Source organism: Burkholderia sp. MS389 (assembly GCF_016899425.1).
In the GTDB taxonomy this organism is placed as follows: domain Bacteria; phylum Pseudomonadota; class Gammaproteobacteria; order Burkholderiales; family Burkholderiaceae; genus Burkholderia; species Burkholderia sola.
Genome location: NZ_CP045995.1, coordinates 2173788 through 2400560, shown reverse-complemented (window position 1 = coordinate 2400560; position 226773 = coordinate 2173788). Strand labels below are relative to the sequence as shown.

Below are 226773 nucleotides of genomic sequence, written 5' to 3'. Positions count from 1 at the left end.
CTGTTGCCGTCGCGGACCGGCCGCTCCGCGCGGCAGCGGGTGTTTCTCGACGCCGCGCGGCAGTTTCTCGATCCGCCGCCGTGGCGCGGCAAAGCGTGAGCCGGGGCCGCGCTCCGCGAGAGTCGACAGATTAAATTCTGCTTAATGGCGGATTAGTCTCGCATTAAACATGATGCGGGCTAGCCGCCGTACAGTGTCCACATCGGCAACCTCGTCATCGGACGCATCGTGGACCTTCACACCCTCAACACCCCCGCCGCCTTGATCGACGTCGGCCGCATGCAGCGCAACATCGCGCGCATGCAGACGCATCTGGACGCACTCGGCGTGCGGTTCCGGCCGCACGTCAAGACCACCAAATGCCGGCACGTCGTCGACGCGCAGATCGCGGCGGGCGCGCAGGGCATCACGGTATCGACGCTCAAGGAAGCCGAGCAGTTCTTCGCGGACGGCATCCGCGACATCGTCTACGCGGTCGGCATGGTGCCCGCGAAGCTCGGCCAGGCGCTTGCGCTGCGTCGGCAAGGCTGCGACCTGAAGATCGTCGCCGACAGCCTGCCGGCCGCCCATGCGATCGCCGCGTTCGGGCGCGAGCACGGCGAACGTTTCGACGTATGGATCGAGGTCGACGTCGACGGCCACCGCTCGGGCATCCCGCCCGACGCCGATTTGCTGATCGATGTCGGCCGCGCGCTGACCGACGGCGGCATGCTGCTCGGCGGCGTGATGGCTCACGCGGGCTCCAGCTACGAATACGACACGCACGCAGCACTCGTCGCGATCGCCGAGCAGGAACGCAGCCGCACCGTGCGGGCCGCGGAGCGCCTGCGGGCCGCCGGGTTGCCGTGCCCGGTCGTGAGCATCGGGTCGACGCCCACCGCGCTGGCGGCGGAACGGCTCGACGGCGTGACCGAAGTGCGCGCCGGCGTGTACGTGATGTTCGACCTCGTGATGCACAACATCGGCGTGTGCGAGCCGTCCGACATCGCGCTGTCAGTGTTGACCACCGTCATCGGCCATCAGGAAGAGAAAGGCTGGGCGATCGTCGACGCGGGCTGGATGGCGATGAGCCGCGACCGCGGCACGCAGCGCCAGGCGCACGATTTCGGCTACGGGCAGGTCTGCACCGAAGCGGGCGACGTGCTCGGCGGCTACCTGCTGAGCGGCGCCAACCAGGAACACGGGATCGTGTCGCGAACCGGTACGCCGGATACGGGCATCGCGCAGCGGTTTCCAATCGGCACGCGGCTGCGCATCCTGCCGAATCATGCGTGCGCGACCGGCGCGCAGCATCCCGAATACCAGGCCGTCGGCGACGACGGCGCCGCGCAGACGTGGCCGCGCTTCTACGGGTGGTGAGCATCAGTCCCCGCCGCGTCATCCGCGCATTGACTATTTGTCCAAATCTGGACAAACTTTAAATACCCTGAATTCGTCTCGTGCCGACCAGGCACCCCCGACCATGCCGACCGACGCCCGCCTCCTTCTCCTCGACCGCGATGCCGTCGAGCCCGCCCTGCAAGCCGGGCAAGTGATGGCGGCCGTCCGCGAAGCCTTCGTGCTGCACAGTCAAAGGGCCGGACGCGTATTTCCGGTCGTGCGCGAGAAACTGCACACAGGCGGCGTGTTCGGCATCAAGTCGGGCGACGTCGCCGATCGGGACTTGCTCGGCTTCAAGGCGGCCGGGTTCTGGCCCGGCAATCGGGCGCGCGGCGGCGAGCCGCATCAGGCCACCGTCGCGTTGTTCGATCCGGCGACCGGCCGGCCGCTGTGCATCATGGACGGCAACGCGATCACCACCGCGCGAACCGGCGCCGCGGGCGGCCTCGGGCTGCAACAGCTCGCGCGTCGCGACAGCACGCGGCTCTGCGTGTTCGGCACCGGCGTGCAGGCGCGCGTGCAGCTCGACTACGCGCTCGCGCTGCTGCCGCAGCGATGCACGGTGCAGTACGTGACCGTCAACGGCGAGCCGGATCCGGCGTTCGAAACGCACTTCGTCGAACGGTGCACGATCGGCGTGGCGCGCGACCGGAACGATGCGGTCGCCCATAGCGACGTGGTGATCACAGCCACGCCCGGCGGCGGCGCGTTGTTCGACGCGGATGCGGTTCAGCCGGGCACCCACCTGACCTGCGTGGGCGCCGATACCGCGGGCAAGCGCGAACTACCGGCCGGCGTGCTGGAACGCGCGCGCATCGTCGTCGACGATCACGATCAGGCGCGCACCATCGGCGAGTGCCAGTGGGCGCCGGATTTGCCGCGCACGGAAATCGGTGACATCCTCGCGGGTGCGGCATCGGTCGATCGTGCCGCGCACGAGATCACCGTCTTCGACATGACGGGGCTCGCGCTGCAGGACCTGACCGTCGCGCGCTTCCTCTATCGACACGCGCTCGACAACGGCACCGGAACCGCCGTTCCGTGGCCCTGGTAAACGACTTCCCGCTTTCAACCGCCATGCGTCTCGCCAAAGTTTCCGCCGTCTCGTTCGACCTCGACGACACCCTGTGGCCGTTCGGGCCGTCCGTCGTACGGGCCGAGGCGACGCTTCGCGCATGGTTGATCGAGCACGCGCCGAATACCGAGCGCGTGCTGCCGACGCAACAAACACTCGCAGCGCTACGTGAGGAATACGAACGGTTGCGCCCCGATCTCGCGAGCGACTATCGCGCGATGCGAATCGGGTCGATCCGGCTTGCGCTGGAGCGCGCGAACGAAGATGTCTCGCTGACCGAGCGCGCTTACGACGTCTTCTATGCGGCGCGCAATCGCGTCGAGTTCTACGAAGACGCGCTGCCGGCGCTCGCGTGGTTGAGCGCGCGCTTTCCGTTGATCGCGGTCACCAACGGTAACGCCGACCTTCGGCTCACGGGCGGCGGCGAATTCTTCCGCACGACGCTCAGCGCGCGTGCATTCGGCTTCGCCAAGCCGGAACCCGAGATCTTCCATGCGGCGGCGGACGCACTCGGCGTGCGGCCGGCCGAATTGCTGCATGTCGGCGACGACTTCCACCTCGATATCGTCGGCGCGGTGAATGCGGGGCTTCAGGCCGCGTGGATCGTGCGCGAGCCTTCGGCTGAAGAAGAACCGACGCCCCCGCATGCGGTAACGCCGCATCTCAGGTTGAGCGATCTGGCGATGCTGTGCCGTGCGCTGGGTGCGCCCGATACGGTTTCGTGATCGCGGGCGGGCGCGGCGCGTCATGCCCACGCCGCGCATGGCCCGCCCGCGTTTCACCTTCACGCCGCCTTCCTCGCCTCCGCGATCCGCTGCGGCGCCTTCGGCCGCGCATACAGCCGTTCCAGATACGCGCGCAGTTGCGGGAACGGTTCGATCAAATGGCATTCGCTTGCCCAGTCGATCAGGTACGCCGTCACGCAATCGGCCACCGTCAGCGTATCGCCGACGATGAACTCGCGCCCCTCGAGATGCGTGTCGAGAATCGCGGCCATCGTCGCGAAATCCTCGCGCGCCAGTTCGATATCGGCCGGCGAGCGCTTCTCCGGCGGATAGAGGAACGTGTGCCGCGTGATGCGCCACAGCGGCTGCTCAAGCTCCGTCACCGCGAACATGACCCACCGATAGGCTTGCGCCCGCAACGCCGGATCGACGGGCAGCAGCGCCTTCTCCGGGTACTTGTCCGCGAGATACAGCACGATCGCGGCCGATTCGGGAATCACGAGGTCGCCGTCCACCAGCACGGGCACCTTGCCGGCCGGATTGAGGCGCAGGAATTCGGGCCGCTTGTGCTCGCCCTCGAGCAGGTTGACCGACACGAATTCGAAATCCGCATCCAGTTCCTTCAGCCCCCACAGCGCGCGCTGCGAGCGCGTGCCGGCAAATCCGTGAAGCTTCATCGCCAGTCTCCATCCATGAATGTCGGGAAAATGTCTGCATGCCGGGCACGACGGATCGAACGAAGCGACGCGCGTCGCGCGGCATCACGCGTCGCTCACGCGCCGGGAATCGCCAGCACCGGCATCACGTCGACCGACACGCCCGGGAACAGCGTGAAATGCGGATGACCTTCGAACAGCGCGGCGGCCGCGTCGTGCGACGCCGCCCGCACGACGGTGAAGCCGGTCAACGCATTGGTCGTGTCGCGGATGCCGGCCGCGTCGATGTTCTTGGTCTTGCCGAGCGGCCCGCCCAGCTCGACGATCGCGTCGCGATGCCGGTCGACCCACGCATGCCATGCGGCGATGCCGTCGCGCTCGCGCGTGCGCCGCTCGTCCTCCGGCAGCGCGAGCCATGCCTTCATCGCCGGGCTATCCTGGCTCCCGAGAAATACGGCGAGATACAACTGTGGTTGCGCACTCATGCCTGCTCCTCCGATGACGGACGCGGCGGGTTGCCGCGCCTCGACCTTGACAAGATAGGTTGATATCAACACAATTGCAACATGGCACGAAAAGAAAAGCTTCCCTTCGAAACGACGCTGATGGTGCGCGATTGCTGCCTGTGTTTGCACATGCAGCGCGCGGCGCGCAATCTCGCGCGTATCTTCGACGACGTGCTGCGCCCGCTCGACCTCACCAACGGCCAGTTTTCGCTGCTGATGTCGTTGAACCGGCCGCAACCGGCGCCGATGAAATCGGTCGCGTCGCTGCTCGCGATGGACCGCACCACGCTCACCGCCGCGCTCAAGCCGCTCGAGCGGCGCGGCCTCGTCACGATCGTCCAGGATCCCGACGATGGACGCAGCCGCCTGCTCTCGCTGACGCCGGCCGGGCACGACCTGCTGGCCGAAGCGTTCCCGCTGTGGCAACAGGCGCACGCCGAGATCGAGCGGCCGTTCGCGCCGGGCGAAGTCGACCAGTTGCGCGGCCAGCTGCGCGCGCTATCGGTCGATCCGGGCTCGCGCGACTGAACGGCGCTCGGATCGCGCCGCGGCGGTCGCGCGCACTTCCTGTCACGCGCTGTCAGCAGACATTGCGCACGCCGGTCGCACCGCCCGATTCGGTGGCAATATCGCTCGGCACGACAATCAGTCCGGTATCCATCCATCAGGAGACGAGTATGGGCAACAACGAGAAAGGCGCGATTTTCCGGTCGCTTCACCGCGCGGGCCAGCCGCTCGCGCTGTTCAACGTGTGGGATGCCGGCAGTGCGCGCACGGCGGCCGACGCGGGCGCCGTCGCATTGGCCACCGGCAGTTGGTCGGTCGCGGCGGCCAACGGTTTCGCCGATGGCGAGCAGATGCCGCGCGCACTGATGATGGACGTGCTGGAGCGGATCGTGCGCGCGACGGACCTGCCCGTCACCGTCGATCTCGAAAGCGGGTACGGCGAACGGCCGGAGGATGTCGGCGACACGATCATGCTGAGCATCCAGGCCGGCGCGATCGGCTGCAACCTCGAAGACAGTTTTCCGGCCACGGGCGAACTGCGCGACGTCGACGAAGCGGCGGCCCGCGTCGCGGCAGCCCGGCAGGCGGCCGATCGCGCGGGCGCCGACTACTTCATCAACGCGCGCACCGACGTGTTCTTCACGGCGGCGGCCGATACGCACGACGAACGCTTGCTCGACGCGACGCTGGCGCGCGCCCGCGCGTATGCGGCCGCCGGCGCCGACGGCCTGTTCGTGCCGGGCCTGCGCTCGCCGGCGCTGATTCGCGCACTGACGGCCGCGTCGCCGCTGCCGGTGAACGTGATGCGCGTGTCGGAAACGCCGACGATCGCGGAACTCGCCGAGTACGGCGTGGCGCGCATCAGCCACGGGCCGTATCCGTATCTGCAGGCGATGAAAGCGCTGGCGGCGCTGGTCAAGCAAGGCGGGTAACGGCTTCACGGGGCGGCGGGTGCCTGCTGCCCATCAAACGACGACCTTCCGTGTCATCGGCGCCCGCTTCCGCGCTTCGGTTGTCGCGCGTTTGCCGCAGCGCGTGGGTCGGCCGCATGAGCGACGACGACGCGCGGCGCCTGCTCGACGCACACGCCCCGGCGCGCTGATCGGCGCTCAGGATGCCTTGATGAAATCGATGAACGCGCGTAGCGCCGGCGGCACGAGCCGCCGCCCCGGGTAATACAGAAAAGGCCCCGAGAACGGCCGCCACCACGGTTCGAGCACAGGTTCGAGCGCGCCGCTGTCGACATGCGGGCGCAGCCAGTCTTCGAACAGATGCACGATGCCGGTACCGGCGATCGCCGCATCGACCATCAACTCCGTCGCCCCGCCGATCTGGACCAGCAACGGCCCCGCGGCCGGCTCGACCCGCACGACCTCGCCGTCGCGCTCGAACTCCCACGGCGGCATCGCGCCGCTGGCGAAACGCCCGCGCAGGCACCGATGGTCGAGCAGGTCGCGCGGATGTTGCGGCCGGCCGTGCCGGTCGAGATAGCCGGGCGCCGCCGCGGTCGCGAACCGCTGGATGCGCGGGCCGATCGGCACCGCGATCATGTCCTGTTCGAGCCGTTCGTCGTAGCGGATGCCCGCGTCGCATCCGGCCGCCAGCACGTCGACGAAACTTTCGTCGGCCGTCACTTCCAGCCGGATGTCCGGATACGCATCGAGAAAGCGCGGCACGATCGCCGGCAACACGAGCCGCGATGCGCTGACCGGCACGTTGAGCTTCAGCGTGCCGGCTGGTCGGCCGCGGAACTCGTCGATACCGTCGAGCGCCGCCGCCACTTCGGTCAGCGCCGGCCCGAGGCGCGCGAGCAGGCGCTCGCCGGCTTCGGTGGGCACGACGCTGCGCGTCGTGCGATGCAGCAGCCGCACACCGAGCCGCGCTTCCAGCCGGCGCACGGCCTCGCTCAGCCCCGACGCGCTGAGGCCCGTCACGCGTGCGGCGTCGCGGAAGCCGCTCGCGCGTGCGACGGCCATGAATGCGTTCAGATCGCCGAGATCGGTTTGCATTGTTCGCCTTTTCGTACAACCCGTGCGAATTATGCCCGCTTATCGCGCAGCCGACTCGTCCTTATGCTGAACGCATTCATCTCTTCGACAGGAGCAAGGTCATGCCCGATATTCGCCACACCGCCACCTTCAGGCTCGGCGATCGCCACGTCAAACGGATCGGCTACGGCGCGATGCAGCTGGCGGGCCCCGGTGTATTCGGCCCGCCGAAAGATCGCGAGGCCGCATTGAACGTGTTGCGCGAAGCCGTGGAATCCGGCGTCGACCATCTCGACACCAGCGACTTCTACGGCCCGCATGTCACGAACCAGTTGATTCGCGACGCATTGCATCCGTACCGCGACGATCTCGTGATCGTCACCAAGATCGGTGCGCGGCGCGGCGACGACGCATCGTGGCTGCCCGCCTTCGCGCCCGACGAACTCGAACGGGCCGTGCACGACAACCTGCGCAACCTGGGGCTCGACGTGCTCGACGTCGTCAACCTGCGCATCATGTTCGACACGCACGGGCCGGCCGAAGGATCGATCGAAGCGCCGCTGACCACGCTCGCCGAGCTGCAGCGGCGCGGGCTCGTCCGGCACATCGGCCTGAGCAACGTCACGCCCGCACAGGTCGCGCAAGGCCGGCGGATCTGCGACATCGTCTGCGTGCAGAACCACTACAACATCGCGCATCGCGGCGACGATGCGCTGATCGACGCGCTGGCCCGTGACGGCATCGCGTACGTGCCGTACTTTCCGCTCGGCGGCTTCTCGCCGCTGCAGTCGTCGACGCTGTCCGGCGTCGCGGCCCGGATCGGCGCGACGCCGATGCAGGTCGCGCTCGCGTGGCTGCTGCGCCGCGCGCCGAATCTTCTGCTGATTCCCGGCACGTCGTCGGTCGCGCATCTGCGCGAGAATCTCGCGGCGGCCGATCTCGATCTGCCGGCCGACGCGCTCGCGGCACTCGACCGCATCGCGGACGCCGGCGCGGCCTGACGTGCGGCCGATCGCCCGGTAGCCCGTGCGACACGAGCCGCCGGGCCGCTAGGGCGTGTTCACGCTAATAACGGGTTTGCGCTGGCCCCCAGAAGGGCCGAGCGCGAGGATTGCGACGAAGCGAATACTCGACGTATTCGCGAGGAGCATGACGCGGCGATCGGCCCTTCTGGGGGCCAGCCCCGCGAATGAATTTTTCCAAACAGGGGAACGTGCCTTTCCGCCCACATTGCGGCGTCGTGCGTCGCTTGTTTGGCACGGCCAAACGGCGCTCCTTACTCCTTGCACTGCGGGCGGAAAGGCACGTTCGCAAACCCGTTATTAGCGTGAACACGCCCTAGGCCGCCAGACGGTCAGGACGCGACCACGCCGACCCGCTTCGGCACGCCGGTCACGATCGTCGCGACCGCCACCGCGAGCACGATCGCCGCGCCGACGAACACGCCTGCCGCGCCGTTCGCGTCGAACACGACGCCGCCGACGGCCGCGCCCGTCGCGATCGCAAGCTGGATCGCCGCGACGATCAACCCGCCCGCGCTCTCGGCTTCGTCGGGCACGGTGCGCGTCACCCACGTCGACCATGCGACCGGCACGCCGCCGAACGCCATCCCCCACAACGCGACCAATACCGCGTCGATCATCGGCGCGCGGCCGAGCACGACGAGCGCGATGCCGAGCACGACCATCAACGCGGGCATGCCGATCAGCATCGGCCGCAGCCGGTGTTCGAGCACGCGGCCCGCGAGCGACGTGCCGACGAAGTTCGCGATGCCGTAGCCGAGCAGGATCGCCGACAGTCCGTTCACGCCGACGCCCGCCACCTGTTCGAGGAACGGCCGCAGATACGTGAAGAACGCGAAATGCCCGGTGAACACGAGGATCGTCGCGAACATCCCGAGGCCGACGGTCGGCCGGCGCAGCACGTCGATCAGCGTGCGCAGTCGCGTCGTGCCGCTCGGCGGCATCGACGGCAGCGTGAGGATCTGCGACACGAACGCGATGCCGCCGATCACGGCCGCGATCAGGAACACGTTGCGCCAGCCGATCAGGTGGCCGAAGTAGCTGCCCATCGGCGCGGACGCGATCGTCGCGACCGCCACGCCGCTGAACATGATCGACAGCGCGCGCGGCACCATCGCCGTCGGCACGAGCCGCATCGCGGTGGCGGTCGCCATCGTCCAGAAGCCGCCGAGCGCGATGCCGAGCACGACGCGGCCGAACAGCAGCACGCCCAGGTTCGGCGCGAACGCGACGGCGAGGTTCGATGCGACGAGCAGCACCGAGAACACGAGCAGCACGCGCCGCCGGTCGATCGTGCGCGTGAGCGCCGAGATCAGCAGGCTCGTGACGAGCGCGACCGTGGCCGTGGCCGTGACGGCTTGCCCGGCCACGCCTTCGGTCACGCCGAGGCTGTCGGCCATCGGCGTCAGCAGGCTCGCCGGCAGGAATTCGGCCGTGACGAGCCCGAACACGCCGAGCGCCATCGCGAATACCGCGCCCCAGGCCGGTTCGCGGGGGGCCGCCGTCGAGGCGGCCGAGGAGATTCCGGGATTCATGCGGGATTCCGTGTCGGTTAGGGAAAATACTGATGAGGGCGTATCGTAAGGAACAGCGGCAGGACGGTCTATGACATACAATCCGTTGTTATTGATCGTTCGTCCGAATCTCGCCATGTCCGAGCCCCTGCTTCCCCCGATCCCCGACGCGCACGACCTCGTCAGCGAGTTGCTGCTGGGGATGCGCCTGAGCGGCGTCCAGTACCGCCGCATCCAGGTCGCGCGGCCGTTCGGGCTGAATTTCGGCCATGCGCCGGGCCGCGCGCAGTTTCATTTCGTGGTGCGCGGGCCGGTGCTGCTGCGCGACGCGTCGGGTGAGACGATGCGGCTCGAGGCCGGCGACGCGATCCTGTTGCCGCACGGCGGCATGCACGCGCTGGTATCCGATCCGGATGTGCCATGCCGCGAGATCAACGGCTTCGAGATCGCGAAGATCTGCGATACGGTCGCGTCGGTGGCGTCGGCCGGCGTGTCGCCCGCGACCTGCGCGACGACGGAGCCGGGCGCCGGCGATGCGCTGATCTTCAGCGCGTGCATGGAACTCGACCTCGGCGGCATGCAGCCGCTGGTCGGCACGATGCCCGCGTTCATGCACGTGGGCACGCTGCTCGCGCGCTACCCGGAGATCCGTCCGATGCTCGACGCGATGGAGCGCGAAGCGTGCACGGCGCGCGCGGGCTTCGCGGGCATCCTCGCGCGGCTCGCGGACGTGGTCGCCGCGTTCATCGTGCGCGGCTGGGTCGAGTGCGGATGCGGCGACGCGACCGGCTGGGTGCAGGCGCTGCGCGAGCCGAAGCTCGGCCGCGCGATCGTCGCGCTGCATCGCGACCCGGGCCGCAACTGGAGCGTCGCGGAGCTCGCGACCGAAGCGGGCGTGTCGCGCTCGGTGTTCGCCGAGCGCTTCCTCGCGGCGACCGGGATGACGCCCGTGCGCTACCTGACCGAACTGCGGATGCGGCTCGCCGCGCAGTGGATCGCACGCGACCGCGAGACGATCGAAGCGGTCGCGTACCGGCTCGGCTACGGTTCGCTCGCCGCGTTCAGCCGCGCGTTCAAGCGCGTGGTCGGCAAGCCGCCGGGCGCCGTGCGCGCGGACGGCGACGTGCGCGCCGAAGCGTAACGCCCGGCGCGCGGCGTCGGCGCCGGGCCGCCCTGCATCACTTCAACGCGTCGAGCCGGTCGACCAGCGCCGTCGCGCACTGCACGGCGAGCGCCGCGCACTGCTCCACATCGACTGCCGCGCCGGTCGCGACCGTGCCCTGCACGATCCTGCCCAGCAATTCCTTCGAGAGTTCGGCGATCTCGTGATCCCGTTCCGTCATGATGTCCTCCTGCGCGTCGGCGATTCCGGTGATTCGCCCGTTCGGAGCGAATGCCGTGCCCGCGCCGTTCAACGCGGCTTCGCCCGCACGACGATCTGCGCCTGCGTGTCGCGCTCGATGCGCTCGAGCGACGCGCGCAGCGCCGCGAACTCGTCCGGCGTGCATACCTGACGGCCGAAATCCGCGCTCATCCGCCGCGTGACCTGCACGACGCGCGCGGCCGCATCGAACACGTAATGCGACGTGAAATCGACGAAGCGGTCGTGCACGGCCGCATCGGCCGGCAGGTCGGTCACGACCACGCCCGCCGGCAGCACGATCTGGCCAGTCTCGTCGAACGTGCCGCCGACGCAGCCCCACGGCTGCGTGCGCACGGGCTCGGCCAGCCAGGTTTCGACCTGCGTCGCGATACCGCCCGTCAGGCTCGACAGCGCGGGCAACGCGGTCGTGCCGTCCGGCCACACGAAATGATCGAGCGTGCCGGCGATCGTCACATCGAACGGCCCGTCGGTCGCGCGCCGGTCGCTGGTCGACAGTTGCGCGCGGCCGCGCAGGCTGCTTTGCCGCAAACGCTCGTTCGCCAGTTGCGCGAGGCGGTCGCGCGACGCGCGGCGAAACAGGTTGCGTTCGAGTTCGGCGGTCCAGCCGTCATCCTGCACATAAGCCTGAACACGCGCGGCGCCCGGCTGCGCGGCATCGATCGCGATTCGCGCGGTGCGGCCGCGCGGCTGCGTGGCCGGCGTGCGCGACAGCACGCCGGTATCGACGAGCAGCGCCGGGCGGTCCATCACGATCGGCGGCAGGTAGCCGAACGCGATGCCAGCCGTCGTCGTATCCGCGTAGAGCCGGAGATCGGGCAGCCACGTAATCGCATGGTTGATCGCGCCGCCGCCGTAGCCGGGCACCGACGGCAGCGTGTACACGGCGCCGAGATTGATCAGCACCGGTTCGCTGCGAATGCCGACCGCCGCGAGCAACGCGCCGAACAGCGCGACGTGATCCTTGCAGTCGCCGTAGCGGTTGCGCAGGATGTCGGTCACGCGATGCGGCGCGGCGGCCGTTTCGCCGAGAAACAGCCCGACGTAGCGCACGTTCGCCTGCACCCAGTCGTACAGGATGCGCGCCCTGTCGCGCGGATCGACGGCATTCGCGGTGAGCGCGCGCGCCAGTTGCACGACGGCCGGATCGTTCGCGCTCGGGTCGACGGCCGCGTTGCGGTAGCGTGCGGCGAACGCCGCGTAGTCGGGCAGCGTCGACACGACGAGCCGGTCGCCGTAGGTCGGATAGCCGACCGCGCCGCTCTCGATGCGGTCGTACGCGCCGTGCCGGTAGTCGAATTCGTAGCGCGTGCGGCCGTTCGCCGTGACGGGCGGCAGCGCGACGTAGCCCCGCGCATCCGCATACAGCGGCATGTCGGCCGGCAGGTCGAAGATCAGCCGCTGGCTGTCGACCGGCTCGCGCGACGGCTCGACGGTGTAGCCGAAATAGCCGCGATTGACCGGCTTCGTGCGGGTCTTGCGGAACGCGACGCGCGTGCTCGACCCGGCCTCGACGCCGGGAAACACGACGGTGCGCAGCAGCCCGTCCTGGAACGTCGGCGCGCCGGCCGAGCGCGGCTCCTGCACGTCGCGGATGCCGTCCGCACCGACCGGATGCGCGACGCCGTCGCGGTCGATCGTCTCGGCCGCGACCAGCTCGACCTTCTCGAGATTCCTGTCGAACCACACGTAGCGCTGCGCGACCGCGTCGATGCCGTTCGCGTCGTTCGCGCGCAGCGTCGAATCGTCGTGCTCGTCGAGCGAACCGTCGTGCTGGATCACGAACTCGTGGACGTCGCTGACGAGCGTGACGGGCGCCGCATCGGCTGCCGCGCGCGCGTCGCTCATGTCGCCCATGCCGCCCGTGTCGCGCATATCGGCCACGGCCGTACCCGCGCCGAGCGCCACGGCGCACGCGAACAGGCAGCCGGTCCATCGGGAAGGAAAACGCACCACGTCGAAGTTCTCCGCGCGTTCGTTGCCGGACGCCAGCGCCGCGCGCCGGTGCGGCAGCCGTGCCTGCATGACGCGCACATGACGGCCGCCCGCGCCACCCGCGCGCGTGGCCGTCGTGCGGCCCAGTGTGGGCGCCGTGCCGGCGAGCGTCAAGCCGCGCCGTCGGGAAGGAAACGTGATGCCGAGCGACGGCGCTTTCGAGATCCGTTGACCGCGTGATTGCGTTCGCGTCGCGGGCGGCGTGATCGGCTTCGGCATCTTGCCGACGGCGCGGCATCTCGAGCGGCGGCGTCCGAAACCGATCGACACCGCGCGGCCATGTGCGCCGCGCGATCTCTCACGCTCGCGGCGAGACGAGCCGCCCCAACGCCGGTCGCCCGACCCGCCACGGCCGATCGGCGTCCCGACGCGCTTTCCGGCGCGTAAGCGACCGGCGACGCCGGCCGCGTCATCGCCGCCGCGCCCGCTCCGCGCCAGCCCCCTCCGCCCCGCCGACGTCGGCCCCTCGTTCCGCCGTCCGTCGTCCCCGCCGCTTCGCCCGAACGCGATCCGCACCGGCGTCCCGGTCGTGCGTTTTTCCCCGCAATTCGACATTTGTGCGCGCGCAACAATGGCGATGCCTCGCGCCGGGCGCCATGCAGGCGACCCGATTCCCGCATGGCGCCTGGCGCGGCGCGCTTTAAAAACCACATCTCACGAGGACATACCATGCAACTCCAATCTCATCCGGCATGCCGCCCGTTTTACGAAGCCGGCGAACTCTCGCAACTGACCGCCTTCTACGAAGAAGGCCGCAATGTCATGTGGATGATGCTGCGATCGGAGCCGCGGCCGTGTTTCAACCAGCAACTCGTCACCGACATCATCCATCTCGCGCGCGTCGCACGCGACTCGGGCCTCACGTTCGACTTCTGGGTGACGGGCTCGCTCGTCCCCGAGCTGTTCAACGTCGGCGGCGACCTGAGCTTCTTCGTCGACGCGATCCGCAGCGGCCGGCGCGATCAACTGATGGCCTACGCGCGCTCGTGCATCGACGGCGTGTACGAGATCTACACCGGCTTCGGCACCGGCGCGATCTCGATCGCGATGGTCGAGGGCAGCGCGCTCGGCGGCGGCTTCGAGGCCGCGCTCGCGCATCACTACGTGCTCGCGCAGAAGGGCGTGAAACTCGGGTTCCCCGAGATCGCGTTCAACCTGTTCCCGGGCATGGGCGGCTATTCGCTGGTCGCGCGCAAGGCGAACCGCGGCCTCGCGGAATCGCTGATCGCGACCGGCGAAGCGCATGCGGCCGAGTGGTACGAAGATCAGGGGCTGATCGACGAGACGTTCGAAGCAGGTGATGCGTATCTGGCGACGCGCACCTTCATCGACGTGGCGAAGCCGAAGCTGAACGGCATCCGCGCGATGCTGCGCGCCCGCGATCGCGTGTTCCAGCTGTCGCGCTCGGAGCTGATGGACATCACGGAAGCGTGGGTGCATGCGGCGTTCACGATCGAGCCGAAGGACCTCGCGTACATGGAACGCCTGGTGATGCTGCAGAACCGGCGCGTGTCGAAGTTGCGCACGGTGTAATGCGACGGGCGCCGCCGACGGCCGGCGGCGCCTTTTTCCGGAACGACGCTCAGGCGATCAGCCTGAGCTTTCTCGTCTCCGCGAGCCACGCCTCGAACGCCTGCGCCGGCATCGGCCGCGCGTAGTAGTAGCCCTGCGCGTGATCGACGTCGAGCTGCTTGAGGAATTCGGCTTCCGCATGCGTTTCGACGCCTTCGGCGACCACCGCGAAATTCAGCGCCTTCGCGAGCGACACGACCGAGTGCACCAGCGCCTGCGAGCGCGGGTTGCGGTCGATGGCCGTGATGAAGGTGCGATCGAGCTTGATCGCGTCGAGCGGCAGACGCGACAACTGCGACAGCGACGAATAGCCGGTGCCGAAATCGTCGAGATGGATCTCCGCGCCGAGCTGGCGGAACTGCCGCATCAGCCCGATGGCCGCCTCCTCGTCCTCGATGAAGCAGCTCTCGGTCAGCTCGATGTCGAGCAGGCCGGGCTTCAGCCCCGCGCCATCGAGAATCGACGCGAACTGATGGACGATGTTCATGTCCTGCAACTGCCGAGCGGACACGTTCACCGCGATCCGGATGCCGAGCCCCTTCGCTTTCCACGCGGCGGCCTGCGCGGCCGCGGTGCGCATCACCCAGCGCCCGAGCGGCGCGATCAGCCCCGACTCTTCCGCGAAACGGATGAACTCGATCGGCGCGACGAGCCCGCGATCGGGCGACTGCCAGCGGATCAGCGCCTCGACGCCGTGCACGTCGCCCGTCGCGATATCGACGACCGGCTGGTAGTACAGCACGAACTGCTCTTCCTCGAGCGCCTTGCGCAGGTTCGTGTCGAGCCACATGTACTTCGCGACCTTCTGGTTCATCTCGAGCGAGAACACGCGATACGTATGCTTGCCTTCCTCCTTCGCGACGTACATCGCGGTGTCGGCGCAGCGGATCAGCGTCTCGAGCGAATCGCCGTGCTGCGGGTACATCGCGATGCCGATCGAGCAGCTCGTGTAGACCTCCATCAGCCCGAGATGGATCGGCGTGCGCAGCCGTTCGAGGATGATCTGCGCGGTCGCTTCGAGCAGCGGGCGCGTGCCGTGTTCGAACAGCACGAGGAATTCGTCGCCGCCGAGCCGCGCGAGCGTCGCGCCCGACGGCAGGCAGCCGTTGATGATCGCCGACACGTCCTGCAGCAGGCGGTCGCCGGTGATGTGCCCGTAGTGATCGTTGACGCGCTTGAAGTTGTCGAGATCGAGGAACAGGATGCCGACCTGGCCGCGCGTATTGGCGTCCTCCTGCGCGATCGCCGCGTGGATGCGCTCGCTGATCGCATGGCGGTTCGGCAACCCGGTGAGCACGTCGGTGTTCGCGAGTTCGGTGAGCCGCTGCTGCGCGTTGCGCTCCTCGGTGATGTCGATGCCCGAGCAGATCAGGAACTGCTCTTCGACGCCGCTGCCGCTCTGCACGAACTTGTTGCGGAACTGAAACAGGCGCGGCCCGTTGACCGTATTGATGTAGCGCTCGACCGCGAACGACTGGTTGCTCGCGAAGAAGCCCGTGATGTTGGTGCGCGACTGCGCGCCCTGCTCCGGGCTCATGAACAGCTCGAACGCGCTGCGGCCGATCACGTCGACCTCGCGCTTGCCGGTCACTTCCTCGCACAGGCGGTTGAAGCGCTGCACCATCCCGTTGCGATCGAGGATCACGACGAGCGAATTCACTTCCGACACGACCTGCTCGGCGAACGCGAGCCCGTGCGACAGGTCGCCGGCGACGGACTCGGTATCGGAATAGGCGGACGCCGTGCCGGCCCAGTCGACCGTATTGACCTTCCTGCCGACGAGGTGGAGGCTGACCGTGCTGCCGAACAGCACGATGTCGAGCACGAGGTGCGACGTGACGCCGGTCAGCGCGCGGATGCGCCCGGCCTGTTCGACCGTCAGCGCGACCGCGACGTTGGTCAGCCCGCGGACCGCGGCCAGTTCGAGTGCATTGCTGTCGCTGCCGAGACGCCAGCAGGGGCTGCGCGTACCGACGTGCGCCTCGAGCACCGCGCTATCGTTTTCGTCATCCATGGACACGCCCCGATCCAAAAAAAACGCACAGTGTAGACGGAGGCGAGTGACCCCACCGCCTTCCCGGGCCGCGACGCACGTGCCCCGCAGGGCGGCCGTGATTGCCGTGACAGCGGCCTCGTCCCGTACTTGTTTGCAGCTGATGCGACCGGCGTTCGCGCGTGATGCGCGCAGGTTCTGCCTTACGGAATGATGAGAGCCATCTTATCAAATGACAATGAAGATTTGCACTCACATTTAGAGAAGTGTGTCAAGGAATCGGGACTCGATTGGCAGACCGGAGTTTTCATGATTGGCGGCTGGCGAATGCGCGCACGGGGCGGTGCGCATCGGGAGCGGCGTGCCAGGCCCCAAAGCCCCGCCGGGCGGGCGTTCGGGGCCGGTCCATCGATATGGGGCCTGATCTTTCGGGAGCCTGTGGCGGCAGGGTCGAATCGGATCCCGTGATCCGCAGTTTCCCGTGTTTTTTGATTCCGTTCGTGCGCGAATACGCGGCTTTATTCCACAGTTCGTTGCAATATCCTCCGCCCGCCCCCGTCGCACCCGGCGCGGCGCATCCGCGCCGGGTGCGCGGGCTCAGCCTGCCGCGCCGTAGCCGCCGCCGCCCGGCGTTTCGACGACGAACACGTCGCCGGGCGCCATCTGCGCGCGGCCGATGTGGTCGAGCGCCTCGACCGTGCCGTCCGCCCGCTCGATCGTGTTGCGGCCGAGCGCGCCGGCTTCGCCGCCCGCCGCGCCGAACGGCGCGTGGACCCGGTTGTTCGACAGGATCGACGCGGTCATCGGCTCGAGGAAGCGGATCCGCCGCACCGCGCCGTCGCCGCCGCGCCAGCGCCCGCCGCCGCCCGAGCCCGCGCGGATCCGGTGCGAATCGAGCCGCACCGGGTAGCGCCATTCGAGCACCTCCGGATCGGTGAGCCGCGAGTTCGTCATGTGCGTCTGCACCGCGGCGACGCCCGCGAAGCCGTCGCCCGCGCCGCTGCCGCCCGCGATCGTCTCGTAGTACTGGACTCGATCGTTACCGAATGTGAAGTTGTTCATCGTTCCCTGGCTCGACGCGACGCAGCCGAGCGCGCCGTACAGCGCGTTGGTGATCGCCGACGACGTCTCGACGTTGCCCGACACGACGGCCGCCGGGTAGTCGGGGTTCAGCATCGAGCGGGCCGGCACGATCACGGTCAGCGGCTTCAGGCAGCCGGCGTTCAGCGGAATGTCGTCGCCGACGAGCGTGCGGAACACGTACAGCACCGCCGCCATGCAGACGGCCTTCGGCGCGTTGAAGTTGTTGTCGAGCTGCGCGGACGTGCCGGTGAAATCGATCTCCGCGCACCGCGCCGCGCGATCCACGCGGATCGCGACGCGAATCTCCGCGCCGTTGTCGAGCGGATAGCGGTAAGCGCCGTCCTGCAGCGCGCCGATCACGCGCCGCACCGCTTCTTCGGCGTTGTCCTGCACGTGCGTCATGAACGCGAGCACGACGTCGCGGCCGAACTGCGCGACCATCCGGCGCAGCTCGTCGACGCCCTTCTGGTTCGCGGCGACCTGCGCGCGCAGGTCGGCCATGTTCTGCTCGACGTTGCGCGCCGGATAGCGGCCGGATGCCAGCAGCGCGCGCGTCTCGGCATCGCGCAGCACGCCGGCCGACACGAGCTGCCAGTTGTCGATCAGCACGCCTTCCTCGTCGATATGGGTCGAATCGGGCGGCATCGAGCCCGGCGTCGTGCCGCCGATGTCCGCGTGGTGGCCGCGCGAGCCGACGTAAAACAGCGGCGCGTCGGCGCCGTCCGCGAACACCGGCGTGATGACCGTCACGTCCGGCAGGTGCGTGCCGCCGTGGTACGGGTCGTTCAGCATGAACACGTCGCCGTCGCGCATGCGGCCGCGGTTGCGCTCGATCACCGTGCGGATGCTCTCGCCCATCGAGCCGAGATGCACGGGCATGTGCGGTGCGTTCGCGATCAGGTTGCCGTCGCCGTCGAAGATCGCGCACGAGAAGTCGAGCCGCTCCTTGATGTTCACCGAGTACGCGGTGTTCTGCAGCCGCAGCCCCATCTGCTCGGCGATCGACATGAACAGGTTGTTGAAGATCTCGAGCCGCACCGGATCGGCGTCGGTGCCGAGCGAGCGGCGCGTCGGCAGCGGCGTTGTGCGCGTCAGCACGAGATTGCCCTGTGGGGTCATCTCCGCGCGCCAACCAGGTTCGACGACGGTCGTGCCGTTCTGCTCCGCGACGATCGCGGGGCCGTCGATCGCGTCGCCGGCGCGCAGCGTGTCGCGCACGACCAGCGCCGCGTCGTGCCACTGGCCGCCGGAATAAAAGCGCACGGCCGCGTGCGCTTGCGGCGCCGCGCCCGCCTCGCGCGGTGCGAGCGGCGCGATGTCGACCGGCGCGTCCGAGCGGCCGATCGCCTCGACCGACGCCAGCTCGGCGACGAGCGGCGTGCCGGGCATCAGGAACGCGTAGCGCTGCCGATATGCGGTTTCGAACGCCTGCTGCATCGCCGCGACCGAGCCGGCCGGCACGTCGAGCGCCGAATCGGTGCCCTGGTAGCGCAGGTGCACACGTCGCTCGGTCGTGATCCGCTCCGGCGGCACACCCTGTTCGAGCAGCGCGCCGATGGCCTCGTCGGCCAGCCGGTCGAGCGCCGCGTTCAGCGCCGTCAGCGATTCGTCGGACAACACGGCTTCCACCGCGCGCTCGCGCATCGCGGTCTGGTCGGCGAGGCCCATCCCGTATGCGGACAGCACGCCCGCGAGCGGATGCGCGAACACCTGCGTCATCCCGAGCGCATCGGCCACGCCGCACGCGTGCTGGCCGCCCGCGCCACCGAACGTCGTCAGCACGTAGCGCGACACGTCGTGGCCGCGCTGCACGGAGATCTTCTTGATCGCGTTCGCCATGCTGCCGATCGCGATCTCCAGGAATCCTTCGGCGAGCGCCTCGGGCGTCTCGCGCCGGCCGGTCGCCGCGTGGATCTCGTCGGCGAGCGCCGCGAACTTCGCGACCACGCCGTCGCGATCGAGCGGCTGGTCCGCATGCGGGCCGAACACGCGCGGGAAATGATCGGGCTGGATCTTGCCGAGCATCACGTTGCAGTCGGTCACCGTCAGCGGGCCGCCGCGCCGGTACGCCGCCGGCCCCGGATTCGCGCCGGCCGATTCGGGTCCGACGCGCAGCCGCGCGCCGTCGAAGCCGAGCACCGAGCCGCCGCCGGCCGCGACCGTGTGGATGCTCATCATCGGCGCGCGCATCCGCACGCCGGCCACCTGCGTCTCGAACACGCGCTCGAATTCGCCGCTGTAGTGCGACACGTCGGTCGACGTGCCGCCCATGTCGAAGCCGATCACCTGCTCGAAGCCGGCCGCACGCGCCGCGCGCACCATCCCGACGATGCCGCCGGCCGGGCCCGACAGGATCGCATCCTTGCCCTGGAACGCGTCGGCGCGCGTGAGGCCGCCGCTGCTCTGCATGAACTGCAGGTTCACGCCGGGCATCTCGTGCGCGACCTGCTCGACATAGCGGCGCAGGATCGGCGACAGGTATGCGTCGACCACGGTCGTATCGCCGCGCGACACCATCTTCATCAGCGGCGACACCTCGTGCGACACCGACACCTGCGTGAAGCCGATGCGGCGCGCGAGCGCCGCCAGCATCCGTTCGTGCGCGGTATGGCGATAGCCGTGGATCAGCACGATCGCGAGCGCACGCACGCCGCTGTCGAACACGCGACGCAACGACACTTCGGCACCCTGAACATCGAGCGGCACGACCACGTCGCCGTGCGCGCCGACGCGCTCGTCGATCTCGACGACCGTCTCGTACAGCGCGTCGGGCAGCGCGATGTCGAGATCGAACAGGCGCGGCCGGTTCTGGTACGCGATACGCAGCACGTCGCGAAAACCGCGCGTCGTCGCGAGCGCGGTGCGTTCGCCCTTGCGTTCGAGCAGCGCGTTGGTCGCGACCGTCGTGCCCATCTTCACCATGTCGACCTGCGCGGGCGTGATCGGCTCGCCGGCCGCGAGGCCGAGCAGGTGGCGGATGCCGGCCACGGCCGCGTCTTGGTACTGCTCGGGGTTCTCCGACAGCAGCTTGTGCGTGACGAGCGTGCCGTCGGGCCGCCGCGCGACGATGTCGGTGAACGTGCCGCCGCGGTCGATCCAGAATTGCCAGCGCGCGGCGTCGGAGGGAACGGAGGAAAGGTGTCGGTCAGTCATGATGTCGGTCGATGCGTCGTTGAATCGAGGGACGAGCGCCGCCGCACGGCGCGCGTCGCACGCCGTGTCACGGTGTCGATGAAAAGGGAAAAAAGCGCGGGGCCGACGGCCCCGCCGCTGCCGTCGGTCAGGCGGCGTCGAGTTCGCGGCCGCGGGTCTCGGGCAGTGTCAGCGCGGCGACGATCACCACGCCGTACGCGGCGACCGCGAAGATGCCGATGCTCGTGCCGAGCCCGTACTGCTTGGACAGCGCGCCGATCAGGAACGGGAACAGCGCGCCGATCGCGCGGCCCACGTTGTAGCAAAAGCCCTGGCCGGAGCCGCGCACGCGGGTCGGGAACAACTCGGTGAGGAACGCGCCCATCCCCGAGAAGATGCCCGATGCGAAGAAGCCGAGCGGGAAGCCGAGCCACAGCATCGACGCGTTGGTCAGGTTCAGCGACGTGTACGCGAACGCGATCACCATCGAGCCGACCGCGAACAGGATGAAGTTCGGCTTGCGGCCGAGTCGGTCGGTCAGGTACGCGCTCGTCAGGTAGCCGACCCACGAACCGAAGATGATCATCGCGAGATAGCCGCCGGTGCCCATCACCGTCAGGTGCCGCTCGGTCTTCAGGAAGGTCGGCAGCCACGTCGTGATCGCGTAGTAGCCGCCCTGCGCGCCGGTCGTCAGCAGCGCCGCGCGCAGCGTCGTCGTGATCAGCTTCGGCGCGAAGATCTCGGTGAGGCGCGGCGCATCGGCCACTTGCGCCTGCGCGGCCTTCTCCTTCTCGTAGACATCCGGCTCCTTCACGTAGCGGCGGATCGCGACGACCAGCAGTGCGGGCGCGAGGCCGACGAGGAACAGCGCGCGCCACGCCTGCTCGGCCGGCAGCACCGAGAACAGCAGCGCATACAGCAGCGCGCACAGCCCCCAGCCGATCGCCCAGCCCGACTGCACGAGGCCGACCGCCCTGCCGCGGTCGCGCGCGCGGATCACTTCGCCGATCAGCACCGCGCCGGCCGTCCATTCGCCGCCGAAGCCGAAGCCCATCAGCGCGCGCGCCGCGACCAGTTGGTGATAGTTCTGCGCGAGCCCGCACAGCGCGGTGAACACCGCGAACCACATCACCGTGAGCTGCAGCGTGCGTACGCGGCCGATCCGGTCGGACAGGATGCCGGCGATCCAGCCGCCGAGCGCCGACGCGAGCAGCGTGATCGTGCCGATGAAGCCTGCGTCGGCCAACGAGATGCCCCAGGTCGCGACGAGCGTCGGGATCACGAACGACAGCATCTGCGTGTCCATCCCGTCGAGCATGTAGCCGACCTTGCAGCTCCAGAACGCGCGGCGTTCGCGCGGTTGCGCATCCGCGTACCACGAGAACAGGCCGCTGCGCTCGCGGCTCGCGGGCTCGGCGGCGGGCGCCGCGAAGGTCTTGCTTTCCATGGTGGTACTCCTGTCGTTGTGCGCCGATCAAATGGCGTGTGGTGCTGTGTGTCTGTCGTAGGTGTGTCGCGTGCGGGGCCGGCGGGTCAGAACACGGCCAGCGACGCGTTCGTGATGTCGGTCATCAGCATGTGGCCGGGCGTATGCGCGATCGCGATCGGCAGCTTCGCGTCCATCAGCGCGGTTTGCGGCGTCACGCCGCACGCCCAGAACACCGGCAGCTCGCCGTCGCGGATCGTCACCGCGTCGCCGAATTCGGGCGCGTCCAGATCCTCGATGCCGAGTTCCCGCGGATGGCCGATATGGATCGGCGCGCCGTGCACACCCGGAAACCGGCTCGTGATCTGCACCGCGCGGATCGCGTCGGCGCCGCGCAGCGGCCGCATCGACACGACCAGCTGGCCGCCGAAAATCCCCGCGCGGCGGTTCGCGATCGACGTGCGGTACATCGGCACGTTGCGCCCCTCCTCGACGTGGCGCAACCCGATCCCTTCGCGGGCGAGCATGTCCTCGAACGAGAACGAGCAGCCGATCGCAAATACGACGAAATCGTCGCGCCACAGCGCTTCGAGCGATTCGACCTGCTCGGTCAGGCGGCCGTCCCTATATACGTTGTAGCTCGGCACGTCGGTGCGGATGTCGAGATCCTCGCCGAGCGCGGCGATCCGGAACGCACCCGGTTCGCCGACGCCCAGCAGCGGGCAGGCCTTCGGGTTCGCCTGGCAGAAGCGCAGGAAATCGTGCGCATACGCGTCGGGCAGGATCGCGAGGTTCGCCTGGGCAAACGGACCGCAATGGCCGGCGGTCGGGCCTCGGAACGCGCCGCGGCGCACGGACTGGCGGAATTCGGAAGGCGTCATGATGGTCGGTCGCAGATCGGGATGGCGGGGCGATGACGGTGGTGTGTCATCGGATATGGCGAAGAATAGAAAGGAAAAAATTTTGTCGCCAACGAGTTTTTTTGCGCCCGTTGTATAGAATTTCTTAACGGGTCTGCGGGTTTTCCCCGGTCCCGTTCACTTTTCGTCGCCGGCAAGCTGCGCATCCATTGCTCGCCCGACTGCCATGAACACGCGTTTTCTCGAAACCTTCGTCATGCTCGCGAAGCTGCGCAACTTCCGCACGACCGCGGCCGCGCTGCACGCGACGCCGGCCGCGATCTCGCAGCGCCTGAAGGCGCTCGAGGACGAACTGCATACCGTACTCGTCGATCGCGACAGCCGCGCGTTCCGGCTCACGCCCAACGGCGAATACCTGCTCGGCTATGCGAAGGCCGTCGTCGAGGCGACGCAGGAACTGCAGGCCGCCGCGTCCGGCGAGCGCGCGCTGCGCGGCAAGCTGCGGCTCGGCGTGATCGAGACGGTCGTGCACAGCTGGCTGCCGCATTACATGCGGCGGCTCGCGGCCGACTACCCGCAACTGGAAATCGACCTGACCGTCGACGTCAGCGTCGTGCTGCAGCGCCGGCTGATGGCCGGAGAACTCGACCTGATCATTCGCGTGGAAGGCAGCGACGAGGCGTCGGTCGTGTGCGACGCGCTCGCGAACTACCCGGTGCGCTGGATCGCGCGCGCCGGGCTGCTGCCGAACACGCGCACCGGCCTCGCGCGGCAGGTGCTGCGCCAGCCGATCCTCACCTACGGGCGCGGCACAGCGCCCCATCGCGCGCTGGAAGACATCGTCCGCACGCTCGCGCATGCGCACGGCGTGCCGCTGTCGGAGACGCGCATCACCGGGTCGCCATCGATCTCGGTGATCGTGCAACTGGTGCGCGACGGTTTCGGCGTCGCCGCGATTCCGGTGCTGTTCGTCGATGCGCTGATCGAAAGCGGCGAAGTCGTCGAGCTGCCGCTGCAGCCGTCGCCGCCGTCGATCGTCGTGTCGATGTCGCGGCGAACGGACGCGCCGCGGTTCGTGCACGGTGCGTCGATCGCCGCGCGGGCGGCGTGTCACGAGTATTGCGAAAAGAGCACGCGCTTGCTGGTCGAAGCGCTTTGACCCCGACGCGCTGGATGACGCACGTTCGACATCGCCGCGCGAATCGCCCACAATCGCGATCGGCGCGTCGCCACATCGGCGCCGCGCATCGTGAATGACCGCCCGGCCGTCCGGCATTCGTCGCTTCGCATGATCGTGCACCACGAGAAGGCAACATGCAGATCCGCTCCACTTCGTCCCGCCTGAACCTCGCGCGCGTCGTGATCGTCGCGCTGTATGTCGCGTCGCTGCTGCTGCCCGTCGCGGCCGAACCGCCGAATGCGGTCGGCGCGGTAAGCTGGTTGCACGGCTACACCGTGCTCGCGCTCGGGCCGCTCGCGATCCTCGACCTGCAATTCGCGTGGCTCGGCAACCCGCTGCTCGTCGTCGCGCTGCTCAGGCCGAGCCGTACCGTGTCGGCGCTACTGGCCGTGGTCGTCGTCTTTGCGCTCGGCTGGCATACGATCCCGACCGATGCGAACTACGAAACGATCCGCACGTTCGGGGCCGGGTACTACTTGTGGATCGCGGCGATGGTGGGCGCCGCCGCGCTGCCGTGGATCGACGGGCGCGAGCGGCAGGATGGCGTGACGCGAAGCGGTGCCGTCGGCGCCGTGGATGGGGTCGTACCGAACGATGCTGTCACCGGCACCGGCGGCCTGGCCCGGCCGAATGCCGCGCCGGCATCGACGCGTCCGCCTGCCCGGCAGCGCGGCTGGACCGTGACGGCAACCGATACGCGCATCGCGTCGACCGATCAGACCGGGACGACACGCGGCATCGCGCTGTCCGACCTCGGCGCGATCCTGATCGAAACCAACGACCAGGGGCCGTTCGTGTCGGATGTCTGGTGGATCCTGTTCGATACGAACAAGCAGTTCGCGTGTGCCTTTCCGCAGGATGCCGAAGGCGCGAAGGCGGCGGTCGACCGATTGCTCGACCTGCCCGGCATCGACCACCGCAAGGTCATCGACGCGCAGACGTCGATCCAGAACGCGACGTTCCCGATCTGGGAGCGCGCGGCGCGCGAACCGGCCACGCCGGGAGAGACCGGCGCGACCGCGTGACCGGCGACCGTTACGCGGAGGGCTCCGCACGCGACGGCGTCAGCTTGCCGTCGCCGTACTCGCGAAGCACCTGCGAAATCACGACACGATACCCGTCCAGCCAGCGCGCCTGCTTCGCCTTGGCTTCGAGATGCGCGGGATGCTGGATCAACTGCCGCAGCGCCGCCTCGGATTCCCAGTAGTAGATATTCTGGATCAAGCCGGCTTCCGCGTTCTCCCACGTTTCCTCGCCGAGATAACCGGGCGTCGCGCGCGCCATGTCGGCGATCTGCCGGTCGAGCCGGTGGAATTCGTCGTCGTACTGCCCGGCACGAAAAATGAAGGTCGACGCGTACATGCCCGCTCACTCTGCCACGATGAAAGAGCGCCAAGTGTAAGGCACGCACGGCGTGCCGCGATCGTCGTCAAGCGGCGAGCGGAGCGGCGGCGGCGCGATCGTCGAGCCACGCGTCGATCCATGACGCATCGTCGCGCGTGGCGGCAGTGGGTGACGGCATGGCTGCGAGCGCTTGTCGCGCCCGTTCCAGCGCCTGCGCGAAGCCACGCAATTCGTGCGTCGCCGGCCGGTCGTCGGACCGTCGACGCGCGAGCGCCGCTTCGACGTTCGCGCCGATCAACGCCAACTGCGCGTCGATGAAGTCGACGCACAGCGCGCGGCAATGCGCGGATACCTGAGCGACGACGAGCAGGACCGGCACGATCGACACGGTCAGGTAGCCGCCGGGCGCCAGCCGCGACAGCGCATCGCGCAGGTCCTGCCCGCCGTCGGTCAGCGACGCGAATACGGCGTCACGCCACACCGCGCGCTCGAATACGAGCGCATCGCGATACGCGTCGAGCGCCGCACGATCCGCGACCTGCCCGGCCGTCACCAGCGGAATCGGGAACGACGATTCGTTTGTGGATTGCACGCTCCCGGCCTCGACGATGCAGTTCGCGCCGAGCCACGCCGCATCGTCGTGTCGTGCCGCAAGCACGCGGGCCTGCAACCGGTCGGGCAGCATCGGATCGAGCGGCACCGCGCGGCAGATCGACGGCTTGTTCGCGTGCACGCCGCAGCGGCCGTCGTCGGCGAGCGCCGCGCAACGGCCGAGCGACGGATAGTCGTAGCCTTGCAGCGTCAGCGCGAGCCATTCGCCGTGCACGCCGCCGCCGCGATGAAACAGCCGGTCCGCCAGCGCATCGGCGGCCGCGACGTCGTCCGCATCGAGCGTGTGCTCGCGCCCGCCCGCCTGCCAGCGTTCGCCGATCCGCCGCTTCGGCACGCGACGAATCGTCAACGCGCCGACGAAGCGGTGCCGATGCCGGAACAGTTCGCGCAACGACAGCGTCGGCGCGCTGTTGCAGCAGCGTCCGCACGCGTTGCACGCGAGCAGGTAGGTGTCTACCACGGCCGCCGCACCGAATCCTGGTAGCGCGTGAGGATGAAGCGCGCGACGTCGTCCGAGTGATACGCGGCGACGAGCTGCGCGACCCACGGCTTCGCACGATCAGTGTCGCGCACCGTGAGCACGTTCGCATACGGCGAGCGGGCGTCCTCGAGGCTGATGCTGTCGCGCGCGGGCTGCAGCCCAGCGCGTGCCGCGTCGTCGCTGTCGATCGCGACGAATGCGGCCGTGTCGAGCGCCGCGTAAAGCCGGTCGCGGCGCAGCGTGGCGAATTTCAGCGCGAGCCGGTTGCCCGTCACGTCGCGCAGCGTCGCATGCAGGCCGGCTTTTTCGCGCAGCGTCACCAGCGTGTCGTTCTGCAGCAGCACGAGCGAGCGCGCCATCCCGCGCGGATCGGCGGGCAGCGCGACCGTCGCGCCCGGTTGCAGTTCGTTCAGGTTCTTCAGCTTGCGCGAATAGAATGCCATCGGCAGCGTGACCGTCGGCGCGACGGCGGTCAGCGCATAGCCTTTCGCCGCGCGCGTGGCGCTCAGGCGCTGCGCATCCTCGAAGCTGGCCGCGTCGATCCGCCCGTCGGCCAGCGCCGTGTCGATGCGCGACGCATCGTCGAATTCGACGACGTCGACGCCCAGCCCGCGCGCGGCGGCCACCTTCTTCACTTCGTCGAGGATCTGCGCATGCACGCCGCGCGTGACGCCGACGCGCACTGCCGGTGCGGCACGTGCGGCGGCTTCGACAGCCATCGCCGAACCCTGCTGCATCACCGCGCAGGCAGCCAGCAGCCACGCCGAAACGAATCGCCCGATGCCCGCGGTCACGACGCGTCCCTCAGGATCGTGCGAAACCCGATATGCGATGCGCCGAGATCCGCTTCCTGCTGTTCGCGCGACGACGCGCGATAGCGCACGCAGTAATCGCGCGAACACAGGAACGAGCCGCCCTTGATGACCATCGGCGTATCGTGCCGGCGCGTCGACGGTGCGACGGCTGCGGTGTCGCCGTTCGTATGCGACTGATGCGGGCCCGTGTACGCATCCTTCGTCCATTCCCATGCGTTGCCGATCATGTCGTAAAGACGAAAGCCGTTCGCCGCATAGCAGCCGACGGGCGCCAGCCCCGCGTGACCGTCCTCGGCCGAGTCGAGCACCGGAAACGCGCCCTGCCAGTAGTTCGCGGCCGGCTTGCCGTTGGCGTCGCGCGGCGCCGCATCGAGCGACGCGTCGTCGCGGCCGGCCTTGCCCGCGTATTCCCATTCGGCCTCGTTCGGCAGGTCGCGGCCGAGCCAGTGCGCATACGCGAGCGCATCGCGCTGCGTGACGAGCGTCACCGGCAGGTTGCCAAGCCCGTCCACGTCGCTGCCGGGCCCGCGCGGATGCCGCCACGACGCGCCCTTCACCCACGACCACCACGCGAGGTCGCGTGCATTCATCTCGTCGCGCGTCGGCACATGGAACACCGCCGCCCCGCCCTGCTGCTCGGCCTCGGTCACGTAACCGGTCGCCTGCACGAAGGCTGCGAACTGCGCGATCGTCACGTCGGTCTGGTCGATCCAGAAGCCGCCGACGCGCGTCGCGCCGTCGCCGGCCGGACGCTCGTCCGCATAGCCGCGCGTGCTGCCGAACACGAACGCGCCGCCGCGCAAGTGCACCATGCCCGCCTTCGGATCGTCGCGCCACTTCGCCGGCAGCCCCGAATAGCGCTTGCACTCGCGCTCCGAACCGAGCGGCGCGAGCGCGCGGCCGCGATTCAGATCGTCGAACGCGCCGCCTGCCGGCACCGCCGGATTCGCATAACCCACCGCGAACGCGGCGGCGAACAGCGTGGCGGCCAGCGCCGCGCCGATCGTCCAGAAACGCAACCGCATCGTGTCGCCTCGCGATCAGTAGTAGCCGCGCGGACGCAGCGGCTCGACGCCACCGACGTTGCTCATGTAGGTCTTCCACTGATCGACCAGCGTGCCGATCACCGACGGGTTCTGCGCCGACACGTCGGTCGTCTCGCCACGGTCCGCCGCGAGATCGTAAAGCTGCCAGTGACCGTCGAGCGGGCCGAGCGGCGGCTCGGTCCACAATGCCTTCCAGCGACCGTCGGCGCTGCGCAGATACGCGCGGCCGTATGCTTCGTCGCCGAACGGCGTCGTATGCACTTCGCCCGTCGTCGAACCGGTGAGCACCGGCAGCAGCGACTGGCCCGTCACCGGATACACGTAGCGGTTGTTGTAAATGACCTTGCCCTTGTTCTGGTCGACGCCCGTCAGCGTGTTGACCAGCGGCGGCGCCGGTTGCGACGGCGGCGTGACGCCCGCAACCGCGAGGAACGTCGCCGTGTTGTCGGTCACGTGCGTGAACGCGCGCAGCGTCGGCAACGGTTGCGACTGGCCCGGCAGGTGCACGATCGTCGGCGTCGACACGCCGCCTTCGCCCGAATAGCCCTTCGTGAGCCGGAACGGCGCCGCGCTCACTTCGGCCCAGCGCAGCCCGTACTGCAGGCGCTGTGCGTTCTGCTTGCCGTTGTCGGTGCCGAGCGTCGAGTAGATCGGGTCCTGTCCGTTCGCGGTATCGGTCGCCGTCGGGTCCGCGCCGGAATCGATCGGCCAGCCTTCCGCGCCGTTGTCCGACTGGAACATGATGAACGTGTTGTCGTATTCGCCGATGTCCTTCAGATGCTGGATCAGGAGTCCGATGTTGTAGTCGAGGTTCTCGACCATCCCCGCGTAGATTTCCATGTAGCGCGCCTGAGCCTTGCGCTCGGCCGGCGACAGGCTCGACCACAGCCTGTCGACCTTGCCGGAGCCGTAGTCGCTGTAGCCGTCCGCGGCCGAATGCACCGCGCTGATGTACTTCGCGCTGGCCGTGCCGTTGTTCGCGGTCGCGGGCGATGCCGCCGTCGTCTCCGGCAGCCCGTCGAACGGCTTGAAATCGGCGGGAATCAGGCCGAGCGCCTTCTGTCGCGCGATCCGCGCGTTGCGGATCGCGTCGTAGCCGGCGTCGTACACGCCCGCGTACTTGTGCAGCCACGGATCGGGCACCTGCAGCGGCCAGTGCGGCGACGTGTAGGCCGCGTACGCGAAGAACGGCTTGCCGTCCTGCTTGTTCGCATCGATGTACGAGATCAGCTTCCGCGTATAGAAATCGGTCGAATAGAACACGGCAGGGCTGCCGCCCGTGCCCCCCGGTTGCCCGGGCTGGCCCGGCTGCACGTAACGACCGTCTTCCGTGTAGTTCGACGAGCCGGCCGGCTCGTGCGCGAAGTGGTTCGTCGCCGCGCCGCCGAGCAGCACGTAGCTGCGCTCGAAGCCCCACTGGTCGGGTGTCTGCCCGCTGCCCGTCGCACTGCCGACGATGCCCGAGCCGATGTGCCACTTGCCCGCGATATACGTGTGATAACCGGCGTCCTTCAGCAATTGCGCGAACGACAGCGCGCGATCGTTCAGGTAGCCCTCGTAGCCGGGCAGCCCGCGCCGCTCGTCGGTCGGCACGCCCATCGTGCCCTCGCCGACGAGATGGTGATCGGTGCCCGACACCAGCATCGCGCGCGTGATCGCGCAAACAGTGCCCGTGTGGTGGTTCGACAGGATGCGGCCCGACGCGACGAGCGCGTCGAGGTTCGGCGTGTTGATTTCGCCGCCGAACGCATGGATGTCGGAATAGCCGAGATCGTCGGCCATGATGTACAGGATGTTCGGGCGCTTGGCCGCGGGCGTCGCGCTGGCCTGCGGCGGCGGACTGCTGTCGACGCCGCCGCACGACGCGAGCGACACCGCGCCGGCAATCGCGGCGCAGACGACACGGAAACGAAAAGCATGCAACGGCGACGCGGACTTTTTCATTCTTGTTGACGCTCGATCTACGGGAGCGGCGATCTTAGCGTCGCGCGCGCAACGCCCAAAGTCGGATTCGTCACATGCTAACGGGGTGGGGGAATATGTAAGGAGGCCAGTATTCCGCAACTCGCACGACGATTGATTCGCCGCGTCAGGTTGAATCACGTCGCATCAGCTTCGGGCGAATCGCGATTGCGGCGCACGTTTGTCCGGCACCGCGCCTTTTACGGGGACGTCCGCCCTTCTTCTCGTCGTAGACCATCACGACGGCATGATGCAGGCGCCCCACCCCAATTCTCAGTCGGTGTCCGGGCGCTGAACGGGGGACCAGTCGATGGAACCCGACTCTGCGAACTTGAGCCGTTCGCGCAATTCCGGATGTACACCCGCCTGCATCAGCAGCGCCATGCCGCCCAATCGCCGCGCGTCCTCATCGGTAATCGGGCACCCGTCATTCGGTTCTGCATGCGGCGGAATCGTGATGGCGACACCTGCATTCATTTCGCGGTCAAGGACGGCCTGCACGTCGCGGCGAAACACCGTGCACAGCGTAACCTGTTCGGTCTCCTCGTCGTAAAACACGATGGTGGCGCGTCTCGGTTTGCTCATGTCACCGTCCTCTACAGGTCTGAAATTTTTCGAAAGCACGTTGCCTGCACAATGCGTAGGTTCTGGGGTCTTTATACATCGCGCCAGCGGCCGCACACATTTCCATGTCGATTTCGTATCGTGCGAAACACTGTTCCTCTTGAAACGCGTCGACAGCCGCCGTGGTCATAGCGTCGCCCCACGGTGAGTCGTCGAGCGAGAACGGTGTCGCGTCGCTGAGCAGCGCACTATCAACCCGTACGGGCGCGATGCCGGCAATACCACTGCCTGTGCCAGCTATGATGCTCTCCAGGTATCGTATCAACTCATCAGCCGATACATCGCTTGGCCGTGCCCAACTCGGGATTGGCGTGTCCGCAGACCGCAACGCCATGGGTGCCACTCTACCGAACCGGTTCCCACGAGGGAAAGGGGGCAGGGACCGCCGACCATCCGAAGCGCCGCCATTCACCGCCACGCGCTCAATCTCGACGACGACCCGCCCATCCTCGATGGCGGACCTGAGCACATCGAGCGGTGCACCACGAACGGTACCAAGGCCCAATTGCCGCACGTACATCACCGCATTCGTCGTCAGGCCTGCATACTTCGGCCAGTGCAGCATCAGTTCGGAGATTGCGGCGCGCTGACTGGCCAACAACGTTCCACGTCCCGCGCGCGTCAGTGTCGCGCGCTTTCCCGAACCCAATTCGATTGCGATTGAAGCCATTCGAAACCCCGGCGTTACCGTCGGGCGAATCTACTTTTCGCAACACGATGTCACAAGCTCGCGGTTTTCATGGAACACGCAAAAACCTGCGCGCGTCGGGACTGACGGCTCGCATTGTTTCCCCGAGACATGCCGCCGAGGCGCAGCGGCTCGCTGTTTGGCGCCGCGCAGACGCTCGCATTCCGGATGTGTGCACGTATGTGCTCCCAGCGTCGGAAATCTTTAAATTCTGTTACCTGCCCCAGGTAGTCCCTGTCGTGCGCTCAATACCGCATCACCCGATACAGACCGGCGGCCGCGAGCGCCATGCCTCACCACGCGAGCCCGCCGCTCGTCTCGCTGACCACGACGAGCGCGATCAACGCGGTGGCGGGTGGTATCAGGAAAACAGCGCCGACACACGCGACGCGTCGCCGTAGCGCACCAATGCGCTCCATACCCTCGCCATCCTTGGCGTGGAAACGTTAGAAAAAGTCTCGAGACGGCCAACAAGAGCTGCAAAACTACACCGATCGCGGCAATCGCGAAGGTTACCGCGACCGATCGGCATGCCAGCGTCAGCGCTACCCAGCACCATGGGCGGGATATCGCCGGCGCAATCACCCGATCTAAACTCGATCGATCTGCTCGACAACCTGCTAGAGTTGCCGGTCAATTTTTGGAAAGGGACATGTAAGAATTGCGCGACTTATCCCGAGAAAGTGCTCGCGCCGCGCCCGCACAGCTATCTCGGCCTGAAGGCGAACACTGCGATTCGGGGTGCGCAATGAATTGGCTTGCAGACCGATTGCTTCTCATCGTCACGGCACTGATCGTCACGGCCGCAGGTTGGGCGATCATCAGCGCGACAGGCGAATGGTTTCCGCTTCTGATGACGGTGACCGCGTTCGCTTCACTGTGGATCGAAAACTCGCGGCTGCGCAAGCTGCTCGAACAAAACAGTATCGATCCGCGACGACGCAAGCGCTAGTCGCCCGAAAAAAGCGGCTTACCGGTTTTTCCTCACTGGGTTCAGGCTGACTATGCGAGACGCACGAGAGTGCGACACGCATCCAACCAGATTGTCACGTCGTCATCGGAGAACCGCTCGCCGTCATCCGCGCTCGCCGTTCGCGTCGTCCGACGCCAGCATGTTCGGAATCTCGTCGACCAGCGCATCGACGACCACGCGCACCTTCGACGGCACGTGACGCGCCGCCGGTCGCACCGCGAACACTTCGGCGCCCGACACGCTGTCGCTGTCCATCACGAGCGCGAGGCGGCCGTCGCGCACGTACGGCGCCATCAGCCAGCACGGCAGCCACGCAAGGCCCGCGCCGGCGGCAGCCGCATCGGCGATCGCCTGCAGGTCGTCGAACCGCAGCCGGCCGGCCGCGCGATGGTCGTGCACCGCGCCGTCCGCGCCGATGACCCGCCATGGCGTCGGTTGTCCACCGCGCGAATACGCGATGCCGACGTGCGACGCGAGTTCGTCGAGCCCCGACGGCCGGCCGTGACGCGCGAGATACGCGGGCGATGCGCAGATGCCCATGCGCTGCACGCCCAGCTTGCGGCCGACCAGCGCGTTCGTATCGGCCAACTCCCCGATGCGCACCGCCAGGTCGAAGCCGTCGTTGACGAGGTCGGCCACGCGGTCGCTGAACGACATGTCGATTTCGAGCCGCGGGTGGCGCTCGACGAGACGCCGCACCACGGGCGCCACGCACTGCCGCCCGAACAGCACCGGCACGCTGACGCGCACGCGCCCGGCCGGCTCGCGGCGCCCCGCGTCGAGCGCGGCCTCCGTTTCGCCGAGTTCGGCCAGCAGCCGCCGGCATTGCTCGTAATAGACGAGCCCTTCGTCGGTCAGGCCGAGCTGGCGCGTCGTGCGCTGCAGCAGCCGCGCGCCGAGACGCAGTTCGAGCCGCGCGATGATCTTCGCGACGGCCGAGCGCGTCATGCCGAGGCGCAGCGCCGCCGCCGCGAAGCTGCCCGATTCCACCACGTCGACAAATTCGGCGACGCCTCTCAGCCGTTCATCCATGCCGCTCCGCTCCGGTGCGATGACAAGGTTGTGTCCGTGCTGGCGACAATCGTCGGCCGAATTCTCGCCAATGCGTCCACCTGCGCAACACTATGATAGTCCTGACTATCTCGAAAAGGAGTCGACATGCATGCATGGCAAATCAAACCGGGCGACGGTATTGCCGGGCTCCGGCGCATCGACGCGACACCGCGCGCGGTCGGGCCGACCGGCGTCGTCGTCAGGATCCATTCGGCCGCGCTGAACTATCGCGACCTGATGTTCGCGCGCGGCGACTATCTCGGTATCGGCACCGACGCGCTGATCCCGGTCGCCGACGGCGCCGGAGAAGTGGTCGAGACGGGCCGCGACGTCACGCGCTTCAAGCCGGGCGACCGCGTGATCAATACGTACTTCCCGCGGTGGATCGACGGGCCGCCGACACCGCACAAAGTGTCGGGTTCGCCCGGCGCGCAATTCGACGGCGTGCTCGCCGAACGCTTCGTGTCCGACGAGGCCGCGCTGGTCGCGATCCCCGCGCATCTCGACTACGACGAAGCCGCGACGCTGTCGTGCGCGGGCGTCACCGCGTGGAACGCGCTGTTCGTCGACGGCGGACTGTCGCCGGGCGCGACCGTCGTGCTGCTCGGCACGGGTGGCGTATCGATCATCGCGCTACAGCTCGCGCAGGCCGCCGGGTTGCGCACGATCGTCACGTCGTCGAGCGACGCGAAGCTCGAACGCGCTCGTGCACTCGGTGCGAACGCAACGATCAACTATCGGACGACGCCCGAATGGCAACACGAAGTATTGCGCCTCACCGGCGGTGCGGGCGCGGATCTCGTCGTCGAAGTCGGCGGACGCGATACGCTGCCGCGCTCGCTCGCCGCGACGAAAACAGGCGGCATCGTGTCGGTGATCGGCGGGCTCAGCAGCTTCGACGGGCCCGAACTCGGGCTGCTGCCGCTGATCGGCGGCTTCCGGCGTCTGCACGGCTTCATGGTCGGCAGCCGCGCGATGCTCGACGACGTCGTGCGGCTCGTCGACGCGAAACGGATCAAGCCGGTGGTCGATCGCGTGTTCGGCTTCGACGAGGCGCCGCAAGCGTATGCATACCTGCAATCGGGGCAGCACTTCGGCAAGGTCGTGGTTCGCGTCGCATCGTGACGCCTGAAGGCGGCAGACGCCGCCTTCTTCCGCCTCCTCCCTCTCCGTTCCCCGTCTTCCCGTCCAAAGCGCATTCGCGCAAATGCTTTTCCGAATCCGTTATTGGATCGCACCGCCGCGCGTTTTTATACTCGTCAGCACTCTCTGTTAAAGAGTGCCAGCCAATTTCGACAGAACAGCACAGGACGAAAAGATGAGCCTACGCCCCTTGCACGACCGCGTGATCGTGAAGCGACTCGACCAGGAAACCACCACCGCATCGGGCATCGTGATTCCCGATAGCGCCGCCGAGAAACCCGACCAGGGCGAAGTGATCGCCGTCGGCCCCGGCCGCAAGGATACCGACGGCCAGCGCATCGTGCCCGACCTGCAGGTCGGTGAGCGCGTGCTGTTCGGCAAGTACGCGGGGCAAGCCGTCAAGGTGGACGGCAACGAGTTTCTCGTACTGCGCGAAGAAGACATCGTCGCGGTCGTCAATCAATAACGGAGCGCAATCATGGCAGCCAAGGAAATCATTTTCAGCGACATCGCACGATCGAAGTTGACCGAAGGCGTGAACATTCTCGCGAACGCGGTCAAGGTCACGCTCGGGCCGAAGGGCCGCAACGTCGTGCTCGAACGCAGCTTCGGCGCGCCCGTCGTCACGAAGGACGGCGTGTCGGTCGCGAAGGAAATCGAACTCGCGGACAAGCTGCAAAACATCGGCGCGCAGCTCGTGAAGGAAGTCGCGTCGCGCACCAGCGACGCGGCCGGCGACGGCACGACGACGGCTACCGTGCTCGCGCAGGCGATCGTCCGTGAAGGCCAGAAGTACGTCGCGGCCGGGCTCAATCCGCTCGATCTGAAGCGCGGCATCGACAAGGCCGTCGCGTCGGCCGTCGACGAATTGAAGAAGATCAGCAAGCCGACCACCACGAGCAAGGAAATCGCGCAGGTCGCGACGATCTCCGCGAACGGCGAGGAATCGATCGGCCAGCGTATCGCCGAAGCGATCGACCGCGTCGGCAAGGAAGGCGTGATCACCGTCGAGGACGGCAAGTCGCTCGCCGACGAGCTCGACGTCGTCGAGGGGCTGCAGTTCGATCGCGGCTACCTGTCGCCGTACTTCATCAACAATCCCGACAAGCAGATCGCCGAGATCGAAAACCCGTACATCCTGCTGCACGACAAGAAGATTTCGAACATCCGCGATCTGCTGCCGGTGCTCGAACAGGTCGCGAAGTCGGGCCGGCCGCTGCTGATCATCGCGGAAGACGTCGAAGGCGAAGCGCTCGCGACGCTCGTCGTGAACAACATCCGCGGGATCCTGAAGACGGTGGCGGTCAAGGCGCCGGGCTTCGGCGATCGCCGCAAGGCGCTGCTCGAGGACATCGCGATCCTCACCGGCGGCCAGGTGATCGCCGAGGAAACGGGCCTGACGCTCGAAAAAGCCACGCTCGCCGAGCTCGGCCAGGCGAAGCGCATCGAAGTCGGCAAGGAAAACACCACGGTGATCGACGGCGCGGGCGATGCGAAGAACATCGAGGCGCGCGTGAAGCAGATCCGCGTGCAGATCGAAGAGGCGACGTCCGACTACGATCGCGAGAAGCTGCAGGAACGCGTCGCGAAGCTCGCGGGCGGCGTGGCGGTGATCAAGGTCGGCGGCGCGACCGAAATCGAGGTGAAGGAGAAGAAAGATCGCGTCGACGACGCGCTGCACGCGACGCGCGCGGCCGTCGAGGAAGGCATCGTGCCGGGCGGCGGCGTCGCGCTGATCCGCGTACGGCAGGCGATTCGCGAACTGAAGGGCGCGAACGCCGATCAGGACGCGGGCATCAAGATCGTGCTGCGCGCGCTGGAGGAACCGCTGCGCCAGATCGTCACGAATGCGGGCGAGGAGGCGAGCGTCGTCGTCGCGAAGGTCGCGGAAGGCGCGGGCAACTTCGGCTACAACGCGCAGACGGGCGAGTACGGCGACCTCGTCGAATCGGGCGTGCTCGATCCGACCAAGGTCACGCGCACCGCGCTGCAGAATGCGGCGTCGGTGGCCGGGCTGCTGCTGACGACCGATGCGACCGTGTTCGAAGCGCCGAAGGATGCGGCGCCGGCCGCCGCGCCCGGCGGCCCGGGCGCGGGCGGGCCGGGGTTCGATTTCTGACGACGTGGCGGCGTGCGCGCCGGTTTGTCGGTATGCGCGCGGTCATGTAGTCACGGGAAACGCGTGGCGACGGAAGTCGTCACGCGTTTTTCTTTAGGATCGACCGTCTGCGGAACCGCTGGTAACGCGCGACTCCCACCCCTTTACGACCTTTTTACTTGCGCCCGCGCATCCGTTCACTAGAATGGGTCCGCCATCCACGACCGAGCACGCGCCATGCGCATCCGAAGTCCTCGTCCTCCGAGTTGCTTTTCTGCCTGACAGGCCGGACGCCTGCGTCACCTTCCCGAGTCACCGTCCTGCCGACAGGCGGACGATGCGCGCCGTAGTCCTTTCCGTGCACGCTTGAACGCGATGTCGATGTGGTCGTCACGCATCGCAATGTATGCGTTCGAGCACGTGCATCGACACAGGCCGCGTAACGACGCGCCATCGATCCGCCGATTCTAGCCGGTTGTTTTGCATCACTGATTTCATTCACGGGGCCTTCCGCTTCCGCAGCATCGCATGCCCCGTCGCGATCGTCTTTCATACAGGAGCCGTGAAATGATGCTGGGTTTGACGTTCTGGAAACACGTGATCGGGCGGCGGACCGAAACCCTCCACGAAGCACGAACGACGGCGCACGACCGGCATCGCCGGGTGTCGAGAACGCTCGTACTGGCGAGCGCCGCGGTCGCGTTCGCGGCAATCGCGTTCGGTGCGCCGGTCGTCGGCATTTCGGTGTTTGTGCTGACGACGCTGCCGTTCGTACTGTCGGGCACCTGAGGTTGCCCATATCGGGCGCGGCTCCGTCGGCGCTCGATACGAAATTTTAATGCTTGCCCACCGCGTATCTGACACCGTCTTTACGCGAGGTTATCTAGGATTTCCCTGTCATCCCGACACGGAGCAATCCGCATGCAAACGCAGCAGGCCGCCGTCGGCGGCCAATCCCCCCTCGCTCACCGACGCGGCAGCACGCCGTTCGCGACCCGGCTCGCCGACGCTTGTCCGCCGGACAACATCCTGCTCGATGTACCCGTGGAAAGCGCGAGCCAGTTGTTCGACCTGATCGCGCGCCATGTCGCGCGCGGCAGCGGCGTATCCGCCGACCGGATCCGCGCCGAACTGATCAAGCGCGAGCAACTCGGCTCGACCGGCCTCGGGCAAGGCGTCGCGATTCCGCATGCGCGCGTCGACGGGCTCGGCTCGGCCGTCGCGCTGTTCGTTCGCGCGCGGTACCCGTTCGCGTTCAACGCGCCGGACCGCAAGCCCGTGCATGAATTCATCGTGCTGGTGCTGCCGCACGCGGACGACCGCGTGCACCTCGAACTGCTCGCCGATGCCGCGCGATGGTTCAGCGAACGCGCGATCCGGCAGGCGTCGCGCGATGCGCAAACGCCCGAAGAGATTCACCGGCTCATGCAACGCACTGTTTGACCCGACATCGTGCAACGGCAGGCATTCCCTCCATCATTTCCGATTCCCATGTTCCCAGACCCTGATACTCCCACCCGACGCGTGGCCGGCCTGACCCGCGCGCTGCCTTTCATGCAGGCGCTGCACGGACAGACCGTCGTCATCGTCGACGGCGGTGCCGCGAGCGACGCCCACGCGCGCTCCGCCTTCGCACAGGATGTCGCGCTGCTCGCGCTCACCGGCATCCGTCCGATCGTGATCCAAAGCATCCCGACCGCGTCCGGCACGCAATCGGTCCACACCGTGCATGCGGCCATGACCGGCATCAATCATGAACTGGTGCGCCTGATCGGCAGCCACGGCGCCCGGGCGATCGGTGTCGACGGTCACGACGGCGGCTTGCTGGTTGCCTGCGCTGAACCCGACCACGCGAGCACAAGCGCGATCGCACGATTCGACAGCGCTGCGTTGAACGCGTTTCTCGACAATGGACTGGTGCCCGTCGTGATGCCGGTCGCACCGGACGACGCGGGCCACGACCGGCTGTTGCGCCCGGAACGGCTCGGCAGCCTGTTCGCGCAACGCACGGGCGCCGTCACGCTGGTGATGATGGTCGACAGTGCATGGCTGCGCGAACTCGGCGAGCTTGCCGGTCTGTACGGCATCGCGGAACTCGAGCAATGGCTCGCCGAACATCCAGCCGCCGACGCGGCGCCGTACGTACGCGACGCGCTCGATGCGCTCGCGCACGGCGTGCAGAACGTCCATCTCGCCGATATCGGGCAACCCGAATCGCTGATCGATGAGCTGTTGACGGAGGAAGGATCGGGCGTGGTGTTCTGCCGGCGCGGCAGCACCGATCTGCTGTCGGAAATCCGCCGCTATTTCGCGGATTCGGCCAGTGTGCTGCGTGACGGCTTCAGCGTCGAGCAGAAGCCGGTCGTGCGTTTCTAACCGGGTAGCATAAAAACGCTTGCGGCGGCCCGCAAAGGCCGCCGCAAGCGGGCAACATCGACGTCAGCGCAACGAAAACATCAACGCCGCGCCGCCAGTCTCCTGACGACGCTCACCAGCGCATCGACTTCATCGCACGTGTTGTAGAACGCGAGCGACGGCCGCACCGTGGCCTCGAGCCCGAAACGCCGCAGGATCGGTTGCGCGCAGTGATGCCCCGAGCGCACCGCGATGCCCTCTTCGTTCAGCGCCTGCCCGACCTCCTCGGTTTCATAGCCCTTCAGCACGAACGACAGCACGCTCGCCTTGTCGCGCGCGGTACCGACGAGCCGCACGCCCGGCACCGGCGCGAGCACGCTCGTTGCATACGCAAGCAGATCGTGCTCGTAGCGCGCGATGTTCTCGATGCCGATGCGGTTCACATAGTCGAGCGCCGCGCCGAGCCCCACCGCATCCGCGATGTTGCCGGTGCCGGCTTCGAAGCGGTTCGGCGGCGGCTGGAACACCGTGCGCTCGAACGTCACGTCCGCGATCATGTTGCCGCCCCCTTGCCACGGCGGCATGTCGTCGAGGATCGCGCGCTTGCCGTACACGACGCCGATCCCGGTCGGCCCGTAGATCTTGTGTCCGGAGAACACGAAGAAATCCGCATCGAGCGCCTGCACGTCCACACGCATGTGCGAGATCGACTGCGCACCGTCGACGAGCGCCTTCGCGCCCGCGCGATGCGCGAGTTCGACGATCTCCTTCACCGGCACGACCGTGCCGAGCGCGTTCGACACCTGCGTGACGGACACGATCTTCGTGCGATCGTTGAGCAGCTTCCGGTATTCGTCGAGCAGCACCTGCCCCGAATCGTCGACCGGAATTACACGCAGCTTCGCGCCCTTGACCGCGGCAAGCTGCTGCCACGGCACGATGTTCGCGTGATGCTCGAGATGCGACACGACGATCTCGTCACCTTCGCCGACGTTCTGCACGCCCCACGTCTTCGCGATCAGGTTGATCGCCTCGGTCGTGCCGCGCACGAACACGATCTCGTCCGGCGACGATGCGCCGATGAAGCGCTGCACCGTTTCCCGCGCATGCTCGTACGCATCCGTCGCGCGGCCGGCCAGTGCATGCGCCGCGCGGTGGATGTTCGAGTTCTCGTGTGCGTAGAAGTATGCGAGGCGGTCGATCACGGCCTGCGGCTTGTGCGTCGTCGCCGCGTTGTCGAACCAGACGAGCTGCTTGCCGTTCACGCGCTCCTGAAGGATCGGGAAATCGCGGCGGATCGCGTTCACGTCGAACGGCGGATGCGCGCCGCGATACAGCTGGCTTTGCGGCTCGGCTGCGTGCGCGTCGTCGATGAAATACCGCGGCACATCCGCGCCCGATGCGCCCGATGCGCCCGATGCACGCGACACCGGCACGTCGCGACGCACGGCGAGCAGTTCGCGCAGCGCGTCGTCGTCCGGCAACCCGAACGCTTCCGGCGACGCCAGCCCGTTCGACGGCACGACGATGTCCTGCGGCGTCGCCTGCCAGCCTTGCAGCGAACCGTCGGTGAAGTAGTACGGCGACGTCTTCGCCGCGCTTTCCGGTGCCGGCGTATTCACCTGCGGCACGCCGAGCGCCGCGCCGCCGACACGCGGTTCGAGCGCGGGCGCGATCGACACCGCGTTGTCGGGCAGCCCGTTCTGCGCGGCCGCATGCGGCGCGAGCGCGGGTGCGCGGTTGCCGAGCGACAGCACGTGCGTCGGCGCGGACGGCGCGAGGTTCGCGCCCGGTACCTTGCCTTGCGGCAACGCAAGACCCGGCACGCCGGTGCCCGCGCCGCCCGGGCCCGCGAGCGGCGAGCCGCCCGGCACCGGGTTGCTCACCGCCGCGAGAATCGGCGCCGCGGCCGGCAAGGCCGACGGCACGCCGCCAACCGCACCGCTGCCGGCCGACAGCCCGGGCGCGGTGGCCTGCCCGGGCGGCGTCGCGAAGAACTCGGACGCGAGCCGCGCGAGCGTCGCCGGGTCGGGCAAGCCGGCCGGCAGCGGCGCATGCGGCAACGCGTGCGCGTCGCCGCCGGCCAGGCCGGGATTAACGGTAGGTGTCGGGATAGTCATGGAACTTGGCGATTTCGACGTCATCGAGGACAGCCAGCGCATCCGGAGAATGGATCGCGAGCGAGCAATACAGCGAGATCAGGTACGACGCGATCGCCTGGTTGTTGATCCCCATGAAGCGCACCGACAGGCCCGGCCCCTGCTCGCCCGCGACGCCCGGCTGATACAGGCCGACGACGCCCTGGCGCTTGTCGCCGACGCGCAGCAGCAGGATCTTGGTCTTGCCGTCCGCGACCGGCACCTTGTCCGACGGAATCAGCGGAATGCCGCGCCACGTGAGGAACTGCGAGCCGAACAGGCTGACCGTCGGCGGCGGCACGCCGCGCCGCGTGCATTCACGGCCGAACGCGGCGATCGCGAGCGGGTGCGTGAGGAAGAATGCCGGCTCCTTCCACACCTTCGTCAGCAGCTCGTCGAGATCGTCCGGCGTCGGCGCGCCCGTCAGCGGGAAGATCCGCTGTTCGTCGGTCACGTTCGCGAGCAGCCCGTAATCGGGATTGTTGATCAGCTGGCTTTCCTGCAGTTCCTTGATCGTCTCGATCGTCAGGCGCAGCTGTTCCTTGATCTGGTCATGAGGACTGCTGTAAAGATCGGAGATCCGCGTATGCACGTCGAGCACCGTGCTCACCGCGTTCAGGAAGTATTCGCGCGGCTGTTCCTCGTACGGCACGAAGGTCTGCGGCAGCACGCTTTCGTCTTCGAGCTGCGTGCACGCGGCGCGCACCGCTTCCGGGTTCTTCACCTGGTTCAGGCGGTAGATGCCGGCCTCGACCGGCACCCATTGCAGCAGATGGGTCAGCCAGCGCGGCGTGATCGTGGAAAGCTGCGGGACGGTCTTGGTAGCGTTCGCTAGTTGGCGGGCGGCGTGATCGCTCAGCGCGGCCGTGCCGCTTGCAACGGTCGACATGTGTGGCTCCGGGTTCTTAAGATGAAAAACGGGATTGCTTATGACGCTGGGTGATTATCGGAAGCACGCCCCTGCCGGCTCAACATGCTATAGCCGTCAGGTCGTGCACCCGAAAGGGGAAAACGATGGGGGGCGGCCTCAGGTGACGTACGCGCTCGGCAGTAGCGTCGAGATCGACACGTCGAATGCGCGCGCGATCTTGTCGGCCGTGACGATCGATGCGATCGCCTCGCCGCGCTCGATCTCGCCGACATACGAGCGGTTCAGCCCCGCGTGCTCGGCCAGTTGCTCCTGCGACCACGTGCGCGCTTCGCGCAGCTTGCGCACGGTGGCGCCGAAGTGATGGATGAGGTCGCTCATCGCGCCTCCTAGGCGACGCGCGCCGCCGTGCGCGGCGCGGCGTTCGCTTCGCTGCGCAGCACGGCCTGCGTGACGTTTTCGCCGGCCGGCACGTCCTGCGTGAGCCACACGTTGCCGCCGATCACCGCGCCGCGCCCGATCGTCACGCGGCCGAGAATCGTTGCGCCCGCATAGATCACCACGTCGTCCTCGACGATTGGATGGCGCGCGAGCCCTTTCTCCAGATGGCCGTCCGCATCGCGCGGGAAGCGCTTCGCGCCGAGCGTGACGGCCTGATACACGCGCACGCGCTCGCCGATGATCGCCGTCTCGCCGATCACGACGCCCGTGCCGTGGTCGATGAAGAACCCCGCGCCGATGCGCGCGCCCGGATGGATGTCGATGCCGGTTTCCGCATGCGCTTGCTCGGCGATGATCCGCGCGAGCAGCGGCAGGCCGAGCCCGTACAGCTCGTGCGCGAGCCGGTGGTGGATCATCGCGAGGATGCCCGGATAGCACAGCAGCACCTCGTCGACGCTGCCCGCCGCCGGATCGCCGTGGAAGGCCGCGAGCACGTCGCTGTCGAGCAGGCGGCGAATCTCCGGCAAGCGTGCGGCGAACGCCTGTACGGCCTTCGACGCGACTTCGCCGAGGTTGTCTACCGGCCCGTCGGCGTTACGCTGGCGCGCCGCGTAACGCAATTCGAGCGTCACCTGCGTGAGCAGCGCGTTCAGCGCCGCGTCGAGCGCGTGAGCCACGTGGAAGTTCTCGCTTTCCTGCCGCAGGTCGGGGGGCCCGAGCCGCATCGGGAACAGCACCCCCTTCAGCGCGCCGACGATCTGCGCGAGCGCCTCGCGCGCCGGCAAATCGCGCCCGCCCGGTTCGAGCGAGCGCCGCTGTTTTTCGCGCCATGCGCGGCGCACCGTCTGCAGCGATTGAACGATGTCGTCGATATCGAATGCGGCCATGCTGCTTTCTCCCCGTAACGGCCGTGAATCAATCCTGCGCCCACGGCAGGCCGCGAAAGCGCCAGCCGTTGTGGCCGCCGCGATGCTGCCGCTCGTCGAGGTCGCCCTCGAAGCCTTCGAGCACATTGAACACCTGCGTGAAACCACCCTTGGTGGCAGCCTCGGCCGCCTGCGCCGAGCGGTTACCGCTGCGGCACAGCAGCAGCACGAGCGCATCCTTGCCGGTCTTCGCTTCCAGTTCGCGCACGAAGCGCGGGTTGCGCGTCAGGCTCGTACCGGTCGCCCACGGCACGTGCAGCGACTCCGGCACGTAACCGACGAATTTCCGTTCCTCGGCCGTGCGCACGTCGACCAGCACTGCGTCGCCCGCCGTGAACAACGCCCACGCGGCTTCCGGCGCAACGCCGCCCGCGTAGGGCGTGCCGGCCGCCACGGCCGTTGTGCGCGCGTCTTCCAGCGCCTGCTGGGCGGCGGTTCGTTCTTCCAGTTCAACCGTCATGACACTTCCTTGTATTCTCAGATTCGTATGAACAAAGACACCGGGAATGCGGCTGTTGCAGCTTGCGTGCTGTCTATAGCCGTCAGCGCCACTATGCGAGTGCGGTCGGGGAAGCAGAACCAATAAAAATTCATTTCCTAATCAGCGCCGCGGGGAATGCAATAGCAGACGCGCGCTATCGATGCGCGGTCGCTGGCGGGATGGCAATGGAGGACGGGGGCCGTTCGATGTCGTGCATCGATGGGATTTGAAAGGAAGCGAGAGAGACGATCGGCGCGGCATGCGGCGCGTCGTCATGGAGTCCGAAATGGAACGGATCACGCGATGCACCGACGAAGCCACCGCGCCTCGCCGATGCATGTGTTCTTCAGTACGTCACACCACCGGGTCGACCACCGTAACCGGCGCGCCACGCGCCTCGATATCGCGCCCCGCGAGCAGACACAGATCCTCGCGATGATGCGTGGCGACCACCTGCACGCCCACCGGCACGCCGTTCACGATCGACGTCGTGACGGCCAGCCCCGGCAGCCCCATCGCGGGCAGCGCGCGCAACGTGAGCTGCGCTTCCCATACGCGCTCGAACCCGTCCGGCCCTTGCCGGTCGAGATCGTCCGGAAACGGCAGTTCCGACGAAACCGGCAGCAGCAACACCGGATATTCATCGAAAAACAGCCGCCACTCGCGCGTCAACGTCGTGCGTCGGACCAGCGCGCGGCTGATCACGTCGGCCGGCAGATCGCACACCTTGCCGCGCACGGCGGCGATCACCGCAGCCGCGCCCGGATCACCATCCTGCTCGACTGAGTTCGCCAGCGCGTCGAAGCCATCGCCGAGCCACAGCTGTTCCTGCAGCAGCGCGGCCTCGCGCATCGGCGGCGTATCGTCGATCTCGTCGACGGTCCAGCCGGCATCGACGAGCCGGCGCGCGGCATCGCGCAACGCGGTCTCGACTTCGGGCACGACCTCCAGGCCGCGCGGACGCACGCACAGCGCCGCGCGCCTCGGCACCTCACGCCCGTCGAACGGCACCGCGACGTGCCACGGATCGCGCGGGTCCGGTGCGGAGAACGCCCGCAGCGCAAGCGAAAGATCGTCGATCGTGCGCGCGATCGGCCCGGCCGCCGACATCAGTTGCGCGCCGATCGCCCGCTCGGGCGACGACGCATTGAATGCCGGCACGCGACCGAGCGACGGCCGGATTCCATGCACGCCGCACGCATAGGCCGGGTAGCGCACCGAGCCGCCGATGTCGGTGCCGACCGCGAGCGGTCCGATCCCGGCTGCGACGGCCGCCGCCGCGCCGCCGCTCGATCCGCCCGGCGTCAGCGACGCATTGCGCGGATTGCGCGTATGACCATGCACGCGATTCGACGTGAACCAGCGCAGTGCGAACGTCGGCGAATTGGTGCGGCCGAGCAGCACTCCGCCGGCCTTGCGGATGTTGGCGACCACCGGGCTGTCGGCCGGCGCGATCAGGTTTTCCTGCAGGCGCGTGCCGTTGGTCGTCGCAAAGCCGGCCTGATCGACGTTGATCTTCACGGTGACGGGTACGCCCGCGAGCGGCCCCGGATCGTCGCCGCGCGCGATCGCGCGATCGACTTCGTCGGCCTGTCGCCGCACGTCGTCGGGGCGGTGTTCGACCACCGCGTTGATCGCCGGATTCACCGCATCGAGACGATCGAGCACGGCGTCCGCCACTTCGCGCGCGGACACGTCACGCTGCCGCACGCGTTTCGCGAGTTCGGTCGCCGGCAGTTGCCAGAGTTCGGTCATGACTTCTCCTGCTGAAAAGACATCACAATCACGCGCGGCGCCGCGCTTCGTCACGAAAGCGCGGCGCCGCATTCGCTCACTGCGTATCCTGCTTCGCGCGCTCGGCGGCGGCGATGATCGCGTCGGCCACGGCCTTCGGCTGGCTCAGCATCGCGACGTGGCTCGCGTTCACGCGCGCGACCGTCGCGCCGATCCGCTTCGCCATCGCTTCCTGCAGCGTCGGATCGATCATCCGGTCGTGCGTCGCGACGACGAACGTCGACGGCTTCGCATGCCATGCGGCTTGCGCGACCTTCTCCGAGATGCACCCGCTATACCACGGCCCCTGGGTCGCGGCAACGATGCGCTGCTGCGCGGGCGGCAGATCCGGCGCGAAATCCTGTGCGATCGCCTTGTCCGACAGCCGCGCGAAACCGCCGGCGTCCTTGCGCAGTTCGCCAGCCCATGCCGGCGCCGGCAGCCCCTGCGTGACGTCGGCGATCGACTGGCCGTTGTCCGGCGCGAACGCCGCGACGTACACGAGCGACTTCACCTTGTCGTCGTTGCCCGCGTCGCTAATCACGACGCCCGCCCACGAGTGGCCGACCAGCACGACCGGCCCCTTCTGTTCGTCGATCGTACGCTTCGTCGCGGCCGCGTCGTCGGCAAGCGAGCTCAGCGGGTTCTGCACCGACACCACGTGCAGCCCGCGCGCCTCGAGCAGCGGAATCACGCGGTTCCAGCTCGACCCGTCGGCAAATGCGCCGTGCACGAGCACGACGTTGGTGCCCTTCAGGTCTTCCTTCGGCGCGGCCTGCGCCGCGACCGCACCGAACAGTCCGCCGATCATCGCGGCGGATACCAGAACGCGTTTCATCAAACCGGCCATCGTCATGCTCCCTTCCTTATCGTGTCGTTGAAATAAAGTGCTGCCCGAGCAGCCGCGCGTGCATGCGGCAAGCGCGGCGCCCGATCACGAATGCGCGTACAGGTCGTCGGCGGCGTAGCGTGCGGCGCGCGACGGCGCGGCACCGCGATGGCCGGCCGGCGTCGACGCATCGGCCACGTTGTCGCCTTGCGACTTCGACGGGCCATTCTGGTCGGAACGCGCGACCTGCTCGGCAGCCGCGACGGCGTTCTCCGCGGCGGCGATGTCGTCCGGGTAGTGCGCTTCGCTGCCGGCCGGGTTGTAGCCGGCCTTCTCGAGACGGACGAGGTCGGCGCGCACTTCAGCACGCGTGAGGCTGTGGCCGGTATCGGCGAACGACAGCGCGGGGGCGACGGCGAGGACGGCAACGGCGAGGATTCGAGCGGCTTTCATGAAGGTTCTCCTTGAACGAAGTTGAGGTGTCGAGCACTGGGCATCCGGTGCGAACGCCTGGCACCGAACGTTTGCTGCATGTCGACAGTAGAACCCGCGCACGTATCCGGCATGTTTCCGGAACCGGGCCTTCTGCATGCCAGTTTTTCAGGAACGGCCGCAGATACAGTGCGATACACACCGGCCACGCAACGCACCACGAAAAAAGGCGTGCCTCGCCGGGCACGCCTTTCCATCCGCTTCACGCTCACGCGTCACGTCACGGTGCGAGCCGCGTGAACACGTAATCGTGGTTCTTGACCCGCGCCTGATGGCACGCAAAGCACGTCTGATGCTGGCCGATATCGGCCGGCACGCCGTTGATGAAGCGCCCGAACCCCCAGCCGCCCGTCGCCGCATAGCGACGCGAGTCCTTCACCATGACCTGCACGGTCGTCGCCTGGCCGGGCACCGTCGCGGGCGCGAACTCGTCGGACTGCTTGCGCTTGTACGCGAGCTTCACGAGGATCGTGCCGTCCGGGAACGGCAGCGTCGCTTTTTCGAGCGCACGCATCGCAACCGGATTGCCGAGCACCACACGCAACTCGTCGAGCGGTGCGGCCTCTTCGGCCGGCGCGACCATTTCCCACTTCCGGTAGCCGGGCGGAATCGTCACGCCGTAAATCGGCGATGCGGCCGCGGCCGGCTTCGACTGTTCCGCGAACGCGGCCGGGCCGCTCGCCGACCACGCGCCGGCCAGCAGCACGCCCGCGACGAACGCGCGGCGCGCGCCGCGCCGCCATCCCCCCACGCGGGCCCGCATCACAGATGCTCCACTTGCAGGATCGCATCGGCGAAGGCCTGCGGCGCTTCCTGCGGCAGGTTATGGCCGATGCCGCCGGTAATGGTCCGGTGCTGGTACTTGCCGGTGAACTTCTTCGCGTACGCGGCCGGGGCCGGATGCGGCGCGCCGTTCGCGTCGCCTTCCATCGTGATCGTCGGCACGGCGATCGAAGGCCCGGCCGCGAGACGCCGCTCGATGTCGTCGTATTTCGCTTCGCCCTGCGCGAGCCCGAGACGCCAGCGATAGTTGTGGATCACGACGGCCACGTGATCGGGATTCCGGAACGATGCGGCCGAGCGCGCGTAGGTCTCGTCGGAGAACTGCCACTTCGGCGACGCGAGTTGCCAGATCAGCTTGTTGAACGCGTCGCGGTTCTGCGCGTAGCCGAGTTCGCCGCGCTCGGTCGAGAAGTAGAACTGATACCACCACTGCAGTTCGGCCTGCGGCGGCAGCGGCTTGGCATTCGCCGCCTGGCTGCCGATCAGGTAGCCGCTCACCGACACCAGCGCCTTCACGCGCTGCGGCCACAGCGCCGCGATGACGTCAGCCGTGCGCGCGCCCCAGTCGTAGCCGCCGAATATCGCGTGGTCGATCTTCAGCGCATCCATCAGCGCGACGATGTCGACGGCCGTCACCGCCTGCTGGCCGTTGCGCACCGTGTCGGCCGAGCGGAACGTCGTCGAGCCGTAGCCGCGCAGGTACGGCACGATCACGCGATAGCCGGCCGCGACGAGCAGCGGCGCGACGTCCGCGTAGCTGTAGATGTCGTACGGCCAGCCGTGCAGCAGGAATACGACCGGGCCTTGCTTCGGGCCGAGATCCGCATAACCGACGTTGAGCACGCCCGCATCGATCTGGTGGATCGTACCCAGCGACGCGACGCCGGCCGGGCGCTTCGCCGCCGATGCATCGGGCGCCGACTGCGCATGCGCGAGCGCGCTGAAGCCGAGGTCGGCCAGGCTCAGGCTTGCCAGCGTGGTGCCCAGGAGCAGGCGGCGGCGGGTGTTCACGGTATCGGTCATGACTCGTTCTCCATTGTCGATCGCTAAGAAAGAGGCCCGCGGCACGTGCGGGCAATCGGGTGTCGTCGGTCGCGGCGGCAGCGGATGGCGCCGCGCCGCCGTGTGAATTGCTTCACCGGTTTTATATCCGAACCATCCGGAGGCTTTGTATCTCAACGTATCCGTGTGCGAACACGACACACAGCGATTCAAAAATCGCGATAAAAACGACGTTTCGGCGCGGCCGCGCGGCAGAAACGAAAACGGGCCGCGCACCAGGCCGGCCCGTATTCACTGCGCTTACTACGCCGCTTACGCGCGCCGCAACGGCCGGAACCCCGCACGCACTTCGCGCGCAAACAGTTCCGGTTCTTCCCATGCCGCGAAGTGCCCGCCCTTGTCGACTTCGTTGAAGTAGATCAGATTGTGATAACTGCGCTCGGCCCAGCTGCGCGGCGCCTGGTAGATCTCGCCGGGAAACACCGTGATCGCGGCCGGCAGCGAGATATCCACCGCGTTGAAGTTGTTCGAGTGATCCTCCCAGTAGATCTGCGCGGACGACGTCGCGGTGTTCGTCAGCCAGTACAGCGAGATGTCGTCGAGGATCTCGTCGCGCGGAATCGAGCGTTCGGGCACGCCGCCGCTATACGTCCACTGCGAGATCTTGTCGTACATCCACGCAGCCTGCCCGGACGGCGAATCGGCAAGCGCATAGCCGACCGTCTGCGGCCGCGTGACCATCATCGCCGAGTAGCCGCAATTGTCGCGATAGAACGTCGCGAGCTTCTCGTACGCGGCCTTCTCCTTCGGCGTCAACGAAGCCGGCGCGGGCGCATCGATCTCGAGCAGCGTCGCGATATCCGGTGGCACCGTCGCCGGCATGTTCACGTGAATCCCGGCCAGACCCTGCACGCGCTGCATCGCCATCCGGTGCGAGATCACCGAGCCGCAGTCGCCGCCCTGCGACACGAAACGCGTATAGCCGAGCCGCGCCATCAACTCGCCCCACGCTCGCGCGATGTGGTCGGAGCCCCAGCCGGTCTTCGTCGGCCGGCCCGAGAAACCGAAGCCCGGCAGCGACGGCACGACGACGTGGAACGCATCGTCCGCGCTCGCGCCATGCGCGGTCGGGTCGGTCAGCGGGCCGATCGCCTTCAGCAGCTCGAAGATCGAGCCGGGCCAGCCGTGCGTCATGATCATCGGCATCGCGTTTGCGTGCCGCGACCGCACGTGAATGAAATGAATGTCGAGCCCGTCGATTTCGGTGATGAACATCGGGAAACCGTTCAGGCGCGCCTCGCCCTTGCGCCAGTCGTAGTCGGTGCCCCAGTAGCGCAGCAGCGCCTGCATGCGCTCGAGCCGCACGCCCTGCGATTCGTCGACGACGGTCTCGCGGCCCGGCCAGCGCGTCGCGACGATACGACGACGCAGATCGACCACGGCTTCATCGGGGATGTGGGCGGTGAACGGGCGTATGCCGCTCGCGCCGGTGGCCGCATGCAGCGCGGTGGGCAGCATCGCCGAGACCCCGGCGGCCACGGAAGTGGCCAGCAGGTGGCGACGCATCGGGGAAAACGGTGTGGAGGACATCGTTCGGCATCTCCTTTCGTGAAATGGAAAGTGAACATGCCGCGGGGGATCGCGCTCAGGCTTTCAATCCGGCGTGCCCATGTCACGCGGCGTCGCCCATTTGAAAGGTCGGATGTATCCCGAATTTGTCTGATTTGTACGCGTTTGTAGCTGCTGCGCGGCGAGCAGCGCTTGCGCGGCCGCTCGCCGGTGTCGCGCTCAGAGCGCGTTGACGATCGCGCCGTCGACGCGAATGTTCTGCCCGGTGATGTAGCCCGCGCCGTCCGACAGCAGGAACGCGACTGTCTTCGCGATCTCGCCGGTCTTGCCGAAGCGGCCGGCCGGAATGCGCGCGACGATCTGCGGCGTTTCCGGCCAGCTGTCGATGAAGCCCGGCAGCACCGCGTTCATCCGGATGTTCTCGGCCGCATAGCGTTCCGCGTACAGCCGCGTCCATGCGCTCAGCGCCGCGCGCAGCGCCGACGACACGGGCATCGGCTGCTCGGGTGCGTCCGCCGCGAAGCTCGAGATATTGACCACCGCGCCGCCGCCCTGCTTCTGGAAGATCGGCGTCACGCGGCGCATCACGCGCACCACGTTCAGCAGGATCAGATCGAGCCCCGTGTGCCAGTTGTCGTCGGTGATCGCCAGCAGCTCGCCCTTCGGCGGATGGCCGGTGTTGTTCACGACCGCATCGATCCGGCCGTAGCGCTCGACCGTTTCCTGCACGAGCCGGTCGATATCGGCCTCTTCGGTCACCGAGCCCTTGATGCCGAAACCGCCGAGTTCGTCGCCAAGCGCCACCGCGCTGCCCGACGGCGACATCAGCGCGACGCGATAGCCCGTCGCCGCCAGTTCGCGCGCGATCGCCGCGCCCATGCCCTTGCCCGCCGCCGTGATCAACGCCACTTTTTCTACAGTCACGATCCGCTCCTCATTCTCATTCTGCCGCCGCGCAGCCGCCATTCGGCGCGCCATGGTGGTAATGTAGGCGCATCGCTTCCCACTGTCGAACCAGTATTTCTGCCGCCAGCCGATAGTTTTTCTACAGCCTGACGATGCCGCCACGTCCTTCCCGCCTGCCACCGCTGAATGCGCTTCGCGCGTTCGAAGTGTCCGCGCGGCACCTCAATTTCCGCGCGGCCGCCGACGAGATCGGCGTCACGCAGGGTGCCGTCGCGCAGCAGGTGCGCCACCTCGAGGACGTGCTCGGCCTGAAGCTGTTCGAGCGCCTGCCGCGCGGCCTCGCGCTCACGCACGACGGCGCCGCGTATTTCTCCGACGTGCAGCGCGCGCTGCACGCGATCGCCGACGCGACCGACAAGCTCGTGAAGCGGCGCGCCGCGCTGACGATCAGCACGACGCCGTCGTTCGCGTCGAAGTGGCTGATTCCGCGGCTCGCGCAGTTCACCGACGCGCATCCCGACTACGACGTGCGCGTGATCGCCGATCCGCAGATCGCGACGTTCCGCCATGACGGCGTCGATCTCGCGATCCGCTACGGCAAGCCGCCGTTCGGCAAGCATCTCGCCACTCATGCGCTGTTCCCGCTCGACGTGTGCGCGGTGTGCAGCCCGTCGGTGCTGACCGCGCCGGCTTCGCCGCGCGCGCTCGCCGGGCAGGTGCTGCTGCACGACGCGCACGACCTGTGGCCCGAGTTCCTCGCCGCGATGCCCGAACCGGTCGACGTCGATCCGCACAAGGGGCTGCGCTTCAACCAGACGTCGCTCGCGATCGATGCGGCCGTCGCCGGCCAGGGCATCGCGCTCGCGACCGAGCCTTTGGTCGAACGCGATATCGCAGCAGGCCGGCTGTGCAAGCCGTTCGATTTCGCGTTTCCGCTGTCGGTGGGGTTCTATCTCGTGTATCCAGCCGAGCGTCGCGACGACGACGCGATCGCGGTGATGCGCGAGTGGATGATCCAGGCCGCGTCGGACGGGCGGCCTTGAGTGGATCGAGCGCGCTTGACCAGCGTCAAGGCGCGATCCAGCGGGCTTCGTAGTCGCTTTCGTTCAGGTCGAATACCGCGCGGCGATGGCCGGCGTGCGCGAGTTCGAGCCAGTCGATGCGCGTGATCGTCATGTGGATCAGGCAGAAGTTGTCGTAGCCGTCGCCGGTTGAGGCGGCGTCGTCGATATGCGCGTCTTCCGGTGAGGAGATCGGCGTGCCGGGCGGCAACGGCGCGCGATACAGCAGCAGCGTATGCGGGCGGCTCGATGCCCAGATCGCGCGCCGTTGCGCTTCGTCGTCGCGGATCGACGCGACGCCTTCCGCGCGAATCTGCACAAGCGCGTCGAGATCGTTCGCGACGATCGAGATGCGCGGATCGCGACGCAACTCCGCGACCTTCTCCGAACGCGCGTCGGTATGAAACGACAGCACGTTCGCGGTGCGGCTCACCTGACGCAATACGATCGTCCGGACCTTCGGCGCGCCATCGAGGCCGAGCGTCGCCGCCTGCAGCAGGCGTGAACGGCGAACGCTGTACGCTCACGCCGGATTCGAGGCAGGACCAGACGCGGTCGTAGGTTTGCGCGAGCGATTCGGAGGTCGAGTCGGACATGAGGCGGCGGCGATCGTCGGTGTTTCGATCGCGCAAGCTTAACCGTTTGTGTCGGCGACGGCTCGCATCGGATGCGCCGCAGCCGCCGTTGTGCCGCTCAGTTGTAGCCGAGCACGACCGGCGCCGCATCGCCGGCATCGGTCGCCGGCTCCGCGCCGAAGCGGCCGAGCACGTCGACCACATACTGCGGCCCGGCGCTGATCTGCGACGACGGATGCTTTGCCGGCCGGTTGTCGCCGGTGTTCGCAGCCGCGCCCACCGCGGCCGTTTCGTTGATGGTGTTATTCATGTCGGTGTCTCCTCACGCGGCCCGCGCCGCACCATACGCGCGCACGAGACGCGCGACGCCTTCCCGGATCGCATCGACGTCCGGCGCGGCGAACGACAGGCGAAGCGACGCCGCATCGACGTTGTCCGCGAAGAACGCCTTGCCGGGTACGAACACGATCTTGTTGGCAATCGCCTGTTGCAGCAACCCGTCCGACGATACCGCGCCGAGCCGCGCCCACACGAACATCCCGCCTTCGGGACGATGGAATTCGATCGCATCGCCGAAGCCGTCGCGCAGCGCATCGCACATCGCGTCGCATTTGCGACGGTACGCGGCCGTGATGCGCGGCAGATGGCGTTCGAGCGCGCCGTCCGCCAGATATTCGGCGGCGGTGGCCTGCGTCCACGGCGCGCTGCACAGGTCGACCGTCTGCTTCGCGATCACGCAGCGCCGCGCGATTTCGGCCGGCGCGATCGTCCAGCCCACGCGCAGCCCCGGCGCGACGATCTTCGACAGGCTCGCGAAATGCACGAGCCAGTCGCGCGCGCCATCCACCTCGCCGGCCAGCGCGAGCATCGACGGCACGGCTTCGCCCGCGAAACGCAGGTCGCCGTACGGATCGTCCTCGATGATCAGGAAGCGGTATTGCACCGCGAGACGCAGCAGCTTCAGCCGGCGTTCGCGCGTCAGTGTCGCGCCCGTCGGGTTCGCGAAAGTCGGGACCGTGTAGAGCAGCTTCGGCTGCGCGATCGCGCCGGACGCGAGTTGTTCGGCCAGACGATCGACGTCGACGCCTTCGCCGTCGACCGGAATCGTCACGATGCGCGCCTGTTGCAAACGCATCGCCTGCAGCGTGGCCGGGTACGCCGGTTGTTCGGTCAGCACGACGTCGCCGGGCGACACCATCACGCGCAGCAGCAGGTCGAGACCTTGCTGCGAGCCGGTCGTGACGAGCAGTTCGGCCGGCGTGCACGCGACGCCGCGACGCGCCATCAGCGCGATCAGCTGCTGCTTCAGTTCGGCGAGGCCGTCGGTCGGGCCGTATTGCAGACAGCGGATGGGCTGCCCATACGCACGTTCGGCCGCCGCGTTCAGGCCGTCGACGTCGAACAGGTCGCTGGCCGGATAGCCGCCCGCGAAGGAAATCATGCCCGGTTCGGACAGGTACTTGAACAACTCGCGGATCGGCGAGCCGGCGGGGTTTTGGAATGAGGGCGTGAACGCGTACATGTCGTCGTGTGCAGGTGGGCGCGGACGGCCGGGATAGCCGTCGAGCGCCGGCCGCCAAGGCGCTTCTGGCGCCGCGGCGGTGAATTCGAGCCACGATTGTCGATAGTCATTAAGGGCTCGGCAAACGATATCTATGCACTAGGTCTTGCGGTTTGGTCATTACATCGCGGTTGGGCGGGTGTTGGCGGCGCGTGGGGGATGCGAGGTTCGGGGGCGGTTCGTCGAACGGGTGTTTGATTCGGGCGATTGTTTCGCCGGAGGTGGTCACGGCGATCACCGCTGCTTTCTTGGCTTGGGTGGTTCGGCGAGAATCGTGGGTGGCGCCGCTTCAACGCAACGACCGCCCGGGCGGCGGGACCATTCTCAGCGAATCCAAATCGGAAATTTTGCCGCGACCCAATCGAACGTGGTGGGTGGCAGCGAGATCGACCTTTCACTGTCGTCCTCATCCGATGCGTCGAAATAAACCAACTTGTTCTTACGGATGATGGTCGAGTCCTCACCCGGCCGGCCGTCCCAAAAAACGAAAAATAGTCGCGTAGCAAGCGTCGAGCCATGTGCCTCGCTGACGACGAGTTTGACCTGCTCATTCTGATCACCCAAAAAACCATTGCTGCGGACACCGCTTCCGCAGATGTTGACGATGTAGGTTATGCCGTCGACCTGTTTGACACCACCATTCATCTTGACGTTGTAGTTGAAGCGCTGACAATCGGTACGGTCAATCATGATTCCGCGATAGCCTACCAAGTAGACGAATGCGAAAAAAACGAGTGTGACGATCGCGGCGCCTGCGCGCTTCGCTCGGCTGAAACGGTTGAAATTTCTGACGAGCCGGTACACGTAGAACCCGAAGATGATCGACGTGATGCCGAAGATCGCCAGCTTCGTATGCACGAGCGCGAAAATCGTGATCGCGTTATGCACATCAACCGGCACAAACGTCCACCCGATATCGACTACCAGGTATATGGCGATCACGGACAAGACTACTTTGAGGATGGTCACGAGTAGATAGCACTTCTTAATTAATCGGCGCCAAAATAATCGATACCCTTGCAAGTCCGCAATAGCAATGAAAACAACTGTTAAATCGGTTCGAGTGCGCGAAAGCCGTGAAGCTTGAGATAATTCTCAAGGGGATAATTGGATACGAAGATCTGTCACGAGTCGCCCCAAGATTCCTGGCTTGGGTACCAGACTAGGACAGACATTGCTGAGCGCCGTCACGACGGCCGCTCATGGCTGAATCTGACAAAACAAGGGGCGGCCGTGGCCGCCCACAAGTTGCAATCAATCAGCCCGCCACACCCCGATTCGCCTCGATCACCGTCAACGCAGCCATATTCACGATCCGCCGCACGGTTGCACTCGAAGTAAGAATATTCACGGGAGCATTAACGCCCAACAGGAAAGGCCCCACCGCCACATTACTCCCCGCCTCGGTCTTGAGCAGGTTGTACGCGATATTCCCCGCATCCACATTCGGACAAACCAGCAAATTCGCCGCCCCCTTCAACGGCGACATCGGCAGCAGCTTTGCCCGCAGCCCTTCATCGAGCGCGCAGTCGCCATGCATCTCGCCATCCGCTTCGATATCCGGCGCCTGTTCCCGCACGATCTCCAGCGCCCGGCGCATCTTCACGCCCGAAGCCGCACTCCCCGACCCAAAGTTCGACCGCGACAACAGCGCGACCTTCGGCGTCAGGTTCAGCCATTCCATCTGCCGCGCCGCCGCGATCGTGAATTCCGCGATCTGCTCCGCATCGGGGTTGTCGTTCACGTGCGTATCCACCAGCGCGACCGTTCGCTGATCGAGCAACAGGATGTTCATTGCCGCGTAGGTCGACGCACCCGGTTTCTTGCCGATCACTTCGTCCACGAACCGCAGGTGATTGTGATACTCGCCCACCGTCCCGCAGATCATCCCGTCCGCGTCGCCGAGCTGCACCATCATCGCGCCGATCAGCGTCAGGCGGCGGCGCATTTCCACGCGCGCCATTTCCTTCGAAATACCGTCGCGGCAGCGCAGCTCCCAATACTTCGTCCAGTACTGCGGGAAACGCTCGTCATATTCGGGATTGGTCACTTCGACATCCTGACCGAGTCGCAAGCGCAGCCCAAATCGCTCGATGCGCGCGAGCAGCACCTCCGGACGCCCGACCAGAATCGGCCGCGCAAGCTTCTCGTCGACGATCACCTGCACCGCACGCAGCACCCGCTCGTCCTCGCCTTCGGTGAACACGATCCGCGCCTTGCCGCCGTCACGCACGAGCTGGCGCGCGGTCGCGAACAGCGGCTTCATGAACGCGCCCGAGTGATAGACGAATTGCTGCAACTGCTCGACGTACGCGTCGAGATTCGCGAGCGGACGCGTCGCCACGCCGCCTTCCATCGCCGCCTTCGCGACGGCCGGCGCGATCCGTACGATCAGGCGCGGGTCGAACGGCTTCGGAATCAGGTATTGCGGGCCGAACGACACGTCGTACGCGCCATAGGCCGCCGCGACGACTTCGTTCTGCTCTTCCTCGGCGAGCCCGGCGATTGCGTGCACCGCGGCAATTTCCATCTCGCGCGTGATCGTCGTCGCGCCCACGTCCAGCGCGCCGCGGAAAATGTACGGGAAGCACAGCACGTTGTTGACCTGGTTCGGATAATCCGAGCGGCCCGTCGCGATCACGACATCGTCGCGGGTCTCATGCGCCAGTTCCGGGAAGATTTCCGGCGTCGGGTTGGCCAGCGCGAGAATCAGCGGACGCGCCGCCATCTGCTTGAGCATCTCCGCCGTGAGGATGCCGCCGACCGACAGCCCCAGGAACACATCCGCGCCGCCGATCACTTCGGCGAGCTTGCGCGCCTCGGTTTCCTGCGCGAAGCGCGACTTGGCCGGGTCCATCAGCGTGGTACGGCCGCGATAGACGACGCCCTCGATGTCGGTCACCCACACGTTTTCCACCGGCAGCCCGAGGTCGACCAGCAGGTCCAGACACGCCAGCGCGGCCGCACCGGCGCCGGACGTCACGACCTTCACTTCCTTGATGGATTTCCCGACGACCTTCAGCCCGTTGATGAACGCGGCGGACACCGTAATGGCCGTGCCATGCTGATCGTCGTGAAAGACGGGAATCTTCATGCGTTCGCGCAGCTTCTGCTCGACGGTGAAGCATTCCGGCGCCTTGATGTCCTCGAGATTGATGCCGCCGAACGTCGGTTCGAGGCCGGCGATGATGTCGACCAGCTTGTCCGGATCGGTCTCGTTGATCTCGATGTCGAACACGTCGATCCCGGCGAACTTCTTGAACAGGACGGCCTTGCCCTCCATCACCGGCTTCGATGCGAGCGGGCCGATGTTGCCGAGACCCAGCACGGCGGTGCCGTTCGTGATCACGCCCACGAGATTGCCGCGGCTCGTGAAGCGGTGGGCCTGCAGCGGATCGGCGGCGATCGACTCGCACACGCTCGCCACGCCGGGCGTATAGGCCAGCGCCAGATCGCGCTGCGTCACCAGCGGCTTGCTCGCCACGACCGAGATTTTCCCGGGGGTCGGAAACTCGTGATAGTCGAACGCGGCCTGCTGCTGTGTCTCTGTCTGTTTCATGTTGTGGTCCCGGCGTGGGCGCCAGGCCAGTCCCGGCGCGATCCATGAAGGTGATTCTAGGGATCCGCCATAACGTGACGATTTTGTTTTAGTATCGGTCCATCATTTTTTCATGATGAATACATGACTAGTCAATGAATTTTGACGCAAACGACGTGGTCAGGCGGCTGGGCGCGCGTCTGAAGATTCGGCATCTGGTGTTGTTGCTGCAGATCCAGCAGCACGGATCGCTGACGCGCGTCGCCGAGCACATGGCGAGCAGCCAGCCGGCCGTGACGAACGCGCTGTCCGAGCTGGAGAGCATGTTCGGCACGCCGCTGTTCGAACGCTCGTCGCGCGGCATGCGGCCCACCGCGCTCGGCGCGGTCGTGCTCGAACGGGCGAAGGCGATGATCAAGGATCTCGACCACCTCGCCCGCGAGATGGAGACCGTCGCCGCCGGGCATGCGGCCCATCTGCACATCGGCGTGATTCCGTTCATCTCCGGCCAGATGCTGTCGGCCGCGCTGAAGCGGCTGCAAGCGCGCATGGAGCGGCGCCTGACCGTAACGATTCACGAAGGCACCAGCGATCAGTTGCTGCTGCAACTCCGCGATCACAGCGTCGACATCGTGATCGGGCGCGCGTCGTCGGCGATCGACCTCGGGCAGGTTTCGTTCGAAGTGCTGTACCAGCAGCAGCCGCGCATGATCGCGAGCCGGCGGCTGGCGGCCAAGCTCGCCCGCACGCCGCTGGACTGGCACAAGCTGCACGCGCTCGACTGGATTCTCGGCGCGCCGCATACGCCGATGCGCGAACAGGTGACCGACCTGTTCCTGTCGGCCGGCATCGCGCCGCCCGTGCCGATCGTCGAAAGCTACTCGTCGAAGCTGATCGGCGAAATGATCGCGTCGAGCGACGAGGCCGTGTCGATCGTGCCGGCCGATATCGCGGAGGAACTGGTGCGGATCGCCGGCGTGGCGATCGTGCCTTATTCGCTGGTGTGGACGTTGCCGCCGATCGCGCTGTTCACGCGCTCCGCCGATTCGCAATCGCCCGCGCGCGATCTGCTCGTCGACGCGCTACGCGCGGTATGCAAGGAGACGTACGGAGAAGTGCAGCGATAGCGGCGTTATTTGCCGGCAGCAAGGCGCCGCAGGATTTCCGGACGCTCGGCGCTCAGCACGTGGTCCGCACCCTCGCCCCTGTCGTAGCGTTTGCTCGTGCGGTAGGAAAAGCGCTTCGCGTATTGATTGGCGGCGGGATCGAACATCCACGCGTCGACGTCGAAGAAGTGCTGACCGAAATGATCCTCGTCCTTGCCCCACACGTAATCGGCCCGGACGAACAGCGGATACGGCGACACCTCCGGCAAGTTCCACATCGCGCGGTCGGCCATTTCCGTTTCGGTAACGATCGGCATCAGGTTCTCGATCTTGCCAGTCGCGCCGACCCGCAGCACGGCCACGCGCTCCAGCATCCCGCTGCCGCCACCCGAGAACATCCCCGAGAAGAATACCCACGAGCCGCCCGACGCAATCGGCAACCGCTCGGACCGTGGATTCAGGCCGAACTGGTACAGCTCCTTCGAGGAATGAGGAAGCGGCGCCGGCGGCATCTCGAAGCACGGCGCACGGTCGGGCAGCACGCAGAGCTTCACGCCGGAAAGCGGAAGCCCGTCGCCGTCGAGCTTGCCTTCCGTCTGAGTGAAGCGCGGGAATGCCGTTTCGCGGGGCGCTGCTTGAACGCAGGCGATGCCGACGAGCGCCATGCTCGAGATCGCCGCGAGCGTTTTACCGATCCAGCGCATCACGCCTCCGCCCGATGACACACCGCCTCGATATTGTGTCCATCCGGCCCGATGATGAACGCCGCGTAGTAGTTCGCGTGATAATGCGGCCGCAGCCCGGGCGCGCCATTGTCTTTCCCGCCGGCCTCCAGCGCCGCGCGATGGAATGCATCGACTTGCTGCCGCGTGTCGGCCGCGAACGCGATGTGGAGAGGCGCCGGCTTCTCGTCGGTCGGGAACAGACACAGCGAAGACTTGCTGGGCAGACCGATCTCGATCCCGTACGACGGGTCGCTTTCCCCGACGATTTCGGCGCCCAGCGGTTCGAGTGCCTTGAGGAAAAACGCCCTGCTGGCGGCGTAGTCGCTGACGCCGAATTTGACGTGGTCAAACATGAGATCCCCTCGATGGATGGTCAGTCAGCATGCTGATGTAAGGTAGCGATGATCGGAATGGTGCCACATGCGACGGGGGTCTGTTACCGGCTCAGGACGGCTCGTTGCGGTCCCTCGATGATTCCCGAAGCGGCCGTTTGACGTGCCATGCGAGTTCCCGGCAGATTTATATGTACCCTTCTTATTCCGGCTTGAAGAACCGGACCTCGAACTCATCTTTGGTCTCCCTCACCAAGATTTTCCGTCCGCAGTTCCAGCATGTAAGTAGAAGTTCGGACCGCCGAATGAGATCAGAGACCAGGTCACCTGCACTTTTTGCGACATGATCCTCGTCGAGGAACTCTTCCGTCGCGAGCAGAGATATCCCCGTTCCGCAAAATAGGTTTTTGTGAACGAGTTGATCACACTTGCATCGGATCCATGAGCCCATCTCTTATTTCCCTTCACACCTAAAAGCCACGTCAAAATAATTCTCAGCAACCATTCCCGACTGCCCTTCGCCTGCCTGTCGTCATTTTAACGAGACATTCAGTTGCGCACGTGTGGATTCAATTCCAGCAGTGCCAGCCGACCGGTGATCATCAGGCCGCATCTGCCGCAAACTCCGTTGTCGGTTTCCTCGCCGCAGAAAGGGCAAAACCAACGTCCCAGACTGAACTGCGCCGACTTCCTAGTCAAGGAAGGGCCTTTCCCGGCAAGTCTCTCGAATTGCTCCCGAACAGCGGTGCTAAAGAGCGCCCCCGACAATGAACATCAGAGTTCCTTACCGGTGGTTTCAACAAGCTTCGCGGAACAGTATGGATAGTGCATAGGCTCTAACGTACGGTCTCGTTGATTGACGATGATCTTGGCCGCGCTGTAGAACGTCTGAAGTTGGCGCCGACGGCGGCCAGAGCCGTTGGGCGCTGCCGACCCGAAACGGTCAGTCGGACCGCTCGAAAGCTGATGATCATCCGATCGATGCCTGGTGACAGTAACCAAGACCTGAGGTATTTTCGCTAGCCACGAATAACCACCGCGCTACTCCATGAGCCATCGTATTGCATTCTTTTGCACGCTCTTCGCTCCTATTGTGCTCGGCGCCTGTGCGTCCCCTCAATCGAACCCCACCGCTTGGCAGCCTGATAGGGAAGCCCGAATTCGCGTGTATTGGGGGGCGACCGTGTATTTTCACTACAACACGACTTGTACGCCGAAACAAGGGCTTTGGGGTGGATATCCTGAGCCCAGCCGCCTGGTATCCAAGCCGGGATTTTCCGCAATGGTGAATAAAACTGTCGGGATGCCGCTACCTTCTGACGCCTATCGTTATTATCAAGAATGGATCGTTCCTGCCGGCAAACCCTTGACAATTAGCGCTCAAATCACTGAGGCGACCATGCGCAACGCCAAAGCTTACTGGGTAACCTATGCGCCAGGCGCCGGCACTTTTGTCCCCGAAGCTGGTCGGGATTATGAGGTCTTGATAAGCGGCCCCGGTTCCGCGCAGATTCATCTGCGAAGCTTGCTCGCCGGCACTGCAGGAGTGGCAACTGAACCCGTGCCCATCTCTGAAGCGCATGCTTGTAACTGAGCTTCTCCGAGTCCCGGGGAATACCCGATACCTTCGCAAATTTTCGACGATTTTCCTCGGAAAGTCGAATGGCAGAAACTGGCCGGACACTGGACCAATTGTCCGTGCTGCAAACTCGATATATCGCGCGGTCTTGCCGATTTCAGTCCCCCCCTTTAGCAGCATTCCGCGCGACCTTTGAAGTTCGATGCCATGCTGCTATCGTCGAGCATTCCTGGCTGACTTCGGAGTGGCCGAACCATGCCCCTGATCTTGCGTCGCGCGACGATGGCCGATGCCGCGGCGGTGGCCGACGTCTATCTTCGGTCGCGCGACACGCTGGCATCCTATGCGCCACTCGCGCACGCCGAAGCGGCCGTCCGCGATTGGGTTGCCAACATGCTTGTTCCGTCGGGCAACGTTACCGTTGCCGTGAACGATGGCCACATCATCGGCATGGCCGCACACGCTGTCACCGACGGCGTGACCTGGCTCGAGCAACTGTACGTGTGCCCTGAATTCAAACGGCAAGGGATCGGCACTGCCCTGCTGGAATCGGTGAAGTCGCAAACGGACGGCACACTCCAGCTCCATACGTTCCAAATGAACCACGATGCTGCTGCGTTTTACGAGCAGCACGGGTTCGTTGCCATTGCGTACAGCGACGGAAGCAGAAACGAGGAGGGTTGTCCCGATGTTTTGTACCGCTTGACGCGGTAGCGCAGCCATCCGTTCGCTCGCCCCATCCGCCCGTTATCGACCGACGCAGGGCCAGCTCAGTTCAGCATCGCAAACACCGGCTGGTTCCTGACGCTCTCACGCGCCAGCATTCTCGCGTACCAGGCTCGAAGCGCTTCGCATTCCTCAGGCACTGGCAGCTTCACGAGCATCGCAAAGATCAAACCACCGATGACGGTGATGTCGGCCATCGAGAACGTTTCGCCCGCAACATGCGGTTGCCGTTGCAGAATGGCATCGAAGTAGCGCATGCCCCTCAACGCCTTGTCGCGTTGACGGAATCCCCACTCCGGATTTTGATACGTCTCCACGTCGGGCCCCAGCCCCGGCGTGCCGTGATGGAAATAGACGCTGATCGCGTCGAGCAGTTCCAACTCGGCGCGCTTGCTCATCATGTGGATGATGCCCTTTTCGCGTGGCGTGCTGCCGGTGAGCACGGGTACGCCATCGAGCGTGTCGAGGTACTCCGTAATGGCCGTGCACTCGGCAATGCAGGTGCCATCATCGAGTTCAAGCACCGGCAACGTACCCGAATAATTCTTGCCGGCGATGAACTCGGGCTTTTTATGCTCGCCCTTGTAAAGATCGACCATCACGAACTGGACGCGCGATTGCAGCCCCTTTTCGGCCAGCGCGATGCGCACGCGTGTCGGATAGGGCCCTGTCGGGAAATCGTGGATCTTCATCATGGGCAGTTGGGCTGTGTCGAAGTCGACGTTACTGGCAGTCATTGCAGGGGCGCTCCGTAGTCGGTTGCAGGGGATCGGACGACGCGAAAACACGTCGCTCCACGAATCTACCTAACGTTTGTTAGGTTAACCATATAAGGTAGAATCCGGAGTGTCAACACCCATTTCCCGTGCGCGGAGACCGAAGCTGTGACGAACGACGCGAGCTCGAACTCGAGAGAAAGAATTCTGGAAGCCGCCACGAGGCTCGCGCAGACGCACGGCTACGGCGGCTTGAATTACCGGGATCTCGCCAGCGAGGTGGGCATCAAGGCCGCGAGCATCTACCACCACTTCGACAGCAAGGCCGATCTCGGCGCTGCGGTAGCGAGGCGTTATTGCGAGGATGCAGCGGCGGCGCTGGACGACATGCTGGCCCGATCGCGCGATCCGCTGGACTGCCTGCGCCGCTATCCGGATACCTTCCGCAAGGCGCTCGAGACCGGCAACCGCCTGTGTCTTTGCAGCTTCATGGCGGCCGAAACCGACGATCTGCCGGAAGTCGTGATGAAAGAAGTCCTGGCCTTCGCCGACGTGAACGTGGCGTGGTTGAGCAAGGTTCTATCCACAGCGGCGGTGGTCAGTGCCCGGGAGAGCAAACAGCGGGCGCGGGCAATCTTCGCCGCCATCGCCGGCGCTCAGCTCATCGCGCGGAGTCGCGCCGATCTCTCGCTCTATGACGCGCTGATCGACAATTATCGTAAAGCGGGGCTTTTGCCGGCGTAGCAGGGTAACGGTGACGCGGCTTCAGATGATGTCGAACGTTCGCGAACGCATGATGTCCGATCGTGTGCCCCCAGCTGACGTGGATTCCGTCGCCGATGTTTGCTGCCGGACCACCGCAATCATCAGTGGGTCGAATTGACAGGCTTTTCGTAAAGAGACCAGACAATACCATCCGTTTTCAATCCGACGCGGACAAAGCCCAGGGACTCGTAGTAAGCGCAGAGCGTCGTGTTTTCAGCGCCGCAGTCGAGCCGAAGCAAACGCCGGTTCAAGCGGCTCACCTCATGAGCGCACCAGTCCAGCATGAAGCTGCCGAGCCCGAGCCCGTTGAAACCTTGCCGCACACAGAGGCCGTGCACGTAGCCTGCAATCGGCGCTTGGGCCCCCCAGTGCCTGTCGTCGTCGAAGTCGAGCGAAAACGTTCCGACCAGCGCGCCATCCTGTTCGACGACGTACACGGCCTTCTCGGCGACGTGGTTTCGTACCCACCGTTCGGAAAAGCCGTCGCCTTCCTTGCCCCACACGTAGTCGCCGTGCGCGACCTTCTTTGCATGTGCATCGTTCCGGATCTGTGTCAGCACCGGGACATCGTCTGCCGTCGCTCTGCGGACGCTTTTCGACACCATCGTTCGTTTCCCCGTTATATCCGAGCTACCATCCCGGCGCACCACGTAACCAACCTGACGCTAGCCGCGCGCACGGCACTCATGCTGTCTTTATCTAGCGCTGCGCTAACCGTGGCTCACTTGCTTGAGCCACGCGTTCAATTGACGCGTACGATCGCGTGTTCTGTCGATTTCGCAAGTCATTAGATCAAGATTACGATCCGCGCCTGCCTCGTTTATCAGATACCAAGCGGAACACTCGTCGTCGAGAAAACGGATCCATTGCCGCTGAGCCGCGACAAATTTCACCTTGAGTGCTGGATAGTCGACGTACTCGTCACGTGGCCGAGACAGCGACTTCAAAACCTTTTGGTAAGTGCGGTTCAATTCGTCGTCTGCTTGCTGAAATTCATCTTGGCTACGCTGCAGCAAGCACTCGGGAGCTACGCTATCCGGTGCGCAGCTCTGCGCTTGCGCAGCGGTGAACCACGACAATGTCAGCGCCATGGCGGCGCCCAGCGCCGCGCGACGAAGGCTGAACGCCGATGCGCGGATATGCATTCTTGCTCCTATTCCCGTTTTCCCATTCATATGGCGATCGGAACAATTCACGCGCCGATCGCGTTCGACAAAATCTCCGTCGGAAACCCACGCTCTACGGATGAAAAGTCTCGCCCCGTTTCAGCATGTCGATGAATTCGGCGATTTTCCGTGCTCGTGTTTCCGGCTTCTTGGCATTCTGTATCCGAAACAGGATCGCATAGCGATTACGGCTGTTCAGCGTTGCGAAAAACTTCCCGGCTTTCGGATGGGCATCCAACGCCGCCTGCAAGTCGTCCGGCACGATCGAGTTGCCGGCCGACGCATAGGCAGCCGCCCAGCGGCCGTCCTTCCTCGCCTTCTCGATTTCGCCCATGCCGGCTGGGCGCATCCTGCCTGCGGCGATCAACGCTTCGGCCTTGTCCTTGTTCAGTTTGGACCAGATGCTTTTCGCCGAGCGCGGGGTGAAGCGTTGCAACCAGTATTGCTCGCTCTCGGCCCTCTTTTGGCCGTCGATCCAACCATGACAAAGGGCACTCTCCAACGCCTCCTGGTAGGTGACGGTTTGCTGCCCCGCGCCTTTTTTCGCGAGCCGCAGCCATGCTCCGGTCGACGTGCCGCCGTTCTGCCCCAACCAGCTTTCCCATTCGGCTTGACTGGCAAACGTCAGAGCGCCTTCGGTCATGTCACGATCCTGAATGGTTGCGTTTTCAACGACTCGAAAGCCGCCGCTCAACGAACGAGCGGCAGCCACCGGAGCCCCCGATTCCGCAAAACCGCCTCAAAGAATCCGGTTCAACGCATCGGCAAAGCGCTTCACCGCGCCATCGACATCATGCAGCTTGTCGAGCCCGAACAACCCGATCCGAAACGTCTTGAAATCCTCCGGCTCGTCGCATTGCAACGGCACACCCGCCGCGATCTGCAAACCGACATCGGCAAACTTCTTCCCAGTGCGAATACCGTCATCGCCGGTGTAGCTCACGACGACCCCCGGCGCCTCGAACCCTTTCGCGGCCACGCTCCTGAACCCCTTCTCCGTCAGCAGCGCGCGAATGCGCTCGCCAAGTTCGAGTTGTTCCGCCTTCACCTTGTCGAAGCCGTATGCATCGGTTTCCTTCATCACGTCGCGCAGCGTCGTGAGGCTGTCGGTGGGCATCGTCGCGTGATACGCGAACCCGCCGTCCTCGTACGCTTCCATGATCTGCAGCCACTTGCGCAGATCGCATGCGAAGCTGGTGCTGGTGGTCGAATCGATGCGCTCGCACGCGAGCGGGCTGAACATCACCATCGCGCAACACGGCGACGCACTCCAGCCCTTTTGCGGCGCACTGATCAGGATATCGACGCCGCTCGCCTGCATGTCGACCCACACGGTACCCGACGCGATGCAATCCAGCACGAACATCCCGCCGACCGCATGCACGGCATCGGCCACCGCGCGCAGGTACGCATCGGGCAGCATGATCCCGGACGCGGTTTCGACGTGCGGCGCGAACACGAGATCGGGTTTGTTGGCGTGGATCGCGGCGACCACTTCGTCGATCGGCGCCGGCGCATAGGCGGCCTGCCTGCCCGCTTCGACCGGGCGCGCCTTCAGCACCGTGGTCTCTGACGGAATGCTGCCCATGTCGAAAATCTGCGACCAGCGGAAGCTGAACCAGCCGTTGCGGATCACGAGGCACTTCTTGTTCGTCGCGAACTGTCGCGCCACGGCTTCCATGCCGAACGTGCCGCTGCCCGGCACGATCGCGACCGACTTCGCGTTGTAGACTTTCTTCAGCGTGGCGGAGATGTCGCGCATGACGCCCTGGAAGCGTTGCGACATATGGTTGACCGAGCGATCGGTGTACACCACCGAATATTCGAGGAGCCCCTCGCGGTCAACATCGGGAAGTAAACCTGGCATGCGCGCCTCCGGTGAAAGATGAACGATGGAATCAGGACAAGCAGCGTCTTCGATTCGATACTGCTCTGCACCATGCAAATACGTCATTTCCTCGACGAAAGCCGATTCTAGCGAACGCCGCCGGCCGATTGGCGCATATTTTTGCCCGCTCCCGGGCTCGGTATGCGCCGACGCCGGTCCGTGCCGCGCACATCGCCCTGTTCCGTGTAAGGGTTAACGACGCGCACGGCAACAGCCGCCTAACATGTCGACCAGCCCCCTCACGACGGAATTCACGATGACCTCCTCTCCCGCATCGTCACTGCAGTCGTCAACCGATCCCGCGCTCGCCGAGCGCATCGACGCGGTCCTGTCCCGCCAGCTCGATACGCAGCGCCTCGTCGGCGCGGTCGTCCTCGTCGCTCGCGACGGCGAACTCGTCTATCGCCGCGCGGCCGGGCTCGCGGACCGCGAATCGCGTACGCCGATGCGCGAGGACACGCAGTTCCGGCTCGCGTCGGTCACGAAGCCGATCGTCTCGGCGGCCGCGATGGCGCTCGTCGCGCAACGCAAGCTGTCGCTCGATGAAGACATCACGCGCTGGCTGCCGGAATTCCGTCCGGCGCTGCCCGATGGCCGCGTGCCGACGATCACGGTGCGCCAGTTGCTCGTGCATACCGCCGGCCTTGACTATCGCTTCAACGAAACCGACGCGAACGGCCCCTATGCGCGTGCGGGCGTGTCCGACGGGCTCGACGGCGCATCGATCACGCTCGCCGAAAACCTGCGCCGGATCGCGAGCGTGCCGCTGCTGTTCGCGCCTGGCACCAATTGGAACTATTCGCTGTCGATCGACGTCATCGGCGCGCTGATCGAGGCTGTGTGCGGCGTGCCGCTCGCCGACGCGATCGATGCGCTCGTGCTGCGCCCGCTCGGCGCACGCGACACGGGCTTCGTCGCACGCGATCCCGCGCGGCTCGCCACGCCGTACGTCAACGACACGCCGCAGCCGCACCGGCTCGCGGAAAACGAGACGGTGCCCATCGAGGAGGGCTTCGTCGGCGTCACGTACTCGCCGTCGCGCGCGCTGAATGCACAGGCGTTCCCGTCGGGCGGCGCCGGAATGGTCGGCACCGCCAGCGACGTGCTGACGGTGCTGGACACGCTGCGCGCGGGCGGCGGCGCGATCCTGCCGGCCGAACTGGTCGACGAGATGGGACGCGTGCAGACCGGCGATTTCGAATTGCCGGACCTGTCGGGCGCGGGCTTCGGGATCGGCTTCTCGGTACTGCGCGACCCGCAGGCGGCCGCGTCGCCGGAATCCGTCGGCACGTGGCGCTGGGGCGGCGTCTACGGTCATTCGTGGTTCGTCGATCGCGCGCGCGGACTCACCGTCGTGTCGCTGACGAACACGCTCTACGAAGGGATGAACGGGCAGTACACGCTCGATCTGCGCGATGCCGTCTACGGCGTCGGCTAACGCGTGCACACGAAAAAAGGCCCGACAGCGTCGGGCCAACGGGTTTGAGACACAAGGAGAATCCCGCCCACCCCATACCGGGCGGTTACGCCGCACTACACTACACGACGTTCTTTTCGACGATCGGCCGGTTTTCCAGCACACGCGCCCAGCCGAGCGACGACAGGTCGAGCGTGTCATAACGCCCGCCCAGAATGAGTTCACTGACGCCACGCCCCGTCGCCGGCCCTTGCTGCAAGCCGTGGCCGCTGTAGCCGTTCGCGAACACGACGTTGTCGAGCTCGGGGTGGTAGCCGATGATCGCGTTGTGATCGAACACGTTGTACTCGTAGTAACCGGACCAGCAATTCTCGACGCGCAGCGCCTCGAATTCCGGCACGCGGTGCGCGAGCGTCGGCCAGATCACGTCGTCGAACAGCGCGTGGTCGACCTCGTCGAGCGGCAGGTCGTCCGGGTCGCGATCGGGGCTCGGCGACGTCCCGCAGATATACGTACGCCCTTCGGGCCGGAAATACACGCCGGTCGGATCGATCAGCAGCGGGCAATCGGCGAGCTTCGCCGGCGACGATACGTTGAAGATGCTGCGCCGTCGCGCATACACCGGAATATCGATGCCCATCATCGACGACAGCGTGCGCGTCCAGGCACCGGCCGCGTTGACGAGCGTGTCGCACGCGTAGCGCTCGCCGTCGCCCGTCACGACATGCGTGATCCTGCGGCCGTCGCGCACCACGTCCTTCACGTCGGCCGGCACGTAGCGCGCGCCGAGCGCCTGCGCCTTCTTGCGCAGCGCCTGCACGAGCCCGTAGCCGTCGAACCAGCCTTCACCGCTCACGCCATACGCGCCCGACACGAGATCGTCGACGTTCAGCCACGGAAACTTCGCACGCAGCGCATCGCGATCCATCAGCCGGATATCGGCGCCGAGGCGCGTCTGCAGCGCATGGTTCTCGCGCAGCGTCGCGTCGCCGGCCGGCGTCGCGAGAAACAGGTAGCCGCCTTCGTGCAGATCGATCGACGGCCGATTGCCGTCCACTTCGAGCCGCTCGCCGATCGTGCGCAGGAAGTCGATGCCGAACAGCGACATCTCGATCGACAGCGGCGTCGAGAACTGCTGGCGAATCGACGCGGCAGACAATGCCGACGACGATTTGGCATAGGTGGGGTCGCGTTCGATGACGGTCACGGCGACCGTGGGATCGGTGGCGCGCAGGAAATAAGCGATCGAGCTGCCGATCACACCACCGCCGACGATGACGACTTGAGAACTCACGACTGACTCCGGTTGCACGTAAAAGGCTCAGGGCCTGTGGGTGATTCATGCCGCGTCGCACGCGGCGTCGCGCGGGCAGGCTTCGTGGACGATCGCTGCGGCTATTTCAGCACGTCCTGCATCGCCGCGAAAGCCCGCCCGCGCGGGTTGCCTTCAGTCCGCCGATTTGGTCGTGACGGGCTGCCACGCGGCGTTCTTCACTTCGTACAGCGTCGAGCTCGGGTTCTTCAGGTCGCCCGTGCTCGTGAACGCGATCGTGCCGGTGATGCCGTCGTAGCGCGTGCCCTTGAGCGCGCCATTGAAATCGGCCGGCTTCGTCGAGTTCGCCTTCTGCATCGCGTTGATCGCGATCCACGTCGCGTCGTACGCGAACGGCGCATACGCGAGCATGTCGACGCCGTACTTCTGCTTGAATTTCGTCTCGAACAGCTTGCCTTTCGCGAGACGCGACAGCGGCTGCCCGTACTCCCACACCGATGCGCCTTCGGCCGCATTGCCGGCGAGCTTGATGAAGTTCGCATTCATCACGCCGCCGCCCGCGAGGAACTGCGCGCGGATGCCGAGCTGGCGCATGCGCTTCACGAGCATCGCGGCCTGCGCGTCGAGGCCGCCGAAGAACACGAGATCGGCGTTGGCGCTCTTGATCTTCGTGAGCTGCGCGCTGAAGTCGACGGCCTTGTCGTTCGTGAATTCGCGCGCGACGATCGTGCCGCCGTTCGCCTTCACGGCCTTCTCGAATTCGTCGGCCTCGCCCTGGCCGAACGCGGTGCGATCGTCGATGATCGCGATGCGTTTCGCCTTCGTCACGCTCGCGGCATACGTCCCGGCATTCCCGGCGTTCTGCGTGTCGGTCGCGATCACGCGGTACACGCTATCGAGCCCGGCGCGCGTGATGTCGGGATTGGTCGCCGACGGCGTGATCATCGGAATGCCGGCCTTCGCGTAGATCTTCGACGCGGGCAGCGTCGTGCCCGAATTGAAGTGGCCGATCACGACGGCCACCTGCGCGTCGGCGAGCTGCTGCGCGGCCTGCACGCCGGTGCGCGGATCGCTCTGGTCGTCCTGCGACGCGATCACGAACTTCACCGGCTTGCCGCCGACGGTCGTGTGCGCGGCATTCGCTTCGTCCACCGCCATCCGCACGCCGTTCTCGATGTCCTTGCCGTACGCGGCGCCGCCGCCCGTCAGCGGGCCGGCCACGCCGACCTTGACGATCGTCTCCTGCGCATGGGCCGCGCCCGTCTGAAACGCGAGAAGCACGGCGGTCAGTGCGACGCCGGAAAGCGAACGAATGCGGAACGTCATGGCAGTCCTTCTTGTGAGAGTCGGGATGCAACGCGCGATCGGCGCGCGTCGGCAACCTCCTGCGCGCCGATGATGTCTTGCGCTGCCGACGCGCAATGCGCGCGACCGGTGCGCCGATCACCGCGATTCCGTCTCCGAAGAACCTTTCATCGCGAAAGAGGTGAATGGATTGTGGGTAGCCAATACCCGTGCAGCAAACGAAATATCGGAACTACGTTGTGAGGATTTGTCATCAAGTTCCGGATTCATGGCCGATCCGCGGCCCGTACGACGGCGGGCCGTGGAGGGAGGTGTTCCGAGGGGAAATGGCGGTCGCTTCGCCGGGTAAAGGCCGGCGCGGTCATGCCGGCAACGCATCATCGTGGCGACGCCGTCCGGCCTTCGCGACGCCGACAGCCGGCGCCGCATCATCGGTCAGTGCCGGTCGGTGCCCGTGTGGTGGCGCACCGCATCGGCCGCCTCGCCGGCCTTCTCCTGAAGTTTTCCGGCCTGCTGTTCGGCGACGCCTTCCGCTTCGGTCTCGCGGTCGCCCGTCACCTTGCCCAGTGCTTCCTTGACCGAACCCTTGACCTGTTTGAGCTTGCCTTCGATGCGATTCCTGTCCATGGTCTTCTCCTGCGATGGTTGAGGAAAGCCGGCAATGCAGCGGCCTGCGCGGCACCGCCGAGCGGACAGGATCGCAAGCGGGCGCCGCGCGCGGCAGATGCGGATGCACCAGTGCGCATGGTGCATTCGCACCGAACGCCGTCAGTCCTTGTCCTTCGCGCCGCCCTTGTCGCCACGCGCGCCGTTCGTTTCGGCCGCGGCCGCGCCGACGATCCCGCGCTCGCGCGCCCAGACGATCGCCTCGGCGCGGCTGTGCACGTCGAGCTTCGCGTAGATCGTCGCGACGTGATTGCGCACGGTGTTCGGCGCCAGCCCGAGACGACCGGCGATCTCCTTGTCGGCGAGACCATGGCACAGCAGGTCGAACACGTCGCGTTCGCGCGCGGTCAGGTCGGACAGCTGCGCGCCCGCATCCGGCGCATTCGCGCGTCGCACGTTCGCGAGTTTCTCGATCAGCGTGCGGCTGAACCACGACGCATCCTGCATCGCGGTCTCGATCGCATAGACGAGCTCCATCTCGGTGCGCTTGCGATCGCTGATGTCGAGCAGCGCGACGAGCAGGCAGTCGCGCCCGTGAATCGCGACGGGGTCGGCCGACACGACGCAATCGCGGACGTCGCCGTCGCGCGTGCGGATCTGCACGTCCGCGTTGCGCACGTTGCCGTCGCGCACGAGCCGGCCTTCGATGCGCGGCCATACGCCGCGTTCGGCCCACAGCCCGATCTCGTCCGCGGATTTGCCGAGCAGGTCGGGCTGCGCGTGGCCCGTCATCGCGGCAAACGCGTCGTTCACGTCGAGCAGCTCGAAACCGTCAGCCGTGACGATCGCCATCGCGACCGGCGCCATCCGGAAGGCGGTCGCGAAGCGTTCCTCGCTTTGCATCAGCGCGCGCTCGGCCTGCTTGCGCGGCTCGAGATCCATGAACGTGAACAGCATGCACGCCTCGCCGTTCATGTCGATCGGCTGCCCGGCGACGACCACCGCCTTGGTGCTGCCGTCGGCCAGTTTCAGCACGGCTTCCATCTGCGGGATCGTCGCGCCTTCGCCGAGCCGCTCGATCGCCAGCTCGCGCCGCTCGGCCTGTTCGAGCACGTCGACCTCGTATACCGAGCGGCCGAGCACGTCGTCGCGTGCGTGGCCCGTCATGTCGAGGAAGCCCTGGTTGACCTTAACGTAGCGCAGGTCGTCGAGCCGGCAGATCACGGCCGGCGCCGGATTCGCGTTGAAAGTGCGCTCGAAGCGCTCCTCGGCACTCGCCCATTCGGTCGCGTCGTGCAGCACGAGCGCGAGGCAGTCGGGTGCGCCGGCCGCGTTCGTCAGCACGAGGCTGCGGATGCGGTGAACCCAGCTCACCGATTCGTCGGCGGCCGATTCGACCTCGACCGTCACGTCGCTGAACTCCTCGCCGGCGATCACGCGATCCATCGGATAGTGGCCGTCGCGCACCGGATGGTTGTTCCGGTAGCGCAGCCGGAACCGCTCGCGGTATTCGGTGACGTTCGCGCCGAGCGCCTTGAGCTCGGTCACGCCATGCATCGCGAGCGCGGCCTCGTTCGCCCAGACGATCCGCTGGTCGGGCTCGATCAGGATCACGCCCTCGGTGAGTCCCGCGATGATCTGGTGCAGCTGGCGCCGGTCGGTATGCGACTTGAGCACCTGTTCGTCTACTGGTTCGTTCATCGATTCGTTGTCCCTGTCGTCAAACATGAGCGTCAACAGTGCGGCCGGGCGCCCGTTGCAGCGTCACGCGCCGGCCGGCGGGTGCGGCGATGATCACGTGCGGCGCAACGGCGCGACAGGCGCGGATGCACTATCTCGAATAGTACATTCGCACGCCGCCCGCGTTTCGTGCGGCGCCCCGCCCAATGGCGCAGCGCAGCCCGCGCGCCCGTCACGCAGCATTGCCCAGGTCATGGTGCACGTCGCGTGCCCGCCCGTCCGTTCCGTCCCCAGTGCAAACGCACTAGCCGATCAGGTGAATTTGCGCGATGTCCGCTCGCGTTCGCGTCGGTACGCTGGTACTGCATCGGCGCTCAGGCGCCGCCCTTTCATACCGCAGAGGAGGACACCGGATGAAATTGCAACAGACACCCGATCCGACGCGGCCCGAGCCGGCCCCGGATCACCCGCCCGAACCGGCGCCCGGCACCGATCCGCCGGTGCCGCTGCCGCCCGACGTGCCGCGCCCCGACATGCCGCCGCGCGAGCCCGGCTACGACACGCCGATCGCCCGCTAACGCGCCGAAGTGCACGGGAACGATCCGTGCTCCCGCAGCAACTGATTCAACCCGCCAATCGAAGGAGAACATCAATGAACAAGACCTCGCACCTTTCGACGCTGCTCGCCGTCAGCGCGGCTTTCCTGCTTTCCGCTGCCCCGCTCACGAACGCGCACGCCCAAGCCTCGTCGACCGACAGCGGCATGGCGACCGAATCGAACCAGCCTGTCACCGACACGTGGATCACGACCAAGGTGAAGGGTGAGCTCGCCACCACCAAGGGCGTGGAAAGCACCGACGTCAGCGTGAAGACGGTCGACGGCGTCGTCACGCTCACGGGCGTGCTGCCGACCAAGACCGCCGTGAAGAAGGCCGTCGCCGTGACGCGCGCGGTCAAGGGCGTGAAGCACGTCGACGCATCCGGCCTGAAGGCGAAGGGCTGAGCTACCACGCGGCGGCCGACCGCCGCACTTTTCTCCCCGTACACAAGGAGCACACCATGAACGAAGACAAGATCAAGGGTCAGTGGAAACAGCTCACCGGCAAGCTGAAGGCCAAGTGGGGCAAGCTGACCGACGACGATCTCCAGGTCGCGGAAGGCAATCGCGATTATCTGGCCGGGAAGATCCAGGAGCGTTACGGGATCGCCCGCGACGAAGCCGAGAGGCAGTTGAAGGAATTCGACCGCGAGCTGTAACGCGCCAGTCGTCTCACCCCGCCGCGACGCACGCCGCGTCGCGGCCACGCGGAGGACAACGACATGGGCAAATATCTGATCGCATGGCTGCTCGGTGTACCGATCGGGCTGCTGGTGCTGTTTTATCTGGTCACGCACCTCTTCTGATGCATGTGACGCCTCGTCGATGAAAATGGGCCGACGGCTGAAACCAGCCGCCGGCCCATCTGCGTGTGCATGCGCGACGCGTCGCGCTTACTTCGCCGCGTTTGCCGTCATCTTGAAGATGCCTTGCGCGTTGCCCGCGTCGAAGCGCAGGTCGGTCACCCAGCGACGCGCCGCCTGGTCGAACGTGCGCTTGCGCGTGATGAACTCGTAGAACGATCCCGGCACGTTGCGCTTGACCGTGCCGCCGTCGCGGGTACGGAACTCGCGCTCGACCGTATCCGCGCGATAGGCCGTCTGGAACACACGGCCCGAGCGCGAGCGTTCGACTTCCGGCTTCATCGGCCGGCCCTTCGCCTTCTCGTCGTCGGACAGCTTGAACACGTCGGCGACGCGGTCGGTCGCGTGATTGAACGCATTGCCCTCGGTCGCGATCCACGCCATTTCCGCCGATTCCATCAGCAGCGTCTCGTAGTCGAGTTCGCTCGGCACGTCGTGCTGACGCGCGAACGCGCCGACGATCTCCGGCAGCAGCGCATGCGCGGCTTCCAGCGACAGCCAGCCTTCGCGCTCGACTTCCCACAGCAGCGCGACGGCCGCCGGCGACAGCGGATCGCGCGACGAGCCGACGACGTTCGTCACGGCCTGCTGGAATTCCTTCGAGAAGCGCTCCGGATGCAGTTCGCTGACGAAGAACTGTGCGATTTCGTCCGGCGCGTCCTCATGCGCATACGCGCGGCCGGTCATGCCGAGCTTGTCGAGCGGGTAACGGCCGTTCAGGCGAAAGCCGAGCGGCCGCAGGATGCGCGTGAACGCGGCCTCGCCCGGCGGCAACGCGCCCGTGTGCGGCCAGCGCACCGTGCGCAACGCGCCGTGGTCGAAATAGACCGAGCCGCCGCTTTCGACCGCGTCGGCCGTGTACGCGCGGCCGTTCGCCGAACGCTCGAGCAGCCCTTCGAACAGCGCCATGTTCATCGCCTGCGCGATTTCCGCGCGCGTCACGACGCCGTCTTCCCATTCCTCGAGGATGGCCGGCATGTTAAGGGTGGAGAACAGGGCGTCGGTCTTCGCCTGTCCCAGCAGCTTCGTCAGCAGGCTGTCGATATTCGGATTGCGCATCGGGATTCTCGTCTCGGGGGACCGCCGGCAAACGTGCCGGCAACTCGTCGGCCGGCCGCCCCACGAGCGCCTGACCTTGCGTGGGGAGCATTATTCAAAGGGTTGCAGCCGGGCGTAAAGCGAGATTAAATTGATATGTGATGAGTTTTTGGAATTATTGGCCGCTCCCGGCTCCGCCCGCCGGCCCGCACCGGGCAGGTGCGTTCGTCAGACGAATCGAACATCATGCGTAAATTCAAGATTCCCAACATGGGCGCGCTCGTGGCGTTCGAAGCCGCCGCCCGCCACGAGAGCTTCACGCACGCGGCCAAGGAGCTGTTCCTGACCGAAAGCGCGGTGTCGCGGCAGATCGCGACGCTGGAGGCGAGCCTCGGCGTGCGGCTGTTCGCGCGCGTGAAGCAGCGCGTCGTGCTGACGCGCGCCGGCAAGCTGTACGGCACGCAGGTGCGGCGCGCGCTGGAAGCGCTCGACCGCGACACGCTGTCGATCATCGCTCATGGCAGCGGCGGCGGTTACCTGGAACTCGCGGTGCTGCCGACCTTCGCGTCGCACTGGCTGATTCCGCGCATCAAGAGCTTCTACGACCGCACGCCGGACGTGCGCGTGAACATGGGCAGCCGCACCGACCTGTTCTCGTTCGAGGACACGCACTTCGAAGCCGCGATCCACTACGGCAAGCCGACCTGGCCCGGCACGTCGTCCGACTACCTGTTCGGCGAGGAAGTCGTGCCGATCTGCGCGCCCGCGCTGCTGAACGGGCCGGTCGAGCGTGTCGAGGATCTGCTCGCGTATCCGCTGCTGCACTCGACGACGCGCCCCGGCGCGTGGGCGCAGTGGTTCGAGACGCACGGCGTCGAGGACATCCGCACGATGCAGGGCGTGCGCTACGAACTGCATACGATGCTGATCAGCGCGGCCGCGGCCGGGCTCGGCGTCGCGCTCGTGCCGAAGTTCTTCGTCGAGGAACAGTTGCAGCAGCTCGGCCTCGTCGTGCCGTGCGATGCGGCAACCGTCGGCGATTCGGCGTACTACCTCGTGTATCCGACCGAGTTCAGCCACAGCAAGCCGCTGGAATCGTTCCGCGGCTGGCTGCTCGAACAGGCGAGCGCGTATGCGGCGCCGGAGCGCGATGCGCACGACGCCGATGCGGAAGATGAGGAAGACGACGAGGACGTCGAGTAACGGCGGCGTCGCACCGGCGTCATCGCGCGGCGGCTGCGCATGCGTGTCGCGACGGCACGTCGGCCGCCACGACCTTCACCAGCCGCGCACGATCGGGCGTTTCCAGCCCGGGACACGCCGTCTCCAGATCGCGGATCACGAGCGTCGCACGCCCGTCGAACCGGCATACGCCGCGGGGTTGCACGGCCGGTAGCCGTAGCCCGCGTCTCGCCTCGTGCTGGTTCGTGAAAACGATCACGCCCGCGCGTTGCGAGCGGGCGGGCAAGCGTCGCGCCGATGCGTCGTCCTCTTCGAACCACACGTCCGACCCGATCGATTCGTCGCCGTAGTCGAGCGCGTAACGCCCCGACAGCGTGATCGTCCGGTCGATCTGCATCGCATGGCAAGCCGGCTCGGCATCCGCCGGGATCGTCTGCGCCCCGGCCGCGAGCGGGCCGCACGCCAGCAACGATAAAAACAGCGCGCGGGCGCGGCCGGTCATGCTCGAGACATCAATCGCGGGGCGGATCATGGGCAGCGAAGTGCGGATCATCGTGACGAAGACCCGCATTGTCGCGCACCGCGTGCGTTACATGTGCCACTTCACCGTGGCGGTCAGCGTGCGCGGATCGCCGGGCATGTTGTACAGGTCCGCGTTGCCGTGCGCGGAGATGAAGTAGCGGCGATTGAACAGGTTGTCGAGCGTGAGCGTCACGTCGACCTTCTTGCTGCGATAGCCTGCGCCCAGGTTGAACACCGTGAACGACGGCAGCGTGACGAGATCGCTCGCCGACGTATAGCGCGCCGACTGGAACTGCATGCCGGCCGCCGCATAGAAGCCGTACGGCAACTCGCGCTTGAGCCACAGGTTCGCGCTGTGGCGCGGCATCAGCCCCGGCGTGTTGCTCGACACCGCGAGGCCGGCCGCCGTCGATTGCGCGGAACCGTCCACCGTGCCGTTCAGGTACGCGTAACCCGCATACACCGACCACTTCGGCGCGATCTCGCCGGTGAAGCCGAGCTCCATCCCACGCACGTGCTGCGTGCCGATCGGCAGCGCGTAGCCGGGATTCGCCGGATCGCCGATCTGCTGGTTGGTCTGGCGCATGTCGAACAGCGCGACGCTGGCCGTCGCCTTGCCGCCGAGGTCGAAGCGCGAGCCGACTTCATACGCGGTGGTCTTCTGTGGCGCGAGCGCGGCGCCGTTCGAGAACGCGCCGGAGCTGATCAGCGTGTCGGCCAGCGGCGAGAACGACTGGCTGAACGACCCGTACAGCGTGAGCCAGTCGAGCGGTTCGTAGATCAGCCCGACGCGCGGGCTCCACGCATGATCGGTACGGTCGAGATTGACGTTCGACGACGTGTAGTCGTGGCGGATCTGGTTCAGGTAGTCGAAGCGCAGGCCCGCGAGCACCTTCCAGTGTTCGGTCAGCGAGATCAGGTCCTGCGCGTAGACGCCCGCGAGCCCGACGACGGTCGACGCGTTCGTCTTCGCACGCGTGCCGGTCGGCACGCCGGGCAGGACGACCGGTTGCGGATTGAAGAGATCGTAGGTCGCGACCTTCGTCACGCTGTAGATCGTGTCGAACTTCTGCTGCTGCGACAGCTCCAGCCCGTACAGCAGCTCGTGGCGCATGCCGAACAGCGACGTCTTCTGCGTGAGTTCGAACAGCCCGTCGATGCCGTGATCGGTACGCTGGCGCGTCGACTGGTCGAGCGTGACGACCGGGTGCGCGGCAGTCTTGATCGGCTCGTAGTTCACGTAGTTCTTCCGCTCGAGCGAGAAGTCGTACGCGCGGATCGCGCCGTGGAACGACAGCGAATCGTTGAAGCGGTGATCGAGCGACACCGTCGCGCTTTTCGCGGAGACGTCGTTGTACGAACTGTTCACCCCGTCAGCCGACCCGTAGTACGTGTTGATCGGCACGTCGACCGGCCGGCCGCGATACGCAGGCACTCCCTGGTCGGACGTGCGACGGTCGTGCAGGTAGTCGAATTCGACGTTCAGCACCGTGTCGCGGTCGAGCTTGAACTGCGCGGACGGCGCGATCGCCTGCCGGTTGAGCTGGAACTGGTCGCGGAAGCTGTTCGAATTCTCGGCCGCGCCGGTCATGCGGAAGCGCGCCGCGTCGTTCGGGTTCCAGCCGAGGTCGAATTCGCCGCGCCGCTCGCCGCGCGTGCCGAGCGTCACACCCACGTCGTTCACCGGGTTCGCCTGCGGCCGCTTCAGCACGCGATTCACGATGCCGCCCGCCGAGCCGCGCCCGTACAGCACGGCCGCCGGCCCCTTCAGCACCTCCACGCGATCGACGTTCGACAGGTCGCGGTAGTACAGCGCGTCGTCGCGAATGCCGTCGACGTACTGGTCCGTGATGCTGTTGAAGCCGCGGATCGTGATCTGGTCGCGTTGGCCGTCGCCGACCGAGAAGCCGACGCCCGGCACGTTGCGCAACGCGTCCTGCAGCGACGTCGCGTTCTGATCCTCGATCACCGCGTGCGGCACGACGTTCACGGTCTGCGGCACGTCCATCAGCGACATGTCGGTCTTGGTCGCCGCGCGCGAATGGCCGCCGTCGTACGACGCATGCTCGGCGGCCGCGTTGACGGAAATCGCGGGCAGGGTCGCCGCGGCGTCGGCCGCCTGCGCAAACGAAGTGCGGGCGCCGGCCAGCGACGTGGCGATCAGAAGCGCATGGCACGCGCTCGTGTTGAGTTTCATCGTGAACGTGGAAGGGGGTGAAGAAAATGGCGAACGGCCGGCGCGTTCGCTGCCGGCCGGCGCAACCGGCACGAAAAAAGCCGTGACGCCCCGTCACGGCCCGTAATGCGGCGAAATAATAAACGAGAATGATTCGTGTTTTTAATTAATTTTTATCGTGTCGCCTGCCCGCAACGTGAACGCTTATCGCGCCCCGCATTTCTGACGAATGCCTTTCTATTCAGGCCATTTGGCGGCCCGAATCGTAATGAAAAAGAAAGCATTGGATCAGTCGCCTCATGCGGCAACGATCGGTAAAAGGCGAGATTCGGGAGGGCGACGGAGAAGATGGGAAGGATCACGAAGGATCGGGACGAGCAGGCGGGACGGATTCAATAGTCCGGTGTGCGCCGGACCGGACAACCCCGGCCCGGCGCTCCGGCCAGCCGACCTCGCATCGGCGGCGCGGCGGATCTTCTTCTGTTCTTCACTACGTCTGCTCTCAGGTTCACTGCATTTTTTTCCTCACCGCGTCGGGCCATTATCCGCTCAATTCTGCCGAAGTAAAACGTTTGCGGTTGCACTCAAGCTGTTATACCGGCGATTCGGCAACAGTCTTTCCAAATGCTTACGGTAATTGCGACACGATTCCCTCTGTGTTGCATTCGTCGCGACGTTCCTTTTAAATGGAACTGGTTCCATTCGTTGAATCGGCCATGTTCGTGCGTGACGCGCAGTCGCGTGCGCGTCATGATGCCGATTCAGGATCGAGGATCATTCCGTTCAGGATTCGCATCGCCCGTCCTTCCCGGACACCCGTCAAACGAGACCGTCATGCCCGATTCCGCCTCCCTGCAGCACCTGTTTCCCGCATTACAGGACATCCCCGCCGAATTCCGGCTGGCTTCGCCGATTCACCAGCGCGTGTCGCTCGTCGACGGCGAATTGCGACCGTGGGACGGCGCGACCAAGACCGTGCTGTCGCCCGTGTGCGTGCGGCAGGCGGATGGCAGCGTCGAGCAGGTCGAGATCGGCAGCTACCCGGTGATGGGCGAAACGGAAAGCGACGCGGCACTCGACGCCGCGGTGCGCGCGTACGACGCCGGCCGCGGCGAGTGGCCGACGATGAAGGTCGAGCAGCGCATCGCGTGCATGCAGGACTTCATCAAGCGGATGGTCGCGCAGCGCGAACTCGTCGTGAACCTGATCATGTGGGAGATCGGCAAGAGCCTCGCCGATTCGCAGAAGGAGTTCGACCGCACCGTCACGTACATGACGCAGACGATCGACGCGCTGAAGGAGCTCGACAACGCGAACTCGCGCTTCGTGATCGCGGAAGGCACGATCGGTCAGATCCGCCGCACGCCGCTCGGCGTCGTGCTGTGCATGGGCCCGTACAACTATCCGCTGAACGAAACCTTCGCGACGCTGATTCCCGCGCTGCTGATGGGCAATACCGTGGTGTTCAAGCCGCCTCAGTACGGCACGCTGCTGTTCGAACCGCTGCTCGAAGCGTTCCGCGACGCGTTCCCGAAGGGCGTGATCAATACGATCTACGCGCCGGGCGCGGTGGTCGTGCCGCACATGCTCGCGTCGGGCAAGATCAACGTGCTCGCGCTGATCGGCTCGAGCAAGGTCGCCGATCACCTGAAGAAGCAGCATCCGAAGTCGCACCGGCTGCGCGCGATCCTCGGCCTCGACGCGAAGAACGCGGCGATCGTGCTGCCCGACGCCGATCTCGACCTCACCGTGAAGGAGTGCCTGCTCGGCGCGCTGTCGTTCAACGGCCAGCGCTGTACCGCGCTGAAGATGCTGCTCGTGCATCGCTCGATCGTCGACGAATTCCTGAAGCGCTTCACCGCCGCGCTCGAACAGCTGAAGATCGGCATGCCGTGGGAAAAGGGCGTCAGCATCACGCCGTTGCCCGGCATGCATCGCACCGCGTACATGACCGACGCGATCGACGACGCGAGGGCGTTGGGCGCGCAGGTCGTCAACCATCAGGGCGGCGAGTTCAGCAAGACGCTGTTCTACCCGGCCGTCGTGTATCCGGTGTCCGAAGGGATGAAGCTGTACCGCGAGGAGCAGTTCGGGCCGATCATTCCGGTCGCGCCGTTCGACGACGTGGACACCGCGCTCGACTACGTGACGACGTCGGAGCACGGCCAGCAGGTCAGCATCTTCGGTTCGGATCCCGCGCAGATCGGCGCGCTCGTCGATCCGCTCGTGAACCAGGTGTGCCGCGTGAACATCAATTGCCAGTGCCAGCGGGGGCCCGACGTGTTCCCGTTCGCGGGCCGCAAGGATTCGGCGGAAGGCACGCTGTCGGTGAGCGATGCGCTGCGCGCGTTCTCGATCCGCTCGATGGTCGCGGCGAAGCAGACCGACAGCAGCAAGCAGCTGCTCGATTCGATCGTGTCGGATCACCACTCGAAGTTCATCAATACGGGCTTCATTTTCTGAAGCGGTATTGATCGATGCCGGCGCCTCCGTCGCACGTCGGTGCGGCGGAGGGATGCCGGCACATGTCGGCTAGACGTTCGTCGCCAACAGCCGAAACCCCGCCACCCCGAACACGACAGCCAGACACGCTTCCATCGCGCGCCGCCCGCGCACGTACAACCGGCGCGCACCGTCCATCGAGAACACCAGCGCATAGCCGCCGAACACCAGGCAGCCGATCGCGAGGCAACCCGGCACGACGGCGCCGTGCGCGCCGCCGGCGCCGTTCGACGACAGCGCGACGATCGACACCCACACGAGAATCGCCTTCGGATTGGTCAGGTGCAGCATCGCGCCGCGCACGTAGAAGCGCGACAGCCGCTGCTCGCGCGCGGCGTTCGCCGCTGCCGCCGGCGGGCCGGACAACGCCGTGCGCGCCGACTTGAACGCGAGCCACAGCAGGTACAGCCCGCCGAACACCTTGATCGCGACCAGCAGCTTCGACCACGCGAGCAGCGCGGCCGAGACGCCGAGCGCCGCCACCGTCGCCCAGAACATCGACCCCGACATTACGCCGAGCGCGAACGCGAACGCCGCCTTGCGGCCCTGGTTCGCGGCGACCGACATGATCGCGAGATTGCTCGGCCCGGGACTGGCCGTGCCGATGAAATACGCGGTGTAGGCAAGCAGCAGGTTGGCGGAGAAGAAGGCGTGGACGTTCATGTCGAAGCTCGCGGAGACGATCGGGAGATTGTTGGCAAACCTGCGCCGTCTGCCCATGGACAATTGCACGGCAATTCGCTGGGCCAGTTGTGTGGCCATGCAACCAGTCGCCACGCCCGGACCGTCTCTGTTTTGAAACAACTGGCGCATTCGCCGCCGGTTCGCGCGATGCGGCGGCGGGCGCTCCATGCAGTCGTTTCCCGTCGGCGAACGCACGACGGGCGTGGCCGAACCGCCCAGCACGCGCCGTTGCGGCCTTTCGCCGGCAGAAACGCGCGACGCGCCCGATGCCCGCGTTACGTTACATCCGTGAAGCATTTCGCATCGTCGCGCCGCTTCCGGCGTCCGATACCGTCTGCCTGCAGCCGATAGACACGCTCCTCGATCGCCTGCGCGATCCAGTCCCGACGGGACTCGCCGCGCGATGCCGGATCGCGGCTCAACATTACTCAACAATCGTGCGGCGGCGCTGGTACGGAATCTGCATTCCGTTCGGGCAGAAGCCGCGCCCGTTACCGCGCGGACATGAATTCACCCTCGGGCGCTCCCCGGATCCGCCCGTACGACATGCACACGCAACGAGGCTCTCCATGGATGCGCAGCCCAACTCGTCCGATTCGTCGTTCCAGCTCTTCCTCGCGAAGGTGCTCGAACAGCCGCTGCCCGACTGGACCGAAAAACAGCAGATGGAACTCGAGATGGCGCACACGCTGTCGACGCAAATGGTCACGCTCGCCGAAGACATGCGCGGCCGCACGCCCGATCTCGCGCGCTGCCTCGTGCTGCTGCGCTACGCGAAGGTGCTCGACTTCATGCTGACGTCGCTCGCCGCGCATCGCGACATTCATCCGCAGACACTGCGCACGCTGTTCCGGCTCGCGAACCTGAAGGTCGACGACGCGTATCCGGTGTAAGCCGGCGCAACGGACCGGAGGCCGCGCACGTCCCTTGCGGCCACGCCGGCCAGGCGCGATTCGCCTCCGCACACGCACGGCCCGCCTGCTCCTGCGCGCAAACGGCGGTACAATCGCGCGCCATGAACGCACTTCGCCGCTTCCTGCTCCGGCCTGGCGTCGCGCGACAGTGGCTGTGGGGGTTGCTCCTCGTGACGCTGCTGTCCCGCGCGCTGATGTCGGGCGCCGTGATGCTCGATCCGGACGGTCCGGAGGCGGGCTCGGTGGTGCTGTGTTCGGGCCGCGGCCCGCTGATCGTCGCCGGCGCCGCACTGGCCGCCCGCTTCGACGCGAGCGCGCCGATCACGCCGGCCAACGATGCGGTCGCGCTCGTCGATGCACTCAAGCATGACGCGCACGCCGACAAGCCCGCGTCCTCCGGCGACGGCGACGGCCTGTGCGCATTCGGCGCCGCGCTGTTCACCGCGCTCGCGTCGTTCGTGCTGCTGGTGCTGCTGTTTCCCGCGGCGGCGCCGCGGCGCTTCCGCGTTCACTTCTACAGCCCTCCTTTCGTGCGATCGATATTCGACGATCGCCCGCCCTCCCGCGCGCCTCCCCGGTTCTGCTGAACGTTCCGTCCTGTGACGCATGCACGTCGACGTGCATGCGCGTTCACGCCGTTCGTTTCGCCCGACCTGATTCACGCGTTCACCCGCATGCCCGCGTCGCGCGGGCGACGCCGCCCTGCGCCCCGTTTGCGCAGCGCGCGGTGCCGCCTGCCGCGCCGACGCATGCACGCGGGTGCGACGCACGTTGACGGCCGCCGGCCCGCGCCGGCCCCGCCGCTCGACGAACCCGAGGAGTTCATACCATGTCGACCATCGTCGATCGGGCCATCTCGCCCGCCCGTTCCGCCAGCGCCGGTTACCGGACGCTCTGGCGCTGGCATTTCTATGCCGGCCTGTTCGTGATGCCGTTCCTCGTGATCCTCGCGATCACGGGCACGCTCTACTGCTTCCAGCCGCAGATCGAGCCGCTGCTGTATCCGCACCGGCTGGTCGTCGAACCGCGCACGACGCCGCGGCTCGATGCCGATACGCTGCTCGCTCGCGCCCGCACCGCGATGCCGGCCGGCGCGACGCCGGTTTCCGTGCAAGTCTCCGCCGCGCCGGACCGCAGCGCCGAGTACGTTTTCCGGCTGCGCGACGGCAGCCGCGAGAGCGTGTACGTGAACCCGTACGACGGCCGCGTGCTCGGCACGCTGAGCGTCGAGAACCGCTTCATGCAGGTCGACCGGATGCTGCATCGCAAGCTGCTGCTCGGCAAGACCGGCGAGTTGCTGATGGAACTCGCCGCCTGCTGGACCTTCGTGATGATCGGCACGGGCATCGCGCTGTGGTGGCCGCGCGGCGCGGCACGCGTCGGGCGCGCGCTGCAGCCCGACCTGTCGCTGCGCGGCCGGCCGCTGTGGAAGAGCCTTCACGCGACGGCCGGCATCTGGCTCGCGGCCGGCACGATCGCGTTCATCCTGTCCGGGCTGCCGTGGTCGGGCTCGTGGGGCAAGAACTTCAAGGCGCTCGCCGCGACCGTGAACCTCGGCGCGCCGGAAGGCGCGTGGGGCGGTGCGTCGGTGCGCTCGACGCGCCCGGGCGCCGCCGCGGTGGCCGACACTGCGCGTGCGCCGGCCGCCATCCCGTCCGGCCATCACCACGAATCGGACGAATCGATGCCCGGGATGGTGATGGACGACCTGCCGTTGCCGCAAACGCCGTGGGCGGTCGGCAACGTGCCCGTCCCGCATTCAACGTCCGCGCCGACGCCCGCGCCGCTGCCGCTAGGCCGCGCGATCGCGATCGTCGCCGGGCTCGGCGTGACGAGCGGCTACACGCTCGCGCTGCCGGCCGGTGCGGACGGCGTGTTCACCGCGTCGTACTTTCCGGCCGACCCGAAGGCGGAACGCACGATCTACGTCGACCAGTACAGCGGCGCCGTGCTGAAGGACATCCGCTATGACGACTACGGCGCGGTATCGCGCGCGGTGTCGTACGGCACGTCGCTGCACATGGGCCGTTATTTCGGGCTCGCGAACCAGATCCTCTGCGCGATGCTGTCGCTCGGGCTGGCCGCGATGGCCGTCACGGGCACCGTGATGTGGTGGAAGCGCCGCCCGGCCCGGACGCTGGGCGCACCGTCGCGCGAACGCGGCGCGCCGCCGATGCGCGGCTGGATCGCCGGGCTCGTGCTGCTCGGCATCGTGTTCCCGTTGATGGGGCTGACGATCGTCGCGGTCTGGTTGCTCGACCGGCTGCTGTTCGGCCGCGCGGCGCGCGCCGCGGCGTGACCGACGCAAGCGCTTCCCCCATTCGAAGGAAACCGAAGCAATGAAGTTCAGATTGATGCTGCCTGCTGCCGTGCTCGCGGCGCTGTCGCCGGCCGGGCACGCACACGCACAGGAAAACGGCGTCGACGGCAGCGGCGCCACGCTCGCACCGATTCGCGTCGACGCGCAGAAGGCGCCCGCGCTGATGCAACCGCTCGACACCGGCAGCCATCTCGGGCTGTCGTCGCTCGAAACGCCCGCGAGCGTCGAGCAGATCAGCCGCGCGACACTCGACACGCGCGGCGACCGTTCGATCATCGACGCCGTGAGCCGCGCCGCCGGCATCAGCGCGTCGCCGCATCCGGGCAACGGCAACTCGGAGCTCGCCGCGCGCGGCTTCGTCGGCGCGTCGTCGGTCACGCAGCTCTACGACGGCGTGCGCCCGTACGGCGCGATCGGCGTCACGTTCCCGTTCGACACGTGGTCGGTCGACCATATCGACGTGCTGCGCGGCCCCGCTTCGGTGATCTACGGCGAAGGCGCGATCGGCGGCGTGGTCAACATCGTCCCGAAGAAGCCGACACGCACGCCGATCCGCAACGAACTGCAGGTCGGCGGCGGCACCGAAGGCACCGCGCGGGCCGCGTTCGGCAGCGGCGGCGCGATCAACGACAGGCTGTCGTACCGCTTCGACATCAGCGGCAACCGATCGTCGAACTGGGTCGATCACGGCAATTCGCGCAACCTGTCGGTCTCCGGCGCGCTGCGCTACGACGTGACGCCCGACCTGTTCGTGACGGCGTCGTACGCGCAGGGCTTCATGCATCCGATGCAGTACTTCGGCGTGCCGCTCGTCAACGGTGCGCGCGATCGCGGGCTCGACAAGAAGAACTACAACGTCGGCGACGCCGACATCGCGTTCCGTGACAGCTGGGCGACCGTCTCGGCGAACTGGCAGCCGAGCGACAGCCTGAACGTGACGAGCACGCTCTACCGGATGAAGAGCAACCGTCACTGGAAGGATGCGGAGTACTACACGTACCTGCCATCGAGCGCGCAAGTCCGGCGCAGCAGCTATACCGAGATCTTTCACGACCAGGAGCAATACGGCAACATGACGACGGCCACCGTCGGCGGCGCGCTGTTCGGCATGCGCAACACGTTTTCGGCGGGCGTCGAGTTCAACCACACGACGTTCCAGCACGACAACAACTCGCCGTATGCGGGCACGTCGACGGTCGATCCGTTCGACTTCGATCCGGGCAGCTTCATCAATACGGCCGGCACGTTTCCGAAGTACCGCAGCCAGTCGAACCAGTACGCGCTGTTCGCGGAGAACCGGCTCGAGATCACGCCGCGCTGGTCGGTGATCGGCGGGCTGCGCTACGACCACGCGAGCGTGAACCGCGACGATCTCGTGAACGGCGGCGCGTTCACGAAGGTGTTCGCGAACACCGGCTGGCGCATCGGCACCGTGTACGACGTGCAGCCCGGCCTCGCCGTGTACGGCCAGTATTCGGTCGCGGCCGATCCGGTCAGCTCGCTGCTGTCGCTGAATGCGTCGAAGGCGAACTTCACGCTCGCGACCGGCCGGCAGATCGAGATCGGCGTGAAGCAGTCGTTCCTCGACGGCAAGGCGGAATGGACGCTCGCCGCGTACCGGATCGTGAAGCGCAACCTGCTGACGGCCGACCCGGTGAACCCGAACCAGTCGATCCAGGTCGGCCAGCAGTCGTCGCGCGGGCTCGAGGCGACGGTCGGCGCGGAGATCGCGAAGGACTGGCGCGTCGATGCGAACGTGTCGATCCTGCGCGCGAAATACGACGATTTCCAGCAGTCGTCCGGCGGCACGGCCGTGTCGCGCGCGGGCAACGTGCCGGTGTCGGTGCCGCAGCGGCTCGCGAACCTGTGGGTGAGCTGGCGCTTTGCGCCAGACTGGACGGGTATCGCAGGCGTGAAATACGTCGGCAAGCGGTTCGCCGATACCGCGAACCAGCTCGTGATGCCGTCGTACACGACCGTCGATCTCGGCCTCGCATGGACGCCGCGCAAGGACACGACGATCACCGCCCGCGCGTACAACGTGTTCAATCGCCGCTACGTGCAGTCCGCGTACTACAACGAAACGCAGTATCTGCTCGGCAACGACCGGCGGTTCGAGGTGCTGGCGAACTACCGGTTCTGATGCGGCGCGCCGGCGCGCAACGGGTGCGCGGCGGCGGGCCGGTCAGTGTCCGGTCGCGCCGCTGCCAGCCCGCCCGCGCCCGTCACGCACGCGGGCCCGCCATCCACTTCCGGTAGCGCCGCGTCTGGCATTGCGCGGCCAGTTGCTGCCGCACCAGCGCACGCAGCGGCGACACCTGCGGGTGCGTGCGGCGCCCTTCGCTCAATCGCGTGAGCTGGAACTTGACGACGGCCATGTTCGCCAGCGCGCCCAGCGCCTTGTTCTTCCAGCGGATCGGCTGCAGCACCGGCGCGCTGTCCTTGCCGGCGCGCCAGTCGCGCGGCAGGTTCGGGTCGATCGACAGCGCGGTCGCGATGCCGACCATCGCGACGCCGCTGTTCACCACCTGCTCGGCCACCGCACGGCGCCGAATACCGCCCGTGACCATCAGCGGCATCCGCGCGACGGCCGTGATGTCGCGCGCGAATTCGAGGAAATACGCTTCGCGCGCGAGCGTGCGCCCGTCGCGCGCCTCGCCCTGCATCGCCGGCACTTCATAGCTGCCGCCCGACAGTTCGACGAGATCGACGCCGAGCGGATTCAGCAGTTCGACCACGCGCTTCGCGTCGTCCGCGCTGAAACCGCCGCGCTGGAAATCGGCCGAGTTCAGCTTCACCGCGACGACGAATGCCGGCGACACCGTCGCGCGCACCGCCTTCACGATATCGAGCAGCAGGCGCGCACGATTCTCGATGCTCCCGCCCCATTGATCCTGTCGGCGGTTCGTCAGCGGCGACAGGAACTGGCTCAGCAGATAGCCGTGCGCCGCGTGCACCTGCACGCCGGTGAAACCGCTTTGCTCCGCGAGCTGCGCGGCGCGCACGAAGCGCTGCTGCACGTCGGCGATATCGGCTGCCGTCATTTCCTTCGGCACCGGAAACTGCTTCGACAGCGCGCCGAGCGCGAGCGGCACGGCCGACGGCGCGAGCGTCGTCTGGCCGAGCGCCGCCTGCATCTGCCGCCCCGGGTGATTGATCTGCATCCATACGTGCGCGCCGCCCGAGCGCGCGATCTGCGCCCAGCGACGGAATCGGTCGAGATGCGCGTCGCTTTCGAGCACGACGCCGTTCGGTCCCGTCATCGCGCGGCCGTCCACCATCACGTTGCCGGTCAGGATCAGCCCGACCTGACCGTCGGCCCAAGCCTGGTACAGGCGCAGCAACGCGTCGGACGGTGCGTGGTCCGCATCGGCCATGTTTTCTTCCATCGCGGCCTTGGCCAGACGGTTCGGAATCACCGCCCCGTTGGGCAGTGTGAGGGGCGCAAACAGATTCATGGTGGCAGATCCTCGATTGACGATGGCCCACGATAACCTTAAAGTCAACTTTAAGGTCAAGCCCTTTTGGAGCCCACCATGAAAATCGGCGAACTGGCGAAGGCGAGCGGCCTCGCGGCGTCGCGCATCCGCTTCTACGAGGCGAGCGGCCTGCTCGAGCCGGCCCGCCGGCAGGCGAACGGCTATCGCGAGTACGGTCCGGAAGCGTTGACGCGGCTCGCGATCATCGACCGCGCGCAGGGCGCGGGCTTCTCGCTCGACGAGATCCGTGCGGTGCTGCCGCCGGATCTCGGCGCATGGCCGCACGATCAACTGCTGGTCGCGCTGCGGCACAAGGTCGACGAAATCGCGCTGCTCGAACGGCGTCTCGCGCAGAACCGGCAGCATCTGGAAACGCTGATCGACGAGATCGAGAACAAGCCGGCCGGCGAGGATTGCGCGGGCGCCGCGCAGCGGATGCTCGACCGGCTGTGCGAGCAGGCTGCCGAGCCGCTGGAGCCCGTGCCCGTCGTGCGGCCGGCGCGCAAGCGGGCGTGATGGTTTGTACTGCGGGATTGCGCGCCGCGGCCTGAAGCACGATGTAACGCGGTTGTCGCGAGTTGCTTACGTCGCAGGTAATCGACGCGCGCCGCGCGCGCCGCGATCATGGCTCCATCGACTCTCGAACCGCATCCCGCCAAGGAGCCTGCCATGACCGCCTACGCCATCGCCCACCTGCATGACGTCGACATGTGCGACGACATCGTCGAGTACCTCGAACGGATCGACGGCACGCTCGCGCCGTACGACGGCCATTTCGTGATTCACGGCGCACGGCCCGAAGTGCGCGAAGGCGTGTGGCGCGGCGACCTGATCGCGATCGCGTTTCCCGATCTCGACACCGCGCGCGAATGGTACGAATCGGATGCGTACCGGCAGATCCAGCCGCTGCGCGCACGGCACGCGAGCGGCCCGTTGATCCTGATCGACGGCGTCGACGAGCGGCACAAGGCGACCGACATTCTGCGTTGAGGCTCGACGCCGACGATGCTTACGACGCCTTCCGCTCCATCGGCTCGCCGACGACGAACCCGCCGCCCTGGAACCGCTGCGCGGGATCGTCGTACTCGGCGGTCGGCGCCGTCACCGGAAACAGCCCGGCGAACTGCTCGGAACTGTCGCGCGGGCGGAAGCCGAGGAAGCCGACCTTCGTGTTGTCCCACCACTTCACCGGGTTGTCCGACGCGCCGTAGACGATCGCGTGCCCGACGCGGTTCGTCAGCAGCGAGCAGCGCACGAGTTCGATGAAGTCGCGATAGCTGAGAAACGTGACGAGCATGCGCGGGTTCTTCGGCACCTCGAACGACGACCCGATCCGCAGGCACACCGTCTCGATCCCGAAGCGGTCGAAATAGTAGCGCGACAGCGATTCGCCGAAGCACTTCGTCACGCCGTACAGGCTGTCGGGCCGCAGCGGCGCATCGGCGTCGAGCACGTCGGTGACCGGATGGAAACCGATCGCATGGTTCGAGCTCGCGAACACGACGCGCTTCACGCCGTGCTTGCGCGCGGCTTCGTACAGGTTGTACGTGCCGGTGATGTTCGCGCCGACCAGATCGTCGAACGGCGCATCGACCGAAATGCCACCGAGGTGGACGATCGCGTCCACGCCGTCGACGAGATCCATCACGGCCGGCCGGTCGGCCAGGTCGACCACGCGGAGCTCTTCATGCGCGGCCGCGTCACCGAGCGCCGCAATGTCGCTGACGCGCACGACGTCGGCCCAGTCGGCGAGCGCGCCGCGCAACTGGCGGCCGAGGTTGCCGGCCGCGCCCGTCAGCAACAGGCGGCCGAACGGTTTGCGCGCGGCGGGGGATGAGGCGTTCATCGAATCTCCTTGGATCTGACTAAGAAGGAAAACGTTTTCCAACTATACGCGGACGCGACGCCGAGCGTCAATGGTCGAAGCTGCTCGCAGCCATCCGCACTTTCCCGATATCGGCTGCGATCTGCGCGCCGGCTTTTTCTGCCACAATCGGGCGTTATCGAACGAAAACGTTACCCTTCGCATGAAAAAAGTTTCCTCGACGATCCGCGACGTGGCCGCGGAAGCCGGCGTGTCGGTCGCGACGGTATCGAAGTACGTGAACGGCACGCAGCGCTTCTCGCCGACCGTCGAGGCACGGCTGAAGGAGGCGATCGAGCGGCTCGGCTACCGGTCGAACCCGCTCGCGCGCTCGATGATCACCGGCCGCACCCGCACCATCGGCCTCGTGATCCTCGATATCAGCAACCCGCACTTCACGAACGTCGTGAAAGGCGCGAACCGCGTCGCGCTGCAGCACGACTACACGCTGCTGCTCGTCGATACCGAAGAGAGCCAGGCGCGCGAACGCTCGCTGATCGAGGCGCTCGCGCAGCGCGTCGACGGGCTGATCGTCAGCACGCGGATGCCCGACGACGAAGCCGGCTGGATGCTCGACCTCAACAAGCCGCTCGTGCTGCTGCGCCGCAGCCCCGGCCTGCCGATTCCGAGCGTCGGCATCGACAACCGGCTGTCGACCTACATGCTCGCGCGCCACCTGCTCAATCTCGGCCATACGCGCATCGCGTATCTCGGCTTCGGCACCGCGCGCGTGAACGACGAACGGATCCAGGGCGCGCGCGACTGCCTCGCCGAAGCGGGGCTCACGCTCGACGTGCACGACGCGCACGCGCCGACCGCCGAGGCCGGCGAGCGCGCGTGCTCCCGCGTGATGCTCGGGCCGCAGCGCCCGCAGGCCGTGATCTGCTACAACGACCTGATCGCGCTCGGCTTCATGAAGGAAGCCGCGTCGCTCGGCTTCCGGCTGCCGCAGGACGTGTCGGTGGCCGGCATCGACAACGTGCCGTACGGCGAATACGCGGCGCCCGCGCTGACGACCGTCGACATCCAGAGCGAGAACATGGGCGAGCTCGCGATGCAGAAGCTGATCGACGCGCTCGCCGGGCGCACCGACGCGAGCTATTCGACGTTCGAGCCGCGGTTGATCATGCGCGCGTCGACGGCCTCGGCCGGCTGACGCGATCGCGACGCGCGTCACGTCCCCGAACCGAAAACGCCGCCCCGAGGGCGGCGTTGTCGCTTGGCCGATACGCCATCACGCATCGAGTTTCGCGGGCTTCATCTTCGGCGTGAGCACGTGCATCACGGCCAGCGCGATCAGGTAGGCCGACGCGCCGATCGCGAACAGCACCCAGTAGTGGCCGGTGCGCTGCAGCACCTGGCCGATCACTTCCGAGAACAGCACGCCGCCGATCGAGCCGGCCATCCCGCCGATGCCGACCACCGACGCGACCGCACGGCGCGGGAACAGGTCGGACGCGGTCGTGAACAGGTTCGCCGACCAGCCCTGGTGCGCGGCCGCGGCGAGACCGACGATCAGCACCGCGATCCACAGGCTCTGCACCTGCGACACGAACGCGATCGGCAGCACGCAGCATGCGCAGATCAGCATCGCCGTCTTGCGCGCCCGGTTCACGCTCCAGCCCGCGCGCAGCAGCATCGACGACAGCCAGCCGCCGCCGATGCTGCCGACCGTCGTCAGCGCATAGATGCAGACGAGCGGCAAACCGATGTGCTGCATGTCCATCCCGCGCGACTCGTTCAGCCACTTCGGCAGCCAGAACAGGTAGAACCACCACACCGGATCGGTCAGGAACTTGCCGACCAGGAAGGCCCACGTCTCGCGCTTGCGGATCAGTTCGCCCCAGCGCGGCGCGCCGGCGTTCGCGTTCGCCGCGTCGAGCGCCTCGGCTTCGTCGCGCGGCTCGTCGTATTCCGCGGCGAGCGCGCGCGTGTCGGCCGTGCGATACATCACCAGCCACACCGCGAGCCACACGATGCCGATCGCGCCGATGATCACGAACGCCGCGCGCCAGCCGTAGGCCACCGCGATCGCCGGGATGATCGCCGGCGCGAACACCGCGCCGATGTTCGCGCCCGAGTTGAAGATGCCGGTCGCGAGCGCGCGTTCGCGGCGCGGAAACCATTCGGCCGTCGTCTTGATCGCGGCCGGGAAGTTGCCGCCCTCGCCGATCCCGAGCAGCGCGCGCACGGCCGCGAAGCCCGTCACCGAGCCGACCGCCGCGTGCAGCATCGCGGCGATGCTCCATACCAGCATCGCCACCGCGTACGACACGCGCGTGCCGAGCCAGTCGACGATGCGCCCGAAGCCGAGCAGACCCAGCGCATAGAACGCCGAAAACGCCATCACGATGCGGCCGTACTGCACCTGGCTCCAGCCGATGTCGTGCTGCAGCATCGGCGCGAGCAGGCCGAGGATCTGCCGATCCATGTAGTTGATGACGGTCGCGAAAAACAGCAGCGCACAAACGGTCCAGCGGTAGCGGCTGGCGGCCGCGCGCACCGCGCCGACGACGGCAGAAGGCATGAATGTCTCCGATGCGCGGTCGCGCCCGTCGCGCCGCACGAAGTTCGTTGACCGGCGACCGGCGCCGGGGCGAACGGCCCACGCGCTGACGCACGGGCCCTTTTCACCAACCAATCTGGAAAACGTTTTTCAAAGGATAGGCCGCGTGCCGGTACCGTGTCAGTCGGGGATTTCGATGAGTCATCTCAAATTGGTCGCGGCAAAAGAGACGACTGTTTCGCAGAGTGGCATTAACCGTTTTTCCGCTGATTTTCCCGCCGCGGCGCGGCAGGCGCGGGGCGGCCGACATACATGTCCGATTCCAGCCAGAATCGACCGCGAGGATGGTTTACAGTCGTCGCATGCGCCTCGATCCCAACACCTGCTACGACGCCCTGCTTTCGCGGAACCGCCGCTTCGACGGCTGGTTCTTCGTCGGCGTGGCGACGACCGGCGTGTATTGCCGCCCCGTCTGCCCGGTGCGGCCGCCGAAGGCGCAAAACTGCAGCTACTACCCGACCGCCGCGGCCGCCGAGAAAGCCGGCTTCCGGCCCTGCATGCGCTGCCGACCCGAGCTCGCGCCCGGCCACGGGCTGCTCGACCTGTCCGGCAATCTCGCCGACGCGGCCGCGACACTGATCGACGACGGTTTCCTGAACGCGCATTCCGTCGATGCGCTTGCGCGGCGCGTCGGCGTGACTGAACGCCATCTGCGGCGGATCTTCGGGGCGCAGTTCGGCGTGTCGCCCGTCGAGTTCGCGCAGACGCAGCGGTTATTGATGGCCAAGCGGCTGCTGACCGATACCGCGCTGCCCGTGGCCGTCGTCGCGTCGACGGCCGGCTTCGGCAGCGTGCGGCGCTTCAACGACCTGTTCCGCCAGCGCTACGGCCTCAATCCGCTGCGGCTGCGCAAGGGGGCCGGTGCAGCGGCCGACGGCGACATGACCTTTCCGCTGCCGTACCGGCCGCCGTTCGCGTGGGCCGACCTGATGCGTTTTCTCGCGCAGCGGCAGATCGACGGCGTCGAGCGGATCGACGCGCAGCGTTATGCCCGCATCGTCGACCTGCCCGACCGGAACGACAGCCGCCGCGTGACCGGCTGGCTGTCCGTCGCGCACCTGCCGCAGCGCTTCGCGCTGGCCGTCACCGTGTCGCCCGCGCTGACGCCGGTCGTGCCGGCCGTGCTCGCACGCGTGCGCCGGCTGTTCGATCTCGACAGTCGCCCCGACGTGATCGATGCGCATCTCGGCGATCTCGCAAGCGGCTCGCCGGGCCTGCGCGTGCCCGGTGCGTTCGATGGTCTCGAGATCGCGATCCGTGCGATCGTCGGCGAGCAGCTTGCGTCGGCGCAGGCGGATACGCCGTCGCTGGCCCGCCTCGCGGAACGCTTCGGCACGGCGGTCGACGGCGCGCCGCCGGGCCTCACGCATGCACTGCCTTGCGCCGCGACGCTGGCCGCGCTGCCGCCTTCGGCCCTCGAAACGATCGGCATCGAACGCGACACGGCGCGCGCGATCGTGTCCGTCGCCCGCGCCGTCGACGACGGCACGCTCGCGCTCGAACCGATGGCGCCGCTCGACGCGACGCTCGCCGCGCTGCGCGCGCTGCCCGGCTTCGACGAACGCGCGGTGCAGTACGTCGCGATGCGCGCGATGGCCTGGCCGAACGCGTTCCCGGCCGACGACGCGTGGCTGCCCGCTCGCACCGAACTCGCGCGCGGGCCGTCCTCCGCACCGCACGCGGCGGCGCGCTGGGCGCCGTGGCGCGCGTATGCCGCCCTGCATGGGTGGCGCCTTCATGGAGATCTGTCGCGATGACTCCCGCTCACCTGATTCCGAGCCCGCTGGGCGACATCGCCGTGCGCATCGAGGACGATGCGCTGACCGGCCTGTACTTCGTCGGCCAGAAATACTTTCCGTCGCTTGCGATCGTGCGCGCAGCGGACGCGCTCGCCAGGTCGCCGGTCGCACGCCGGGTCGCGGAAGAAATCGCCGAGTACTTCACCGGCGCGCGCGACACGTTCTCGGTGCCGATCCACCTGCGCGGCACCGCGTTTCAGCAACGCGTATGGAAGGAACTGCTTGCGATTCCGTTCGGCGAACTCGTGTCGTACGGCGACATCACCGAGCGCGTCGGATTGCCGATGAGCGGCGCGCGCGCGGTGGGCGGCGCGGTCGGCCGCAATCCGGTATCGATCATCGTGCCGTGCCATCGCGTGGTCGGCGCGTCAGGCAGCCTGACCGGTTATGCGGGCGGCATCGACCGCAAGCGTGCGCTGTTGTCGCTCGAAGGCGCGGGGTTTTCGCGCGATGCCCGGCACCCGGTGCAGCAAGCGCTCGCGTTCTGATCGACGGAACGCATCACACGCTCAACACCGGCCGACGCGCTTCACGCTTCGCATACGCGCCGGGCGTCACGCGGAATTTCGCCTGGAACAGCGCGATGAAGGACGACGTCGAGTCGTAACCCAGTTGCGCGGCCACCGTGCCGATCGGTGCCCCCGCATCGAGCAGCGGCAGCGACGCGAGCAGCCGCACGGCCTGCCGCCATTCGGTGAACGACAGCCCCGTGTCCTGCCGGAACAGCCGCGACAGCGTGCGCCGCGTCGCGCCGACCTGATGGCCCCATTCGTCGAGACTGCGCGTATCGCCCGGCGCCGCGTGCAGCGCACGCGCGATTTTCAGCAGGCGCGGATCGCGCGGCAGCGGCACCGTGAGCGGGGCCGGCTGCATGCGCGCGATCCGGTCCGCGATCAGGCACACGAGCGCACCGTCGGGCCCCGTCTCGTCGTAGTTCACCGGCAACTCGCCGGTCGCGAGCACCAGTTCGCGCAGCAGCGGCGTCATGCAGAGGATCGTGCAATCGTCGTTCACGTCGCCGCGCGCGATGGCTGCGTCGAGATACAGGCTGTGGAACGCGACGCAATCGCGTGTCGACACCGCGTGCGGCACGTGTGGCGGAATCCACATCGCATAGTGCGGCGGCAGCAGTTGCCGGCTCGACGGTGTCGTCACCTCGAGCACGCCGCTCGTCGCATACATCAGTTGCGCCCACGGATGACTGTGCGCGTCGACGCTCACGTTGCGAGGAATCCCGAACGCACGCACGTACAGCGGCCTCGGCAGGCGCGCCATCGGCGGCACTGCGTAAGGGTCGCCGGGTTGTCCCGCCAGCAACATAAGACGTCCTCCGAAGGTCATTGCACGAACGAGCGCGATGCTACCGTGGCGGCTCCCCTTTTCACACGGCTTCCGCCCATGAGCGCTCATACCCGCATCACCCGCAAGACCGTCACCGCGATCCGCTCGACCAAAGGCATCGGCAGCCTCGTGTCGCTGACAGCGTATTCCGCGCCGATGGCGAAACTCGTCGACGACGTGGCCGACGTGATCATCGTCGGCGACTCCGTCGGCATGGTGCTGTACGGGATGCCCGATACGCTGCGCGTCACGCTCGACATGATGATTGCACACGGGGCGGCCGTCGTGCGCGGCGCCGCGCACGCGTGCGTCGTCGTCGACCTGCCGTTCTCCACGTTCCAGGAATCGCCCGCGCAAGCCTATCGCTCCGCCGCGCGGCTCCTCGCCGAAACCGGCGCGCAGGCCGTGAAGCTCGAAGGCGGCTGCGAGATGACCGACACGATCCGTTTCCTGACCGATCGCGGCATTCCGGTGATGGCGCATGTCGGCCTCATGCCGCAGCAGGCCAACGCGACGGGCGGCTTCCGCGCGCAGGGCATGGACCCGCGTTCGGCCGCGCAGGTGTTCGACGCCGCGTGCGCGGCCGAGCGGGCCGGCGCATTCAGTGTCGTCATCGAAGGCACCGCCGAAGCGCTCGCGCGCCACCTGACCGAAACGCTGACGATCCCGACGATCGGCATCGGTGCATCGCCCGCGTGCGACGGGCAGGTGCTCGTGACCGAGGACATGATCGGTGCGTTCGATGCGTACACGCCGCGCTTCGTGAAGCGCTACGCGGATGCGAACGCCGTGATGCGCGACGCGATCCGCCAGTACGCGCACGACGTGCGGCAGCGCGTGTTTCCCGAACCTGCGCATTGCTTCGGATACGGCAAGCCGCTGCAACTGCCGGGCGCGGCCCCGACTGCGTGATGCGGGACGAACGACGCGGTTACCTCACGCTACGCGCGCTGGCGCATCGCGTGCGCGACCCGCGCGTTCGCTTCGAATTTCGCGCGATGCGTCGAGAAAAACGTTCGCACGTTGCGGACGTTCGACGCGCCGGTGAACAGCCGCCGCGCGAATTCGTCGTATTCGGCGACGTCGGCGAGATCGGCGATCACGACGAAATCGGGCCCCGGCGACACGCGATAGCACTGCGTGACGGCCGGCTCCGCGCACACGTACGCTTCGAACGCGTCGTAGTCTTCGGCCGTCTGCCGGTCGAGGCTGATCTCGATCAGTGCGGTGACGCCCGTGCCGATCGCGACCGGATCGAGCACCGCGACCTGCCGACGGATCACGCCAGCCTCCGTCAGCCGGCGCACGCGACGCATGCAGGTAGGTGGCGACGACAGCGCCCGCTCGGCGAGTTGCAGGTTGGACACCGACGCGTCGTCCTGCAGGATCGCGAGGATGCGCAGGTCGAGGTCGTCGAGGGTGATGCCGGCCATCGCGCACTCCTTCCGGTCAGAAAGTGAAATTTAATTTCAACATGATAGGCGATCATCCACCAATTTCATGTTTTGCAGTTTTTTGAAATTTAATTCCATTTCACTGGCTCTACCATCGCTCTCACTGATCCAGACAGGACATTTACGGAGCGCGATATGTGTGGAATCGTCGGGGCGGTTGCCCAGCGGGACATCCTGCCGAACCTGGTCGACGGCCTGAAACGGCTCGAATACCGCGGCTACGACTCGTGCGGCGTCGTGGTCTACCGCGACCGCGCGCTGGCGCGCGCCCGCAGCGTCGATCGTGTCGCCAACCTGCAGCGCGAGATCGCCGAGTTGGCGTTGTCCGGTTACACGGGAATCGCGCATACGCGCTGGGCCACCCATGGCGCGCCCGTCACGCTCAACGCGCATCCGCACTTCTCGCCGAGCGACGCGAATGCGCGCATCGCGCTGTCGCACAACGGGATCATCGAGAACTGCGATCAACTGCGCGCGGAACTGCAGGCGCACGGCTATGTATTCGCGAGTCAGACCGACAGCGAGGCAATCACGCACCTGATCGACCACCTGTACGACGGCGATCTGTTCGATGCGGTCCGGCGTGCGGTGGCGCGACTGCGCGGCAGCTATGCGATCGCGGTGATGTGCCGCGACGAGCCGCACCGGATTGTCGGCGCGCGCGACGGGATGCCGCTCGTCGTCGGGGTCGGCGAAGGCGAGAATTTTCTGGCGTCCGATGCGATTGCGCTGTCGGGCATCACCGATCGCATTGCCTATCTGGAGAACGGCGACGTCGCCGATATCCAGCTGCATCGCTACTGGATCGTCGATGCGAACGGCCAGCGCGTCGAGCGCGCGGTGCAACGCGTCGCCGCGCATAGCGGCGCGGCCGATCTCGGGTCGTATCGCTACTACATGCAGAAGGAGATCTTCGAACAGCCGCAGGCCGTGGCCGATACGCTGCTCGACGTTTCGTCGATCATGCCCGAGCTGTTCGGCGACGGCGCGTGGCGCGTGTTCAACGACGTCGATTCGGTGCTGCTGCTCGCGTGCGGCGGCAGCTATCACGCGGCGCTGACCGCGAAGTACTGGATCGAGAGCATCGCGAAGCTGCCGGCCAGCGTGGAGATCGCCAGCGAGTTTCGTTATCGCGACAGTGTGCCGAATCCGCGCACGCTGGTGGTTGCGGTGTCGCAGAGCGGTGAAACCGCTGATGTGCTTGGGGCCGTGCACATCGCGAAACGCAGCGGGATGATGCACACGCTCGCGATCTGCAACGTCGCGACGAGTGCGCTGATGCGCGAATGTGCGCTGCAGTTCGTGACGCGTGCGGGGGTCGAGATCGGCGTGGCTTCGACGAAGGCGTTTACGACGCAGCTCGTTGCGCTGTTCCTGTTGACGCTGTCGCTGGCGCAGGTGCGCGGGCGGTTGAGTGACGATGAAGAAAAGGAACATTTGCGCGCGCTGCGGCATCTGCCCGATGCGATGTCGAAGGTGCTCGCGCTCGAACCGCAGATCATGGCGTGGTCGGAGTTGCTCGCGCGACGCGACAACATGCTGTTTCTCGGGCGCGGGATGCATTATCCGATCGCGCTGGAAGGCGCGCTGAAGATGAAGGAGATTTCCTATATTCATGCGGAGGCTTATCCGGCGGGGGAGCTCAAGCATGGGCCGCTGGCGCTCGTCAGCAATGAAATGCCGGTGATCGCGGTTGCGCCGAATGACATGCTGCTTGAAAAGCTCAGGTCGAACATGCATGAGGTCAGTGCGCGGAATGGGCGGCTTTTTGTGTTCGCGGATGTGGACTGTGGGTTGGTGCCGAGTGACGGGATCGAGGTGATTCGGCTCAACGAGTACTACGGGCCGTTGTCGCCGATCCTGCATACGGTGCCGATGCAGCTGCTCGCGTATCACGCTGCGCTGGCAAGGGGGACGGATATTGATAAGCCGAGGAATCTGGCTAAGTCGGTGACGGTGGAGTGAGGGGTATTTTCTGTCCCTTCGTGGTGGTTTGCAAAAAACGTCTCATCGCGCCTCGCTGCATGCTCGAACTTCAACAACGCCGTAACACCTCGCCGGAATAACACAACATCGAAAGTCGATTCACCGCTTGAATGACCAAGGAATTCCGTCGCCGGCTAAGAAACGGGCGTGTGTAGTTGCGCCATCAATTGCAGAGATTGATCCGTGCTACATAGCGGAAAGAGACTGAATGAACGGTGATTCGGGGGTACCGGACTGGAGTGCACGCCACACCGCCATCAAGTTCTCCCGGTTCGCCGCCGCCCACGCCGAAACCGATTTGTCGTATTTGCGATCGAGGGTGCCCTCGATTCTTTCGCCCGTGTCTATGGCATATGTCGCGACATGATTGTTTTTACCGTAATCGACATGAAAATGCGCTCTAGCATGTTGCTTTTCTTGATACATCTTAATTTTTATATTTTCATGCTTAAGCACTAACCGTTCAAGCATGCCGGATGCCTGACCACGAGATGACCGAGACATCAAGTCAATTAACGCAAGCTGGTTTTGGAGTGATGCAAGGTTCAGTTCCACGGCGTCTCTCGTCGGATGTAGTGATCACAATCATATCGGATGCACTTAGAAACCACGAATTTCAATCGTTCCGTATTGCCCCAAAATTGTCGTCATGATCTTTAGCCGGCTACTGATTGGCAGCAGTACCGGTTACCTTACGAGCTTCGCCCAGACGTTCCCTATCTCCAGGAATGCCCTGAGCCGAACAGGGCCGACGGACAAGCTTATTTGAAGGCACGCGTCGACAGCGCGAATGGCATCGTCTGACGACCGCTCTCCTGCACATGTTAGGCCACCGCTGATCGGCTCCGAACGAAATGATGCTCGACCCTGGTCCGGAGCACGCCATCGAGCGCCGCAAGCCGCTCGCGCAACCGAACCGCTTGCCCTTCCGTCATCTCACCGAGCACGATTTTTTGTTCGAGAACGTCACCACAGCGGGTAATAGCCCACCGATCAACCGTCGCCGTTTCCCCTTCGAGTACGGCCGCAGCAGTCGAAACGATGCCCGGATTCCGTTTCGAAACGAGATGAACCGTGTGCGTCAACGTAAAACCGGGAAGAAAACGCGACCAGTCTTCACAGACGGTCGGGCGGGAAGCGGAGGAAACTTGGCTCATGGTTGCTCCGGATGAATGGTTATCGAACCGGTGCCAGCCATGCTGCTCCCGTTTCGTTGCCGTCAATCGGCCGCATCGCCTCAAGGGCGTCCACCTTGCCCGGGAGGGCAGGTTGGCGTCGGAAGATCCGACTCTGGATGCTAAATCTCTCGCGTTCGACATTCCGAACATTGGTTCATTATACCGAAAACCCACTGTCGAACAAGTGGCCCCGGAAAAGCCGCAATTCGACCGGACGGACCGTTCGATCCAGCCCTTTTACCGCGAGAGCCGGCCACCACACGACCACCGCCCCGACTAAAACCAAACACTAAACCGCGTCCCCGTCATCAGCACATCGACCGTCAACTTCCATTGATGAGCCTCCGCAATCTCCCTGCAGATTGCCAGCCCGAGCCCCGCACCGTCATATCGCGAATCCGGCGCCCGCCAGTATCGGTCGAAAAGCAGCGGCAGATGTTCCCGCCGAATACCCGGCCCCTCATCTTCAATATGAATCGCCGTCTCGAGAACGGTCAGCACGACGACACCGCCCGACGGCGACGCATTGATCGCATTCTCGATAAGGTTCTTGAGCAGGACGAAAAGCGCCCCGCCGTCCGCGCGTATCGGCGCCGCGGAATCGCGCGCTTCGATATGAAGCGTCACCTGCTTCGCATCGGCCTTGCCGGCCAGCAGGCTCACGACGTCCCGCGCGACGTCGACGCCGCTCACATCACCGAAACTGAAGTTCTGCGCTTCGCTGACTTCAGCCAGATGCAGCAGTTGCTTGACCTGCCGGGCCATCAAATCGATCTCGCGAAGCAAAAGCGCCTTATGGCTGATGTCGGGCTGCAGCTCAATCTGCCCTCTGACCAGCGTGAGCGGCGTCTGCAACTCGTGCGCGGCGTCGGCCAGAAACTGCTGCTGCACCGCAAAGCCATTCTCGAGCCGGGTCAGCGCGTCGTTGAACGCATCGATCAGCGGCTTGATCTCGCTGGGAATCCCGGCCGACGACAGCCGCGTCTTCAGGTTGCGCGGCTCGATTTCCCGCGCGGCACGCGATACCTCCCGCAACGGCTTCAGCACGTGACCGATCGTCAACGGCAGCGTCAGTCCGAAAATGATGGTCGCAATGACCAGCACATACGCGACGGTCCTCGGTATCGGATCGATCCGCGTCCTGACGAGCGCATCGACGAGTTGCCTGCTGTGCGCCACCTGCACGTAATAGACGACGCTCCCGTTCAACGCGCGCTGCGTCGCGACCGCGTACGCCTTGCCGTCGATCGTGGCGGGCAGCACCTTGCCTGCCACCGTCGCGAGGTTCTCCGTCAGCCACGGTCGATCGTCGCTCGAAGGCACCGACGCCAGCAACACCTTCCCCGTCGCATCGAGCACGCGATACTTCACGTCGGCCGGCAAGAGCCGGAACATCACCGCCGGATGCTCGCCCAATCGCACGGATGCCGGGCGCCCGGCCGCATCGAAATGCATTCCGTCCACGATATGACGGATGCTCTCCATCTGCTGGCGCCTTCCCAAGAACTCCGGATATCGATCCAGAAAATAGATGGAAAGCACGGACAGCAGCGCCAGGCTGATGGCGAACGCGGCGACGTTGGTCACCCACAGACGCGTCGACAGGCGCAGGATCCAATGACGGAACATGGCGTTTTTTTACCAGGGAGCAGCAACGGGTGACACGCGGCGAAGCATCGTCACGCGTCCCGCAGCGCGAAGCCGGCGCCGCGGATATTGGTGAGCCGCGTCGTTGTGCCGATCGCCGTCAGTTTCTTGCGCAAGCGGTGCACGGTCACCTCGAGCGCGTTCGGCGTGACCGCCTCCGCGAGCCCCCACGCGGCATGCTCGAGTACCGCATGCCGGACGGTCCGGCCCGCGGCTTCGATCAGGCAGAGCATGACCTGCAGCTCGGCCGGCGCCAGCAGCACCGTCCGGTCGCCGCAGCGCATCGCGCGCTGCGGCGGGTCCACGGTCACATCCGCGAACGATGCGACGAGGGTCGTGAGCAGCGCCGGACGCCGCATCAGCGTGCGTACGCGGGCGACGAGTTCGGTCATTTCGAACGGCTTGGTCACATAGTCGTCGGCGCCGCTTTCGAGTCCGTCGATGCGGTCATGCAACGCGTCGCGTGCCGTCAGCATCAGGCAAGGCATCATGCGGCCCGCCGCGCGCAGCGTCCGCAGGAACGTCAGGCCGTCTCCGTCGGGCAATCCGCGGTCGACGATCAGCAGCGCGTAATCGGCCCGGTCGATACCGTAAGCGGCTTCCCGGGTATTGCCGAACCGGTCGGATTCGATGCCCGCCGCGGCCAAGGCCTGAGACAACAGGCCGGCCAGGCGTTCGTGATCCTCGACTATCGCCACTCTTGGCATGCTCGCACTCACTTGAACCGATACATGTAGCCGATCCGGGCCTGGGGAACGAACCGCCTGCCGACGAGCGGACTGTCGGTGATGCCGTCGCCGAGACGCGACACGCCGACGTCCACAAACATCGTCTGCTGCTTCGTCAACCGATAGTCGAAACGGGTGCCGGCCGACACGTTCACGGCCGAACCCGCGCTGTAGGCGGGACGCCACGCACGCGCCTCGGATGGTCGCACGCCGTAATAGTAGTCGACGTATTTGTTGCTCAGCCATTCCGCGCCGACATGCGGCGTGATCGAGAACGCGCCGAGCTCGAACGCCTTCTCGAAGCCGATTTTCGCGCGCTCGCCCTTGTTTCCGCCGAGCAGGAAGCTACCCGACAACGTGCCGAAGCCGGTGCTCCATGACAGTGCGGGCCCATACCACAACGCGCCCTTGCGCTTTTCCATGCCGTTCAGGATCGGGGCATCCGAGCCGCTGTATCCATCGAACAGCGAAAACTGGCCACGCAGCGCGACATTGACGCCGCTCCAGTTGCCGATTTTCAGATCGACCGTGGTGCCGATGGCCTGCACCCATTTGTTGTCGAAGTAGACCAGCGGAAAAGGCAATACGCGGGTGCCGTCGCCCCTGTAGGCCGACGGCTCGATGCCGACGCCCGCGCCCAATCCCCAATGCGTGACGTTGGTCGCGTTGTTGAGGATGGTCAGCCCTGTATTGTCGGGATCGGGCGGGCTCCTGCCGTCGTCCGCCCACGCGGAAGCAGATGAAAGTGCGAATGAAGCGGCAATCAGCCATAACGGGCGGGCGCGGCGAGAGGCAATTTTCACAATCGTTTCCTGGTGTCGAGGGTGGAAACCGGGGCTACTGTAGGACCAGTCGACTTACCGCTCACTTACCAGGAAAAATATCGTCCAAGGCCTCTCCGCGCGCCTGCACGACCCGCCCGCCCCCTACTTCGACAACCGCAGCTTCTTCGACACCACGACGCCGCTCGACGGACTCACCAGCGAGATATCACGAAGATCCATGTGCACCGTGGAGATCCGCGTCGAAATGTCCGTCGGCTCCTCGATACTCGGGTCGGCATGTTCGGTTTGTTCGGTCAGGTAAGGCCGAACCAGGCGTCCGGAAAAAACCAGCGCGAAGTCGCCATGCGTTTGCGCGTACTCGGCGGGCGAAAGGTGCATGCGGCTCCGAACCGTGGTCTTTTTGCCTTGTCCGGCGTCGAGCTCGATGATGTCGACGTGCTGGACGTACCCTTTCGCCTTCGCTTCCGGAGCAATCACGAGCCCGCGCCCGCGCGGCCCCTTCGTCACCTTGCTGAGCAGGATGCCGTCCCGGCCGTCGCGCTCCGCATCGAACAGGTCGACATCCAGCGTCAGCAACTGCCGCCGCGACCGGTATCTCAGCCCGTACCGCACCGGCACCACGAAGGTCACGTCACGGTCCAGACCGACGGCCGCCAGGTCGGGATTCGCGCCGTGCCGGCCGGCGGCACCGGCGACGGCGCCGCGAACCCGGTCACGCAACGAAGGCGCGAGCGTGCTGGCGTGCACCTTCTGCAGCGCCTCCCGGATGGCAACCGGATCGTCGCCGACAATCGGTCGTGCCGGGGACGTGTCGTGATCGACAGCCGACGCGACGTGCGTCGCGCCGCCGACGGCCTCCCCCTCCGCACGCGCCGCGACGGGCGCCAGCATCGTCGTCACGGCGACGATGCACGCGAAGCGCGAACAACCCAATTTGAATTTCCGGTGAAACACGACGAACTCCCGATTGCTTGCGGATCGATAAACGACGAGCACTATAGGGCGGAACGATCGGCAACGCACCCGCCGCTTGAAATTCGCCGATGCCGGCACGCCTCGCCATAGGCTCCTTGTCGGCCCGGCGGCACGTCAACGGCCAACACAACACTACCGTGTTGCCTTGGCGACAACAACCGACGGAAAGCGAGCAGCGGCGCCCATCGGCCATCCGCAAACGCGTCCCGCGCCATCGCCTGACTCGCGGATTCCGTCCGAATCCAGCCCGCCATTCACGTGCGCCACCGAACCATCCGGCGGCGAATTTGTATGTTGAAAGATGCCTTTTCCGGCATCCGATCGGCGGGCTTACACACCGCGCGCCGGTGCACAAGCCCCGCTCGCACCGATTTCAATAGCGTGACGTGTCGTTGCTCATTTTGATTCAGGACAATTCCGAATCTTCAACCTCCAATTCAATCGTGTCCTGACAAAAAAGCCCCCATTTCGACGATATGGGAAAACGAGGCACGACAAATACCAATCCAGAACAATCTACTCGACACATTCTCATCCAAACAAAAACACTACTCAAACCAACCAAATATTAACCATTGTTTCAAAAGAAAATATTTCCCATCTCAAAATAAAAATATTAATTAAAGCTAGAAATAGCTTGCTATTCTTCGCACCGAAATCCCAAGTGCCGTTGCATTGCCACCCTGAGAGGCGGATTCGAACCCATCCGAATCCGGAACAAAAAATAACGAGATTGTCGTTATGTCGATCGCAGCAACTTTTAGAAACTTTGCGTCGGGTCTGGTCGACCTGAACAAGCGTCCAGTCTCCCTGCATTTCGGGCAGGCGCAACGCGCAGTCGGCCATCTGCTGGCGCTCCATCACGCCGATATCCGCGAGGGACTGATGTCGGGCATCGAAGGGCAACTGACCTGCGTGTCGACCTACGATCATCTGCCGCCTGCGCTGTTTCTCGGTTTGCCCGTATCGGTCCGGCTGACGACCGATCGGGGCAACATCCAGGCGATCAACGCGATCGTGCGCGAAGTGCGAGCCGGTCAATCCGACGGCGAACTGACCGTCTATCAGCTGCATGTGTGCGACGCCCTTTCACTGATGGACCGTCGTACGAACGCCCGCCTGTTCCGCTCGCGCAGCGTGCCGGACATTCTGGCGACGCTGATGAACGAGTGGAAACAGCGTAGCCCCGCACTCGCGCGAGCGTTCGATTTCGACCTGTCGGCATTGCGGGCCGATCGGTATCCGGCACGCGAGCTGACGCGGCAAGTCAACGAATCCGACGCACGCTTCATCCGGCGTCTGCTGCGCCGGGAAGGCATCACGGTCTTTGCAAAGGCCGCGCCGGTCGACGGAAGACGCGGCGTGGCCGATGAGCGCCCGATTCACACGCTCGTGTTCTGCGACGATCCGCATCGTCTGCCGGACGCGCCGGCCGGTATCGTACGCCTTCACCCGCGCGACGCCGGCGTCGAGCAACGTGACACCGTCACCCTCTTTGCGTACGACCAGAGCCTGTCGCCCGGCAAGGTCCGCCGCCCGTCGTGGGATTACAAGACCGCTCGCATGGACGACTTCGAGGCCGTCACCGGCCTCGACCAGGGCGAGTCGGGGAACGATCTTGCGCGCCTGCTGACCGACGTCGCGATCGACATCCCGCACGTCGGCGACTCGTGGAACGATCACGCGCGCATCGCGCACGACCGGATGCTGGCCCACCAGTTCGCGGCCGCGCGCTTCGAAGGCATCGGCACCGTACGCGACATGCTGGTGGGGCACGGGTTCACGCTGGCCGGCGACCCCGAGCTGGATATGAAGTCGATCGATCGCCGTCGGTTCGTCGTCACGTCGATTCGACACGCCATCTGGAACAACCTGCCGAAAGACCTGTCGGGCCGCACAAGCGGACTATTCGCGGCAAGCCGCAACCTGACGCCGACCGCCCCGCCGCCCGATGCATCGGGATCAACGGACACGCGCTACGAGAACAGTTTCACGTGCGTGCAGCGCGGTGTGCCGCTGAAGCCCGCCTACGATCCGGCGATCGACGTGCCGCCGGTTCACCTGCTGACCGGCACGATCGTCGGCACGCAGGGCGAAGAGGTGTTTTGCGACAAGGCCGGCCGCGTGCGGGTGCAGATTCACGGGCTGGATCCGGCGGACCATGCTCACGCGCAAGGCGCCGGCACGAACGGCCTGGCCGGCGACAGCGCGCCGATTCGCGTCGCGGCGAGTCTCGCGGGCGAGTATTTCGGCGCGCTGTTCCTGCCGCGCGTCGGCATGGAGGTCCTGCTGGGGAGCCTGTCGGGCGATCCGGACCGTCTGGTGATCATCGGCGTGTTGAGCAACGGCGCGAACCCACCCGCGACTTTCAGCCATACCGGCGGGCTGCCGGGCAATCGCTACGTGTCCGGGATCAAGACGCGGGAAGTCAAGGGCCGCCGGCACAACCAGCTTCGCCTGGACGATACGCCGTCGCAAATCTCCGCGCAGTTGGCAAGCGAACATGCGCATACCCAGTTGAATCTCGGCTACCTGACGCAGCCGCGCGTGGACGGACACGGGGACGATCGAGGCGAAGGCGCGGAGCTGCGCACCGACGCCGCTGCGGCGTTGCGCGCCGCCCAAGGCATGCTGCTGACGACCTATGCGCGTTCGCACGCAACCGGCGGTCAGCTCGATCGCGAAGAACTGATTCACTTGCTCGATCAATGCACGGCGCTGTTCAAGTCACTCGGCGATCACGCCGGCGAGCATGGCGGGCAATCCGCCGACACGGCCGGCCAGGACAACATCGCCAATGCTTTCCGTCACTGGAAACCCGGCCGGTCGGAATCCGGCGTGACAGACGACGCATCCGCGTTCATGGCGTTCGGCGCGCAAGCGGGGTCGCTGAACGTCACGCCGAAAACGCACGTCACGTATGCGGGCGAGAACATCGATCAGATCGCGCAGCAGCACATGCAAATCACGAGCGGCGAGCGAATCAATCTGCATGCCGGGCATGGCGTCGCGATGTTCGCGCACGGCGACGGCGTATCGGCGATTGCGAACCACGGGAAAGTGGCCCTGCAATCGCAGAACGACGACACGCAAATCGAGTCCGGCAAAAACATCCAGTTGACCGCGGCCGACGGCAAGCTTGCCGGCACGGCAAGCGACGAAGTCGTATTCGTCACGTCCGGCGGCGCGTATCTCAAGCTGCATGGCGGCGATATCGAACTGGGATGCCCCGGCAAGTTCACCGTGAAATCCGATGGGCATGCGTGGGACGGCCCCGCCAGCATGAGCGTCGACCTGCCGACATTCGATCAAAGTCCGCTCGGCCGCGTCCCGAAGCTGATTCGGCCAACGGACGGTAACGCGGCGCCGGGATTCGAAGGACAGATTCGAAAGGCATCGGGAACGCTGTCGAGTTTGACGACCGACACGGCCGGGGAACTGCCGGCGGTCGATACCGACCGGTTCGAGAGGCTGGCGGTGCAGTTCGCCAAGAAGAATGTTTAACGCAAGCGCAGGAGTCCGGATGATTGATTCATCTCTCGATCCTCGGCCGGAAGAGGACGCACGCACCGACGAGCACGCCTCGCGGGCCGATGTGCCCGACGCGGCTGCGTCGCGCCCGGAGCCACCTCAGATCGTCGTCGGTCGGAGCGACGGAGTCTCGATGTGGACGAAAGACACCCGGCTGATCTGTATCAAGCAAATGCCGTTGCCTGGTGTCGTCATCTTCGTCCATGGCGTGAACTCCGAAGGCGAATGGTTTGAAGCCGCCGAGCAAGGGCTGTGCGATGGCCTGAATCGCCGGCTTGGGCGGCTGGACGATCAATTGATGTATCACGGCATCGACGCCGGGCAATTGGTGCCGGCGAAGTACACGGAAAGCGTGACGCCGGACGGGTTTCTGAATCCGAAGCTTTGGTCCGGCAATTACATCAAATCTGACCCGTCCTTCTCTCCCGTCATTCATTTCCGATGGGGCTATCGGGCAACCGCCGCAGAGCTGAAAGAGTACGGCGACAAGATTTTCCTGAACGAGAAGGACTATTGGGGCGGCGGCCCGTTCACGAACGGTTGCGCGAGTCTGCCCGATCTCTGGCACGGCGGCCTCGACGACCGCGCGGCCGGGTGGTTGACCGTCCAGGGGATCAACCCGACCAACCGGCCGCTGTATCGCGCGCCGCCCCGCGCATATGGCGTGCTCGCGGCGTTGCGCCTCGCGAGGCTGATCGAGTCGATTCGCCGCATGCAGGCCGACGTGCCGATTACCGTCGTATGCCATAGCCAGGGCAACATCGTGGGCCTGACGGCGGCGTTCTTCGGCGATGCACTGCCCGATGTCGAAGATCCGTGGGGACGTAGCGGGCATTGCGTGGCGGATGCCTACGTACTGGCTAATGCGCCGTACAGTCTTGCGCGCGCAGATGGCCCAAATCCATCCGATACGTTCATGGATACCTGGTCGCAACGCGCGACCAGGGACGGCAGCGGTCGTCGCGGACGGCAGACCTACGCCGCGCGCACGAAAACATTCGGCAAGTTTCTGTCGATCATCGGCACTCGTAAGGCATACGAACTTTCCACCGACAAGATCGATGAAGACATGGCCAACGAACGGGTATCGCCGACCAGCAAGCGGTCTTATTCGGCGCAAGAGGATCGGATTCGCCACGGCCTGAACGGATCGACGTATGGTCGCGTCACCGCGTATTGCTGTCCGCACGATCAGGTGATTTCGGCGGTCACGGTTCAAGGCATCGGCTGGCGCGGCATCGACGAGAACGAGCTGAACGATATCAGTGTCCCCGGCGTGCTGACGCAGCGCGTCTTTGCCTCCGGCTTCAAGGTTGGCGTACAGAAACGCTATCGGTATCGGGAGGATGACTGGCGGCATGGCAAAGAGGGAACGACGTCGGGATTCTGGTATCCGCCTTCGCCGCCGGCCAAGTTCAATCTCATCGGTGCACTCAAGGGAAACGAGTCCGTGTTCGGGGTGGCGGCCACGCTTGCATCCGCGCCGATCATGTTTTTCGTGACCCAGATCAGCTCGGCATTGAATATGTTCCGCGTGAACGCCAATCCGCCGAAGGGCTGGAGCGTGGTGGCGGACGCTCCGGCACTCGACGAACCGTTCCCGCCGAAGGCGTTGCGGTTCGGCAAGCCCATCGAAACGAAGGACGGCAATGCGACAAGCGACTTCAACGAAGGCAACGATCCGCCGGCCGCATGGCGCGACGCAAGCAAGACAGACGCCGACAAGCGCGCTGATGATCCCTACGATCAGTACAAGGCGAAGAACAATGACAGCGTCGCGCAAGGTACGGCAGAGAGCGAAGCCGGACAGCGTTATGAGGATCGCGCGCTGATGCGGATGGAGGCGCGGCGAACGCTGAATACGGAATGGCTCGATGGTGATGGCCACGTGATCGGCGAGGACGGCAAGAGCGAAATGCCGGAAGGCTACAAGGAATGGCGCGATCAGCAGATTGTCGATTGGCTAGATCGTGGCTCGACCAACAGCCCGACAAATCACTCCACGACGATGACCAATCCGGAGCATGCCGAAAAGGCGCTTGCGTACGATGTGGCGATCGGGGTTTGCTATCTGACGCCCAAGCAAATGAAAGCGCTACGGATTGAGGCGGATTGGCGGATGGGCACGGGTATCCCAGAAGACAATCCAAACGGGAAATATGCAATCTATTTCACAAAAGGAGAGCTTGATAGATTGCCGTTGTATGAATGGGTCCACGCTGAAAACAGCGAAGGAAACATGCCCGGTACGATCGTGGATGAACGAGAAGGTCAGTTCTATCTGAAGGTCGGGGGAGCGATTTGACGTCCTCCACTCCCTAAAGGGAGAGGATTCCCACACCTGGCGATGCACGTCCGCATCGGAGAATGTTCAACGCAGCGTTGGTATCTCGATCATGCTCGGCACCACAGTCACTGCAGGTCCACTCTCTTATTCTCAGTCCCGCGATACCTTTCGGCCGCGTCGTGCTGTCTTTCGGCTCGCACGACGAACAGGACTGGGTCGAACCGCTTTCGTCGACTTCCTCGAACGTGGCCCCGTGCGCGATCGCTTTATAGCGGAGCTTGTTCCGGAAGGACGACCAGGACGCGTCGTAGACGCTCTTCGCCATCCTGGTTCTGGCGAGTTTTGCGGCCGACACGTTGCCGACCGCGATGTAATCGAAGCGCCGCACCAGATCGAGCGCGAGCTTGTGCTGGAAATCGGCACGGGCGTTCGCCACCTTGGCGTGCAGCTTCGCGATATGTCGTTTGTGCTTTCGCGCCCGCTGAGCTTTCCCCAGCTTATCCACCGCGCGCCTGCCGAACCGGTCATTTGGCAGCTTCTCGCCGGTCGAAAGTGTGGCGAAGTCTTTCAGGCCGAGATCGATGCCGACACCGGAACGGATCGGACGAGCCTGCACATCGGGCATCTCGATCACGATGTTCAAGAACCAATTACCGCGTGCATCCTGCGCAAAGTTCGTCCCGTCCTTGATCTTGCCTTCGGGAAGCGGCCAGCTGTTGAACACGCGAAACGTGTTGCCGGCAAAGCGAAACGCGTCGCCCTCGCGCTTCAGGTCGCGGCCCTTCAGCGGCACCCAGCCCAGCGACTTCCTGCCGCGATAACGCAGGTACGGGCGACGGTGCTGACTGCGCGACTTCGCGTATTGCTCGCACGTCGCGTTGATCGTGCCGGAGTGGATGCCGAGCGCCTTGCTGCTGCCGGTCGTGAGCACATTCAAGTCGAAACCGGTCGGCCACTTCTTGTTCCACTTGAGCGCGTGCTTCTGCGTGTCGTTGCAGAAGTTCCAGACGTAGTTCACCGCACGGCTCTGCTTGTTAAGCAGTCCGTTGAGCGATTTCACCCGGTAGCGGTAGACAAGAATCATGCCGGTGATCCTAACCCGTGGGAAAAGCTGCCTGTTAACAGCACGCCTTTCCTCCCCGTCCTGAAGGACGGGGTTTCTCGGAGCAACTGATGAAGGCACTGATCGCTACATGGCCTAGACGTGCCGCCGTTGCGGTCGCGGCATGGATGATCGCGGCCGTACTCATGGCGTCGTTGATGGCGCAGGTAGAACAACCGGACCCGATACAACTGGAAATAGGGGATTGGATGAAACGATTCTTCGTCGTGCCCAGCCTGGCGGCACTCATGGTGCTCCTGTTCACCACGGCCACGGTACGGCCGGCGCACGCGGCACCGGCAACGGAACCCGTAACGCATGCGGGATCCTCTGCGGAAGAAGCAGTGAAGCCGTTCGTCGCACAGGTCGTTGGGCTAATCTGGTTAAATCCATTGGAGCGTAAAGACTACCCGACTCAATGGCAATTATTGTGGACCCAAGGACTCGCCGCACCGAACAAGAACGATGACATGGTACGAACCGATCCGAAGTCGTTCACAACGCTGCAATCAGTAGCAGGTGTTGCATATGGCAATGAAGGGGAAGAGACGTTTAAAGGTTTTTATCACAAGTACATCAATGAGGCGCTTGGATTGATGCATACGCGTTACGCGACAAACGCAAAGTACTTCTACACAGTTAATCCTGACAATTCAAAAGACTGGCGCGAACTCGCCGGAGTTCACGTCGAACTCGCCATACCCGTCAGGCTCGAACCGGGTTATGCCAAAGCTATCCTGACCAAGGAGATTGTCGAATACTTCGAAATCGGCCCGCCGTCACCCAAGACTTTGTGGAGCCGCGACACGCCTCCCGACGTACAAATCACGCGAGGCGGCGCGAACGCCGGATTCACATCCCTGAACAACGCGTTGGACTATTTGCAGGCGAACCCCGACAAGAGCGTCTGGGTAGTGAACTGGGACGCACCTAACTTCCCGCCCACGGATGCACAGATCAACGAGAACCTTGTCACGCTCTTCCTCGCCGGTCCGACCTTCAATACCGAGCGCGAACCGCTCGCCTGGATCGGCAAAGCCGCAACCGGCAACACGCATGATTTTCCGCAGAAGGTCGGCACAACACGCGCCGTGCAGGCGTGGAAGGCGACCCTCGAGCAAGCGGCGCGCAATGCCGGCATCGCGGCAACCGGCGTCAACTACATCGTTCACGACGCAGGTAAAGGCAGCGACGCATCGTCGGCGCGCCTTGCCACCCTCGCGCAGACGTTGACCGAAACCCTCCCCGAATACGACCACCGCAAACAGACATTCAACACGGCCGCCCTACTTGGCGACATGGGAACCGGCAGCGCACTGACAGATGTCGCGCTCGCCATCGGCCGGATCAACCATTTCGGCGGCAACGCACTCGTCGCCGGCACGACCGATCCCGAGCATCCCGTCGCGGTCGTTGTCCGGCCACCGTCGAAGCTCACGACGATCGACCCCGACAAGGACTGGTTCCGCGCACGCGGCGGCAACAATGCCTACCTGCCGTGGTGGGGCCGCCGACACGACACAAATTACGGCATGCAGGGCTATTCATGGTGACGCACACCGGCGCGGCAAATCGCTTCGTCCGAACGTGATCCCCGCGTCAGACCTCAAACCATTTGGAGGACGGAATCCCATGCGGGGAATTATCCGGGTAGAAGATACGCACACCCACGGCGGCCGGGTCGAATCCGGCGCCCGAAAAAGCACGGTGATGGGGCGCGCGGTCGCTCGTATCGGCGACGCGTGCTCGTGTCCGATTCATGGCGCCTGCACGATTGCCGAAGGCGACCCGGCCTTCGACATCGAAGGCGGGGCCGCCGCGTTCGACGGCCACAAGACTTCGTGCGGCGCGGAATTGATCTCGTCGCTTCAACATTCGGGGCGGGTCTGAATGCCGACGCCCCGACGCATGACCGACGAACAGTTTCGGCTGTTGCGGATGCAGGATACGCGGATCAAGCCGCTGAACCAGTGGGCCTTGCACGAGATTTTCGTGAAGGGCCGATCACAACGGGCGCTGGCCGCCGAACTCGGCATGACGCACTCCGCGATGTCGCAACTTGTGCGAAAAGCCTGGCGACGCTATCTCGATCTGCCATGCAACGCCGCCCGCCTCACGACGCTCACGGTCACGATTCCGTCGAGGTACGAGCAGGCGCTGCTGGCATGGGTACGGGATGCGCACCGGTTATCGACCCAACCCGGCCTCGATGGGGCGACGTAATCGCGACGATTCCGGCCAGCGAACCGGTGGAGAAACTAATCCCCCCACTTCCCATGCAAAGAAAAATTAATTCCACTTAGAGCTGAATCCTCAGCCAACTTTGGATCCTTTTTCCCTTCTGTCCCCCGTATCATTTCCGTCACTACGCAATCAGCAAGAGACGGACATGAGCGACACCCCCCCGCTGCACTACCTCGACTACGCAGCCACGACCCCCGCCGATCCCCGCGTGATCGAAGCGATGACGGCCTGTCTCGGCTTCGACGGCATCTTCGGCAACCCCGCATCCAGCTCGCACGCCGCCGGCCGGCTCGCGAAAGACAAGGTCGAGCACGCCCGCGCGCAGGTCGCCGCCCTCATCGGCGCGGATGCCGACGAGATCGTCTGGACGTCAGGCGCCACCGAATCGAACAACCTCGCGCTGAAGGGCTATGCGGAAAACGCGACCGGCAAGCGCCATCTGATCACGAGCCGCCTCGAGCACAAGGCCATTCTCGACACGATGGCGAACCTGTCGAAGCACGGCATGCCGGTCACCTTCCTGACGCCCGACGCGAACGGCGAAATCACCGCCGACGCCGTGGCGGCCGCGATCGGCCCCGACACCGGCCTCGTGTCGCTGATGCTCGTGAACAATGAGATCGGCACGCTGACCGACATCGGCGCGATCGCCCGCATCGTCCACGCCGCCGGCGCGCTGCTCCACGTCGACGCCGCGCAGGCGCTCGGCAAGACGCCGATCGACGTACGCGCACTCGGCATCGACATGATGTCGATGTCCGCCCACAAGGTGTACGGCCCGAAGGGGATCGGCGCACTGTTCGTCCGCCGCGAGATCGCGAGCCGGATCGCACCGCAGATTCACGGCGGCGGCCACGAGCGCGGGCTGCGTTCGGGCACGCTCGCCACGCATCAGATCGTCGGTATGGGCGTCGCGTGCGAACTCGCCGCCGACAAACTCGACGGCGAAGCCGCACGGATCGCGGCGCTCGGCGCGCGGCTCACCAGCGCACTGTCCACGCTCGGCGACGTCACGCAGAACGCAGCCGCGGCCCGCCGCATCCCGCACACGCTGAGCCTGACGGTACATGCGCCGGGCTTTTTCCCGTTCATGCTCGGCGAAGCGCTTGCCGTGTCGTCCACCTCCGCCTGCAATTCGACCAGCGGCGCGCCGTCCCACGTGCTGACCGCGATCGGTCTCGATGCGGAAACGGCCGGCCGCACCGTGCGCATCAGTTTCGGGCGTTTCACGACGGAACAGGACGTCGACTTCGCGGTCGCCTGTTTCGCGCGGGCGATCGAGCAATGTCGGGCGGCGGCGGCGACCGGCTTCACCGCGTCGCGGCAGATCACGCCGGCCGACCTGAAGGCGATCCGCAATGCCGGTTTCCGTGCGGTGATCTGCAACCGGCCGGACGGCGAAGGCGACGACCAGCCGGCGTTCGAGGAAATCGCCGCGGCCGCGCGCGAACTCGGGATGGATGCGCGCTATCTGCCGGTCGAGCGCGATCGCATCGGCGACGCGGAAGTCGACGCGTTCGGCGCACTGGTCGACACGCTGCCGAAGCCGGTGCTCGCGTATTGCCGCAGCGGCAGCCGCTCCGGCATGCTGTGGAATCGGCTGTCCGAACGACGCACGGCGTAAACCGCCCGCCACTACACCCGCCCCCCTGCGTTCACGCACGAAGCCGGCCCGCGCGACGGAAAGCCGCGCCGGCCGCCACCCTGCCTGCTACATCACTCGTCCTGCTGTTCCTGCTGCACCTGCACCTGCCGCTGCCGGATGAACTGCCGCACATCGCTCATCGTCACGCGGCCGGTGTGCTTCGCGTCGATCTCGTCGAAGTGCTTCGACACGAAACCGAGCCCGCTGCTCTGCGCCTGCGCCTTCGTCACGGCCGCGCCGTTGCTCAGCACGGTGTTGCCGCCGAGCCGCGCGTCGACGCGCTGCTGCGCCTGCTGCTGCAACGTCGCGCCGGTCGACGGCAACACCGGCGCCGCCCGCGTGGCCGGAAAGAACGGACCGTCGACACCGCGCCCGCCGTGCGGCAGCTTCACCGGCGCCACCGCCTGCGGCGGCAACGCGTAGGCAGTGCTCATCACGGCGCCGAGCACGATCAACGGAGACATACGCCGCATCAATTGGATTAGGGACATGATCGCTCGCATTCAATGGATGAATAGAAGGTTCCTTTGATAAGGACTCCGTCGCTCAAGGGGCGGCCGCCAGCGTGGTCGCCGTCGTCGCACCCGGCGCGCTGCCGGTCGGTACGCTCGGCGGGTTTTCATCCGGCCACGGCGGCGGCAGCATGTGCAGCGTCAGCGCCGTCGGAATCCGCGCGCCCTTGTAGAACGTCTGCAAATCCCGCTTCATCAGCGGACGGGCGACGTCGTCCAGATAGATCATGTGACCGCCCTGGAAGAAATTCACCTGCAGCTTCGGATGCAGGCCCTTCACCGTCTGCAGCCGCGCGAGCTGCTTCTCGGTGTTGAAGAACGGCGTCGCGAGATCGTGGTAGCCGTTCTCCGCGAGCACGCGAAGCTTCGGGTTGAGCTGCAGCGCACCGAGCAGATCGGGGATCGTGTCCGGCATCGGCTGGCCGTCGTGCGAGAAGTCCCAGACGCCGATGATGTCGTCGTTCAGCGGCAGGTACGTCGCGTTCGGGGCCGTATAGCCGAGGTAGTCCGGCATCTGCGTCGCGAGCGCGTTCGTGAACGGCTGCGAGATCAGGATGTCGGACGGATCGCCGTCGTTCTGCAGCCGCGGGTCGGAATTCGGCAGCGACACGCGCCCGTCATACCGGCCGATCGTCGTGCCGGGCACGAGGCTCGTGCCGAACGGATTCGCGTTGAAGTAGTCGCGCAGCGCCTGCTGCGTGAGACTCGACGGGATCGACCACAGCCTCAGCGTCGCATCGCTCGGGAACACCGGCGTGCCGAGCGCATCCGGAATGCCGAGCTGGCTCAATACCCACGACTGCGAGTACTTCTGCAACTGGCTGTAGATCAGCGTCGTGAACAGTTCCGTCTGGAGTGCGTACAGATCCTGGTTCACCGGCGCCGGCGACACCTGGTTGAAGTACGCGGCGACCGCCGCATAGCCGGGCAGATAGCCGGCCACCGTATCGGTATCGAGCAGCAGCCCTTCGGTCGACTGCGTGATCGCCACCGCTTCCACTGCATCCGCGAAGTAGTTCAGGATCGCCGACTGCAGCACGATCCCCGTCAGGTGCACGCCGGCCGATTCGAGCGCGAGCGCGAGCATGTCGGTACGCGGCGTGCCGTACGATTCTCCGTACAGGTAGATCGGCGACGTGCCGCGGCCGTTGACGTTCAGGTAGCGCTGAATGAAGTCGCGCATGATGTTCACGTCCACGTCGGAACCCCAGTACTTCTGGTTGGTGTTCGGCAACACGGCTTCCGACAGCCCGGTGCCGGGCGGGTCGATGAACACGAGGTCGGTGGTGTCGATCAGGCTCTCCGCATTGTCGACGAGCGGATAGTTCGGCCAGTTGTTGCCGAACAGCGGGTCGGGCGTGGCCACGCGGGTCGGCGCGAACGAGCCGAGCCGCAGCCAGATCGACGACGAACCAGGCCCGCCGTTGTAGACGAACGTGACCGGGCGCGGCTTGCCGTTCGTGCTGGGCGCGGTGTACGCGACATACGACATCGACGCTTCCGCATTGCCGTTAGCGTCCTGCGCGGTCAGGTGGCCGGTGGTCGTCGTGTAGTCGATCGTCTTGCCGCCGCCGGTCCACTGGTAATGCATGACGGCCGCCTTCTCGGACACCTGCGACGGCGCGAGGCCGTCGGTCGCGTTCATCGAGTACGCGACCGGGTCGACGTACGGCTGGTTGGCGGCCGGCGCCTGCGTACCGGCCGCCTGCGCGCTGGCCTGCCGGCTCGCGGTGGCCTGCGCGAGGCTCGACGCGCCGACGGACGACGAATCGTCGCCGCCGCACGCCGCGAGCGCCAGTGTCATGAAGGTCAATGCGCCTAGCCCGGCCAGCCGGCCGCGACGAACACGGCGGCTGCCGGTACTGCTCCTGTCTGGTTTCATCTCTTTCCTTTGGCTTCGGATACCGCGTCACAAAGGCCGCCAACGCCTGCGACACGCGCAGGCCGACCCGCCACTCGCGTTGCACGGTCGGCAGTCGGCGATTGGGGATGGGACTTCTCAGAGACTGAACTTGATACAGACACAGCAAACTGCTGGCGAGAATGGTGCTCGGACGCGCCCCCTGCAGTTTGGCCAACTTTTATATGACTAAAATTTACGACACCACAAAAATAGGCGGTGCCGCGCCGCGTTGTCAAAGATCATTCGGATATTAAAATTCCCGCAATGATGCGAAGGGCGGACAGTGTCTGGAATTTGAAAGAAAACGGAATTATTCGTGCAAGGTACGCGTTATCGGCATTGCCGCGTCGAGTATTTTGCCTTTCTCGCGCAAAGCAGCAGCCTTTCCTGTATTGACGCGGCGCATCCAAGGCCTTCGGATCGAGCGGGCATTTCTTTCATTTTTATTATCGCCGATCGATTAATGCGATGCCGCGACATATATGCCATTCAGCGATTCGATTCGCTTCGATCACGCTTCAATTGCAGTTCCGGTGTGCACTGCGTCATCCATAAAATACCGGTTCGATTAATATTTCGAGGAATTATTTACCCGGCATTCGAACGGCTTTGCCGTGCGCACGGCGACGTACGGCATCGCCGCACGTCGCCCGTTGCGATGACTCACGCCACGATCACTTCCCGCCGCCCGGCAGCGCGATATCGATCAGCACCGGATCGTGATCCGACGAACGATACGCATCGGCCGCGTAGAACGTCTTCTGCTGCTCGGCCGACTTGTACGCGAGCGTGTACTGCAGCGCGAGCGGCTCGTCCGCGTTGATGTGCCATTCGTGCACGGCCTTCACGTGCGACGCGAGCGGCAGCGTCGCGAGCGCGTGGTCGAGATAGCCGGCTTCGCCGTTGTACACGTAGCTGTACGCATTCGCGCCGATCCAGCGCGCGACGAGGTTGCGGTAGCCGCGCGATTCGAGCGCGCGGATCGGGTCTTCGTACGTGTAGCTGTTGAAGTCGCCGATCAGCAGCACGCCCTGGCTCTTGACGCCCGTCGGGTTGCCGGCCAGCCAGTCGGCGACCTTCGCCGCCGCGCGCGTGCGCGTCGGATTCCAGCAGCCCTGACCATCGCCCTGGTCGAGATCGTCGTTCGTGGCATCCGGGCAGTTCTTCGACTTCAGGTGGTTCACGGCCACCGTCAGCGCCTGCTTGTTGCCGCCGACCAGCCGGAACGACTGCGCGAGCGGCTGGCGGTTCTTGTCGTCGATCGCGAGCGTCGCCGCGCGGCCGACCGGTTCGACCTTGCGGCTGTCGTAGATCATCGCGACCGAGATCGCGTCGCCGCCGAGCCGCGACGTGCCCGGATCGACCACGCGCCATTGGGCACCGAGCTTCGCCGCGAGCTGGCGCACCGCGCTCAGTTCGCCGTAGCCGTTGTTCTGGATTTCCATCAGGCCGATCACGTCGGCATCGATCGCCTTCAGCGCGCTGACGATCTTCGCTTCCTGGCGCTGGAATTCCTCGAACGTCTTCGCGCCGCGGTTGTCCGGATCGTCGAAGCCGCCGCCGAGACCGTTGCCGTTGAAGTAGTTGAGCACGTTGAACGACGCGACGCGCAGGTTCGATTTCGGATCGCGCGCCGGTGCGTTCGTGCGCGGGTTCTCGCGCTTGTCGAACGCCGGCACGGCCGCGCCGGGCATCGGCTGTACGCGCCATGCGCCGTAACGCACTTCGAGCACGCCTTCGACGTCGCGCACGGTGTAGCCCGCGCGCAGCGTGTTCGCGGCCGCGAGGCCCGGCGCCGGATACGGCACGGTCGCGGGGTTCTGCTTGTTCGAGCCGTCGTCGAGGATCAGGCGGTTGCGTGCGTTCGCATCGATCTGCGTCCGGGCCTGCGCGGGCGCCACGACGCTCGTCGGCGTACGCAGGCGGCCGTTGCTCAGCATCACGCTGCCGTAGCGGCCGAGCTCGTAGTTGTCGGTGACGCTCAGCGTCTGCGGCAGGCGCACGCGCATCCCTTCGTACGCGGCGAACGCGTTCGGGCTGTCGACCGGCAGCGTGAGCGTCGCGGGCGTGACCGTCTGGCCGTTCGCGCACACCGCGATCGCGCCCGCCAGCGTGAGCTGCGTCTGCCCGTATTTCTCCTCGACCTTGCCCGTCACGTGCACGAGATCGCCGGCCTTCGCACGCACCTTCGGCGCATAGACGAACAGGCCTTCGGACACGCCCGGCTGGTTGCGGCGCTGCGCGTCTGCCTGCTGGACGAAGAAGCCGCCGAAGCCGTCCGTGCCGCCGAAATCGGCAGTGACGACGGCTTCGATCGACGTGTTCTGACCGGCGAGCGGCGACGGCGCGCCCGGGCCCTGGATATCGGCGATCGGCGTCGTGCTGCCGCCGCAGTTCGCGCTGACGGGCGCGGCAGTGGCGGCAAATACCGGCGCGGCGAGCGTCGGGAGCAGCAATAGCGGGGCAAACAGGCGGATTGTCGAACGCATGGCGGGAATCCCGGTTGTGAGGGTGGCGAAAGCTTAGCGGCGCTCGGTGACAGTTTTTGGTAATCGGCAGACAGGCCGATGTAATTGTCGTCATCATGCCGTGATCGCCATGCGTCGTACTGCCGCGCGTCGCTCATGCCGCGAATCCTCCGCCGAAAAAACGCCGCGCTAGACCGTCCCCGGCAACGCGCTCGACACGAGCACGGCCGCCACCATCAGCACGCCGCCGAGCACGACCGCCTCGACGCGCAGCACCGTGCCGAACCGCTTCAACGCGCCGGCCGGCATCGCGACGGCCGGGTCCTGCAACGCGGCGAGCAGCTTCGGCATCCCGAAGAACCGGTTGTGTCCGCCGAGCATCGCGGCAATCAGCACGAGCACGAGCTTCAGCAGCAGGATCTGCCCGTACGTCGACGCGAACAGGTTGGCGGGCGTATCGACACCGCGCCAGCCGTTGTACGTGCCGGTCGCGAACAGTACGACCAGCGCGTAAGTGGACGCATCGGACAGCGACTGCACGAACGATGCGCCCGTCGCGCGTTCGCTCGCCGGCATGCGGACGAGCCGCGGCATCACGCCGAACGCCGTCACGAGCACGAGCCCGACCCACGCGCTGATCGCCAGCAGATGCAGCCAGTCGGCCCACACGGGGACGCTGAACGGCCCGGCGTCCACCGGATGCCCGCCGTTGCTGCGAGCGAGCGCGACACCGGCGAGCGCGGCCACCATCGCGAACGGAAACCGCGTGTCGTTCGCATGCGAGACGAACGACAGCAGCACGACGACGAGCATGAATGCGGTGCCGGCCAGCCACGCATGGCCGAACCCGGTGCCCGCGAGCATCGAATAAACCGCCGGCCCCGCGTCGAACAGCGACACTTCGCTCATCAGCGCGCAGTGCGCCCAGAACGCGGTGACGCTCGCGAGCAGCGATACGACGGACGCGCTGCGCAGCGTCGCGACGAGTCGCCGCCCGACATCGTGTTGCCACACCGATGCGCCGCGCGCGAGCCAGTGCCGGCCGAGCAACGCGCCGACGACGACCGCGAACCCGGCGTTCTGGATCGCCACTGACACGAGCCGCAGCAGGCCGACGATGCCGTCGTTCATCCCTTCACCCGGAACGTATACGTGCCCTTCGTGCGATGCGCATCGGCCGTCATCGCCACCCACTGCACCGTGTATGCGCCGGCCGCAAGCTTCGGTATCGCGACGGTCATCACGCGCGGATTCGACGCATCGACCTTCGCCTTGTCCTGCGTGACGGCGTTGCCGCTCGCGTCGGACACCTTCACCGAGCTGAACGCCGGTTCGAGATCTTCGTTGAACGTGAGCCGCACCGTATCGGGCGCCGCGTCGACCGTGCCGCCGGCCGCTGGCACCGCGCCTTCGAGCTTGCCGTGGGCCGAAGCCGCGGCCGGTGCCATCGCGAAGAGGGCGGCCGCCGCGGCGAACGCGGCGAGCCCTCCGGAAATCGTGCTGGTCATGTTCGCGCTCCGCATCACGGCTTCTTCAGTTCGACGACGGTCAGCGCGCCGTTCACGTCCTCGGCGACGAAGTCGATCGTATCGCCCACCTTGACCTGCGACAGCATCGCCGGGTCCTTGACCTTGAACACCATCGTCATCGCATCCATCCCGAGGTTCTCCAGCGGACCGTGCTTGATCGTCAGCTTGCCGGCGGCCATGTCGATCTTGCGAATCTCGCCGTGCGACATGCGCTGCGCCGCCGCGGCGCCCTGCTTCGCGCCGCCGCTCATGTCCATGCCGGCCATGTCGCCGACCGCGTACGACGCGGCCGAGAACGCCAGCGCGCACCCCGTCGACATCAGAACCAGTCCTTTCTTCATCGTGTCGACTCCCGTGTGAGTGAATGGAAATCGACGGCCGCATCGGTGCGGCCGCCGCGTGCTGCTTCAGCCGTCCGGCAATTCGCCGGTGTATTCGTGCGCGACCGTGCCCTTCGGATGCCGGAACCAGCCCGGATCGCGATAGTCGTTGCGGCCGAGCCCCTGCCGCACCTTGAGCACCGTGAACATGCCGCCCATCTCCAGCGGCCCGAACGGGCCCGTGCCGGTCATCATCGGCAGCGTGTTGTCGGGCAGCGGCATCTCCATGCCGCCCATCGCGCCGCCCGTGCTGCCCATCGCCATGTAGTCGGGCACGAGCTTGCCGATCCGCTTCGCGAGATCCTTCTGCGGCACGCCGATCAGGTTCGGCACCTGGTGGCCCATCGCATTCATCGTGTGATGCGACTTGTGGCAATGGAACGCCCAGTCGCCCGGACGATCGGCGGTGAACTCGATCGCGCGCATCTGGCCGACCGCGACATCGGCCGTCACTTCGGGCCAGCGCGCGGCCGGCGGAATCCAGCCGCCGTCGGTGCCCGCGACCTCGAAGCTGTAGCCGTGCAGGTGGATCGGGTGATTCGTCATCGTCAGGTTGCCGAAACGAATCCGGACGCGGTCGCCGGCGCGCACCGGCAGCGGATCGATGCCCGGAAACACGCGCGAGTTGAAGGTCCACATGTTGAAATCGGTCATCTCGTTCACGCGCGGCGTGTAGCTGCCCGGGTCGATGTCGTACGCGGCGAGCAGGAACACGAAATCGCGATCGACCGGCATCGTGCCGCGATCCTTCGGATGCACGATGAACATGCCCATCATCCCCATCGCCATCTGTACCATCTCGTCGGCGTGCGGGTGATACATGAACGTGCCGTGCGCTTCGAGCTGGAACTCGTAGACGAAGGTCTTGCCGGGCGGAATGTGCGGCTGCGTGAGGCCGCCGACGCCGTCCATCCCGTTCGGCAGCCGCAGCCCGTGCCAGTGGATCGTCGTGTGCTCGGGCAGCCGGTTGGTCACGAAGATCCGGACCTTGTCGCCTTCGACGGCCTCGATCGTCGGGCCCGGCGACTGGCCGTTGTAGCCCCACAGGTTCGCGTTCATGCCGGGCGCCATCTCGCGCACGACGGGCTCGGCCGTCAGGTGGAATTCCTTCCAGCCGTTCTTCATCCGCCACGGCAGCGACCAGCCGTTCAGCGTCGCGACGGGCGTGTACGGGCGGCCGTTCGGCGGCACGAGCGGCGGCTGCGTGCCGGTTTTCGCCATCGTGGGCGCTTCGGGCAGCGACGCGGCGCCGGCCTTGCTGACCATCGCCGCACCGAGCAGCGCGGCGCCCGAGCCGCTGAGAAATTGTCGACGGGACACCATGTCAATGACCTTCCGGATGCGGTTGCGTGGCGGGCGCCGGCGGCGCCGCTGGAGGGGAAGCCGGCTGCGGCGCAGCGTCGGCCTTCGAAGCGGATTCGGGTGCTGATTCGGCGGAGTTCGTCGCGCGCGGCGTAGCACCCGACGACGGCAACCGGCCGCCGACCGCCATCTGCAGATCGGTTTCCGCGAGCCAGTAGTCCTTCAGCGCGTCGATGTAGCCGTTGACCGCGCCGACCTGTTCTCGCGCATCGGTCAGCAGCTCGAACACGCTCGCGAGCATCCCGTTGTAGCGCAGCAGCAGTTCGTCGGAGATCGTCTTGCGCAGCGGCACGACTTCGTCGCGGTAGTGCGTGGCGACGTCGTAGCTGGTGACGTAAGCCGCGTACGATTCGCGCACTTCGGAGCGCGCATCGATGGCGGTTTTCGCGAGCCGGTTCGCGGACTGCATGTAGATCGCCTCGGCGCGCGCGACCTTCGCTCCGCCCCAGTCGAACAGCGGAATCTCGACGCTGATCTCGTAGCCGTGCTCGTGGCCCTTGCCGGTTTCGTAGTCATTCACGTAGCCGAGTTCGACCGCGTTGACGAAGCGCGTGGCCTTGCTCAGGCCGAGCGACGACGCGACGCCCTGCGTCTGCAGCTTCGCCGCCTGGATGTCGAGGCGGTTGCTCATCGCGAAGCGTTCGAGATCCGGCAGGTCCGGGCGCGCCTTCGGTAAATCCGGCAAGCGTTCGGGTAGCGCGTATCGCGTGCGTTCGCCCCACAGCCCCATCGCGCGCGTGAGCTTCTCGCGGGCGGCGACGGCCTGCTGGCGCGCCTTCGCGTACTGGGCGACCGCATCGGCATGAAACGCCTGCTCGCGTGCGTAGTCGAGCCGGCTGAAGTTGCCGGCCTGCCGCATGCGCAGCGCGAGTTCGGCGGCCGCGCTCGCGGCGTCGCGCACCTGCTGCGCATAGTTCGCGGCCTGCTCGGCGGCGACCGCTTCCACGTAGGCGCGGCGCGCATCGGCCGCGACCTTCAGCATCGCGTCGGCCGTTTCGAGCTTGGTCTGCTCGAAGCGGCGGCGTTCGATCTTCGTCGCGAGCGGCATCGTCAGCAGCGCGAACACGTTCGCCGAGAACGTGCGGCCGAGCGTCAGCTCGCCGTCGCCGGCACGCGTGCGGCTGAACGCGAAGCGCGGGTTCGGCAGCCGGCCGGCCTGCACGAGGTCGGCCTCCGACAGCCCGAGTTCCGCGTACGACGCCTGCAGCCCGCGGTTGTTCAGCAGCGCGACCTGCACCGCGTCGCCCATCGACAGCGGTTTCGCCAGCAATTCCCGTGTCCGCCGGTCGACCGCTTCGCGGTCGGCGTCGGTCCGCACCACTACCGCGTCCTTCCCGATGCGTTCCGATGCGACCGACGACACGGCGTCGAACCCGCCGTCCTTCGAAAACGTCGTGCAGCCCGCGAGGAGCGTCAGCACGACCGCGGCCGCGCCGATCCGAGGCGATATCGCGAGCGTCGTCATCGCGTGGCCCCTCCGTGCGTCGAATGGGCGGCGCCGTTGCCGGCCGCGCCGCCGCTCGTGCGCCCTTTCGCAGGTCGCTCCACCACCTCCCGGTTCAGTTGCTTCCAGCCCGGGCCTGCGTCGTCCTCATACCGCTGGTAGCCATCGAACGCGGACGTCACGGTGACGTCCGGCACCGACGCGGCGGCGTCCGCCGGGTCGGGAAACGCGGTTTGCGCGGGCGCGAGCGACGGCACGAGGGCCGCCGCGCCCCACAGCGCCGCAATGATCAATCGCATGAACATGTCTCGTCGTAAGTCGTCCGGCGCAGCGTGATGCGGTGGCCGGAGCAAATAGCGGATCGCGGCGGGTCGGCCGCGGACAGGAACTAGACGGGCATCCTGCGAGGCGGCCGGTCGATGCCGCCGGTCAGGAACGACACGTCCCCGGCCGAACGCGGCGGCGCGACGGTCGTGACGCCGACGCTCGCCGCGGCCGGCGCCTCGAGCGCGCCCGGCATTGCGGAGCCGAAGCAGCAGGACACGCACGCGGCACATGACGACGCATGCCGCGCGTGATCGTGATGGCCGTCCTGCGCGGTCGGCATCGTGTGCAGCGCTTGGTCCTCATGCGGCACGGCAGCGCCCGCGCACGGCATCGAAACAGCCGCGAACGACTGGATCGGCAGGCTCAGCGCCAGCAACACGACGACGAGGAAGGTGCGCCAGTACGACATGGATGCGAAATCAGGCAGGCAATGATCGTTAGGGCCGGCGCGTCGCACGACGGCACGCTCCGGGGACAAGACGGCCGCAGCTTATCGCCGCCGCGGTGACGACGACATGGCCGAAACATGACCGGCCTTTCATGACAATTCCGTCATCCGCCGATCATCGTTCGCGCACGCGCGGCGCCGTACGCTCTGGCGTTACACTGACCGGCTGGAATCACGGACGGCCTGCCTCACCATGCGGATACTGATAGTCGAAGACGAACCCAAGATGGCGTCCTACCTCCGGAAGGGCTTGATGGAGGCGAGCTACACGGTCGATGTCGCGGAAAACGGCCAGGACGGGCTGTTCCTCGCGCTGCACGAGGATTTCGATCTCGTCGTGCTCGACGTGATGCTGCCGGAACTGGACGGCTTCGAGGTGCTCAAGCGGCTGCGCGCGCAGAAGCAGACGCCCGTGCTGCTGCTCACGGCCCGCGACGCGATCGAGGACAAGGTCGCCGGGCTCGAGCTCGGCGCCGATGATTACCTGCTCAAGCCGTTCGCGTATGCCGAGTTCCTCGCGCGCATCCGCTCGCTGCTGCGGCGTGCGCCGCGCAACGTGCGCGACATCCTGCACGTCGCCGATCTCGAAATCGATCTGCTCAAGCGCCGCGTGCGGCGCGCCGACACCCGCATCGACCTCACCGCGCAGGAATTCGCGCTGCTGCAACTGCTCGCGGAACGCGAGGGCGAGGTGCTGACGCGCACCTTCATCACGTCGCAGATCTGGGACATGAATTTCGACAGCGACACGAACGTCGTCGACGCGGCGATCAAGCGCCTGCGCGCGAAGATCGACAACGCGTACGAGAAGAAGCTGATCCACACGATCCGCGGGATGGGCTACGTGCTCGAGGATCGTTCGTGACCGCACACGCCGCTTCGTATTCGCTGCTGCGACGCCTGACGCTCGCGTTCGCCGCGGTCGCGGCGCTCGTGTTCGCGCTGACCGGCGCGTATCTGTACCGGTCGCTGTCCGCCGAGCTGACGCGGCGCGACGACATCGAGATCTCCGGCAAGCTCAACCAGTTCCTGCAGCTCGCGCGCGCCAGCGGATCGACGGCCGCGCTACGCGCCGACCCGGCCGTGTTCCACGACGTGCTGCTGTCGCATCCGGGCGTCTACCTCGGCATCTACGATGCGCAAAACCGTCCGCTCGTCGAGCATTCCGACGAAGCCGGCAACACGCTCGCGTCGGTGATCGCCGCATCGCATCGGGCAGGCAGCGCCGACGGCCCGTTCACCTGCGCGCCGCCCGGCATCGGCACGTCGCGCTGCGTGTCCGCACGCGAGACACTGCCGTCCGGCGAAACGATCCAGGTCGCACTCGCACGCACGGCGACCGATCGGCAATCGCTGCTCGAAAGCTATCGCGTCGATATCTGGCTCGCGGCGGCCGTCGGCGCGCTGCTGGTCGGCGCGCTCGGCTACGCGGTCGCGTCGCGCGGCCTGCGCCCGGTCGAAAGCCTCGGCCGGCAGACGTCGCGCATCGAGGCGCACAACCTGAACGCACGCCTCGACGCGCGCGGCGGCCCGGTCGAATTGCGCGAGCTCGCCACGTCGGTGAACCGGATGCTCGACCGCCTCGAACGCGCGTTCGTGCGGCTGTCGCAGTTCTCGTCGGATCTCGCGCATGACATGCGCACGCCGCTTGCGAACGTGATCAGCTCGTCGCAGATCACGCTGTCGCGTGCCCGCACGGCCGACGAATACGAAGCGCTGATCGAATCGAACATCGAGGAATGCGAACGGCTGCAGCGGATGATCGAGAACATGCTGTTTCTCGCCCGCACCGACAACGCGCGGCAGCACCTGAAGGCCGCCGAACTCGACGCGGGCAGCGAATTGCGCCGGCTCGCGTCGTATTTCCAGGCGCTGGCCGACGAAGCCGGCGTGCGCATCGACGTGCATGGCGAAGCGCCGGTCGTCGCGGACGCGACGCTGTTCCGGCGCGCGGTGAGCAATCTCGCGTCGAATGCGCTCGAACACGCGGAAGCCGCATCGACGATCGAGCTGGCCGTGTCGACCCAATGCGGTTACGCGGTCGTCGAAGTCACGAATCGCGGCGTTGCGATTCCGCCCGAACAGGTCGAACGGATCTTCGAGCGCTTCTACCGGATCGATTCGTCGCGGCACGGCGCGGCGCGCAACGCGGGGCTCGGGCTCGCGATCGTGAAGTCGATCATGGAGCTGCATCGCGGCAAGGTGGAAGTCGCGAGCCGCGACGGGCGCACGACGTTCGCGCTCTACTTTCCGCGCGACACCGATAGTTAGACGACGCGCCGCCGCGCTCGGCGCTAGCGTTCCTGCGCGGCGGCGAACGACGTACGAACGCACACGAGCAGCACGATGGTCGCCGCGCTGAAGATAGCCCCCGCGTAGAACGTGGCCGCGGCGCCCGCCCGATCCCACAGCATGCCCGCGACGACGCTCGATACGAGCGTCACGATGCCGCTGATCAGGTTGAACACGCCGAACGCCGTGCCTCGCAATTCGGCCGGCGCGGCCTGCGCGACCATCGTCGCGAGCAGCCCTTGGGTCATCCCCATATGGAGTCCCCACAGCGCGACGCCGACGAGTACGGCCGGCCAATGCGCGCCGTGCGCCAGCACGATGTCGGCGGCAATCAGCAGCACGAGCCCGATCACCATCAGTTTCGTGTGGCTCGTCGTATCGGCGAGCTTGCCGAACGGGTAAGCGGACAATGCATACACGACGTTCATCGCGACCATCACGAGCGGCACGAGCGCGACGGGCACGCCGCTGCCCATCGCGCGCAGCACCAGGAACGCTTCGCTGAAACGCGCGAGCGCGAACACGCCGCCGACGGCGACGACCCACCAGTAGCGGGCGCCGAGTTGCGCGACGACCGCGCGGCGGATCGGGTTCACGCGCTTCTCGCCCGGCGCACGCGCCGGCTCGTCGATGCCGAACGCGAGCAGCGCCACGGCCAGCACGCCGGGAATCACGGCCAGCCAGAACGCGAGGCGGAAATCGTCGCGCCACACCAGCATGATGACGACGGCCAGCAGCGGCCCAAGGAACGCGCCCACCGTGTCGAGCGACTGGCGCAACCCGTACGCGGCGCCGCGCAGGTGAACGGGCGTGACGTCGGCGACGAGCGCGTCGCGCGGCGCGCCGCGAATCCCCTTGCCGATGCGGTCGACGATCCGCGCGGTCACCACGACGCCGATCGTCGGCGCGATCGCGAACAGCGGCTTGCTGAGCGCGCCGAGCGCGTAGCCGGCGACCGCGAGCCATTTGCGATTGCGCAGGTAGTCGCTCAGCGTGCCGGAGAACACCTTGACGACCGGCGACGTCGCCTCGGCGATCCCTTCGATCACGCCAATCGTCGTCGCGCTCGCGCCAAGGCCCGCCATCAGGAACATCGGCAACAGGCTGTGGATGATTTCGGACGACACGTCCATCAGCAGGCTGACGCAGCCGAGCACCCACACGCTGCGCGGAATCTGCCGAAGAATGCCGGTCGGTGCGTCGGTCTGCATGGATCGCTCCCGGTTCAGGCATCGTGATGCCGAATGCCTGTGATGCTACCGCATGCTCGCAACCCTGATCGCAGACCGAGGCACGCGTGCGCGCTTGCTATCGCGCCGCGTCGCGCCGCGTCGCGCCGCAGCTTCGCCTGCCGCCGCGTACGATCGTTCAGTATCTGGTGTCGGCGATGATCGGTCAGCTTCTTCCAGTCGCGCGCCTCGTCGCGCGTGCGCAAGCAGCCGACACAAAAGCCCGTGCGGCCGTCGAACGCGCACAGCCCGATACACGGCGATTTCACGGCCACGATCAGGCAGCCTTCCCACGCGTCATCACTTCGACGGTCACGTGCGACACGCCGTCGAAGCGCGCGAGCAGCGCATGGTAGAAACGCGCGTCGCGCGCGGCGTCGCCCGATTCGACCGACACGATCGCACTCATGTGCCCGGGGCCCACGCGCCATACATGGAGGTCGTTGACCTTGTCGCCGAGCGCCTCGATCGCGCGGCGCACGTTGTCCGTCAGCCTGCGGTCGACGTTGACGTCGAGCAGGATCCCGCCCGTATCGCGCATCAGCCCATACGCCCAGTTGGCGATCACCAGCGCGCCGACGATGCCCGCGAGCGGGTCCATCCAGACCCATCCGAACGCGCGCGCGAGCAGCAGGCCGACGATCGCCAGCACCGACACGGCCGCATCGGCGATCACGTGAACGTAGGCCGACTGGATGTTGTGGTCGCGATGCGCGGCCGAGTGCGAACCGTGAGCATGATGCGCGTGGTGCGCGTCGTCGTGGTCATGATCACGGTCATCGTGGTGGCCGTGCCCATGCGCGTGATGATGATCGCCGCTCAGCAGCCACACGCTCGCGAGATTCACCGCAAGCCCCAGCACCGCAATCGGAATCGCTTCGCCGAACTGGATCGGCACCGGCGCCAGCAGGCGCGCGATCGCCTCATAGCCGATCAGCAACGCGATCATCGCGAGCACGATCGCGCTCGTGAAGCCGGCCAGGTCGCCGAGCTTCCCGGTGCCGAACACGAAGCGCGGATCGTCGGCGTGCCGGCGCGCATAGGTATAGGCCAGCGCCGCGATCAGCATCGCGCCCGCGTGCGTCGACATGTGCAGCCCGTCGGCGACCAGCGCCAGCGAGCCGAACAGCGTGCCGCCGACGATCTCGGCGATCATCATCGCCGTGCACAGGCCGATGACCATCCACGTCTTCCGCTCGTTGCGCGCATGTGCGGCGCCCAGGAACGCGTGGCTGTGCGCGCCGCCCGCCGCCGCGCCGTTGAATTCGTTCATGTTTCGATCCGGTGACTTACTTGAAATAGCTGTGCACGACCTCGATCAACTGCTCGGTCGCGCTGCCTTCGTGTGCGTCGGGCGTATCCGCATCGACGAGATGCGACCGGATGTGGTCTTCCAGCACGACGGCCAGCAAGCCGTTCATCGCGCCGCGGCAGCTCGTGATCCGTTGCAGCACGTCGTTGCAGCCGCGCTCTTCCTCCAGCGCGCGCTCGATCGCTTCGACCTGCCCCTTGATACGGCGCACGCGGTTCAGCAGCTTCTGTTTCTCGCGAACGGTATGACTCATCGATGGCTCCTGTATAGGGTAGGGGAGTATATCTCCGGACGCTTTCCCCTATAGGACGGAGGGGTATATTTTTCGAGACGAAGGCTTGTCGAACGAAAACCGCTCGGCTAGACTGGTTTTCGTCTTTGGGGAGTAGCCTGCTTTCCGTCACCGGAAAGCGAGCGCGTCAACACACTCGGCCCGCGGCCGTGGCGCGTTCGGCCTGATCGGCTTGGCGAGACCATCGGCACATCGCGTCGTTCCTGGTCGGACGCCGGCGGATGTGTCATGGTTCGTCAGCGTCCGACCACGGAGTCCCCATGTTCCTTCCCGCTCGTCTCCCTCACGCCACCGCTGCCCGCGGAGGTGCCGCATGACCTTCATGTTCGTCGAACTGGCGTTCATGCTGATCGTCATCCTCATCGCCGCCGAAGTCTTCACCAATGCGCTCGAACATCTCGGCGAACGCCTGAAGATTTCCGAAGGCGTGACCGGCTCGCTGTTCGCGGCCGTCGGCACCGCGTTGCCCGAAACGATGGTGCCGCTGCTCGCGCTGGCCGGCGGCACGTCGAACCAGGCCGTGAACGAGGAGATCGGCGTCGGCGCGATTCTCGGCGCGCCGCTGATGCTCGCGACGCTCACCACGCTCCTGATGGCGCTCGCCGTGATCCGCTCGCGCGGGCTGCGCGGCACGATCGCGCCCGAACGCACGGGCTTCGTGCGCGACATGAACACCTTCCTCGCCGCATTCTCGCTGGCGACCGTCGCGATGTTCGTCCCGCATCACAACTGGACCGTGCGCGCGCTGCTCGCCGCGATGCTGGTCGGCCTCTACGTGGTGTACGTCGTGCTGACGTTCCGCGCGTCGACCGGGCTCGTCGACGCCGGTCACGGCACCGAGGCGCCGCACGCAATGTTCCTGTCGCGCGTCGGCCTGCCGACCAACCTGTCGACGATCTTGCTGCAACTGCTGATCGGCGTCGCGCTGCTGGTCGGCGGCGCGAAGGGCTTCATTCACGGTGTGGAAGGCGTGTCGCACGCGCTCGGCGTGTCGGCGTTGCTGCTGTCGCTGATCATCGTGCCGATCGCGACGGAACTGCCGGAGAAGGTCAACAGCGTGCTGTGGATTCGCCGCGGGAAGGACACGCTCGCGTTCGGCAACATCACCGGCGCGATGGTGTTCCAGGGCACGCTGCTGCCGGCGATCGGCATCATGCTGACGCCGTGGGAGCCGCGCCCCGAAGTGCTGACCGGCGTGATCGTCACGCTCGCGGCGGCGGCCTGGCTGCGCGTCAATGCACGCACGCGCGGGCTCGCGATCTGGGCGTTGCTCGCGAACGGCGCGGGGTATGCGGGGTATCTGGTGGTGACGCTGACGCGCTGAATGCCGGTCGGGCGCGCCGGCCGACGAACACGTCGGCGCGGCGCGTTTCATGGCACCCGACGCGGGCGACGGCAACGCCCGCATCCGGACGATCAGGAACCCTTGACGAGTTTGACGATCGTCAACGTACCGTCGACCTTCTCGATCCGCACCCTGACCTTGTCGCCCGCATGCGCTTGAGCAAGCATCGCCGCGTCCTTCGCCTTGAACGCCATCGTCATCGGCGGCATCCCGACGTTCTCCAGCGCGCCGTGCTTCAGCGTGATCTTGCCGCTCGCGGCATCGACCTTCTTCACTTCGGCGTCCGTCAGCGCGGCATTCGATTCCGCCGCACCGTCCGACGACATCTTCATGCCGGACATGTCCATGCCCGACATCTCGCCGGCGGCGAACGCCGGTACCGCGAACGCACTCAGCGCGACGACAGCGGTGGCAGTAGCGATCAATTGATTCATCTTCAACGTGATTCTCCGGTTGGGATAGATGGCACGTTCGTGCCGGAAGGAACTGCATCGGAATGCCGCGCGCGGCCCGCGCTTCGCGCACGACGGCGCTGAAGCAGAAGCCACGCGGCGGGAATGACGAACATCGACAAGAGCGGCGCCGTGACCATGCCGCCGACCATCGGCGCGGCGATGCGCTGCATGACTTCGGAGCCGGCGCCGTGGCCGATCATGATCGGCACGAGCCCGGCGAGCACGACGGCGACCGTCATCGCCTTCGGCCGCACGCGCAACACCGCGCCTTCGCGAATCGCGTCGAGCAGCAACGCATCGGTCAGCGGTTCGCCGGCATCGAGCCGGCGCTGCAGCGCGCCCTTCAGGTACAGCAGCATCACGACGCCGAATTCGGCGGCCACGCCGGCCAGTGCGATGAAACCGACCGACGTCGCGACGGACACCGCATGGCCGAGCGCCCACACGAGCCAGAACCCGCCGACCAGCGCGAACGGGACCGTCGACATCAGCAGCAACGCGTCGGCCGCCGAATCGAACGTGACGAACAACAACACGAAGATCACGACGAGCGTGACAGGCACGACGGTGCGGAGCGTCGCCGCCGCGCGTTCGAGGTACTCGAACTGACCCGACCACGCGATCGAATAGCCGGGCGCCAACGCGACCTGTTGCGCGACGGTCTGCTGCATCGCACGGACGGCCGTGCTGAGATCGATACCGCGGAGATCGACGTACACGTAGCCGGACAGCCGCGCGTTTTCGCTGCGGATCATCGGCGGCCCGTCGGCGATCGCGACGTGCGCGACGTCGCCGAGGCGGATCTGCGCGCCGCGCGCGGTGACGATCGGCAGTTGCCGCAGGTTCTCGAGCGAATCGCGGATCTCGCGCGGATAGCGGATGTTGATCGGGAAGCGCTCGCGCCCGGCGATCACTTCGCCGACGTCCTCGCCGCCGATCGCCGACGACACGACCGACTGGATATCGGCCACCGACAGCCCGTAACGCGCGGCGGCGAGCCGGTCGATGTCGACGTCGATGTAGCGGCCGCCGTTCAGCCGTTCCGCGAGCGCGGACGTCACGCCCGGCACGCGCTTCACGGCTGCCTCGACCTGCGTCGCGATCGCGTCGATCCCCGCCAGGTCCGGCCCGGAAATCTTCACGCCGACCGGCGTCTTGATCCCGGTGGACAGCATGTCGAGCCGGTTGCGGATCGGCGGCACCCATACGTTCGACAAGCCCGGCACCTTCACCGTCCGGTCGAGTTCGTCGACGAGCTTCTCCGGCGTCATGCCCGGCCGCCACGCGCTGCGCGGCTTGAAGCGGATCGTCGTCTCGAACATCTCGAGCGGCGCCGGGTCGGTCGCGGTATCGGCGCGGCCCGACTTGCCGAACACGGTGTCGACCTCCGGCACGGTCTTGATCAGCCGGTCGGTCTGCTGCAGCAACTCGCTCGCCTTGTCCGCCGAGATGCCCGGCAGCGCGGTCGGCATGTACAGCAAATCGCCTTCGTCGAGCGGCGGCATGAATTCGCTGCCGAGCCGCGACAACGGCACGGCGGTCAGCACGAGCGCGACGACCGCGACGCCGATCGCGGCCCACGGGCGCCGCAGGGTCGCTTCGAGCAGCGGCCGGTACAGGCGAATCAGCGCGCGGTTGATCGGGTTCGCGTGCTCGGGCGGAATGCGGCCGCGTACCAGATAGCCCATCAGCACCGGCACCAGCGTCACCGACAGCCCGGCGGCGGCCGCGATCGTATAGGTCTTCGTGAACGCGAGCGGCGCGAACAGCTTGCCCTCCTGCCCTTCCAGCGAAAACACCGGAACGAACGACAGCGTGATGATCAGCAACGAGAAGAACAGTGCCGGCCCGACCTCCGCGGCCGACGCCGCGACGATTTCCCAACGGCGCGCAGTGGTGATCGGCTCGCCGGGATGCGCGCGGTCGTATGCTTCCAGATGCTTGTGCGCGTTCTCGATCATCACGATCGCCGCGTCGATCATCGCGCCGATCGCGATCGCGATTCCGCCGAGCGACATCAGGTTCGCGTTCACGCCCTGGTAGCGCATCACGATGAACGCCGCCAGCACGCCGAGCGGCAGCGACAGGATCGCGACGAACGCGCTGCGCAGATGGAACAGGAACACCGCGCACACGATCCCGACGATCACGAATTCCTCGATCAGCTTGTCCCTGAGGTTGTCCACCGCGCGTTCGATCAGCTGCGAGCGGTCGTACGTCGTGACGATCTCGACGCCGGGCGGCAGCGAGCGCTTCAGGTTGGCGAGCTTCGCCTTCACCGCGTCGATCGTCGTCAGCGCGTTCTTGCCCGAACGCATCACGACGACACCGCCCGTCACCTCGCCCTGCCCGTTCAGCTCCGCGATCCCGCGCCGCGTCGCCGGGCCGACCTGGATGCGCGCGACGTCGCCGAGCAGGACCGGCGTGCCGGTGTCGTCGGTGCGCAGCACGACGTGACGGAAATCGTCGAGCGTGCGCAGGTAGCCGGACGAGCGCACCATGTACTCCGACTCGGCCAGCTCGACGACCGAGCCGCCGGAGGCCTGGTTGGCCTTGCCGAGCGCCTCCGCGACCGTCGCCTGCGTGATGCCGTACGCGCGCAGCTTGTCCGGATCGAGCACGACCTGGTACTGGCGCACCATGCCGCCGATGCTCGCCACTTCCGATACGTCCGGCACGGCCTTCAGCTCGAACTTCAGGAACCAGTCGTTGAGCGCGCGCAGTTGCCCGGCATCGTGGTGACCGGTGCGATCGACGAGCGCGTATTCGTATACCCAGCCGACGCCGGTCGCATCCGGCCCGAGCGACACGGTCGCGCCCGCCGGCAGGCGGCTCTGCACCTGGCTCAGGTATTCGAGCACGCGCGAACGCGCCCAGTACGGATCGGTGCGGTCGTCGAACAGCACGTAGACGAACGCGTCGCCGAACGACGAGTACGCGCGCACGGTTTTCGCGCCCGGCACGCCGAGCAGCGTCGTCGTCAGCGGATAGGTCACCTGATCCTCGACGACCTGCGGCGCCTTGCCCGGATACGACGCCTTCACGATCACCTGCGTGTCCGACAGGTCGGGTAACGCGTCGAGCGGCGTCTGTCGCAGCGACTGCACGCCCCATGCCGCGAGCAGCACGGTGGCCAGCAGCACCAGAAACCGGTGATGGACGGACCAGTGAATGATGCGCGTGATCATCGCTCGCCTCCCTGCGGCTCGACCTTCGTCAGTCGGTAACCGTCATCGGTCTGCGTGAACGCGAAACGCACGGTCTGGCCCGGCTTCACGTCCGGAAACGCGTGTGCCGACGGCTTGCCGAACGCCATCGTCATCGCGCCCCAGCCAAGCGCCGGCACCGGTTGATGCGAGAACGTGATGTCGTCGGCCGTGACGTTCTCCACCTTGCCGGTGGTTTCGTAAGCCGGCGCGGTTGCCGTCGCGGATGAGGCGGCCGCGCTTGTGCCTGCCGCCCGCTCCAGCCGCGGCAGCACGCTTTTCAGGCTGGCTTCCGAATCGATCAGGAACTGCCCCGACGCGACGACCGTGTCGCCTTCGTTCAGCCCGCCGAGCACTTCCGTGTCGCCGCCGACGTCGTTGCCGACCGTCACCGACACCGGCTGCAGCCGGCCGTCGCCGTGCTTCGCGATGACGATCGTGCGCCGGCCGGTCGCGATTACCGCCTCGGACGGCACGAGCAGGCGCGACGCCTTCTCCTGCGCGGCGACCTTCACGCGCATCAGCATGCCGGGCGTGAGCTTCAGCGACGCGTTGTCGATCTCCACGCGCGCCTGCAACGTACGGCTGCCCGTGCTGATGCCGGGCAGCACTTCGCGGATGCGGCCGCTGAAATGCCGGGCCGGATCGACGGCGAACGTCGCGTCGACCGACATCCCCGGCTGCACGTTCAAGGCGAGCGCTTCCGGCACCTCGACGATCAGCCACAGCGTCGACAGCCCGGCGATCTTCGCGAGTGTCTGGCCGGGCGCGACCATCGCGCCGTCGCGCACGTTCAGCTCGCTGACGACGCCGCTCTCCGGCGCGCTCAGCACGACGTGCGTCTGCGCGCGGCCGGTGCGATCGAGGGCCGCGATCATCGCGTCCGGGATCGATAGCGCCCGCATCCGTGCGCGCGCCGCATCGAGCAGGCTGCCGTCCATCCCGCCGCGCTTCAGCGCGAGATACTCCTCCTGCGGCGCGAGCCAGTCGGGCACGAACAGCGATGCGACCGGCGCGCCCTTCGCAATGCGCTGCATCGGCGCACGCGCATACAGACGATCGATGTAGCCCGTCACGCGCGACTGCACGACCGCCGCGCGCGCTTCGTCGAACTGCGTGGTGCCCACCGCGTCGAAGCCGGCCGCCGTCTGCTGCCGGCGCACGGTCGCATAGCGAATGCCGAGGTTCTGCTGCAGGCCCGGATCGATCCGGATGCCCGCCGCGGCACCGCCTTCGTCCGCATAGACGGGCTGCAACTGCATGTCCATGAACGGCGATTTGCCCGGTTTGTCGAAGTGCTGGTTCGGCACCATCGGGTCATGCCAGTACAGCACCTTGCGCGAGGCCTGCTGAGCCGGCACGCCCGACGGCGCGGCGGCGGGCATGGCGGCCGTCGCCGCGCCGCGCGTCGCATGGCGAACGCCCGCGAAATAGCCGGCGCCGGCGAGCGCCGCGCCGGCGAACGCGATCAGCGCCGCACGCATCAGTGATTGCCTTGTCATGAGCGTCTCCTTCACTGCGCGGCGGCCGTCGCCGACGGCACGACCTGATATTCGAGTTGCGCCCAGGTCTGCGAGACCTCGCGCCTGAGATCGAGCACCTGCAACTGCGCGTCGAGTTGTGCACGCCGCGCGGCGAACGTGTCGGCGAGCGACCCCGTGCCGGCGCGGTATGCCGCCGCCGCGAGCTGCACGCGCTGATCGGCGGCCGGTAGCAACGCGTCGCCGAGATGCGCGATGCGCGCGCGACCGCTCGCGAGCGTCGCGGACTGCGTGCGGATATCGGCCTGCACCTGGCGCAGCGTGTCCTCGTACGTCAGGCGCGCCTTCGTCGCGAGCGCGGCTTTCTCGGCCACGTCGCGGTTCTGGCGATTCTTGCGATCGAGCGGCAGCGGGATCGTCACGCCGATGGACACCATGTTCGAATACGCGCCGCCGCGCTGCTGGTACGCGACTTCCCACGTCCAGTTCGGGCTGCGCTCGCTGTTCGCGACGGCCGTATCGGCCTCGGCGACGGCGATATCGTCCGCGGCCGTGATGAGCGCCGGCTGCGACAGCCGCAATTCATCGGGCGGCAACGACGACACGAACGACACCGGTGCGGGCGGCGTGCCCGCGACATCGTCGACGGGCACGGCGGTCCAGCGCGACAACGCAATGAGCGCGGTCTGGTAGACCTGCTGCGCCTTCAGCAGTTGATCCTGCGTCTGCGCGAGCATGGCCCGCGCCTGGACGACATCGGCCGCGCTCGCCTTCGCGCCGCGATACGACGCCTGCGTCGCGTCGAGTTCATGGTTCATGTGACCGAGCAGCGCCTGCTGAAGCGCGAGCGCCTGCTTCGCATAGATGGCATCGAGCCACGCCGTCGCGGTCTGCCGGCGTACGGCCGCCAGTTGCACGAGATAGCCGGCGCGCTCGCGGCCGACCTGTTCGTCGGCGAGCGCGGTACGCAGCCGCCGCTTGTCTCCGGACACCCATTCCTGCTCGATGCCGATGCGGCGCATCGTCATGAAATCCTGGCCGACGGTGAAGCGCTGCCCGCCGTTGATTGGCAGGTTGTCGATGCCGGCCTTGAGCATCGGGTCCGGCAACTGGCCGGCCTTGACGGCCGCTTCGGAACGCGCGAGCACGGAAGCCTGCGCGGCCTGCATCGACGCGGAACGATCGGTGGCGGACTGCAGCGCGGCGTCCAGCGTCAGCGGCGACTGCTGCGCGTGAACGGCGCCCGCCATCAGCAGCGCGGCCCACGGTACGGGCGCGCGCCGACATGCACGCGGCATGCGCGGCGTGCGGCAAGCGAATGACATGGTGTAACCCCAAATCGGAACCCAAAGGGATTCCCCGTCCTGCGCACAGGACGAACCTCACCGCGTGCGCGGCGAACCGGTCAAATCGGGATCAGCTGAAGCGTGGGGGGCGCCACAACCCGCTCGGGTCGCGCGCCGGGACGGACTGCGTGTAGTGGAAGACGATCGTGCTGGCGAATGCGGCGGGACGGCTGACGTCGGCGCGGGCTGCCGGGTGGTAGAGACTGCCGAACTGGCATTGGGCCGTCACCTTGCAGGCCGTGCCCTTGGCTTTGGCCTTCGCGTGATCGGCGGATGACGGCTGCATCGAATCGCAGCCGCGCATGTCGGCGGACATGGCCATCTTCATGCCGGTGTCCGCCTCCATCGACATCGTCTGCTGCATCGGACATTCGCCGGTCAGGCCGCTGGCTGCCAGCCCAGTGATGGGCAGCACCGCGCACAGCAGCAGCAGGATGAAGGTCCGAAGCAGTTTCATGGCGGCGATTATAGCGCGGGCTGTTGCGGCATGGCGCTGCGTCGCCACGGCCGTCGCGCGTCATCGCAGCAGGTTGTCCGCCGCCAGCACGGCCTGCACCGCCGGCCGCGCGCGCACCCGCTCGTACCACGCACGCAGATGCGCATGCCGGCTCAGGTCGATTTCCGCGTTGTACACCGAGCGCATCCAGTCGGCCTTGCCCCAGCCGGTCAGCGCGAACAGGTACGCATCGGCGACGGTGAACGTGTCGCCGGTGACGAACGTCCTGCCGTCGAGCTGGCGGTCGATCCACGCGAAGCGGCCATCGAGCTTCTGCCGCACGGGCTCGACGTACTTCCCCGCCTGCACCGCATACAACAGCGGGATGAAGCCCTTGTGGATCTCGGTGCCGAGAAAGTTCAGCCATTCCATCAGCCGGTAGCGCGCGAGTGTGCCGTAAGCGGGCGCAAGCGCGGCTTCCGGGCGCTGGTCCGCGAGATACTGGGCGATCACCGGCCCTTCGCGCAGCATCGTGCCGTCGTCGAGTTCGAGCAGCGGCACGTAGCCGAGTTCGGTCACGTCGTAGTAATCGCGGCCGCCATCGACGACATGCTTGCGCGCGTCGACCTTGACGATCTCCGCGTCGAATCCGCCTTCGCGCAGTACGATGCAGATCGCCTGCGAACAGCTGCCGGGAGCGTGATAGAGCTTCATGCGTGTCCTTCGTGGGTTGTCCAGGTATCGATTCGCCGCGACGCGGGCGCTAATATCTCGCATCGGCGCAGCGCTGAGAAGACGGCAGTCGTTTGTGCCGTAGTCACAAAAAATTTACCGACCAGGAACCAGCTCGATGAAAACGAGTGCGACAGGATGTTCCGTTGAAGAAGCGATGCGCCTGCTCGGCGGCCGCTGGCGGCTGCTGCTGGTGTCGTATCTGCTCGACGGGCCGCGCCGCTTCAGCGACCTGCGGCGCGACATGCCGGGCATCTCGCAGCGCATGCTGACGCTCGACCTGCGCGCGCTGGAAGACGCGGGGCTCGTGCGACGCACCGTCTATCCGGAAGTGCCGGTGCGCGTCGAGTACGATCTCACCGCCGACGGCGACCGGCTGCGGCCGGTGGTCGACGTGATGCGCGAATTCGGGCTGTGGCTGAAGGCGCGCGATGTGCTGGCCGATGCGATACCCGACACCGCGGCTGCACCCGAAACGACGATGCACGCTCACAAATAACCCTTCAGCAGGAACCACGTTCATGGAACTTCACGCTACCGTCGGCGCGGCCACGTCCGACCTCGACGACGACGAAAGCTTCGCCAACATCTACTGTCACGATGCGGAACAGGACTATTGCTTCGCGCTGTCGCGCTTTCCGGACGACACGCTGATCGAAGTGATGGTGCGCGACCAGCTCAACGTACGCGTCAAGGATCTGTCGGTGCGGCTGACCGACGATACGATCGACGTCGAGATCGAGCCCGGCGTCGCCGCGCGTCTCGACGGCCAGACGCGTTACGTGATCCATCTCGCGCCCGGTCTATACGATCCGGTCACGCTGCGCGCCGCGCTGAAGGAGATCTTCGTCGGCAAGAACGGCTATCGTGACGACAGCACGCACGGCTGACCGACCGTCCGCTCGTTGTCCTTCGCCACGACGCTACCCCCGGACCGCCTGCACTCATTCCCACATACTGAACGCCCAACTTCCCATTAATAGGGATGCCTGTCCAGATGTTGACGCACGCCGCGCCACGGCTCTAACGTTCGCCCCAACGCCATTCGATCCGGCTGCCTCGTTCGCGAGCGCCGGCCGGCGCATAGAACACAGGAGACGACCGTGGCCCAATCCACGTCACGCACCCATGCCCACCCGCCGGAGCGGCCATCCGCGCATGTCGGCGCCTCGTCCGAATCCCTATCCGCCGCCCGCGCGACTGCAGCCGCGGCCACAGCCCCGGCCACGCCGCCGAGCCGCAAACGGCTGCTGATCCTCGCGCTGCTGTTCGTCACGGTCGTGATCAACTATCTCGACCGCAGCAATCTGTCGATCGCGGCGCCCGAGCTGTTCAAGGAACTGCACATCGATCCGGTCCGCGCGGGCCTCGTGTTCTCCGCGTTCGGCTGGACCTATGCGCTGATGCAGATTCCGGGCGGCTGGCTCGTCGACAAGGTGTCGCCGCGCGTGCTGTATGCGGGGGCGCTCGCGCTGTGGTCGGCCGCGACGCTGCTGCTCGGTTTCGCCGGTTCGTTCGTCGGGCTGATCGTGCTGCGTCTCGCGGTCGGCGCGCTGGAAGCGCCGGCCTACCCGATCAACAACCGCGTGGTGACGACGTGGTTTCCGACCCGCGAACGCGCGAGCGCGATCGGCGGCTATACGTCGGGCCAGTTCGTCGGCCTCGCGTTCCTCACGCCGGTGCTCGCGTGGCTGCAGGCGCATCTCGGCTGGCAGATGGTGTTCGTCGCGACCGGCCTCGCCGGGATCGCATGGGCCGCGATCTGGTATGCGGTGTATCGCGAGCCGCGCGCGTTGCGCGGCGTCAATGCGGCCGAAATCGCGCTGATCCGCGACGGCGGCGGCCTCGTCGATCTCGAGGACCGCATCGCGGCGCGCACCGAACGCGCACCGTCGACGTGGCGCGACCTCGGCGTCGTGCTCGGCCGGCGCAAGCTGTGGGGCATCTACCTCGGCCAGTTCGCGCTGAACTCGACGCTGTGGTTCTTCCTCACGTGGTTCCCGACCTACCTCGTCAAGTATCGCGGGATGGACTTCATCAAGTCGGGCTTCCTCGCGTCGCTGCCGTTCCTCGCCGCGTTCGTCGGCGTACTCAGCTCGGGCGTGCTGTCGGACCGGCTGATGCGGCGCGGCGCCTCGCAAGGCTTCGCGCGCAAGCTGCCGATCATCTCGGGGCTGCTGATCTCGACCTGCATCGTCGGCGCGAACTACGTGAGCTCCACCGGCTGGGTGATCGCGTTCATGACGATCGCGTTCTTCGGCAACGGCTTCGCGTCGATCACGTGGTCGCTCGTGTCGGGGCTCGCGCCCGCGCGGCTCATCGGCCTCACGGGCGGCGTGTTCAACCTGATCGGCAACCTGTCCGCGATCGCAACGCCGATCGTGATCGGGCTGCTGGTCGACGGCGCGGACTTCTCGCGCGCGATCACGTACATCGCCGCGATGGCGCTCGCGGGCAGTCTGTCGTACGGGCTGCTCGTCGGCAAGGTGGAGCGTATCGACGCGTAGGCGCACGCGGAAACGGCGAAGGCCAGTGACTCGTTTACACTTCCCCGGTATGCCCGCTTCGGGGTGACACGCGACGTTCTACGGAGCGAACGGATGGCCCTTCCCATGGTCGCCCAACACCTTCTTTTTTCGTATCAATGGAACGCGCGTCACGGGCGGAACAGGCCCTTCGGAACCGCATGCTGCTCAACGTGAACTCCATCCATCGCGACGACGATTGCCTCAACGTGTCGTTCAAGGCATTGGGCGACCTGATCGAGACGGTCGGCACGCCGCACTTCGTGCCGCGCCTCACGCAACTGCTGAACGACATCGTGCCGCTCGACGTCGCGCACGTCGAACGCTCGCGCGTCGACGGCACGATGCCCACCGGCTACCGTTGCGAATGGATCGGCAGCAGCGGCATCGGCGCCGCGTCCACCGAAATCTCCGACGTGATGACGCTCTACTACGAGCGCTTTCTCGACAGCGACCCGCTGTTCGCGGGGCTGCGCGGCAAGACCGGCACGATGCTCGTCGTGCGCGACATCGCGGCGATCCCGCCCGGCGAATTCCGCCAGCGGCTGTTCGACGACGTGCATATCGGGCATGAATGCGTGCTCGCACGCGGCACCCGCTATTCGCAGCATTCGATCGCGCTGGAGCGCGGCCGCGACCGGCCGCCTTTCACGCTCGCCGAGATGAACCGCTTCCGCAGCATCAGCGACATGCTGTTTCCGCTGCTCGAACTGCATGCGTCGACCACCGCCGCGCGGCGCATCGCGCACGCGACGCCCGACGTCCATCCGCTCGCGCAATTCGATGCGCGGCTCGCGGCCGACGGCGTGAAGCTGTCGAAACGCGAATACGAAACCTGCAAGCATCTGCTCTCCGGCAAGACCGTGCCGGAAACCGCCGACATTCTCGGCGTGCGCGTCGCGTCGGCCGAGTCGTACGTGAAGCGCGCATTCGCGAAGCTCGGCGTACGCACGAAGCGCGAACTCGCCGCGTGGAGTTCGGCCACCGCCGTGCTCCCCGCCGCCGGATCGCACAACGGTGGCGCACCGCCGGCCATCCCGCGCTGACCCGAGCCGCTGCGTCGGCGTCCCGGCGCAATGAACGAAGCAACGACAAGGACGCGATGCGGCGCGTATTCATCGCACCGACGATTGCATCACGGATACCATCACGCCATCCCGGCGAAGACAGGACACCGACCTATGGATCAAGCCGAACACATCAGCATCGAACCGGCGATCGCGCTTGCCGCCGACGAACTGGACGGCTGTGATTTCTCGTTCGACATCGCATGGGAATTGAACCCGCCGTATCAGGACTTGCTCGATCTTCGCGCACTGCCGGCGCGGCGCAAGGACTACGGCTTCGATCCGGCCGGCTGGGCGAGCGAAGCGTCGGGCCGAACGGCGCTCTTTCGCGCGACGGCCGGCGAACGGCTCGCCGGGTTCGTCGCGATCGAGGAAAGCTGGAACGGCATGGCCGAGATCGCGGAACTGGCCGTCGACCGCCACTGCCGGCGCCAGGGCATCGGGCAGCTCCTGCTCGCGGCCGCGCAAGCGTGGGCGCGCAGCTACGGGTTCGGCTTCATGCGGCTCGAAACGCAGGCGAACAACGTCGCCGCGTGCTCGACGTATGCGCGCGCGGGCTTCGCGCTCGGCGGCCACGATCGCTTCCTGTACGCCGGTGGCGAGCATGCCGGGGAAGTCGCACTGTTCTGGTACAAGGACCTGCGCGACGGGCAGATCGCGCGAAGCCGCACGGTCGACCCGGCATCGGTGCAGCCGGTGCGCTGACGCACCGCGATCCGTCGCGTCAATGCTGGGGCATTGCCGCGTTACTTGCGCGTCGCCACGATGAACAGGCGCGGAAACGGCAGCAGCACCGTGCCGTCGTCCTGTACCGGATAACCGTTCGGCCCGGCGAGCGCGTCGCGATAGCGTGCGACGAACGCGCGCCGTTCCGACGCGTCGAGCGCCGCGAGAAACGGCCGCAGCGCGCTGCCCTTGAACCATTCGACGACCGCCTCCGCGCCGCCGCGCAGCGGGTGGTAATAGATCGTGCGCCACACGTCCACACGCGAACACAGCGGCGCGAGTAGCGCATGGTAATAGCGCGCATCGAACCGCTCGGTGCGCGCCGCGCCTTTCAGCTTGTCGGCCCACGGCCCGGCCGCGGCGACTTCGCGCAGCAGCCGGTGCGCGGGTTCGTCGAGATTGTCGGGCATCTGCACCGCGAGATGGCCGCCCGGCGCGAGCCGGCCGACGAGCATCGGGAACAGCGTGTCGTGCGCAGGTACCCATTGCAGCACCGCATTCGACAGGATCAGGTCATAGCCGCCCGGATCGTCCCAGGCGGCGACATCGGCAAGGTCGAAACGCAGCGCCGGCAGGCGCTTGCGCGCGGCCGCGATCATGTCCGCCGACGCGTCGATCCCATGGATCGTCGCGTCCGGTGCGCGCGCGATCAGCGCTTCCGTCGAATTGCCGGGCCCGCAACCGATATCGATCGCGGTGTGGATCGGCGTGTTCGGCACGGCAGCCAGCAGGTCGCGCACCGGCCGCGTGCGTTCGTCCTCGAACTGCACGTACTGGTTCGCATATTGATCGAGGGGGGGCGTCACGATGAATCTCCTTGTCGACAGGGGAGCGGCGGCGCATCCGCGCACGAGATGCAACGGGCCGTCGATGCAGCGCATTCTGCGACGGCCGGCGACCTTCAGTAAAATGAATTTAATATCGTGATTGATTCAAAATTCTGATGAAGATCGATACGCTCGGTGTCCAGGCTTTCGTCGCGATCGCCGACGGCGGCAGCTTCCGGCAGGCAGCCGATACGCTGCACGTCACGCAAACGGCGATCACGCAGCGGCTGCGCAAGCTCGAAGCGTATCTCGGCGTCGCGCTGGTCGAACGCACGACGCGCCGCACCACGCTGACCGAGATCGGCCGACGTTTCCTGCCGCAGGCGCGCCGGCTGCTGAACGAACTGTCGGACGCGCTGACCGAAATCCGCGAGACGGGCCTGAGCCAGCGCGGCGACGTCACGATCGCGTGCGTGCCAACGGTCGGCGTGCAGTACCTGCCGCGTATCCTGCGCGCGTTCTCCGGGCGCCGGCCGCACGATCGCGTGAAGATTCTCGATCACGCGTCGGCGTCGGTGCTGCAGGCCGTGCTGCGGCGCGAGGCGGAATTCGGCATCAGCATCGCCGGCGACCAGCACCCGGAACTCGTCAGCGTGCCGCTCACGCACGATCCTTACGTACTTGTGTGCCGCGACGATCACCCGCTCGCGAAGCGGCGGCGCATCCGCTGGGCGGCGCTGCAGCCGCATCCGCTGATCTTCGCCGGCGAAGTGAGCGGCAATCGCGGGCTGCTCGAGGGCGCGCTGAAGACGAGCGGCGTGTCGCTGCATTCGTTCTACGAGGTGCAGCGCAGTTCGACGGCGCTCGGGCTCGTCGCGGAAGGGCTCGGCGCGGCCGTCGTGCCGAAGCTTGCGATCCAGAAGAACGCGTATCCGATGATCCGCACGATCGAGCTCGTCGAGCCGTCGGTGTCGCGCACGCTCGTGCTTGTCACGCGCAGGAATGCGCAACTGTCGCCCGCGGCGCGTGCGCTCTACGACATGATCGTCGGGCGGGCCGCACCCTGACGATAGTGTCAGGGGTGCGTCACGAAGCAGCGCCTTCGGGGTAGTATCGCCACACGCGGTCGCGACAAACGGTGCCTACCCGGCGCCGCACGCGTCATGCCACCGCTGCAACGGCCGTTCCTCACCACCCCGCACGGAGCACTGCATGGCCTATCGCAACTACCACAAGCGCAAGATTGCAGACCGGGAACTCCATCCCGAAACCCAGATGATGTCGTACGGCTACGATCCTTTCCTGTCGGAAGGGTCGGTGAAGCCGCCCGTGTTCCTCACGTCGACGTTCGCGTTCCGCACCGCAGAGGACGGCGCCGAATTCTTCGACGTCGTGGCCGGGCGCAAGCCTTTGCCCGAAGGTGAAAGCGCGGGCCTCGTCTACAGCCGGTTCAATCACCCGAACCTCGAGATCGTCGAGGATCGCCTCGCGCTGCTCGACGATTCCGAAGCCGCCGTCGTGACGTCGAGCGGCATGTCCGCGATCGCCGCGATCCTGCTGACCTTCCTGCGGCCGGGCGACTGCGTCGTCCAGTCCGTGCCGCTATACGGCGGCACCGAAACGCTGATCTCGAAGTTCCTGCCCGAGTGGGGCATTCGCTCCGAGGTGATCGCCGACGGGCTGTCCACCCGGGCGATCGGCGCCGCGCTCGAAGCCGCCGTGCAGAAGGGGCACGTGCGGATGTGCTACATCGAGACGCCTGCCAACCCGACCAACGCGCTGTTCGACCTCGAAGGGCTGCGCAGCGAGATCGATGCGTTCGAGGCACGCCACGGCTATCGCCCGCTGTCGGTCTGCGACAACACGCTGCTCGGGCCGCTGTACCAGAAGCCGTCGCGCCAGGGCATCGACCTGAGCGTGTACTCGCTGACGAAATACATCGGCGGGCATAGCGACCTCGTCGCCGGCGGCGTCACCGGCACCCGTGCCCTGATCACGAAGATCCGCGCGTTCCGCAGCACGCTCGGCTCGCAGCTCGACCCGCATTCGTCGTGGATGATCACGCGCTCGATGGAAACGCTCGTGCTGCGCATGCAGCAGGCCGCGCGCAGCGGCAGCGCCGTCGCGCGCTGGCTCGCCGACAATCCGCATCGGCCGGTGCGCGTGCTGCACCCCGAGCTCATCGACGATCCGGCCTACCAGGCCGTCTACCAGCGTCAGTGCAGCGGGCCCGGCTCGACGTTCGCGTTCATCCTCGACGGCGGCCGCGAGCAGGCATTCAGGTTCATCAACCACCTGACGCTCTTCAAGTCCGCGGTCAGTCTCGGCGGCACGGAGTCGCTGATCTGCCATCCGGCGTCGACGACGCATTCGGGCGTGCCGGCCGAGGCGCGCGCAGCGGCGGGCGTGTCGGAAGGGTTGATTCGCGTGTCGGTCGGGCTCGAACATCCGGACGACCTGATCGCCGACCTGTCGTACGCGCTGGAGCATTGCTGATACGCGTGGCATGCGCCCCGTGCGGGTTCGTACGAGGCCGGTCCCCGCCGGCGCGGGGCGGGCATTCAGCGATGCCCGCCCCGCGCCCGATGCCGACGCCCGATGCCGACGCCCGATGCCGACGCCCGATGCCGACGCCCGATGCCGACGCCCGGATGCCGACTTTCGCGCTGCGCGAGCGTGCTTGCCGCGCAACGCGAACCGCTTCAAAGCAATTTGACCATGAACACGCGCGCCGCGCCTTCCGGCTCGCACGGCACTTCGCCGAACGTCTCGTAACCGTGCTTTCGATAGAAATCGGGCGCCTGGAACGAGATCGTGTACAGCACCGCACGCGCGCAACCGCGCCGCTTCGCTTCCACTTCGGCCTCGCGCAGCAATCGGCTGCCGAAGCCGCCGCCGCGCAGCGATTCGGGCAGATAGAACAGATCGATAAAGAACAGGCCGAGCGACGTGCGGCCGGTGAGACCGCCCAATACGTCGCCGGTCGCGGGGTCGGTCACGTAAACGTCGAGCGCCGCCGTATCGGCGCGCCCCGTCATCGCGTGGTTGAATTCGCCGAGCTTGCGGCTGATGAAGTCTCGGGCGGCCGGTTGCTCGGTGTCGGTCAATTGAAGGGTAACGTCGGGATGGGCTGTCATCGAGGCGAACACGTGCATGAAAGGACCACCGGGCGTGGGGCATCTGCGACCGGCGTCGCACGACTATAGCGCGTCGTCATGCTCCGTGGCGACGCGTGATGGTCGCTCGATATCGCGGGGCGTCATGCGTTCGCGCCGCTGCGAACGTCGCCTTCAAGTCGGCCATCCGGCACCGCTCGTGCGCAATCATCATCCGGTTCACGACGATCACGCCGATCGTCACGGCCGTGCTGTTGCAGCGCAAGGGCGCGTATCGGAGTGCGACCGCGCGTGCGTTCGTCGAACTGGCGCTCGCACAGGGGCGGAAAGATCGAAGAGGGAAGGCAGCGCTCGTGCGACGCGCAAAAGGCGTCCGGCTGAATGCAGTCACACGGAACGGAAGACAAGGCCGTTCCGCTCGGACGTCCGGCGTTTCGCTCGAATGACACGCCGGCGTTATGTCGAAACGATGCGAACGAAACGCGCGTCAGTTGTACCCGAGAATCGCCACCGCCGCGACCTCCGGCCGATCGAGCGTATTCCCGACGAGCGACGTCATCGGTTCCTGCAGCACGGCCTGATACGACGTCACGCGCGCCGCTTCCGGCACACCGGCATCGTTCGGCACCGGCTCGTCGAACACGGCATCGAAACCGCTGTAAAACCCCGCTTGATTCCGCGAAAAAGTCATCTCCACTCCTTTGCCTTGATATGTCGTTGATGTTCTAGCCAGCCTGCTTCAACGCCGCCGCAGGCACCGGCGCGCCGTCATGCGCCGCCTCGGACCGCGCAAGCTGCGCACGCGTGCGCCGCGTGATGTGGATCACCGCGAACACGACCGGCGCGATCAGCAGCCCTTCCGCCAGTTCCGGGTCGACCGGCAGGTTCATTACGTGCAATGCCTTGAACGCCGCCGTCGCGAGCGACAGCACGTAGTACGAAATAGCGGCCACCGACAGCCCTTCGACCGCGTGCTGCAAATGAAGCTGGTTGCGCGCGGTGCGCTCCATGCCGGCCAAGAGCCGCGTGACGTCCTTTTCCTGCGCGAGATTCACGCGGGTGCGCAACAGGTCGACCGCGCGTGCGATCCGCGCGGCGATCTGTTCATGGCGCGCCCATACGCTGCGGCACGTTTCCATCGCCGGCGCGAAGCGCCGCTCCATGAATTCGGCGATCGTCGGCATCCCTTCGATACGCTCCTCGCGCAACTCGTGGATGCGCGCCAGCACGAGCTTTTCATACGCGCGCGACGCGCTGAAGCGCGCGCCCGATCCCGACAACGATTCGACCCGCACCGCGAGATGCGTGAGCTTGACGAGCAGCGCCGTGTCGTCGCCATCGGCGCCGCTCGCGTCCATCCGCTGCATCAATGCATGCAGCGCCGCATGGATCTCGTCGAGCTCGCGGCTCATCCTGCGCGCGACGGGCAACGCCAGCAGCGCCATCATCCGGTAGGTTTCGATTTCGTACAGGCGCTGCAACAGCCGGCCGCCCTGCTCCTCGCGGAAATCGTCGTCGACCACCAGAAAACGCATGAAGCCGTCGTCGCGCACGTGCCAGTCGCAGAACACCTTGCCGCCGCCGAGCACGTTGCTGCCGACGAGCGCGGGCCCGTCGATCCAGCGGCGCAGGTCGCCGCACACGCGCCGCGCGGCGTCGCCGGACAGCAGTTCCATCCGCACCGCGACGAACCGGATACCGGCGAGCCGCGCGAACCACGCAGCCGGAATGCCGTCGATCGCGAGATCGTCGAAATAACCGGTGTCGCGACGCGGCGCGACGAACGTGAAGGTCGAGAATTCGGTGTGGCGCTCCCACTTCAGGTGCCAGCCGCACGGCGACTGCACCGCGTAGTGCGTCGCGCCTTCGTGCGGCGCGTCGATGCCGGTCTCGCGGCACAGCGCGTGCAGCAGCGTTTCGTGGATGTCGGGCTGACCGTCCGCGTAGATCGCGTAATGCGTGAGCGACACGGCTTCGGCGAGCCGCAGGAACGGCCGGGCATGCAATTCCGCGGCCAGTGCGGCGCGCAACGGATGGTCCATCATCGATTCACCACGCTTTCCTGTTCAGTCCCGCCCGCCGGATCGTCCGGCCCGATCGCCGCGCCCCCTCGGGCGAAACGCCAGCGTGATCGCACTATGGCAGACACACAGCAACAATAAAAACGCATAATGCTGATCGTTACGTTCAGTTTTCCTGATACCCATGAAGATGCTCGATCACGACGTGCTGGCCACCGTCGTCGCCGTCGCGGAAACCGGCAACATGACCCGCGCGGCCGAGGCCGTGAACCGCTCGCAGTCGGCCGTGAGCATGCAGATCAAGAGCCTGGAAGACGCGATCGGCCGGCCGCTGTTCGTGCGCAAGCCGCGCAGCATCGTGCTGACGCGCGAGGGCGAGGTGTTGCTGGGGTTCGCCAGGCGAATGCTGGCGCTGCGTGACGAGGCATGGGCGGCCGTGGTGCGGCCGGAAGTGACCGGCAAGGTCGTGATCGGCGTGCCGGACGACTATGCGTCGTCGCTGCTGCCGTCGGTGCTGAAGAAATTCTCCGCGACCTACCCGAAGGTCGAGATCCAGGTGATGGGGCTGCCGAGCAGCGCGCTCGCGCCGCTGATCAAGGAGGGCACCGTCGATCTCGTCTGCGGGACGCGCATCAAGGGGCTCACCGGCGACTTCATCCGCCACGAGCCGATGGCGTGGGCCGCGATGACGAACGGGCCGCGCGTCTGGGAGGAGCGGCCGCTGCCGATCGCGGTGTTCATGCCGGGCAGCGTCGCGCGCGAGAACGCGATCCGCAGCCTCGAACGCGCGAAAGTGCCGTACCGGACGTCGTATGAAAGCCCGAGCCTGCTCGGGCTGCTCAGCATGGTCGAGGCCGGCCTCGCGGTCGCGCCGCTCGCCCGCTGCGCGATCCCCGCGCAACTGTCGATGCTCGGCCGCTCGCACGGTCTGCCCGACCTGCCGCCGCTCGAGCTGATTCTCGCGCGCAGCACGAAGTCGAAACGGCCGCCGTGCGACTTCCTCGCCGAACAGTTGATGGAAGACCTGCAGCGGCAGACCGGGCAGACCGGCGACGCGTGAGCCCGTCGGCGGCCGCTCGCCACGAGGTCACCCATGCCCGGCCGCGCGCAACGCCGCATTGACGATGCCGGCGACCGTATCGACGAGCGCTTCCAGCGTGTCGCCGTGCACGTACCGCCCGGCCGGCGGAACGTGCTCGCTGCGCCGGCCGCCCCACTGCGAGCCTGACGTGACCGACAGCGTCGCGCTGAACCGCTGGCCGTGCCGTCGGCCGAAGACGCCGATGCGCCGCTCGGCGACGTAAGCCTGTTCGGGAAGAAACAATCGGATCTCGACCGCCGCTTGATCGGGGTCGGCCGCGCACGCGTCCGCATCGAACGCCGGCGCGAATGCCTTGACGATGCGGAACGTCACGTGGGAATCCCACGCGGCAAGCGGCCCGCCGGCCGCATCGACGCGTTCGGCGTCGACCGACCACTGATGGCGATCGGGCACGCGAATCGCTTGGCGCAGCAGCACGTCCGCCGCGCGAACCGTCACCATCAACTGCCGGGCAAGCTGCCTGCCCGACGGCAACGCCGCGGTATGCGCGCGACGGGCAGCCGGGCGCGCAATACGCACTTCTTCCGTAAGGTACATAGGCCCTCCCTGTTCAGGGGTAGCGCCGCGTTCGACGCAGCGCACAAACGTCCGCCGTCGCCAGCCGGCGGACAGCACGGCGGCGGGCGAGTCGGCGGCGGATTAGCCGAGCAATCGCCGTTCCCGATTCAACGGACGGCGGGCCGGACGCATAGTCGACGCGCGACCGGCCCGATCACCGCGTCGACTTGCTGCGCGATCAGCGTGTGCAGCGCGAAATCCAGGTCTTCCGGCGCGATGTCGAACTGCACGTGGATCACGTTGCGCACGGCGCGGGCGCTGACGACGTACACGCCGAGCGGGGAATGCAGCAACGCGGCAAGCCGGGCGTGCGCGGCGTCGACGGAGTCGGCCGTCAGCGTGACGGGCAGTTGCACGCGCGGGCGCGGCGGCGGGGACGGCACGACGTTGGCGGGCGCGCCGGCGCGCAACCGGCGGCCGGTGACATCGAACGTGGGAAAGGGATGAATGAACGTCATGGCGCGGACGGAGGCCGTCTCGGCTGTTCGACACATGCCCAGCTTAGAAGAGGCCGTATCAACGCCGTGCAAAAAAACGGGTCGGTCGTGCAAAAAACGGCATGCATGTGCAGGGATCGCGCCCCGCACGTCGCGCTTGCGCCGTCGGGCAATCCCTTCGACGCCGATCAGCCGTTTGGTGGACTCGGCCCGCCGGATTCGCGGCGATATGCTGGGTGCTTTCCACTCGTCGCCTGCAGCCATGATCGTCCAGCGTGTCGATCTCAGTCGCGTCCTGCCATACGAGATGCCGTACTTCGACGATCGGCTCACGGTCGATCGCAACGATCTGGATATCGCCGCGCGCCTCGGCCTGGACGGCGACGTGCCGGACGAACTGCCGGTTTCGCTGTGCGGCACACCTGCCGGGTCGGATATTCAGGTGTATCTCGATAGCACGAATCGACTGACATTCTCCGTCACCCATCCGGGACTGATCCGATCGGAGAACCGCGTATCCGTGCTTCAAACCCACGACGCGTCCCTACCCGAACTCGGGGCCGTCGATCTCGCCGATAACGCTGTCGTCGGGCTCGGTGCGGCGATGCCGTGGCGGATCGTCAGGGCGTGCGATAGGTTGAAAATCGCGCGGATCACCGCATTCGCAATAGGCGGCCGTAAAGCGCCACCCGAGCCCGGTGGGCGTCGGCTGTGCGGGTATTACGCGTGGCCACGATTGGGTTTCGATGCGCCCATTCCCGGCCCGCATGGCGACGAGGCCGCATTGTTCCAGTATTTTCAGGGCTATCCGGTCGGGCTGGCCGACGGATCGCTTCGGTCTCCGCGTGCGCTTTACGCGACGCGCTCCGGGCGAGACTTCTGGCGCGCGGCCGGATCGCATCGCGTGATGACGTTCAACGTTGTGCCTGATGGCGCGTCCGTCCTGGCGCTGCAACGATACTTGATCGAAAAAGGGATATACGGATGACTCAGAAACACCGTTCAATCGCCGGATTCCGGATCACGAAGCCCACGGCCGGACGCCGTCGCGCGCCGAACGCCAATCGTCCCATTCGCTTCTCGCAGTTCAAGCCACTCATTGCCGGGCTCGTCACGCACGAACGTCGTGATGGACACACGCATGCTTCAAATACGGCTACCGTCGCGCGCGATACCCTGCCGGTTCTCCACTCGCCTGCGCCACCGCAACGAAAAGTCTTCGACGTGGGGCCGATCGACCGATCGAAGAGCACGCTGAGCGTCATCTCGGTAGCCGACGCGGAAGCACGTTGTCGCCGGGAAACGCTCCTGCACTTCGGGTTGGAGCCGGACCAGTAACGCGTCGCAACCACGGGCAGCCCCTGACCGCAGCCGCGGTAACGGCGAAGGCCGCACGCGTGCCCCGTCAACCATGACAGGTCAGCAGCCGGCGATCCGCCGATACACTGTGGCCCATCCCGACGGCTGCAATAGACCTCATCTCCGATGCCGGCCGTCGCTTCGATTGCGCACGGGCCTTCCTCCCGCTTCCCGCCCATCCCGCACACCTTCCGCATGCTTTCCAAGGAGCTGCACTTGAAACACTGGCGCGACACGCTGTTCGTCTTCGCCGGCCTGCTGGCCGCCGCGTCCTCTCACGCCCATCCCGTCTGCACCGTCGTCGCCGACGCGACCACCGGCAAGATGCTCGTGCAGCACGGCGACTGCACGACTCGCGTGACGCCGGCATCGACGTTCAAGGTCGCCATCAGCCTGATGGGCTTCGACGCCGGCGTGCTGAAGGACGCGCACACGCCCACGCTCGACTTCCACGCCGGCTACCCGGACTGGGGCGGCGCGCCGTGGCGCGAACCGACCGACCCGGCGCGCTGGATGAAGCTGTCGATCTTCTGGTATTCGGAGCAGGTCGCGCAGGCGCTCGGGCAAGGACGCTTCCAGCAGTACACGAGCGCATTCGGCTACGGCAACGCCGACGTCACCAGCCAGCAGGGCGAACTCCCCGGCGTGATGGGCGCATGGGTCAATTCGTCGCTACGGATCTCGCCGCTCGAACAGGTCGCGTTCATGCGCAAGATCGCGCAGCGGACGCTGCCCGTCAGCGCACACGCATACGACATGACCGAGCGCATCACGCTGATCGACGCGCAACCGGGCGGCTGGACCGTGCACGGCAAGACCGGCACCGGCTCGCCGGGCTCCAGGTACGATGCTGCGCACGCGTACGGCTGGTTCGTCGGCTGGGCGACGAAAGGGCCGCGCACGCTGGTGTTCGCGAACCTGATCCAGGACGACGAGCGGCAAACGCCGAATGCGGGCCTGCGCTCGCGCGACACGTTCCTCGCGGCGCTGCCGACGCTCGCCGAACCGGCCCGGCCACAATGAGCGCCGGTCCCCGCAATGCCCGCATCGACCTGCTGCGCGGCGTGTCGATCCTGCTCGTCCTGCTGCATCACTTCAACATCGCGTATCCGTTGCGCGACACCGCGCTCGCGCGCGTGCTCGGCTGGGACGCGGTCCATGCAATCGTGCGCAACGGCAACTACGGCGTGACGATGTTCTTCGCGATCTCGGGCTACTTGATCGCGTCCAATGCGCGCCGCCGCTGGGGCAGCCTCGGTGCGCTCGACGTGCGTGCGTTCTACGTGTCGCGCATTGCGCGGATCGTCCCGTGCCTGCTTCTGCTGCTCGCGCTCGTCGACGGCCTCGCGGCGGCCGGCGTGCCGATCTTCACGAACCATGCGCCGCAGGGCATCGCCGTGTCGTACTGGCTCGTGAACCTGGCGTCGCTCACGTTCTGGATGAACGTGTTGATCGGCGCATACGGATGGGTCAACTACGCGCTCGGCGTGTTGTGGTCGCTGTCGGTCGAAGAGGTGTTCTACCTGTCGTTTCCGCTGCTGTGCATCGCGCTGCGTCGCGACACGCGGCTGTTCGCGTTCTGGCTGCTGATTGCCGCGACCGGTCCCGTGTATCGCTACACGCATCCCGGCGACGAAGGCGGCTTCCTGTACGCGTACTTCGCGTGCTTCGACGGCATCGCGATCGGCTGCTGCACCGCGCTGCTCGCCGAACGCGCGCGCTGGCAGGGACTCGCGGCCGCGCCCGTGCAATGGCTCGCGGCAACGGCGATGACGGCGCTCTATCTCGCGTGGCCGATCGCCGAAAGCCACGTGCTCGGCGTATCCGCGATGGCGCTCGGCACGGCCGTGCTGCTGATCGGCGCGCATGCGAAACACACATCTGCTCACGGCCGCCTGCTCGCGCCGCTGCGCTGGAGCGGCCGGCTCAGCTACGAGCTGTATCTGTTCCATCTGATCGTGCTCGGCGCGCTGCGCACGTTCTGGCCGCCGTCTGCCACGCATGGCGACGACAAGCTCGCGCTGCTGGTCGCCTATCTGGCGCTGTCGGCAGCATTGAGTGCGGTCATCGCACGCGGCTATGCGACGCCGCTCGACCGCTTCATCAAGCGGGTTGCGTCGCGGCCCGCGGTGCACGTGACGGACAGCGCGCGCGTCTAGCGCCTGCGGGTGGCGGCGAGCAAAGCAGAAGCCGGCGCGGTCAGCCTGCGTATGCGGCGGCGCAACGCACGGTCACGATGCGCGCGGGCGGCAGGTTGGCCCAGACGATCCGGCTGTCGCACGCGACGAATGACGAATCGCCCAGCGGGTGACGGCCGGGCGGGCGCAGGTCGTAGGTGAATTGAATCATCACGCCGGCGGCCGACAGCACGCGATGACATTGACCGACGATCGCCGTCACGTCCTCGCGCGGCAGCGTGCGCAGCGGCAGGCACGACACGATCGCGTCGACCGTGGCGTCCGGCGGCAACAACCGTTCGAGCTGTCGCGCGTCGCCCGACACGATCGAGATACCGGGAAAGCGTCGCCGCAGATGCCGCACGAACGCCGGCGAGCGTTCGACCACGACGAGGCGTCGCGGCGCAACGCCGCGTTCGAGCAGCGCCGCGGTGATCGCGCCGGTGCCGCCGCCGAGTTCGACGACGAGCCCGTCGCCGTCCGGCACCGTGTCGGCCATCTCGCGCGCCAGATGCCGCGAACTCGGGCACAACGCGCCCACCGCAGCCGGCCGGCCGACCCACTCGCGCACGAACAGTGCCGAGACACGCCACGCGTTCGGCCACGTCATACGCGGGCCTCGAACGCTTGCGCGGTCAGCGGCGGCGGGCCGACGACTGCGCGGGACAGGGCTACGGCGATACGGGCAAGGTTCATGCGCATCCTCCTGGGGCGAATCGATCCGCCGCAGGACGCGCGACGGTCAATCGATTCTAGGAAACGCAAACTTAAGGTGACGTGAAGATTGACCCTGATTTGCCTGACTAATTCGTGCCGGATCGGCTGCAGCGCCGTCCGGGTCTCCGCGAAATCGTCGACTGTCAGCGCCCGGCGACACAAATGGGGTCGGGACTTCGGCCCGCGATGTCCCTCTCCCGCAAACCACTATCCGCCCGCCGCATGGAGGTTGGCAGCCCAAGCCGTGCGAGAGCCGGCGGCACGGCCCGGGCTGTGAACCGCGCGCCATGCTCGCCACACGGCGCGCGACCGACCTTCACCGCAAGTTGGTTCTCGCCAGTTCGACGATTTCGTCGCCGCGCCCGCTGAGGATCGCGCGCAGCATGAACAGACTGAAGCCCTTCGCATGCGCGAGCTCGATCTTCGGCGGCATCGCGAGTTCGTACTTCGACGTGACGACATCGACCACCGCCGGCCCGTCATGCTCGAACGCCGTGCGCAACGCTTGCTCGACGTTCTCCGAATGCTCGACGCGCACGCTGAAGATACCGGCGCCCTTCGCGATCGCCGCGAAATCGGTCGGGCTCAGGTCGACGTTCGTGTCGAGATAGCCGGCCGCCTTCAGCTCCATCGACACGAAGCCGAGCAGGCTGTTGTTGTACACGACGACCTTGATCGGCAGCTTGAGCTGGCGTGCGGTCAGCAGATCGCCGAGCAGCATCGACAGCCCGCCGTCGCCCGACAGCGACACCACCTGCCGCCCCGGATGCGCGCCCTGCGCGCCGAGCGCCTGCGGCATCGCATTCGCCATCGACCCGTGATTGAACGAGCCGTGCAGTTGCCGCTTGCCGTTCATCGTCAGGTAGCGCGCGGCCCACAGCGTCGGCGTGCCGACGTCGGCCGTGAAGATCGCGTCTTCCGCCGCGACTTCGTCGACGATCTTCGTCAGGTATTGCGGATGGATCGCGCGGCCCGGCGGCTCGGCCACCGCGAGATCGTCGAGCCCCTTGCGCGCGGCCGCGTAGTGCTTCAGCGCGTTCTCGAGGAAGCGCCGCTGGGTCTTGCGCGTCAAGCGCGGCAGCAGCGCCGCGATCGTTTCCTTCACGGTGCCGACGAGCCCGAGCGCGAGCGGCGCGCGATGGCCGAGCTGCGAGCCCTTCCAGTCGATCTGCACGACCTTCGCGTTCGACGGATAGAACGGCCGGTACGGGAAGTCCGTGCCGAGCATCAACAGCGTGTCGCACGATTCCATCGCGTGGTAGCCCGAGCTGAAGCCGATCAGCCCCGTCATCCCGACGTCGAACGGGTTGTCCCATTCGACGAACTGCTTGCCGCGCAGCGCGTGCACGACCGGCGCGCCGAGCGTGTCGGCCAGCGCGACCACCTCGTCGTGCGCGCCCTGCGTGCCGCTGCCGCACAGCAGCGTGACTGCGTCGGACGCGTTGAGCAGTGCCGCGAGCCGGTCGAGATCGGCATCGGCCGGCAGGATCGACGGCGGGGCCGATTCGCTCCACGCCGGCGGCTCTTCCGGGCCGTCGCCGAGCCCGATGTCGCCCGGCAGCACGATCACCGCGACGCCGCGCTCGTCGATCGCCGTGCGCATCGCCCGCGCGAGCACGCGCGGGAACTGCGACGCGTTGGTCACGAGCTCCGCGAAGTGGCTGCATTCGCGGAACAGCGCCTGCGGATGGGTTTCCTGGAAGTAGCCGAGACCGATCTCGGTCGACGGAATGTGCGCGGCGATCGCGAGCACCGGCTGGTGATTGCGGTGGCAGTCGTACAAGCCGTTGATCAGGTGCAGGTTGCCGGGGCCGCAGCTGCCCGCGCACACCGCGAGCCGCCCGGTCGACGCGGCGTCCGCGCCGGCCGCGAACGCGGCGCTTTCCTCGTGCCGCGTATGCATCCAGCGGATCGAGCCGATCTGGCTCAGGCTGAACGACAGGCCGTTCAGGCTGTCGCCCGTCACGCCCCAGATGCGCTCGACGCCCGCTGCCGCCAGCGTCTTCGCCAGGTATTCCGCCATCGTCTGTCTTGCCATGGTGCCCTCGCTCGTTGATGGGTCGTCACACGAATGAACCGACTCCGATGGCCTCCTGTGCCACGGAACGGACGAGCATACGCGATCGTTTCGCGAGGCGTCGTGAACGTGCAACGCACTTGCGCACGTTTCGTTCGATCCCTTTCGGCGGTGTCGGGCGACTGTCGCCGTTTCGTCGGCAAGCCGGCGGTTTCGCCCGCCGACGCACATTCAGCTCCAGTCGGACGCCGACTCGTCCGGATCGACCAGCGTCAGCCCCGCCGCCGGCAGCGGCAGCGCGGTCTTGTAGCGCACCTGCTTCAGCGCGAAGCTCGACCGGATGTTCGACACGCCGGGAATCGTCGTCAGCCGCTCGATGATGAAGCGCTCGAGCGTGCGCATGTCGGGCATCACGACACGCAGCAGGTAATCGGCGTCGCCCGACATCAGGTAGCACTCCATCACCTCGGGCCGCTGCGAGATCGCTTCCTCGAAGCGCTGCAGCGCATCCTCGACCTGCTTCTCGAGGCTGACCTGGATGAACACGTTGATCCGCAGCCCGAGCGGCTCCGGGTCGAGCAGCGTGACCTGCTGCCGGAACAGCCCGAGCTTCTCCAGCGCGCGCACGCGGTTGAAGCAGGGCGTGGCCGACAGGTTCACCGCGCGCGCGAGTTCCGCGTTCGTGATCCGCGCGTTCTGCTGAAGCTGGTTCAGGATGCCGATGTCGATGCGGTCGAGCCGCCGCGGGTTTGCGCTCATGGTCGAAATATTCCGGAAGAGTGGCCATAACCGGAATATTTACACTATCCGCACGAGAAATCCCAATGAAATCAGACGCATATTTTGCAGATCGGCGGGTAGCATGATCCGACCGATTGCCACTGATTGCGCACCGCTTCGAACCGGTGCGCGGGAGACCTGCGATGACGGACCTGTCGAACGGACTCGACGCCACGCGGCGCGCGAACCTCGCGCACGCCGACGCCGACCCGGAAGAAACCGCCGAATGGCTCGAAGCGCTCGACGCGGTTCTCGCGCACGTCGGCAAGGACCGCGCGCAGTTCCTGCTCGACCGGCTCGCCGCCCATGCGCACGCGAGCGGCCTGGCGGCGGCGCGCGGGCCCGTCACGCCGTACCTGAACACGATCGCCGCACACGACCAGCCGCCCTACCCGGGCGATGCCGAGCTCGAAGAGCGGCTGTCCGCCGCGCTGCGCTGGAACGCGCTCGCGATGGTCGTGCGTGCGAACCGCGCGTACGGCGAGCTCGGCGGCCACATCGCGAGCTACGCGTCGGCATCCGACCTGTTCGAAGTCGGCTTCAACCATTTCTTCCGCGCGGCAGCGGCCGACGGCAGCAGCGAACAGGGTGAACACGGTGAACGCGGCACGGGCGGCGACCTCGTCTACTTCCAGCCGCATTCGTCGCCGGGCGTCTATGCGCGCGCGTATCTCGAAGGCTTCCTCGACGACGCGCACCTGAAGCACTACCGCCGCGAGATCGCCGGGCCCGGCCTGTGCTCGTATCCGCACCCGTGGCTGATGCCCGACTTCTGGCAGTTCCCGACCGGCTCGATGGGCATCGGCCCGATCAACGCGATCTACCAGGCGCGCTTCATGCGCTACCTGCAGCATCGCGGCCTCGCGAACACGGCCGCGCGCACGGTGTGGGGCTTCTTCGGCGACGGCGAGATGGACGAGCCCGAATCGCTCGGCGCGCTGTCGCTCGCCGCGCGCGAGGGGCTCGACAACCTCGTGTTCGTGATCAACTGCAACCTGCAGCGGCTCGACGGCCCGGTGCGTGGCAACGGCCGCGTGATCGACGAGCTCGAGGCGCTGTTCGCCGGTGCCGGCTGGAACGTGATCAAGGTGTTGTGGGGATCCGACTGGGATCCGCTGTTCGCGCGCGACCATGCGGGCGCGCTCGCCCGCGCGTTCGCCGACACCGTCGACGGCCAGTTCCAGACCTTCTCCGCGAACGACGGCGCGTACAACCGCGCGCGCTTCTTCAGCCGCGACCCGGCGCTCGACGCCCTCGCCGCGCAGCTCACCGACGCGGAAATCGATCGCCTGCGCCGCGGCGGCCACGATGCACGCAAGCTGCACGCCGCGTATGCGCGCGCACTCGCGCATCGCGGCCAGCCGACCGTGATCCTCGCGAAAACGATGAAGGGCTACGGAATGGGCACGGCCGGCCAGGGCCGGATGACGACCCACCAGCAGAAGAAGCTCGACGTCGACGACCTGAAGGCGTTCCGCGACCGCTTCCGGCTGCCGCTGTCGGATCTCGACGTCGAGCAGCTCACGTTCTACAAACCCGCCGAAGACAGCCCCGAGATGCGCTACCTGCACGCTCGCCGGGCTGCCCTGGGCGGCTATCTGCCCAGAAGGCGGATGGTGGCGTCGGAGGGGCTCACCGTCCCGCCGACACCGGCCTGGGGTGCGTTCGCGCTGGATGCGGCGGGCCGCGAGATGTCGACGACGATGGCGCTCGTGCGCATGCTGGCCGCGCTGCTGAAGGATCCGGCGCTTGGCCCGCGCGTCGTGCCGATCGTCGCGGACGAAGCGCGCACGTTCGGCATGGCGAACCTGTTCCGGCAGGTCGGCATCTACTCGCCGCTCGGGCAGCGCTACGAACCGGAGGATCTCGGCTCGATGCTCTACTACCGCGAGGACACGCGCGGGCAGATCCTCGAGGAAGGCATCTCGGAGGCCGGCGCGGTGTCGTCGTGGATCGCCGCGGCGACCGCGTACAGCGTGCACGACCTGCCGATGCTGCCGTTCTACATCTACTACTCGATGTTCGGGTTCCAGCGCATCGGCGACCTGATCTGGGCCGCCGCCGACCAGCGCTCGCGCGGCTTCCTCGTCGGCGCGACATCGGGCCGCACGACGCTCGGCGGCGAGGGGCTGCAGCACCAGGACGGCAGCAGCCATCTTGCGGCGTCCACGATCCCGAACTGCCGCGCGTACGATCCGGCGTTCGCGTACGAAGTCGCGACGATCGTCGATGCCGGCATGCGCGAGATGGTCGAGCAACAGCGCGACGTGTTCTATTACGTGACGGTGATGAACGAGAACTACGCGCAGCCGTCGATGCCCGACGACGATCCGGCCACGCGACGCGCAGGCATCCTGAAGGGCATGCACCGGCTGCCGTCCGGTTCGAACGCAACGGCGCACGTGCAGTTGCTCGGCGCGGGCGCGATCCTCGGCGAAGTGCTCGCCGCGCAGCGGATGCTGAAGGACGACTGGGGTATCGATGCCGCCGTGTGGAGCGTCACGAGTTTCAGCGAACTGCAACGCGACGGAATGGAAGCCGAACGGCTGTCGCGACTCGGCGACACGGCGGCCGAGCCTTATGTCACGCAGCAGCTTGCCGCGACGCAAGGCCCCGTGATCGCGGCGACCGACTACGTGCGCGCGGTGCCCGAGCTGATCCGTGCATACGTGCCGCGCCGCTACGTGACGCTCGGCACCGACGGGTTCGGCCGCAGCGATACGCGCGAGGCGCTGCGCGCGTTCTTCGAAGTCGATCGAGCGAGCATCGTGCTCGCCGCGTTGAAGGCGCTGGCGGATGACGGTGAACTCGATGAGGCAATGCTGCACACGGCGCGCGAACGGCTCGGAAAAACGGTGCGGCAGCCCGGCGGAGCGCCGTGGCAACGCTGAGCGCACACGCAATGTTGTCGAGCGCTTTTTCAACCGTCTCAAGAATTTTCGTCGAGTCTCCACTCGACACATTTCCCGCAAGATAGTCGCGGAACACGAGCACACAATTTGAGATGATGGGCGCGCTAAAGACGCTAGGTCCGGATGCGACGGTCTCGGAATTGCTTGGTGCGACCACAAAACTCGTGATGTTGATAGCCTTCGCTACGCTGTGGGGCAATAACACAAGACTGCGAAAGCTACTCGAACAAAACGGCATCGACCCGACACGGCGCAAGCGGTAGCGCGTCGACTTGTCACGGCGACGAGCGAGGCTATGCCTTTACCGCCGTGTTCGAACGCGTGGAGGTTGGCCGTGGTCGTGCGGCGCAACAGGTGTGACTCCGTGTGCCGATCGCGCTCACTTCGTTTTGCCCGCACGCCGCCAACACAGCATGCGCGGTCAGCCGCATCACGATGCGCTACACCGGCAGCGCATGCGTCGAAAGAATCTCCTTGAGTACCATGAACGAGCGCACCTGTCGCGACAAGGTCCGGCTCGGCGAATTCGAGCCGGGGTCGAAGGTGCTGTATGCGCATCTCGGCGGCGTGCCGGCGTTGAGCGCGTATAGCGAGATTTTCCGGAACGGGTGACCGGATTGACATGAAACGCCGGCGTGCCACGAGTCGCGCGCCGGCGCGTTGATCACGGCAATCGCCCCGCTCACCGTTGCTGCGGCTCCCTCTACGCGCCCGCCGTCCCGCACGCCATTTCTTCGGCTGCCACAATCCCGCCCTTCTTCGCCCGCCGCGCTCCGCTTGTTGCGATCCGTCCACCTCGACGACCCGGCATCGCACGTCTTTCTAAAGTCAAGTCCGACTCCGTCATTCGTTCATTCGGACAGAAATTCCACTGATTCGTACTCGTACTAATCCATTCCCCTGGAATTTAGTAGGCGTTCTATATAAATCAGGCCCCTGCTTCCTGAAAATTGACCCCATCGAGTCGGCCGCAACGTTTCGCAAGCATTCGCCCTTCATGGCGCCAAGCTCGAAAAGATCCGTCGCAACTCATCAGGCCGACCGGCACCACCGCAGCAGCGCCTCCTTCCCCGATGCATTTCCCATGCAGTGGAAACAGCGGTCACGCTCCGCTCCGGCCGAGCGTGCGATATCGCGTCGCAATCGGGACAACGGGCGTCCATCTCAATCAGAACGGCAGCAGGAGGGTATATGGATACTTCATTCGAACCACGGCACGCACATGCAGCGCGTGCCGCAGGCGGCCTGATCGCGCGCATTGCCGACGTCGCACTGATTTCGTTCGGCGCGCTGGCCGCCGCGCTCGTGTTGCCTGGCACGAACGTCGACCGTTCGTCCGAACTGGCCGCCGTCGCCTGCGCGGCGACCTTCGCGCTGATGCTGTTTCCCGCACTCCGGCTCTACCACGCACCGGCCCGCCCCGCCAGGCACCGCACCGCACTGCTCATCGCGTTCGCGTGGCTGATCGCGCAGGCCGGCGCGGCGCTCGTGATGCGGGCGCTCGCGCCGACCCTCGCCATTCCGCTGCCCTGGTACCTGCTCTGGACCGCAACGAGCGGCATCGCGCTCGTCGCGTCGCGCGTCGTCGCCGGCACGACGCTCGAACGGATCGGCAGCCCGCAGGAAAGCGATCGCCTCGTCGCGATCGTCGGCTCCGGCGCCCATCGCGACGCCGTGCTCGACCGCATCGCCAGTGTGCCGTCGGCCGGATTCCGCGCGGCGGCGATGTTCGATATCGCCCGCGCCGATACGACGAGCCCGGGCGGCATGCCGCGCTTCCGTGATCTCGATACGTTCGCACAGCATGTCCGCACGCACGCGATTCCCGAAGTCTGGCTCGCGCTGCCGATCGGCGAGGCGCGCATCGTGATGGCCGTGCTCGATGCATTCCGCGACGATCTCGTCAACATCCGCTTCATGCCGGACGTCAGCAAGCTCGCGATGTTCGACGGCGAAATGATCGACCTCGTCGGTGCACCAGCGATCAACCTGGTCGCGTCGCCGCTGTCGTCGCGCGCGCTGCTGCACAAGGCGATCTTCGATCGCGTGTTCGCGGCCACCGTCCTCGTCGGCATGGCGCCGCTGCTGCTCGCGATCGCGGCAGCAGTCCGGCTGTCGTCGCACGGCCCCGTCCTGTTCCGCCAGCAACGCAAGGGCGCGGACGGCCAGGCGTTCACGATCTTCAAGTTCCGCACGATGCGGCTGCACGACACGGGCAGTGAAGTGCACCAGGCGACGCGCGACGATCCGCGCATCACACGGGTCGGCGCGTTCCTGCGCCGCACGAGCCTCGACGAGCTGCCGCAGTTCCTCAACGTGCTGCGCGGCGAGATGTCGGTCGTCGGCCCGCGCCCGCACGCGCTCGAGCACGACGACCTCTACCGGAAGATCGTCGACGGCTATATCCACCGCTACCGCGTCAAGCCGGGCATCACCGGGTGGGCGCAGATCAACGGCCTGCGCGGCGAGACCGATCGCGTGGAAAAGATGCAGCGCCGCGTCGAAGCCGATCTCCACTACCTGCGCAACTGGTCGTTCGCCCTCGACATGCGCATCGTCCTGGCCACCGCCCTGCGCGGCTGGTCCCACCGCAACGCGTACTGATACGCACGCGGCACCGCCACCGCGCGTCGCCGCATCACGATAAGGATGACTGATGACTTCCGCCACGATCGAGCGGGCCGGATCCGCACGTCCCTACCGCATGCGCACGCTGCTGGCCGCAGCGGTCAGCGTCGCGCTCTCGGCCTGTGCATTCTCACCCGGCATGCAGATGAGCGCACCGCCCCCCGCCGCCGACGGCCAGCCTGCCGGACACGCGAACACCGGCGGGAGCGTTCCGTTCCGGATCACGACGATCGACGCCAGCCTGATTCGCCAACTCGACGCACAGGCCGCGCAGCAACAGCACCTGCCATCCGACCGGCTGGCGGCCGCGCCCGGCGCTTATCGCCTCGGCCCCGGCGACGTGCTGCAGATCACCGTCTGGGATCACCCCGAACTCGCCGCCGCGCAAGGCGCCGCGCAGCAGAACGCGCCGCGCGCGGCCGACCCGGTCGCGGGCTTCGTCGTCGATTCGCACGGCAACCTGGCGTTCCCGTTCGCCGGCAGCGTGCCGGTCGCGGGTCTCACGGCCGACGCCGCGCAGGCACGCATCGCCGCCGCGCTGTCGCGCGTCTATCGCAATCCGCAAGTCACGCTGCGCGTTGCGTCGTTCCGCTCGCAGCAGGTCTATATCGACGGCGAAGTCCGCACGCCGGGTGCGCAGCCCGTCAACGACGTGCCGATGACGCTCTACGAAGCGCTCGGCCGCGCGGGCGGGCTCGGCACGGCCGCCGACCAGAGCCGCATGACGCTCGTGCGCGACGGCGTGTCCTATCCGCTCGACCTGACGCGCATGCTGCGCGACGGCCGCAATCCCGCCGACGTCGTGCTGGCCGCCGGCGACCTGCTGCACGTGCCGGCACGCAGCGACTACGGCGTGTACGTGATGGGCGAAGTGAACAAGCCGTCGCTCGCGGTACCGCTGCGCGACGGCCGGCTGACGCTGTCCGACGCGCTGTCGCAGGCCGGCAGCGTGAACGCCAATACCGCCGACGCCGCGCAGATGTTCGTGATCCGCGGCTCGCAGACGAGCGATCCGCAGGTGTTCCACCTCGACGCGCGCTCCCCCGTGTCGATGGTGCTCGCCAACGAGTTCGCGCTGCAGCCGAAGGACATCGTCTACGTCGACGGCAACGGCCTGGTGCGCTTCAGCCGCGTGCTGAGCCTGCTGCTGCCCGGCGTCAGCACCAGCGCCGCCGCGGCGCTCGCCGTCAAATGAGCGCCATCGCCACGCTGCTCGTCGTGTGCGTCGGCAACGTCTGCCGCAGCCCGATGGCGCAGGCGCTGCTCGGCGCGCGCCTGCCCGGCGTCGACGTGCAGTCGGCCGGGATCGGCGCGCTCGACGGCCAGCCGGCCGACCCGCACGCCATCGACCTGATGCGCGCGCGCGGCCTCGACCTCGCCACGCACCGCGCGCGCCAGGTGTCGTCACGGCACGCCGCACGCGCCGACCTGATCCTGACGATGGACCTGGAGCAGAAGCGCTGGCTCGAGCGCCGCCACCCGTTCCTGTGCGGCCGCGTGTTCCGCCTCGGCGGCACCGGTCAGGGCTTCGACGTGCCCGACCCGTATCTCGGCCCGCGCGCGTCGTTCGAACACAGCCTGCGGCTCATCGAGCGCGGTGTCGACGCGTGGTGCGCGCGCATCGCGCCGGCCGCCTCCCCCTCCACCCCGCTTTCCGGACCGAATCGATGACCTCTCCTGTTTCCCGCGAGCGATCGCACGATCGCGGCGCCGAGCTCGACCTCGCCGGCGTCGTCGACGTGCTCGTGTCCCAACGCTGGCTGATCGCGCTGGCAACCGCCGCCTGCGTCGGCGCCGGCACGCTGTACGCATTTCTCGCCCCGCCGCAATACCAGGCCGACATCCTGCTCCAGGTCGAGGACAGCGGCGACCCAGCCGCCGCGAACAGCATGCTCGGCGACGTGTCGTCGCTGTTCGACATCAAGTCGAGCGCCGCGGCCGAAGCGCAGATTCTCGCGTCGCGGCTCGTCGTCACGCGTGCCGTCGACGAGCTGCGCAGCTACATCGTCGTGCAGCCGAAGCGCTTTCCGCTGGTCGGCGATTTCGTGTCGCGTTTCAACACCGGCCTCGCGCACCCCGGCCTCCTCGGGTTCGGCGGTTATGCGTGGGGCGAGGAAGCGATCGCGGTCGCGCGCTTCGACGTGCCCCGGCCGCTCGAAGGCGAGCGCTTCGAGCTGACGCTGCTCGACGGCCAGCGCTACCGGCTGACCGGGCCCGCGCTGCCGTCGGCCGTCACCGGCCGCATCGGGCACGTGGAAACCTTCCCGACCGCGAGCGGCCCGATCGCGATCGACGTCGCGCGCGTCGATGCGAACCCGGCCACCCGCTTCACGCTCGTGCGCGAATCGCGCGCCGAGACGATCGACACGCTGCGGCGCGGCCTCGACGTCCAGGAAAAGATCAAGCAGTCGGGCGTGATCGTCGCGACGCTGCGCGGCCCCGATCCGCAACGGATCCAGGCGCAGCTTCAGGCAGTCGCGAACCACTACGTGCGCCAGCACATCGAGCGCAAGTCCGCCGACGCGGCGCAATCGCTCGCGTTCCTCAACGCGCAGCTGCCGGTGCTCAAGCGCCAGTTGCAGGACGCCGAGCAGCGCTACACCGACATGCGCAACGCGAACGGCACGATCGACCTGACCGAGGAAGCGAAGCTGATCCTGCAGCAGACGGCCGACGCGACCACGCGCCGCCTCGAGCTGCAGCAAAAGCGCGACGAGATGGCCGCACGCTTCGCGCCGGGCCACCCCGACATGGTCGCGCTCGACGCGCAGATCGCCACGCTCGGCCGCGAGCAGCGCGGCTTCGAGCATCAGGTGCGACGGCTGCCCGACCTGCAGCAGAACGCCGTGCGGCTGATGCTCGACGTGAAGGTCGACACCGATCTCTATACGGCGCTGCTCGCGAACACGCAGCAGCTCGAGCTGGTCAAGGCCGGCAAGACCGGCAGCGTGCGGCTCGTCGATACGGCGATCGTGCCCGAGGATCCCGTACGCCCGAAGCGGCCCGTCGTGATCGCGGCGGCCGCGCTGATCGGGCTCGCACTCGGCATCGCGCTCGCCTTTGCGCGCGACTTCCTGTTCGGCGGCGTCCGTCACGCGGACGAGATCGAGCGTCATCTCGACATCGACGTCTACGCGACGATTCCCGATTCGGCGGCCCAGCGGCAGATGGCGCGGCGCATCGCGCAGCACGCACCGGGGCCGAACCTGCTGAGCGCGCGGCACCCGCACGATCCGGCCGTGGAAAGCCTGCGGAGCCTGCGCACCGCGCTGCGCTTCGCGATGCAGGGCGCACGCAACAATGTACTGCTGCTGACCGGCCCGGCGCCGGGTGCGGGCAAGTCGTTCGTCGCGGCGAATTTCGCGGCGCTGCTCGCGGCCAACGGCGAGCGCGTGCTGCTCGTCGACGGCGACCTGCGCAAGGGTCATCTGCATGAATCGCTCGGTGTCCCGCGCGAGCGCGGCTTCGCCGAGCTGCTGTCGGGCACGGCCGCGCCGGCCGACGTGACCTGCCGCGACGTGGTGCCGCGCCTCGATTTCATCCCGACCGGCGCGGTGCCCGAGTATCCGTCCGAGCTGCTTGCCGACGAACGCGTCGCCGCGCTGCTCGACGTGCTGTCGGCCTGCTACGACGTCGTCGTGATCGATGCGGCGCCGATTCTCGCGGTGACCGACGCGGTCACGCTCGGCCGCCACGCCGGCACCGTGCTGCTCACGGCACGTGCCGCCACGACACGCGTCGCCGAACTGGACGAAGCCATGCGGCGCCTCGCGCACAACGGTATCGCCGCGAGCGGCGTGCTGCTCAACGGCGTCGATCCGCACATCGGCCGGTACAGCTCGCGCTACGGCGCCTATCGCTATACGCAGTACCGTTACGCACCGCCGCGTTGCGGCCTGGCATCGTCGATCGGCCGCACGCTGCGCGCGCTCGTGTCCCGCCGCCGGGGAGAGCCGCGATGAGCGATGCCCGTCACCTCGAACGCGTCGCGATACGCGATGCCGCGCCGGCGGACGTTTCCGCCACGACCGAATTGGGCTCCCGGCAAGCCCCGGCCCGCGCGGCGCGCCTGCGGATCGCGCTCGTCGTCGAAGCCGCGGGCGGCGGCGTGGCCGTCCATCTCGCCGACCTGATCGACGGACTCGCCGCAATCGACGGCATCGAACTGCACCTGATCGTGCCGCACGGCCCGCGTTTCGACACAACGATCCTCGATGCGCGCGTGCTGTCACGCTGTGCAAGCGTGCATGCGGTGCCGATGCAGCGCGCGGTCGGCTGGCGCGACGCGCTCGCGGTCGCCCACGTCTATCGCCACCTGCTGCGCATCCGTCCCGACATCGTGCACAGCCACAGCTCGAAAGCCGGCGCGATCGCACGCCTGTGCCCGGGGCCGTGGCGGCAGGTGTACACGCCGCACGCGGTCTATACGCTGAACCCGACGCTGGGTACCCGCCAGCGCCGGTTCTACGGCACCATCGAGCGGCTGCTCGGCCGCCTGTGCACGCACCGGATCGTCGCCGTCTCGCGCGACGAGGCGCAACACCTGAACGAAGCGCTCGGCATTCCGGCCGCGCGCGTCGACACGATCGTCAACGGCGTCCGACCGCCCGCCCTGATGCCGCGCGAGGCGGCACGACACGCACTCGGCGTCGCGCGCGACGCCCTCGTCGTTGGTTTCGTCGGGCGCTTCGATCATCAGAAAGGCATCGACCGTCTCGTGCGGATTGCGCGCGGCGTGTATCGCCAATGCGGCCGTACCGTGCAGATCGTCGCGATCGGGTCCGGCGACTTCGTCACGGCGGCCGGCAACGAGGCCGACGATCTTCCGCCGAATCTTCACGTCGTCGGCCGCGTGAACCACGCGAGCCGCTATTTCTCCGCGTTCGACCTGTTCGCGTTGCCGAGCCGCTACGAAGGCTTTCCCTACGTGTGTCTCGAAGCGATGGCCGCGCATGTGCCGATCGTCGCCACGCGGGTATCCGGCGCGACCGAGCTGATCGACACGCACGGCATCGGCGTCGTGGTGCCGAACGAAGACGACACGACGCGCTTCGCCCGCGCGATCGTCGCGCTTGCCAACGATCCGGCCGCACGCGACGCGATGCGAGCGAACTGCGCGGCGGCCCTCGGTCAATTCTCGGCCGAGACGATGGTCGCGCACACGCTCGACCTCTATCACACCCTTTCCAGACGAGGCCCGGCATGACGCCCCCCATTCACGTCGCGCTGCTGCACGCGTACAGCGCCCGCAATTCCGGTGACGGCCTGCTGGTCGACCTGTCCGTCGGCCTGCTCAGGGAGGCCTTCGGCGATGCCGTCCGCGTGTCGATCGTCGCGGCCGATCCGGCTTCGTTTCCGGCGTACGACGACGTATGCGCGGCGCCCGTGCTCGCGGAGCGCGGCACGAACCGGCTGATCGGCGCCGCCACTGCCGCGCTGCCCGTTCGAATCAACGGCAGGTTGAAAGCACTGCGCCGCCTGCTCGACGAAGTCGACCTGATCGTCGGCGTCGGTGGCGGCTATCTGCGCGCGCGCACGGCCATCGAAGCGCTCAAGCTCGAAGCCGGCCACCTGCTGCAAATGCGGGTTGCGCTTGCCTCCGGCAAGCCCGCCGTCTATCTGCCGCAGAGCATCGGCCCGGTGCTGTCCTCACGCGCCGTCGGCATGCATCTGCAGTCGCTGCTCGGCGCGTTCGATTCGGTGTTCGTGCGCGACGACCGCTCCGCCGCCTTCCTCGCCGCGAATCCGAATACGCGGCGCGTGCCGGATCTCGCGGTGCTCGACTTCGGGTATCGCAGCGAGACCATCCTTCGGCAAACCCCGCCGAACAGCGACACCGCGCGCCATGTTGCATTCGTGCTGCGCCGCGCACCCGCGTGGAGCGCGAAACGACGCGCGCGCTACGACGCATCGATCGCGCGGCTGATCGAGCAGGTGCGCGCAACGTGCCGGGTCAGCTTTGCCGTGCAAAGCACGGGGCGCGGCAACGACGATCCCGCGTACTACCGCAGCCTCGGCATCCGGGAACCGCTGACGCCGCTCAAGACGCTTCTCGAAACCGACCGGCCGGACGTCACGGTATCGGTTCGCCTGCACGGCGCGCTGGAATCGATCCTGCACGGCGTACCCGCCTTCCACGTCAGCTACGAGCGCAAGGGCTTCGGTGCGTATGCGGACATGAAGCTCGACGACTGGGTCGTCAACGGCGCGGATTTCGATCCGGCACGCGTCTGCCGGACGATCCTCGCACCTGGCGCAGCTGCGGCGTTCCGGAACGCCGCGCAGGGCGGCTTTGCGAGCATCCGTGCCGCACGCGCACGCGTGATCGACGCACTGCGTGCGGCCCGTCGTGCGGATTCCGACATCGAAACAAAAGTCGAAGCCGACGAGGCCATGCCATGCTGACGCGCCTGCTCCTGCGCAGCCTGGCGCTCGGCCTGAAATTCACGCTCGCGATCATCGTCGCGCGTACGCTCGGCTTCGACGCGGTCGCCGCGTACGGGCTCGCGGTCGCCGCCGCCGTGATCGCATCGAAACTGCTCGGCCTCGGCTTCAGTCCCGAACTCAACCGGCGGCTCAGCGAACCCGATCCGCTGCCCGCGTTCGGCGCGATGCGCACCCTCTGCGTCGCGTACGGCGGCCTCTACTTGACGCTCGTCGCGACGCTCGCCGTGGCGACCGCCAACGGTGACGCGGCCCTGCTCGCCCGCGTCGGCCTGTCGACGCGGCTCGCGTGGTGCGTGCTGCTCGTCGCGCTCTCCGAGCATGCGGCATTCGAGGCGAACGGCTGGCTGTTCTCGCTGCATCGACCTCGCGCCGGCTCGCTGCTGCTGTTCGTCCGCACCGGCGCATGGGCCGGCGTCGCGGGAGCGGGGTTGCTCGTCGGCGCCCTGCATTCGATCGAATCGGTTTTCGCGCTGTGGTTCGCGGCCAATACGTGCGTCGTCGTGCTTTCGTGGCGGCGTATCGGCGCGGCTGCACGCCAGGCGCACGACCGCCCGCAGGCGGCGCGCGCACCGGCCGTGCGCGAGCGCGGTGTCCTGTCGATCTGGCGGCACGGGTTGCCGTTCTACGTGGCCGGCATCGTCCTCGCGTCATTGCAATACGCGGAGCGGTTCATCGGCGGCGGCCACCTGAGCGCCGATGCGCTCGGCCGGTACGTATTCGCGTGGTCGATCGCCAACGCGATCCAGGCGCTCGCCTTCTCGACCGTCGTCGTGACGGCCGGCCCGCGCTTCGTGCGCGTGCTGTCCGACGCACCGGGCACGTTCCCCCGGCTCGCCGTGCGCGCGACGGTGGCCAGCGTGGCCGTCACCTCGATCGCGGGGGCCGCGGTCCTTGCGCTGCATCGCGACCTGTTCGCGTTTGCGCACGAGCCCGCGGGCACCGGGCAGGTCGCATTGCTCGCCACACTGCTCGTGTCGTTCGTGCTGCGCGGCGCGGCGGACGTGCTGTGGACGGCCGCGATCGCGCTGCGTGCCGGCTGCGCCGCGATGTTGTCGATGATCGCGCTCGCGCTGACGTACCTGCCGCTCGCATGGAGCCTGATCGTTCACGCTGGTGCGATGGGGGTGGCCATCGCACATCTGGCGGCAAGCGCCGGCATCGTCGCCACGCTGGCGCTGATCGTCGCGCGCACCGGCCGGTCCCGTGCGGCCGCACGCACGGAGGCCGCCCCGCATGCTGCGTAACCTGATTGCCGGTGGCCCGGCACTGAGCCGCGGCGTGACGCGCGCCGTCGGCGCGATGATCGTATTCGTCTACTGGATCGTCTACGCAAAGGCCGGCACGTTCCTGCCCGAGTTCGTGTTCCGCGACGCGGAGAAGATCCAGAGCCAGATCGGCGGCGGCAGCACCTACGAGGGCACGTCGTTCGATGCGGTCGCGAAGTTCTATGCGCTGCTCGGCCCGGCCGGCACGTCGCTGTTCGTTGCCGCGATCGGCACGGCGTTCATCTGGCGGATCGTCGGCGAAGGCCGCCGCGTCGGGTCGCTGGCCGCGACCGTCGTGCTGCTGGCGCCGTGTGTGTTCTTCAACCTGTTCGTCGCAAGCAAGGACACGCTCGTCGTGCTGATCGCGCTCGTGCTGGCCAGCATCGCGCGGCGTCGCCCGGCCGCCTGGACCTTCGTGGCCGTCGTTGCACTCTACGCCGGCTACGCGGCCGTCGTGCGCAGCTACTTCGCGCTGATTCTCGCGGTCGCGCTGGCCGCGCTCCTGTTCCGGCACCTGTCATGGCGCGGCAAGACCTTGCTGCTCGGCACTGCCGCGATCGCGCTGTTCCTGCTGCCGCCGGACGTGTACTACCTGCTCCAGCATCCCCGCGACATGGCAGCCGACTATCTCGCCTACGGTTCGCCGTTCGGCGCGCGCACGAGTTTCTACAACCCGGTCGCGCCCGATTCGTTCGTCGCCTTTTGCGCGAACTATGCGTACGCGGTGCTGCGGTTGAATCTGCCGCTGCTGTTCGACGTGGGCCCCAAGGAAGTCGCGATGCAGCTGTTCGTGTGGATCGCGCTGGCCGCCGTGTGGCGTCGTGCACGGCATCGCACACATCCGGCCCGCGACCTGCTCGCCTGCGTCGTCATCGGTCACGTCGCCGTATCGATGCTGTTCGAACCCGATCTCGGCAGCTATACACGCCACCTGTCCAGCGTCGCCTTGCTGTGCGCGCTTCAGTTCGCGGGATTCGAACCGCGTGCCGGTCGACGCCGGCCAAAGCGCGATGCCGCGACGAACGGCACGCCGACTCCCGCCCGCCTGCCGCACAAGGACATCACCCGCTAAACCCGACATGCAAACCTTCCCCGTCCAGACCGGCATCTTCCGGAACCTCCAGTGTGCACGCGCCTTCGCGGCGCTCGCCGTCGTCGGCTATCACATGGGCACGCTTCCGTTCGGGCAGGCCGGCGTCGATATCTTCTTCGTCATCAGCGGGTTCATCATGTCCGTCGTCGCGCCGCGCGAGGGGCACGCCTTCCTGCGCAGGCGCCTGATCCGGATCGTGCCGCTCTACTGGCTGACCACGCTGGGCGTGTTCGCGATCGCGGTCGTGAAGCCCCAATGGCTGAATTCGACGACGGCCGGCCTCGACTATCTCGTCAAGTCGCTGCTTTTCGTGCCATACGTGAAGGAGAACGGCCATTGGGGGCCGCTGAACCTCAACGGCTGGACGCTCGAATACGAGATGCTGTTCTATCTCGTCATCGCCGGATCGATGTGGTTCGTCCGCGCCCGCCATGCAACGACGTTCGCGGCGCTCGCGCTTGCGCTGTTCTGCGCGTACGTGGCCGCCGGCGGCCCGGCAGGCGAAGTCGCCGCCCATCTCGGCCAGCCGTTCGTGCTCGAATTCGGGCTTGGGGTACTCGCCTGCCGCCTGCTGGAAACCGGCATCGCCGGGCGTGTTCCGCGCTTCGCGTGGCTCGCGGCGGCCACAGCGGCGCTCGCGGCGATACCGCTCTCTGCCGCCCTGTTCGGCACGCCGGCCGGCTTTGAACGTGTCGTCTGGTGGGGCGTGCCGGCCTGCATGCTGATCGTCGCCGCGGTCGCGCTCGACCTGCGGGGCTGGACGATCGGGAACGCGATGCTCGCCCGCCTCGGCGATGCGAGCTATTCGATCTATTTGCTGCATCCGTACGTGATCGGTGCAGCGAACAAGATCGTCGGGGTGCGCCTCGACGCCGGCACGTGGTCGGGCACAGCGGCTGCGCTCGCGACGCTGGCCGCTGTCTGCGCATGCGGCTGTGCCTGTCATGCGTGGATCGAGCGGCCGATACTTGCTGTCTTGAAGCACCGGTTGTCGCGGAAGCGCCGTGCAGCGGCGTCTTGAGCACGGACGCGATTGAATCGAAGAATCTGACAAGAATGAATGATGGAAACAAGTCGCTCGTACTTGTTCCATATTCATTGAGGGAACCATTTCGTAACATCGTCGGCAATCCAAACGGCCGGAGCGGAAGACCACGCTTCGGCCCAAAGGCGCAACCGTTCGAGGTCGAAAATCCATTTCATCCGTTCTCTCGACGCCGTGCCCGGGACGCCCCCGATGCCGGCGCAAGTACCCGCTCTTCCTCCCGCCACGCCAGCGGCCATGCCCGGTGCCTGGCCGTCCTGCCGCCCCGATCCTACCGTCCGAAAGCGCTCCCGCCCGTTCCGCATCGCGTGCCTGACCGGTCTCGCGCTGTCGTTTCACGGTCTCGCGCATGCACAAGTCCAAGTCCCCAATGCGGGACAGTCGCTACGCGACGTCGAGACGCTCCGCCCGGCGCTGCCCGCTCCGGCCGCGCCCGATCTCGCGATGCCTGCGCCAAGCGAAGCGCCCTCGCCTGCTGCGGCTGGCGGCCCACGCATTCCGGTCAGCGCATTCGCCGTTGAAGGCAATGCGGCCATTCCCGCCGCACAGCTCGACCCGCTGCTCGCCGATTTCGTCGGCCGCGACCTGAGCTTCGGCGATCTGCAGCAGGCCGCCAACCGGATCACGACGTACTACCGCGAACACGGCTACGTCCTCGCCCGCGCGTATCTTCCCCGCCAGGACATCGAACACGGTGTCGTGCGCATCGCTGTCGTCGAAGGCCGCTACGGACAGATCGAATTGCACAACCGCACACGCGTGCTCGACCGCGCGCTGCGGCAGCCGCTTGCGTCGCTTCAGCCCGGTGAGATTGCGCACGGCAACCGCCTCGAGCGCAGCCTCATGCTGCTGAACGAGATGCCCGGCGTCGATGCGAAGGGCACGCTGCGGCCCGGCGCCGAACCCGGCACGACCGATCTCGTGATCGATGCCGAACCCGGCCGCTTCGCCACCGGCTCGATCGAACTCGACAACTTCGGCGATCCGCTGACCGGCCGCTACCGCGCGACCGGCAGCGTCGACGTCAATGCGCCGCTGCGCGTCGGCGATCGCTTCTCGCTGCGTGGACTGACGAGCAATACGAATCAGCGCTATTACCGCACGTCGTATCAACTGCCCGTCGGCCCCGCATCGACGCGCGTCGGCGTCGCGTATTCCGACATGAACTACCGGATCGGCGGCAGCCTCAAGGACCTCCGCTACCACGGCGGCGCCGACGTTCGCTCCGCGTTCGTCACGCAGCCGCTGCTGCGCAGCAGGCGCACGAGCCTCGACGCGCAGGTCATCTACGAAAACAAGCATTTGCGCGACGTGTACGGCGCGTTCGACGTGGTCAACGACAAGACCGTCGACCTGTGGTCGTTCGGCGTAAGCGGCAACCATCAGGACACCCTCGGCGGCGGCGGCCGGACCGGCTTCTCCGCCACGCTCGGCATCGGCCACCTGAGCGGCAACGATCCGCTCGACATGGACTACTACGTCCATACCCAAGGCCAGTTCGCGAAGCTGAATGTCAGCGCGCTGCGGCTGCAGGCGCTCGGCGCGCGATTCCAGCTCTACACCCAATTCAGCGCGCAGCTGTCGTCGCGCAATCTCGACGCATCGGAAAAATTCAGCCTCGGCGGCCCGTACGGCGTGCGTGCATTCGCACTCGGCGCCGGCAGCGGCGATCAGGGCTGGCAGGCCACGGCCGAACTGCGCTATCTCGTCGCGCCCGGCTGGCAACTGAGCGCGTTCGCCGACACGGGCCGCATCCAGCTCAGCAAGCAGCGATGGTCCCGCGAGCGCAACACCGTGCCGCTGTCGTCGCTCGGCATCGGCGCGAGCTGGTTCGGCGCGCGCCATCAAATCAATCTCACCGCCGCGCTGCCGGTCGGTTACGCCGATCCGGTCGCGTCGGCCACGCGGTCGCCGAGCGTCTGGTTGCAAGCCGCCCAGTATTTCTGAGCGGTACACGACAAGCGGCCCGCCAGGCAGGAGCGAGCCGCAAGTAGCACGGGCGGCCCCGTCGCCCGCATCGTCGAAAGCGTGCGTCCTGCATGCCTTCGGCCTTTCCCGTTTCGTTAGGTATACGTATCGATACGAAGCGAACACCCTGTACCTTTCCATAGGAACAACAATCTCATGAACAAGACCTACGCATTGGTCTGGAACCAGACCCAGGGATGCTGGAGCGCAGTCGGGGAAACCGCGCGCCGCCGCGCCAAGCCCGGCAGCGCCAAGCGCGCCGCCGCCGTCCTCTCCCTGCTTGGCTTCACCGCGATGCCCGCCTTCGCACTGCCCACCGGCGAGAACATCACCGCCGGCAAGGCCGACATCATTCGCGAAAACGACGGCAAGTCGATGTCCATCAACCAGCACACCGACAAGCTCATCACCAACTGGAACGACTTCAGCATCGCCGGCAACGAGCGCGTCGCGTTCCGTCAACCCGGCAAGCAGTCGATCGCGCTGAACCGCGTGGTCGGCAACAACGGCAGCCAGATTCAGGGCCAGCTCGACGCCAACGGCAAGGTCTTCCTCGTCAACCCCAACGGCGTGCTGTTCGGCTCCGGCGCGCAGATCAACGTCGGCGGCCTCGTCGCGTCCACCCAGAACATCGCCGACGCCGACTTCCTCGCCGGCAACTATCGCTTCTCCGGTCACTCCACCGCGTCGATCGTCAACGATGGCCACATCACTGCCGCCGACGGCGGCAGCGTCGCGCTGCTCGGCGCGCGCGTGTCCAACAACGGCGTGATCCAGGCGAAGATGGGCCGCGTCGCGCTCGGCGCCGGCAACGCGTTCAAGGTCAACTTCGACGGCAACGACCTGCTCAGCCTGCAGGTCGAGGGCGGTGCGGTCGACGCGCAGGCCACCAACGGCGGTTTGCTGAAAGCCGACGGCGGCGAAGTGCTGATGACCGCGCACGCGGCCGGCAACCTGCTGAACGCCGTGGTCAACAACACCGGCACGATCGAAGCGAAGGGCCTCGCCAACCGCGCCGGCAAGATCACGCTCGACGGCGGCACCGTCAAGGTCGCTGGCAAGCTCGACGCGAGCGCGGCCGAAGCCGGCGCACCGGTGGGCTCCGTCATCACGCGCGGCGAGCGCGTCGACGTCGCCGCCGATACCCGCATCGACACGCGCGCGGGCAACGCCGCCGGCACCTGGACCATCGAGGCCGCCAACGCGGGCGTAAACGGCGATCGTTCGATCGGCGCCGACACCCTCTCGCGCAATCTCGACACCACCAACGTCGCGCTGACCAACACGCAAGGCGACCTGACGGTCGGCGGCCCGGTCGCGTGGAACAGCGACCGCTCGCTCACGCTGACCTCGCAGAAGGGCAACGTCGATCTGCAGCAGGCGCTGTCCGCCACTGGCGCCAACGCCAGCCTGAACGTCAATGCCGCCGACAAGATCCGTATCAACGAAGCAGTCAAGCTCACCGGCCGCAATGCGCATCTCGAACTCAACGCGAAGAACGGCCATACGCTGAACAACAAGGCGGCCGTGACGCTGTCCGGCGACAATGCGTCGTTCCGCTCGAACGGCGAGGACTATAAGGTGCTGCATACGGTCGCCGACCTGCGCAGCATCGATGCGAACCTGGGCGGCCGCTACGTGATCGGCAACACGATCGACGGCGCGAACGCGAGCTTCCGCAGCATCGCGGCCGACAGCGCGTTCTACGGCGTGTTCGACGGCCTCGGCAATACGGTCAGTCGCCTGAACATTTCCAACCCCGGCAAAATGACCGTCGGCCTGTTCTCGCACAACGCCGGCCGCATCGCCAACCTCAGCCTGCGCGACATCGTGACGGTCGCATCGGGTCTGCCGTATGGCTCGCCGATTTCGGTCGGCACGCTCGCCGGCAGCAACTCGGGCACGATCTCGAACGTGACGGCCGAAAACGTCACGGTCTCGACGACCGGGCCCGCATTCGTCGGCGGTCTCGTCGGCTCGAACTATGGCGGCACGATCGAGCGCGCCAGCGTGTCCGGCCGCATCGACACCGATCGCTACGCGAATACGGTTGGCGGCCTCGTGGGCGAGAACCTGACGCTGCTGAACAAGCCGCCGGTCTCGGCGCTGATTCGCGACAGCCAGGCCGACGTGCGCATCAACGCCGCGCACGACGGCGCCACGGGCGGCCTGGTCGGGTACAACACCGGCATGATCGAGCGCTCGTCGAGTGCCGGCACCATCAACGCGACAGGCGCCAACGCGCAGGTCGGCGGGCTCGTCGGCATCAACGACGGCAACGGCATCGTCAAGCAGTCCTCGTCGTCTGCCAGCGTGACCGCACGCAACAATGCCGTGGCGGGCGGGCTCGTCGGCATCAACATGGCCACCATCACGGCATCGCGCGCCAGCGGCAAGGTCAGCGTCGGCGAACGCAGCGTCGCGGGCGGTCTCGCAGGGGTGAACCTGGGCGACATCGATTCCTCCACGGCCGACGGCGACGTGTTCGCGGCGGCGTCCAGCACGGTCGGCGGCCTCGTCGGCTCGAACAGCGGCCGAATCCGGACGTCACAAGCCAACGGCAACGTGACGGCGGGCAACAAGGCCGTGGCCGCGGGCGGCTTCGCCGGCTACAACGACGGCGACATCGACGCGTCGACCGCGACGGGCAACGTCGTCGCCGGTGCCGACAGCCTCGCCGGCGGCTTCGTCGGGCGCAACGGCAAGGCGGGCCGTATCCATGCATCCGTCGCGCAAGGTCACCTCCGCGCCGCGGGCCAATCGACGCTCGGCGGCTTCGTCGGCGAAAACCTCGGCTTCATCGAGACCTCGCAGGCGACCGGCAACGTGGACGGCGACCACAACAGCACGGTCGGCGGCTTCGTCGGCACGAACGGCGGCCGCATCGAGGCATCCGACGCATCCGGCGAAGTGGTCGCGGGCTACAACAGCACGGCGGGCGGCTTTGCCGGGATCAACGCCGGCACGCTCGATTCCTCCAACGCGTCGGGCAACGTCACCGTGCTGAACAACAGCTCGGCAGGCGGCCTCGTGGGGGTCAACACCGGCATCATCCGCACGTCGAGCGCCAACGGCAAGGTAGTGGCCGGGCAATCGAGCAAGGCGGGCGGCCTCGCAGGCCGTAACCTCGGGACGATCGCCGATTCCCGTGCCACCGGCGCGGTGAAGGCCGGCGACTTCTCGTCGGCCGGCGGCCTCGTCGGCGCCAACGAAAGCGGCGACATCGCACGATCGACCGCATCGGGCGACGTCGAAGCCGGCCGGCAGAGCCAGGTCGGCGGCCTCGTCGGCAGCAATGCTGGTGTCATCACCGCCTCGTCGTCGAGCGGCACGGTTTCCGGCGGCCGGTACGCGCGGTTGGGCGGGCTCGTCGGCGGTAACTTCGGCTTCGTCTACGGCTCGTCGAGCACCAGCCGCGTCGACGTGAAGGCTGGCTACGACCAGTCCTACGGCGCGCTGGTCGGCGTGAACTATGGCCAGGTGAAGCCCTGAGCCTGAACCCGGACGGTTCCGGCTCCGCCGCCTGAACGGCATGCCGGACGCCGTCGCCTGTTGCGAGCGGCCTGTCCGCTCGTAGCCGGCGGCCGCGAGGCCGCCGGTTGTCACCCTCGGTCGACCGGCCTTCACGGTCGGCCGGGTTCATGAAACTCAATCTGGATAACGAAACGATGAACAAGACCTACGCATTGGTCTGGAACCAGACCCAGGGATGCTGGAGCGCAGTCGGGGAAACCGCGCGCCGCCGCGCCAAGCCCGGCAGCGCCAAGCGCGCCGCCGCCGTCCTCTCCCTGCTTGGCTTCACCGCGATGCCCGCCTTCGCACTGCCCACCGGCGAGAACATCACCGCCGGCAAGGCCGACATCATTCGCGAAAACGACGGCAAGTCGATGTCCATCAACCAGCACACCGACAAGCTCATCACCAACTGGAACGACTTCAGCATCGCCGGCAACGAGCGCGTCGCGTTCCATCAACCCGGCAAGCAGTCGATCGCGCTGAACCGCGTGGTCGGCAACAACGGCAGCCAGATTCAGGGCCAGCTCGACGCCAACGGCAAGGTCTTCCTCGTCAACCCCAACGGCGTGCTGTTCGGCTCCGGCGCGCAGATCAACGTCGGCGGCCTCGTCGCGTCCACCCAGAACATCGCCGACGCCGACTTCCTCGCCGGCAACTATCGCTTCTCCGGTCACTCCACCGCGTCGATCGTCAACGACGGCCACATCACCGCCGCCGACGGCGGCAGCGTCGCGCTGCTCGGCGCGCGCGTGTCCAACAACGGCGTGATCCAGGCGAAGATGGGCCGCGTCGCGCTCGGCGCCGGCAACGCGTTCAAGGTCAACTTCGACGGCAACGACCTGCTCAGCCTGCAGGTCGAGGGCGGTGCGGTCGACGCGCAGGCCACCAACGGCGGTTTGCTGAAAGCCGACGGCGGCGAAGTGCTGATGACCGCGCACGCGGCCGGCAACCTGCTGAACGCCGTGGTCAACAACACCGGCACGATCGAAGCGAAGGGCCTCGCCAACCGCGCCGGCAAGATCACGCTCGACGGCGGCACCGTCAAGGTCGCTGGCAAGCTCGATACGAGCGCGGCCGAAGCCGGCGCACCGGCCGGCTCCGTCATCACGCGCGGCGAACAGGTTCGCGTCGCACGCGACACCACAGTCGACACGCGCGCCGGCGACACCGCCGGCACCTGGACCGTCGAAGCCGCCAACGCGGGCGTCGCACGCAACCAGGCCGACAGCCTCTATCCGGACGGCGCGTCGATCGACGCCGACACGCTGTCGCTCAACCTCGGCACCACCAACGTCGCACTGACCAACACGCAAGGCGACCTGACGGTTAGCGGCCCGGTCGCCTGGAACAGCGACCGCTCGCTCACGCTGACCTCGCAGAAGGGCAACGTCGATCTGCAGGAGGCGCTGTCCGCCACTGGCGCCAACGCCAGCCTGAACGTCAATGCCGCCGACAAGATCCGTATCAACGAAGCAGTCAAGCTCACCGGCCGCAACGCGCACCTCGAGCTCAACGCGAAGAACGGTCATACGCTGAACGACAAAGCCGTCGTGACGCTGTCCGGCGACAACGCGTCGTTCCGCGCGAACGGCGAGGACTACAAGGTATTGCATACCGTTGCCGACCTGCGCAGCATCGATGCGAACCTGGGCGGCCGCTACGTGATCGGCAACACGATCGACGGCGCGAACGCGAGCTTCCGCAGCATCGGCGGCGACCGCGCGTTCCACGGCGTGTTCGACGGCCTCGGCAACACGATCAGCCGGCTGTCGATCACCAACACCGGCCCGAACATCGGCCTGTTCGGGCAAAGCAGCGGCACGCTCGCGAACCTGACGCTCGATTCGCTCGTCGTCGACGGCACCTCGGCCGCCCGCGCTGCGTTCGTCGGCGGCCTCGTCGGCGACAATCTGGGCGGACGCATCACCAACGTCACCGCGAAAAACATGAGCGTGTCGTACAACGGCAGCGACACGGTCCAGATGGGCGGCCTCGTCGGCCGGAACGTCGGGACCATCGATCGCGCGCGCTTCGCCGGGCGCGTATCCGGCAGCAACAACGCGTTCATCGTGGGTGGGCTGGTCGGCTCCAACGTCGGCACGATCGCCGACAGCGAAGCCTTCGCCGACGTCACGCTCGCCGGCCGCCCCGGCATCCCGCTCGACCAGCAGTTCAACCCTGACGTGCAGAGTGCCGGCGGGCTCGTCGGGATGAACGGCGGCCGCATCGTTCGCTCGTCGAGCGGCGGGCGCGTGTCCGGTCGCGACAACACGAGCACCGGCGGCTTCGTCGGCGTCAACTACGGCACGATTCGCGACGCGTCGACCTCCGCCACGGTCACGGCAGGCAAAGGCGGGTATGTCGGCGGCTTCGTCGGCAAGAACCGCGACGGCGGCACGATCGCGAACGCGTCCGCCTCCGGCTCGGTCACGGCCGCCGGTGCGAAGGCGATCGGCGGCTTCATCGGCGAAAACGCGCGCGGCACGCTGGACGACGTGCGCTCGACCGGTGACGTGACCGACCTCGCGAGCGGCCATGTCGGCGGCCTGGCCGGCGCGAACCGCGGCACGATCCGCAACGCGCACGCCACGGCCACGGTGAAGGCCGGCCGCAACAGCCACGTGGGCGGGCTCGTCGGTACCAACGACGGCACCGTGTCGAACGCGCGCGCCAAAGGCAAGGCAAGCGCAGGAGATGGGAGCGACGTTGGCGGGCTCGTGGGCCTGAACACGGGGCTGCTGGACACCGTGCAGGCCGCCGTCGACGTGACGGCCGGCAACGGTAGCCGTGCCGGCGGACTGGTGGGCGCGAACCGCGGCAACAAGGCGATCGTGCGTCATGCGTCGGCGTCGGGCAATGCTGCGGCGGACGACTCGAACGTCGGCGGCCTGGCGGGCCTGAACGACAAGGACGCCCTCATCGAGGATGCATCGTCCACCGGCACGATTGCGGGCACCCGTTCGAACCTGGGCGGCCTGGTCGGTGAAAACGCCGGCACGATCCGGGCCTCGACGTCGAGCAGCCGTCTGAACCTGGTGTCGCCGGTCTACGGTCCGTTTTACTGGGGCCGACTGGTGGGGTTCAATACGGAGAGCGGCCACATCGAAACCAGCTCGGCCAGCGGCCCGGGCCAGCCCTATTCGACGGTCGGCATGAGTTTCGGCAAGATCGACGGGCGGTGGCAGTACGGTCCCGTCGACTGATAATGGTGCGTTGAAACCGTAGGGTTTGGCGTGACGGCCCCCGCTCGTTTCAAAAGTGGGGGGCGGAAAAATCAATGGCCGGCGGCTTCGACGAAACTGCCGGCCATCTCGTTTCCGGTCCGGGCCATTCGAAACCGGCCCGCCACCTTACTGGTAGCTCATCGTAAAGGTCGCCACGGCATTTGCAGTGCCGACCTTTACGATGAGTTATCAGTCGTGCGGCCACGCGCGGGCTTCGGCCAGACCTGGCCTGAGCGCCGAACGGCTGCGCCCCGGAGTCAACGCTCGAGATGCCGTTCGATCTCGCTGCGGAACGCAACCCAGTGAGCCCGGAGCGCCTCGGCTCCGCCCTCGTTCACGATACGCTCCATGGCTGCGCAGGCGTCGCGCGCTTCGGTATTGTCGGCAAGCGCGAAGCCGCCCCGCATCGAGTGCAGCTCGATCCTGACAGGAACGGCGTCGCCGCGCGGCAGCGCCTCGTCAATCGCCGCGAGCGAGCGCAGCGTCGCAGCCCGCAATTTCTCGCGGATTTCGTCGGTCATCACCGGCGGCGTTCGACCGCTGAAATCGGCCGGACGAGCGCCGGTCTCCGCCGCACCACGCCCCCCGTGCCGACGCAACACCGCCTCGAGCGCATCGATCGACAACGGCTTGAGCACGACTTCCACCGCCCCCACCTGCACGCAGCGGCGCCGGTCCTCGTCGGTCGCATGCGCGGTCATCGCGATCACCGGCACGGTCGCACCCTGCTCGCGCAGGAAATTCGCGAGCGCGAAGCCGTCGAGTTCGGGCATGCCGAGATCGGTCAGCACCACGTCGAACGGCTGCTGGAAGTACGCACGCATCGCCTCGACGCCATTCGCGACGAGCGTGGCGTCGCAATGCAGCGCATCCAGCTGATCGCGCAGCAGCGTGCGGCTCGCAGGATGATCCTCCGCCACGAGCACGCGCAGCGGGGTCTCGTCGTCCGCAAGGATCGGCAGCGGCGGCGCCCCGGGTTCCGGCTCGTCGAACGCGGCCCGCCACCCGTGCGGCGCGTCGGACAGCGGCAGCGACGCCGTGAACGTCGTGCCCGAGCCTGGCCGGCTCGCGACGGTCAGATCGCCCTGCATCAGCCGCACGAGACGCCGGCAAAGCGGCAGCCCGAGCCCCGTGCCGCCGAAGCGCCGGTAGATCGACGGATCGGTCTGAACGTACACATCGAACAACGTCGGCAGGCCTTCCGGAGGAATGCCGATCCCGGTATCGCGCACCGCGATCTCGACGCCGCGCCGGTCGCCCGATGCGCCGGCCAAGCGCGCATCGATCGTCACGCTGCCGTGCTCGGTAAACTTGATCGCGTTGCTGACGAGATTCGACACGATCTGACGCAGGCGGCTCGGGTCGCCGACGTAGCCGTCGGCCAGTTCCGGCGCGATCCGGCATTCGAGCGCGAGATGCTTCGCGTCCGCGAGCGGGCGGAAGATCGCCGCGACGTCGTGCAGAACGGCACGCACATCGAACGGAACCGCTTCCAGCGCCATCTGGTTGGATTCGACCTTCGACAGATCGAGCACGTCGTTGATCACGCGCAGCAACGCATCCGACGACGACATGACCGTCTGCAGCCGGCGCTGCTCCATCGACGGCAGCGTGGCGCGCGCCATCAGCTCGAGGTTGCCGACGATCGCGTTCAGCGGCGTGCGAATCTCGTGGCTCATCGTCGCGAGGAACGTCGATTTCGCCTTGTTCGCATCATCCGCCGCCATGCGCGCTTCCTTCAGTTTGTCTTCCGTCAGCTTGCGGGCGGTGACGTCGGTCAAGGTGCACAGCAACACATCGACGCCACGGAACCGGGTTCGCACGACCTGTGCCGCCAGATAGACCGTGTCGTGATCCGGGTGCTCGATCGCCAGTTCGTGCTGCATGACGCCGCGCCGGGCGCTGCTGCCCGCGTGGCGCTCGCGGTAGGCCTGCCAGATGCGCTTGCCGAGCGACAGCCCGGGCACGCCGCGGTCGTATGCGAGCACCGCATCGTTGCGCAGCATCGTCTCGCCGTCCGCCACCGACAGCAGCAGCAACCCGGCCGGCGCGTGGCGGATCAGCGTCCGGTTGAATGCCTCGCTCTCGATCAGGCGGATCGCGCGCCGGTTCGCCGGACGCAGCGCGCGGCGATCGAACAGCACGATCGTCGACCAGAGCAGCACGATGCCGAACAGCGCGGCGCCGAGCGTGACGCTCAAGCTGACGAGGGTTGCCGTCAATACGCTGCGCCACGAGAAAGTCGTCATCACGACGAGGCTGGACCCGGGCAAGCGATCGTAGACGATGAAGCGCGCGCCGCGCCGTCGCACGGCCACGTTTTCGCCTAACGGTTCGCGCGCGTCGCGCAGCGCGCGCTCGATCATCGCCGGGTCGCGCTCGCGCCCGAAGACGATGTTCCCGCGCGCGTCGACGACCGCGACGTCCTCATCGTCGGAACGCGGCACCATCGCATCGTCGACCCGGTACGCCCCGTTGACGACGAGCCATCCGAACGGCCGTCCGGCCGCGTCGTCGAGCCGACGCGCGAACCGCACGACGTCCCGTCCGGACAACGGGTCGAAACGGCGATCGAGCATGACCAGCCGGCTCTGAATGAACGCCTTCTGTTTCGCGACCCCGGTCGGCATCGTCCGGGCAATCAGCGCCGTCAGATCGATGCCCGGCCCGAGCGAACGGGCGCGTGCGACGAGCCCCGGCCCCACGACGGCGAGAAACCGGCCATCGAGCCCGATCAGGTAGCCACCGAACGGTTCGGTGTCGGATGTAAGCGCAGAGGGTTGCGTCGGGACCAACCGGTCGTCCTTCCGGAACAGGCCGAGCAACGCACCGAGATAGCCAGCATACGATGCGGCGGGGCGATCCGGCGTGATTTCCGCCAAGGCGAGTAGCGTCTCGCCACCCGCGCCGTTGCTTGCGCCCAGCACACCGCCCGCCGCCGAGAATTGTGTCAGCGCGTCGGGCGACGGCCGTGCGCCCTGATTCCAGAGCTGCTCGATCCGGCTCCCGTAGGTCGCCAGCACCATGTCGGCCGCCTGCATGCTCCCGAAGAACTGCGCTTCCCGGTACAGGAAAGTCGAGCGCGCCTGCGCGCGATAGTCCTGCACGTCGAGCCGCACGACAAGCGCGGCGCAAATCAGAATGAACAGCGTGACCGCGATCCCGCCGCCATACAGCAGGAACTGCTGCTGACGGCGCACCCGGCCGGGATCGAACGGCTTGCGGCCGGCATGGGCGACCTGGCTGGCGAATCGCTTCAGTTTGGCGGGCATCGACTATCGCGTGCCGAAACGTGTGCCGGCAGCCGTTGCTCGCCGCCGGAACCGACACCGGATCGCGCATCGCATGCCGCTATTCGCCGTGCGCCGGCGCGTCGGCGCCGGGCATGTCCGGGAGCTTGCCTTCACTGGCGTAGCGGATCAGGTCGGCATCGCGCACGATGCCGAGCTTCTTCATCGCGCTCGACTTCTGCGAACTGATCGTCTGCTTGCTGCGGTGAAGCTGAACGGCGATCTCACCCACCGTCAGGCCGGCCCCGTAAAGTCGCACGACTTCGATCTCGCGGGCCGTCAGCACCCGTGTGCCCGACGACGACTCGGTGCCCTCCAGCAATTGCTTGACGAACGGAGACAGATAATTCGCGCCGACGTAAGCGGCGTGTACCGCGCCAACCAGATGCGAAATCGCGTCGGATTTGCTGAGGATGCATCCGACACCCTGCCGCTGAATCGCATGCAGCACGCTCGGGTTGTCGATCATCGTGATCGTCACGAGATGAAGCGCGGGATAGCGGCGCTGCAAAAACGACAGCAACGCGAGACCGTCGCCATACTTGCCGCCGGGCATCACGTAGTCGACGACGAGCACGTCGCTCTGCTGCTCGTCGAGCATCGCCACCAGGTCGGTCGAATTCGAGACAGTACCGAGCAGCCTGATCGTGCTGCTGCCCGCGAGTGCCTGCGACATCCCGAGTGCGGACGATGGATGATCGTCTGCCACCATCACTCGCACAAAAAATTCATCCATCTCTATTCTTCTCCCGATACACGCGGCCCGACGTGCCATGTTGTGCGACGCGCCGGGATTCGAATCCATCTCGCAACACGATCGCGTTGCGGTGTTCAGCGAACCGGGCGGTGCGCAGCGTAATTTTAAGATAATAGGCGGGTTCTGCGTTGCCTCAATGCGACGGAGTGCGACCGGGAGCACCGGCGTGCGGCCACGCACAGCGGCCGGGGCTCGACGCAATAGTCGCCTCGCCATCCGCCGTGACCGGGCACGGCCTTGCCGCGGCAGACCCTTTCGGCGATCCGCCGCCCATGCACGCCCAATCGACGGCGCCCCAACGCCGTCGATCCGTTCTGCCCTGGGGGGTGGCCCGAGCCGCAGCCTGTCTATCGTTTGTCCACTGACTTGCCCGGTTCATCCGCTCCATCGCCCGCGGCGTGCTGCCACTCGGTGATGGCCCGCCGCTTCTGCGACGGCGACATCATCATGAATTCGTTCAGCTTCGTGAGGAAATCCCGTCTGGATTTCTCCGGCAACGTCGCGAATCCAAGCAGCAGCCCGAACACCTTTCCTATATAGCGCACGGCCTTACCCTTCCTTCTTCAGTCGAAATCACGCGGCACCGGCACGATGCCGCGTGTCTGCCTTCCCTGTTTGACGCCGGCGGTCTGCGCTGCCTTCGCGTGTCGTTTTCTTATCGTCCCGGCCAATCCACCGTTGCGGCCATCGCATCCGATGCCCGTCGCCTGTCTGCCGCTTCGGCGGGCGCGCCCGTCCCGCGCCGCCGCGCGATGCGCGCCAGACTGCGGCGCAGGTCCGCCAGCGTCACGGGCTTGGTCAACACGCATTCGACGTTCGATACCGCATAACGCCTTGCGTCGTCCGGCCCCAGGTGCGATACCACGGCGATCATGTCGCACGGCAGCGCGCGCGCATGGACGACCTCCGCCAGTTCACGGGCCGGCATGTCGGGCAGGTCGGCGCCGAGCAGCAGCACCTCCCATGCACCGTTCGCCAGCGTATCGAGCGCCGCCGCGCCGGACGACACGCAGCGGACCGTATGGCCAAGCACGTCGAGCTGTTCGCGGAAGATCGAGCCGTTGACCGACGTATCGTCGGCAACCAGCACCCTCAGCCCGCGCGCATCGGATGCCGGCACCGCCGGCACCGCCCGCCGGCCGGCATCCGCAGCGCCACGCGTCCCGCGCCGCGATTCCGCCGTCGCGACCCGCGCCTGCCCGATCGCCGTGCGCAGCCCGCTCAGCGAATAGCTCGACACGCGAATCGTGCGGCCCGCAACGTCCGGCTGCAGCGGGCCGTCTGGGGTGGCCAGCACGATCGGCGTACCCCCTCCGAGGCTGTCGAGCTCGTCGCGCCGCCATCGATCGGAATCGCCGAAGAGCACGATCGCGTGAGCACGCGCGAGGCACCCGGCGGCCATTCCGATCGGACTCGGATGCATCGCGACATCGAAACCCCATGCGCGCAGATGGGGAAACGCGAACGTGCGCCACGCATCCTCCGGCGACACGACGATCAGCGTCTGCCCGGCGCCCGCGCCGACCGGACATTTCGGCGCAATGGCCATGCGCAACGGCAGGCGAACGGTAAACAGGCTGCCGACGCGCGGTGCGCTGTCGACCGAAATCGTCCCGCCCATCGCCGCGACCAGCCGATCGCACAGCGCGAGCCCGAGCCCCGTGCCGCCGTAGCGCCGCGTGATCGACGCGTCGACCTGCGAAAACGGCTTGAACAGCCTCGCCTGCTGCGCGGGATCGATCCCGATGCCCGTATCCTCGATGCCGATCGCGAGCTCGGGCGCGCCGCGCGCGTTGCGTCCCACCGCCACGCGCGCGACGACGCGCCCTTCGCTCGTGAACTTGATCGCGTTGCTCAACAGGTTGCCGACCACCTGTGCGAGCCGCGTCGGATCGCCGCGCATGCGCTGCGCGTCGCTCGCATCGATATCGGCAAACAGCGGTAACCCTTTCGCCTTCGTCACGGACGCGAACGCGGCCAGTTGGCGCTCCATCACGGCGATCACGTCGAACTCGATCGACTCGACCGACATCGCACCGGCCTCGATCTTCGAGAAATCGAGGATATCGCTGACGATCGCGAGCAGGCCCTCGGCCGATGCGCGCAGCGTCTGTACGCGACTCTGCTGCGAGGCATCGAGCGCCGTGCGCTCGAGCAGCTCGAGGTTGCCGAGGATCACATTCAGCGGTGTGCGGATCTCATGGCTCGTCGCGGCGAGAAACGACGACTTGGCTGCATTCGCCGAATCGGCCGCGCGCACGGCTTCCTCGAGCTGATGCACGAGCCGGCGCTGGGCGGACGTATCGGCGAAGGCCGCGATCATCACGTCCTCGCCCTGGTAACGGGCGCCGTGCGCAATGACCTCCAGATGCAGCGGCGAGGCGCCGTGCGCGTCGAGCACGAGTTCGGTCATCATCGTCCTGCCCGCCCCGCCGTCCGCGACGAACACCTCGTATTGCGCGAGGACCTGCGCGGTCAGCGCCTGCGGATTGCCACCGTACGGCACGAGCATCTGCGCCAGCACGTCGCTCGCCAGGATCACGCGGCGATCGGACAGCGACACGAGCCCGATGCCGACCGGCGCCATCCCGATCACGCTGCGGCACAGATCCTCGCTGTCGAACACGCGGGCCGAGCGCGCGTAGACGGGCACGAGCACGCGCCGGTAGAAACGCATGAGCAACAGCCACATCACCGCGATCGCCAGCAGCGATGCCGCGACGAGCGCACCGGCCTGCACGCCGATCGCGGCCGCGACGTCGGCCCACGACAGCATATAGGCGATCGTCCAGCCGGTCGCGCCGAGCGGACCGCGGAACACGATCGTGCCGTCGCGGAACATCGCCTCGGCCGGCGCCGCGAGCCCGTGCGCGACGTCCAGCTCGAGCAGACGCGCATCGAGCGCCTGCGTGCGCTCGACGGCGGGATCGACCGTGATGAGCCGGTTGTCGGCGGCCGTGATGAAGAACACGCCGGTCGCATGACGATCCTGCAGCCACGACAGCAGATACTCGGGCGCATACTCGGTCACGAGCACCGCGAACGGCCGGCCGTCGGCACGCGCCTCCGCGGCGATCCGGATGCGGGCCTGCCCAGTCACCGGGTTGACGTACGGCGGCAGCCAGTGCACGTGCGGCCGACCGTCCGCACCGAGTTCGGGCGTGTGTGTGAAGTCGATGCGCAATGCGTCGAGCACGTGCGCGCGCGCATCGGCGGTAGCCAGCGCCGGATTGTCGCGCGACAGATGCGGCACGAGACCGAACAGTCCCGTGCGGGTGCTGTAGTGGTACCCCTCCAACGTGCGCCCGCGATTGAGCGAACTCGCCGCGCAGATGCGCGACAGCATGAACGACAGCGCGAGATAGCGCGCCACCTCGTCGCGCTGCGCCGTCTGGCCCGGTACACCGACCACCAGCGACGGATACGGCTTGATCGCGAGCTGCTCGCCGTTGGCGAAGAATCCGTCCACGACGTCGGCCGGTGCGGGGTCCAGCTCGCGCCATATCAGCTGCGTATTCGCGACGCCGTTGCGGAACGACGTCTCGCTCACCTGAATCTCGTCGACGGTTTCCTCGACGCCGTTCAGAAAATTGCGCCGCTCGCCGTCCAGGTAGCCGTAGACGATCGAAACGATCCCGAGCCCGCAGGCGACGAGGATCAGGATCGTCACGACAATGGCGCCGCCGAACATCGAAATGCTCTGATAGCGGCGAATGGACTGAAGCGTGCTGTACGGCATAGCCTGGCGCGACGACGCGTCGGGTTCCGCGGTCGAGCGGATGCTCGGCCCGAACGGACGTCACGATGGAATGAAAGGGATGGAATTGTCCCGATCATGCCAAACGACTCGGGGGAAATCAGTCGATGCAGTCCTTTTTAGTACTCGTCTGAATAATTTGAATAATTTTTTTGAACTTGACCGAGTCTTTGATGCGACATTTCGTCTGATCCGGGCCGCTGCGTCACGCAGGGGAACGGCAACGCGCGGTGTACGCGTAAACGAAATGCCGCCGGCAAGCCGGCGGCAAAAGATGCGGACACGCATCGCGGGTCGCACCTGAGGCACTCGATGGGACGCGCGCAGGTCATTCGCGAATGACTGCCCCGCGCGACGCTGCCGCGCCGGACGTTTCCGCTCAGTTCTGCGTGAGCGGATTCAGCGTCGTGCACAGGAAGCCCGTGCAGTTCTTCGGCGTGAAATAGAACGACGCCATCGCCGGCACGGGCGAACCGAGCGCGAGGTCGCTCAGGTAGGCCGAGCCCTGCGCACCGAACGTGTTCGACTGCTGGACGAAGCTCGCGCCGGTCGACTGGATCGCGGCCGACTGGTACGTGAAGGTCGGCGATTGCGTCTGGTCCTTCACGTAGATCCACGAGATCGCCGTGCCGAACGCCATCGCGCCCTTCGCACGATAACCCTTCGCGCCTTCGCTGTTGGCCTGCGCGATGAAGTCGTTCACGGTCGACGTCGGCGCCAGCGCGTCGTACGTATAGGTCGCGTTCGACGCGTTGTTCTTCATGTATACGTTCGCCTGCGCGGCCCCGACCATCAGCGGACCGACGAACCAGTAGCCCGACTGGCCCTGGCCGTTCGCCTGCGTGAGGAACGCGTTCGCATCGGCCGGCAGGCCGGTCGTCGTGTACGTGTACGTGGCCGACGAGCCGCCGTCCTTGCGATAGAGATCGCCGTACGTGAGCGGTCCTTCGTACCGGTAGCCGCTCGCCCCTTGCGCGTTTGCCGCGTTGACGAAGGACGTCATGTCGGACGACGCCGTTTGCAACTGGTACGTATACGTCTGAGCGGTGCCGTCGTTCACGAAGATCGACTGCGTGCCACCGTTGGCCGCGCTGTAGAAGTAGTCGCCCAGATAGCGGTAGCCCTTCGCGCCTTCGCTGTTGACCAGCGTCAGGAAGCCCGCCTGGTCGGCCGCAACAGGCTGCGCCTCGTAGCGCCACGTCAGTGTGCTGCCGCCGGAACCACCCGAACCGCCGCTGCCGCCGGAACCCGTTCCGCCCGAACCCGTGCCGCCTGTCCCGCCGCTGCCGCCGTTGTTGCTCGTCCCCGATCCGCCTGACGAAGCCGGCGAGGAATTGTCGTCGCCACCGCAAGCGGTGAGCGCGAGGCAGGTCAATGCGATCAGTGCAACGGCTTTCATCGGGATCACCTTCCAAACGAACAGGACGAACGAAGCCCGTACGCGCGAATCACGCCGCGCGCACCGACCATCAAGAATCAGAAATCGGGAGTCGGCCGGCGGCCCCCGCCGGCCCGGCGACGTCAATTGACCTGCAGTTGCCCACCGCGGCCCAGCCCGCCCTTGACGTCCTGCGCCTTGTAGCTGCGCAGCGCGACGACCATCTTGTTGTACGCGTCGATGAACGCGACGACCGTCGCCTTGCCTTCCGGCGTCGACGAGAAGCCCGCCAGCGCGCCGCCCACCCCGCCGCCGAAGCCGCCCAGCGCCGCGCCGTAGTTGGTCGCCGTCGAGCTGCCTTCCGACGCCGCGATCTGCACCGCCGAGCGCACGTCGAACAGCGTCAGCGTCACCACCGACGCCTTCGTCTGCAGGTGGCCCGCCACCGCCGCCACCGCGCTGTTGCCGATCAGCCCGCCGATCATGCTGCCGATCCCGCCGATCGGCGAATCGTTGATCACGATCTGCGGTTCCATGTAGTAGTCGGCCGCGACGCGCTGGCCCTTCTGCTGCTTCGAGCCCGCGCGGTATTCGCCCGAGTTGCGCTGCAACTGCGTGATGCGCGACAGGCGCGCGTCGCTCTTCTGGTTGCCGATCGACGTGATCACGAAGCAGTTCGACTGCTGCACCGCCAGCCGCAGCAGCGGATCGATGCTCGTCACCTTGGTCGCGCTGCCGAACTGGCCCCACCAGTCGGCGTTGCGGCCGTCGTCGACCGCGATCGTGCCGAGCGGCGACGGGCAGCGCTGCAGTTGCGAATCGGCGCCGGCGCTCGCGCCGCCGGCCGCCGCGCCCGTCACGCCGGCGTTCTGCCCGCCGGGCGTCACCACGCCGCCGCAACCCGCGACGGCCGCGCCAAGCGCTGCAACCAGCGCGCCTTGAGTGAGACGTTGGGAAAGGTTGGTCTTCATGTCGTTATCGATCGATTAGCGTCGTTGTTCGGCTTATGTGTTCGTGCGAACTTCGATAAGCCCCCCGGCGTGGCGCGCGATGGTGGTCTCCCCGCTGCCGCCCCGTTGCTCGATACCCGGTCAGTAGTACCAGTACGTCTGCTGCCAGACGCCGTAGTACGGATAGCCCGAGTACCAGTAGCCGTAATAGACGTCACGCCATTGCGTGCGCCATTTCCAGTCTTCTTCGTCTTCCTTCTTGGCCTTGCGTGCAAGGTCGAGCAGCTTCTTCGATTCCTTGTCGCCGCGGCCGGCCGCGATCGACAGCCACTTCTCCGCTTCGCGCGCATCCGAGCCCATTTCCTCGAGACCGAACAGGTAGAAACTGCCGAGCGCCTTTTGCGCGTTCAGGTCGCCGCGTTCGGCGGCCTCGCGCATCCACTTGAGCGCCTGGTAGCTGTCCTGGCGCACGCCGTCGCCGCGGAAATAGCGCAGGCCGAGGTCGTAGGCGGCCTTCGGCTGGGTCTTCGCGGTTTGCTTGAGCGCGGCGATGCGTGGATCGTCCCGGTCTTCCGCATCGTCCCTTTTTTGATAGGAGACCTGATCTTTAGGGCGATAGGAACAACCTGTGTCGTCGCAGATCCGTACCGTGCCGGCGGTAACCGACGGATCCTGCGCGCACGCAGCCAGCAGCAACAGCAGCCCCGGTGCGAGTAAACGGCGATACATGGGTACTTTCCTCAAGTTTTATCGGCGCCGCAATGCTTCGAGCTATTCCACCCCGCGAGCTCGTACCCGGTTTGCGCGCGGCGCAGCGGATACAATTCCATCCGCCAACGCCGACACGCATCCCTAGGCTCTCTCAGGCTCTCTTCGAATCGTTCCGTCACTGTTTCATTGCCGCCGCTTTTCGCTGCCCCGACTGTGCCGGCATCGCGCTCCAAACATGACGCGACAAACAATAGTGACGTGGTGAGCAATAATAATGGAGAAAAATGGCATGTCAAGGCCCTTCGCGTGTTTAAAGTTTGCGTGACGCGTCAGCTTTGATATGCTCTTCCTCACCAAAACCCTTGGAGACCCCATCGAGATGTCCACCACCGAGCAGGCCAACGTCGATCTCATCACCGCCAACAAGGTGCGCGATCTCCTGAACCGGAACGGCATTCCGCCGCGAAGTCACAACACGACGATCGCGAACGTGCTCGGCCTGAGCTTCTCGGTCGTCACGCGCAAGATGAAGGGCCTGATCCCGTGGAACCTGTCGCAGTTGCAGGACATCGCGACGCACTTCGGCGTGCCGCCCGCGATCCTGCTCGACGACAAGGGCACGCAGCCGGCCGCGGCCGAGATGATCGACGCGACGTTCGTGATCGAATCGAAGCGCTTGCGCTGCCGCGCGGCAATCTCGACGAAGGCCACCAGCCAGATCGAAACGGACTTCGTCGCGCTGCAGTGGCAGGGCGAATGGATCGTCACCGAACGCCAGCACGCACGCGAGGGCCGCACGTATCCGGTCGACGTGATCGAGCTGCGCTCCGCGCAGCCGAACGTGTATGCGGCGCGGATCGCCGTGGTCGACGATTCGCACGACGTCGCCGAAACGGTCTGTGAATATTTCATCGAGAAAGGCGTGAACGCGATTCCGTACTTCGACGGCGCGAGCTTCCGCAAGGCGCTGGAAGTCGAGGATTTCGACGGCTACATCCTCGACTGGATGCTCGGCGACCAGACGGCCGCCGAACTCGTGCGCGGCATCCGCTCGAGCGAGAACAGCGGCGCGCCGATCTTCCTGCTGACCGGCAAGATCTCGACCGGCGAAGCGAGCGAGGACGAGATCGCGCACATCGTGTCGCACTACAACGCGCGCTGCGAAGAAAAGCCGGTGCGCCTGCCGATCCTGTTCGCGGAAGTCGCCCGCGAGCTGAAGCTCACGCTGCCGGCGGCGACGGCGACGGCGACGGCGACGAACTGAGAACCGGGCGCCGGGAACGGCGACCGGCGCGACAACCCGCTACACGCATCACCAGACCGAGGAAAAGACATGCGCGTTTCAACCATCTGGACCAAAAGCCTGCTGACGGCCTGCCTGCTCGGGATGGCCGCCGCGACATGGGCCGCGTCGTCGTTCACGTTCACCGTCGACGGCAAGATCAGCAAGAGCAACCAGCAGGGGAAGATGACCTACGTCTTTTCCGAGCAGGCGCTGATGGCGCTGCCGCAACATACGATCGTCACGTCGACGAGCTGGACGCCGAAGGCCGCCTTCACGGGCCCGCGCCTGTCCGACGTGCTGAAGACGGTCGGCGCGCACGGCACGCAGATCGAATTCCGCTGCATCGACGAATACACGTTCACGATTCCCGTGTCCGATGCGGCCAGGTACGGCGTGATCCTCGCGCGGACGATGAACGGCAAGGTGCTCGGCAACGACAACTACGGCCCGCTGTGGATCATGTATCCGCGCGACCAGTATCCCGACGAGCTGAAGACGCCGCTCGGCGAAGCGAAGTTCGCGTGGCAGATCATCGGTCTGACCGTGAAGTGACATGACGCGGCGGCGATGGAAAAATAGAAAGATCATCCTGATCCTCGGCTCGCTGTGGATCATGGGGTTCGCCGCGTGGGCGTTCCTGCTGTGGGATCTCCTTGCCACCTCGGTCAACGAGGGCGTGCTCGAGGGGCCGCGTGAAGGCGTGTTCTGGACCGCCGCGCAATACCGCAACGTCTATACGCGCTTCGACCGGCAGCTGATTCTCTACGCGACGCGCGAGGACGACGATTTCGATCACGTGCAGATGCAGCTCGACAGCCTGTCGGTGTCGTTCGGGTTCCTGCAGCGGCCGTCCGAAGTGTCCCAATACTGGCTGCGCATCCCGCGCGCGCGCAACGAGATCGACGCGCTCGGCGAATTCATGACGCGCCTGAAGCGCGAGGTGCCGCTGCTGCGCGATTCGCCGAAGCAGGCGCGGCAGGTGATCGACGAAGTCAATGCGTACTGGCCGAAGGTCAACGGCCTCGCGAACTACTTCCGCGCGATCGAAATGGCGCAGCGCGATTTCACGTTCCATCAATTGAAGGACAAGCAGCGCGCGATCCTGATCCTCGGCATCGTGCTCGGTGTGATCCTGTGCGCGCTGTTCCTGCTGCTGTTCTATACGATGCGCACGCGCGACGACCTGCTCGAACGGCAGAACGCGGCGCTCGATGCGGAACGCAAGGCGTCCGACCGCGCGTTCGAGATGATCGAGGCCAAGAACGCGTTCCTCGGGATGGTCAGCCACGAACTGCGTACGCCGCTGCAGGCGATTTGCGGATCGATCGAGATCCTGCTCGCACGCCCGCAGTCCGACGCGAACCTGAAGACGATCCGGCGGCTGCAGAATTCCGCGCTGTCGCTGGAAGCGCTCGTCAAGGACCTCACCGACTACATCAAGCTGCGCTCGACGAAACGCGTCGCCGAACTGGATACCGTCGGCATCGCGCCGCTGCTTGCGGAGGCGCTCGAACCGCTGCGCGAGCGGATCGCGACGAAACGGATCACGGTCACGCAGCGCGTCGAGCCGCCCGGCCTCGCGATCCGCTCCGATCGCAAGCTGCTGCGACAGGTGCTGTCGAACCTGATCGAGAACTCGGTCAAGTACACGGCCGGCGGCTCGATCACGGTGGCGATCACGCTCGCCGATGCGCCGGCCGGCCAGCAGGTGAAGATCGCCGTGCGCGATACCGGCGCCGGCATCGCGAAGCAGCATCTGTCGAAGATCTTCGAGCCGTTCTATCGCGCGAACGACGCGGTCGGGCTGCACGTGGACGGGATCGGCATGGGGCTCGCGGTCGTGCGCGAAATCGTGACGACGCTGCGCGGGCATGTGGACGTGCGCAGCGCGGTCGGCGAAGGCAGCGAGTTCGTCGTGACGCTGCCGGTCGAAGTGCCCGGCGTCGATACGGCCGGCACCGCGGCCGGCGACGTGCCCGCGCTGCCGCCCGTGCTGCCGCACCGCGACCGGCGCGCGCTGGTGGTCGACGACAACGACAACGCGCGCGAGACGCTTGGCGCGATGCTGTCGGCGCTCGGCGTCGAGGCCGATCTGTGCGGCACCGGGCAGGAAGGCGTCGCACGCTTCGGTACGGGCCGCTACGACCTCGTCGTGCTCGATCTCGAACTGCCGGACCTGAGCGGATTCGACGTGGCGCGGCGCATTCGCGCGGTGGCGGAGCCCGACGACGACGGCCGGCATCCGGCGATTCTCGGCGTCAGCGCGTATGAATCGGCGGCGCTGCGCGAGAACAAGCGGGCGTTCGACGCGTTCCTGCCGAAGCCGGTTCACCTGCGCGAACTCGGCGCGCTCGTCGAGAAGCTGCTCGCCTGAGCCGCGCGCGGGCGCGGCGTTACGCGTTTCCGTCCGCTTGCGTTTCCGTCCGCTAGCCCGCTCGCCGGCTTTGCCTACTCGCCGATCAGATGCAGCACGATGTCGCGCCGGTGCGCCGCGCGACGATGCTCGAACAGATAGATTCCCTGCCACGTGCCGAGCACCATGCGCCCGTGCTCGACCGGAATCGACAACTGCACCTGCGTGAGCGCGGTGCGCAGATGCGCGGGCATGTCGTCGGCGCCTTCGGTGTCGTGCTCGTAGCGCGTGTCGTCCTCGGGCGCGAGCGTCGCGAAATAGCGTTCGATATCGCGCTGCACCGACGGATCCGCGTTCTCCTGGATCAGCAGCGACGCCGACGTATGGCGGCAGAACACGGTGAGCAGGCCGGTGCGGATCGCCTGCTGGTCGACGAACGCACGCACCTGCTGCGTGACTTCGACGAGGCCGCTGCCGCGCGTATCGACGCCGACGTGCGTGATGGCCTGTTGCATCGTCGTGACCTCAGGCCAGCGCCGAGAAGCCGTCGGCTTCGATCTGCTTCGCGTCGGCGGGGCGCACGACGCGCGCGACTTCGACCCCATCGCGCAGGAATACCAGCGTCGGCCACAGCTTCACCCCGAACGAGCGACCGAGCGGACGGCCGGGGCCGTCCTCGATCTTCAGGTGCCGCACGGCAGGATGCGCGGAGAACGACGCCGTGATCGCGGGCTGCGCGCCTGCGCAGATCCCGCACCAGTTCGCGCCGAATTCGATGACGGTTGCGCCGCCCAGTGCGTCGACTTCCGCGCGGGTCGGCGCGTTGGCGGTGTAGCGTTGCTCGGTGTCCATCAGGCCCTCGTGTGCGTTGGCGGAACGTGACTGCGCGCGCCCGCGTGATGCAAAGCGGGCGCGGCCTTCGATTTCTTACTGTAGCGGAAAAGCCCACGCATTGCCGGCTCGGTCAGGCGCGGCGCCGGCGCCTTTTTGCGCACCGTTCGGAATGACACGACAAGATTCGGAGCGCCGTGCCGCCGCGACGGGTTCAGCATGAGAACCGATCCCGTCAACGAAGGACTCGACCATGAATGCGCCGCATTGCGTCACCGAACCGAACATCCTCTACTTCGGCACGCCCGTCGTGCTGGTCAGCACGCTGAACGAAAACGGCACGGCCAATCTCGCGCCGATCTCGTCCGCGTTCTGGCTCGGCTGGCGCGGCGTGATCGGCATCGCCGCCAGTTCGCAGACCACCCGCAACCTGCTGCGCACCGGCGAATGCGTGCTGAACCTGCCGTCGTCGGCGCAGGCGGACGCGGTGGACCGGATCGCGCGCACGACCGGCACGTATCCGGTGCCCGACGGCAAGCGCGCGAAAGGCTACGTATTCGAACCGGACAAGTTCGGCACGGCCGGGTTCACCGAGGCCGCGTCGCAAACGGTCGCGCCGCCGCGCGCGCTCGAATGCCCGGTTCATATGGAGGCGGTCGTCGCGGCCACATACGGGATCGGCGACGACATGCCCGACCTGCGCGGCCGCATTCGCGTGTTCGAGATGCGCATCCAGCGCGTGCACGCGCACCCCGACCTGCTGATGGACGGTCATCCGAACCGCATCGATCCGGACAAGTGGTCGCCGCTGATCATGAGCTTTCAGAAGTTCTACGGGCTGGCGCCGCGCCAGGTGCATCCGTCGCGGCTCGCCGACATTCCCGAGCACGCGTATCGCAGCCCCGACATCGAGCGCGCGCGCGAGGCGGGTGTGCTGACCGGTACCGGGCGGTCATGACGCCGCACGCGTCGGCACGGCGGCATCGCTGGCGAACGTGACGCGGATGATCGACGCGGTATTCGGCGTCGCGATGCCGGGCGCGCTGTACGACGGGTGCGGCGGCGGCGCGACCAAGCCGATCGGATAAGATACGGCCGGCCACGCACCTTGGCCGATGACCGAACCGACGGAGTGTTTTCAGTGATTCAACCGACTCAAGTATTCAAGGACAACCTCGCGCAACTGCCGGCCATCGACGGCATCGCGCGCATCGATCTCGTCGGCGCGAACGGCGACGTGGTCGCGACCATCGAGAACCAGCCGGGCAAGCAGGGCTCGCTCGCGGTGTACCACTATCTGAAGCAGGCGTTCGGCACGCTCGACGCGAAGTCGGCCGAACACGGCCTCGCGGTGTTCGCCGAGCATACGGCCGACGCACGCAATCGTCCGGGCGCTCACCCGAACGTCGATCGTCTCCTGGCGATCGTCGCGGGCGGCGACGCGCTGCGCATCGACGTCGTCGCGAACGGCTGAGAGTCGGCGGCGGCACGTAGGCGTGCCACCGGGCGGTGCGCGCGACCGTGACATACGGGCGAAAAAGCGCGATTGCCGCGCCCGTTCCACTTTCCCCGGGGACAGTCTGGGTGTTGCTTTCCATTGCGTCACCGCTCATCCGCCATCTTGCTTCGATCGTTTCGATCGCGGTATTGGCCAGTGCCACGTTCGGTGGCACGGCATCGGCCGAGCCGCTGCGCACGGGCTCCGATATCGCCGGGGCGTCGCTCGTGCCATTCGGCACGCTGCCGCGCTCGCCTGAAAACGGTTCGCTCGATCCGTTCTGCACGCAATATCGCGCGAAAACGACCACGGCGGCCGGCCGCGAGGTCGCGCAGCGCAACTGGATCGTGACGTCCGAGGCACCGCTCGGACGCTACACGGTCGTCACGTTCGCGAGCGGATTCAGCGCCGGCACGAGCGCGATCTGCTTCGCGCGCAACGGCAATATCGGCGTATTCGACGACACGACGCTCGTCGCGCTCGGCTACACCGCACGCAAGGCCAGCTGGCAGCTCGGCTCGGCCGATCGTCTGGAAAGCGGCGCGCTGCTGATCTGGGGCGGCGACGGCCCGGCGCCGCCCGTCGGCGAGCTGCACGAACACAACGGCGAACTGCGGCTGACCCGCGTCGTCGCCGAAAGCACACACTGCAACGGCCACGCGGTCGTGCCGAACGTGTATGGCAAGCCGCTCGACGCGGCACGCAAGATACTGATCGCGCATGGCTGGCAGCCGCTGCGTCCGCGCGAGAAACCGGACGCGATGGACGGCGCAGCGACGCTCGCGAAGCACGGCATCGTCGAAGCCGAAGCGTGTTCGGGCACCGGGATGGGGTATTGCGCGCTGCGCTACCGGAACGCGGCCGGCGTGCTCGGCGTGACGACGGTGGGCGGCGAGCCGGACCGGCCATCCGCGAATACCGTGATCGACTATCAGGTGGCCTGTCGCAAACAGTGAGGGGGGTGCGGGCCGCGCATGCGCATGCGCATGCGCGATGCACGCGCCACGCGATCCGTGCCGTCCGGCCATCGTCCGTTCGCTCGATTGACCGGCCTCGCACGCCCTCCTAAACTGGGTTCCCTTTTACGCCGCACCAGCAAAAGGGAATGCCATGATCGACTTTTCCACGCTCGCGCTGTTCTCCGGCGCGTGTCTCGCGCTGACCGTTACACCCGGCCCCGACATGTTGCTGATCGCGTCCCGCAGCGTGAGCCAGGGGCGGCGCGCCGGCTTCGCGACGCTCGCGGGCATCCAGGCCGGCACCTACTGTCACGCGCTCGCGGCCGCGCTCGGTCTGTCGCAGCTCTTCGTCGCGGTGCCGCTCGCGTACGACGCGGTACGTTTCGCAGGCGCCGCGTATCTGCTGTATCTCGCGTGGAAGACATTCCGTTCGGATGCGACTGCGCTGTCGCCCGTCGCGTCGCAACGTCAGCGCTCGACCGCGACGATCTTTCGCCAAGGGCTGACGACGAACCTGCTGAACCCGAAGATGGCGTTGTTCGTGCTCGCGCTGTTCCCGCAGTTCGTGCGGCCCGAACAGGGTTCGATCGCCGTGCAGATTCTCGTGCTCGCGACGGTGCTGAACCTGATCGGCATCGTCGTGAACGGCGCGGTGATTCTGTCCGCGAGCCGGCTGAGCCAGCGGATCGGCGCACGCCGCCGGCCGTCGAAGGTGCCGCAGTATCTGCTCGGGTCGGTATTCGTGGGTCTCGCGGCGCGGCTCGCGGTGGCGGGGCGCAACTAACCCCGTCGCGAATGCGTAATACCCGGCCCCTTGTTCACCCATCCGCCTTGCACTCGCGCGTATCCGCCACGACACGCAACTTGTCGCTCTCGAACAAGCTCGCCGGCGTCACCGTGCGGCGACGCCACGGAATCCGGCCGAAGTACCAGATCCTCCAGAGGCCGAGCGGATGACCGGGATTCCGGCGCAGCAGCATGTCGAAGGTCTCGACGTCGCCGAGCACGATCCGCGTGGCATCGCGCACGATCTCGCGCACGAAACGCGAACAGAACTGCCGGCGCGACGCGAGGTTGAAACCCGTGTCGTACACCACGCCGATCCTGCGCCTCGCCGCGTCGACGAGCCGCCGTCGCTGCGCGGCATCGAGCGGCTGCGTCAGCCGCGCGACCACGCATGCGCCGCAGTCGGAACGCGCGACAAACCGCGACATCGTCGTGACGCGCGATAGCGGAAACGTGCTCTCCGCGATCAGCGCCTCGCCGCCGCGCTCGCCGACGACGATTCCAACGTGATTCGTCCATGAGCGCGTCGCGCTCGCCACTTCGAGAAACGGCCGCACGGTGACGCGGATGAAGACGATGTCGCCGATTTCCGGTTCGACCGGCAACGCCATCGCATGCGATTCGGGCGAACCGAAGGAAAAGCGGCGCCCGCGGCGTGCGCCGGGCGAGCGGACCAGAGACGGCTGGCGGCCGGTGTCGACGACCATACGAGCCTCGCGCAAGTGAACATGGAGCGAGCATGGCAGGCGTTGCCGCGCACCGCATCCGGTTCATGCGCGAGGGTGCGAATCCGCGCCGCCGGGTGGCGGATTTCGATACCGGCACGAGGCGCAAGGCGCCGAAGCGTGGAAGCCGTCAGCGCGTCGCCCCCAGCGCGACGCGCAGCCGCTCCATCAATCGCGTGTAGTGCCGCAGCACGTCGTCCTTCGGCACGACGCTCGCGGTCGCGAAACGCTCGGACCACACCGGCTTCCAGGCATACGAGCCGTGCACGCTGCGGTCGCCGTCGGGCGCCTGGATCAGCGAGCGAATCCGCGCGTCGCGGCCCGGCCCCGTATGCATCTCGAACAGCGCATGAATGAACGTGTGATACGCGTCGTACACGTCGTCGTCGAACAGGTAGCGGTAGATGTGGAACGTGCGGTCGAGGTCGCGCTTCGCGCGGATCACGTCGTCCGGCGAGATGTCCTTCCAGTAGCCGATCCACGTGTAGAAGCACAGCAGCGCATTGAGCTGCGGCGCGACCGTGTCGTACAGCGCGAGCCGCTTTTCGATCAGCCGCTGATTGGTCCACTGCACGAGTTCGAGCCGCTTCAGCCGGCGCGCGACGAGCCAGCCGAGACAGGCGACCGACAACGGCGTCAGCACGCCGAGCACGAGCTTGACGATTTCCAGCGAATTCCACGGCGTATTGAATGGCTGCATGTAGGGCTCGACAGGAAGAAACGCATTCGCGGCGACGCACGACCTGGCGCGCTATGCAGCGCCATTCGGCCGATCGCGTCGGCATTGACCGTTAGTTGCTTGCACATCGACCGGCGTGCGACCGCACCGGCAATCCGTGCGATGCGACTCACCCCGTCAGTTTATCGGGCGATTGTCACCGTGCCATGACCGCTCGTCGACGCATCGCCGCACGCCCCGCCCCGCTTCAGGTTGGTAGCGCCGACGTGAGCTTGACCTTCTGCATCGGAATGTCGGTCTTCACGCTCAGCACGCCGGGAATACGCGTCAGATATTCCATCTGGAAGCGCCGGTAATCGTCGATGTCGGCCGCGACGACGCGCAGCAGGAAATCGCAGTCGCCGGCCATCAGGTGGCATTCGACGACTTCCGGCATCTGCTGGACGGCCTCGGCGAAACGGTTCACCGATTCCGCGTCCTGCCCCTTCAGCCATACGCGCGTGAAGATCGTCAGCCCCTTGCCGACCTTCGCCGGGTTCAGCACGGCCACGTATTTCTCGATCACGCCGGCTTCCTCGAGCAACCGCACGCGCCGCAGACACGGCGACGGCGACAGCCCGACCTCCTGCGCGAGCTCCACGTTCTGCATGCGGCCGTCGCGCTGCAGCGCGCTCAGGATTCGGCGGTCGATAGCGTCAAGTTTCATTTGGCATCCGATTCCAAAAAATTGTCATATCACACGTTCAATGCCAAATTCTGAGAAAAATCTGGCGACAACGCAACCCGATTCGAGTCAAAAAAGCAGACAATCCCCCCCCCCGAAGGAGGAGTAATGAGCAGTAGCGTTTCAACGTCGTCCGGGCTTCGCGACAGGCCCGCCTATGTCGCCGAGATGGGTCGCGGTTTGCGCGCGGCGCTGCCCGTCATGCTGGGTTTCGTGCCGTTCGCGCTGGTGCTCGGCGCGCAGGCTGCGCAAAAAGGGCTGAGCCTGTTCGAGGTGCCGATGATGACGGGCCTGAACTTCGGCGGCGGCTCCGAATTCGCGGCGATCCATCTGTGGACCTCGCCGCCGCACATCGCGCTGATCGTCGCGATGTCGTTCCTCGTGAATTCGCGCCACATCCTGATGGGCGCCGCATTCGCGCCCTACCTCCGCCGCCTGCCGCGCCGCCGCGCGTTCGTCGCGCTGTTCTTCATGTGCGACGAGAGCTGGGCGATGTCGCTCGCCGACGCGCGCGAGCGCTCGGCCACGCATATCAGCGTGCCCTATTACGCGGGCATCTGCGTGGGACTCTACCTGACGTGGATCTCGATGACGACGCTCGGCGCGGCGGTCGGTCCGACGATCGGCGACGTCGAACAGTACGGCTTCGACATGGCGTTCACGGCCGTGTTTCTGGTGCTGCTGCGCGGGATGTGGAAAGGCGTGCGTGCGAGCCGCCCGTGGTTCGTGAGCCTCGTCGTCGCGGCGGCCACCCATCTCGCGCTGCCCGGTGCGTGGTATGTCGCGGCCGGCGCCTGCGCGGGGCTGATCGCCGCGCTGCTGTGGGAGCCTCGCGATGCCTGAGCTTCCGGATTTCGGCACCGTCGCGACGATCGTGCTGATGGCGTCGACCACCTACCTGTCGCGCATTCTCGGCTACGTGCTGCTGCGCAACCGCACGCTGAGCCCGCGGATGGCGTCGGTGATGGAAAACGTGCCCGGCTGCGTGCTGATCTCGGTGATCGCGCCGGCGTTCGTGTCGACGCGCCCGGCCGACCTGCTCGCGCTCGCGATCACGCTCGTCGCGGCGACACGCCTGTCGATCCTGCCGACGGTCATCGTCGGCGTCGCGTCGGCCGGCCTGCTGCGCTACCTGCTCGGCTGAGCGGGTCCGGACTGCCGCACCGGCACGCACCTTCCACGACACGACGATCCTCGCGCCGGAATGCTAGCCTTGTGGATTGCGCCACACCGCACCTCCGCTGCCATTGCCCTTCACGAGGATCGCCCCGATGCAAGCAACCCGCCCGCTGTTCGACCGTGTCCTGCTCACCAACGACGACGGATTCGACGCTCCCGGCCTCGACATACTCGAACAGGTCGCCACGCAACTCGCGCGCGAAGTGTGGATCGTGGCTCCAGCCGAGGACCAGAGCGGCACATCGCATTCGCTGAGCCTGCATGAACCCCTGCGCGTGCATCGCAAGGGCGAGCGGCGCTTCGCGGTGCGCGGCACGCCCGGCGATTGCGTCGCGATCGCGGTCAGCCACCTGATGAAGGGCGCGCGGCCCGACGTCGTACTGTCCGGCGTGAATCGCGGCGCGAACCTCGGCACCGAAACGGTGTTTTCCGGCACGGTCGGCGCGGCGATGACGAGCATGCTGGTCGGCGTACCGGCCATCGCGCTGAGCCAGGCCTTCACCGACCGCAACGCGGTGCCGTGGGGCACCGCGCTCGCGCATGCGCCGGACGTCATCCGCCGGCTCGTCGCCGCCGGCTGGGACAGCGACGCGTGCCTCAACGTGAATTTCCCGCCGCGGCCAGCCGACGACGTGCGTGGCCTGAAGGTGACGAACCAGGGCGCCGGCACGCTGCAGGGTGTAGAGATCGTGTCGGGACGCGATCCGCGCGAGATCGACTATCACTGGCTGAAGCTCGCGCGCGCACCGCGCGACGACGATGCGGATTCGGAAACGGTTGCGCTCGGCGAAGGGTATATCTCGGTCACGCCGCTCAAGTTCGAGCGCACGCACGATCAGGCGCTCGCGCGGCTGCGGTCGAACCTCGGCTGATCGCAAGCGCCTTCGAATGACCCGGCTGCCACGCACGCCATACGTGTCCACCGCCTCAGTGCATCACGTCAGATTCAAGCCGCCGTCGAGCATCACGATCTCGCCCGTCACGTAATCGGACGCGACGAGCATCGCGACCGTCTGCGCGATATCGTCCGGCGTCGCCGCGCGGCGCATCGGCGCGCGTTCGCGCCAGAGCTGCTGCGCTTCCGTCCAGTCGGCGGTCAGCGGCGTATCGACGAGCCCCGGCGCGACCGCATTGACGCGAATCGCGGGAGCCAGCGTGCGCGCGAGCAGCCGCGTCGTGTGATTGAGTGCGGCCTTCGCGGCCGCATACGGAATCGACGCGCCCTTCGGCCGCATGCCCGCATGCGAGCTGACGTTCACGACGCACCCGGCCCGCCCGCGCGACGCCGACTCGCGCAGCGCGGCTTCCGCTTCGGCGACCAGCCGGAACGGCGCGATCACGTTGATTTCATGCATCTCGCGCCACACGTCGGGCGTGGCCGCTGAGAGGTCGTCATGCGGAATCACGCGGCTGACGCCCGCATTGTTCACGAGCACGTCGAGCCGGCCGTGCACCGCGAGCGCGTCGCGGATCAGCCGCACGCGTTCGGCATCGTCGGCGAGATCGGCTTGCACGTACGCGCCGCCGAGTTCGCGCGCCATCGCGCGGCCGGCGTCGGCCGAGCTGCGCGAATGCAGGATCACCGCGTAGCCGTCGGCCGCCAGCCGACGCGCGACGGCCGCCCCGATCCCCGACGTCGAGCCGGTGACGAGCGCGACCGGCCGGTGCACGCGCGACGCGCGCGGCTCGCCGGCGGCTTCGGCTTCTGGAGCGGTTTCGGTGTCGGTTTCGGCAATCGGGGCAGAGATCGGCGGCAGCGGCGCGTCCATGGCGTGGGACCCTGTCAGTGGCGTTCCCGCATCATAAGCGCGACGGGGCCGCGGGGAAGCGAATTCATCCTCATTGGCCGAACGGCCTGCTCCGGTAATGACGTGCAATCGACCGTCATGGCCGTTTCGGCAGCTCGACATACTCCTCGAGCTCGCCCGCGATATAAAGCCGCTTGCCGATTCGCGGGTATTCGCACACGTCGTGTTCGAGCCGCTGCCCGCCGACGAGCAATTCGAGCGGCGCCTCGCCGGTGTTCTGCACCGTATGCGCTTCGCCGCCGCGCGGAAAGCCGATGAAATCGCCGGGCCCGATTTCATTCGTGCGCTCGCCGATCGTCACCGAGCCCGCGCCGGACAGCACGTACACGAATTCTTCTTCGTACAGGTGACGGTGATATTCGGCCGATTCGTGACCGGGCATCAGCGTGAGCAGGTGAACGCCGAATTGCGTCAGGCCGGTCAGGTCGCTGAGTTGCCGCTTGAGACGCACGGCATTGGGATTGAGCGAATGCACCGCGCGCGTGGGTTCCATCTTCGCGATATCGGCGGCCTTCAGCAATTCCCGGGGACAGGGAGTCGACATGGGGAGCTCGCAAGCGTGAATGCTTCGGTTGGACGCGGTGCCGGCGCGGCCCGCGCGGAATGGCTATTGTCCGATATTTTCACGCTTGCAGACGTGCCGCGAACCCCACCGGCTGCGCTACATTGCATCGAATGCCAGAACGTTGCACGCGCAACCATTCAGGCGGCAAACGACGCGTGACGCTCACCCCACGTGCACGCCGCGCAGCTTCGTCAGCAATGCGACGAGGCGATCGATGTGCGCATCCTCGGTGCGCCACGACGACACGCTGATCCGGAACGCCGGCCGCCCCTGCCACACGGTCGCGCCGAACCACACGTCGCCCGACGCCTGCGCGGCTTCGAGGATCGCCGCCGTTTCCTCGTCGGTGCCGGCGCGCACGAGCACCTGGTTCAGCACGACGCGGTTCAGCACGTCGTAGCCGGCCGCCCGCAGGCCGTCCGCGACCCGCGCCGCCTGCGCGCAATGCCGCTCGACCATCGTCGCGACGCCGGCACGGCCGAGCGAACGCAGCGCGGCCCACACGGGAATGCCGCGCGCGCGTCGCGAGAATTCGAGGTTCAGGTTCTTCTGCGCATCCTGCGCGCCGCTCAGATATACGGCGTCGCTGTTCATCGCGGTGGCGAGCGCGGCCGCGTCGCGGCAGATCACCATCGCGCCGTCGTACGGCGTGTTGAGCCATTTGTGACCGTCGGTCGTCCAGCTGTCCGCGCCGTCGACGCCGTCCGTCAGCGCGCGCTTCGACGACGCCCGCGCCCACAGGCCGAACGCACCGTCCACGTGCACCCACGCGCCGGCCGCCTTCGCGGGCGGAATCAATGCCGCGAACGGATCGAATTCGCCGGTGTTCACTTCGCCGGCCTGCACGCAGAAGATCGTCATGTCGTCGAGCGGCGGCAACTGCGCCGGGTCGATCCGGCCGTGCGCATCGACCGGCGCGACGACGATGCGCTTCATTCCGAAGCCGAGCACGCGCAGCGCCTTCTTCACCGTGATGTGCGCGAGCGCGGAGATCACGACTTTCACCTCGGGCGCGCCGATCAGGCCGTCCTCGTCGATCTCCCAGCCCTTGCGCGCGAGCAGCGCGCGCCGCGCGGCCACCAGCGCGACGAGCGTGCAGGCCGTCGCGCTCGTGCCGAAACCGACCGCGCTGCCTTCGGGCAATCCGAGCGCCTCGACGACCCAGCGCGCGGCCTGGCGCTCGAGCGTTGCGGCCACCGGCGAATTCGCGTACGACGACGCGCATTGGTCCCACGCGAGCATCAGCCGCTCGGCCGCCGCCGCGGCCGGCAGCGTCGCGCCGATCACGAAGCCGAAATAGTTCGGGCCGTTCGATGCGACCGTTGCGGGCGTGCCGTGCTCGTCGAGCAGGCGCAGCACGTCGTCGGCCGGGCGTCCCGTATCGGGCAGCGCTTCGTCGAACGCCGCGAGGCCGGCCAGCGCGGCCGCATCGGGAAACGCGCGCCGTTCGTTCGTTGCAGCCAGATACGCGTGCGCGCGCCGATCGGCGTCGGCCAGCAGGGCGAGTTCGTCCATGTCGGTTGCCTCGGTCAGGGTCAGAGTTGCGAGAGATCGCGGCCGAGCTGCTGCAGCGCGCCGTCGATCCGCTTGTAGTACGTGAACTTGCCGACGCGGGTCGCCTGCACGAGCCCGGCGTCCGCGAGGATGCGCATGTGCCGCGTCGTCGTGGCCGGCGCGATGCCGAGCTTCTCGGTGATGTACGTGCAGCACACGCCGAGTTCGTCGAAGTCGCCGTGCGGCTGCGGCGGGAAATGCTTGCGCGGCTGCTTGAGCCAGCGCAGCACGGCGAGACGGCTTTCGTTGGCCAAGGCGCTGATGCGGATCACGTCGTCCATGGGGTTCGGCTTCGTTTGACGTTTTGAATATTAGCTAAATGACGAAATGTGGGCAATGGGCTTGAACAGCGGTTTCAGCCTGCGATGCCGCGCGCCCGCACGCACCGTCGCGCATTCGATGCGATCGCGGCGAGATCGCCGTCGCATCGTCTCGCCGGCCGCGCGGGCAACGTGCTGTTACGCGAGCGCCTCCGCCAGCCTGTCGATCAACGCGCGCACACGCCGCGGCTGCGCCGCACTCCCCGGATAGACGATCTGCAGATCCACGTCGCCGGGCGAGAACGCGCCGAGCACCTCGACGAGCGCGCCCGACGCCAGGTCCCGTTCGACGTCGACCAGCGATTTCAGCGCGACGCCGTGCCCCGCGACGCACCACGCGCGCACGAGCGCCCCGTCGTTGGCGACGCGCCGGCCGCGCACCACCACGCGCTTCAATGCGCCGTCGATACTGAACGGCCATTCGGCATACAGCTCCTGGCCGAAGCGCATCACGATGCAGTCGTGCGCGGCAAGTTCGTCCGGGTGTATCGGCGTGCCACGTGCGGCGAGATACGCGGGCGCCGCGCACACCACACGCCGCGCACGGCCGAGCGAACGGCTGCGCAACGAACTGTCTGCCAGCGTGCCGCGACGGATCGCGAAATCGAGCCCCTGCCCGACGAGGTCGACATACCCGTCGCCGAGATGCAGGTCGACCGTCACGCCCGGATGCGCGGCCAGGAACGCGTCGAGGACCGGCACGACGCGCTCGCGCCCGAGATCGGCCGGCGCACTCAGCCGCACGGGCCCCGACAGCGTCTGCACGCCCAGCCGCACACGGCTTTCGAGTTCATCGGCCTCGGCCAGCAGGCGTCGCGCACCCTCCGCCAGCGTGCGCCCCTCGTCGGTCAGGCTGATCGCGCGCGTCGTGCGCGTGAGCAGCGCCGCGCCGTAGTGGCGCTCGAGCGCCGTCAGCCGCTCGGACACCGTGGCCGGCGACAGGCCGACTTCGCGGCCCGCCGCGGCCAGCCCGCCCTTCTCCACGATGCGCAGGAACAGCGCGAGGTTGTCGAGCAGCATTGTTCGCTCCTTCCGAAGGATATTTTCGTCGTCTTCTGGATTATCCGGGAAAGCCGCAAACGGTACATTGGTCGCCTGACGATCGACGCGCGGCCGCGCCGCGCTCACACGACGAGAGAAACGCTCATGGAATATCGTACGCTCGGCCGCTCCGGCCTCAAGGTCCCTGTCCTGAGCTTCGGCGCCGGCACGTTCGGCGGCGCCGGCCCGCTGTTCAGTGCCTGGGGCAATACCGGGGTCGACGAAGCACGCCGCCTGATCGACATCTGCATTGAAGCCGGCGTCAACCTGTTCGACACCGCCGACGTGTATTCAGACGGCGCGTCCGAGCGCGTCCTCGGCGCCGCGCTCAAGGGGCGCCGCGACCAGGTGCTGATCTCGACCAAGACGGGCCTGCCGACCGGCGACGGCCCGAACGACGCGGGCACGTCGCGCGCACGGCTCGTGCGCGCCGTCGACGACGCGCTGCGCCGCCTCGACACCGACTACATCGACCTGCTGCAACTGCACGCGTTCGACGCCGGCACGCCGGTCGAGGAAGTGATGTCGACACTGGACGATCTCGTGCGCGCGGGCAAGCTGCGCTATATCGGCGTGTCGAACTTCGCCGGCTGGCAGATCATGAAGTCGCTCGCGGAGGCCGACCGGCACGGCTGGACGCGCTACGTGGCGAACCAGGTGTACTACTCGCTCGTCGGCCGCGACTACGAGTGGGACCTGATGCCGCTCGGCGCCGACCAGGGCCTCGGCGCGCTGGTGTGGAGCCCGCTCGGCTGGGGCCGGCTCACCGGCAAGATCCGGCGCAATGCGCCGCTGCCCGAAGGCAGCCGCCTGCATGAAACGGCCAGCTACGGGCCGCCGGTCGACGACGAACGCCTGTACGACGTGGTCGATGTGCTCGACGCGATCGCGGAAGAAACCGGCAAGACGGTGCCGCAGATCGCGCTGAACTGGCTGCTGCAGCGGCCGACGGTGTCGTCGGTGATCGTCGGCGCGCGCAACGAGGAACAGTTGCGGCAGAACCTCGGGGCGGTCGGCTGGGCGCTGACCGATGCGCAGGTCGCGAAGCTCGATGCGGCGAGCGCGGTGGAAGCGCCGTATCCGTATTTTCCGTATCGCCGGCAGGCGGCGTTCGCGCGGTTGAATCCGCCGATGCGCGGGTAAGCCGCGAAGGCATCGGCATCAGGCCAGCACGCGCGCGTGGCCGAGCAGCACGACCTTGTCTGTCGAACCGTACATCGCGCGGGCGCGCGATACGCTGACGCTCGCCACCGGCAGTTTCAGTCCGCGCTCGCCGACCGTCGTGCGAAACCCGTCCCGCAAGCCGTCGATGAACGGCAGGATCGTGGCCTTCGCGGCCGCGTCGTGCAGGCGCTGCGCATCGCGTGGGCGGCCGGAAAAACCCGGGACCAGTTCTGACCGCGCCCCGTCCTGAAAAGGCCCGCGACATGAACGGAGCCTGTCCGTACGCGCGGTCCGGGAACAGGACCACCGCCAATGGCTGTCGCCGCAGAACGGCCACAGTAGCCACAGGGATACAAAATCATCCTGTCGGTTCAATTTTGTAGCCCTGCGGACACCAATTTTACATGCGAATTTGTAGCACAAGGGCTACAACATCAGTCAATGTGAGGACTTTTGACGCCCTGGGGCTACAAATGACAACCTTGGCCGATGTTGGAGAGATGCTGAGAGCGGTCCGCCATTCAGCAGGACTTTCTCAGAAAGAGCTGGCCGCGCACGCCGGTGTCGCACGCACGACGCTCGCACGGATGGAGACACTCGCGCGAGGCGACATGAGCGTATCTGCGCTCGTTCGGCTGCTGGAGGCTGCTGGCTATGACTTGCGCGTGGTGAAGCGCGGGCATGGGCGCACCCTCGATGACGTGCTGGCCGAACAGCGCACGATGGGAGACGCGTGACCATGCGGCTTCATGTGTACGTCAAAGGCAAACTCGTTGCGCATCTCTATCGCCAGGCGGACGACTATGCATTGCGCTACACCGCAGACGCACTCGATGCCGACTTTGCCAGTTTGACCATGCCCGTTCGCGAAGATGCCTGGATTTGGCCGCGCGACCTGCATCCCTTCTTCCGGCAGAATCTGCCCGAAGGATTTCTTTTTCAAGTGATTCGCGAGGAGTTCGGCCCTTATCTCGACGGAACCGACCTTTCGCTCCTGGCCGTCATCGGCGGCGCCGGCCTGCTTGGCTTGCCGCCGCACGAGAAGTACCGTCCGTCGACCGAACAGGTTCTCAACGCGACAAAGCCCTACATCGGTCCTGCCAATTGGCGGCGGGAGGCCGAACAACTCGGCTGGCAACTCATCACCAACTACGTCGTGCGCAACGCGGACTGCCACGCGAAGAACATCGCACTCCTCTACTCGAACATCGACGACGTCATCTACACACCTGCCTATGACATAGTCACCACGGAGGCTTATCCGCGCTTTGCGAACAATCCGCCGGGGCTGAGCATCGACGGTCGAAAAACGTGGGCCCCCGGGAAGACGCTGGAGCGTTTTTTCAACACGCGTCTCGGCATCCCGCCGAAGCAATACCGCGAGATGGTCGAAGCACTGTGCGACTCGGCCGTATCGACGGGAAAAGATATCGTCGAAGCAGCAAGGAACGAGACGCGCTGGCATTGGACCGCGAAGCAGATGCTGCATGCATGGAACGAAGGCATGGGATCACTCCGCAGCGCCAAGCCGCAGGTCGCATTCAAAGCGCTCACGCCAGTCATCGAGGCCGCCGGTTTTTCAGACGCCGATCAGGCCGGCAACGCGAAAGCGATCATTGGTCGCTCGGAATTGCTGGCCAATCACGACAAGAAACCCTGACGTCCGTCCGATTCAATCCCCCGGACCCGACCCCGGCCCCACCCATCCCAGCGGCCGCGCCTTGATCCACAAAAACAGCGGCACGCGCGCCCACTGCCTGGGACCTGCTCACGCTCATAACGGGCTTGCGCTGGCCGCGTCGCGCACGCGACCTTCGCCACAGCCAATCTCCGGCTTGCCGGCCCAGCCGATCCATTGGCCGGCAACCCGCGCCCAGTGTTCGGCAATGGCTTTCGTATCGGTCATGCGCCCGCCCTCCCGCTCGATATGCGTCCTTGGCTCAGGATGCACATCGTAAGCGAAGCGGCGAACGGCGTGCACCGATTACCCCATTCGGCCAGTTTCCGTTTCCGGTCACGACGTTCTACAGTTACGACACCGTCATCCGTGCCGCCGCACATCGCCCCGCTCGACGATGCGCGCCCCGATTCCGAGGAAAGCCATGCCGAGTATCTTCGCCGCGCCCGCCGATGCCCCGCCAAGCCCCGTCGCGGCGGAAACGCGCATGGTGCACGACGTAGCAACGCTGAAGCCGTCCGACTACCGGTCGGCGGACGGCGCGTCGTGGGTCATCTCGACCATCACGCCGGCCGCTGACAGCGGCGCGAACGTCACGGGCAAGACGTATTTCGACACCGCCAAAGGCCGGACCGTCCCGGTACCCGACGCGCGCCGCCGCTATGCGAATCGCGGCACGTGGCAGGTCGTCGCGAGTTCGAGCGCTGCCGTCCCCGCGACGGGCCGCTACGACTGGCTCACGCTCGCGTGGCTGCCCATCAACCGGCGGCCGCTGCCGCAAACGCCCGAGCACCTGTATTCGCCGTTCATTCGCGGCGGCACGATCGTCTATCGGTGGAATCCGGCCGCGGAAGGCGGCGAGCAGTTCGGCAACGTGCGGATGATTTTTCCGGAATGGACGCAGCACGTGGCCGATGCGTTGCGGTCTCCGCCCGCTGCGGGGCCGGACGGCGCGTCGTCGGCCCCGCCTGCGCTCGATCGCCTGAAAACAGACATGAACCCGATGGCCGCCGTGCTCGACTTCGACGACGCGCTGCGTGAGGAACCAGTGGGCCCGATCGTTGCGCGACTGCCCACGCTGCTGCGCGGGAAGGACCTGCACGAACTGTCGGCGATCGTGTTCCTGTGCCTGTCCGCAGCGCGCGAAGAGGACCGGCCGCGCTTCGTCGAAACGATCGACGCGACGATCGCGGGCACAGATGACCGCGAACGTCTGCTGGCGATTGCGTACGGGGCGTTCGCCGCGGGGCGGACGCGACCGGTTCCATTCCGCGATAACGCGCTGAACGCACTCATCAACGATGTATTCGGCGCGCTGAAACAGCGCACGACGGCACTCGGCGTGCCGGTCGAGCAAGGGTCGCCGTGGTACGAGTTCTTTACCGCGTATCGGCTCGGTGAAGCACGGGCGGGCAACGGCCAGTAATCGCCCGCGAAGCGATGTCATCGCGAAAGCAGTAGCAAATCTCCAACGCCGCTCATCACTCGCCGCACATTGTCTCGGCGCTTCCTCGGTGCAAACCCGCCGCGCCGTCCCAATACCGAATCGATTTCCCCCGCTATTCGGCGATTTGAATCGGATCGCGCCGTGCTAAATTCCCGCTCGGCCACAAGGCCCATTCAAATAAACTCAATCAAAGACCAAATCATGAAATCTCTTATCCGCCATGCCGCACTGGCATTCGTGACGATCGGCTTCCTGTCGGGCTGCGCCAGCAGCGTGACGCGCGACGCCCGCGATCCGGCAGGGGCCACCGTGACCGCATCGACGCCCCAATTCGGCAAGAAACCCGTGATCGTGAAGGTCACGCTCGACAACGCCGCGCAGGAAGCGTTGAAAGACAACCTGAAGTTCGATGCGAAGAAACTGCAGGAAAAAATCGAACAGGCACTGGACGCACGCAAGCTGCTGGCCAAAGCGGATGCAACCGATGCGATGCACCTGAATGTCGAAGTCACCGGCATTCGCGTGCGCTCGAGTTTCTCGGCCGTCATGTTCGGCTTCATGGCCGGCAGCGATTACGTCGACGGCACCGTCACGTTCGCCGATGCCGACAATCATCCGCTCGACCACTTCAAGGTGTCGGCGTCGTATGCGCTCGGCGGTATCGCGGGCATCGACAGCATGCGCATGGACTGGCTGTACGAGAAATTCACCGAGAAGACGATCGCGACGCTCGATCCGGCGACCGCGGCAACGCAAGGCGACGCGGCATCGACGGCGTCGAAGAAGCTGTAAGACCCGGCGCCCGACGGCTCGTGGATGCGCGGCCCGTCGGGCCATGGCGGCAGCCCTGTGTCGCCGCCAACGAGCGGCCGCGCCAGCCGCCAACCGGGTGCCAGGCAATGCGTAAGTGAATGCCTAGCGCTCGCATCTTGCAGCGTTCCCATCCCGCTGAACCAGCCGATATGCATCGGATGCCGCCGCGCCCACCGACCGCCACAAGATACTCATGCCCGCACGCACCACGCTAAGCACGACGCTAAAAAAGCGGCCGCTCGCGAGCGGAGCGGCCGTCAAGGAGAGATCCCTGTGCGGGATACCGGCGGACACCACACCAGACCGATCTGATTCGCTGCACGTCGGCGTGCACATCACGCAGTCCTGAGCTGCCCCGGGCGCCTGTCGCGATCCGCAACACGCCGTTACGTTCGCGGAGGGAACCCCCATGCGCGGCAACCGGTCGAAACGCCGCACGACCGTCGACCGCTTCATCGTCGCGGCGGACCATCCCGTCTTCTGTCCCGCTCGATCACGTCCATTCTTCCTATTTCATGTTGAGCATCGGTCCCTTCTCGATCCGCGTCGTCGCGGTCGCCGTCGCCGCGCTGCTGGCGTGGCTCGTCGCGCGTGTCATCCAGCGTCGCCCGCCGGACGGGCATCACAAGACCGCGTCAGGCCTGATCCTCGACGCGCTGCTGCTCGGGTTGATTGCCGCGCGTGCCGGTTACGTCGCGCAATGGTGGCCGGACTACGCGGCGTCGCCGCGCGCGATCGTCGCGCTCGGCGACGGCGGCTTCGACGCGCGCATCGGCATCGCGGCCGCGCTGGTGTTCGCCGGCTGGCGTCTGCGCCGCCTGCCCGCGCTGCGTCGGCCGGTGCTGGCCGGCATCGTCGCGGGCCTCGGCGCGTGGGGCATCGCGCAAGGCACGCTGGCGACGTTGCAGCGCGGCGCGCCGCCGCTTGCAACGATGCCGCTCCAGGCGCTCGATTCGACGCCCGTATTGCCCGCGGGCTTCGTCGGCAAGCCGGTCGTCGTGAACCTGTGGGCGACGTGGTGCGCGCCGTGCCGCCGTGAGATGCCGATCCTCGAACAGGCGCAGCGTGACCATCCGGGCATCACGGTCCTGATGCTCAACCAGGGGGAAAACGCGCAAGCCGTGCGCGCGTTCCTCGAACAGCAGAACCTGCGCTTCGATCACGTGCTGCTCGACCCTTCGCTGCACGCGATGCACGCGTATGGCTCGCGCGGGCTGCCGACCACGTTGTTCTTCAATGTGAAAGGCGAACTCGTCGAATCGCATATGGGCGAGCTGACCGCCGCGCGGCTGAAGGATGCCGTCACGCAACGCTTCGGGCAGTAATGACCGGCGACCCCACGCGCCGGGCACGCAGTGCGCGCCCTGCACGATGCCGGCCGCCGGTCTTCCCGCGTCACGCACTCAGAACTTGTGCCGAATCCCCGCATGCACCATCAGTTGCTTCGACGTCGACGATAGATCCGCCGCCCCCGGGATATAGGCCTGATCGAGCGACGAGCCGGTCGCGTCGCCGGCAATCCGCTGGTACGCGCCCATCAGGTAGACGTCGGTGCGCTTGGACAGGTTGGTGTCGGCCATCAGCCCGATCGAATGGATCTTCGGTTTCGCGCTGCCCGTGGTCGCGTCGTAGCGCACGGTCGTGTACACGTACTGCGCGCCCACGAAGAACGCCGGCGTGAACTGATACCTGCCGTTCACTTCGAAGTTCTGGTACTTGATCGCCGTGACCGCGCCGCCCGCGAGCGGCCCTGTCACCGGTTCGATTGTCTCGTCGCCGAACAGGTAGCCGACGTTCGCGGTCGGCCGCGTGACGTTGCTGTTCGTATACGCGAACCCGACCGTCGCGGGCCCTGCGGTGTAGTTGATGCCCGCGCCGAAAATCCGCAATCTCGCCGACGCGAAGTTCGCATCCGCGCCGACCGACCCCGCGCCCGCGATCGCGCCGCCGGCCGTCGCGCCCGGGTTGTCCGCATTCAGGAACGCGGCGCCGACGAGCAGGCCGCCCTGCTCGTACTCCGCACCGACGCTCCATTGCCGGTTGTTCGCGAACCCGGTGTCGTTGCTGAAGCTGTACGTGCCGCCGAACGAGAAGCCGGCAAAATCCGGGCTCGCGTACTTGACCGTGTTGTTCACCCGGAACGTATTGCCGGTGTTGTCGTTGTCGAGCGGATGCGAGAACGGATAGACGCCCCAGCTGCCGTTCGCGGTCGTCGGCGCAAGGAAATCCACGACTGCGTCGTATTGCCGGCCGAGCGTCAGCGTGCCGAAGCGCGTGCTGCCGAGCCCGACGTAAGCCTGCCGCCCGAACATCCGGCCGCCCTGCGCGAGCGTGCCGCTGTTCACGTTGAAGCCGCTCTCGATCTGGAACAGCGCACTGTAGCCGCCGCCGAGATCCTCGGTGCCCTTCAGCCCCCAGCGGCTGCCCTGCGCGAAGCCGCTCGCCATCTGCCACGCGCCGTGCCCGCCGACGTTGTTCGTATAGTCGATGCCCGCATCGATCAGCCCGTACAGCGTGACGCTGCTCTGCGCGAACGCCGGCACCGCACAGAGTGCCGGCATCACGACGAAAAACAATCTCCAGTTCATTCGCTTTCCTTATTGATTTGATTATCCCCACCCGCTCGCTATGATGCGGTGCCGCTTACTTCGCGCCGTAGATGTCGAAGTCGAAGTACTTGCGGTTGATCCGCTGATACGTGCCGTTCGCGAGGATCGTCGCCAGCGCGCGATTGAATGCGTCGCGCAGGTCGGTGTCCTGCTTGCGCAGCCCGAGGCCGTCGCCCTGCCCGAAGTATTTCGCGTCGTCGATCGCCGCGCCGACGAACATGAAGTCCTTGCCCTGCGGCTTCTTCAGGAAGCCGTCGCTGGCCGCGATCGACGCCTGGAACGCCGCGTCGAGCCGCCCCGTCACGAGATCGGCGTACACCTGGTCCTGGTTCTGGTACGACTCGATCTGCACGCCGGCCGGCTGCCAGTTCGCGATCGCATAGTCGGCTTGCGCGGAGCCCTGCTCGACGCCGACGCGCTTGCCCTTCAGCGACGCGGCCGTCGGCAGCAACGGCGAACCCTTGCGCGCGACCAGCCGCGCCGGCGCATTCGAGATCCGGTTCGTGAACGCGATCTGCTGCATGCGTTTCGGCGTGATCGTCATCGACGACGCGATCACGTCGAACTTGCGCGCGAGCAACCCCGGAATCATCCCGTCGAAACTCGACTCGACCCACACGCAGCGCGCATGCAGCTCCGCGCACAACGCGTTGGTGATGTCGATCCCGAAGCCCGTCAGCGTGCCGTCCGGCTGCTTGTATTCGAGCGGCGGGTACGTGGGATCGACCGCGAGGCGAATCTCCTTGCCCGCCCAGTCGCCCGCGTGCGCGGCGCCTGCGATCGTCGTTGCCGTCAGCGCCATTGCGAGCGCGGCCATCCATGGTTTCATTGCCTGTCTCCTTGTTTCCGTCGTTGAAGGTGAATCGAATCCGTATGTCCCGCGTGTCCGCCTGTCCGGCTCACGCGAGGTAGCGCTCCGCGAGCGCGATCCAGTAGCTCGCGCCGATTGCAAGGCACGCGTCGTTGAAATCGTAGCCGGGGTTATGCAGCCCGCAGCCGGCCGCGCCGTCGCCGTCGCCGTTGCCGATCGACAGGTAGCTGCCCGGACACGCGTCGAGCATGAACGCGAAATCCTCGCTCGCCGCGATCGGCCGCAGATGCGGGATCAGCGCGTCGTCGCCGCCCCATTCACGTTCGACGTCCCGCGCGAATGCCGTTTCCGCTGCATGGTTGACCAGCACCGGATAGCCGTAGCGATAGTCGATCTCGGCCATTGCGCCGTAGCTGTCGGCCTGGCCGTGCACGATCGCGCGGATGCGCCGTTCGAGCAGCGCGCGCACGTCCGGCGACAGCGCGCGCACGCTGAGTTCGATATCCGCATGAGGCGGAATCACGTTCGATGCGGTGCCCGCGTGGATCGAGCCGGTCGTCACGATCGCCAGCTCCTGCGGATTCACGTTGCGCGACACGATGGTCTGCAGCGCCATCACGATCGACGCGCAGACCACCACCGGATCGATCGTCGTGTGCGGCGCCGCACCGTGGCCGCCGCGCCCGATCACGCGCACGCGCACCTCGTCGGCCGACGCCATCGCGGGACCGTCGCAGAAGCCGAGCACGCCGGCCGGCAGGCCCGGCACGTTGTGCATCGCGAACACGGCATCGCACGGGAAACGCGTGAACAGCCCGTCGTCGAGCATCCGCTTCGCGCCGCCGAGCCCTTCCTCGGCCGGCTGGAAAATCAGGTTCAGCGTGCCGGTGAAGCGCCCGCGCTCGGCCAGGCACCTAGCCGCCGCGAGCAGCATCGCCGTATGGCCGTCGTGGCCGCACGCATGCATCACGCCGTCGTGCAGGCTTGCATGCGGCAGCCCGGTTGTCTCGCGGATCGGCAACGCATCCATGTCGGCGCGCAGCCCCAGGCGCTTCCCGGCGCCCCGCGCGAGCGTGCCGACCACGCCGGTGCCGCCGACGCCGCGCGTCACCTGATAACCCCATGTTGTCAGGCAGTCGGCGACGAGCGCGCTCGTCGCGTGTTCCTCGAACCCCAGCTCCGGATGCGCGTGCAGCCGGCGGCGCAGCGCGATCATCTCCGCCTCGATAGCCGCCATTTCAGGCGAAATTCGTGCTCGATCCACCCTCGATACTCCTCGATACGTGCCGGTTTCCGATCGCCGGAATGGCGGATCGTGGCGAAATCGTAGGCAGCGAAAAAACCGGCGAACAGCCGCAGTTTCGTTATGATGACAACCTTTCGTTGTCGGCATTCATCCCCTCTCACACCATCCCGCACCATGAGCACGATCAAGCTGCATCAGTTGCAGGCGCTCGTCGCGAGCGCGGAAGCCGGGAGCATCCGTGGCGCGGCGCGCACGCTGGGGCTGTCGCAGGCGGCCGTCACGCGCGCGCTGCGCGAGCTGGAGGCCAGCGAGCGCCTGCCGCTGCTGGTTCGCGCCCCGGAAGGCATCGGCTTCACCGACTACGGGAAGACGCTGCTCACGCACGCGAAGCTCGTGCTCAAGCAGCTCGAGCATGCGCAGAGCGATCTCGAACGGATGCGCGGGCGCGTCGAGGGGCGGCTGAGTGTCGGCGTCACGCCGTGGCTGACGATGACGTTCCTCGCGGAGACCGTGCTGCAGTTTCGCGAGCGGATGCCCGACGTGCGCCTCGAACTCTATGAAGCGCTGATGGCCGTCGCGCAGCCGCTGCTGCGCGACGGCAGCATGGATTTCGCGCTCGGCCACGTGCAGCCCGGCAGCGGCGCGCGCGAATTCGCGTTCGAGCCGCTGCTGCGCTACGACACGTCGGTGATGGTGCGCGCCGGGCATCCGCGCGAGCGCGCGACGTCGGTGCACGATTTGCTCGATTGCGACTGGGTGCTGAATTCGTCGGCCGACGGCCAGGCCGCGCTGATCGACTACCTGTTCACGCGGCACGGCGCGCGGATCGACGAACGGCGCATCGTGCGCGCACAGTCGGTCGCGATGTTGCAGACGATGCTCGAGCAGGCCGGCATGTGCACGTGGTGCCCGACGATCCTCGCCGCGGTGCCGCCATTCGGCGAGCGGATGCGCGTGCTGCCGCTGAAGGAGACCTTCGAGCCGAGCGAACTCGGCATCGTCACGCGGCGCAGCAGCACGCTCGGCGACGCGGCGCGTTGCTTCATCGACTGCCTGTTGCACGTGATCCGCCAGCATGCGCGCTCGGCGCGCAAGGAGGATCTCGCGCTGTTTCACACGCTCACGCTGCTGATCTGACCGCTAGCGCGGCGGCTGGATGCCGCCCGGCTCAAATCAGACATGTCCGATAGGCCCGGCGATACGCGGTCCGTACACTCGGATCCATGATTTCGCTGATCCAGTCCTCCTTCGATACGGCGCGCGATGCCGTCACGCAAGTCGCGCGCCGCCCTTCGTTCCTGCGCAAGCTCGACATCGCGGTGCTCGTGCTGATCGTCGCGAGCGTGCTCGTCGTGATGGCCGACAGCGTGCAGGAGCTGCACCAGCAATACGGCCACGCGCTCTACGCGGCCGAATGGGCGTTCACGCTGCTGTTTTCCGCCGAGTATCTGCTGCGCCTCTGCACCGCGAAGAAGCCGGCCGCGTATGCGCGCAGCTTCTTCGGCATCGTCGATCTCGTGTCGGTGCTGCCGACCTATCTCGCGTTCTTCTTCCCCGGCCTGCACGCGCTGATCGACGTGCGGCTGCTGCGCCTGCTGCGCGTGTTCCGCATCCTCGGGCTGTCGATCTATCTCGAGGAAGGGCAGTTGCTGATGCGGGCGCTCACGCGCGCGCGGCGCAAGATCTTCGTGTTCATCGGCGGGATGTTCGTGCTCGTCGTGATACTCGGCACCGTGATCTTTCTGGTCGAAGGGCCGGAGCACGGGATCACGAGCATTCCGGTCGGCGTCTACTGGGCGGCCGTGACGATGAGTACGACCGGCTACGGCGACCTGACACCCGTCACGCCGCTCGGCCGGCTGATCACGTCGTGCGCGATCTTGCTCGGCTACGGGATCATCGCGTTTCCGACCGGGATCATGGGCGCGGAGCTGGTTGCATCGGCGATGGAGCGCAAGCGCCCGAATGCTGATACGGATACACGCTGCTGCCCGAACTGCGGCGCGGCGGTTCCGCCGCCCGAGCCAGTTGACGCTGCCGCGCCACGACGACCAGAGTAGGCCCTGTTCTATTCCGATTCCTTCCCTGCGGCCGACGCCGGCGCATGCCGTCTTTAGCTCACTTTGAAGTCGGACGGAATTCGACCGAGAAACGATCCGCCAACGCTGCAAGACGACGATCCAGGGTCCAGAAGCGCGCCCCCGGCGTGATCAACGTGGACGCCAACAAGGTCAGATCGACGAGACCGCACCCCATCCCGTAGAGCTTCTCGCGCTCCACGAATGCCATTACCTCAGACATGCTGGCCTGATTGCATTCCTGAAGCAATCCGAGGTCGTTCAGCGTTCGCAGTCGTGGCGCCGGCGGCGTCCCGCAAGCAAGTTCACCCAGCACCATCGGATGCATCAGTACGGCATCGAGCGCAAGCAGCTCGAAAAGTGTCTGATTTCTGTTTCGAAAGTGATCAACCCAGACTGACGTGTCAATCAACACATTCATTGCGATTCCGGTTCCTGGCGACGTCGCGGAATATCTGCCATGCCGGACATGGATCCGCCCAGTGCTGCCAGGCGTTTGGCGGCCTGGACACGTACAAACGTCTTGATTGCCTCCCTGAACAAGTCCGCCTTATCCATTCCGGGCTCGGCCATTTGGAGGGCCTTCGTGTAGAGATCGTCGTCGATAGTGACCGTGGTTCGCATTGCCTACCTCCATCAAAATTGATGCGATAACGCACCAATTTTATCACCTTACTCAGTTATAGAGAGCAAACACTTCATGCACGAACGGTCGGCGCCTATGCCATCGGTCACCCCGCCTGCCCGCCCAGCATCTGCACGAACGCGGCGAGTCCCGTCAGCATGATCTGCACGCCCACGCACAGCAGCAGGAACGCGGACACGCGCATCGCGACCTTCGTCCCTTCGCTGCCGAGATAGCGCGCGAGCGTCGTCGCGCGGCTGTAGATCTGCCAGATCGTGAACGCGACGAGCGCCGCGACCGCCACCGACACGATGCCCGACAACACGTAATCGCTCGCCGTATGCGCACGGTTCGCATGCAGCGCGATGCCGGCCGCGATCGAGCCGGGGCCGATGGTCAGCGGGACCGTCAGCGGAAAGAACGCGCGCGACATCAGCTTCGGCAGATCGTCGCCGTGCGCGGCGACATCGCCGCCGGCCGGTACGTCAGGCGCATTCAGCATCGACCAGCCGGCCACCGCCACCGCCAGGCCGCCGCCGATGCGCAGCGCCTCCATCGAGATTCCGAAGAAGTTCAGTACCGGCGCGCCAACGAAAAAGATCACGAGCAGCGTGAAGAACACGTTCGTCGCGATCTGCTTCGACAGCACCGCGCGCTCGGCTTCGGTCAGCGATTGCGTGCGTTCGAGAAACACGAACGCCATGCCGAATGGATTGATGATGCCGATCAGGCCCGTGAAGCCGAACAGGATTTCAGGGATCAGGCGGTCGAGCTGCATCGCGATCGTGCTCTCCGGTAGCGAACGGGAATAAAAAAGCGGCCAGTCGAGAAGACCGGCCGCAAAAAGGAGATGTCTCCATGATCCGGCACACGGTGTATGCCGGGCCGCAGAAACTGAATTGTCGGGAATCTGAGTCGGGATGGAAATCAGTCGAGTCTGATTTTGCTGAGCGCCGGACAATTCGACGGGCACGCGTAAGGCCGCATGCGCGGCGGGCGACGTCGCCCCCGGCTCGTCAACGATCTCAGATGCTGCGCTGATTGACCCGCTGTGACAGCGCCTCCGCGCTTTCCTTGCGCTCGCTGTACCGGTCGACCAGATAGGGGCCGACGTCGCGCGTCAGCAGCGTGAACTTCACCAGTTCCTCCATCACGTCCACCACGCGGTCGAAATACGCGGACGGTCTCATCCGCCCCGCTTCGTCGAATTCCATGAACGCCTTGGCCACCGACGACTGGTTCGGGATGGTCAGCATGCGCATCCAGCGCCCGAGCACGCGCATCTGGTTCACCGCGTTGAACGACTGCGAGCCGCCGCTCACCTGCATCACCGCAAGCGTCTTGCCTTGCGTCGGCCGCACGGCGCCCGTCGACAGCGGAATCCAGTCGATCTGCGCTTTCATGATGCCGGTCATCGCGCCGTGCCGCTCCGGCGAGCACCACGCCATGCCTTCCGACCACATCACGTGCTCACGCAGCTCGACCACTTTCGGATGGCTCTCCGGCGCATCGTCCGGCAGCGGCAATCCGCTCGGATTGAACACGCGTACCTCGGCGCCCATCGCCGTGAGCAGGCGTGCAGCTTCCTCGACCAGCAAGCGGCTGAACGAACGCTCGCGCAGCGACCCGTACAGGAGCAGGAGCCGAGGCGGATGGGTCGATGGCGCGGCAGGCCGCAGTTGCGTGGCGTCCGGCACGCGGAACAGCGTGGCGTCGAGTTGCGGCAGGTCTTTCAGGGAGTCGGTCATGGGGCGCTTCTCTCGTGATCTCGAGCCCGGCGCTCGTACCAGCCCTTCGACCGGTTGACGATGCGCACGACCAGCAACATCACCGGCACCTCGACCAGCACGCCGACGACGGTGGCCAGCGCCGCGCCGGAATGGAAACCGAACAGGCTGATCGCGGCCGCGACCGCCAGCTCGAAAAAGTTGGATGCGCCGATCAGCGCCGACGGGCACGCGATGTCATGCTTTTCGCCGACCGCGCGATTGAGCCAGTAGGCGAGCGCGGAATTGAAGAACACCTGGATCAGGATCGGCACCGCGAGCAGCGCGATCACCAGCGGCTGCTTCAGGATCGCTTCGCCCTGGAACGCGAACAGCAGCACGAGCGTGGCCAGCAGCGCGGCGATCGACCATGGGCCGATCTGCGTCATCGCGGCATCGAACGCGGCCTGCCCCTTCGCGAGCAACCGCTTGCGCAGGATCTGCGCGACGATCACCGGAATGACGATGTAGAGCACGACCGACGTGAGCAGCGTCGCCCACGGCACCGTGATGGCCGACATCCCCAGCAGCAGGCCGACCAGCGGCGCGAACGCGATCACCATGATGCTGTCGTTCAGCGCGACCTGCGACAGC

210 protein-coding genes, 4 pseudogenes and 2 riboswitches (2 of these 216 running past the window's edge) are annotated in these 226773 nt (G+C 66.7%); of the genes and pseudogenes, 93 read left to right on the top strand and 121 right to left on the bottom strand.

Annotated elements, in window-relative coordinates; translation table 11 throughout:
* The 4 genes from GJG85_RS27170 to GJG85_RS27155 all read left to right on the top strand — a co-directional run.
* On the top strand, positions 1-99 hold the final stretch of the coding sequence (locus GJG85_RS27170; RefSeq protein WP_089489024.1) for a LysR substrate-binding domain-containing protein. Its footprint begins 861 nt before the window's first position; the window shows 99 of its 960 coding nt (coding positions 862-960); its start codon lies off the left edge, out of view; it ends in the stop codon at positions 97-99.
* Between the two features lie 129 nt (positions 100-228).
* Positions 229-1359, top strand: a complete 1131-nt coding sequence (locus tag GJG85_RS27165) for a DSD1 family PLP-dependent enzyme (RefSeq protein WP_050014357.1) — start codon at positions 229-231, stop codon at positions 1357-1359.
* 103 nt (positions 1360-1462) lie between these two features.
* On the top strand, positions 1463-2434 hold the full coding sequence (locus GJG85_RS27160) for an ornithine cyclodeaminase family protein (RefSeq protein WP_089489023.1): 972 nt from the start codon (positions 1463-1465) through the stop codon (positions 2432-2434).
* 23 nt (positions 2435-2457) lie between these two features.
* Positions 2458-3180 carry an HAD family hydrolase gene (locus GJG85_RS27155; protein WP_124554413.1) on the top strand — a complete coding sequence of 241 codons (723 nt, stop codon included), beginning with the start codon at positions 2458-2460 and terminating at the stop codon, positions 3178-3180.
* 59 nt (positions 3181-3239) lie between these two features.
* On the opposite strand, the gene GJG85_RS27150 is transcribed toward GJG85_RS27155, so the two are convergent.
* Both GJG85_RS27150 and GJG85_RS27145 read right to left on the bottom strand, forming a co-directional pair.
* A complete protein-coding gene (locus GJG85_RS27150; RefSeq protein ID WP_204384057.1) occupies positions 3240-3857 on the bottom strand; it encodes a glutathione S-transferase family protein in 618 nt (205 codons plus the stop codon).
* A gap of 95 nt (positions 3858-3952) precedes the next feature.
* Positions 3953-4321, bottom strand: a complete 369-nt coding sequence (locus GJG85_RS27145; protein ID WP_050014352.1) for a hypothetical protein — start codon at positions 4319-4321, stop codon at positions 3953-3955.
* Positions 4322-4402: 81 nt separating this feature from the next.
* Between GJG85_RS27145 and GJG85_RS27140 the strand changes: the two genes are divergently transcribed.
* Together GJG85_RS27140 and GJG85_RS27135 are read left to right on the top strand one after the other, a co-directional pair.
* Positions 4403-4870: a MarR family transcriptional regulator gene (locus GJG85_RS27140; RefSeq protein WP_050014351.1), complete on the top strand. Its 468-nt coding sequence runs from the start codon at positions 4403-4405 to the stop codon at positions 4868-4870.
* A 149-nt stretch (positions 4871-5019) separates the two neighbouring features.
* Positions 5020-5781, top strand: coding sequence for an isocitrate lyase/phosphoenolpyruvate mutase family protein (locus GJG85_RS27135; RefSeq protein WP_050014349.1), 762 nt, complete (start codon positions 5020-5022; stop codon positions 5779-5781).
* Positions 5782-5958: 177 nt separating this feature from the next.
* On the opposite strand, the gene GJG85_RS27130 is transcribed toward GJG85_RS27135, so the two are convergent.
* Positions 5959-6858 (bottom strand): LysR family transcriptional regulator, encoded by a 900-nt coding sequence (locus GJG85_RS27130; RefSeq protein ID WP_050014347.1) that lies wholly within the window; start codon positions 6856-6858, stop codon positions 5959-5961.
* A 101-nt stretch (positions 6859-6959) separates the two neighbouring features.
* Between GJG85_RS27130 and GJG85_RS27125 the strand changes: the two genes are divergently transcribed.
* Positions 6960-7838, top strand: a complete 879-nt coding sequence (locus GJG85_RS27125; protein ID WP_050014346.1) for an aldo/keto reductase family oxidoreductase — start codon at positions 6960-6962, stop codon at positions 7836-7838.
* 353 nt (positions 7839-8191) lie between these two features.
* Here the strand turns inward: GJG85_RS27125 and GJG85_RS27120 are convergent, their stop codons facing one another.
* Positions 8192-9394: an MFS transporter gene (locus tag GJG85_RS27120; protein ID WP_050017227.1), complete on the bottom strand. Its 1203-nt coding sequence runs from the start codon at positions 9392-9394 to the stop codon at positions 8192-8194.
* 70 nt (positions 9395-9464) lie between these two features.
* Between GJG85_RS27120 and GJG85_RS27115 the strand changes: the two genes are divergently transcribed.
* Positions 9465-10514: an AraC family transcriptional regulator gene (locus GJG85_RS27115; protein ID WP_089489021.1), complete on the top strand. Its 1050-nt coding sequence runs from the start codon at positions 9465-9467 to the stop codon at positions 10512-10514.
* Between the two features lie 37 nt (positions 10515-10551).
* Here the strand turns inward: GJG85_RS27115 and GJG85_RS27110 are convergent, their stop codons facing one another.
* Positions 10552-10716 (bottom strand): hypothetical protein, encoded by a 165-nt coding sequence (locus GJG85_RS27110; RefSeq protein ID WP_012338702.1) that lies wholly within the window; start codon positions 10714-10716, stop codon positions 10552-10554.
* Positions 10717-10784: 68 nt separating this feature from the next.
* On the bottom strand, positions 10785-12710 hold the full coding sequence (locus tag GJG85_RS27105) for a DUF3857 domain-containing protein (protein WP_089489704.1): 1926 nt from the start codon (positions 12708-12710) through the stop codon (positions 10785-10787).
* Between the two features lie 708 nt (positions 12711-13418).
* Here GJG85_RS27105 and GJG85_RS27100 point away from each other — a divergent pair.
* The gene (locus tag GJG85_RS27100; RefSeq protein ID WP_050017230.1) at positions 13419-14282 is read left to right on the top strand and encodes a crotonase/enoyl-CoA hydratase family protein; all 864 of its coding nucleotides are present in this window, start codon (positions 13419-13421) and stop codon (positions 14280-14282) included.
* Between the two features lie 49 nt (positions 14283-14331).
* Here GJG85_RS27100 and pdeR read toward each other — a convergent pair whose 3' ends face one another.
* The 4 genes from pdeR to GJG85_RS27080 all read right to left on the bottom strand — a co-directional run bounded on the left by pdeR (position 14332) and on the right by GJG85_RS27080 (position 22836).
* Complete coding sequence (gene pdeR / locus GJG85_RS27095; protein WP_050017231.1) at positions 14332-16335, bottom strand: cyclic di-GMP phosphodiesterase; 2004 nt, start codon at positions 16333-16335, stop codon at positions 14332-14334.
* A 576-nt stretch (positions 16336-16911) separates the two neighbouring features.
* A complete protein-coding gene (locus tag GJG85_RS27090) occupies positions 16912-20550 on the bottom strand; it encodes a hydantoinase B/oxoprolinase family protein (protein WP_050017232.1) in 3639 nt (1212 codons plus the stop codon).
* A 127-nt stretch (positions 20551-20677) separates the two neighbouring features.
* A complete protein-coding gene (locus GJG85_RS27085) occupies positions 20678-21976 on the bottom strand; it encodes an MFS transporter (RefSeq protein WP_204384055.1) in 1299 nt (432 codons plus the stop codon).
* A gap of 86 nt (positions 21977-22062) precedes the next feature.
* Positions 22063-22836 (bottom strand): putative hydro-lyase, encoded by a 774-nt coding sequence (locus tag GJG85_RS27080; RefSeq protein WP_050017234.1) that lies wholly within the window; start codon positions 22834-22836, stop codon positions 22063-22065.
* A 205-nt stretch (positions 22837-23041) separates the two neighbouring features.
* On the opposite strand from GJG85_RS27080, the gene GJG85_RS27075 reads away from it, so the two are divergent.
* Positions 23042-23974 carry a LysR family transcriptional regulator gene (locus GJG85_RS27075; protein WP_050017235.1) on the top strand — a complete coding sequence of 311 codons (933 nt, stop codon included), beginning with the start codon at positions 23042-23044 and terminating at the stop codon, positions 23972-23974.
* 155 nt (positions 23975-24129) lie between these two features.
* Positions 24130-25020, top strand: coding sequence for a hypothetical protein (locus GJG85_RS27070; RefSeq protein ID WP_124679491.1), 891 nt, complete (start codon positions 24130-24132; stop codon positions 25018-25020).
* 10 nt (positions 25021-25030) lie between these two features.
* On the opposite strand, the gene GJG85_RS27065 is transcribed toward GJG85_RS27070, so the two are convergent.
* The 8 genes from GJG85_RS27065 to GJG85_RS35260 form a co-directional block, all read right to left on the bottom strand.
* The gene (locus GJG85_RS27065; protein ID WP_050017237.1) at positions 25031-25357 is read right to left on the bottom strand and encodes an antibiotic biosynthesis monooxygenase; all 327 of its coding nucleotides are present in this window, start codon (positions 25355-25357) and stop codon (positions 25031-25033) included.
* 67 nt (positions 25358-25424) lie between these two features.
* The gene (locus tag GJG85_RS27060; RefSeq protein WP_050017238.1) at positions 25425-26411 is read right to left on the bottom strand and encodes a YkgJ family cysteine cluster protein; all 987 of its coding nucleotides are present in this window, start codon (positions 26409-26411) and stop codon (positions 25425-25427) included.
* Positions 26405-27169, bottom strand: a complete 765-nt coding sequence (locus tag GJG85_RS27055) for a MetQ/NlpA family lipoprotein (protein WP_239469001.1) — start codon at positions 27167-27169, stop codon at positions 26405-26407. The genes GJG85_RS27060 and GJG85_RS27055 overlap by 7 nt, the downstream gene beginning before the upstream one ends.
* A gap of 53 nt (positions 27170-27222) precedes the next feature.
* Positions 27223-28272, bottom strand: a complete 1050-nt coding sequence (locus GJG85_RS27050; RefSeq protein WP_050017239.1) for a formylglycine-generating enzyme family protein — start codon at positions 28270-28272, stop codon at positions 27223-27225.
* A 15-nt stretch (positions 28273-28287) separates the two neighbouring features.
* Positions 28288-30237, bottom strand: coding sequence for an arylsulfatase (locus GJG85_RS27045; protein ID WP_089489016.1), 1950 nt, complete (start codon positions 30235-30237; stop codon positions 28288-28290).
* A 291-nt stretch (positions 30238-30528) separates the two neighbouring features.
* A complete protein-coding gene (locus GJG85_RS27040; protein ID WP_050017241.1) occupies positions 30529-30840 on the bottom strand; it encodes a hypothetical protein in 312 nt (103 codons plus the stop codon).
* A gap of 1 nt (position 30841) precedes the next feature.
* Complete coding sequence (locus GJG85_RS27035; RefSeq protein WP_204384053.1) at positions 30842-31549, bottom strand: hypothetical protein; 708 nt, start codon at positions 31547-31549, stop codon at positions 30842-30844.
* 311 nt (positions 31550-31860) lie between these two features.
* Entirely contained in the window at positions 31861-31986 is a 126-nt protein-coding gene (locus GJG85_RS35260; RefSeq protein WP_256975687.1) for a hypothetical protein, read from the bottom strand.
* A 329-nt stretch (positions 31987-32315) separates the two neighbouring features.
* Between GJG85_RS35260 and GJG85_RS27025 the strand changes: the two genes are divergently transcribed.
* On the top strand, positions 32316-32519 hold the full coding sequence (locus GJG85_RS27025) for a hypothetical protein (protein ID WP_050017243.1): 204 nt from the start codon (positions 32316-32318) through the stop codon (positions 32517-32519).
* A gap of 123 nt (positions 32520-32642) precedes the next feature.
* Here the strand turns inward: GJG85_RS27025 and GJG85_RS27020 are convergent, their stop codons facing one another.
* Complete coding sequence (locus GJG85_RS27020) at positions 32643-33572, bottom strand: LysR substrate-binding domain-containing protein (RefSeq protein ID WP_050017244.1); 930 nt, start codon at positions 33570-33572, stop codon at positions 32643-32645.
* 126 nt (positions 33573-33698) lie between these two features.
* Here GJG85_RS27020 and GJG85_RS27015 point away from each other — a divergent pair, with 126 nt between their 5' ends.
* From GJG85_RS27015 to GJG85_RS26990, 6 genes are all read left to right on the top strand, one after another.
* On the top strand, positions 33699-34718 hold the full coding sequence (locus GJG85_RS27015) for an NAD(P)-dependent alcohol dehydrogenase (protein WP_204384051.1): 1020 nt from the start codon (positions 33699-33701) through the stop codon (positions 34716-34718).
* A gap of 193 nt (positions 34719-34911) precedes the next feature.
* A complete protein-coding gene (locus GJG85_RS27010) occupies positions 34912-35202 on the top strand; it encodes a co-chaperone GroES (protein ID WP_011694564.1) in 291 nt (96 codons plus the stop codon).
* Positions 35203-35214: 12 nt separating this feature from the next.
* A complete protein-coding gene (gene groL, locus GJG85_RS27005; protein ID WP_050017246.1) occupies positions 35215-36855 on the top strand; it encodes a chaperonin GroEL in 1641 nt (546 codons plus the stop codon).
* 546 nt (positions 36856-37401) lie between these two features.
* Positions 37402-37623 (top strand): hypothetical protein, encoded by a 222-nt coding sequence (locus tag GJG85_RS27000; protein ID WP_050017247.1) that lies wholly within the window; start codon positions 37402-37404, stop codon positions 37621-37623.
* Between the two features lie 132 nt (positions 37624-37755).
* Positions 37756-38277, top strand: a complete 522-nt coding sequence (locus GJG85_RS26995) for a PTS sugar transporter subunit IIA (RefSeq protein ID WP_050017248.1) — start codon at positions 37756-37758, stop codon at positions 38275-38277.
* 48 nt (positions 38278-38325) lie between these two features.
* On the top strand, positions 38326-39210 hold the full coding sequence (locus tag GJG85_RS26990) for an acetylglutamate kinase (RefSeq protein WP_204384049.1): 885 nt from the start codon (positions 38326-38328) through the stop codon (positions 39208-39210).
* An 80-nt stretch (positions 39211-39290) separates the two neighbouring features.
* On the opposite strand, the gene GJG85_RS26985 is transcribed toward GJG85_RS26990, so the two are convergent.
* The 12 genes from GJG85_RS26985 to GJG85_RS26930 all read right to left on the bottom strand — a co-directional run bounded on the left by GJG85_RS26985 (position 39291) and on the right by GJG85_RS26930 (position 51415).
* On the bottom strand, positions 39291-41309 hold the full coding sequence (locus GJG85_RS26985; RefSeq protein WP_050017250.1) for a family 2A encapsulin nanocompartment cargo protein cysteine desulfurase: 2019 nt from the start codon (positions 41307-41309) through the stop codon (positions 39291-39293).
* Positions 41284-42216, bottom strand: coding sequence for a family 2A encapsulin nanocompartment shell protein (locus GJG85_RS26980; RefSeq protein ID WP_050017251.1), 933 nt, complete (start codon positions 42214-42216; stop codon positions 41284-41286). Before GJG85_RS26980 ends, GJG85_RS26985 begins: the two co-directional genes overlap by 26 nt.
* 138 nt (positions 42217-42354) lie before the next feature.
* Positions 42355-42576 carry a helix-turn-helix transcriptional regulator gene (locus tag GJG85_RS26975; RefSeq protein ID WP_050017252.1) on the bottom strand — a complete coding sequence of 74 codons (222 nt, stop codon included), beginning with the start codon at positions 42574-42576 and terminating at the stop codon, positions 42355-42357.
* 8 nt (positions 42577-42584) lie between these two features.
* A complete protein-coding gene (epsC, locus tag GJG85_RS26970; RefSeq protein WP_050017253.1) occupies positions 42585-43523 on the bottom strand; it encodes a serine O-acetyltransferase EpsC in 939 nt (312 codons plus the stop codon).
* A 28-nt stretch (positions 43524-43551) separates the two neighbouring features.
* Entirely contained in the window at positions 43552-44022 is a 471-nt protein-coding gene (locus GJG85_RS26965; protein ID WP_089489009.1) for a rhodanese-like domain-containing protein, read from the bottom strand.
* A gap of 375 nt (positions 44023-44397) precedes the next feature.
* Positions 44398-45798 carry an amidase family protein gene (locus GJG85_RS26960; RefSeq protein ID WP_089489008.1) on the bottom strand — a complete coding sequence of 467 codons (1401 nt, stop codon included), beginning with the start codon at positions 45796-45798 and terminating at the stop codon, positions 44398-44400.
* A 76-nt stretch (positions 45799-45874) separates the two neighbouring features.
* The gene (locus tag GJG85_RS26955) at positions 45875-46666 is read right to left on the bottom strand and encodes an alpha/beta hydrolase (protein WP_050017286.1); all 792 of its coding nucleotides are present in this window, start codon (positions 46664-46666) and stop codon (positions 45875-45877) included.
* Positions 46667-46750: 84 nt separating this feature from the next.
* Positions 46751-47098: a DUF4148 domain-containing protein gene (locus GJG85_RS26950; protein WP_204384047.1), complete on the bottom strand. Its 348-nt coding sequence runs from the start codon at positions 47096-47098 to the stop codon at positions 46751-46753.
* 259 nt (positions 47099-47357) lie between these two features.
* Complete coding sequence (locus GJG85_RS26945) at positions 47358-47900, bottom strand: cytochrome P460 family protein (protein ID WP_050017257.1); 543 nt, start codon at positions 47898-47900, stop codon at positions 47358-47360.
* A complete protein-coding gene (locus GJG85_RS26940; RefSeq protein ID WP_050017258.1) occupies positions 47900-48943 on the bottom strand; it encodes an alpha/beta hydrolase in 1044 nt (347 codons plus the stop codon). The genes GJG85_RS26945 and GJG85_RS26940 overlap by 1 nt, the downstream gene beginning before the upstream one ends.
* 291 nt (positions 48944-49234) lie before the next feature.
* On the bottom strand, positions 49235-50512 hold the full coding sequence (locus tag GJG85_RS26935) for an epoxide hydrolase (protein ID WP_050017259.1): 1278 nt from the start codon (positions 50510-50512) through the stop codon (positions 49235-49237).
* 198 nt (positions 50513-50710) lie between these two features.
* Positions 50711-51415, bottom strand: a complete 705-nt coding sequence (locus tag GJG85_RS26930; protein WP_050017287.1) for an SDR family oxidoreductase — start codon at positions 51413-51415, stop codon at positions 50711-50713.
* A 134-nt stretch (positions 51416-51549) separates the two neighbouring features.
* Between GJG85_RS26930 and gcvA the strand changes: the two genes are divergently transcribed.
* Entirely contained in the window at positions 51550-52440 is an 891-nt protein-coding gene (gene gcvA, locus GJG85_RS26925) for a transcriptional regulator GcvA (RefSeq protein WP_050017260.1), read from the top strand.
* Positions 52441-52465: 25 nt separating this feature from the next.
* Here gcvA and GJG85_RS26920 read toward each other — a convergent pair.
* From GJG85_RS26920 to GJG85_RS26900, 5 genes and pseudogenes are all read right to left on the bottom strand, one after another.
* Positions 52466-53054 (bottom strand): annotated as a pseudogene (locus GJG85_RS26920) (pyridoxamine 5'-phosphate oxidase family protein).
* A 97-nt stretch (positions 53055-53151) separates the two neighbouring features.
* Positions 53152-53343 carry a hypothetical protein gene (locus tag GJG85_RS26915; protein ID WP_050017262.1) on the bottom strand — a complete coding sequence of 64 codons (192 nt, stop codon included), beginning with the start codon at positions 53341-53343 and terminating at the stop codon, positions 53152-53154.
* A 12-nt stretch (positions 53344-53355) separates the two neighbouring features.
* Positions 53356-54555 carry a PLP-dependent aminotransferase family protein gene (locus GJG85_RS26910; RefSeq protein ID WP_050017263.1) on the bottom strand — a complete coding sequence of 400 codons (1200 nt, stop codon included), beginning with the start codon at positions 54553-54555 and terminating at the stop codon, positions 53356-53358.
* 363 nt (positions 54556-54918) lie between these two features.
* Positions 54919-55563: a hypothetical protein gene (locus tag GJG85_RS26905; RefSeq protein WP_235356295.1), complete on the bottom strand. Its 645-nt coding sequence runs from the start codon at positions 55561-55563 to the stop codon at positions 54919-54921.
* 289 nt (positions 55564-55852) lie between these two features.
* On the bottom strand, positions 55853-58153 hold the full coding sequence (locus GJG85_RS26900) for an NADP-dependent malic enzyme (protein ID WP_204384046.1): 2301 nt from the start codon (positions 58151-58153) through the stop codon (positions 55853-55855).
* A gap of 134 nt (positions 58154-58287) precedes the next feature.
* On the opposite strand from GJG85_RS26900, the gene GJG85_RS26895 reads away from it, so the two are divergent.
* On the top strand, positions 58288-59259 hold the full coding sequence (locus GJG85_RS26895; protein WP_050017265.1) for a LysR substrate-binding domain-containing protein: 972 nt from the start codon (positions 58288-58290) through the stop codon (positions 59257-59259).
* Between the two features lie 5 nt (positions 59260-59264).
* On the opposite strand, the gene GJG85_RS26890 is transcribed toward GJG85_RS26895, so the two are convergent.
* Entirely contained in the window at positions 59265-59942 is a 678-nt protein-coding gene (locus GJG85_RS26890) for a hypothetical protein (RefSeq protein ID WP_124630878.1), read from the bottom strand.
* Positions 59942-60316 carry a VOC family protein gene (locus GJG85_RS26885; protein ID WP_124630879.1) on the bottom strand — a complete coding sequence of 125 codons (375 nt, stop codon included), beginning with the start codon at positions 60314-60316 and terminating at the stop codon, positions 59942-59944. The genes GJG85_RS26890 and GJG85_RS26885 overlap by 1 nt, the downstream gene beginning before the upstream one ends.
* Positions 60317-61343: 1027 nt before the next feature.
* Here GJG85_RS26885 and GJG85_RS26880 point away from each other — a divergent pair.
* Entirely contained in the window at positions 61344-61889 is a 546-nt protein-coding gene (locus GJG85_RS26880) for a hypothetical protein (RefSeq protein ID WP_204384045.1), read from the top strand.
* 240 nt (positions 61890-62129) lie between these two features.
* Positions 62130-62588: a GNAT family N-acetyltransferase gene (locus tag GJG85_RS26875; RefSeq protein ID WP_104013054.1), complete on the top strand. Its 459-nt coding sequence runs from the start codon at positions 62130-62132 to the stop codon at positions 62586-62588.
* Between the two features lie 56 nt (positions 62589-62644).
* On the opposite strand, the gene GJG85_RS26870 is transcribed toward GJG85_RS26875, so the two are convergent.
* Positions 62645-63337: a glutathione S-transferase gene (locus GJG85_RS26870; protein WP_204384044.1), complete on the bottom strand. Its 693-nt coding sequence runs from the start codon at positions 63335-63337 to the stop codon at positions 62645-62647.
* Between the two features lie 147 nt (positions 63338-63484).
* On the opposite strand from GJG85_RS26870, the gene GJG85_RS26865 reads away from it, so the two are divergent.
* Positions 63485-64060 (top strand): TetR/AcrR family transcriptional regulator, encoded by a 576-nt coding sequence (locus tag GJG85_RS26865; protein WP_050017269.1) that lies wholly within the window; start codon positions 63485-63487, stop codon positions 64058-64060.
* Between the two features lie 122 nt (positions 64061-64182).
* Here the strand turns inward: GJG85_RS26865 and GJG85_RS26860 are convergent, their stop codons facing one another.
* The 4 genes from GJG85_RS26860 to GJG85_RS26845 form a co-directional block, all read right to left on the bottom strand.
* Positions 64183-64686 carry a GNAT family N-acetyltransferase gene (locus tag GJG85_RS26860; RefSeq protein ID WP_089489004.1) on the bottom strand — a complete coding sequence of 168 codons (504 nt, stop codon included), beginning with the start codon at positions 64684-64686 and terminating at the stop codon, positions 64183-64185.
* Between the two features lie 105 nt (positions 64687-64791).
* A complete protein-coding gene (locus GJG85_RS26855; RefSeq protein ID WP_239468953.1) occupies positions 64792-65226 on the bottom strand; it encodes a lysozyme inhibitor LprI family protein in 435 nt (144 codons plus the stop codon).
* 94 nt (positions 65227-65320) lie between these two features.
* Positions 65321-65890: a YdeI/OmpD-associated family protein gene (locus GJG85_RS26850; protein WP_050017271.1), complete on the bottom strand. Its 570-nt coding sequence runs from the start codon at positions 65888-65890 to the stop codon at positions 65321-65323.
* 96 nt (positions 65891-65986) lie between these two features.
* Positions 65987-67114, bottom strand: a complete 1128-nt coding sequence (locus GJG85_RS26845) for an aminotransferase class V-fold PLP-dependent enzyme (RefSeq protein WP_050017272.1) — start codon at positions 67112-67114, stop codon at positions 65987-65989.
* Between the two features lie 277 nt (positions 67115-67391).
* On the opposite strand from GJG85_RS26845, the gene GJG85_RS26840 reads away from it, so the two are divergent.
* Positions 67392-68573, top strand: coding sequence for a serine hydrolase domain-containing protein (locus GJG85_RS26840; protein ID WP_204384043.1), 1182 nt, complete (start codon positions 67392-67394; stop codon positions 68571-68573).
* A 100-nt stretch (positions 68574-68673) separates the two neighbouring features.
* Here GJG85_RS26840 and GJG85_RS26835 read toward each other — a convergent pair whose 3' ends face one another.
* The 4 genes from GJG85_RS26835 to GJG85_RS26820 form a co-directional block, all read right to left on the bottom strand.
* Positions 68674-69846 (bottom strand): FAD-binding oxidoreductase, encoded by a 1173-nt coding sequence (locus GJG85_RS26835; RefSeq protein ID WP_050017274.1) that lies wholly within the window; start codon positions 69844-69846, stop codon positions 68674-68676.
* A gap of 153 nt (positions 69847-69999) precedes the next feature.
* Positions 70000-71151: a branched-chain amino acid ABC transporter substrate-binding protein gene (locus GJG85_RS26830; RefSeq protein WP_050017275.1), complete on the bottom strand. Its 1152-nt coding sequence runs from the start codon at positions 71149-71151 to the stop codon at positions 70000-70002.
* A 414-nt stretch (positions 71152-71565) separates the two neighbouring features.
* A complete protein-coding gene (locus tag GJG85_RS26825; protein ID WP_050017276.1) occupies positions 71566-71757 on the bottom strand; it encodes a CsbD family protein in 192 nt (63 codons plus the stop codon).
* A 141-nt stretch (positions 71758-71898) separates the two neighbouring features.
* On the bottom strand, positions 71899-73437 hold the full coding sequence (locus tag GJG85_RS26820) for a helix-turn-helix transcriptional regulator (protein ID WP_050017277.1): 1539 nt from the start codon (positions 73435-73437) through the stop codon (positions 71899-71901).
* Between the two features lie 392 nt (positions 73438-73829).
* Between GJG85_RS26820 and GJG85_RS26815 the strand changes: the two genes are divergently transcribed.
* From GJG85_RS26815 to GJG85_RS26805, 3 genes are all read left to right on the top strand, one after another.
* Entirely contained in the window at positions 73830-73994 is a 165-nt protein-coding gene (locus tag GJG85_RS26815) for a hypothetical protein (RefSeq protein ID WP_162838130.1), read from the top strand.
* Between the two features lie 74 nt (positions 73995-74068).
* A complete protein-coding gene (locus tag GJG85_RS26810) occupies positions 74069-74419 on the top strand; it encodes a BON domain-containing protein (RefSeq protein WP_050017278.1) in 351 nt (116 codons plus the stop codon).
* A 56-nt stretch (positions 74420-74475) separates the two neighbouring features.
* Positions 74476-74673, top strand: coding sequence for a CsbD family protein (locus GJG85_RS26805; protein WP_050017279.1), 198 nt, complete (start codon positions 74476-74478; stop codon positions 74671-74673).
* A 234-nt stretch (positions 74674-74907) separates the two neighbouring features.
* Here GJG85_RS26805 and GJG85_RS26800 read toward each other — a convergent pair whose 3' ends face one another.
* Positions 74908-75936, bottom strand: coding sequence for a DUF1338 domain-containing protein (locus GJG85_RS26800; RefSeq protein WP_204384042.1), 1029 nt, complete (start codon positions 75934-75936; stop codon positions 74908-74910).
* 225 nt (positions 75937-76161) lie between these two features.
* Between GJG85_RS26800 and GJG85_RS26795 the strand changes: the two genes are divergently transcribed.
* On the top strand, positions 76162-77118 hold the full coding sequence (locus GJG85_RS26795) for a LysR family transcriptional regulator (protein WP_050017281.1): 957 nt from the start codon (positions 76162-76164) through the stop codon (positions 77116-77118).
* A gap of 19 nt (positions 77119-77137) precedes the next feature.
* Here the strand turns inward: GJG85_RS26795 and GJG85_RS26790 are convergent, their stop codons facing one another.
* Both GJG85_RS26790 and GJG85_RS26785 read right to left on the bottom strand, forming a co-directional pair.
* Positions 77138-77599, bottom strand: coding sequence for a hypothetical protein (locus tag GJG85_RS26790; RefSeq protein ID WP_050017290.1), 462 nt, complete (start codon positions 77597-77599; stop codon positions 77138-77140).
* Between the two features lie 87 nt (positions 77600-77686).
* Positions 77687-79816, bottom strand: a complete 2130-nt coding sequence (locus GJG85_RS26785; RefSeq protein ID WP_050017282.1) for a TonB-dependent siderophore receptor — start codon at positions 79814-79816, stop codon at positions 77687-77689.
* 813 nt (positions 79817-80629) lie between these two features.
* Between GJG85_RS26785 and GJG85_RS26780 the strand changes: the two genes are divergently transcribed.
* Positions 80630-82258, top strand: coding sequence for an NADP-dependent glyceraldehyde-3-phosphate dehydrogenase (locus tag GJG85_RS26780; protein ID WP_050017283.1), 1629 nt, complete (start codon positions 80630-80632; stop codon positions 82256-82258).
* A 69-nt stretch (positions 82259-82327) separates the two neighbouring features.
* Here GJG85_RS26780 and GJG85_RS26775 read toward each other — a convergent pair whose 3' ends face one another.
* Positions 82328-82960, bottom strand: coding sequence for a LysE family translocator (locus GJG85_RS26775; protein WP_204384040.1), 633 nt, complete (start codon positions 82958-82960; stop codon positions 82328-82330).
* Between the two features lie 296 nt (positions 82961-83256).
* A complete protein-coding gene (locus GJG85_RS26770; protein ID WP_204384038.1) occupies positions 83257-83406 on the bottom strand; it encodes a hypothetical protein in 150 nt (49 codons plus the stop codon).
* Positions 83407-83550: 144 nt separating this feature from the next.
* Here GJG85_RS26770 and GJG85_RS26765 point away from each other — a divergent pair, with 144 nt between their 5' ends.
* From GJG85_RS26765 to GJG85_RS26750, 4 genes are all read left to right on the top strand, one after another.
* Positions 83551-83874, top strand: a complete 324-nt coding sequence (locus GJG85_RS26765) for a hypothetical protein (protein ID WP_050018102.1) — start codon at positions 83551-83553, stop codon at positions 83872-83874.
* A gap of 122 nt (positions 83875-83996) precedes the next feature.
* Entirely contained in the window at positions 83997-84482 is a 486-nt protein-coding gene (locus GJG85_RS26760) for a DUF2946 family protein (protein WP_204384036.1), read from the top strand.
* A gap of 242 nt (positions 84483-84724) precedes the next feature.
* Positions 84725-86194: a PepSY domain-containing protein gene (locus GJG85_RS26755; RefSeq protein ID WP_204384034.1), complete on the top strand. Its 1470-nt coding sequence runs from the start codon at positions 84725-84727 to the stop codon at positions 86192-86194.
* Between the two features lie 40 nt (positions 86195-86234).
* Entirely contained in the window at positions 86235-88358 is a 2124-nt protein-coding gene (locus GJG85_RS26750) for a TonB-dependent receptor (protein ID WP_204384032.1), read from the top strand.
* Positions 88359-88440: 82 nt separating this feature from the next.
* On the opposite strand, the gene GJG85_RS26745 is transcribed toward GJG85_RS26750, so the two are convergent.
* Entirely contained in the window at positions 88441-89673 is a 1233-nt protein-coding gene (locus GJG85_RS26745) for an NADH:flavin oxidoreductase/NADH oxidase family protein (RefSeq protein ID WP_204384030.1), read from the bottom strand.
* Positions 89674-89751: 78 nt separating this feature from the next.
* Here GJG85_RS26745 and GJG85_RS26740 point away from each other — a divergent pair, with 78 nt between their 5' ends.
* The gene (locus GJG85_RS26740; protein ID WP_050018097.1) at positions 89752-90210 is read left to right on the top strand and encodes a MerR family transcriptional regulator; all 459 of its coding nucleotides are present in this window, start codon (positions 89752-89754) and stop codon (positions 90208-90210) included.
* Between the two features lie 153 nt (positions 90211-90363).
* The gene (locus tag GJG85_RS26735) at positions 90364-90684 is read left to right on the top strand and encodes a DUF1330 domain-containing protein (RefSeq protein WP_050018096.1); all 321 of its coding nucleotides are present in this window, start codon (positions 90364-90366) and stop codon (positions 90682-90684) included.
* Between the two features lie 19 nt (positions 90685-90703).
* Here GJG85_RS26735 and GJG85_RS26730 read toward each other — a convergent pair whose 3' ends face one another.
* The gene (locus GJG85_RS26730; RefSeq protein WP_050018095.1) at positions 90704-91540 is read right to left on the bottom strand and encodes an NAD(P)-dependent oxidoreductase; all 837 of its coding nucleotides are present in this window, start codon (positions 91538-91540) and stop codon (positions 90704-90706) included.
* 70 nt (positions 91541-91610) lie between these two features.
* Between GJG85_RS26730 and GJG85_RS26725 the strand changes: the two genes are divergently transcribed.
* Complete coding sequence (locus tag GJG85_RS26725) at positions 91611-92714, top strand: LacI family DNA-binding transcriptional regulator (protein WP_050018094.1); 1104 nt, start codon at positions 91611-91613, stop codon at positions 92712-92714.
* Positions 92715-92792: 78 nt separating this feature from the next.
* Here the strand turns inward: GJG85_RS26725 and GJG85_RS26720 are convergent, their stop codons facing one another.
* A complete protein-coding gene (locus GJG85_RS26720; RefSeq protein ID WP_050018104.1) occupies positions 92793-94085 on the bottom strand; it encodes an MFS transporter in 1293 nt (430 codons plus the stop codon).
* 323 nt (positions 94086-94408) lie between these two features.
* Here GJG85_RS26720 and GJG85_RS26715 point away from each other — a divergent pair, with 323 nt between their 5' ends.
* On the top strand, positions 94409-95881 hold the full coding sequence (locus GJG85_RS26715; protein ID WP_204384028.1) for a DNA-3-methyladenine glycosylase 2 family protein: 1473 nt from the start codon (positions 94409-94411) through the stop codon (positions 95879-95881).
* Complete coding sequence (locus GJG85_RS26710) at positions 95878-96411, top strand: methylated-DNA--[protein]-cysteine S-methyltransferase (protein WP_204384026.1); 534 nt, start codon at positions 95878-95880, stop codon at positions 96409-96411. Before GJG85_RS26715 ends, GJG85_RS26710 begins: the two co-directional genes overlap by 4 nt.
* Positions 96412-96424: 13 nt before the next feature.
* Here the strand turns inward: GJG85_RS26710 and GJG85_RS26705 are convergent, their stop codons facing one another.
* Positions 96425-97243, bottom strand: coding sequence for a helix-turn-helix transcriptional regulator (locus GJG85_RS26705; protein WP_089488992.1), 819 nt, complete (start codon positions 97241-97243; stop codon positions 96425-96427).
* A 78-nt stretch (positions 97244-97321) separates the two neighbouring features.
* On the opposite strand from GJG85_RS26705, the gene panB reads away from it, so the two are divergent.
* Positions 97322-98176 (top strand): 3-methyl-2-oxobutanoate hydroxymethyltransferase, encoded by an 855-nt coding sequence (panB, locus tag GJG85_RS26700; protein WP_204384025.1) that lies wholly within the window; start codon positions 97322-97324, stop codon positions 98174-98176.
* Between the two features lie 29 nt (positions 98177-98205).
* Here the strand turns inward: panB and GJG85_RS26695 are convergent, their stop codons facing one another.
* Complete coding sequence (locus GJG85_RS26695; RefSeq protein ID WP_204384024.1) at positions 98206-98697, bottom strand: Lrp/AsnC family transcriptional regulator; 492 nt, start codon at positions 98695-98697, stop codon at positions 98206-98208.
* Between the two features lie 156 nt (positions 98698-98853).
* On the opposite strand from GJG85_RS26695, the gene glmS reads away from it, so the two are divergent.
* Positions 98854-100683 carry a glutamine--fructose-6-phosphate transaminase (isomerizing) gene (gene glmS, locus GJG85_RS26690; RefSeq protein ID WP_204384023.1) on the top strand — a complete coding sequence of 610 codons (1830 nt, stop codon included), beginning with the start codon at positions 98854-98856 and terminating at the stop codon, positions 100681-100683.
* A 207-nt stretch (positions 100684-100890) separates the two neighbouring features.
* Here the strand turns inward: glmS and GJG85_RS26685 are convergent, their stop codons facing one another.
* The 6 genes from GJG85_RS26685 to GJG85_RS26660 all read right to left on the bottom strand — a co-directional run bounded on the left by GJG85_RS26685 (position 100891) and on the right by GJG85_RS26660 (position 105996).
* On the bottom strand, positions 100891-101259 hold the full coding sequence (locus tag GJG85_RS26685) for a DUF4160 domain-containing protein (RefSeq protein WP_235356328.1): 369 nt from the start codon (positions 101257-101259) through the stop codon (positions 100891-100893).
* 269 nt (positions 101260-101528) lie between these two features.
* Positions 101529-101861, bottom strand: a complete 333-nt coding sequence (locus GJG85_RS26680) for a hypothetical protein (protein ID WP_150123383.1) — start codon at positions 101859-101861, stop codon at positions 101529-101531.
* Positions 101862-101903: 42 nt separating this feature from the next.
* Positions 101904-102007: riboswitch (SAM-I-IV-variant riboswitch) on the bottom strand.
* A 151-nt stretch (positions 102008-102158) separates the two neighbouring features.
* Entirely contained in the window at positions 102159-103511 is a 1353-nt protein-coding gene (locus GJG85_RS26675; protein WP_204384022.1) for an ATP-binding protein, read from the bottom strand.
* A gap of 50 nt (positions 103512-103561) precedes the next feature.
* Entirely contained in the window at positions 103562-104236 is a 675-nt protein-coding gene (locus tag GJG85_RS26670; RefSeq protein WP_050018086.1) for a response regulator transcription factor, read from the bottom strand.
* Between the two features lie 8 nt (positions 104237-104244).
* The gene (locus tag GJG85_RS26665) at positions 104245-104898 is read right to left on the bottom strand and encodes a MipA/OmpV family protein (RefSeq protein WP_235356327.1); all 654 of its coding nucleotides are present in this window, start codon (positions 104896-104898) and stop codon (positions 104245-104247) included.
* 285 nt (positions 104899-105183) lie between these two features.
* Positions 105184-105996, bottom strand: a complete 813-nt coding sequence (locus GJG85_RS26660; protein WP_204384020.1) for a hypothetical protein — start codon at positions 105994-105996, stop codon at positions 105184-105186.
* Positions 105997-106758: 762 nt separating this feature from the next.
* Here GJG85_RS26660 and GJG85_RS26655 point away from each other — a divergent pair.
* Both GJG85_RS26655 and GJG85_RS26650 read left to right on the top strand, forming a co-directional pair.
* Complete coding sequence (locus tag GJG85_RS26655; protein ID WP_204384018.1) at positions 106759-109521, top strand: type VI secretion system Vgr family protein; 2763 nt, start codon at positions 106759-106761, stop codon at positions 109519-109521.
* A 19-nt stretch (positions 109522-109540) separates the two neighbouring features.
* Positions 109541-111853 carry a hypothetical protein gene (locus GJG85_RS26650; RefSeq protein WP_089488984.1) on the top strand — a complete coding sequence of 771 codons (2313 nt, stop codon included), beginning with the start codon at positions 109541-109543 and terminating at the stop codon, positions 111851-111853.
* Positions 111854-111866: 13 nt separating this feature from the next.
* Here GJG85_RS26650 and GJG85_RS26645 read toward each other — a convergent pair whose 3' ends face one another.
* Complete coding sequence (locus GJG85_RS26645; RefSeq protein ID WP_089488983.1) at positions 111867-112919, bottom strand: RNA-guided endonuclease TnpB family protein; 1053 nt, start codon at positions 112917-112919, stop codon at positions 111867-111869.
* An 89-nt stretch (positions 112920-113008) separates the two neighbouring features.
* Here GJG85_RS26645 and GJG85_RS26640 point away from each other — a divergent pair, with 89 nt between their 5' ends.
* The 4 genes from GJG85_RS26640 (at position 113009) to GJG85_RS26625 (ending at position 116805) form a co-directional block, all read left to right on the top strand.
* The gene (locus tag GJG85_RS26640) at positions 113009-114490 is read left to right on the top strand and encodes a virulence factor (RefSeq protein WP_239468952.1); all 1482 of its coding nucleotides are present in this window, start codon (positions 113009-113011) and stop codon (positions 114488-114490) included.
* 79 nt (positions 114491-114569) lie between these two features.
* Positions 114570-114827: a PAAR domain-containing protein gene (locus GJG85_RS26635; protein ID WP_050017691.1), complete on the top strand. Its 258-nt coding sequence runs from the start codon at positions 114570-114572 to the stop codon at positions 114825-114827.
* A gap of 18 nt (positions 114828-114845) precedes the next feature.
* Positions 114846-115160: a TrfB-related DNA-binding protein gene (locus tag GJG85_RS26630; RefSeq protein WP_050017699.1), complete on the top strand. Its 315-nt coding sequence runs from the start codon at positions 114846-114848 to the stop codon at positions 115158-115160.
* 166 nt (positions 115161-115326) lie between these two features.
* Positions 115327-116805: an aminotransferase class V-fold PLP-dependent enzyme gene (locus tag GJG85_RS26625; RefSeq protein ID WP_204384016.1), complete on the top strand. Its 1479-nt coding sequence runs from the start codon at positions 115327-115329 to the stop codon at positions 116803-116805.
* 92 nt (positions 116806-116897) lie between these two features.
* Here the strand turns inward: GJG85_RS26625 and GJG85_RS26620 are convergent, their stop codons facing one another.
* From GJG85_RS26620 to GJG85_RS26575, 10 genes are all read right to left on the bottom strand, one after another.
* Complete coding sequence (locus GJG85_RS26620) at positions 116898-117290, bottom strand: 2-oxoglutarate dehydrogenase (protein ID WP_239468951.1); 393 nt, start codon at positions 117288-117290, stop codon at positions 116898-116900.
* Positions 117291-117372: 82 nt separating this feature from the next.
* Positions 117373-119220: a peptidase S10 gene (locus GJG85_RS26615; RefSeq protein WP_089488979.1), complete on the bottom strand. Its 1848-nt coding sequence runs from the start codon at positions 119218-119220 to the stop codon at positions 117373-117375.
* Positions 119221-119915: 695 nt separating this feature from the next.
* Positions 119916-121730 carry an ExeM/NucH family extracellular endonuclease gene (locus GJG85_RS26610; protein WP_089488978.1) on the bottom strand — a complete coding sequence of 605 codons (1815 nt, stop codon included), beginning with the start codon at positions 121728-121730 and terminating at the stop codon, positions 119916-119918.
* A gap of 168 nt (positions 121731-121898) precedes the next feature.
* Positions 121899-122840: a CopD family protein gene (locus GJG85_RS26605; RefSeq protein ID WP_089488977.1), complete on the bottom strand. Its 942-nt coding sequence runs from the start codon at positions 122838-122840 to the stop codon at positions 121899-121901.
* Positions 122837-123217 (bottom strand): copper homeostasis periplasmic binding protein CopC, encoded by a 381-nt coding sequence (gene copC, locus GJG85_RS26600; RefSeq protein WP_089489699.1) that lies wholly within the window; start codon positions 123215-123217, stop codon positions 122837-122839. Before copC ends, GJG85_RS26605 begins: the two co-directional genes overlap by 4 nt.
* A 14-nt stretch (positions 123218-123231) precedes the next feature.
* On the bottom strand, positions 123232-123579 hold the full coding sequence (locus GJG85_RS26595) for a copper-binding protein (protein ID WP_204384014.1): 348 nt from the start codon (positions 123577-123579) through the stop codon (positions 123232-123234).
* 66 nt (positions 123580-123645) lie between these two features.
* Positions 123646-124941 (bottom strand): copper oxidase, encoded by a 1296-nt coding sequence (locus GJG85_RS26590; protein WP_089488975.1) that lies wholly within the window; start codon positions 124939-124941, stop codon positions 123646-123648.
* Position 124942: 1 nt separating this feature from the next.
* Positions 124943-126445 (bottom strand): TolC family protein, encoded by a 1503-nt coding sequence (locus GJG85_RS26585; protein ID WP_089488974.1) that lies wholly within the window; start codon positions 126443-126445, stop codon positions 124943-124945.
* On the bottom strand, positions 126442-126723 hold the full coding sequence (locus GJG85_RS26580) for a hypothetical protein (RefSeq protein WP_050017696.1): 282 nt from the start codon (positions 126721-126723) through the stop codon (positions 126442-126444). The genes GJG85_RS26585 and GJG85_RS26580 overlap by 4 nt, the downstream gene beginning before the upstream one ends.
* Positions 126724-126812: 89 nt before the next feature.
* Entirely contained in the window at positions 126813-127160 is a 348-nt protein-coding gene (locus tag GJG85_RS26575; RefSeq protein WP_050017680.1) for a hypothetical protein, read from the bottom strand.
* Between the two features lie 232 nt (positions 127161-127392).
* On the opposite strand from GJG85_RS26575, the gene GJG85_RS26570 reads away from it, so the two are divergent.
* A complete protein-coding gene (locus GJG85_RS26570) occupies positions 127393-128064 on the top strand; it encodes a heavy metal response regulator transcription factor (protein ID WP_050017679.1) in 672 nt (223 codons plus the stop codon).
* Positions 128061-129470 carry a heavy metal sensor histidine kinase gene (locus GJG85_RS26565; protein ID WP_050017677.1) on the top strand — a complete coding sequence of 470 codons (1410 nt, stop codon included), beginning with the start codon at positions 128061-128063 and terminating at the stop codon, positions 129468-129470. The genes GJG85_RS26570 and GJG85_RS26565 overlap by 4 nt, the downstream gene beginning before the upstream one ends.
* Before the next feature lie 23 nt (positions 129471-129493).
* Here GJG85_RS26565 and GJG85_RS26560 read toward each other — a convergent pair whose 3' ends face one another.
* From GJG85_RS26560 to GJG85_RS26545, 4 genes and pseudogenes are all read right to left on the bottom strand, one after another.
* Positions 129494-130702 (bottom strand): MFS transporter, encoded by a 1209-nt coding sequence (locus GJG85_RS26560; protein ID WP_050017676.1) that lies wholly within the window; start codon positions 130700-130702, stop codon positions 129494-129496.
* Positions 130703-130821: 119 nt separating this feature from the next.
* Positions 130822-130995, bottom strand: a pseudogene (locus GJG85_RS26555) (DUF1289 domain-containing protein); the annotation flags it as partial.
* Between the two features lie 2 nt (positions 130996-130997).
* A complete protein-coding gene (gene dmeF, locus GJG85_RS26550) occupies positions 130998-131993 on the bottom strand; it encodes a CDF family Co(II)/Ni(II) efflux transporter DmeF (protein WP_204384011.1) in 996 nt (331 codons plus the stop codon).
* Between the two features lie 16 nt (positions 131994-132009).
* A complete protein-coding gene (locus GJG85_RS26545; protein ID WP_124554331.1) occupies positions 132010-132285 on the bottom strand; it encodes a metal/formaldehyde-sensitive transcriptional repressor in 276 nt (91 codons plus the stop codon).
* A gap of 115 nt (positions 132286-132400) precedes the next feature.
* Positions 132401-132568, top strand: a riboswitch (yybP-ykoY riboswitch).
* Between the two features lie 69 nt (positions 132569-132637).
* On the opposite strand from GJG85_RS26545, the gene GJG85_RS26540 reads away from it, so the two are divergent.
* Complete coding sequence (locus GJG85_RS26540) at positions 132638-133648, top strand: sodium:calcium antiporter (protein ID WP_204384004.1); 1011 nt, start codon at positions 132638-132640, stop codon at positions 133646-133648.
* A 92-nt stretch (positions 133649-133740) separates the two neighbouring features.
* Here the strand turns inward: GJG85_RS26540 and GJG85_RS26535 are convergent, their stop codons facing one another.
* From GJG85_RS26535 to gstA, 6 genes are all read right to left on the bottom strand, one after another.
* On the bottom strand, positions 133741-134109 hold the full coding sequence (locus tag GJG85_RS26535) for a copper-binding protein (RefSeq protein WP_124631804.1): 369 nt from the start codon (positions 134107-134109) through the stop codon (positions 133741-133743).
* A complete protein-coding gene (locus tag GJG85_RS26530) occupies positions 134106-137312 on the bottom strand; it encodes an efflux RND transporter permease subunit (protein WP_204384003.1) in 3207 nt (1068 codons plus the stop codon). Before GJG85_RS26530 ends, GJG85_RS26535 begins: the two co-directional genes overlap by 4 nt.
* Entirely contained in the window at positions 137309-138832 is a 1524-nt protein-coding gene (locus GJG85_RS26525) for an efflux RND transporter periplasmic adaptor subunit (protein ID WP_089489698.1), read from the bottom strand. Before GJG85_RS26525 ends, GJG85_RS26530 begins: the two co-directional genes overlap by 4 nt.
* An 11-nt stretch (positions 138833-138843) precedes the next feature.
* Positions 138844-140136, bottom strand: coding sequence for a TolC family protein (locus GJG85_RS26520; protein ID WP_204384002.1), 1293 nt, complete (start codon positions 140134-140136; stop codon positions 138844-138846).
* A gap of 91 nt (positions 140137-140227) precedes the next feature.
* A complete protein-coding gene (locus tag GJG85_RS26515) occupies positions 140228-140614 on the bottom strand; it encodes a hypothetical protein (RefSeq protein WP_089488968.1) in 387 nt (128 codons plus the stop codon).
* Between the two features lie 60 nt (positions 140615-140674).
* Complete coding sequence (gstA, locus tag GJG85_RS26510; protein WP_050017665.1) at positions 140675-141307, bottom strand: glutathione transferase GstA; 633 nt, start codon at positions 141305-141307, stop codon at positions 140675-140677.
* Positions 141308-141443: 136 nt separating this feature from the next.
* On the opposite strand from gstA, the gene GJG85_RS26505 reads away from it, so the two are divergent.
* The 5 genes from GJG85_RS26505 to GJG85_RS26485 all read left to right on the top strand — a co-directional run bounded on the left by GJG85_RS26505 (position 141444) and on the right by GJG85_RS26485 (position 145622).
* Positions 141444-141824 (top strand): helix-turn-helix domain-containing protein, encoded by a 381-nt coding sequence (locus tag GJG85_RS26505; protein ID WP_050017663.1) that lies wholly within the window; start codon positions 141444-141446, stop codon positions 141822-141824.
* Between the two features lie 22 nt (positions 141825-141846).
* Entirely contained in the window at positions 141847-142215 is a 369-nt protein-coding gene (locus GJG85_RS26500; protein ID WP_050017662.1) for a hypothetical protein, read from the top strand.
* 213 nt (positions 142216-142428) lie between these two features.
* The gene (locus tag GJG85_RS26495; RefSeq protein WP_050017661.1) at positions 142429-143832 is read left to right on the top strand and encodes an MFS transporter; all 1404 of its coding nucleotides are present in this window, start codon (positions 142429-142431) and stop codon (positions 143830-143832) included.
* A gap of 179 nt (positions 143833-144011) precedes the next feature.
* Positions 144012-144896 carry a helix-turn-helix transcriptional regulator gene (locus tag GJG85_RS26490; protein WP_089489697.1) on the top strand — a complete coding sequence of 295 codons (885 nt, stop codon included), beginning with the start codon at positions 144012-144014 and terminating at the stop codon, positions 144894-144896.
* A gap of 135 nt (positions 144897-145031) precedes the next feature.
* Positions 145032-145622 (top strand): GNAT family N-acetyltransferase, encoded by a 591-nt coding sequence (locus tag GJG85_RS26485; RefSeq protein WP_089488967.1) that lies wholly within the window; start codon positions 145032-145034, stop codon positions 145620-145622.
* Between the two features lie 41 nt (positions 145623-145663).
* Here GJG85_RS26485 and tam read toward each other — a convergent pair whose 3' ends face one another.
* Entirely contained in the window at positions 145664-146449 is a 786-nt protein-coding gene (gene tam, locus GJG85_RS26480) for a trans-aconitate 2-methyltransferase (protein WP_204384001.1), read from the bottom strand.
* A gap of 137 nt (positions 146450-146586) precedes the next feature.
* Between tam and GJG85_RS26475 the strand changes: the two genes are divergently transcribed.
* Both GJG85_RS26475 and GJG85_RS26470 read left to right on the top strand, forming a co-directional pair.
* On the top strand, positions 146587-147477 hold the full coding sequence (locus GJG85_RS26475) for a LysR family transcriptional regulator (RefSeq protein WP_089488966.1): 891 nt from the start codon (positions 146587-146589) through the stop codon (positions 147475-147477).
* Positions 147478-147622: 145 nt separating this feature from the next.
* Positions 147623-148906, top strand: a complete 1284-nt coding sequence (locus GJG85_RS26470) for a cystathionine gamma-synthase family protein (protein ID WP_089488965.1) — start codon at positions 147623-147625, stop codon at positions 148904-148906.
* Positions 148907-149112: 206 nt separating this feature from the next.
* Here GJG85_RS26470 and GJG85_RS26465 read toward each other — a convergent pair whose 3' ends face one another.
* The 3 genes from GJG85_RS26465 to GJG85_RS26455 form a co-directional block, all read right to left on the bottom strand.
* Positions 149113-149547 (bottom strand): GNAT family N-acetyltransferase, encoded by a 435-nt coding sequence (locus GJG85_RS26465; protein ID WP_050017693.1) that lies wholly within the window; start codon positions 149545-149547, stop codon positions 149113-149115.
* Between the two features lie 466 nt (positions 149548-150013).
* On the bottom strand, positions 150014-150217 hold the full coding sequence (locus GJG85_RS26460) for a hypothetical protein (protein ID WP_050017655.1): 204 nt from the start codon (positions 150215-150217) through the stop codon (positions 150014-150016).
* 34 nt (positions 150218-150251) lie between these two features.
* Positions 150252-151571, bottom strand: a complete 1320-nt coding sequence (locus GJG85_RS26455) for a DUF3422 domain-containing protein (RefSeq protein ID WP_124631812.1) — start codon at positions 151569-151571, stop codon at positions 150252-150254.
* Between the two features lie 160 nt (positions 151572-151731).
* Here GJG85_RS26455 and GJG85_RS26450 point away from each other — a divergent pair, with 160 nt between their 5' ends.
* Positions 151732-152607 carry a LysR family transcriptional regulator gene (locus GJG85_RS26450; RefSeq protein WP_027782171.1) on the top strand — a complete coding sequence of 292 codons (876 nt, stop codon included), beginning with the start codon at positions 151732-151734 and terminating at the stop codon, positions 152605-152607.
* Positions 152608-152634: 27 nt separating this feature from the next.
* Here the strand turns inward: GJG85_RS26450 and GJG85_RS26445 are convergent, their stop codons facing one another.
* Together GJG85_RS26445 and GJG85_RS35315 are read right to left on the bottom strand one after the other, a co-directional pair.
* A complete protein-coding gene (locus GJG85_RS26445) occupies positions 152635-153186 on the bottom strand; it encodes a hypothetical protein (RefSeq protein WP_050017653.1) in 552 nt (183 codons plus the stop codon).
* Positions 153187-153314: 128 nt separating this feature from the next.
* Positions 153315-153665 (bottom strand): hypothetical protein, encoded by a 351-nt coding sequence (locus tag GJG85_RS35315; RefSeq protein WP_050017652.1) that lies wholly within the window; start codon positions 153663-153665, stop codon positions 153315-153317.
* 241 nt (positions 153666-153906) lie between these two features.
* Between GJG85_RS35315 and GJG85_RS26435 the strand changes: the two genes are divergently transcribed.
* The 4 genes from GJG85_RS26435 (at position 153907) to GJG85_RS26420 (ending at position 157162) form a co-directional block, all read left to right on the top strand.
* Positions 153907-154632, top strand: coding sequence for a hypothetical protein (locus GJG85_RS26435; protein ID WP_204384000.1), 726 nt, complete (start codon positions 153907-153909; stop codon positions 154630-154632).
* Positions 154629-154982 carry a hypothetical protein gene (locus GJG85_RS26430; protein WP_124554315.1) on the top strand — a complete coding sequence of 118 codons (354 nt, stop codon included), beginning with the start codon at positions 154629-154631 and terminating at the stop codon, positions 154980-154982. The genes GJG85_RS26435 and GJG85_RS26430 overlap by 4 nt, the downstream gene beginning before the upstream one ends.
* 237 nt (positions 154983-155219) lie before the next feature.
* Positions 155220-156026, top strand: a complete 807-nt coding sequence (gene blaOXA / locus GJG85_RS26425; protein ID WP_124631813.1) for an OXA-1043 family class D beta-lactamase — start codon at positions 155220-155222, stop codon at positions 156024-156026.
* On the top strand, positions 156023-157162 hold the full coding sequence (locus tag GJG85_RS26420) for an acyltransferase (RefSeq protein ID WP_124631814.1): 1140 nt from the start codon (positions 156023-156025) through the stop codon (positions 157160-157162). The genes blaOXA and GJG85_RS26420 overlap by 4 nt, the downstream gene beginning before the upstream one ends.
* 40 nt (positions 157163-157202) lie before the next feature.
* Here GJG85_RS26420 and GJG85_RS26415 read toward each other — a convergent pair whose 3' ends face one another.
* From GJG85_RS26415 to GJG85_RS26405, 3 genes are all read right to left on the bottom strand, one after another.
* Positions 157203-157790: a methyltransferase domain-containing protein gene (locus tag GJG85_RS26415; protein ID WP_050017647.1), complete on the bottom strand. Its 588-nt coding sequence runs from the start codon at positions 157788-157790 to the stop codon at positions 157203-157205.
* 423 nt (positions 157791-158213) lie between these two features.
* Positions 158214-159935, bottom strand: a complete 1722-nt coding sequence (gene poxB, locus GJG85_RS26410) for a ubiquinone-dependent pyruvate dehydrogenase (RefSeq protein WP_204383999.1) — start codon at positions 159933-159935, stop codon at positions 158214-158216.
* A 210-nt stretch (positions 159936-160145) separates the two neighbouring features.
* Complete coding sequence (locus tag GJG85_RS26405) at positions 160146-160673, bottom strand: Lrp/AsnC family transcriptional regulator (protein WP_050017644.1); 528 nt, start codon at positions 160671-160673, stop codon at positions 160146-160148.
* Positions 160674-160837: 164 nt separating this feature from the next.
* Between GJG85_RS26405 and mdeB the strand changes: the two genes are divergently transcribed.
* Entirely contained in the window at positions 160838-163585 is a 2748-nt protein-coding gene (mdeB, locus tag GJG85_RS26400) for an alpha-ketoglutarate dehydrogenase (RefSeq protein WP_089488959.1), read from the top strand.
* A 461-nt stretch (positions 163586-164046) separates the two neighbouring features.
* Here mdeB and GJG85_RS35070 read toward each other — a convergent pair.
* A pseudogene (locus GJG85_RS35070) lies at positions 164047-164109 on the bottom strand (Lrp/AsnC family transcriptional regulator); the annotation flags it as partial.
* 1 nt (position 164110) lies between these two features.
* Between GJG85_RS35070 and GJG85_RS26395 the strand changes: the two are divergent.
* From GJG85_RS26395 to GJG85_RS26335, 13 genes and pseudogenes are all read left to right on the top strand, one after another.
* Positions 164111-164218, top strand: a pseudogene (locus tag GJG85_RS26395) (aminocyclopropane-1-carboxylate deaminase/D-cysteine desulfhydrase family protein); the annotation flags it as partial.
* A 579-nt stretch (positions 164219-164797) separates the two neighbouring features.
* Entirely contained in the window at positions 164798-166210 is a 1413-nt protein-coding gene (locus GJG85_RS26390; RefSeq protein ID WP_089488958.1) for an undecaprenyl-phosphate glucose phosphotransferase, read from the top strand.
* 52 nt (positions 166211-166262) lie between these two features.
* Positions 166263-167429, top strand: coding sequence for a polysaccharide biosynthesis/export family protein (locus GJG85_RS26385; RefSeq protein WP_050018202.1), 1167 nt, complete (start codon positions 166263-166265; stop codon positions 167427-167429).
* Entirely contained in the window at positions 167426-167905 is a 480-nt protein-coding gene (locus tag GJG85_RS26380) for a low molecular weight protein-tyrosine-phosphatase (RefSeq protein ID WP_089488957.1), read from the top strand. Before GJG85_RS26385 ends, GJG85_RS26380 begins: the two co-directional genes overlap by 4 nt.
* Entirely contained in the window at positions 167902-170196 is a 2295-nt protein-coding gene (locus GJG85_RS26375; protein WP_050018200.1) for a polysaccharide biosynthesis tyrosine autokinase, read from the top strand. Before GJG85_RS26380 ends, GJG85_RS26375 begins: the two co-directional genes overlap by 4 nt.
* On the top strand, positions 170193-171440 hold the full coding sequence (locus GJG85_RS26370; RefSeq protein WP_080334429.1) for a glycosyltransferase family 4 protein: 1248 nt from the start codon (positions 170193-170195) through the stop codon (positions 171438-171440). Before GJG85_RS26375 ends, GJG85_RS26370 begins: the two co-directional genes overlap by 4 nt.
* On the top strand, positions 171437-172639 hold the full coding sequence (locus GJG85_RS26365; RefSeq protein ID WP_204383998.1) for a polysaccharide pyruvyl transferase family protein: 1203 nt from the start codon (positions 171437-171439) through the stop codon (positions 172637-172639). The genes GJG85_RS26370 and GJG85_RS26365 overlap by 4 nt, the downstream gene beginning before the upstream one ends.
* A complete protein-coding gene (locus GJG85_RS26360; protein WP_089488954.1) occupies positions 172633-173925 on the top strand; it encodes a polysaccharide biosynthesis protein in 1293 nt (430 codons plus the stop codon). The genes GJG85_RS26365 and GJG85_RS26360 overlap by 7 nt, the downstream gene beginning before the upstream one ends.
* On the top strand, positions 173915-175018 hold the full coding sequence (locus tag GJG85_RS26355) for a hypothetical protein (protein ID WP_050018197.1): 1104 nt from the start codon (positions 173915-173917) through the stop codon (positions 175016-175018). Before GJG85_RS26360 ends, GJG85_RS26355 begins: the two co-directional genes overlap by 11 nt.
* A 7-nt stretch (positions 175019-175025) precedes the next feature.
* The gene (locus tag GJG85_RS26350) at positions 175026-176060 is read left to right on the top strand and encodes an acyltransferase (protein WP_050018196.1); all 1035 of its coding nucleotides are present in this window, start codon (positions 175026-175028) and stop codon (positions 176058-176060) included.
* Positions 176061-176528: 468 nt separating this feature from the next.
* Positions 176529-178031: a ShlB/FhaC/HecB family hemolysin secretion/activation protein gene (locus tag GJG85_RS26345; protein ID WP_239468950.1), complete on the top strand. Its 1503-nt coding sequence runs from the start codon at positions 176529-176531 to the stop codon at positions 178029-178031.
* Between the two features lie 177 nt (positions 178032-178208).
* Complete coding sequence (locus tag GJG85_RS26340) at positions 178209-181544, top strand: GLUG motif-containing protein (protein WP_204383996.1); 3336 nt, start codon at positions 178209-178211, stop codon at positions 181542-181544.
* A 176-nt stretch (positions 181545-181720) separates the two neighbouring features.
* Positions 181721-184771 (top strand): GLUG motif-containing protein, encoded by a 3051-nt coding sequence (locus GJG85_RS26335; protein WP_204383994.1) that lies wholly within the window; start codon positions 181721-181723, stop codon positions 184769-184771.
* 278 nt (positions 184772-185049) lie between these two features.
* Here GJG85_RS26335 and GJG85_RS26330 read toward each other — a convergent pair whose 3' ends face one another.
* From GJG85_RS26330 to GJG85_RS26300, 7 genes are all read right to left on the bottom strand, one after another.
* Entirely contained in the window at positions 185050-188064 is a 3015-nt protein-coding gene (locus tag GJG85_RS26330; protein ID WP_050018241.1) for a hybrid sensor histidine kinase/response regulator, read from the bottom strand.
* Positions 188065-188143: 79 nt separating this feature from the next.
* The gene (locus tag GJG85_RS26325; RefSeq protein ID WP_050018240.1) at positions 188144-188818 is read right to left on the bottom strand and encodes a response regulator; all 675 of its coding nucleotides are present in this window, start codon (positions 188816-188818) and stop codon (positions 188144-188146) included.
* Between the two features lie 368 nt (positions 188819-189186).
* A complete protein-coding gene (locus GJG85_RS26320; protein ID WP_205781944.1) occupies positions 189187-189375 on the bottom strand; it encodes a hypothetical protein in 189 nt (62 codons plus the stop codon).
* A gap of 119 nt (positions 189376-189494) precedes the next feature.
* Positions 189495-192578 carry an ATP-binding protein gene (locus GJG85_RS26315; protein ID WP_050018238.1) on the bottom strand — a complete coding sequence of 1028 codons (3084 nt, stop codon included), beginning with the start codon at positions 192576-192578 and terminating at the stop codon, positions 189495-189497.
* Positions 192579-192975: 397 nt separating this feature from the next.
* The gene (locus GJG85_RS26310; protein WP_124594911.1) at positions 192976-193995 is read right to left on the bottom strand and encodes a hypothetical protein; all 1020 of its coding nucleotides are present in this window, start codon (positions 193993-193995) and stop codon (positions 192976-192978) included.
* Between the two features lie 122 nt (positions 193996-194117).
* Positions 194118-194945 carry a hypothetical protein gene (locus GJG85_RS26305; RefSeq protein ID WP_124655273.1) on the bottom strand — a complete coding sequence of 276 codons (828 nt, stop codon included), beginning with the start codon at positions 194943-194945 and terminating at the stop codon, positions 194118-194120.
* Between the two features lie 120 nt (positions 194946-195065).
* Positions 195066-195653, bottom strand: a complete 588-nt coding sequence (locus GJG85_RS26300; RefSeq protein WP_089490233.1) for an SEL1-like repeat protein — start codon at positions 195651-195653, stop codon at positions 195066-195068.
* 361 nt (positions 195654-196014) lie between these two features.
* Between GJG85_RS26300 and GJG85_RS26295 the strand changes: the two genes are divergently transcribed.
* From GJG85_RS26295 to atsR, 3 genes are all read left to right on the top strand, one after another.
* Positions 196015-196899 carry a helix-turn-helix domain-containing protein gene (locus GJG85_RS26295; protein WP_089490004.1) on the top strand — a complete coding sequence of 295 codons (885 nt, stop codon included), beginning with the start codon at positions 196015-196017 and terminating at the stop codon, positions 196897-196899.
* 69 nt (positions 196900-196968) lie between these two features.
* On the top strand, positions 196969-197472 hold the full coding sequence (locus tag GJG85_RS26290) for a molybdopterin-dependent oxidoreductase (RefSeq protein ID WP_050017878.1): 504 nt from the start codon (positions 196969-196971) through the stop codon (positions 197470-197472).
* Position 197473: 1 nt separating this feature from the next.
* A complete protein-coding gene (atsR, locus tag GJG85_RS26285; RefSeq protein ID WP_204383992.1) occupies positions 197474-199294 on the top strand; it encodes a hybrid sensor histidine kinase/response regulator AtsR in 1821 nt (606 codons plus the stop codon).
* Positions 199295-199368: 74 nt separating this feature from the next.
* Here the strand turns inward: atsR and GJG85_RS26280 are convergent, their stop codons facing one another.
* The gene (locus GJG85_RS26280; RefSeq protein WP_124556754.1) at positions 199369-199788 is read right to left on the bottom strand and encodes a secondary thiamine-phosphate synthase enzyme YjbQ; all 420 of its coding nucleotides are present in this window, start codon (positions 199786-199788) and stop codon (positions 199369-199371) included.
* A 10-nt stretch (positions 199789-199798) separates the two neighbouring features.
* The gene (locus tag GJG85_RS26275) at positions 199799-200125 is read right to left on the bottom strand and encodes a thioredoxin family protein (RefSeq protein ID WP_069620320.1); all 327 of its coding nucleotides are present in this window, start codon (positions 200123-200125) and stop codon (positions 199799-199801) included.
* Between the two features lie 232 nt (positions 200126-200357).
* Between GJG85_RS26275 and GJG85_RS26270 the strand changes: the two genes are divergently transcribed.
* The 4 genes from GJG85_RS26270 (at position 200358) to GJG85_RS26255 (ending at position 203345) form a co-directional block, all read left to right on the top strand.
* Positions 200358-201062: a flavin reductase family protein gene (locus tag GJG85_RS26270; protein WP_204383989.1), complete on the top strand. Its 705-nt coding sequence runs from the start codon at positions 200358-200360 to the stop codon at positions 201060-201062.
* A gap of 183 nt (positions 201063-201245) precedes the next feature.
* Positions 201246-201578, top strand: a complete 333-nt coding sequence (locus GJG85_RS26265) for a DUF2322 family protein (RefSeq protein ID WP_050017883.1) — start codon at positions 201246-201248, stop codon at positions 201576-201578.
* 110 nt (positions 201579-201688) lie between these two features.
* A complete protein-coding gene (locus GJG85_RS26260) occupies positions 201689-202558 on the top strand; it encodes a PASTA domain-containing protein (RefSeq protein WP_204383988.1) in 870 nt (289 codons plus the stop codon).
* 154 nt (positions 202559-202712) lie between these two features.
* Complete coding sequence (locus GJG85_RS26255; RefSeq protein ID WP_124639182.1) at positions 202713-203345, top strand: LysE family translocator; 633 nt, start codon at positions 202713-202715, stop codon at positions 203343-203345.
* Positions 203346-203379: 34 nt separating this feature from the next.
* Here GJG85_RS26255 and GJG85_RS26250 read toward each other — a convergent pair whose 3' ends face one another.
* From GJG85_RS26250 to GJG85_RS26240, 3 genes are all read right to left on the bottom strand, one after another.
* Entirely contained in the window at positions 203380-204054 is a 675-nt protein-coding gene (locus GJG85_RS26250; protein ID WP_124639183.1) for a YebB family permuted papain-like enzyme, read from the bottom strand.
* A gap of 148 nt (positions 204055-204202) precedes the next feature.
* Entirely contained in the window at positions 204203-204772 is a 570-nt protein-coding gene (locus tag GJG85_RS26245) for a hypothetical protein (protein ID WP_050017887.1), read from the bottom strand.
* Positions 204773-204998: 226 nt separating this feature from the next.
* Positions 204999-205457: an Lrp/AsnC family transcriptional regulator gene (locus GJG85_RS26240; protein WP_039322714.1), complete on the bottom strand. Its 459-nt coding sequence runs from the start codon at positions 205455-205457 to the stop codon at positions 204999-205001.
* Between the two features lie 126 nt (positions 205458-205583).
* Here GJG85_RS26240 and GJG85_RS26235 point away from each other — a divergent pair, with 126 nt between their 5' ends.
* From GJG85_RS26235 to surE, 3 genes are all read left to right on the top strand, one after another.
* Entirely contained in the window at positions 205584-206318 is a 735-nt protein-coding gene (locus tag GJG85_RS26235) for an AzlC family ABC transporter permease (RefSeq protein ID WP_050017888.1), read from the top strand.
* Positions 206311-206619, top strand: a complete 309-nt coding sequence (locus GJG85_RS26230; protein WP_050017889.1) for an AzlD family protein — start codon at positions 206311-206313, stop codon at positions 206617-206619. The genes GJG85_RS26235 and GJG85_RS26230 overlap by 8 nt, the downstream gene beginning before the upstream one ends.
* A gap of 127 nt (positions 206620-206746) precedes the next feature.
* Positions 206747-207526 (top strand): 5'/3'-nucleotidase SurE, encoded by a 780-nt coding sequence (surE, locus tag GJG85_RS26225; RefSeq protein ID WP_050017890.1) that lies wholly within the window; start codon positions 206747-206749, stop codon positions 207524-207526.
* A 63-nt stretch (positions 207527-207589) separates the two neighbouring features.
* Here the strand turns inward: surE and GJG85_RS26220 are convergent, their stop codons facing one another.
* The 5 genes from GJG85_RS26220 to GJG85_RS26200 all read right to left on the bottom strand — a co-directional run bounded on the left by GJG85_RS26220 (position 207590) and on the right by GJG85_RS26200 (position 211921).
* On the bottom strand, positions 207590-208423 hold the full coding sequence (locus GJG85_RS26220) for an SDR family oxidoreductase (protein ID WP_089489997.1): 834 nt from the start codon (positions 208421-208423) through the stop codon (positions 207590-207592).
* Between the two features lie 115 nt (positions 208424-208538).
* Positions 208539-209006, bottom strand: a complete 468-nt coding sequence (locus tag GJG85_RS26215) for a cupin domain-containing protein (RefSeq protein WP_124594904.1) — start codon at positions 209004-209006, stop codon at positions 208539-208541.
* A gap of 183 nt (positions 209007-209189) precedes the next feature.
* Entirely contained in the window at positions 209190-210542 is a 1353-nt protein-coding gene (locus GJG85_RS26210) for a pyridoxal-dependent decarboxylase (RefSeq protein ID WP_050017893.1), read from the bottom strand.
* Between the two features lie 20 nt (positions 210543-210562).
* Positions 210563-210862, bottom strand: a complete 300-nt coding sequence (locus GJG85_RS26205) for a metalloregulator ArsR/SmtB family transcription factor (protein ID WP_050017894.1) — start codon at positions 210860-210862, stop codon at positions 210563-210565.
* A gap of 177 nt (positions 210863-211039) precedes the next feature.
* Positions 211040-211921: a LysR family transcriptional regulator gene (locus GJG85_RS26200; RefSeq protein WP_050017895.1), complete on the bottom strand. Its 882-nt coding sequence runs from the start codon at positions 211919-211921 to the stop codon at positions 211040-211042.
* Between the two features lie 126 nt (positions 211922-212047).
* On the opposite strand from GJG85_RS26200, the gene GJG85_RS26195 reads away from it, so the two are divergent.
* A complete protein-coding gene (locus tag GJG85_RS26195) occupies positions 212048-213085 on the top strand; it encodes an aldo/keto reductase (RefSeq protein WP_089489995.1) in 1038 nt (345 codons plus the stop codon).
* Between the two features lie 18 nt (positions 213086-213103).
* Here the strand turns inward: GJG85_RS26195 and GJG85_RS26190 are convergent, their stop codons facing one another.
* A complete protein-coding gene (locus tag GJG85_RS26190) occupies positions 213104-213481 on the bottom strand; it encodes a hypothetical protein (RefSeq protein ID WP_143328924.1) in 378 nt (125 codons plus the stop codon).
* A 98-nt stretch (positions 213482-213579) separates the two neighbouring features.
* Between GJG85_RS26190 and GJG85_RS26185 the strand changes: the two genes are divergently transcribed.
* Together GJG85_RS26185 and GJG85_RS26180 are read left to right on the top strand one after the other, a co-directional pair.
* Entirely contained in the window at positions 213580-213843 is a 264-nt protein-coding gene (locus GJG85_RS26185) for a helix-turn-helix transcriptional regulator (protein ID WP_089489994.1), read from the top strand.
* A 2-nt stretch (positions 213844-213845) separates the two neighbouring features.
* The gene (locus GJG85_RS26180; RefSeq protein WP_089489993.1) at positions 213846-214766 is read left to right on the top strand and encodes a HipA domain-containing protein; all 921 of its coding nucleotides are present in this window, start codon (positions 213846-213848) and stop codon (positions 214764-214766) included.
* 114 nt (positions 214767-214880) lie between these two features.
* On the opposite strand, the gene GJG85_RS35255 is transcribed toward GJG85_RS26180, so the two are convergent.
* Positions 214881-215012 (bottom strand): hypothetical protein, encoded by a 132-nt coding sequence (locus GJG85_RS35255; RefSeq protein ID WP_256975834.1) that lies wholly within the window; start codon positions 215010-215012, stop codon positions 214881-214883.
* Between the two features lie 196 nt (positions 215013-215208).
* Between GJG85_RS35255 and GJG85_RS26170 the strand changes: the two genes are divergently transcribed.
* From GJG85_RS26170 to GJG85_RS26160, 3 genes are all read left to right on the top strand, one after another.
* Entirely contained in the window at positions 215209-216210 is a 1002-nt protein-coding gene (locus tag GJG85_RS26170) for a hypothetical protein (protein ID WP_050017899.1), read from the top strand.
* A gap of 222 nt (positions 216211-216432) precedes the next feature.
* A complete protein-coding gene (locus tag GJG85_RS26165; protein ID WP_050017900.1) occupies positions 216433-217023 on the top strand; it encodes a DUF4410 domain-containing protein in 591 nt (196 codons plus the stop codon).
* Positions 217024-217559: 536 nt separating this feature from the next.
* Positions 217560-218369: a TlpA disulfide reductase family protein gene (locus tag GJG85_RS26160; protein ID WP_089489991.1), complete on the top strand. Its 810-nt coding sequence runs from the start codon at positions 217560-217562 to the stop codon at positions 218367-218369.
* Between the two features lie 78 nt (positions 218370-218447).
* Here the strand turns inward: GJG85_RS26160 and GJG85_RS26155 are convergent, their stop codons facing one another.
* The 3 genes from GJG85_RS26155 to GJG85_RS26145 all read right to left on the bottom strand — a co-directional run bounded on the left by GJG85_RS26155 (position 218448) and on the right by GJG85_RS26145 (position 221728).
* Complete coding sequence (locus GJG85_RS26155; RefSeq protein WP_176016720.1) at positions 218448-219632, bottom strand: porin; 1185 nt, start codon at positions 219630-219632, stop codon at positions 218448-218450.
* Positions 219633-219687: 55 nt separating this feature from the next.
* Positions 219688-220482 (bottom strand): ABC transporter substrate-binding protein, encoded by a 795-nt coding sequence (locus GJG85_RS26150; protein WP_124631446.1) that lies wholly within the window; start codon positions 220480-220482, stop codon positions 219688-219690.
* 70 nt (positions 220483-220552) lie between these two features.
* Entirely contained in the window at positions 220553-221728 is a 1176-nt protein-coding gene (locus tag GJG85_RS26145; RefSeq protein ID WP_204383987.1) for a M20 aminoacylase family protein, read from the bottom strand.
* 156 nt (positions 221729-221884) lie between these two features.
* On the opposite strand from GJG85_RS26145, the gene GJG85_RS26140 reads away from it, so the two are divergent.
* Together GJG85_RS26140 and GJG85_RS26135 are read left to right on the top strand one after the other, a co-directional pair.
* The gene (locus GJG85_RS26140) at positions 221885-222847 is read left to right on the top strand and encodes a LysR substrate-binding domain-containing protein (protein ID WP_050017905.1); all 963 of its coding nucleotides are present in this window, start codon (positions 221885-221887) and stop codon (positions 222845-222847) included.
* Between the two features lie 86 nt (positions 222848-222933).
* Positions 222934-223770, top strand: coding sequence for an ion transporter (locus GJG85_RS26135; RefSeq protein ID WP_050017906.1), 837 nt, complete (start codon positions 222934-222936; stop codon positions 223768-223770).
* 58 nt (positions 223771-223828) lie between these two features.
* Here GJG85_RS26135 and GJG85_RS26130 read toward each other — a convergent pair whose 3' ends face one another.
* From GJG85_RS26130 to arsB, 5 genes are all read right to left on the bottom strand, one after another.
* A complete protein-coding gene (locus GJG85_RS26130) occupies positions 223829-224209 on the bottom strand; it encodes a PIN domain-containing protein (RefSeq protein WP_050017907.1) in 381 nt (126 codons plus the stop codon).
* Entirely contained in the window at positions 224206-224412 is a 207-nt protein-coding gene (locus GJG85_RS26125; RefSeq protein ID WP_089489987.1) for a type II toxin-antitoxin system VapB family antitoxin, read from the bottom strand. The genes GJG85_RS26130 and GJG85_RS26125 overlap by 4 nt, the downstream gene beginning before the upstream one ends.
* 107 nt (positions 224413-224519) lie before the next feature.
* Positions 224520-225191: a MarC family protein gene (locus GJG85_RS26120; protein ID WP_089489986.1), complete on the bottom strand. Its 672-nt coding sequence runs from the start codon at positions 225189-225191 to the stop codon at positions 224520-224522.
* A gap of 247 nt (positions 225192-225438) precedes the next feature.
* Positions 225439-226161, bottom strand: a complete 723-nt coding sequence (gene arsH, locus GJG85_RS26115; RefSeq protein WP_089489985.1) for an arsenical resistance protein ArsH — start codon at positions 226159-226161, stop codon at positions 225439-225441.
* A protein-coding gene (arsB, locus tag GJG85_RS26110) for an ACR3 family arsenite efflux transporter (protein WP_089489984.1) crosses the window boundary here: on the bottom strand, positions 226158-226773 show its 3' portion. 482 nt of this gene lie beyond the right edge of the window; 616 of the gene's 1098 nt are visible here — the last part of the coding sequence; the start codon falls outside the window, past its right edge; it ends in the stop codon at positions 226158-226160. Before arsB ends, arsH begins: the two co-directional genes overlap by 4 nt.

Bases quoted from the DNA above. Each gene is read 5' to 3' on its own strand.
- GJG85_RS27150 (WP_204384057.1), bottom strand. From the start codon at position 3,857: ATGAAGCTTCACGGATTTGCCGGCACGCGCTCGCAGCGCGCGCTGTGG.
- GJG85_RS26240 (WP_039322714.1), bottom strand. From the start codon at position 205,457: ATGAAACTTGACGCTATCGACCGCCGAATCCTGAGCGCGCTGCAGCGC.
- GJG85_RS26800 (WP_204384042.1), bottom strand. From the start codon at position 75,936: ATGCGCAATCCGAATATCGACAGCCTGCTGACGAAGCTGCTGGGACAG.
- GJG85_RS26355 (WP_050018197.1), top strand. From the start codon at position 173,915: ATGCTGCGTAACCTGATTGCCGGTGGCCCGGCACTGAGCCGCGGCGTG.
- GJG85_RS27080 (WP_050017234.1), bottom strand. From the start codon at position 22,836: ATGACGCCTTCCGAATTCCGCCAGTCCGTGCGCCGCGGCGCGTTCCGA.
- GJG85_RS26530 (WP_204384003.1), bottom strand. From the start codon at position 137,312: ATGATCACGCGCATCATTCACTGGTCCGTCCATCACCGGTTTCTGGTG.
- gstA (WP_050017665.1), bottom strand. From the start codon at position 141,307: ATGAAGCTCTATCACGCTCCCGGCAGCTGTTCGCAGGCGATCTGCATC.
- GJG85_RS26880 (WP_204384045.1), top strand. From the start codon at position 61,344: ATGAGCCATCGTATTGCATTCTTTTGCACGCTCTTCGCTCCTATTGTG.
- GJG85_RS26695 (WP_204384024.1), bottom strand. From the start codon at position 98,697: ATGGCCGGCATCACCCTCGACGACCTCGACCTGCGCATCCTCGCGATC.
- GJG85_RS26340 (WP_204383996.1), top strand. From the start codon at position 178,209: ATGAACAAGACCTACGCATTGGTCTGGAACCAGACCCAGGGATGCTGG.
- GJG85_RS26210 (WP_050017893.1), bottom strand. From the start codon at position 210,542: ATGGACGAACTCGCCCTGCTGGCCGACGCCGATCGGCGCGCGCACGCG.
- GJG85_RS26670 (WP_050018086.1), bottom strand. From the start codon at position 104,236: ATGCCAAGAGTGGCGATAGTCGAGGATCACGAACGCCTGGCCGGCCTG.
- GJG85_RS26645 (WP_089488983.1), bottom strand. From the start codon at position 112,919: ATGATTCTTGTCTACCGCTACCGGGTGAAATCGCTCAACGGACTGCTT.
- GJG85_RS26605 (WP_089488977.1), bottom strand. From the start codon at position 122,840: ATGAACGACGGCATCGTCGGCCTGCTGCGGCTCGTGTCAGTGGCGATC.
- GJG85_RS26525 (WP_089489698.1), bottom strand. From the start codon at position 138,832: ATGACAAGGCAATCACTGATGCGTGCGGCGCTGATCGCGTTCGCCGGC.
- GJG85_RS35260 (WP_256975687.1), bottom strand. From the start codon at position 31,986: ATGGAGCGCATTGGTGCGCTACGGCGACGCGTCGCGTGTGTCGGCGCT.
- mdeB (WP_089488959.1), top strand. From the start codon at position 160,838: ATGACGGACCTGTCGAACGGACTCGACGCCACGCGGCGCGCGAACCTC.
- GJG85_RS26200 (WP_050017895.1), bottom strand. From the start codon at position 211,921: ATGCTGCTCGACAACCTCGCGCTGTTCCTGCGCATCGTGGAGAAGGGC.
- GJG85_RS26540 (WP_204384004.1), top strand. From the start codon at position 132,638: ATGACCTTCATGTTCGTCGAACTGGCGTTCATGCTGATCGTCATCCTC.
- GJG85_RS27055 (WP_239469001.1), bottom strand. From the start codon at position 27,169: ATGCAGCAGGGTTCGGCGATGGCTGTCGAAGCCGCCGCACGTGCCGCA.
- GJG85_RS26825 (WP_050017276.1), bottom strand. From the start codon at position 71,757: ATGGACAGGAATCGCATCGAAGGCAAGCTCAAACAGGTCAAGGGTTCG.
- GJG85_RS27120 (WP_050017227.1), bottom strand. From the start codon at position 9,394: ATGAATCCCGGAATCTCCTCGGCCGCCTCGACGGCGGCCCCCCGCGAA.
- GJG85_RS26375 (WP_050018200.1), top strand. From the start codon at position 167,902: ATGACCTCTCCTGTTTCCCGCGAGCGATCGCACGATCGCGGCGCCGAG.
- GJG85_RS26615 (WP_089488979.1), bottom strand. From the start codon at position 119,220: ATGAAACCAGACAGGAGCAGTACCGGCAGCCGCCGTGTTCGTCGCGGC.
- GJG85_RS26380 (WP_089488957.1), top strand. From the start codon at position 167,426: ATGAGCGCCATCGCCACGCTGCTCGTCGTGTGCGTCGGCAACGTCTGC.
- GJG85_RS27000 (WP_050017247.1), top strand. From the start codon at position 37,402: ATGATGCTGGGTTTGACGTTCTGGAAACACGTGATCGGGCGGCGGACC.
- GJG85_RS26810 (WP_050017278.1), top strand. From the start codon at position 74,069: ATGAACAAGACCTCGCACCTTTCGACGCTGCTCGCCGTCAGCGCGGCT.
- GJG85_RS26430 (WP_124554315.1), top strand. From the start codon at position 154,629: ATGACTCAGAAACACCGTTCAATCGCCGGATTCCGGATCACGAAGCCC.
- GJG85_RS27015 (WP_204384051.1), top strand. From the start codon at position 33,699: ATGCATGCATGGCAAATCAAACCGGGCGACGGTATTGCCGGGCTCCGG.
- GJG85_RS26315 (WP_050018238.1), bottom strand. From the start codon at position 192,578: ATGCCGTACAGCACGCTTCAGTCCATTCGCCGCTATCAGAGCATTTCG.
- GJG85_RS26300 (WP_089490233.1), bottom strand. From the start codon at position 195,653: ATGTATCGCCGTTTACTCGCACCGGGGCTGCTGTTGCTGCTGGCTGCG.
- groL (WP_050017246.1), top strand. From the start codon at position 35,215: ATGGCAGCCAAGGAAATCATTTTCAGCGACATCGCACGATCGAAGTTG.
- GJG85_RS26620 (WP_239468951.1), bottom strand. From the start codon at position 117,290: ATGTCTCCGTTGATCGTGCTCGGCGCCGTGATGAGCACTGCCTACGCG.
- GJG85_RS26520 (WP_204384002.1), bottom strand. From the start codon at position 140,136: ATGTCATTCGCTTGCCGCACGCCGCGCATGCCGCGTGCATGTCGGCGC.
- GJG85_RS27160 (WP_089489023.1), top strand. From the start codon at position 1,463: ATGCCGACCGACGCCCGCCTCCTTCTCCTCGACCGCGATGCCGTCGAG.
- GJG85_RS26985 (WP_050017250.1), bottom strand. From the start codon at position 41,309: ATGACTATCCCGACACCTACCGTTAATCCCGGCCTGGCCGGCGGCGAC.
- GJG85_RS26195 (WP_089489995.1), top strand. From the start codon at position 212,048: ATGGAATATCGTACGCTCGGCCGCTCCGGCCTCAAGGTCCCTGTCCTG.
- GJG85_RS26335 (WP_204383994.1), top strand. From the start codon at position 181,721: ATGAACAAGACCTACGCATTGGTCTGGAACCAGACCCAGGGATGCTGG.
- GJG85_RS26770 (WP_204384038.1), bottom strand. From the start codon at position 83,406: ATGTTGAGCCGCGATCCGGCATCGCGCGGCGAGTCCCGTCGGGACTGG.
- GJG85_RS26625 (WP_204384016.1), top strand. From the start codon at position 115,327: ATGAGCGACACCCCCCCGCTGCACTACCTCGACTACGCAGCCACGACC.
- GJG85_RS26870 (WP_204384044.1), bottom strand. From the start codon at position 63,337: ATGACTGCCAGTAACGTCGACTTCGACACAGCCCAACTGCCCATGATG.
- GJG85_RS26310 (WP_124594911.1), bottom strand. From the start codon at position 193,995: ATGAAAGCCGTTGCACTGATCGCATTGACCTGCCTCGCGCTCACCGCT.
- GJG85_RS26725 (WP_050018094.1), top strand. From the start codon at position 91,611: ATGGTCGAAGCTGCTCGCAGCCATCCGCACTTTCCCGATATCGGCTGC.
- GJG85_RS26465 (WP_050017693.1), bottom strand. From the start codon at position 149,547: ATGACAGCCCATCCCGACGTTACCCTTCAATTGACCGACACCGAGCAA.
- GJG85_RS26460 (WP_050017655.1), bottom strand. From the start codon at position 150,217: ATGACTTTTTCGCGGAATCAAGCGGGGTTTTACAGCGGTTTCGATGCC.
- GJG85_RS26895 (WP_050017265.1), top strand. From the start codon at position 58,288: ATGAATTTTGACGCAAACGACGTGGTCAGGCGGCTGGGCGCGCGTCTG.
- GJG85_RS26910 (WP_050017263.1), bottom strand. From the start codon at position 54,555: ATGTACGCGTTCACGCCCTCATTCCAAAACCCCGCCGGCTCGCCGATC.
- GJG85_RS26965 (WP_089489009.1), bottom strand. From the start codon at position 44,022: ATGACGGTTGAACTGGAAGAACGAACCGCCGCCCAGCAGGCGCTGGAA.
- GJG85_RS26735 (WP_050018096.1), top strand. From the start codon at position 90,364: ATGACCGCCTACGCCATCGCCCACCTGCATGACGTCGACATGTGCGAC.
- GJG85_RS26585 (WP_089488974.1), bottom strand. From the start codon at position 126,445: ATGACGACGCTCGCGATATCGCCTCGGATCGGCGCGGCCGCGGTCGTG.
- GJG85_RS26140 (WP_050017905.1), top strand. From the start codon at position 221,885: ATGAGCACGATCAAGCTGCATCAGTTGCAGGCGCTCGTCGCGAGCGCG.
- GJG85_RS26595 (WP_204384014.1), bottom strand. From the start codon at position 123,579: ATGAAGAAAGGACTGGTTCTGATGTCGACGGGGTGCGCGCTGGCGTTC.
- GJG85_RS27020 (WP_050017244.1), bottom strand. From the start codon at position 33,572: ATGGATGAACGGCTGAGAGGCGTCGCCGAATTTGTCGACGTGGTGGAA.
- GJG85_RS27070 (WP_124679491.1), top strand. From the start codon at position 24,130: ATGCAGATCCGCTCCACTTCGTCCCGCCTGAACCTCGCGCGCGTCGTG.
- GJG85_RS26830 (WP_050017275.1), bottom strand. From the start codon at position 71,151: ATGACGTTCCGCATTCGTTCGCTTTCCGGCGTCGCACTGACCGCCGTG.
- GJG85_RS26235 (WP_050017888.1), top strand. From the start codon at position 205,584: ATGAGCAGTAGCGTTTCAACGTCGTCCGGGCTTCGCGACAGGCCCGCC.
- GJG85_RS26680 (WP_150123383.1), bottom strand. From the start codon at position 101,861: ATGAGCCAAGTTTCCTCCGCTTCCCGCCCGACCGTCTGTGAAGACTGG.
- GJG85_RS26280 (WP_124556754.1), bottom strand. From the start codon at position 199,788: ATGCAACAGGCCATCACGCACGTCGGCGTCGATACGCGCGGCAGCGGC.
- GJG85_RS26120 (WP_089489986.1), bottom strand. From the start codon at position 225,191: ATGCAGCTCGACCGCCTGATCCCTGAAATCCTGTTCGGCTTCACGGGC.
- GJG85_RS26995 (WP_050017248.1), top strand. From the start codon at position 37,756: ATGCAAACGCAGCAGGCCGCCGTCGGCGGCCAATCCCCCCTCGCTCAC.
- GJG85_RS26360 (WP_089488954.1), top strand. From the start codon at position 172,633: ATGCTGACGCGCCTGCTCCTGCGCAGCCTGGCGCTCGGCCTGAAATTC.
- GJG85_RS26155 (WP_176016720.1), bottom strand. From the start codon at position 219,632: ATGAACTGGAGATTGTTTTTCGTCGTGATGCCGGCACTCTGTGCGGTG.
- GJG85_RS26505 (WP_050017663.1), top strand. From the start codon at position 141,444: ATGAAAACGAGTGCGACAGGATGTTCCGTTGAAGAAGCGATGCGCCTG.
- GJG85_RS26250 (WP_124639183.1), bottom strand. From the start codon at position 204,054: ATGGTCGTCGACACCGGCCGCCAGCCGTCTCTGGTCCGCTCGCCCGGC.
- GJG85_RS27140 (WP_050014351.1), top strand. From the start codon at position 4,403: ATGGCACGAAAAGAAAAGCTTCCCTTCGAAACGACGCTGATGGTGCGC.
- GJG85_RS27135 (WP_050014349.1), top strand. From the start codon at position 5,020: ATGGGCAACAACGAGAAAGGCGCGATTTTCCGGTCGCTTCACCGCGCG.
- gcvA (WP_050017260.1), top strand. From the start codon at position 51,550: ATGCCGCCACGTCCTTCCCGCCTGCCACCGCTGAATGCGCTTCGCGCG.
- GJG85_RS27110 (WP_012338702.1), bottom strand. From the start codon at position 10,716: ATGACGGAACGGGATCACGAGATCGCCGAACTCTCGAAGGAATTGCTG.
- GJG85_RS26365 (WP_204383998.1), top strand. From the start codon at position 171,437: ATGACGCCCCCCATTCACGTCGCGCTGCTGCACGCGTACAGCGCCCGC.
- GJG85_RS26675 (WP_204384022.1), bottom strand. From the start codon at position 103,511: ATGTTCCGTCATTGGATCCTGCGCCTGTCGACGCGTCTGTGGGTGACC.
- GJG85_RS35255 (WP_256975834.1), bottom strand. From the start codon at position 215,012: ATGACCGATACGAAAGCCATTGCCGAACACTGGGCGCGGGTTGCCGGC.
- GJG85_RS26560 (WP_050017676.1), bottom strand. From the start codon at position 130,702: ATGCAGACCGACGCACCGACCGGCATTCTTCGGCAGATTCCGCGCAGC.
- GJG85_RS26485 (WP_089488967.1), top strand. From the start codon at position 145,032: ATGGATCAAGCCGAACACATCAGCATCGAACCGGCGATCGCGCTTGCC.
- GJG85_RS27090 (WP_050017232.1), bottom strand. From the start codon at position 20,550: ATGACTGACCGACACCTTTCCTCCGTTCCCTCCGACGCCGCGCGCTGG.
- GJG85_RS26490 (WP_089489697.1), top strand. From the start codon at position 144,012: ATGCTGCTCAACGTGAACTCCATCCATCGCGACGACGATTGCCTCAAC.
- GJG85_RS26760 (WP_204384036.1), top strand. From the start codon at position 83,997: ATGAACGCACTTCGCCGCTTCCTGCTCCGGCCTGGCGTCGCGCGACAG.
- GJG85_RS26215 (WP_124594904.1), bottom strand. From the start codon at position 209,006: ATGTCGACTCCCTGTCCCCGGGAATTGCTGAAGGCCGCCGATATCGCG.
- GJG85_RS26955 (WP_050017286.1), bottom strand. From the start codon at position 46,666: ATGGCCGGTTTGATGAAACGCGTTCTGGTATCCGCCGCGATGATCGGC.
- GJG85_RS26470 (WP_089488965.1), top strand. From the start codon at position 147,623: ATGGCCTATCGCAACTACCACAAGCGCAAGATTGCAGACCGGGAACTC.
- GJG85_RS26135 (WP_050017906.1), top strand. From the start codon at position 222,934: ATGATTTCGCTGATCCAGTCCTCCTTCGATACGGCGCGCGATGCCGTC.
- GJG85_RS26270 (WP_204383989.1), top strand. From the start codon at position 200,358: ATGAATGCGCCGCATTGCGTCACCGAACCGAACATCCTCTACTTCGGC.
- GJG85_RS26875 (WP_104013054.1), top strand. From the start codon at position 62,130: ATGCCCCTGATCTTGCGTCGCGCGACGATGGCCGATGCCGCGGCGGTG.
- GJG85_RS26915 (WP_050017262.1), bottom strand. From the start codon at position 53,343: ATGAATAACACCATCAACGAAACGGCCGCGGTGGGCGCGGCTGCGAAC.
- GJG85_RS26935 (WP_050017259.1), bottom strand. From the start codon at position 50,512: ATGTCCTCCACACCGTTTTCCCCGATGCGTCGCCACCTGCTGGCCACT.
- GJG85_RS26275 (WP_069620320.1), bottom strand. From the start codon at position 200,125: ATGGACACCGAGCAACGCTACACCGCCAACGCGCCGACCCGCGCGGAA.
- GJG85_RS26945 (WP_050017257.1), bottom strand. From the start codon at position 47,900: ATGCGGGCCCGCGTGGGGGGATGGCGGCGCGGCGCGCGCCGCGCGTTC.
- arsH (WP_089489985.1), bottom strand. From the start codon at position 226,161: ATGACCGACTCCCTGAAAGACCTGCCGCAACTCGACGCCACGCTGTTC.
- GJG85_RS26230 (WP_050017889.1), top strand. From the start codon at position 206,311: ATGCCTGAGCTTCCGGATTTCGGCACCGTCGCGACGATCGTGCTGATG.
- GJG85_RS26405 (WP_050017644.1), bottom strand. From the start codon at position 160,673: ATGAGCGCAAACCCGCGGCGGCTCGACCGCATCGACATCGGCATCCTG.
- GJG85_RS26815 (WP_162838130.1), top strand. From the start codon at position 73,830: ATGAAATTGCAACAGACACCCGATCCGACGCGGCCCGAGCCGGCCCCG.
- GJG85_RS26435 (WP_204384000.1), top strand. From the start codon at position 153,907: ATGATCGTCCAGCGTGTCGATCTCAGTCGCGTCCTGCCATACGAGATG.
- GJG85_RS26475 (WP_089488966.1), top strand. From the start codon at position 146,587: ATGAAGATCGATACGCTCGGTGTCCAGGCTTTCGTCGCGATCGCCGAC.
- GJG85_RS27130 (WP_050014347.1), bottom strand. From the start codon at position 6,858: ATGCAAACCGATCTCGGCGATCTGAACGCATTCATGGCCGTCGCACGC.
- GJG85_RS27075 (WP_050017235.1), top strand. From the start codon at position 23,042: ATGAACACGCGTTTTCTCGAAACCTTCGTCATGCTCGCGAAGCTGCGC.
- GJG85_RS26305 (WP_124655273.1), bottom strand. From the start codon at position 194,945: ATGAAGACCAACCTTTCCCAACGTCTCACTCAAGGCGCGCTGGTTGCA.
- GJG85_RS26220 (WP_089489997.1), bottom strand. From the start codon at position 208,423: ATGGACGCGCCGCTGCCGCCGATCTCTGCCCCGATTGCCGAAACCGAC.
- GJG85_RS26455 (WP_124631812.1), bottom strand. From the start codon at position 151,571: ATGATGGACCATCCGTTGCGCGCCGCACTGGCCGCGGAATTGCATGCC.
- GJG85_RS26590 (WP_089488975.1), bottom strand. From the start codon at position 124,941: ATGGTGTCCCGTCGACAATTTCTCAGCGGCTCGGGCGCCGCGCTGCTC.
- glmS (WP_204384023.1), top strand. From the start codon at position 98,854: ATGTGTGGAATCGTCGGGGCGGTTGCCCAGCGGGACATCCTGCCGAAC.
- GJG85_RS26785 (WP_050017282.1), bottom strand. From the start codon at position 79,816: ATGAAACTCAACACGAGCGCGTGCCATGCGCTTCTGATCGCCACGTCG.
- GJG85_RS26255 (WP_124639182.1), top strand. From the start codon at position 202,713: ATGATCGACTTTTCCACGCTCGCGCTGTTCTCCGGCGCGTGTCTCGCG.
- GJG85_RS26245 (WP_050017887.1), bottom strand. From the start codon at position 204,772: ATGCAGCCATTCAATACGCCGTGGAATTCGCTGGAAATCGTCAAGCTC.
- GJG85_RS26960 (WP_089489008.1), bottom strand. From the start codon at position 45,798: ATGACCGAACTCTGGCAACTGCCGGCGACCGAACTCGCGAAACGCGTG.
- GJG85_RS26740 (WP_050018097.1), top strand. From the start codon at position 89,752: ATGAAAATCGGCGAACTGGCGAAGGCGAGCGGCCTCGCGGCGTCGCGC.
- GJG85_RS26165 (WP_050017900.1), top strand. From the start codon at position 216,433: ATGAAATCTCTTATCCGCCATGCCGCACTGGCATTCGTGACGATCGGC.
- GJG85_RS26710 (WP_204384026.1), top strand. From the start codon at position 95,878: ATGACTCCCGCTCACCTGATTCCGAGCCCGCTGGGCGACATCGCCGTG.
- GJG85_RS26180 (WP_089489993.1), top strand. From the start codon at position 213,846: ATGCGGCTTCATGTGTACGTCAAAGGCAAACTCGTTGCGCATCTCTAT.
- GJG85_RS26125 (WP_089489987.1), bottom strand. From the start codon at position 224,412: ATGCGAACCACGGTCACTATCGACGACGATCTCTACACGAAGGCCCTC.
- epsC (WP_050017253.1), bottom strand. From the start codon at position 43,523: ATGGCCGCATTCGATATCGACGACATCGTTCAATCGCTGCAGACGGTG.
- GJG85_RS27155 (WP_124554413.1), top strand. From the start codon at position 2,458: ATGCGTCTCGCCAAAGTTTCCGCCGTCTCGTTCGACCTCGACGACACC.
- GJG85_RS27085 (WP_204384055.1), bottom strand. From the start codon at position 21,976: ATGGAAAGCAAGACCTTCGCGGCGCCCGCCGCCGAGCCCGCGAGCCGC.
- GJG85_RS26950 (WP_204384047.1), bottom strand. From the start codon at position 47,098: ATGAAAGCCGCTCGAATCCTCGCCGTTGCCGTCCTCGCCGTCGCCCCC.
- GJG85_RS26890 (WP_124630878.1), bottom strand. From the start codon at position 59,942: ATGCGCTGGATCGGTAAAACGCTCGCGGCGATCTCGAGCATGGCGCTC.
- GJG85_RS26515 (WP_089488968.1), bottom strand. From the start codon at position 140,614: ATGAAACTGCTTCGGACCTTCATCCTGCTGCTGCTGTGCGCGGTGCTG.
- GJG85_RS26750 (WP_204384032.1), top strand. From the start codon at position 86,235: ATGAAGTTCAGATTGATGCTGCCTGCTGCCGTGCTCGCGGCGCTGTCG.
- GJG85_RS26580 (WP_050017696.1), bottom strand. From the start codon at position 126,723: ATGCGATTGATCATTGCGGCGCTGTGGGGCGCGGCGGCCCTCGTGCCG.
- GJG85_RS27100 (WP_050017230.1), top strand. From the start codon at position 13,419: ATGCAACTCCAATCTCATCCGGCATGCCGCCCGTTTTACGAAGCCGGC.
- GJG85_RS26345 (WP_239468950.1), top strand. From the start codon at position 176,529: ATGCCTGCGCCAAGCGAAGCGCCCTCGCCTGCTGCGGCTGGCGGCCCA.
- GJG85_RS27010 (WP_011694564.1), top strand. From the start codon at position 34,912: ATGAGCCTACGCCCCTTGCACGACCGCGTGATCGTGAAGCGACTCGAC.
- GJG85_RS27115 (WP_089489021.1), top strand. From the start codon at position 9,465: ATGACATACAATCCGTTGTTATTGATCGTTCGTCCGAATCTCGCCATG.
- poxB (WP_204383999.1), bottom strand. From the start codon at position 159,935: ATGGCAAGACAGACGATGGCGGAATACCTGGCGAAGACGCTGGCGGCA.
- GJG85_RS26790 (WP_050017290.1), bottom strand. From the start codon at position 77,599: ATGACCGGCCGCGCCCGCGCGCTGTTTTTATCGTTGCTGGCGTGCGGC.
- GJG85_RS27145 (WP_050014352.1), bottom strand. From the start codon at position 4,321: ATGAGTGCGCAACCACAGTTGTATCTCGCCGTATTTCTCGGGAGCCAG.
- GJG85_RS27125 (WP_050014346.1), top strand. From the start codon at position 6,960: ATGCCCGATATTCGCCACACCGCCACCTTCAGGCTCGGCGATCGCCAC.
- GJG85_RS26855 (WP_239468953.1), bottom strand. From the start codon at position 65,226: ATGCATATCCGCGCATCGGCGTTCAGCCTTCGTCGCGCGGCGCTGGGC.
- GJG85_RS26990 (WP_204384049.1), top strand. From the start codon at position 38,326: ATGTTCCCAGACCCTGATACTCCCACCCGACGCGTGGCCGGCCTGACC.
- GJG85_RS27065 (WP_050017237.1), bottom strand. From the start codon at position 25,357: ATGTACGCGTCGACCTTCATTTTTCGTGCCGGGCAGTACGACGACGAA.
- GJG85_RS26610 (WP_089488978.1), bottom strand. From the start codon at position 121,730: ATGCGTTCGACAATCCGCCTGTTTGCCCCGCTATTGCTGCTCCCGACG.
- panB (WP_204384025.1), top strand. From the start codon at position 97,322: ATGAGCGCTCATACCCGCATCACCCGCAAGACCGTCACCGCGATCCGC.
- GJG85_RS26370 (WP_080334429.1), top strand. From the start codon at position 170,193: ATGAGCGATGCCCGTCACCTCGAACGCGTCGCGATACGCGATGCCGCG.
- GJG85_RS26730 (WP_050018095.1), bottom strand. From the start codon at position 91,540: ATGAACGCCTCATCCCCCGCCGCGCGCAAACCGTTCGGCCGCCTGTTG.
- GJG85_RS26150 (WP_124631446.1), bottom strand. From the start codon at position 220,482: ATGAAACCATGGATGGCCGCGCTCGCAATGGCGCTGACGGCAACGACG.
- GJG85_RS26720 (WP_050018104.1), bottom strand. From the start codon at position 94,085: ATGCCTTCTGCCGTCGTCGGCGCGGTGCGCGCGGCCGCCAGCCGCTAC.
- GJG85_RS26330 (WP_050018241.1), bottom strand. From the start codon at position 188,064: ATGCCCGCCAAACTGAAGCGATTCGCCAGCCAGGTCGCCCATGCCGGC.
- GJG85_RS26840 (WP_204384043.1), top strand. From the start codon at position 67,392: ATGACCTCCTCTCCCGCATCGTCACTGCAGTCGTCAACCGATCCCGCG.
- GJG85_RS27040 (WP_050017241.1), bottom strand. From the start codon at position 30,840: ATGAGCAAACCGAGACGCGCCACCATCGTGTTTTACGACGAGGAGACC.
- GJG85_RS26845 (WP_050017272.1), bottom strand. From the start codon at position 67,114: ATGCCAGGTTTACTTCCCGATGTTGACCGCGAGGGGCTCCTCGAATAT.
- GJG85_RS26295 (WP_089490004.1), top strand. From the start codon at position 196,015: ATGTCCACCACCGAGCAGGCCAACGTCGATCTCATCACCGCCAACAAG.
- GJG85_RS26715 (WP_204384028.1), top strand. From the start codon at position 94,409: ATGGTTTACAGTCGTCGCATGCGCCTCGATCCCAACACCTGCTACGAC.
- GJG85_RS26415 (WP_050017647.1), bottom strand. From the start codon at position 157,790: ATGACGTGGCCGAACGCGTGGCGTGTCTCGGCACTGTTCGTGCGCGAG.
- GJG85_RS26570 (WP_050017679.1), top strand. From the start codon at position 127,393: ATGCGGATACTGATAGTCGAAGACGAACCCAAGATGGCGTCCTACCTC.
- GJG85_RS26795 (WP_050017281.1), top strand. From the start codon at position 76,162: ATGCGTAAATTCAAGATTCCCAACATGGGCGCGCTCGTGGCGTTCGAA.
- dmeF (WP_204384011.1), bottom strand. From the start codon at position 131,993: ATGAACGAATTCAACGGCGCGGCGGCGGGCGGCGCGCACAGCCACGCG.
- GJG85_RS26775 (WP_204384040.1), bottom strand. From the start codon at position 82,960: ATGAACGTCCACGCCTTCTTCTCCGCCAACCTGCTGCTTGCCTACACC.
- GJG85_RS26205 (WP_050017894.1), bottom strand. From the start codon at position 210,862: ATGGACGACGTGATCCGCATCAGCGCCTTGGCCAACGAAAGCCGTCTC.
- GJG85_RS27025 (WP_050017243.1), top strand. From the start codon at position 32,316: ATGAATTGGCTTGCAGACCGATTGCTTCTCATCGTCACGGCACTGATC.
- GJG85_RS26940 (WP_050017258.1), bottom strand. From the start codon at position 48,943: ATGACCGATACCGTGAACACCCGCCGCCGCCTGCTCCTGGGCACCACG.
- GJG85_RS26450 (WP_027782171.1), top strand. From the start codon at position 151,732: ATGAAGATGCTCGATCACGACGTGCTGGCCACCGTCGTCGCCGTCGCG.
- GJG85_RS26630 (WP_050017699.1), top strand. From the start codon at position 114,846: ATGACCGACGAACAGTTTCGGCTGTTGCGGATGCAGGATACGCGGATC.
- GJG85_RS26745 (WP_204384030.1), bottom strand. From the start codon at position 89,673: ATGAATCTGTTTGCGCCCCTCACACTGCCCAACGGGGCGGTGATTCCG.
- GJG85_RS26655 (WP_204384018.1), top strand. From the start codon at position 106,759: ATGTCGATCGCAGCAACTTTTAGAAACTTTGCGTCGGGTCTGGTCGAC.
- GJG85_RS26185 (WP_089489994.1), top strand. From the start codon at position 213,580: ATGACAACCTTGGCCGATGTTGGAGAGATGCTGAGAGCGGTCCGCCAT.
- GJG85_RS26860 (WP_089489004.1), bottom strand. From the start codon at position 64,686: ATGGTGTCGAAAAGCGTCCGCAGAGCGACGGCAGACGATGTCCCGGTG.
- GJG85_RS26650 (WP_089488984.1), top strand. From the start codon at position 109,541: ATGATTGATTCATCTCTCGATCCTCGGCCGGAAGAGGACGCACGCACC.
- atsR (WP_204383992.1), top strand. From the start codon at position 197,474: ATGACGCGGCGGCGATGGAAAAATAGAAAGATCATCCTGATCCTCGGC.
- GJG85_RS26640 (WP_239468952.1), top strand. From the start codon at position 113,009: ATGAAGGCACTGATCGCTACATGGCCTAGACGTGCCGCCGTTGCGGTC.
- GJG85_RS26705 (WP_089488992.1), bottom strand. From the start codon at position 97,243: ATGTTGCTGGCGGGACAACCCGGCGACCCTTACGCAGTGCCGCCGATG.
- GJG85_RS26325 (WP_050018240.1), bottom strand. From the start codon at position 188,818: ATGGATGAATTTTTTGTGCGAGTGATGGTGGCAGACGATCATCCATCG.
- GJG85_RS26170 (WP_050017899.1), top strand. From the start codon at position 215,209: ATGCCGAGTATCTTCGCCGCGCCCGCCGATGCCCCGCCAAGCCCCGTC.
- GJG85_RS26130 (WP_050017907.1), bottom strand. From the start codon at position 224,209: ATGAATGTGTTGATTGACACGTCAGTCTGGGTTGATCACTTTCGAAAC.
- GJG85_RS26900 (WP_204384046.1), bottom strand. From the start codon at position 58,153: ATGAAACAGACAGAGACACAGCAGCAGGCCGCGTTCGACTATCACGAG.
- GJG85_RS26290 (WP_050017878.1), top strand. From the start codon at position 196,969: ATGCGCGTTTCAACCATCTGGACCAAAAGCCTGCTGACGGCCTGCCTG.
- GJG85_RS26980 (WP_050017251.1), bottom strand. From the start codon at position 42,216: ATGTCGACCGTTGCAAGCGGCACGGCCGCGCTGAGCGATCACGCCGCC.
- GJG85_RS26885 (WP_124630879.1), bottom strand. From the start codon at position 60,316: ATGTTTGACCACGTCAAATTCGGCGTCAGCGACTACGCCGCCAGCAGG.
- copC (WP_089489699.1), bottom strand. From the start codon at position 123,217: ATGACCAGCACGATTTCCGGAGGGCTCGCCGCGTTCGCCGCGGCGGCC.
- GJG85_RS27045 (WP_089489016.1), bottom strand. From the start codon at position 30,237: ATGAAAAAGTCCGCGTCGCCGTTGCATGCTTTTCGTTTCCGTGTCGTC.
- GJG85_RS26635 (WP_050017691.1), top strand. From the start codon at position 114,570: ATGCGGGGAATTATCCGGGTAGAAGATACGCACACCCACGGCGGCCGG.
- GJG85_RS26545 (WP_124554331.1), bottom strand. From the start codon at position 132,285: ATGAGTCATACCGTTCGCGAGAAACAGAAGCTGCTGAACCGCGTGCGC.
- GJG85_RS26350 (WP_050018196.1), top strand. From the start codon at position 175,026: ATGCAAACCTTCCCCGTCCAGACCGGCATCTTCCGGAACCTCCAGTGT.
- GJG85_RS26780 (WP_050017283.1), top strand. From the start codon at position 80,630: ATGCCCGATTCCGCCTCCCTGCAGCACCTGTTTCCCGCATTACAGGAC.
- pdeR (WP_050017231.1), bottom strand. From the start codon at position 16,335: ATGGATGACGAAAACGATAGCGCGGTGCTCGAGGCGCACGTCGGTACG.
- GJG85_RS26765 (WP_050018102.1), top strand. From the start codon at position 83,551: ATGGATGCGCAGCCCAACTCGTCCGATTCGTCGTTCCAGCTCTTCCTC.
- surE (WP_050017890.1), top strand. From the start codon at position 206,747: ATGCAAGCAACCCGCCCGCTGTTCGACCGTGTCCTGCTCACCAACGAC.
- GJG85_RS27035 (WP_204384053.1), bottom strand. From the start codon at position 31,549: ATGGCTTCAATCGCAATCGAATTGGGTTCGGGAAAGCGCGCGACACTG.
- GJG85_RS26385 (WP_050018202.1), top strand. From the start codon at position 166,263: ATGACTTCCGCCACGATCGAGCGGGCCGGATCCGCACGTCCCTACCGC.
- GJG85_RS26160 (WP_089489991.1), top strand. From the start codon at position 217,560: ATGTTGAGCATCGGTCCCTTCTCGATCCGCGTCGTCGCGGTCGCCGTC.
- GJG85_RS26390 (WP_089488958.1), top strand. From the start codon at position 164,798: ATGGATACTTCATTCGAACCACGGCACGCACATGCAGCGCGTGCCGCA.
- GJG85_RS26975 (WP_050017252.1), bottom strand. From the start codon at position 42,576: ATGAGCGACCTCATCCATCACTTCGGCGCCACCGTGCGCAAGCTGCGC.
- GJG85_RS26805 (WP_050017279.1), top strand. From the start codon at position 74,476: ATGAACGAAGACAAGATCAAGGGTCAGTGGAAACAGCTCACCGGCAAG.
- GJG85_RS26500 (WP_050017662.1), top strand. From the start codon at position 141,847: ATGGAACTTCACGCTACCGTCGGCGCGGCCACGTCCGACCTCGACGAC.
- GJG85_RS26420 (WP_124631814.1), top strand. From the start codon at position 156,023: ATGAGCGCCGGTCCCCGCAATGCCCGCATCGACCTGCTGCGCGGCGTG.
- GJG85_RS26575 (WP_050017680.1), bottom strand. From the start codon at position 127,160: ATGTCGTACTGGCGCACCTTCCTCGTCGTCGTGTTGCTGGCGCTGAGC.
- GJG85_RS35315 (WP_050017652.1), bottom strand. From the start codon at position 153,665: ATGACGTTCATTCATCCCTTTCCCACGTTCGATGTCACCGGCCGCCGG.
- GJG85_RS26755 (WP_204384034.1), top strand. From the start codon at position 84,725: ATGTCGACCATCGTCGATCGGGCCATCTCGCCCGCCCGTTCCGCCAGC.
- GJG85_RS26820 (WP_050017277.1), bottom strand. From the start codon at position 73,437: ATGAACGAACCAGTAGACGAACAGGTGCTCAAGTCGCATACCGACCGG.
- GJG85_RS26850 (WP_050017271.1), bottom strand. From the start codon at position 65,890: ATGACCGAAGGCGCTCTGACGTTTGCCAGTCAAGCCGAATGGGAAAGC.
- GJG85_RS26445 (WP_050017653.1), bottom strand. From the start codon at position 153,186: ATGTACCTTACGGAAGAAGTGCGTATTGCGCGCCCGGCTGCCCGTCGC.
- GJG85_RS27050 (WP_050017239.1), bottom strand. From the start codon at position 28,272: ATGCGGTTGCGTTTCTGGACGATCGGCGCGGCGCTGGCCGCCACGCTG.